Source organism: Streptomyces sp. NBC_00239 (genome assembly GCF_036194065.1).
Classification (GTDB): Bacteria; Actinomycetota; Actinomycetes; order Streptomycetales; family Streptomycetaceae; genus Streptomyces.
In genome coordinates this window covers 54,832-283,270 of the sequence record NZ_CP108095.1, presented here as the reverse complement: position 1 = coordinate 283,270, position 228,439 = coordinate 54,832, and the positions used below count along the sequence as shown (strand labels likewise).

General features: G+C 70.2%; 198 protein-coding genes, 1 tRNA gene and 16 pseudogenes (2 of these 215 running past the window's edge). 102 read left to right on the top strand and 113 right to left on the bottom strand.

Going from position 1 to position 228,439, the window contains the following annotated elements; translation table 11 throughout:
- On the bottom strand, positions 1–1,137 hold the 5' portion of the coding sequence (locus tag OG764_RS01420) for an ABC transporter substrate-binding protein (protein WP_328966505.1). 225 nt of this gene lie to the left of the window's left edge; the window shows 1,137 of its 1,362 coding nt (coding positions 1–1,137); it begins with the start codon at positions 1,135–1,137; the stop codon falls past the left edge of the window.
- Positions 1,138–1,550: 413 nt separating this feature from the next.
- On the opposite strand from OG764_RS01420, the gene OG764_RS01415 reads away from it, so the two are divergent.
- Positions 1,551–2,591, top strand: coding sequence for a LacI family DNA-binding transcriptional regulator (locus tag OG764_RS01415; protein ID WP_328966504.1), 1,041 nt, complete (start codon positions 1,551–1,553; stop codon positions 2,589–2,591).
- A gap of 119 nt (positions 2,592–2,710) precedes the next feature.
- Here the strand turns inward: OG764_RS01415 and OG764_RS01410 are convergent, their stop codons facing one another.
- Positions 2,711–4,447: a glycoside hydrolase family 6 protein gene (locus tag OG764_RS01410; protein ID WP_328966503.1), complete on the bottom strand. Its 1,737-nt coding sequence runs from the start codon at positions 4,445–4,447 to the stop codon at positions 2,711–2,713.
- 570 nt (positions 4,448–5,017) lie between these two features.
- Between OG764_RS01410 and OG764_RS01405 the strand changes: the two genes are divergently transcribed.
- Positions 5,018–7,942, top strand: coding sequence for a glycoside hydrolase family 48 protein (locus OG764_RS01405; protein WP_328966502.1), 2,925 nt, complete (start codon positions 5,018–5,020; stop codon positions 7,940–7,942).
- Between the two features lie 109 nt (positions 7,943–8,051).
- Here OG764_RS01405 and araA read toward each other — a convergent pair whose 3' ends face one another.
- Both araA and araB read right to left on the bottom strand, forming a co-directional pair.
- Entirely contained in the window at positions 8,052–9,563 is a 1,512-nt protein-coding gene (araA, locus tag OG764_RS01400; protein ID WP_328966501.1) for an L-arabinose isomerase, read from the bottom strand.
- A gap of 82 nt (positions 9,564–9,645) precedes the next feature.
- Positions 9,646–11,340 carry a ribulokinase gene (gene araB, locus OG764_RS01395; RefSeq protein WP_328966500.1) on the bottom strand — a complete coding sequence of 565 codons (1,695 nt, stop codon included), beginning with the start codon at positions 11,338–11,340 and terminating at the stop codon, positions 9,646–9,648.
- 368 nt (positions 11,341–11,708) lie between these two features.
- On the opposite strand from araB, the gene OG764_RS01390 reads away from it, so the two are divergent.
- From OG764_RS01390 to OG764_RS01370, 5 genes are all read left to right on the top strand, one after another.
- Positions 11,709–12,707 carry an ABC transporter substrate-binding protein gene (locus OG764_RS01390; protein WP_328966499.1) on the top strand — a complete coding sequence of 333 codons (999 nt, stop codon included), beginning with the start codon at positions 11,709–11,711 and terminating at the stop codon, positions 12,705–12,707.
- A gap of 95 nt (positions 12,708–12,802) precedes the next feature.
- A complete protein-coding gene (locus OG764_RS01385; protein ID WP_328966498.1) occupies positions 12,803–14,362 on the top strand; it encodes a sugar ABC transporter ATP-binding protein in 1,560 nt (519 codons plus the stop codon).
- A complete protein-coding gene (locus tag OG764_RS01380) occupies positions 14,359–15,465 on the top strand; it encodes an ABC transporter permease (RefSeq protein WP_328966497.1) in 1,107 nt (368 codons plus the stop codon). Before OG764_RS01385 ends, OG764_RS01380 begins: the two co-directional genes overlap by 4 nt.
- The gene (gene yjfF / locus OG764_RS01375; RefSeq protein WP_328966496.1) at positions 15,462–16,484 is read left to right on the top strand and encodes a galactofuranose ABC transporter, permease protein YjfF; all 1,023 of its coding nucleotides are present in this window, start codon (positions 15,462–15,464) and stop codon (positions 16,482–16,484) included. The genes OG764_RS01380 and yjfF overlap by 4 nt, the downstream gene beginning before the upstream one ends.
- 191 nt (positions 16,485–16,675) lie before the next feature.
- Positions 16,676–17,716, top strand: a complete 1,041-nt coding sequence (locus OG764_RS01370) for an aldose epimerase family protein (protein WP_328966495.1) — start codon at positions 16,676–16,678, stop codon at positions 17,714–17,716.
- 158 nt (positions 17,717–17,874) lie between these two features.
- Here the strand turns inward: OG764_RS01370 and OG764_RS01365 are convergent, their stop codons facing one another.
- Entirely contained in the window at positions 17,875–18,951 is a 1,077-nt protein-coding gene (locus OG764_RS01365) for a LacI family DNA-binding transcriptional regulator (protein ID WP_443055840.1), read from the bottom strand.
- 385 nt (positions 18,952–19,336) lie between these two features.
- Positions 19,337–19,577: pseudogene (locus OG764_RS41645) on the bottom strand (zinc ribbon domain-containing protein); the annotation flags it as partial.
- Positions 19,578–19,929: 352 nt separating this feature from the next.
- Here OG764_RS41645 and araD point away from each other — a divergent pair.
- Both araD and OG764_RS01350 read left to right on the top strand, forming a co-directional pair.
- On the top strand, positions 19,930–20,667 hold the full coding sequence (gene araD, locus OG764_RS01355; RefSeq protein WP_328966493.1) for an L-ribulose-5-phosphate 4-epimerase AraD: 738 nt from the start codon (positions 19,930–19,932) through the stop codon (positions 20,665–20,667).
- Between the two features lie 382 nt (positions 20,668–21,049).
- Complete coding sequence (locus OG764_RS01350) at positions 21,050–23,521, top strand: glycoside hydrolase family 9 protein (protein WP_328966492.1); 2,472 nt, start codon at positions 21,050–21,052, stop codon at positions 23,519–23,521.
- A 139-nt stretch (positions 23,522–23,660) separates the two neighbouring features.
- Here OG764_RS01350 and OG764_RS01345 read toward each other — a convergent pair whose 3' ends face one another.
- Positions 23,661–24,074, bottom strand: coding sequence for an arsenate reductase ArsC (locus OG764_RS01345; RefSeq protein WP_328966491.1), 414 nt, complete (start codon positions 24,072–24,074; stop codon positions 23,661–23,663).
- 108 nt (positions 24,075–24,182) lie between these two features.
- Between OG764_RS01345 and OG764_RS01340 the strand changes: the two genes are divergently transcribed.
- Genes OG764_RS01340 through OG764_RS01330 form a run of 3 tightly spaced genes read left to right on the top strand, consistent with a single transcriptional unit; the run spans position 24,183 to position 26,394 of the window.
- On the top strand, positions 24,183–24,497 hold the full coding sequence (locus OG764_RS01340) for an ArsR/SmtB family transcription factor (RefSeq protein WP_328966490.1): 315 nt from the start codon (positions 24,183–24,185) through the stop codon (positions 24,495–24,497).
- A 50-nt stretch (positions 24,498–24,547) separates the two neighbouring features.
- Entirely contained in the window at positions 24,548–25,342 is a 795-nt protein-coding gene (locus OG764_RS01335) for an MIP/aquaporin family protein (protein ID WP_328966489.1), read from the top strand.
- Entirely contained in the window at positions 25,339–26,394 is a 1,056-nt protein-coding gene (locus OG764_RS01330) for an ArsO family NAD(P)H-dependent flavin-containing monooxygenase (protein WP_328966488.1), read from the top strand. The genes OG764_RS01335 and OG764_RS01330 overlap by 4 nt, the downstream gene beginning before the upstream one ends.
- 78 nt (positions 26,395–26,472) lie before the next feature.
- On the opposite strand, the gene OG764_RS01325 is transcribed toward OG764_RS01330, so the two are convergent.
- Complete coding sequence (locus tag OG764_RS01325) at positions 26,473–26,967, bottom strand: GNAT family N-acetyltransferase (protein ID WP_328966487.1); 495 nt, start codon at positions 26,965–26,967, stop codon at positions 26,473–26,475.
- On the bottom strand, positions 26,964–27,326 hold the full coding sequence (locus OG764_RS01320) for an ArsR/SmtB family transcription factor (RefSeq protein ID WP_328966486.1): 363 nt from the start codon (positions 27,324–27,326) through the stop codon (positions 26,964–26,966). Before OG764_RS01320 ends, OG764_RS01325 begins: the two co-directional genes overlap by 4 nt.
- 115 nt (positions 27,327–27,441) lie before the next feature.
- Between OG764_RS01320 and OG764_RS01315 the strand changes: the two genes are divergently transcribed.
- The gene (locus OG764_RS01315; protein WP_328966485.1) at positions 27,442–28,800 is read left to right on the top strand and encodes an NAD(P)-binding domain-containing protein; all 1,359 of its coding nucleotides are present in this window, start codon (positions 27,442–27,444) and stop codon (positions 28,798–28,800) included.
- 5 nt (positions 28,801–28,805) lie between these two features.
- Positions 28,806–30,020 carry an MFS transporter gene (locus tag OG764_RS01310; protein WP_328966484.1) on the top strand — a complete coding sequence of 405 codons (1,215 nt, stop codon included), beginning with the start codon at positions 28,806–28,808 and terminating at the stop codon, positions 30,018–30,020.
- A 145-nt stretch (positions 30,021–30,165) separates the two neighbouring features.
- Here OG764_RS01310 and OG764_RS01305 read toward each other — a convergent pair whose 3' ends face one another.
- The 4 genes from OG764_RS01305 to OG764_RS01290 form a co-directional block, all read right to left on the bottom strand.
- The gene (locus tag OG764_RS01305; protein ID WP_328966483.1) at positions 30,166–31,608 is read right to left on the bottom strand and encodes an endo-1,4-beta-xylanase; all 1,443 of its coding nucleotides are present in this window, start codon (positions 31,606–31,608) and stop codon (positions 30,166–30,168) included.
- 375 nt (positions 31,609–31,983) lie between these two features.
- A complete protein-coding gene (locus tag OG764_RS01300; protein WP_328966482.1) occupies positions 31,984–33,447 on the bottom strand; it encodes a glycoside hydrolase family 43 protein in 1,464 nt (487 codons plus the stop codon).
- Positions 33,444–35,663, bottom strand: a complete 2,220-nt coding sequence (locus tag OG764_RS01295; protein WP_328966481.1) for a beta-glucosidase — start codon at positions 35,661–35,663, stop codon at positions 33,444–33,446. The genes OG764_RS01300 and OG764_RS01295 overlap by 4 nt, the downstream gene beginning before the upstream one ends.
- A 9-nt stretch (positions 35,664–35,672) precedes the next feature.
- A complete protein-coding gene (locus OG764_RS01290) occupies positions 35,673–36,686 on the bottom strand; it encodes a LacI family DNA-binding transcriptional regulator (protein WP_328966480.1) in 1,014 nt (337 codons plus the stop codon).
- Between the two features lie 231 nt (positions 36,687–36,917).
- Here OG764_RS01290 and OG764_RS01285 point away from each other — a divergent pair, with 231 nt between their 5' ends.
- The 5 genes from OG764_RS01285 (at position 36,918) to OG764_RS01265 (ending at position 41,929) form a co-directional block, all read left to right on the top strand.
- On the top strand, positions 36,918–38,210 hold the full coding sequence (locus tag OG764_RS01285; protein WP_328966479.1) for an extracellular solute-binding protein: 1,293 nt from the start codon (positions 36,918–36,920) through the stop codon (positions 38,208–38,210).
- Positions 38,203–39,192 (top strand): carbohydrate ABC transporter permease, encoded by a 990-nt coding sequence (locus tag OG764_RS01280; protein ID WP_443055839.1) that lies wholly within the window; start codon positions 38,203–38,205, stop codon positions 39,190–39,192. Before OG764_RS01285 ends, OG764_RS01280 begins: the two co-directional genes overlap by 8 nt.
- Entirely contained in the window at positions 39,189–40,019 is an 831-nt protein-coding gene (locus OG764_RS01275; protein ID WP_328966478.1) for a carbohydrate ABC transporter permease, read from the top strand. The genes OG764_RS01280 and OG764_RS01275 overlap by 4 nt, the downstream gene beginning before the upstream one ends.
- 228 nt (positions 40,020–40,247) lie before the next feature.
- Positions 40,248–40,385 carry a hypothetical protein gene (locus OG764_RS01270; protein WP_328966477.1) on the top strand — a complete coding sequence of 46 codons (138 nt, stop codon included), beginning with the start codon at positions 40,248–40,250 and terminating at the stop codon, positions 40,383–40,385.
- 62 nt (positions 40,386–40,447) lie between these two features.
- Positions 40,448–41,929, top strand: a complete 1,482-nt coding sequence (locus OG764_RS01265) for a non-reducing end alpha-L-arabinofuranosidase family hydrolase (RefSeq protein WP_328966476.1) — start codon at positions 40,448–40,450, stop codon at positions 41,927–41,929.
- 245 nt (positions 41,930–42,174) lie between these two features.
- Here OG764_RS01265 and OG764_RS01260 read toward each other — a convergent pair whose 3' ends face one another.
- On the bottom strand, positions 42,175–43,626 hold the full coding sequence (locus tag OG764_RS01260; protein WP_328966475.1) for a hypothetical protein: 1,452 nt from the start codon (positions 43,624–43,626) through the stop codon (positions 42,175–42,177).
- A gap of 507 nt (positions 43,627–44,133) precedes the next feature.
- On the opposite strand from OG764_RS01260, the gene OG764_RS01255 reads away from it, so the two are divergent.
- Positions 44,134–44,742 (top strand): PAS domain-containing protein, encoded by a 609-nt coding sequence (locus OG764_RS01255; protein ID WP_328966474.1) that lies wholly within the window; start codon positions 44,134–44,136, stop codon positions 44,740–44,742.
- Positions 44,743–44,753: 11 nt separating this feature from the next.
- A complete protein-coding gene (locus tag OG764_RS01250; protein WP_328966473.1) occupies positions 44,754–45,818 on the top strand; it encodes a PP2C family protein-serine/threonine phosphatase in 1,065 nt (354 codons plus the stop codon).
- A gap of 10 nt (positions 45,819–45,828) precedes the next feature.
- On the opposite strand, the gene OG764_RS01245 is transcribed toward OG764_RS01250, so the two are convergent.
- Complete coding sequence (locus tag OG764_RS01245) at positions 45,829–45,993, bottom strand: hypothetical protein (RefSeq protein ID WP_328966472.1); 165 nt, start codon at positions 45,991–45,993, stop codon at positions 45,829–45,831.
- A gap of 154 nt (positions 45,994–46,147) precedes the next feature.
- Here OG764_RS01245 and OG764_RS01240 point away from each other — a divergent pair, with 154 nt between their 5' ends.
- Complete coding sequence (locus OG764_RS01240) at positions 46,148–47,143, top strand: hypothetical protein (protein WP_328966471.1); 996 nt, start codon at positions 46,148–46,150, stop codon at positions 47,141–47,143.
- A gap of 331 nt (positions 47,144–47,474) precedes the next feature.
- The gene (locus tag OG764_RS01235; RefSeq protein ID WP_328966470.1) at positions 47,475–49,850 is read left to right on the top strand and encodes a non-reducing end alpha-L-arabinofuranosidase family hydrolase; all 2,376 of its coding nucleotides are present in this window, start codon (positions 47,475–47,477) and stop codon (positions 49,848–49,850) included.
- Between the two features lie 211 nt (positions 49,851–50,061).
- Here the strand turns inward: OG764_RS01235 and OG764_RS01230 are convergent, their stop codons facing one another.
- Entirely contained in the window at positions 50,062–50,448 is a 387-nt protein-coding gene (locus OG764_RS01230; RefSeq protein ID WP_328966469.1) for a winged helix-turn-helix transcriptional regulator, read from the bottom strand.
- Between the two features lie 112 nt (positions 50,449–50,560).
- Between OG764_RS01230 and OG764_RS01225 the strand changes: the two genes are divergently transcribed.
- Entirely contained in the window at positions 50,561–51,205 is a 645-nt protein-coding gene (locus tag OG764_RS01225; RefSeq protein WP_328966468.1) for an NADPH-dependent F420 reductase, read from the top strand.
- Positions 51,206–51,390: 185 nt separating this feature from the next.
- Here OG764_RS01225 and OG764_RS01220 read toward each other — a convergent pair whose 3' ends face one another.
- On the bottom strand, positions 51,391–51,810 hold the full coding sequence (locus OG764_RS01220; RefSeq protein WP_328966467.1) for a VOC family protein: 420 nt from the start codon (positions 51,808–51,810) through the stop codon (positions 51,391–51,393).
- A 472-nt stretch (positions 51,811–52,282) separates the two neighbouring features.
- On the opposite strand from OG764_RS01220, the gene OG764_RS01215 reads away from it, so the two are divergent.
- The gene (locus OG764_RS01215; RefSeq protein ID WP_328966466.1) at positions 52,283–55,651 is read left to right on the top strand and encodes a S8 family peptidase; all 3,369 of its coding nucleotides are present in this window, start codon (positions 52,283–52,285) and stop codon (positions 55,649–55,651) included.
- A gap of 189 nt (positions 55,652–55,840) precedes the next feature.
- Entirely contained in the window at positions 55,841–56,128 is a 288-nt protein-coding gene (locus OG764_RS01210) for a hypothetical protein (protein WP_328966465.1), read from the top strand.
- 39 nt (positions 56,129–56,167) lie between these two features.
- On the opposite strand, the gene OG764_RS01205 is transcribed toward OG764_RS01210, so the two are convergent.
- A complete protein-coding gene (locus OG764_RS01205) occupies positions 56,168–57,460 on the bottom strand; it encodes a ClC family H(+)/Cl(-) exchange transporter (RefSeq protein ID WP_328966464.1) in 1,293 nt (430 codons plus the stop codon).
- Between the two features lie 267 nt (positions 57,461–57,727).
- On the opposite strand from OG764_RS01205, the gene OG764_RS01200 reads away from it, so the two are divergent.
- Entirely contained in the window at positions 57,728–58,453 is a 726-nt protein-coding gene (locus OG764_RS01200; protein WP_328966463.1) for a peptidylprolyl isomerase, read from the top strand.
- A gap of 349 nt (positions 58,454–58,802) precedes the next feature.
- Here the strand turns inward: OG764_RS01200 and OG764_RS01195 are convergent, their stop codons facing one another.
- Complete coding sequence (locus tag OG764_RS01195) at positions 58,803–60,044, bottom strand: NAD(P)/FAD-dependent oxidoreductase (protein WP_328966462.1); 1,242 nt, start codon at positions 60,042–60,044, stop codon at positions 58,803–58,805.
- A gap of 454 nt (positions 60,045–60,498) precedes the next feature.
- Here OG764_RS01195 and OG764_RS01190 point away from each other — a divergent pair, with 454 nt between their 5' ends.
- A complete protein-coding gene (locus OG764_RS01190; RefSeq protein WP_328966461.1) occupies positions 60,499–61,083 on the top strand; it encodes a hypothetical protein in 585 nt (194 codons plus the stop codon).
- Here the strand turns inward: OG764_RS01190 and OG764_RS01185 are convergent.
- The 20 genes and pseudogenes from OG764_RS01185 to OG764_RS01095 all read right to left on the bottom strand — a co-directional run.
- Complete coding sequence (locus OG764_RS01185; protein ID WP_328966460.1) at positions 61,072–62,820, bottom strand: hypothetical protein; 1,749 nt, start codon at positions 62,818–62,820, stop codon at positions 61,072–61,074. The genes OG764_RS01190 and OG764_RS01185 overlap by 12 nt on opposite strands.
- 163 nt (positions 62,821–62,983) lie before the next feature.
- Positions 62,984–63,112: a hypothetical protein gene (locus tag OG764_RS01180; protein ID WP_328966459.1), complete on the bottom strand. Its 129-nt coding sequence runs from the start codon at positions 63,110–63,112 to the stop codon at positions 62,984–62,986.
- A 193-nt stretch (positions 63,113–63,305) separates the two neighbouring features.
- Positions 63,306–64,295: a hydrogenase expression/formation protein HypE gene (gene hypE / locus OG764_RS01175; protein ID WP_443056174.1), complete on the bottom strand. Its 990-nt coding sequence runs from the start codon at positions 64,293–64,295 to the stop codon at positions 63,306–63,308.
- 67 nt (positions 64,296–64,362) lie between these two features.
- On the bottom strand, positions 64,363–65,505 hold the full coding sequence (gene hypD, locus OG764_RS01170) for a hydrogenase formation protein HypD (RefSeq protein WP_328966457.1): 1,143 nt from the start codon (positions 65,503–65,505) through the stop codon (positions 64,363–64,365).
- A complete protein-coding gene (locus tag OG764_RS01165; protein ID WP_328966456.1) occupies positions 65,502–65,789 on the bottom strand; it encodes a HypC/HybG/HupF family hydrogenase formation chaperone in 288 nt (95 codons plus the stop codon). The genes hypD and OG764_RS01165 overlap by 4 nt, the downstream gene beginning before the upstream one ends.
- Entirely contained in the window at positions 65,758–68,223 is a 2,466-nt protein-coding gene (gene hypF, locus OG764_RS01160) for a carbamoyltransferase HypF (protein WP_328966455.1), read from the bottom strand. The genes OG764_RS01165 and hypF overlap by 32 nt, the downstream gene beginning before the upstream one ends.
- Positions 68,223–69,062: a hydrogenase nickel incorporation protein HypB gene (gene hypB, locus OG764_RS01155; protein WP_328966454.1), complete on the bottom strand. Its 840-nt coding sequence runs from the start codon at positions 69,060–69,062 to the stop codon at positions 68,223–68,225. The genes hypF and hypB overlap by 1 nt, the downstream gene beginning before the upstream one ends.
- A gap of 3 nt (positions 69,063–69,065) precedes the next feature.
- Complete coding sequence (gene hypA, locus OG764_RS01150) at positions 69,066–69,461, bottom strand: hydrogenase maturation nickel metallochaperone HypA (protein ID WP_328966453.1); 396 nt, start codon at positions 69,459–69,461, stop codon at positions 69,066–69,068.
- A 113-nt stretch (positions 69,462–69,574) separates the two neighbouring features.
- Positions 69,575–69,679 carry a DUF6893 family small protein gene (locus OG764_RS41640; RefSeq protein ID WP_443055838.1) on the bottom strand — a complete coding sequence of 35 codons (105 nt, stop codon included), beginning with the start codon at positions 69,677–69,679 and terminating at the stop codon, positions 69,575–69,577.
- Positions 69,680–69,725: 46 nt separating this feature from the next.
- Positions 69,726–70,268 (bottom strand): hydrogenase maturation protease, encoded by a 543-nt coding sequence (locus OG764_RS01145; RefSeq protein ID WP_328966452.1) that lies wholly within the window; start codon positions 70,266–70,268, stop codon positions 69,726–69,728.
- Positions 70,265–71,665 carry a hypothetical protein gene (locus OG764_RS01140; RefSeq protein ID WP_328966451.1) on the bottom strand — a complete coding sequence of 467 codons (1,401 nt, stop codon included), beginning with the start codon at positions 71,663–71,665 and terminating at the stop codon, positions 70,265–70,267. The genes OG764_RS01145 and OG764_RS01140 overlap by 4 nt, the downstream gene beginning before the upstream one ends.
- Positions 71,662–72,354: a DUF6084 family protein gene (locus OG764_RS01135; protein WP_328966450.1), complete on the bottom strand. Its 693-nt coding sequence runs from the start codon at positions 72,352–72,354 to the stop codon at positions 71,662–71,664. Before OG764_RS01135 ends, OG764_RS01140 begins: the two co-directional genes overlap by 4 nt.
- Positions 72,351–73,016 (bottom strand): DUF5947 family protein, encoded by a 666-nt coding sequence (locus tag OG764_RS01130; protein WP_328966449.1) that lies wholly within the window; start codon positions 73,014–73,016, stop codon positions 72,351–72,353. The genes OG764_RS01135 and OG764_RS01130 overlap by 4 nt, the downstream gene beginning before the upstream one ends.
- The gene (locus OG764_RS01125; RefSeq protein ID WP_328966448.1) at positions 73,013–73,558 is read right to left on the bottom strand and encodes a hypothetical protein; all 546 of its coding nucleotides are present in this window, start codon (positions 73,556–73,558) and stop codon (positions 73,013–73,015) included. Before OG764_RS01125 ends, OG764_RS01130 begins: the two co-directional genes overlap by 4 nt.
- Positions 73,555–75,339 (bottom strand): nickel-dependent hydrogenase large subunit, encoded by a 1,785-nt coding sequence (locus tag OG764_RS01120; protein WP_328966447.1) that lies wholly within the window; start codon positions 75,337–75,339, stop codon positions 73,555–73,557. The genes OG764_RS01125 and OG764_RS01120 overlap by 4 nt, the downstream gene beginning before the upstream one ends.
- Positions 75,340–75,434: 95 nt before the next feature.
- A complete protein-coding gene (locus OG764_RS01115; RefSeq protein WP_328966446.1) occupies positions 75,435–76,490 on the bottom strand; it encodes a hydrogenase expression protein HypE in 1,056 nt (351 codons plus the stop codon).
- A gap of 89 nt (positions 76,491–76,579) precedes the next feature.
- Positions 76,580–78,382 (bottom strand): enoyl-CoA hydratase-related protein, encoded by a 1,803-nt coding sequence (locus OG764_RS01110; RefSeq protein WP_328966445.1) that lies wholly within the window; start codon positions 78,380–78,382, stop codon positions 76,580–76,582.
- Positions 78,383–78,825: 443 nt separating this feature from the next.
- Positions 78,826–79,389 (bottom strand): hypothetical protein, encoded by a 564-nt coding sequence (locus tag OG764_RS01105; protein ID WP_328966444.1) that lies wholly within the window; start codon positions 79,387–79,389, stop codon positions 78,826–78,828.
- Positions 79,390–79,697: 308 nt separating this feature from the next.
- Complete coding sequence (locus OG764_RS01100) at positions 79,698–80,087, bottom strand: hypothetical protein (protein ID WP_328966443.1); 390 nt, start codon at positions 80,085–80,087, stop codon at positions 79,698–79,700.
- Between the two features lie 148 nt (positions 80,088–80,235).
- Positions 80,236–80,432, bottom strand: a pseudogene (locus OG764_RS01095) (ribonuclease BN); the annotation flags it as partial.
- A gap of 228 nt (positions 80,433–80,660) precedes the next feature.
- On the opposite strand from OG764_RS01095, the pseudogene OG764_RS01085 reads away from it, so the two are divergent.
- Positions 80,661–80,864, top strand: a pseudogene (locus tag OG764_RS01085) (transposase); the annotation flags it as partial.
- 236 nt (positions 80,865–81,100) lie between these two features.
- Here OG764_RS01085 and OG764_RS01080 read toward each other — a convergent pair.
- Positions 81,101–82,048: a quinone oxidoreductase family protein gene (locus OG764_RS01080; RefSeq protein WP_328966442.1), complete on the bottom strand. Its 948-nt coding sequence runs from the start codon at positions 82,046–82,048 to the stop codon at positions 81,101–81,103.
- Between the two features lie 104 nt (positions 82,049–82,152).
- On the opposite strand from OG764_RS01080, the gene OG764_RS01075 reads away from it, so the two are divergent.
- Complete coding sequence (locus tag OG764_RS01075) at positions 82,153–82,614, top strand: MarR family winged helix-turn-helix transcriptional regulator (RefSeq protein WP_328966441.1); 462 nt, start codon at positions 82,153–82,155, stop codon at positions 82,612–82,614.
- A gap of 236 nt (positions 82,615–82,850) precedes the next feature.
- Here OG764_RS01075 and OG764_RS01070 read toward each other — a convergent pair whose 3' ends face one another.
- Entirely contained in the window at positions 82,851–83,633 is a 783-nt protein-coding gene (locus OG764_RS01070; protein WP_328966440.1) for a sulfite exporter TauE/SafE family protein, read from the bottom strand.
- A gap of 204 nt (positions 83,634–83,837) precedes the next feature.
- Here OG764_RS01070 and OG764_RS01065 point away from each other — a divergent pair, with 204 nt between their 5' ends.
- On the top strand, positions 83,838–84,206 hold the full coding sequence (locus tag OG764_RS01065) for a hypothetical protein (RefSeq protein ID WP_328966439.1): 369 nt from the start codon (positions 83,838–83,840) through the stop codon (positions 84,204–84,206).
- Positions 84,207–84,252: 46 nt separating this feature from the next.
- Here OG764_RS01065 and OG764_RS01060 read toward each other — a convergent pair whose 3' ends face one another.
- The 3 genes from OG764_RS01060 to OG764_RS01050 form a co-directional block, all read right to left on the bottom strand.
- Positions 84,253–84,528, bottom strand: coding sequence for a hypothetical protein (locus OG764_RS01060; RefSeq protein ID WP_328966438.1), 276 nt, complete (start codon positions 84,526–84,528; stop codon positions 84,253–84,255).
- Between the two features lie 1,334 nt (positions 84,529–85,862).
- Positions 85,863–87,224 carry an erythromycin esterase family protein gene (locus tag OG764_RS01055; protein ID WP_328966437.1) on the bottom strand — a complete coding sequence of 454 codons (1,362 nt, stop codon included), beginning with the start codon at positions 87,222–87,224 and terminating at the stop codon, positions 85,863–85,865.
- A gap of 1,156 nt (positions 87,225–88,380) precedes the next feature.
- On the bottom strand, positions 88,381–89,082 hold the full coding sequence (locus OG764_RS01050) for a VOC family protein (protein WP_328966436.1): 702 nt from the start codon (positions 89,080–89,082) through the stop codon (positions 88,381–88,383).
- Between the two features lie 1,109 nt (positions 89,083–90,191).
- Here OG764_RS01050 and OG764_RS01045 point away from each other — a divergent pair.
- On the top strand, positions 90,192–90,761 hold the full coding sequence (locus tag OG764_RS01045) for a DUF6434 domain-containing protein (RefSeq protein ID WP_328966435.1): 570 nt from the start codon (positions 90,192–90,194) through the stop codon (positions 90,759–90,761).
- A gap of 93 nt (positions 90,762–90,854) precedes the next feature.
- Here the strand turns inward: OG764_RS01045 and OG764_RS01040 are convergent, their stop codons facing one another.
- Positions 90,855–91,499 (bottom strand): GAP family protein, encoded by a 645-nt coding sequence (locus tag OG764_RS01040; RefSeq protein WP_328966434.1) that lies wholly within the window; start codon positions 91,497–91,499, stop codon positions 90,855–90,857.
- A gap of 162 nt (positions 91,500–91,661) precedes the next feature.
- Here OG764_RS01040 and OG764_RS01035 point away from each other — a divergent pair.
- Positions 91,662–91,872, top strand: a pseudogene (locus OG764_RS01035) (GMC oxidoreductase); the annotation flags it as partial.
- Between the two features lie 73 nt (positions 91,873–91,945).
- Here OG764_RS01035 and OG764_RS01030 read toward each other — a convergent pair.
- The 3 genes from OG764_RS01030 to OG764_RS01020 form a co-directional block, all read right to left on the bottom strand.
- Positions 91,946–92,986, bottom strand: coding sequence for a cytochrome d ubiquinol oxidase subunit II (locus OG764_RS01030; RefSeq protein ID WP_328966433.1), 1,041 nt, complete (start codon positions 92,984–92,986; stop codon positions 91,946–91,948).
- The gene (locus tag OG764_RS01025) at positions 92,986–94,449 is read right to left on the bottom strand and encodes a cytochrome ubiquinol oxidase subunit I (RefSeq protein ID WP_328966432.1); all 1,464 of its coding nucleotides are present in this window, start codon (positions 94,447–94,449) and stop codon (positions 92,986–92,988) included. Before OG764_RS01025 ends, OG764_RS01030 begins: the two co-directional genes overlap by 1 nt.
- A 108-nt stretch (positions 94,450–94,557) precedes the next feature.
- Complete coding sequence (locus OG764_RS01020) at positions 94,558–95,352, bottom strand: SDR family oxidoreductase (RefSeq protein WP_443056173.1); 795 nt, start codon at positions 95,350–95,352, stop codon at positions 94,558–94,560.
- 220 nt (positions 95,353–95,572) lie between these two features.
- Between OG764_RS01020 and OG764_RS41635 the strand changes: the two are divergent.
- The 3 genes and pseudogenes from OG764_RS41635 to OG764_RS01010 all read left to right on the top strand — a co-directional run.
- Positions 95,573–95,671 (top strand): annotated as a pseudogene (locus tag OG764_RS41635) (IS481 family transposase); the annotation flags it as partial.
- Positions 95,672–95,784: 113 nt separating this feature from the next.
- Positions 95,785–99,522: a S8 family peptidase gene (locus OG764_RS01015; protein WP_328966430.1), complete on the top strand. Its 3,738-nt coding sequence runs from the start codon at positions 95,785–95,787 to the stop codon at positions 99,520–99,522.
- 137 nt (positions 99,523–99,659) lie between these two features.
- Positions 99,660–100,652: a helix-turn-helix domain-containing protein gene (locus OG764_RS01010; RefSeq protein ID WP_328966429.1), complete on the top strand. Its 993-nt coding sequence runs from the start codon at positions 99,660–99,662 to the stop codon at positions 100,650–100,652.
- Between the two features lie 51 nt (positions 100,653–100,703).
- Here OG764_RS01010 and OG764_RS01005 read toward each other — a convergent pair whose 3' ends face one another.
- A complete protein-coding gene (locus OG764_RS01005) occupies positions 100,704–101,348 on the bottom strand; it encodes a hypothetical protein (protein WP_328966428.1) in 645 nt (214 codons plus the stop codon).
- A gap of 411 nt (positions 101,349–101,759) precedes the next feature.
- Here OG764_RS01005 and OG764_RS01000 point away from each other — a divergent pair, with 411 nt between their 5' ends.
- Positions 101,760–102,959 (top strand): S8 family peptidase, encoded by a 1,200-nt coding sequence (locus OG764_RS01000; RefSeq protein ID WP_328966427.1) that lies wholly within the window; start codon positions 101,760–101,762, stop codon positions 102,957–102,959.
- 184 nt (positions 102,960–103,143) lie between these two features.
- Here the strand turns inward: OG764_RS01000 and secD are convergent, their stop codons facing one another.
- The 3 genes from secD to OG764_RS00985 form a co-directional block, all read right to left on the bottom strand.
- Positions 103,144–105,492, bottom strand: coding sequence for a protein translocase subunit SecD (gene secD / locus OG764_RS00995; RefSeq protein ID WP_328966426.1), 2,349 nt, complete (start codon positions 105,490–105,492; stop codon positions 103,144–103,146).
- Positions 105,493–105,591: 99 nt separating this feature from the next.
- Positions 105,592–105,969 (bottom strand): hypothetical protein, encoded by a 378-nt coding sequence (locus OG764_RS00990; protein WP_328966425.1) that lies wholly within the window; start codon positions 105,967–105,969, stop codon positions 105,592–105,594.
- Between the two features lie 321 nt (positions 105,970–106,290).
- A complete protein-coding gene (locus tag OG764_RS00985; protein WP_328966424.1) occupies positions 106,291–107,220 on the bottom strand; it encodes an AraC family transcriptional regulator in 930 nt (309 codons plus the stop codon).
- Positions 107,221–107,330: 110 nt separating this feature from the next.
- Between OG764_RS00985 and OG764_RS00980 the strand changes: the two genes are divergently transcribed.
- Complete coding sequence (locus tag OG764_RS00980; protein WP_328966423.1) at positions 107,331–108,011, top strand: NAD(P)H oxidoreductase; 681 nt, start codon at positions 107,331–107,333, stop codon at positions 108,009–108,011.
- Positions 108,012–108,042: 31 nt separating this feature from the next.
- Here the strand turns inward: OG764_RS00980 and OG764_RS00975 are convergent, their stop codons facing one another.
- The 5 genes from OG764_RS00975 to OG764_RS00955 all read right to left on the bottom strand — a co-directional run bounded on the left by OG764_RS00975 (position 108,043) and on the right by OG764_RS00955 (position 112,455).
- On the bottom strand, positions 108,043–109,266 hold the full coding sequence (locus OG764_RS00975; RefSeq protein WP_328966422.1) for a serpin family protein: 1,224 nt from the start codon (positions 109,264–109,266) through the stop codon (positions 108,043–108,045).
- A gap of 195 nt (positions 109,267–109,461) precedes the next feature.
- A complete protein-coding gene (locus tag OG764_RS00970; protein WP_328966421.1) occupies positions 109,462–109,791 on the bottom strand; it encodes a hypothetical protein in 330 nt (109 codons plus the stop codon).
- 235 nt (positions 109,792–110,026) lie between these two features.
- Positions 110,027–110,100: transfer RNA gene (locus tag OG764_RS00965), tRNA-Met, on the bottom strand.
- Between the two features lie 99 nt (positions 110,101–110,199).
- On the bottom strand, positions 110,200–110,457 hold the full coding sequence (locus OG764_RS00960) for a hypothetical protein (protein ID WP_328966420.1): 258 nt from the start codon (positions 110,455–110,457) through the stop codon (positions 110,200–110,202).
- 1,686 nt (positions 110,458–112,143) lie between these two features.
- Complete coding sequence (locus OG764_RS00955; protein WP_328966419.1) at positions 112,144–112,455, bottom strand: hypothetical protein; 312 nt, start codon at positions 112,453–112,455, stop codon at positions 112,144–112,146.
- Between the two features lie 1,898 nt (positions 112,456–114,353).
- Between OG764_RS00955 and OG764_RS00950 the strand changes: the two genes are divergently transcribed.
- Positions 114,354–115,229, top strand: a complete 876-nt coding sequence (locus tag OG764_RS00950; protein WP_328966418.1) for a YihY/virulence factor BrkB family protein — start codon at positions 114,354–114,356, stop codon at positions 115,227–115,229.
- 30 nt (positions 115,230–115,259) lie between these two features.
- Here the strand turns inward: OG764_RS00950 and OG764_RS00945 are convergent, their stop codons facing one another.
- Both OG764_RS00945 and OG764_RS00940 read right to left on the bottom strand, forming a co-directional pair.
- Positions 115,260–116,477 carry a phospholipase D-like domain-containing protein gene (locus OG764_RS00945; RefSeq protein WP_328966417.1) on the bottom strand — a complete coding sequence of 406 codons (1,218 nt, stop codon included), beginning with the start codon at positions 116,475–116,477 and terminating at the stop codon, positions 115,260–115,262.
- A 31-nt stretch (positions 116,478–116,508) separates the two neighbouring features.
- The gene (locus OG764_RS00940; protein ID WP_328966416.1) at positions 116,509–116,838 is read right to left on the bottom strand and encodes a hypothetical protein; all 330 of its coding nucleotides are present in this window, start codon (positions 116,836–116,838) and stop codon (positions 116,509–116,511) included.
- A 40-nt stretch (positions 116,839–116,878) separates the two neighbouring features.
- On the opposite strand from OG764_RS00940, the gene OG764_RS00935 reads away from it, so the two are divergent.
- Positions 116,879–117,145 (top strand): hypothetical protein, encoded by a 267-nt coding sequence (locus OG764_RS00935; protein WP_328966415.1) that lies wholly within the window; start codon positions 116,879–116,881, stop codon positions 117,143–117,145.
- Between the two features lie 35 nt (positions 117,146–117,180).
- Here OG764_RS00935 and OG764_RS00930 read toward each other — a convergent pair whose 3' ends face one another.
- The 4 genes and pseudogenes from OG764_RS00930 to OG764_RS00915 all read right to left on the bottom strand — a co-directional run.
- Positions 117,181–118,047, bottom strand: a complete 867-nt coding sequence (locus OG764_RS00930) for an NmrA family NAD(P)-binding protein (protein ID WP_328966414.1) — start codon at positions 118,045–118,047, stop codon at positions 117,181–117,183.
- Between the two features lie 8 nt (positions 118,048–118,055).
- A complete protein-coding gene (locus tag OG764_RS00925; protein WP_328966413.1) occupies positions 118,056–118,541 on the bottom strand; it encodes a hypothetical protein in 486 nt (161 codons plus the stop codon).
- A 97-nt stretch (positions 118,542–118,638) separates the two neighbouring features.
- Positions 118,639–119,160, bottom strand: coding sequence for a MarR family winged helix-turn-helix transcriptional regulator (locus OG764_RS00920; RefSeq protein WP_328966412.1), 522 nt, complete (start codon positions 119,158–119,160; stop codon positions 118,639–118,641).
- Between the two features lie 16 nt (positions 119,161–119,176).
- Positions 119,177–119,407, bottom strand: a pseudogene (locus OG764_RS00915) (hypothetical protein); the annotation flags it as partial.
- A 177-nt stretch (positions 119,408–119,584) separates the two neighbouring features.
- On the opposite strand from OG764_RS00915, the gene OG764_RS00910 reads away from it, so the two are divergent.
- Complete coding sequence (locus tag OG764_RS00910) at positions 119,585–120,928, top strand: pectate lyase family protein (RefSeq protein ID WP_328966411.1); 1,344 nt, start codon at positions 119,585–119,587, stop codon at positions 120,926–120,928.
- A 394-nt stretch (positions 120,929–121,322) separates the two neighbouring features.
- Here OG764_RS00910 and OG764_RS00905 read toward each other — a convergent pair whose 3' ends face one another.
- Positions 121,323–121,751 carry a ribosomal protein L7/L12 gene (locus tag OG764_RS00905; RefSeq protein WP_328972846.1) on the bottom strand — a complete coding sequence of 143 codons (429 nt, stop codon included), beginning with the start codon at positions 121,749–121,751 and terminating at the stop codon, positions 121,323–121,325.
- A gap of 57 nt (positions 121,752–121,808) precedes the next feature.
- Positions 121,809–122,015: a hypothetical protein gene (locus OG764_RS00900; protein WP_328966410.1), complete on the bottom strand. Its 207-nt coding sequence runs from the start codon at positions 122,013–122,015 to the stop codon at positions 121,809–121,811.
- Positions 122,016–122,894: 879 nt separating this feature from the next.
- On the opposite strand from OG764_RS00900, the gene OG764_RS00895 reads away from it, so the two are divergent.
- Together OG764_RS00895 and OG764_RS00890 are read left to right on the top strand one after the other, a co-directional pair.
- Positions 122,895–123,416 (top strand): hypothetical protein, encoded by a 522-nt coding sequence (locus tag OG764_RS00895; RefSeq protein ID WP_328966409.1) that lies wholly within the window; start codon positions 122,895–122,897, stop codon positions 123,414–123,416.
- A gap of 77 nt (positions 123,417–123,493) precedes the next feature.
- Entirely contained in the window at positions 123,494–125,941 is a 2,448-nt protein-coding gene (locus OG764_RS00890; protein WP_328966408.1) for a trypsin-like serine protease, read from the top strand.
- Positions 125,942–126,368: 427 nt separating this feature from the next.
- Here OG764_RS00890 and chrA read toward each other — a convergent pair whose 3' ends face one another.
- Entirely contained in the window at positions 126,369–127,874 is a 1,506-nt protein-coding gene (gene chrA / locus OG764_RS00885; RefSeq protein WP_328966407.1) for a chromate efflux transporter, read from the bottom strand.
- Between the two features lie 114 nt (positions 127,875–127,988).
- On the opposite strand from chrA, the gene OG764_RS00880 reads away from it, so the two are divergent.
- The 7 genes and pseudogenes from OG764_RS00880 to OG764_RS00850 all read left to right on the top strand — a co-directional run bounded on the left by OG764_RS00880 (position 127,989) and on the right by OG764_RS00850 (position 133,674).
- Entirely contained in the window at positions 127,989–128,483 is a 495-nt protein-coding gene (locus OG764_RS00880) for a Chromate resistance protein ChrB (protein WP_328966406.1), read from the top strand.
- Complete coding sequence (locus OG764_RS00875; protein ID WP_328966405.1) at positions 128,480–128,914, top strand: chromate resistance protein ChrB domain-containing protein; 435 nt, start codon at positions 128,480–128,482, stop codon at positions 128,912–128,914. Before OG764_RS00880 ends, OG764_RS00875 begins: the two co-directional genes overlap by 4 nt.
- Before the next feature lie 548 nt (positions 128,915–129,462).
- A pseudogene (locus OG764_RS00870) lies at positions 129,463–129,618 on the top strand (RNA-guided endonuclease TnpB family protein); the annotation flags it as partial.
- Between the two features lie 50 nt (positions 129,619–129,668).
- A complete protein-coding gene (locus OG764_RS00865; RefSeq protein ID WP_328966404.1) occupies positions 129,669–130,481 on the top strand; it encodes an SMI1/KNR4 family protein in 813 nt (270 codons plus the stop codon).
- A 560-nt stretch (positions 130,482–131,041) separates the two neighbouring features.
- On the top strand, positions 131,042–131,797 hold the full coding sequence (locus OG764_RS00860; RefSeq protein WP_328966403.1) for a MerR family transcriptional regulator: 756 nt from the start codon (positions 131,042–131,044) through the stop codon (positions 131,795–131,797).
- A 158-nt stretch (positions 131,798–131,955) separates the two neighbouring features.
- On the top strand, positions 131,956–132,510 hold the full coding sequence (locus tag OG764_RS00855; protein WP_328966402.1) for a hypothetical protein: 555 nt from the start codon (positions 131,956–131,958) through the stop codon (positions 132,508–132,510).
- Between the two features lie 483 nt (positions 132,511–132,993).
- Complete coding sequence (locus OG764_RS00850) at positions 132,994–133,674, top strand: hypothetical protein (protein ID WP_328966401.1); 681 nt, start codon at positions 132,994–132,996, stop codon at positions 133,672–133,674.
- Between the two features lie 241 nt (positions 133,675–133,915).
- Here the strand turns inward: OG764_RS00850 and OG764_RS00845 are convergent.
- Positions 133,916–134,569, bottom strand: a pseudogene (locus tag OG764_RS00845) (alpha/beta fold hydrolase); the annotation flags it as partial.
- Between the two features lie 125 nt (positions 134,570–134,694).
- Here OG764_RS00845 and OG764_RS00840 point away from each other — a divergent pair.
- Positions 134,695–135,033, top strand: a complete 339-nt coding sequence (locus OG764_RS00840; protein WP_328966400.1) for a LysR family transcriptional regulator substrate-binding protein — start codon at positions 134,695–134,697, stop codon at positions 135,031–135,033.
- Between the two features lie 190 nt (positions 135,034–135,223).
- Here the strand turns inward: OG764_RS00840 and OG764_RS00835 are convergent, their stop codons facing one another.
- Both OG764_RS00835 and OG764_RS00830 read right to left on the bottom strand, forming a co-directional pair.
- Entirely contained in the window at positions 135,224–135,703 is a 480-nt protein-coding gene (locus OG764_RS00835) for a DM13 domain-containing protein (RefSeq protein WP_328972845.1), read from the bottom strand.
- 255 nt (positions 135,704–135,958) lie between these two features.
- Positions 135,959–136,339, bottom strand: coding sequence for a winged helix-turn-helix transcriptional regulator (locus OG764_RS00830; RefSeq protein WP_328966399.1), 381 nt, complete (start codon positions 136,337–136,339; stop codon positions 135,959–135,961).
- A gap of 108 nt (positions 136,340–136,447) precedes the next feature.
- On the opposite strand from OG764_RS00830, the gene OG764_RS00825 reads away from it, so the two are divergent.
- The gene (locus OG764_RS00825; protein ID WP_328966398.1) at positions 136,448–136,855 is read left to right on the top strand and encodes a RidA family protein; all 408 of its coding nucleotides are present in this window, start codon (positions 136,448–136,450) and stop codon (positions 136,853–136,855) included.
- A gap of 461 nt (positions 136,856–137,316) precedes the next feature.
- Here the strand turns inward: OG764_RS00825 and OG764_RS00820 are convergent, their stop codons facing one another.
- Entirely contained in the window at positions 137,317–138,474 is a 1,158-nt protein-coding gene (locus OG764_RS00820; protein WP_328966397.1) for an MFS transporter, read from the bottom strand.
- 536 nt (positions 138,475–139,010) lie between these two features.
- The gene (locus OG764_RS41630) at positions 139,011–139,316 is read right to left on the bottom strand and encodes a DUF6087 family protein (RefSeq protein WP_443056172.1); all 306 of its coding nucleotides are present in this window, start codon (positions 139,314–139,316) and stop codon (positions 139,011–139,013) included.
- 11 nt (positions 139,317–139,327) lie between these two features.
- Here OG764_RS41630 and OG764_RS00815 point away from each other — a divergent pair.
- Positions 139,328–139,717, top strand: a pseudogene (locus OG764_RS00815) (winged helix-turn-helix domain-containing protein); the annotation flags it as partial.
- A gap of 231 nt (positions 139,718–139,948) precedes the next feature.
- On the opposite strand, the gene OG764_RS00810 reads toward OG764_RS00815, so the two are convergent.
- Both OG764_RS00810 and OG764_RS00805 read right to left on the bottom strand, forming a co-directional pair.
- Entirely contained in the window at positions 139,949–142,069 is a 2,121-nt protein-coding gene (locus OG764_RS00810) for a M12 family metallopeptidase (RefSeq protein ID WP_328966396.1), read from the bottom strand.
- Positions 142,070–142,163: 94 nt separating this feature from the next.
- The gene (locus OG764_RS00805; RefSeq protein ID WP_328966395.1) at positions 142,164–142,634 is read right to left on the bottom strand and encodes a M12 family metallopeptidase; all 471 of its coding nucleotides are present in this window, start codon (positions 142,632–142,634) and stop codon (positions 142,164–142,166) included.
- Between the two features lie 745 nt (positions 142,635–143,379).
- Between OG764_RS00805 and OG764_RS00800 the strand changes: the two genes are divergently transcribed.
- The 3 genes and pseudogenes from OG764_RS00800 to OG764_RS00790 all read left to right on the top strand — a co-directional run bounded on the left by OG764_RS00800 (position 143,380) and on the right by OG764_RS00790 (position 145,517).
- On the top strand, positions 143,380–143,685 hold the full coding sequence (locus tag OG764_RS00800) for a hypothetical protein (protein WP_328966394.1): 306 nt from the start codon (positions 143,380–143,382) through the stop codon (positions 143,683–143,685).
- A 328-nt stretch (positions 143,686–144,013) separates the two neighbouring features.
- Positions 144,014–144,340: pseudogene (locus OG764_RS00795) on the top strand (transposase); the annotation flags it as partial.
- A gap of 205 nt (positions 144,341–144,545) precedes the next feature.
- Complete coding sequence (locus tag OG764_RS00790; RefSeq protein WP_328966393.1) at positions 144,546–145,517, top strand: quinone oxidoreductase family protein; 972 nt, start codon at positions 144,546–144,548, stop codon at positions 145,515–145,517.
- Positions 145,518–146,120: 603 nt separating this feature from the next.
- On the opposite strand, the gene OG764_RS00785 is transcribed toward OG764_RS00790, so the two are convergent.
- Both OG764_RS00785 and OG764_RS00780 read right to left on the bottom strand, forming a co-directional pair.
- A complete protein-coding gene (locus tag OG764_RS00785) occupies positions 146,121–146,510 on the bottom strand; it encodes a hypothetical protein (protein WP_328966392.1) in 390 nt (129 codons plus the stop codon).
- A 409-nt stretch (positions 146,511–146,919) separates the two neighbouring features.
- Entirely contained in the window at positions 146,920–147,162 is a 243-nt protein-coding gene (locus OG764_RS00780; protein WP_328966391.1) for a hypothetical protein, read from the bottom strand.
- Positions 147,163–147,443: 281 nt separating this feature from the next.
- On the opposite strand from OG764_RS00780, the gene OG764_RS00775 reads away from it, so the two are divergent.
- The 6 genes from OG764_RS00775 to OG764_RS00750 all read left to right on the top strand — a co-directional run bounded on the left by OG764_RS00775 (position 147,444) and on the right by OG764_RS00750 (position 152,949).
- Positions 147,444–147,590, top strand: coding sequence for a hypothetical protein (locus tag OG764_RS00775; RefSeq protein ID WP_328966390.1), 147 nt, complete (start codon positions 147,444–147,446; stop codon positions 147,588–147,590).
- A 99-nt stretch (positions 147,591–147,689) separates the two neighbouring features.
- On the top strand, positions 147,690–149,642 hold the full coding sequence (locus OG764_RS00770) for a PatA/PatG family cyanobactin maturation protease (RefSeq protein WP_328966389.1): 1,953 nt from the start codon (positions 147,690–147,692) through the stop codon (positions 149,640–149,642).
- A 321-nt stretch (positions 149,643–149,963) separates the two neighbouring features.
- Positions 149,964–151,136 (top strand): S8 family serine peptidase, encoded by a 1,173-nt coding sequence (locus OG764_RS00765; RefSeq protein WP_328966388.1) that lies wholly within the window; start codon positions 149,964–149,966, stop codon positions 151,134–151,136.
- Complete coding sequence (locus OG764_RS00760) at positions 151,136–152,245, top strand: SagB/ThcOx family dehydrogenase (protein ID WP_328966387.1); 1,110 nt, start codon at positions 151,136–151,138, stop codon at positions 152,243–152,245. Before OG764_RS00765 ends, OG764_RS00760 begins: the two co-directional genes overlap by 1 nt.
- Before the next feature lie 248 nt (positions 152,246–152,493).
- Positions 152,494–152,745, top strand: a complete 252-nt coding sequence (locus tag OG764_RS00755) for an antitoxin MazE7 (RefSeq protein ID WP_328966386.1) — start codon at positions 152,494–152,496, stop codon at positions 152,743–152,745.
- Positions 152,746–152,793: 48 nt separating this feature from the next.
- Positions 152,794–152,949: a hypothetical protein gene (locus tag OG764_RS00750; RefSeq protein WP_328966385.1), complete on the top strand. Its 156-nt coding sequence runs from the start codon at positions 152,794–152,796 to the stop codon at positions 152,947–152,949.
- Between the two features lie 744 nt (positions 152,950–153,693).
- Here the strand turns inward: OG764_RS00750 and OG764_RS00745 are convergent.
- On the bottom strand, positions 153,694–155,424 hold the full coding sequence (locus OG764_RS00745) for an FG-GAP repeat domain-containing protein (RefSeq protein WP_328966384.1): 1,731 nt from the start codon (positions 155,422–155,424) through the stop codon (positions 153,694–153,696).
- A gap of 348 nt (positions 155,425–155,772) precedes the next feature.
- On the opposite strand from OG764_RS00745, the gene OG764_RS00740 reads away from it, so the two are divergent.
- Positions 155,773–157,833 carry a pectinesterase family protein gene (locus tag OG764_RS00740; protein WP_328966383.1) on the top strand — a complete coding sequence of 687 codons (2,061 nt, stop codon included), beginning with the start codon at positions 155,773–155,775 and terminating at the stop codon, positions 157,831–157,833.
- Between the two features lie 222 nt (positions 157,834–158,055).
- Here OG764_RS00740 and OG764_RS00735 read toward each other — a convergent pair whose 3' ends face one another.
- The 3 genes from OG764_RS00735 to OG764_RS00725 all read right to left on the bottom strand — a co-directional run bounded on the left by OG764_RS00735 (position 158,056) and on the right by OG764_RS00725 (position 160,208).
- Positions 158,056–158,709 (bottom strand): hypothetical protein, encoded by a 654-nt coding sequence (locus OG764_RS00735; protein WP_328966382.1) that lies wholly within the window; start codon positions 158,707–158,709, stop codon positions 158,056–158,058.
- A gap of 384 nt (positions 158,710–159,093) precedes the next feature.
- A complete protein-coding gene (locus OG764_RS00730) occupies positions 159,094–159,825 on the bottom strand; it encodes an NIPSNAP family protein (RefSeq protein WP_328966381.1) in 732 nt (243 codons plus the stop codon).
- A complete protein-coding gene (locus OG764_RS00725) occupies positions 159,822–160,208 on the bottom strand; it encodes an orotidine 5'-phosphate decarboxylase / HUMPS family protein (protein ID WP_328972844.1) in 387 nt (128 codons plus the stop codon). The genes OG764_RS00730 and OG764_RS00725 overlap by 4 nt, the downstream gene beginning before the upstream one ends.
- Positions 160,209–160,612: 404 nt before the next feature.
- On the opposite strand from OG764_RS00725, the gene OG764_RS00720 reads away from it, so the two are divergent.
- Both OG764_RS00720 and OG764_RS00715 read left to right on the top strand, forming a co-directional pair.
- Positions 160,613–161,152 (top strand): YbhB/YbcL family Raf kinase inhibitor-like protein, encoded by a 540-nt coding sequence (locus tag OG764_RS00720; protein ID WP_328966380.1) that lies wholly within the window; start codon positions 160,613–160,615, stop codon positions 161,150–161,152.
- Between the two features lie 107 nt (positions 161,153–161,259).
- The gene (locus OG764_RS00715; RefSeq protein ID WP_328966379.1) at positions 161,260–162,156 is read left to right on the top strand and encodes an AraC family transcriptional regulator; all 897 of its coding nucleotides are present in this window, start codon (positions 161,260–161,262) and stop codon (positions 162,154–162,156) included.
- Between the two features lie 257 nt (positions 162,157–162,413).
- Here OG764_RS00715 and OG764_RS00710 read toward each other — a convergent pair whose 3' ends face one another.
- Positions 162,414–163,100 carry an alpha/beta fold hydrolase gene (locus OG764_RS00710; RefSeq protein WP_328972843.1) on the bottom strand — a complete coding sequence of 229 codons (687 nt, stop codon included), beginning with the start codon at positions 163,098–163,100 and terminating at the stop codon, positions 162,414–162,416.
- A 275-nt stretch (positions 163,101–163,375) separates the two neighbouring features.
- On the opposite strand from OG764_RS00710, the gene OG764_RS00705 reads away from it, so the two are divergent.
- Positions 163,376–165,712, top strand: a complete 2,337-nt coding sequence (locus OG764_RS00705) for a helix-turn-helix domain-containing protein (protein WP_328966378.1) — start codon at positions 163,376–163,378, stop codon at positions 165,710–165,712.
- Between the two features lie 662 nt (positions 165,713–166,374).
- Here the strand turns inward: OG764_RS00705 and OG764_RS00695 are convergent.
- The 4 genes from OG764_RS00695 to OG764_RS00680 form a co-directional block, all read right to left on the bottom strand.
- Positions 166,375–166,791 carry a hypothetical protein gene (locus OG764_RS00695; protein ID WP_328966377.1) on the bottom strand — a complete coding sequence of 139 codons (417 nt, stop codon included), beginning with the start codon at positions 166,789–166,791 and terminating at the stop codon, positions 166,375–166,377.
- Positions 166,792–167,176: 385 nt separating this feature from the next.
- Positions 167,177–168,148, bottom strand: coding sequence for a hypothetical protein (locus OG764_RS00690; protein ID WP_328966376.1), 972 nt, complete (start codon positions 168,146–168,148; stop codon positions 167,177–167,179).
- A 14-nt stretch (positions 168,149–168,162) separates the two neighbouring features.
- Positions 168,163–169,011: a papain-like cysteine protease family protein gene (locus tag OG764_RS00685; RefSeq protein ID WP_328966375.1), complete on the bottom strand. Its 849-nt coding sequence runs from the start codon at positions 169,009–169,011 to the stop codon at positions 168,163–168,165.
- 1,049 nt (positions 169,012–170,060) lie between these two features.
- Positions 170,061–170,831, bottom strand: a complete 771-nt coding sequence (locus tag OG764_RS00680) for a hypothetical protein (protein ID WP_328966374.1) — start codon at positions 170,829–170,831, stop codon at positions 170,061–170,063.
- Between the two features lie 259 nt (positions 170,832–171,090).
- Here OG764_RS00680 and OG764_RS00675 point away from each other — a divergent pair, with 259 nt between their 5' ends.
- On the top strand, positions 171,091–171,828 hold the full coding sequence (locus OG764_RS00675; RefSeq protein WP_328966373.1) for a hypothetical protein: 738 nt from the start codon (positions 171,091–171,093) through the stop codon (positions 171,826–171,828).
- Positions 171,829–171,986: 158 nt separating this feature from the next.
- On the opposite strand, the gene OG764_RS00670 is transcribed toward OG764_RS00675, so the two are convergent.
- On the bottom strand, positions 171,987–172,994 hold the full coding sequence (locus OG764_RS00670; protein WP_328966372.1) for a terpene synthase family protein: 1,008 nt from the start codon (positions 172,992–172,994) through the stop codon (positions 171,987–171,989).
- An 831-nt stretch (positions 172,995–173,825) separates the two neighbouring features.
- On the opposite strand from OG764_RS00670, the gene OG764_RS00665 reads away from it, so the two are divergent.
- Entirely contained in the window at positions 173,826–174,860 is a 1,035-nt protein-coding gene (locus OG764_RS00665; RefSeq protein WP_328966371.1) for an SDR family oxidoreductase, read from the top strand.
- Here OG764_RS00665 and OG764_RS00660 read toward each other — a convergent pair.
- Positions 174,806–175,864, bottom strand: a complete 1,059-nt coding sequence (locus OG764_RS00660; RefSeq protein ID WP_328966370.1) for a helix-turn-helix transcriptional regulator — start codon at positions 175,862–175,864, stop codon at positions 174,806–174,808. The two genes, OG764_RS00665 and OG764_RS00660, sit on opposite strands and share 55 nt — an antisense overlap.
- A 556-nt stretch (positions 175,865–176,420) precedes the next feature.
- Entirely contained in the window at positions 176,421–177,173 is a 753-nt protein-coding gene (locus OG764_RS00655) for an ASCH domain-containing protein (RefSeq protein WP_328966369.1), read from the bottom strand.
- A gap of 549 nt (positions 177,174–177,722) precedes the next feature.
- Between OG764_RS00655 and OG764_RS00650 the strand changes: the two genes are divergently transcribed.
- Positions 177,723–178,115, top strand: a complete 393-nt coding sequence (locus OG764_RS00650) for a hypothetical protein (RefSeq protein WP_328966368.1) — start codon at positions 177,723–177,725, stop codon at positions 178,113–178,115.
- Between the two features lie 200 nt (positions 178,116–178,315).
- A pseudogene (locus OG764_RS00645) lies at positions 178,316–178,680 on the top strand (transposase); the annotation flags it as partial.
- Positions 178,681–179,561: 881 nt separating this feature from the next.
- On the opposite strand, the gene OG764_RS00640 reads toward OG764_RS00645, so the two are convergent.
- Positions 179,562–180,440, bottom strand: a complete 879-nt coding sequence (locus OG764_RS00640) for a TauD/TfdA family dioxygenase (RefSeq protein ID WP_328966367.1) — start codon at positions 180,438–180,440, stop codon at positions 179,562–179,564.
- Between the two features lie 143 nt (positions 180,441–180,583).
- On the opposite strand from OG764_RS00640, the gene OG764_RS00635 reads away from it, so the two are divergent.
- The 4 genes from OG764_RS00635 (at position 180,584) to OG764_RS00620 (ending at position 183,255) form a co-directional block, all read left to right on the top strand.
- Positions 180,584–181,558: an aldo/keto reductase gene (locus tag OG764_RS00635; protein ID WP_328966366.1), complete on the top strand. Its 975-nt coding sequence runs from the start codon at positions 180,584–180,586 to the stop codon at positions 181,556–181,558.
- 127 nt (positions 181,559–181,685) lie between these two features.
- Positions 181,686–181,943: a hypothetical protein gene (locus OG764_RS00630; protein ID WP_328966365.1), complete on the top strand. Its 258-nt coding sequence runs from the start codon at positions 181,686–181,688 to the stop codon at positions 181,941–181,943.
- Positions 181,944–182,196: 253 nt separating this feature from the next.
- The gene (locus tag OG764_RS00625) at positions 182,197–182,430 is read left to right on the top strand and encodes a hypothetical protein (RefSeq protein ID WP_328966364.1); all 234 of its coding nucleotides are present in this window, start codon (positions 182,197–182,199) and stop codon (positions 182,428–182,430) included.
- A gap of 336 nt (positions 182,431–182,766) precedes the next feature.
- Entirely contained in the window at positions 182,767–183,255 is a 489-nt protein-coding gene (locus OG764_RS00620; RefSeq protein WP_328966363.1) for a hypothetical protein, read from the top strand.
- Between the two features lie 523 nt (positions 183,256–183,778).
- Here OG764_RS00620 and OG764_RS00615 read toward each other — a convergent pair.
- Positions 183,779–184,333: a uridine kinase family protein gene (locus OG764_RS00615; protein WP_328966362.1), complete on the bottom strand. Its 555-nt coding sequence runs from the start codon at positions 184,331–184,333 to the stop codon at positions 183,779–183,781.
- 369 nt (positions 184,334–184,702) lie between these two features.
- On the opposite strand from OG764_RS00615, the gene OG764_RS00610 reads away from it, so the two are divergent.
- The 3 genes from OG764_RS00610 (at position 184,703) to OG764_RS00600 (ending at position 186,457) form a co-directional block, all read left to right on the top strand.
- A complete protein-coding gene (locus OG764_RS00610) occupies positions 184,703–185,416 on the top strand; it encodes an alpha/beta fold hydrolase (protein WP_328966361.1) in 714 nt (237 codons plus the stop codon).
- Positions 185,417–185,578: 162 nt separating this feature from the next.
- On the top strand, positions 185,579–186,103 hold the full coding sequence (locus tag OG764_RS00605; RefSeq protein WP_328966360.1) for an SMI1/KNR4 family protein: 525 nt from the start codon (positions 185,579–185,581) through the stop codon (positions 186,101–186,103).
- A 102-nt stretch (positions 186,104–186,205) separates the two neighbouring features.
- Entirely contained in the window at positions 186,206–186,457 is a 252-nt protein-coding gene (locus tag OG764_RS00600) for a hypothetical protein (RefSeq protein WP_328966359.1), read from the top strand.
- Here OG764_RS00600 and OG764_RS00595 read toward each other — a convergent pair.
- On the bottom strand, positions 186,432–186,863 hold the full coding sequence (locus OG764_RS00595) for a hypothetical protein (protein WP_328966358.1): 432 nt from the start codon (positions 186,861–186,863) through the stop codon (positions 186,432–186,434). The genes OG764_RS00600 and OG764_RS00595 overlap by 26 nt on opposite strands.
- Positions 186,864–187,151: 288 nt before the next feature.
- Between OG764_RS00595 and OG764_RS00590 the strand changes: the two genes are divergently transcribed.
- The 4 genes from OG764_RS00590 to OG764_RS00570 all read left to right on the top strand — a co-directional run bounded on the left by OG764_RS00590 (position 187,152) and on the right by OG764_RS00570 (position 191,233).
- Complete coding sequence (locus OG764_RS00590; protein WP_328966357.1) at positions 187,152–188,381, top strand: NAD(P)/FAD-dependent oxidoreductase; 1,230 nt, start codon at positions 187,152–187,154, stop codon at positions 188,379–188,381.
- Between the two features lie 18 nt (positions 188,382–188,399).
- Positions 188,400–189,353, top strand: a complete 954-nt coding sequence (locus tag OG764_RS00585) for a sigma-70 family RNA polymerase sigma factor (protein ID WP_328966356.1) — start codon at positions 188,400–188,402, stop codon at positions 189,351–189,353.
- A 731-nt stretch (positions 189,354–190,084) separates the two neighbouring features.
- On the top strand, positions 190,085–190,543 hold the full coding sequence (locus tag OG764_RS00580) for a hypothetical protein (protein WP_328966355.1): 459 nt from the start codon (positions 190,085–190,087) through the stop codon (positions 190,541–190,543).
- Between the two features lie 432 nt (positions 190,544–190,975).
- The gene (locus tag OG764_RS00570; protein ID WP_328966354.1) at positions 190,976–191,233 is read left to right on the top strand and encodes a hypothetical protein; all 258 of its coding nucleotides are present in this window, start codon (positions 190,976–190,978) and stop codon (positions 191,231–191,233) included.
- A 223-nt stretch (positions 191,234–191,456) separates the two neighbouring features.
- Here the strand turns inward: OG764_RS00570 and OG764_RS00565 are convergent, their stop codons facing one another.
- The 3 genes from OG764_RS00565 to OG764_RS00555 all read right to left on the bottom strand — a co-directional run bounded on the left by OG764_RS00565 (position 191,457) and on the right by OG764_RS00555 (position 193,799).
- Positions 191,457–191,651, bottom strand: a complete 195-nt coding sequence (locus tag OG764_RS00565) for a hypothetical protein (protein WP_328966353.1) — start codon at positions 191,649–191,651, stop codon at positions 191,457–191,459.
- Positions 191,652–191,841: 190 nt separating this feature from the next.
- On the bottom strand, positions 191,842–192,183 hold the full coding sequence (locus OG764_RS00560) for a hypothetical protein (protein WP_328966352.1): 342 nt from the start codon (positions 192,181–192,183) through the stop codon (positions 191,842–191,844).
- A 530-nt stretch (positions 192,184–192,713) separates the two neighbouring features.
- Positions 192,714–193,799 carry a carboxylate-amine ligase gene (locus OG764_RS00555; RefSeq protein ID WP_328966351.1) on the bottom strand — a complete coding sequence of 362 codons (1,086 nt, stop codon included), beginning with the start codon at positions 193,797–193,799 and terminating at the stop codon, positions 192,714–192,716.
- Between the two features lie 175 nt (positions 193,800–193,974).
- Between OG764_RS00555 and OG764_RS00550 the strand changes: the two genes are divergently transcribed.
- Positions 193,975–195,375 carry an NAD(P)/FAD-dependent oxidoreductase gene (locus OG764_RS00550; RefSeq protein ID WP_328966350.1) on the top strand — a complete coding sequence of 467 codons (1,401 nt, stop codon included), beginning with the start codon at positions 193,975–193,977 and terminating at the stop codon, positions 195,373–195,375.
- Positions 195,376–195,597: 222 nt separating this feature from the next.
- Here OG764_RS00550 and OG764_RS00545 read toward each other — a convergent pair whose 3' ends face one another.
- Positions 195,598–197,139 (bottom strand): pyridoxal phosphate-dependent decarboxylase family protein, encoded by a 1,542-nt coding sequence (locus tag OG764_RS00545; protein ID WP_328966349.1) that lies wholly within the window; start codon positions 197,137–197,139, stop codon positions 195,598–195,600.
- A gap of 410 nt (positions 197,140–197,549) precedes the next feature.
- Between OG764_RS00545 and OG764_RS00540 the strand changes: the two genes are divergently transcribed.
- The 3 genes from OG764_RS00540 to OG764_RS00530 all read left to right on the top strand — a co-directional run bounded on the left by OG764_RS00540 (position 197,550) and on the right by OG764_RS00530 (position 198,944).
- Complete coding sequence (locus OG764_RS00540; RefSeq protein WP_328966348.1) at positions 197,550–197,738, top strand: hypothetical protein; 189 nt, start codon at positions 197,550–197,552, stop codon at positions 197,736–197,738.
- 9 nt (positions 197,739–197,747) lie between these two features.
- Entirely contained in the window at positions 197,748–198,338 is a 591-nt protein-coding gene (locus OG764_RS00535; protein WP_328966347.1) for a GNAT family N-acetyltransferase, read from the top strand.
- A gap of 312 nt (positions 198,339–198,650) precedes the next feature.
- A complete protein-coding gene (locus tag OG764_RS00530) occupies positions 198,651–198,944 on the top strand; it encodes a hypothetical protein (RefSeq protein WP_328966346.1) in 294 nt (97 codons plus the stop codon).
- A 119-nt stretch (positions 198,945–199,063) separates the two neighbouring features.
- On the opposite strand, the gene OG764_RS00525 is transcribed toward OG764_RS00530, so the two are convergent.
- From OG764_RS00525 to OG764_RS00515, 3 genes are all read right to left on the bottom strand, one after another.
- A complete protein-coding gene (locus tag OG764_RS00525) occupies positions 199,064–199,501 on the bottom strand; it encodes a hypothetical protein (protein ID WP_328966345.1) in 438 nt (145 codons plus the stop codon).
- Positions 199,502–199,568: 67 nt separating this feature from the next.
- Positions 199,569–200,369, bottom strand: a complete 801-nt coding sequence (locus OG764_RS00520) for a DUF4436 family protein (RefSeq protein ID WP_328966344.1) — start codon at positions 200,367–200,369, stop codon at positions 199,569–199,571.
- 110 nt (positions 200,370–200,479) lie between these two features.
- Entirely contained in the window at positions 200,480–201,094 is a 615-nt protein-coding gene (locus OG764_RS00515; protein ID WP_328972842.1) for a serine hydrolase domain-containing protein, read from the bottom strand.
- Between the two features lie 522 nt (positions 201,095–201,616).
- Between OG764_RS00515 and OG764_RS00510 the strand changes: the two genes are divergently transcribed.
- The 3 genes and pseudogenes from OG764_RS00510 to OG764_RS00500 all read left to right on the top strand — a co-directional run.
- Positions 201,617–203,248 (top strand): alpha/beta fold hydrolase, encoded by a 1,632-nt coding sequence (locus OG764_RS00510; RefSeq protein ID WP_328966343.1) that lies wholly within the window; start codon positions 201,617–201,619, stop codon positions 203,246–203,248.
- A gap of 14 nt (positions 203,249–203,262) precedes the next feature.
- The gene (locus tag OG764_RS00505) at positions 203,263–204,903 is read left to right on the top strand and encodes an alpha/beta fold hydrolase (RefSeq protein WP_328966342.1); all 1,641 of its coding nucleotides are present in this window, start codon (positions 203,263–203,265) and stop codon (positions 204,901–204,903) included.
- Between the two features lie 77 nt (positions 204,904–204,980).
- Positions 204,981–205,133 (top strand): annotated as a pseudogene (locus OG764_RS00500) (IS5/IS1182 family transposase); the annotation flags it as partial.
- Positions 205,134–205,395: 262 nt separating this feature from the next.
- Here OG764_RS00500 and OG764_RS00495 read toward each other — a convergent pair.
- A complete protein-coding gene (locus OG764_RS00495; RefSeq protein WP_328966341.1) occupies positions 205,396–205,653 on the bottom strand; it encodes a TetR family transcriptional regulator C-terminal domain-containing protein in 258 nt (85 codons plus the stop codon).
- A gap of 107 nt (positions 205,654–205,760) precedes the next feature.
- Between OG764_RS00495 and OG764_RS00490 the strand changes: the two genes are divergently transcribed.
- Entirely contained in the window at positions 205,761–206,264 is a 504-nt protein-coding gene (locus tag OG764_RS00490) for a serine hydrolase domain-containing protein (protein ID WP_328972841.1), read from the top strand.
- A 407-nt stretch (positions 206,265–206,671) separates the two neighbouring features.
- Here OG764_RS00490 and OG764_RS00485 read toward each other — a convergent pair whose 3' ends face one another.
- From OG764_RS00485 to OG764_RS00475, 3 genes are all read right to left on the bottom strand, one after another.
- Positions 206,672–207,523 (bottom strand): arylamine N-acetyltransferase family protein, encoded by an 852-nt coding sequence (locus OG764_RS00485; protein WP_328966340.1) that lies wholly within the window; start codon positions 207,521–207,523, stop codon positions 206,672–206,674.
- A gap of 36 nt (positions 207,524–207,559) precedes the next feature.
- Complete coding sequence (locus OG764_RS00480; protein ID WP_328966339.1) at positions 207,560–208,114, bottom strand: GNAT family N-acetyltransferase; 555 nt, start codon at positions 208,112–208,114, stop codon at positions 207,560–207,562.
- 239 nt (positions 208,115–208,353) lie between these two features.
- Positions 208,354–209,205: a helix-turn-helix transcriptional regulator gene (locus tag OG764_RS00475; RefSeq protein ID WP_443056170.1), complete on the bottom strand. Its 852-nt coding sequence runs from the start codon at positions 209,203–209,205 to the stop codon at positions 208,354–208,356.
- A gap of 158 nt (positions 209,206–209,363) precedes the next feature.
- Here OG764_RS00475 and OG764_RS00470 point away from each other — a divergent pair, with 158 nt between their 5' ends.
- Positions 209,364–210,191, top strand: coding sequence for an alpha/beta fold hydrolase (locus OG764_RS00470; protein WP_328966338.1), 828 nt, complete (start codon positions 209,364–209,366; stop codon positions 210,189–210,191).
- A 181-nt stretch (positions 210,192–210,372) separates the two neighbouring features.
- Here the strand turns inward: OG764_RS00470 and OG764_RS00465 are convergent, their stop codons facing one another.
- From OG764_RS00465 to OG764_RS00455, 3 genes and pseudogenes are all read right to left on the bottom strand, one after another.
- On the bottom strand, positions 210,373–210,987 hold the full coding sequence (locus OG764_RS00465) for a YdeI/OmpD-associated family protein (protein ID WP_328972839.1): 615 nt from the start codon (positions 210,985–210,987) through the stop codon (positions 210,373–210,375).
- A 287-nt stretch (positions 210,988–211,274) separates the two neighbouring features.
- Positions 211,275–211,617, bottom strand: a pseudogene (locus tag OG764_RS00460) (IS5 family transposase); the annotation flags it as partial.
- A 56-nt stretch (positions 211,618–211,673) separates the two neighbouring features.
- Positions 211,674–212,138, bottom strand: a complete 465-nt coding sequence (locus OG764_RS00455) for a YxiG-like protein (RefSeq protein ID WP_328966337.1) — start codon at positions 212,136–212,138, stop codon at positions 211,674–211,676.
- Between the two features lie 129 nt (positions 212,139–212,267).
- Between OG764_RS00455 and OG764_RS41625 the strand changes: the two are divergent.
- Both OG764_RS41625 and OG764_RS00450 read left to right on the top strand, forming a co-directional pair.
- Positions 212,268–212,405, top strand: a pseudogene (locus OG764_RS41625) (IS630 family transposase); the annotation flags it as partial.
- A 416-nt stretch (positions 212,406–212,821) separates the two neighbouring features.
- Complete coding sequence (locus tag OG764_RS00450; RefSeq protein WP_166663028.1) at positions 212,822–213,331, top strand: RICIN domain-containing protein; 510 nt, start codon at positions 212,822–212,824, stop codon at positions 213,329–213,331.
- 216 nt (positions 213,332–213,547) lie between these two features.
- On the opposite strand, the gene OG764_RS41620 is transcribed toward OG764_RS00450, so the two are convergent.
- The 3 genes from OG764_RS41620 to OG764_RS00430 form a co-directional block, all read right to left on the bottom strand.
- Positions 213,548–214,628 (bottom strand): IS630 family transposase gene (locus tag OG764_RS41620; protein WP_443055837.1). Its coding sequence is split into 2 segments (ribosomal slippage): positions 213,548–214,144 and positions 214,146–214,628, totalling 1,080 coding nucleotides; the frame shifts between segments, so codons are not numbered across the junction.
- A 127-nt stretch (positions 214,629–214,755) separates the two neighbouring features.
- Positions 214,756–215,283: a transposase gene (locus OG764_RS00435; RefSeq protein ID WP_328966336.1), complete on the bottom strand. Its 528-nt coding sequence runs from the start codon at positions 215,281–215,283 to the stop codon at positions 214,756–214,758.
- Positions 215,280–215,837: a helix-turn-helix domain-containing protein gene (locus tag OG764_RS00430; RefSeq protein ID WP_328966335.1), complete on the bottom strand. Its 558-nt coding sequence runs from the start codon at positions 215,835–215,837 to the stop codon at positions 215,280–215,282. Before OG764_RS00430 ends, OG764_RS00435 begins: the two co-directional genes overlap by 4 nt.
- 170 nt (positions 215,838–216,007) lie before the next feature.
- Between OG764_RS00430 and OG764_RS00425 the strand changes: the two genes are divergently transcribed.
- The gene (locus OG764_RS00425; RefSeq protein ID WP_328966334.1) at positions 216,008–217,216 is read left to right on the top strand and encodes an IS701 family transposase; all 1,209 of its coding nucleotides are present in this window, start codon (positions 216,008–216,010) and stop codon (positions 217,214–217,216) included.
- A 195-nt stretch (positions 217,217–217,411) separates the two neighbouring features.
- Positions 217,412–217,633, top strand: a complete 222-nt coding sequence (locus OG764_RS00420) for a hypothetical protein (protein WP_328966333.1) — start codon at positions 217,412–217,414, stop codon at positions 217,631–217,633.
- 706 nt (positions 217,634–218,339) lie between these two features.
- On the opposite strand, the gene OG764_RS00410 is transcribed toward OG764_RS00420, so the two are convergent.
- The gene (locus OG764_RS00410; RefSeq protein ID WP_328966332.1) at positions 218,340–218,738 is read right to left on the bottom strand and encodes a hypothetical protein; all 399 of its coding nucleotides are present in this window, start codon (positions 218,736–218,738) and stop codon (positions 218,340–218,342) included.
- Between the two features lie 195 nt (positions 218,739–218,933).
- Positions 218,934–219,758 carry an IS5 family transposase gene (locus OG764_RS00405; protein WP_328966289.1) on the bottom strand — a complete coding sequence of 275 codons (825 nt, stop codon included), beginning with the start codon at positions 219,756–219,758 and terminating at the stop codon, positions 218,934–218,936.
- Positions 219,759–220,040: 282 nt separating this feature from the next.
- On the opposite strand from OG764_RS00405, the gene OG764_RS00400 reads away from it, so the two are divergent.
- Together OG764_RS00400 and OG764_RS00395 are read left to right on the top strand one after the other, a co-directional pair.
- Entirely contained in the window at positions 220,041–220,478 is a 438-nt protein-coding gene (locus tag OG764_RS00400) for a helix-turn-helix domain-containing protein (RefSeq protein ID WP_328972837.1), read from the top strand.
- A pseudogene (locus tag OG764_RS00395) lies at positions 220,364–220,728 on the top strand (transposase). The gene OG764_RS00400 and the pseudogene OG764_RS00395 overlap by 115 nt, the downstream one beginning before the upstream one ends.
- Before the next feature lie 65 nt (positions 220,729–220,793).
- Here OG764_RS00395 and OG764_RS00390 read toward each other — a convergent pair.
- The 3 genes from OG764_RS00390 to OG764_RS00380 all read right to left on the bottom strand — a co-directional run bounded on the left by OG764_RS00390 (position 220,794) and on the right by OG764_RS00380 (position 222,883).
- Positions 220,794–221,540, bottom strand: coding sequence for a hypothetical protein (locus OG764_RS00390; protein WP_328966331.1), 747 nt, complete (start codon positions 221,538–221,540; stop codon positions 220,794–220,796).
- Positions 221,541–221,783: 243 nt separating this feature from the next.
- Positions 221,784–222,392, bottom strand: a complete 609-nt coding sequence (locus OG764_RS00385) for a hypothetical protein (RefSeq protein ID WP_328966330.1) — start codon at positions 222,390–222,392, stop codon at positions 221,784–221,786.
- 110 nt (positions 222,393–222,502) lie between these two features.
- Positions 222,503–222,883, bottom strand: coding sequence for a hypothetical protein (locus OG764_RS00380; protein WP_328966329.1), 381 nt, complete (start codon positions 222,881–222,883; stop codon positions 222,503–222,505).
- A 69-nt stretch (positions 222,884–222,952) separates the two neighbouring features.
- On the opposite strand from OG764_RS00380, the gene OG764_RS00375 reads away from it, so the two are divergent.
- The 5 genes and pseudogenes from OG764_RS00375 to OG764_RS00355 all read left to right on the top strand — a co-directional run bounded on the left by OG764_RS00375 (position 222,953) and on the right by OG764_RS00355 (position 227,446).
- Complete coding sequence (locus OG764_RS00375; protein WP_328966328.1) at positions 222,953–223,879, top strand: hypothetical protein; 927 nt, start codon at positions 222,953–222,955, stop codon at positions 223,877–223,879.
- Positions 223,858–224,616: pseudogene (locus OG764_RS00370) on the top strand (IS110 family transposase); the annotation flags it as partial. The gene OG764_RS00375 and the pseudogene OG764_RS00370, both read left to right, overlap by 22 nt.
- Positions 224,617–224,792: 176 nt before the next feature.
- Positions 224,793–224,975, top strand: a complete 183-nt coding sequence (locus tag OG764_RS00365; RefSeq protein ID WP_328966327.1) for a hypothetical protein — start codon at positions 224,793–224,795, stop codon at positions 224,973–224,975.
- Positions 224,976–225,243: 268 nt separating this feature from the next.
- The gene (locus tag OG764_RS00360) at positions 225,244–225,894 is read left to right on the top strand and encodes a DUF6308 family protein (RefSeq protein ID WP_328966326.1); all 651 of its coding nucleotides are present in this window, start codon (positions 225,244–225,246) and stop codon (positions 225,892–225,894) included.
- 403 nt (positions 225,895–226,297) lie between these two features.
- Positions 226,298–227,446 (top strand): ISAs1 family transposase, encoded by a 1,149-nt coding sequence (locus OG764_RS00355; protein ID WP_328966325.1) that lies wholly within the window; start codon positions 226,298–226,300, stop codon positions 227,444–227,446.
- Between the two features lie 26 nt (positions 227,447–227,472).
- Here the strand turns inward: OG764_RS00355 and OG764_RS00350 are convergent, their stop codons facing one another.
- Entirely contained in the window at positions 227,473–227,643 is a 171-nt protein-coding gene (locus OG764_RS00350) for a hypothetical protein (protein ID WP_328966324.1), read from the bottom strand.
- A gap of 320 nt (positions 227,644–227,963) precedes the next feature.
- On the opposite strand from OG764_RS00350, the gene OG764_RS00345 reads away from it, so the two are divergent.
- A protein-coding gene (locus tag OG764_RS00345) for a caspase family protein (protein WP_328966323.1) crosses the window boundary here: on the top strand, positions 227,964–228,439 show its 5' portion. The gene runs 379 nt beyond the window's last position; only the first 476 of its 855 coding nucleotides appear in the window; it begins with the start codon at positions 227,964–227,966; its stop codon lies beyond the right edge, outside the window.

Genomic DNA, 228,439 nt, shown 5'->3' with positions numbered 1-228,439 from the left:
CGGCGAGGCGAGGGTGTCCTTGGAGGAGGGGATGTTGCCGTTCACACCGAAGACCTTGGCGTGCTGCGCCGGTGCGGTGAGCCAGGCGGCGAGTTCGGCCGCCTCCTTGGCGTGCTTGCCCGACTTCGGGACGGCGAGGAAGGAGCCGCCCCAGTTGCCGGCCACGGGCGGCGCGGCGATGTCCCACTTGCCCTGGTTCTCCGGGCCCGCCTGGTCCTTGATGATGCCCGTCATCCAGCTGGGGCAGGCGACGGTGGCGAACTTCGAGTTCTTGAAGGCCGCGTTCCAGGTGCCCTTCTCATCGAACTGGCGCAGCTTCGCCGTCAGTTCGCCCTTCGTGGCCGCCACGGCGGTGTCCCACGCCTTCTTCACGCCCGGACTGTTCTGGTAGTCCAGCTCGCCCTTGGCGTTCGCGTACTGCATCGGCTCGCTGGAGATCACGGCGTTGAAGAGACCGCTCGCGGAGTCGTGGAAGGCGGTCCCGGCGGGGGCGTTCTTCTTGTACGTCTCGCCGGTGGCGATGAACTTCGCCCAGTCGCCGGCCCACAGCTTGGCGACCTCGGTGCGATCGGTCGGCAGCTTGGCCGCGGCGAAGAGGTCCTTGTTGTAGCAGATGGCCATCGGGCCGATGTCGGTGCCGAGGCCGATGACCTTGCCGTCGCCCGTGGTGGCCTGCTTGACCTTCCAGTCGAGGAACGCGCCGACGTCCGCGCCGCCCGTCGTGCCGAGGTCGGCCCACTTGCCGGCCATGGCGGGCCCGGTGGCCTCCGCGATGTAGCCCACCTCCAGGGCTTGGATGTCCGAGAGGCCGCTGTTGCGGGAAAGCCGCAGCTTGAGCGTGTCCCAGTACTTCTGCCCGTCCGCGACGTTCGACTCTACGATCTTGATGTTCGGGTGGGTCTTCGTGTATTCGGCGTAGAGCTTGGCCCCGGTCGCGTCGTCGTAGCCGAAGGAACCGAAGGTACCGATCCGCAGCGTGATCTGCCCGCCGGCCGCGTCGTCGCCCTTGCCGTTGTCGTCGCCGCCGCAGCCGGTGAGCAGGGCCGTCCCGGTCGCTATGACGGCGACCGCGGCGACCGCTTTGCTCACGGTGCGGTGCCCGCGTCCGCGCCCCTGTCTGCTGCTGGAAGTACGCATGCCACTCTCCTCGTCCGAGGTGCTGCTCGTTGTGCGCCGTGGGGTCCGGCCGGCTGTTCGCGGCTCGGCCAAAGGGCCGCCCGGACCTGATGTGAAGCCGTTGTCGCACCCATGGGTGGGAGCGCTCCCACTTCGTTGCCGGAAGGTTGCTGCCTGGTGGGTGCGGGTGTCAAGAGATGAACGCAAATCCAGGGCAGGGGAGTTCGGCACGCGCGGCTGCGTTCTCTAGCTCGTTCGTGGTGAATGCGCCCATGGTGCCGGGAGGGGATCGAGAGTAATGTGGGAGCGCTCCCACTTCAGAGGGGCGCGTAGCGTGTTCCCCGGCTCCGGACGGGTGCACCGGCTTGCCTGACCAGCCGACCGGGCCTGCGCCCGGCGCAGAGTGCGTGGGCGCACGAGGGGAGTTCAAGAGCGTGAGCGGACGGCAGAACGGCAGGCCCACCCTGGAAGAGGTCGCGGCCCTGGCCGGCGTCGGCCGGGGTACGGTCTCCAGGGCCATCAACGGCTCGCCGCGGGTGAGCGAGCGGGCCAAGGTCGCCATAGCCCGGGCCGTCGCAGAGCTGGGGTACGTACCCAACCAGGCGGCCAGAGCCCTGGCCGGCAGCCGGACCGACGCGGTGGCCCTGGTCATTCCGGAGACCGAGGCCAGGCTGTTCTCGGAGCCCTACTTCCTCGACCTGATCCGCGGCGTGAGCGCCGAGCTGGCCGAAGCGGACAAGCAGTTGTTGCTCACGCTGGTCCGTACGGAGGCGGAGCGGCAGCGGTTCGAGCACTATCTGGCCGCGCGGCGGGTCGACGGTGTGCTGCTGGCATCGGTGCATGGTGATGACCCACTGCCCGACCGGATCGCGAGGCTGGGGGTGCCGCTCGTCATGAACGGGCGGCGTTCGGAGGCCGAGCCGGTGGCCTATGTGGACTCCGACAACATCGGTGCGGGACGGGCGGCCGTCGCCCACCTGGTGGGGCGGGGCCGGAGCAGGATCGCGACGATCAGTGGGTCGCCGGACATGTACGTGGCCCGGGCGCGTCTGGGCGGCTACCGTGCGGGACTCGCCGAGGCCGGGATCGTGCCCGATGAGTCGCTGGTTGCGGCCGGGGACTTCACCGAGGCGGGCGGCGGGCTGGCGATGCGTGAGCTCCTGGCGCGTGATCCCGGGCTGGATGCCGTCTTCGCCGCGTCGGATGTGATGGCGGCCGGTGCGCGCGGGGTGCTGCGTGAGGCGGGGCGGCGGGTCCCCGAGGACGTGGCGCTGGTCGGCGTGGACGATTCGGCGGTGGCCCGTCTGATGGATCCGCCGTTGACGAGCGTGCGCCAGCCGATCGAGGAGATGGCGCGCACGATGACCCGGCTGTTGCTCCAGAAGATCGGGGAGAGGACCGGGGCCGGTCCCGTGGCGGGGGAGGAGCCACGACGGATCCTTCCGACGGAGCTGATCGTGAGGGATTCCTCCTGAGTCCCGAGTGCTGTTTTTTGGAGTGCTGCTGAAGACTGAGGCACCTGGGTGGGGTACGGCCCGGAGCCGTACGGAACCAGACGGTTCCCTACGGCTCCGGGTCCTTCACCGGCGGTGCGTCACAGTGCCGGGTGGGCGTTCTTGAGGAGCTCCTGGAACTGGGCGGAGAACCACTGTCCGGCGAGCGGCGCGTTCGGGAGGGATCCCGACATGCTGTTCCCGTTGCGTACGTTGCCGGTGTAGGTCGGGTCGCACATCCGGTCGAAGCCCTTGCCCTCGTTGTTCGGGATCTCCTTGCTCGCGCCGTCCGACTCGCCCGGCGGCTTGATCCACACGTACGCGTCGATGCCGGCGGCCGGGGCCGCCTGCGGCCGCTCGCCGAGCCCGGCGCCCGACTGGTTGCACCAGTTGCCGAGGTGGATGCGCCGGTCGTAGCGCCCGCCGTTGACGTAGGTGTCGACGCTCGTCGACGCGCCGGGTCCGGTGGGCCTGGCGGTGCCGCCCCAGCCGTTGCGGGAGGTGTCGATGAGCATGCCGAGGTTGGCGTCGAAGCCCAGGGAGACCAGTTTCGCCCGCATGGCCTGGGCGTACGACAGCTCGTCCGTGTAGCGGTTCCAGTCGACCCACTTCGACTGGCGCACGGAGGTCCCGTTGACCGAGTCGTCGATCTTGAAGTGGTCTTCCTTGAGAGCGCTGTAGTTGGCCGTGTTCACGATGAAGCCGTGCACGTTGGAGAGCGTGGAGCCCTCGGCGGTCGCGGCCTGCTTGAACATCTCGGCGGAGGCGCCGAAGTTGTCGTCCCAGCCGAGCCAGCCGTGGTGGCCGGCGTCCACGTAGTTGTAGACGTTGGCGATCGAGCCCAGCTTGTTCAGCGCGTAGCCGACGCCCTTGATGTAGTTGCCGTTGGCCTTCATCACGTCGCAGTTGGCGGTGGCGGTGGGGCGGCCGGAGACGTTGGTGACGAGGTTGGGCAGGGAGTCGATCTCGACGGTAGTGACGATCCGGAGCGCCGCGTACTTGGGGTCGGCGAGGATGGCGGCGATGGGGTCGATGTACTGCGTCTTGTACCTGTCGATCTCGGTGGGGCCCAGTTCGCCGTTGGAGGCGAGCGCGGAGCAGTCCCGGCCGGGCAGGTTGTAGATCACCAGCTGGACGACGAGTTCGCCGCTGCCCTTCTGTGTCAGGGCCGCGTTGAGGTGGTCGCGCAGACCCATCGTGCCGCTCGTGCCCGTGACGAGGGCGATGCGGTCAAGCCAGACGGCGGTGGGCTGGTTGGACACCCTGGTGCCGCCCGGCTCGGCGGCGGCCCTCGCGGACCACTCGGGGTTCACGTACACCTTGGCGCCGGCGTACGGGTTGTCGACCTTGCCGCCGGAGGGCGGAGGAGTGGTCGGCGGCGTCGTGGGCGGGGTCGTCGGGGGTGTGGTCGGGTCGGTGGCGCCGTTGCAGGTGACGCCGTTCAGCTTGAACGTCGCGGGCACGGTGTTCGTGCCGGTGTGCGAACCGTTGAAGCCGAAGGACGTCGAACCGCCCGTGGCCAGCGACCCGTTGTAGGACATGCTCTGCGCGGTGACCGCGGCCCCGGACTGGGTGATGGTGGCGTTCCAGCCCTGGGTGACCTTCTGGCCGTCCGCGTAGGACCACTCGACGGTCCAGGAGGCCACCGGGTCACCGGTGTTGGTGACGACCACATTGGCGCCGAACCCGTTGTTCCACTGGTTCGAGATCTGGTACTCGACCTTGCAGCCGGCGGCGGTCGCGCCGGACGTGGTGCCGAACGCCGTGGCGGTGGCGCCGGCGGCCGTGACGAGACTGAGGGCCGCCAGTAAGGCGGTGCGGGGGACGGTACGGCTCATTTCGTGGGTGCCTTTCAGTCCAGGCTGCGCAGGGGGTCGCGCAGCCGATGCCGATGCGGGCAGTGCTGCTGTGCGGAGGTGTGCCGTCGTAGGGAGCGGGTGGCCTGTCCGTAGGTGTGTGCTCGCCGATCTCGCCCGCGACCTGGGGACCCGGGGCCGGGACCGAAGGTGAGGTGGGGGTGGGGGAATTCGTGAGCCCCTGGCCCGGGTCGTCGTGGACGATCCCGGGGACCGGCAGGTGCCGCCGTCGCGCTAGGCCAGCCCTGCTCCGCCGAGCAGCGCTGACAGGCGCGGGGTGTCAAGGAGCGAGTCCTTGCAGCAGGGGTGCGCACCCTGACGGTGCGTCGAGCGATGGGAACGCTCCCACTGGTTGGGGCCAGACCGTAGCGGCAACTGATGCCAAGCAAAAGGGGGCTTGAGTAAATTCCTCGCCGAAATGCTTTCGACTCTTCACGTGTCTTGACGCCGCCGGACCCCGTCTGCACAGTGGGAGCGCTCCCACTGGTTCAGAGCTTGTGCACGATCGTTTCGCCCATCCCGTCTCCCCGAGCCGCGAGGAGAACCATCGGCATGTCGGCACATCCCCCACCCAGACTGCACAAACGACGCAGGCTGCTGATCGCGTCGGCCACGGCCTTCTCCCTCTGCCTTCCCCTGGGCCTCACGGTCGTCGGCGCCGGCAGCGCCGCGGCCGCGGCGGTGCAGTGCAGCGTCGACTACAAGGCCAACGACTGGGGCTCGGGCTTCACCGCCGAGCTCACCCTCACCAACCGGTCCGCGGCCGCACTCGAGGGCTGGACCCTCACCTACGACTACTCCGGCAACCAGCAGCTGACCAACGGCTGGAACGGCACCTGGACCCAGTCCGGCAAGAGCGTCCGCGTGACGGCCCCGGACTGGAACAGGACCGTCGCTGCCGGCGCGGCCGTCACAGCCGGCGCCCAGTTCGCCTACAGCGGGACAAACGCTGCACCCACTTCCTTCGCCGTCAACGGCACCCCGTGCACCGGAGCCCACCAGCCCCCGGTCACCGTCCTGACCAGCCCCACCGCGGGCGCCGTCTACACGGCGGGAACTCCCGTCCCGCTCGCCGCCACCGCCGCCGCGGCCGACGGCGCCACCATCGGCAAGGTCGAGTTCTACAGCGACACCACCCTCCTGGGCACGGACACCTCCGCGCCCTTCACGTTCTCGGCCGCCGGCTTGGCCGCCGGCTCCCACTCCCTCTACGCCAAGGCCTACGACAGCCTCGGAGCCTCCGCCGAGTCGGCCCCCGTCGGCATCACCGTCGCCGCCGGGCCCGCGCTCGTCGCCACCCCCGCGCAGTTCTCCGTACGTCGCGGGGAGACGGGCACCTTCGACCTCAAGCTGTCCAAGCAGCCGGCCGCGAACGTCACGGTGGGCATCGCCCGCACCTCGGGCAACACCGACCTCGCCGCGACGCCCGCCGCCCTCACCTTCACCCCGGCGAACTGGAACGCCGCCCAGAAGGTGACGGTCACCGCCGGGACGACCGGCTCCGGCTCCGCCGTCTTCACCGCCACCGCACCCGGCCACGCCAAGGCCGAGGTGACGGTCGCCGAGCTGGCCGCCGACTCCACGTACGACGCACGCTTCCTCGACCTGCACGGGAAGATCACCAACCCGGCCAACGGGTACTTCTCGCCCGAGGGCATCCCCTACCACTCCGTCGAGACCCTGATCGTGGAGGCCCCGGACCACGGGCACGAGACGACCTCGGAGGCGTACAGCTACCTGATCTGGCTGCAGGCGATGTACGGGAAGATCACCGGGGACTGGACGAAGTTCAACGGCGCGTGGGAGACCATGGAGAAGTTCATGATCCCCACGCATGCCGACCAGCCGACGACCGGCTCGTACAACGCCTCCAAGCCCGCCACCTACGCCCCCGAGCACGACCTTCCCTCGCAGTACCCGGCCCGGCTCGACGGGGGAGTGGCCGCCGGTGCGGACCCGATCGCCGGTGAGCTGAAGAGCGCGTACGGCACGGACGACATCTACGGCATGCACTGGCTCCAGGACGTCGACAACGTCTACGGCTACGGCAACGAGCCCGGCAAGTGCTCCGCCGGACCGACCGCGACCGGACCCTCGTACATCAACACCTTCCAGCGCGGACCCCAGGAATCGGTCTGGGAGACCGTGCCGCACCCCACCTGCGACAACTTCACCTTCGGCGGGAAGAACGGCTACCTCGACCTCTTCACCGGCGACTCCTCCTACGCCAGGCAGTGGAAGTTCACCAACGCCCCGGACGCCGACGCGCGCGCCGTGCAGGCCGCCTACTGGGCCGACATCTGGGCCAAGGAACAGGGCAAGGGAACCCAGGTCACCGCGACCGTCGCCAAGGCGGCCAAGATGGGCGACTACCTGCGGTACGCCATGTTCGACAAGTACTTCAAGAAGTCCGGGAACTGCGTCGGACCGACCGCCTGCCCCGCCGGCACCGGCAAGGACAGCGCGCACTACCTGATGTCCTGGTACTACGCCTGGGGCGGCGCCACCGACACCTCGGCCGGCTGGTCCTGGCGGATCGGCTCCAGCCACGCCCACGGCGGATACCAGAACCCGCTCGCCGCCTACGCGCTCAGCGAGTACGCCCCGCTGAAGCCCAAGTCGCCGACCGGCGCGGCGGACTGGGCGACCAGCCTCGACCGGCAGTTGGAGTTCTACCGCTGGCTCCAATCCGACGAGGGCGCCATCGCGGGCGGCGCCACCAACAGCTGGCAGGGGCGGTACGCGCAGCCTCCGGCCGGGACCCCCACCTTCCACGGCCTCTTCTACGACGAGAAGCCGGTCTACCACGACCCCGCGTCCAACCAGTGGTTCGGCTTCCAGGCCTGGTCCATGGAGCGGGTGGCCGAGTACTACCGGCAGACCGGCGACGCAGGCGCCAAGACGGTGCTCGACAAGTGGGTCGGCTGGGCCCTGTCGAAGACCACGATCAACCCCGACGGCACGTACCGGATCCCCTCCACCCTCCAGTGGTCGGGCGCTCCGGACACCTGGAACGCGTCCGCGCCCGGCGCCAACGCGGGCCTGCACGTCACCGTCGCCGACTACACCGACGACGTCGGCGTGGCCGCCGCCTACGCCAAGACCCTGACGTACTACGCCGCGAAGTCCGGCGACGCCGAGGCCAAGAGGGTCGCGAAGGCCCTGCTCGACGGCATGTGGGCCCACCACCAGGACCCGCTGGGGGTCTCGGTACCGGAGACCCGGACCGACTACAGCCGCTTCGGCAACCCGGTATACGTACCCGGCACGTGGACCGGCACGATGCCGAACGGCGACAAGGTGAACTCCTCGTCCACCTTCGCCTCGATCCGCACCTTCTACCGGAACGACCCGGCCTGGCCGAAGATCGAGGCCTACCTCGCCGGCGGCGCCGCACCCGTCTTCACGTACCACCGGTTCTGGGCCCAGGCGGACATCGCCCTGGCCATGGGCTCATACGCGGAGCTGCTCGAATAGCACCCCGCCCCGCCTGGGGACGGCGACGCGTACGAGGAGGCCGGGCAGCCCGTGAGGGCCTGCCCGGCCTCTACGCGCCCATCCGTCACACGCTCTCCCGGAGCAGCAGTCAGAGTCCCTGCGCCAGCCGGTGGTACGCCTGGTTCCAGCGGAGGTCGCGCCGGAACTGCTTCGGAGTGGTGGTCTCCTCGATGAGGGCGAGTTCCAGGCGGAGCATCTCCGCCAGATCGTCGAGGTGGTCGGAGGTGAGGGCGGTACTGAGGACGGTGTGGTGCGGTCCTCCGGCCGTCAGCCAGGATTCGGTGGAGGTCCGCAGGTCGGGGTGGGGCCGCCAGACGGCGCGGGCAACCGGCAGGGCGGGCAGCGGGTGGGGCGGTGCCACCACGTCGATGTCGTTGGCGATCAGACGGAAGCGGTCGCCGAGGTCCGCGATGCCGACGACCACGGCCGCGCCGGGCGCGGCGTCGAAGACCAGGCGGACCGGGTCCTCGCGCCCGCCGATGCCGAGGGGGTGGATCTCGCAGCTGGGCCTGGCGGTCGCGAGGGTGGGACAGACTTCCAGCATGTGCGCGCCGAGGATGAGCTCGTTGCCGGGTGTCATGTCGTAGGTGTAGTCCTCCATGAAGGAGGTGCCGCCCGGGAGACCGGTCGCGGCCACCTTGAGGGCGCGCAACAGCACGGAGGTCTTCCAGTCGCCCTCTCCTCCGAAGCCGTACCCCTGGGCCATGAGCCGCTGGACGGCGAGGCCCGGCAGCTGGCGCAGCCCGCCCAGGTCCTCGAAGTTGGTGGTGAACGCCCCGAAGCCGCCCGTCTCGAGGAAGGTGCGCAGGCCGGCTTCGATGCGGGCCGCGTAGTGCAGCGAGTCGTGGCGTTCGCCTCCCGGTCGCAGTTCCGGCGCCAGGTGGTACAGGTCCGCGTACTCCTCGACGAGGGAAGCCACCTCGCTCTCGTCCGCGCCGTCGACGACCTCCACCAGGTCGTTGACGCCGTAGGTGTTGACGGAGACGCCGAAGCGCAGCTGGGCCTCGACCTTGTCGCCTTCGGTGACGGCCACGTCGCGCATGTTGTCGCCGAAGCGGGCGACCTTGAGGGTGGCCAGTTCGGATCGCGCGGCGGCCGCCCGCGCCCAGATCGCGACGCGTGCGGTCGTGACCGGATCGGTGACGTGGCCGGCCACGGTCTTGCGGGGCACGCCGAGGCGGGCCTGGATGTGCCCGAACTCGCGGTCTCCGTGGGCGGCTTGGTTGAGGTTCATGAAGTCCATGTCGATGGTGTCCCAGGGCAGGGACAGGTTCGACTGGGTGTGGAGATGGAGCAACGGCTTGCGCAGCGCGTCCAGTCCGGCGATCCACATCTTGGCCGGCGAGAAGGTGTGCATCCAGGCGATGAGCCCGATGCACGCGTCGTCGGCGTTGGCATCGAGGCACATCCGGCGGATGGCGTCGGCGTCGGTCAGTACCGGCTTCCACACGACACGTGCGGGGATGCCGGAGACGTCGGCCAGGGCGGTGGCGATCTGCCGCGACTGTTCGGCGACCTGCTTCAGCGTCTCCTCCCCGTACAGCCCTTGGCTGCCCGTGAGGAACCAGATTTCCTGGGCGGGAGATGTTCGGCTGGGCACATGGACTCCTGAAGGTGACGTCCCCGCAAGGGCGTTGGGGGCGGCGGGCGGGTGGGGTAGCTGGATTGGACGGCGGGGCGCGTCAGTCGGCGGTGTGGGTCATGTCGCGGATGCTCCTCAGGCGGTGCAGCAGGCCGTCGGCGGCGAAGTGGTCGTGCAGGAGCCGGTATTCGGCGAAGAGGGCGTCGTAGGCGTCGGCCCGCGAGGCGTCGGGCCGGTAGACGGAGGGCAGTCGGCGGCCCATGGCGGCGGTGGCCGTTCGTACGTCGCGGTGTGCGCCGGCGGCTACGGCGGCGTGGATGGCGGACCCGAGGGCGGGGCCCTGGTCGGACGCGGCGAGGGAGACGGGACGGCGCAGCACGTCGGAGTAGATCTGCATCAGCAGTTCGTTCTTGGCCAGTCCGCCGGCGACGATGAACTCGTGCACCGGTACGCCGCCGGTCTCGAGGGCCTCCACGATGACGCGGGTGCCGAACGCGGTGGCTTCGAGCAGCGCGCGGTAGACGTCCTCGGGGCGGGTCGCGAGGGTCAGACCCACGATGACTCCGGAGAGGTGGTGGTCGACGAGCACCGAACGGTTGCCGTTCAGCCAGTCGAGGGCGACCAGTCCGTGGCCGCCGACCGGCTGCGCGGCGGCTTTCCGGGTCAGCAGCGCGTGCAGGTCCTCGCCGCGCTCGGCGGCCTCGGCGAGGTAGTCCGGCGGGACGCCTTGGTCCAGCACCCAGGCGAAGATGTCGCCGACGGCGCTCTGGCCGGCCTCGTAGCCGTAGGCGCCCTCGACGATCCCGCCGCCGACGACACCGCAGATGCCGGGGACATCGGCGAGGACGGGAGCGTTCACGACGTGGCAGGTGGAGGTGCCCATGATGGCGAGCAGCTGACCGTTTCCGACGGCCCGGGCCGCCGCCGCGGTGACATGGGCGTCGACGTTGCCCGCGGCCACGGCGATGCCGGCGCGCAGCCCTGTCCAAGCCGCTGCCCGGGTACTGAGCGAGCCCACGCGTGAGCCCAGTGCGGAGAGGGGGAATTCGAGGCGGGTGCGTGCGAAGTCGGCGAACCCGGGGTTCAGCGCGGCCAGGTACTCCTCGCTCGGGTACGCGCCGTCCTGGTGGATGCCCTTGTATCCGGCGGTGCAGGCGTTGCGGGACTCGGTTCCGGTGAGCTGCCACACGATCCAGTCGGCTGCCTCGATCCACCGCGCGCAGGTGCGGTAGACGAGCGGATCCTCCTCCAGGACCTGGAGGGCCTTCGCGAACTGCCACTCCGCGGAGATCCGGCCGCCGTAGCGGGCGATCCACTTCTCCCCGCGGGCGTGGGCGAGTTCGTTGATGCGGTCGGCGTGCGACTGGGCCGCGTGGTGCTTCCACAGCTTGGGCCATGCGTGCGGCCGTCCGGCGAGCTCGGTCTCGGCGAGGGGAGTCCCGTCGGCCAGCGTGGGCAGGACGGTGCAGGCGGTGAAGTCGGTGGCGATGCCGATCACCGCGGCGGGATCGATCCCGGCCGCCTCCACGGCCTCCGGGACGGCGTGACGCAGTACGTCCCGCCAGTCCTGGGGGTGTTGCAGGGCCCAGTCAGGAGGCAGTTGCGCACCGCCGTGCGGCAGGTGCCGGTCGATGACGCCGTGACGGTAGGCGTGGACCGCCGCGGCCAGCTCCTGACCGTCGCGGACCCGCACCACCACGGCGCGGCCCGACAGCGTGCCGAAGTCGACGCCGACCGTGTACTGCTCCGATTCCTCGGAGGGCGGGGTGGGCGCGAGGGGGTGGGGTGACGTCAACAGAGTGCCTTTCGAGGGAGCCGTGGGGTCGGGGGCAGGCGGCGCGGCCGGCGGCCGGAGATGCCGTCCCGCGATCCTGGCGGTCGGCCGAGGGCCCGACGCCATGCAGTGTGAGCGCTAACAATGTCGATAGGCAAGAGGTCGGCGTGAATCCCGGCCCTTTCGCCGGCCCGGGCACGGTAACGGAGAGGTAACGCGCGCAAGGGGGTTGAGAACCAAGCTTGTTAGCGCTCACAATGCGACGGCGCCCGCTTCTCGAAGGCATCCCTCTCCAGCCGACCCCGGCCCCGCCCCTGCCCCTGACCCCGGGCACAGCCCTGCCCCGGCCGGGCGGAGCCTCCTCCGTACCCCCTGAAAGGACACCCGTCATGACGCGCAGAGCAGCTCTCGTCCTCACCGTCGCCCTTCTCGCCTCCTCGGCGTTGACCGCCTGCTCGACCGAGGGCCCCGACTCCGGGGTCTCCGCCGGAGCCAAGTCGGGCTCCGGCGGCTCGATCACCATGGGCTTCGCCCAGGTCGGCGCCGAGAGCGGTTGGCGTACCGCCAACACCAAGTCCGTCCAGGAGGCGGCGAAGAAGGCCGGGATCGACCTCAAGTTCTCCGACGCGCAGCAGAAGCAGGAGAACCAGATCAAGGCGATCCGTACCTTCATCCAGCAGAAGGTCGACGTGATCGCCTTCTCGCCGGTCGTGGAGTCCGGCTGGGACACGGTGCTGAAGGAGGCCAAGGACGCGGGCATCCCGGTCATCCTCACCGACCGCGCCGTGGCCACCGAGGACACCTCCCTCTACAAGACCTTCCTGGGCTCGGACTTCGTCAAGGAGGGAAAGTCCGCGGGCGAGTGGCTGACCGGCGCGTACGCGAAGGAGCGGGGCCCGGTCAACATCGTCGAGCTCCAGGGCACCACGGGGTCCGCACCCGCCAACGACCGCAAGGCCGGCTTCGCCGACGTCATCCGCAGCGACGGCAAGTTCAAGATCGTTGCCTCGCAGTCGGGCGACTTCACCCGCGCCAAGGGCAAGGAAGTCATGCAGGCGTTCCTGAAGTCCCAGAAGGACATCGACGTCCTCTACGCCCACAACGACGACATGGCCCTCGGCGCCATCCAGGCCATCGAGGAGTCCGGCAAGAAGCCCGGTACGGACATCAAGGTGATCTCGGTGGACGGAATCAAGGACGCCTTCGTCGCGATGACCGAGGGCAAGATCAACGTCGTGGTGGAGTGCAACCCCATGCTCGGTGACCAGCTGATGGAACTGGCCAAGAAGGTCGTGGCCGGGGAGAGCGTGCCGCCCCGCGTCGAGACCGAGGAGGGTGTCTTCCCACAGGACAAGGCCGCGGCCGCGCTGCCGTCCCGGAACTACTGACGCCGCCAGGTTCCGGTGCCGCAGGAGGCCCGGCTCACGTGCCTCCTCCACCATCCGGAGCCCGCTCCACCACCCCACCCATGAGAGGAGGGCGGATGGCATCACCGTCCACCCCGCCGCCCACGGGCGCCGGCGGCCCGCGGCCGGTCCTGGAAGCCCACGACATCCGCAAGCAGTTCCCGGGCGTGCTCGCCCTCGACGGAGTCGCGCTGCGGCTCTTCCCCGGTGAGGTGCACGCCCTGATGGGCGAGAACGGCGCCGGGAAGTCCACCCTGATCAAAGTGCTCACCGGTGTCCACCCCGCCGACGGCGGCACGATCGTCGTCGACGGTCGGCCGCACGCGTTCACGGATCCCCTCCAGGCACAGCAGGCCGGAATCAGCACCGTCTACCAGGAGGTGAACCTCTGCCCGAACATCTCGGTCGCCGAGAACATCCTCATCGGGCGCGAACCGCGCCGGTTCGGCCTCATCCACTGGTCCGCGATGCGGCAGCGGGCGGCCGAGCTGCTGACGGAACTGGACCTCGACCTGGACGTCACCAGCCTGCTCGACTCGCATTCCCTGGCGGTGCAGCAACTGGTCGCCATCGTCCGGGCGGTGGACGTCTCGGCGAAGGTGCTCGTGCTGGACGAACCGACCTCGAGCCTGGACCGCGAAGAGGTGGCCCAGCTCTTCACGCTGGTGCGGCGCCTACGGGACCGCGGTGCGGCCATCCTGTTCGTCACACACTTCCTCGACCAGGTATTCGATCTCTGCGACCGCGTCACCATCCTGCGCAACGGCCGGCTGGAGGGCGAGTACGCCATCGGCGAGCTCACTGCGGTGACACTGGTACAGCGCATGATCGGCGGAGAACTGGCCACCCTCGACCAGTTGTCGGGCCGTGCCCACGAGCAAGCGGCCGAACGGGTGTCCGGCGAGCCGTTCCTCCGGGCACGACAACTGACCCGCACGGGCTCGATCGAACCGTACGACCTCGACATCCACGCCGGCGAGGTCATCGGACTGGCCGGCCTCCTGGGTTCGGGCCGCACCGAAGTGGCGCGCCTCCTGTTCGGCGCGGACAGCGCGGACTCCGGAGAAGTCCGCATCGAGGGCAAGCAGGCAGTCCTGCGCACCCCCCGCCACGCCATCGCCCGGGGCATCGCCTTCTGCTCCGAGAACCGCAAGTCCGAGGGACTGGTGGGCGAGCTCACGGTCCGCGAGAACATCGTCCTCGCCCTGCAGGCCGCCCGCGGCTGGACCAGGCCGCTGGCCCGCGCGAAACAGGACGAACTGGCGCGGCACTGGATCGAAGCCCTGGACATCCGTCCCGCCGACCCCGAAGCACAGGTACGCCACCTCAGCGGAGGCAACCAGCAGAAGGTCCTTCTCGCGCGTTGGCTGCTGACCGCACCCCGGCTCCTGATCCTCGACGAACCCACCCGGGGCATCGACATCGGGGCCAAGGCGGAGATCCAGAAACTCGTGGCCCGCCTGGCCGGGGAGGGCACCGCCGTGCTGTTCATCTCGGCGGAACTCGAAGAGGTCCTGCGCCTGAGCCACCACATCGCCGTGCTCCGCGACCACCGCATGGTGGCGACCCTCAGGAACGACGACACCGTCACGCCCGAACGCATCCTCACGACCATCGCCACGGGATCGGACTCATGACCCCCCAGCCCGCCCATTCCACGTTCGAGGCGGCCGGCGCCATCGGGAGACGACTGACCGGCCACCGCCTGCTGTGGCCAACGCTCGTCCTGCTCGCCCTGCTCCTCGGCAACCTCGCGTTCCACCACGACTTCTTCGCCGTCCGCGTACGCGACGGCCACCTCTACGGCAGCCTCATCGACATCCTCCAGTTCGGCGCGCCCCTCATCCTGGTGGCGCTCGGCATGACCCTCGTCATCGCCACCCGCGGCATCGACCTCTCGGTGGGTTCCACCGTCGCCATCGCCGGCGCCCTCGCCTGTGGGCACATCTCCACCGCCGCACATCCCGGCAGCGTCGCCACGATGCTCACGGCCGTCGCCCTCGCGCTCGGCGTCGCACTCGTACTGGGCCTGGCCAACGGCTTCCTGGTGTCCGGTCTGGGGGTGCAGCCCATCGTGGCCACCTTGATCCTCATGGTCGCGGGCCGCGGCGTCGCCCAGCTGATCACCGGCGGCCAGATCGTCACGGTGACCAGCGCCCCCTACAAGATGATCGGGGGCGGCTACTGGCTGACCTTCCCGTTCGCCGTCCTCCTGGCAGCCGCCCTCGTCGCGCTCACCGCCTTCGTCACCCGTCGCAGCGCACTCGGGATGCTGATCGAGTCCGTGGGCGGCAACCCCGCCGCCAGCCGCCTGGTCGGCATCCGCGCCGGCGGTCTGCTCGCCCTGGTCTACGTCTTCAGCGCGCTGTGCGCCGCCGTCGCCGGGCTGATGATCAGCTCCAACGTCTCCAGCGCCGACGGCAACAACGCCGGCCTCTGGATCGAACTCGACGCGATCCTCGCGGTCGTCGTCGGCGGCACCGCCCTGACCGGAGGACGCTTCTCCCTCGGCGGCACCGTCCTGGGCGCCCTGATCATCCAGACCCTCTCCACCACCGTCTACACCCTCGGCGTCCCACCCGAGACGACCCTCGTCTTCAAGGCCTTCGTCGTCATCGTCGTCTGCCTCGTGCAGTCCCCGGTCTTCCGGGCCAAGGTCCTGCGCCGCCGCAGGACGATCACTCCCCGATCCCACACCACGGCGGGCGCCGCCCCGCAGCAGCAGGAGGTACGCGCATGAGCACCGGCATCGCGAGCGCCGCCGCGCACCTCACCCGCCCCTTCGCGGCCGTGTCCCCGCGCACCCGCACCCATATCCCGCTGATCGTCACGGCCGTTCTGCTGGCCGTCATGTTCAGCGTCGGATCGGTGCGCTACGAGGGCTTCCTCTCCACGCAGGTCGTACTCAACCTGCTGATCGACAACGGGTTCCTGCTGGTCGTCGCGGTCGGGGCGACCTTCGTCATCCTCACCGGCGGCATCGACCTGTCCGTCGGTTCCATGGTGGCCCTGTCGACCATGCTCACCGCCTGGCTGGTCGAGTCGCACGGCTGGCCCCTGGCCACCGTCATTCCCCTGGTCCTGCTGGTCGGCGCCGCGAGCGGGGCACTCATGGGCTGGATCATCCACACCTTCGAGATCCAGCCGTTCATCGTCACCCTGGCCGGCATGTTCCTCGCCCGCGGGCTCTGCTACACGATCAGCACCGAATCCATCACGATCACCGATCCCGCCACGACGGGAATCGCGCAGACCAGGCTGTACGGGCCGGGGGGACTGTTCGTCTCGATCCCGGTGGTCATCGCCCTGGCCGTGCTGGTGATGGCCTTCGTCGTACTGCACCACACGCGCTTCGGCCGCAACGTCTACGCGCTGGGCGGCAACGAATCCTCCGCACGCCTGATGGGTCTTCCGACGGGCTCCACCAAGATCGCCGTGTACGCCGTCAGCGGCCTGTGCTCCGCCCTCGGCGGCCTGTTGATGACCTTCTACATGCTCTCCGGCTACGCCCTCCACGCCATGGGCATGGAACTCGACGCGATCGCCGCCACCGTGATCGGCGGCACGCTGCTGACAGGAGGCTCCGGCTTCGTCCTGGGCACCGCCCTCGGCGTGCTCGTCCTCGGCATGATCCAGACGGTCGTCAACTTCCAGGGCACGCTCAGCTCCTGGTGGACCCGGATCGTCATCGGCGCCCTGCTGCTCGTGTTCATCGTGCTGCAACGTCTGATGAGCGGCCGCCGCCCCGCCGCCGACTGACACCCGGCCGCCGCGCCCCTCAGCCCCCTGCACAGCGTTCGAGTGCCGCGATTGCACCTTGCTTCCCGGCATGCCCTCCGATGGACCGACTTCCAGGGAACACCACCATGGAACACGTACACGAAAACACCGACCCGGCCACTGATCCCGGGCGGGCTTCCGCCTGTCCGCGGACGGAACGACCCCTGCGCATGCCCGATGAGGGAACGGGGGAGAGGTGGCGGTTCGGCTTCCCCGGCCGGGCCCGCGCGGAGGTCCACACGCTTGGCGCCCGTCTCCGTTCCCTGTTTCTGCCGGACCGCTGGGGCCACACCGCCGACGTGGTGCTCGCGGCCCGCGACCCCGCCGCCTGCGAGGGCTCCGCACGCTACTTCGGCGCGACGGTGGGCCGTTACGCCAACCGCGTCGCGCGCGGCCGGTTCGTCGTCGACGGAGTCACCCACCGGCTCGCCACCCAGGAGAACGGACACACGCTGCACGGCGGTCCCGACGGGTTCGACCAGCGCCTGTGGCGGTGCGAACCGTTCCACTCGGCGCACCGCACCGGTGTCCGGCTGTTCCTGCACAGCCCAGATGGCGATCAAGGATTTCCCGGTGCCCTGAACGTACGCCTCACCTACACGCTGGACCGCGACGACAACCTGACCATGTCGTACGAAGCGGTCACCGACGCGCCGACGATCGTCAACCTCACCAACCACGCCTACTGGAACCTCGAAGGGGAGGGGCGCGGCAACGTCCTGGCCCACCACCTCCAGGTGGCGGCCCCCCTCTACACCCCCGTCGACGCCGAGTTGATCCCCGACGGCCCTCACCGCCCGGTCAGCGGCACCCCGTTCGACCTTCGCCGGCACCGGCGGCTCTCCGACGTCCTGACCCATACGGATGCGCAACTGGCCCTCGCCGGCGGCGGCTTCGACCACAACTGGGTCCTCGACGGCGCCGTGCAGGCCCGACCTCGGAAGGCCGCCGTGTTGTACGCCCCGGCATCCGGCCGCCGCATGGACGTGTTCACCACCGAACCGGGCATCCAGGTCTACACCGCCCAGGGCCTGACCGGTGACATCACGGGCAAGGCAGGCAGGCAGTACCACGCCTACGCGGGGGTCGCGCTGGAGACCCAGCACTTCCCCAACTCCCCGAACCGCCCCGACTGCCCGACGGTCGTCCTGCGCCCGGGCGAGCTGTACCGGTCGACCACGATCCACAGTTTCACCACGGTCACCGCCTGAAAGGGGCGGGTCCGGCCGCATCCGCTGTCCGCCGACCGTATCCGCTGTCCGGTGCCCCTGCGGCACCGGACAGCGGCTTTGGTGCCCGCGCCGTCTCCGCCCGTACGAAGCGCCCTCGGGCCCCGGCTCCCCGTGGGGGGCCACAGGCCGGGCAGGGGTCATTCGGCCGGGGGAGCGATCCTGCGGGCCGTGCTGGCGCGCACGATGAGCTCGGGCGCCACCACCAGGTGTGTCGACTCGTCGGTCCTGCCCTCGATGTGGTCCAGGAGCAGCGCGATGCTGTCGCGGCCGAGCGAGGCGAAGTCCTGGCGGATCGTCGTCAGCGGGGGCGGGAAGAACTCGGCCTCGGGGATGTCGTCGAAGCCTGCGACCGCCACGTCCTCGGGCGTGCGCAGGCCCGCTTCCCGCAAGGCCCGCAGGACACCGAGGGCCATCTGGTCGTTGGCGACGAACACCGCGGTGAGGCCGGCTCCCCGCCCTCGTGACGCCAGGAACCGCCCCGCGAGCTGCTGGCCGGCCCGGTACCCCGACAGCGGACTCCAGTCGCCGCGCAGCAGGGGCGGCACCTCGGCGCCCGCATCGCGCAGTGCGTCCTCCCACCCCTGTGTGCGGGCCTCGCTCTCGAGCCAGTCGGGAGGGCCCGCCACGTGCCACACGGTGGCGTGGCCCGACGCGAGGAGATGCTCCGTGATCATGCGGGCGCCGAGGTTCTGGTCCAGCGACACCCCCGGCAGGTCGAGGGTGTGGCCGCCTTCCACGGTGACCACCGGGCACGGCGCTTCCAGCGCCGCCAGGGCGCGCACCGCTGCGCGTTGCGGAGTGACGGCGACGATCCCCTCCACGCCCCACCCGGCGAGGTGCTGCATGGCTTCGGCGAGGGCTGTCTGCGTGGCGGTCCGAAGCGTGACGGCGGACGTCAGGTAGCCGCGGTCCCGAGCCGCCTCCTGCACCCCCGCCACGGTGCTGGCGGGCCCGTGCAGAGTGGTGTTCACCGCGATGACGCCCAGCGTGTGGGTCCGGCGAGTGGCCAGAGCACGGGCCGCCGAGTTGCGGCGGTACCCCAGCTGCTCGATGACCTGTGTGACGGCGGCCCGGGTCTTGGCGCTGACGTTCGGGTGGTCGCTGAGCACTCGTGAAACGGTCTGATGGGACACGCCGGCGACGCGCGCGACGTCCGTCATCGTGGGCGCTCGCGAGACGTCTGGGAGCTGGGTCAACTCTCTTCCTTTCCTCATCGAGCGGCCTTCCCTCAAGGTACCGAACCAGCCGCGGCCCGCACACGTCTCGGACCGATCGGGAGATTGTCGGCTGGGAATTGATGTTTGCGTTCACATTATGCAGCGTTGGCCGCGTGATGCGGGCAGGAATCTTCTCGTACCTCTTGAGATTATCGCTTGTTAGCGCTCACAATCTGATGGGGGAAGCTGGGGTAGCGCAGCCGCGACGCCTGGCGCGGCCCCCGATCGGTCCAGTCCACTCATGCACGACTGCGGGGCCTGCCGAACGCCGGTTCCAAGGAAACCGCCGCCATGTCGGAGAGACGGTGAGAGCGCATTGACTCCTCCCCCTCCTGAAGGAGGGGGATTCCCAGCTCGCTTCGCCTGACGCCCAGCAGGTGGCAGGTCTTACAAGGTCAGCACCAGCCGGGTACGAGACCAGCCCGGACGAGCATCACGCGGGCGGAGTTCTTGCCCCTGGGGGACACGGTTCCGCAGGCGGTGCACGTATACGTTCTCATCGAAAGAGGTAGGCGGTGCTTGGCTCTCGTACCGCAGTGTGCGCAGTCCATGGCGGTGTGCGCGGGGTTGACCAGATGCACGGTCCGGCCGTGCTTGCGGGCCATGTCGAGCAGCGCCGCCTCGCGGCGGCCGTCTTGCCGTGGCCGGCGTGAGGCAGGTCGTGGGCGTCGGGCGTGGTGGTCGCCGTCCGGGACATCGCCACACACTCGTTCCATACCCAACGACACCGCCCCCACTCCGCTTCCAGAGCAGTGCGGGCGGTGGACGACAGGTGCAGCCGGTAGGTGTACCGAGCATGCCCGGACCCGTCGGCAATCGCTGCCGTCGTCACGATCGAAACCTAACCGTCGCCACTGACAACGAAAGAAAGTCCAGGTCAGAACAGATGCGCAGAGAACTCCGCCGTTACGCGGCTCCGCCCCAAGGACCCGTTCCTCCCCGCCGTAAAGGACGGGGCGTCCTGGGAGAAATCCGGTGAGCGAGACCAACCTCAAGGACCTCCGTCGCGAGGTCCTCGCGGCCAACCTGCGCATCCCGGAGGCCGGTCTGGCCACCCTCACCTGGGGAAACGTCAGCGGAGTAGATCGAGACGCCGGTGTCTTCGTCATCAAGCCGTCCGGGGTCTCCTACGCCGACCTCACCGAGGAGGACCTGGTGGCGGTGGCGCTGGAGGACGGACGGGTCGTCGACGGGCACCTCAGGCCGTCCACCGACACCGAAACCCATCGGTGCCTCTACCGCGCCTTCCCCTCCATCGGGGGCATCACCCACACGCACTCGGCGCACGCCGTCGCCTTCGCCCAGGCGCGCCGCCCGATCCCGGTGCTCGGCACGACACACGCCGACACCTTCAACGGGCCCGTCCCGGTGACCGCGGATCTCACCGCCGAGCAGTGCGCGCAGGACTACGAGTACAACACCGGACAGGTGATCGTCGCCCGGCTCGACGGTGACCCCCGGCGGGCCGACGAGGTCCCCGGAGCACTCGTCTCACGACACGGCCCCTTCACCTGGGGCGCCACCGCGAAGGCCGCACTGGAGAACGCCGTCATCTGCGAGGCCGTGGCGGAGATGGCGCTGCACACGCTGGCGCTGGGGTCCCGCCTCGGAGACACCTCCGAACCGCCGAGGCATCTGCTGGAACGGCACTTCACCCGCAAGCACGGACCGGACGCCTACTACGGCAACACCCCTCACGCTCCGGGCATCTGAGGCCGCGCGCCGCATCGCGGCGCGTGATCCGGCCAGACCGTCGGGCAGTCGCGGCTCGGAAGGCGCCGGGACGTCCCCGTGCATCCGATGGCGCGGTTCAGGTGCCCGGCGGGCCGGCCGGGAGGGAGGCCGCGGGTCGCCGCGGACGGTCGGCGCTGCAACCGGGAGGGAGGCCGCGGGTCGCCGCGGACGGTCGGCGCTGCAACGGCCGTGCGTCCCTCACCGTGAGCGACCGATGCGCGGACGGCACCCCGATCCCGGCCGACGGAGCGCAGGTCAACTACCGCTACGAACAAGAGACTTGACGGGGCCGTTCGGACGCTGGCTTCATTGGGAGCGCTCCCACACGTTGCCTCCCCACCCACCAAGGAAGGCTCCACCCGTGCCTCCTGTCACCTTCGCCCGCGGCGTGCCACGTCGCGCGGCCGCTGTCCTCACCGGCTTCGCCCTGGCTGTCGGCGGCCTGTCCACGACCGCCCTGACCGTTCCGGTCGCGGCTGCCGCCACCGCGGCCGCCGTTGCCGACACGCCCGTCCGGGTCAACCAGCTCGGCTACCTGCCCGACGGCCCCAAGCGGGCCACCGTGGCCGGCTCCGCGACCGCCCCGCTCGCCTGGCAACTGCGCGACGCCGGCGGCGCGGTGGCCGCCTCGGGCACCACCACGGTGCGCGGCGCCGACCAGGCGTCCGGCCAGTCCACGCACCTGGTGGACTTCGGCGCGTACACCGGCACCGGCACCGGCTACACCCTGGTCGTCGGCGGCCAGGCCAGTCACCCCTTCGACATATCCGCCTCGCTGTACGACGGACTGCGCGCCGACAGCATGTCGTTCTTCCATCAGCAGCGCAGCGGTATTGCGATCGACGCAGCCTTGGCGGGCGGCAGTGCCTACGCCCGCCCCGCCGGGCACCTGGGCGTCGCCCCGAACAAGGGCGACACCGGCGTCCCCTGTCAGGCCGGGGTGTGCGACTACCAACTGGACGTGCGCGGCGGCTGGTACGACGCCGGCGACCACGGCAAGTACGTGGTCAACGGCGGGATCTCCGTCTGGGAGATGGTCAACTCCTTCGAACGGGCCCGCAGTTCGGGCGGCGATGCGGCGCTCGGCGACGCCACGCTGCGGGTGCCGGAGCGTGGCAACGGGACGCCGGACGTGCTGGACGAAGCCCGCTGGGAGCTGGAGTTCCTGATGCGGATGCAGGTCCCGGCCGGGAAGCCGATGGCGGGCATGGCCTTCCACAAGATGCACGACGCCAAGTGGACGGCCCTGCCGACCCGTCCCGAACTCGACGCCGAACAGCGTGAGTTGCACAAGCCGTCGACCGCCGCGACGCTGAACCTGGCGGCCTCTGCCGCGCAGTGTGCGCGGGTGTACGCGCCGTACGACGCCGCGTTCGCCGCGCGCTGCATGGACGCGGCCCGCCGCGCCTGGACGGCCGCCAAGGCCAACCCGAACGTGCTTGCCCCGGCGACCGACAACACCGGCGGCGGTGCGTACGAGGACGCCGACGTCTCCGACGAGTTCTACTGGGCGGCGGCGGAGCTCCTGGCCACCACCGGTGAGTCGCAGTACCGGGACGCCGTCACCTCCTCTGCGCACCACACCAAGCCCGTCGACGCGTTCTGGTGGGGTGGCACCGCGACGCTCGGCCGCATCACCCTCGCCACCGTCCAAGGGGTGACCCTGCCTGCCGAGGACATGGCCCGGCTGCGCGGCCTGCTGACCACTGCCGCCGACGGCCACCTGTCCACCATGGCCGGACAGGGCTACGCGGTGCCGCTCCCCGCCACCGGGTACGGGTGGGGCTCCAACAGCTCCGTCGCCAACAACGCGATGGTGATGGCCGTCGCCTACGAGCTCACCGGTCAACAGCGGTACCGGGCAGGGGCGTTGGAGACCCTGGACTACTTGCTCGGTCGCAACGCGCTCGACCTCTCCTACGTCACCGGCTACGGCGACCGCTACTCCCAGAACCAGCACCACCGGTTCTGGGCGCACCAGAACGACGCCTCGCTGCCGCACCCGCCGGCCGGTTCCTTCGCGGGCGGGCCGAACGCGGGCCTGGAAGATCCCGTGGCCAAGGAGAAGCTCACGGGCTGCGCACCGGCGGCATGCTACGTGGACGACATCGGCTCGTACTCCACCAACGAGGTGGCCATCAACTGGAACGCCTCGCTGGCCTGGCTGGCGGCTTTCGCGGCTGAGCGGCGCAGCGCCCCGCCGGTGCCCGTGGTCCGGGTGGCGCCGGCGGCCGTGACCGTCCCCGAGGGCGGTTCGGTGCCGGTGGGCGTGCGGCTCTCCGCCGCGCCCGCGCAGAACGTCACGGTGACGGTGGCCCGGAACTCCGGTGACCAGGACCTGTCGGCGGCCGCGACCCTGGTGTTCACCCCGGCCGACTGGGCCACGGCGCAGCAGGTTCCGGTCTTCGCCGCGCAGGATGCCGACGCATCCCCGGGCAGCGCGACGTTCACGGTCGGTGGTCCTGGCGTGCAGGCGGCGACGTTCACGGCGACGGAGGCGGACGACGACGCGCCGGCGGCCTCGTGCACGGTGGCGTACCGGATCGACAACGCCTGGGGCAACGGCTTCACGGCGACGGTGACCGTGAAGAACACCGGATCCTCGGGGATCTCCGGGTGGACCCTCGGCTGGAGCTTCGCGGGTGATCAGCGGATCGGCAACGCCTGGAACGCCGCGGTGAGCCAGTCGGGCAGTACGGTCACCGCCCGGGACGCCGGGTGGAACGGCACGCTGGCGCCCGGCGGCAGTGCGAGCTTCGGCTTCCAGGCGACGTACTCGGGTACCAATGCCATCCCGGCGCGCTACACGCTCAACGGTGCACTCTGCTCCTGAACGCCCATCACGCCGCGCCCGCCCGCCGACCAGGTTCTCGGTTCGGCGGGCGGAGCGCGTTCGGGACGTGCTGGCGGGGCCGGCCGGGGCCGCCGCCGTCAGACGAGTACCGGCTTGTCGCTCTGGAGGACGTCCAGGTCTACTTCTTGGCGTCGATCTCGGCGATCAGGCCCTCGATGAGGCCCTTGATCTCGTCGCGGATGGGACGGACGGCCTCGACGCCCTGGCCGGCCGGGTCCTCGAGCTGCCAGTCGAGGTAGGTCTTGCCGGGGAAGTACGGGCAGGCGTCGCCGCAGCCCATCGTGATGATGTAGTCGGACGCCTGGGCGGCCTCGGTGGTGAGGACCTTCGGCTTCTGGTCGGAGATGTCGATGCCGAGCTCGGCCATCGCGGCGACGGCGGAGGGGTTGATCTGCTCACCGGGCACGGAGCCGGCGGAGCGGACCTCGACGCGGTCGCCGGCGAGGTGGCGCAGGAACCCGGCCGCCATCTGGGAGCGGCCCGCGTTGTGGACGCAGACGAACAACACGGACGCGAGCGGGGTGGATGACATCGGTTCTTCCTTCATCGGCAGGGTCAACGGGGGCCGTCCATCGCGCTCAGACGGCAATGACTCAGCCCGGACTGGTATCAGCCCTGAGTGATGTGACATTATCAGTCCATGATGACGTCAGTCGACACTGATCTGATCCGGGTACTGGCCGACCCGCTCAGGCTCCAGATCGTGACCCTGCTCGCGCGCGAGACCCTCTGCACCACCCACCTCGTGGAAGAGACGGGCGCCAAGCAGACGAACCTCTCCAACCACCTGAAGGTGCTGCGCGAGGCCGGGGTCGTCGAGACGGAGCCATGCGGGCGGTTCACCTACTACCGCCTGCGCCCGGAAGTCATCGAAGGCCTCGCCGGTCAGTTCGCCGACCTCGCCACGACCGCTCGTGCCACCGCCGACGCGAACCTCAAGCGGTCCTGCCCCTAGCCTTCAGCACCCCCGGGTGCTCTGCCTCACCTGCCCGAGGAGAACCTGCCTTGACCGCCACCGAGCCCGTCGGCACCGCCCCCACCGCGGACACCGTCATAGCCGCCGACAGCCCCCAGCCCGCACCCGGCGCGACCCCGCCCCACACCCCGCTGATCGCCCGCGCCGCCGCCGAGCTGGTCGGCACCGCGGCCCTCGTCGCCATCGTGGTCGGCTCGGGCATCCAGGCCACGAAGCTCACCGACGACGTGGCGCTCCAGCTGCTGGCCAACTCCACCGCCACCGTGTTCGGGCTCGGCGTGCTCATCGCGCTCCTCGGGCCGGTCTCCGGCGCGCACTTCAACCCGGCCGTCACGCTCGCCGAGTGGTGGACCGCCCGCCGCGGCGGAGCCGGCGTCAGTGTCCGCGAGGTGGCCGTGTACGTACCCTCCCAGATCGTCGGCGCCATCGCGGGCGCGATCCTGGCGGACGCGATGTTCGGCGAGCCGCTGGTGAAGTGGTCCACCCACGACCGCTCCGCCGGGAACCTCCTCCTCGGCGAGGTCGTCGCCACCGCAGGGCTGATCCTGCTGATCTTCGGCCTGGCCAGGACGGACCGGCTGCGCTTCGCGCCCGTCGCCGTCGCCTCGTACATCGGCGCCGCCTACTGGTTCACGTCCTCCACCTCCTTCGCCAACCCGGCGGTGACGATCGGCCGTGCCTTCACGGACACGTTCGCGGGCATCGCCCCTGCCTCCGTCGCCGGCTTCATCGGCATGCAGTTGATCGGCGTCGTGGTCGGTCTGGCCTTGGTGGCGGTCGTCTTCATGCCCGGCAAGACGGACACCGAGGCGCCCGCGGCATGACGCGGCGCACGGATGTGGTGGTGATCGGCGGCGGCCAGTCCGGGCTCGCCGCCGGCTACCACCTGCGCCGCCTGGGCATCGAGCACGTCATCCTCGACGCCCAGGCGACGCCGGGCGGGGCCTGGCAGCACACCTGGGATTCCCTGCGACTGTTCTCGCCCGCCGCGTATGCGTCGCTGCCCGGCCGTCTCATGCCCGTTCAAGCGGGCGAGGTCTACCCGGACGCAGCTCATGTCGTCGCCTACCTCGCCGACTACGAGAAGCGGTACGAGCTGCCGATCCAGCACGGGGTGTGGGTCGAGAGCGTGCGGCGCGACGGTCCGTTCCTGCGGGTCGAGACCGACTCGGGCTCCTGGCGGGCCCGAGCGGTCGTCAGCGCGACCGGCACCTGGACCCGCCCGTTCATCCCGGCCGTCGCGGGCCGCCGCGCGTACGAGGGCCGTCAGCTCCACACGGTCCAGTACGGGCGCCCCGAGGAGTTCGCCGGGCGGCAGGTGATCGTCGTGGGCGGCGGGAACTCCGGCGCCCAGATCGCCGCCGACCTCGCCGGCACCGCCGAGCTGACCTGGGTCACCCGGCGCCCGCCCCGCTACCTCGCCGACGACATCGACGGCCGCGCCCTCTTCGACCACGCGACCGCCCGCCGCCGCGCCCTCGACGAAGGCCGCACCGACACCGGCGGAGTCGCCTCCCTCGGCGACATCGTGGCCGTACCGCCGGTCCGTGCCGCCCGCGACGCCGGTCTCCTGCACACGAAACCGATGTTCACCCGCCTCACCCCGACCGGCGTGGAGTGGGCGGACGGCACCCGTGCAGAGGCCGACGCCGTCATCTGGTGCACGGGCTTCCGCCCCGCCCTCGCCCACTTCGCCGCCCTGCGCCTGCGCGGCGCCCGCGGCCACATCGCCACCGAAGGCACCCGCGCCCTCGACGAACCGCGCCTGCACCTGCTCGGATACGGCGACTGGACCGGCCCGGCCTCCGCCACCCTCATCGGCGTCGGCCGGCCCGCCCGCGACTGCGCCCGCGAGATCGCATCTCTGCTGTCCTGACCGCGGTGGGGATTCCGCTGGGCGCGTCAAGGCTCCACGCCGCAACCCAGCCCGCACGCTGACCGGCAGACGGCAGCGTCAGGTGACGGCGGCGCTGCGGCGCTCCAGCAGGACCACGTCGCGCCACATGCCGTGGTGGCGGCCGATGCGCTCGCGGGTCCCGATGATCCGGAAGCCGGCCCGCTGGTGGAGGGCCAGGCTCGCGCGGTTCTCGGGGAAGATGCCGGACTGGATCGTCCAGATCCCAGCCGATTCCGTGGACTCGATCAGGGCCTGGAGCAGGGCCAGGGCGACACCGCGCCCTCGGGCTGCGGGGTGGACGTAGACGGAGTGCTCGACCACGCCTGCGTATGCGCACCGGTCCGAAACGGCGCTCGCCGCGACCCAGCCGAGGACCTTGCCGTCCTCGCCGACGGCGGCGAAGCGGTGCTCCGGCAGCTTGCCCGCTTCGAATGCCTGCCAGGTGGGGGCTGTGGTTTCGAAGGTGGCGTTGCCTTCGTCGATCCCCGCTTGGTAGATCGCCAGGACCTGATCGGCGTGCGCTTCGGCCAGCGGCGCGATGGTGATGCTCATGCGGCAGCCGCGCGGGTCAGCAGCTGTCCCATGGCGGCGAGCACCGAGGGCTCGACCCGGTAGTACACCCAGGTGCCGCGCCGCTCGGAGGACAGCAGCCCGGCCTCCCGCAGCTTCTTCAGGTGATGGGAGACCGTCGGCTGGGAGACGCCCACGTCGGAGATGTCGCACACGCATGCCTCGCCGCCCTCGTGCGAGGCGACCAGCGAGAACAGCCTGAGGCGGACCGGGTCGCCCAGGGCCTTGAACATACCGGCGGTCCGCTCGGCCTCCTCGGCCGTCAGCGGGCGCTCGGACAGGGGCGGGCAGCACGCCGCCGCGTCCTGCGGCGCCAGCAGCGGCAACACCTTCGTAGTCATGTCCCCCATCATCCGACGAGTTTCGACAGATGTCTATGTTGACGAACGTCGATACAGGGTCCACTCTGGAGGCGTCAGGACATCGACAGACGTCGAATCAACTGGGGAGCCCGCCGTGAACGCATCCACCGAAGCCCTGCCCGTCGTCGTGATCGGCGCCGGCCCGATCGGACTCGCCGCGGCTGCCCGCCTCATCGAACGGGACATCGAGCCGCTGGTCCTGGAGGCCGGACCGGCCGCCGCGTCCGCCGTGCGCGACTGGTCGCACGTACGCCTCTTCTCCACCTGGTCCGAGGTCGTCGACCCCGAGGCCGAGAAGCTGCTCGCCCCTACCGGCTGGGTCAAGCCGGACGGTGCCACCTACCCGTCCGGTGGCGACTGGGCCGAGCGCTACCTCCAGCCCCTGGCCGACGTCCTCGGCGACCGAGTCCGCTACAACGCGACCGTCACCGGCGTCTCCCGGGCCGGCCGGGACCGCATCGTCGACGCCGACCGTGAGGCCCAGCCCTTCGTCATCCACCTCACCGGCCCCGGCGGCGAGGAGCGGATCTTCGCCCGCGCCGTGATCGACGCCTCGGGAACCTGGTCCACCCCCAGCCCGGCCGGAGGCAGCGGCCTCGCAGCTCTCGGCGAGAAGGCTGCGTCCGACCGGATCTCCTACCGCGTCCCCGACCTGAAGGACCCGGCCGTCCGCACCCGCTACGCCGGCAAGCGCACCGCCGTCATCGGCTCCGGAGCCTCGGCCTTCACCGCCCTCGCCTACCTCGCCGACCTCGCGAAGGACGAGCAGGGCACCCACGCGCAGTGGATCCTGCGCCGAGGCATCTCAGGCTCCACCTTCGGCGGCGGCAACGCGGACCAGCTCCCCGCCCGCGGCGCCCTCGGCCTCGCAGCCAAGGCCGCCGTCGACGACGGGTACGCGGACGCCGTCACCGGCTTCCGCACCGACGCCATCGAGAAGACCGGGGACGGCCGCCTGATCCTCGTGGGCGAGGACGGCCGCCGCCTGGACCCGGTCGACGAGGTCATCGTCCTCACCGGCCTCCGCCCCGACCTCACCTTCCTCGACGAGCTGCGTCTCGGCCTGGACGAGCGCCTCCAGGCCCCCATTGCCCTGGCCCCGCTGATCGACCCCAACCAGCACTCCTGCGGCACCGTCTACCCCCACGGCGTCAACGAGCTCTCCCACCCGGAGAAGGACGTCTACCTCGTCGGCATGAAGTCCTACGGCCGCGCCCCCACCTTCCTCGCCATGACCGGCTACGAGCAGGTCCGCTCCATCGTCGCCCACCTCGCCGGCGACCAGGAAGCCGCAGAGCGCGTCGAACTCACCCTCCCCGAGACCGGAGTCTGCGGCGGCGCCGGCCTCTTCGACCAGCCCGCCGCAGCCGAGGAAACCGGCGGAGGCTGCTGCGCCGCCCCCGCCACGCTCACCATCGGCGTCGGCGCCCCGGCCCGCACCGGCGGCTGCTGACCGAGGTGACCGACCTCCAAAGCAGCGGGGCCGCGACCGGTACGGGGGACCGGTCGCGGCCCCGCGCCGTGCTCCCCGCCCTCTGCGCCACCCAGATCACCAGCTGGGGCATCGTCTACTACGCCTTCCCCGTCCTGCTCCCACGCCTGACGGCCGACACCGGCTGGTCCGTCAACGCGGCCACCGCCGCCTTCTCCCTCGCCCTCCTCGTCTCGGCGCTCGCCGGCATCCCCATCGGTCGGATCCTCGACCGCCGGGGCCCGCGCGCGGTGATGACCTTCGGGTCCGTGATCGGCGCCCTGGCCCTCCTCCTGATCGCAGCGGCCCCGAACCTGACGGTCTTCACCTGCGGTTGGATCGTCGCGGGTGTCGCCATGGCCGCCACCTTCTACCCGCCGGCCTTCGCCGCCCTCACCCGCTGGTGGGGCCCCGACCGCGTCCGGGCCCTGACGATCGTCACTCTCGCGGGCGGCCTGGCCTCCACCGTCTTCGCACCGCTGACCGCCGCCCTCGCCGAACACCTCACCTGGCGGGCCACCTACGTCGTCCTGGCCGTGACCCTCGCCGCCGTCACCATCCCCGCCCACGCCCTCGCCCTGCGCGCGCCCTGGCCCCCCGCGCCGCCGGCCCTGCGCTCGATCGACCGCACCCCGGTAGCGCGCAGCCGACCCTTCCTCCTCCTGGCCGTCGCCTTCACGCTCTCCGGCTTCGCCATGTACGCCGTCGTGATGGGCATCATCCCGCTCCTCACCGCACGCGGCGCCGGCGCGACAACCGCCGCCTGGGCCCTCGGACTCGGCGGCGCCGGCCAGACCCTGGGCCGCACCCTCTACGCGGCTCTGGCAACCCGTACGTCCGTCACGACCCGCACCGTCACGCTCATCGCCCTCGGCGGCGCGACCACCGCATCCCTGGCCTTCGTCCCGGGCCCGCTGCCCCTGCTGGTCCTCCTCGCGATCCTGGCCGGAGTCGTACGCGGCAACCTGACCCTGCTCCAGGCCACCGCCGTCACCGACCGCTGGGGAACCACCCACTACGGCCGCCTCTCCGGCCTCCTCGGCGCACCCGCCCACATCGCCGCCGCCCTGGCCCCCTGGGCCGGCGCCGCCCTCGCAGGCCCACTCGGCGGCTACCCCCACCTCTTCGCAGCCCTGGCCGCACTCTCCGCCGTAGCCGCCTGCCTCGCCCTGGCGGCCTCCGGGAAAAGCCGCAGCCAGTGAGGCACTTCGCCCGGACCACCATGCGAGGGGCGACCGAACGCCACGACCGCCGGGCATGTCCTTCAACACGGGGCGGTCCAGCCGCCGCTCCACCGCGAAGAACATGCCGGGCCTCATCGGTTCGCCCCTGCGCTGTGGCAGACCGTCAGGTGCGGGTCCAGCGCTGGTTGCTGCCGCCCGAGCAGGAGTAGAGCTGGATCAGGGTGCCGTTGGCGGTGGCGTTGCCGGTGGCGTCGAGGCAGAGGCCGGACTGGACTCCGACGATGGATCCGTCGGAGTTGAGGCGCCATTTCTGGTTGTCGCCGCCCCAGCAGCCGTAGATCTGGACCTTGGTGCCGTTGCCGGTGCCGGCCGCGTCCAGGCACTTGTTGCCGTAGACCCTGAGCTCGCCTCCGGCGGTGTACGACCACTGCTGGTTGGTGCGGTTGTTGCAGTCCCACAGGTTGACCTGGGTGCCGTCGGTGGTGCTGGCACCGGGCACGTCCAGGCAGCGGCCCGACCCGACGCCCTTGATCTGTCCAGAACCGGGCGAAGGGGTCGGAGTGGGGGTGGAGGAACCGGCGTTGAGTGCGTTGAGCACGGAGGTGTAGGCGGGCTTCTTGCTGCCGTTGCCGTCGAACAGCAGCGGCGATTGCTCCGATCGCCAGGAATCGGTGTCGCGCACACCCCAGACGGTGATGCCGAGGCAGCGCGGGACGGCCAGGCAGTCGTTGGCCACGTTGGCGTAGGTCGCGGCCGAGGCGCCCTGGATGTCGAGTTCGGTGACGGCCACATCGACGCCGAGGGCGGCGAAACTCTGCAGGGTGGTGCGGAAGTTGCCGTTGTACGGGCTGTCGTTGTTGAAGTGGGACTGGAACCCGACGCAGTCGATCGGCACGCCGCGCTGCTTGAAGTCCCGGACCATGGCGTACATCGCCTGGGTTTTGGCCCACGTCCAGTTCTCGACGTTGTAGTCGTTGTAGCAGAGCTTGGCGGCCGGGTCGGCGGCGCGCGCGGTGCGGAAGGCGACCTCGATCCAGTCGTTGCCGGTGCGCTGCAGGTTGGAGTTCCGCCGGGCTCCCGAAGTGCCGTCTTCGAAGGCCTCGTTCACGACGTCCCACTGGACGATCTTGCCCTTGTAGTGGGCCATCACGCCGTTGATGTGGTTGGTCATCGCCTGGCGCAGCGCGCTGCCGCTGAGGTTCTGCATCCAGCCGGGCTGCTGGGAATGCCAGGCCAGGGTGTGGCCGCGTACCTGCTTGCCGTTCTGTACCGCCCAGTTGTAGACGCGGTCACCGGCGGCGAAGTTGAACTGGCCCTGCTGGGGTTCGGTGGCGTCGATCTTCATCTCGTTCTCGGGCGTCACCGAGTTGAACTCGCGGCCGGCGATCGTCGTGTACGCCGGGTCGCCCAGCCTGCCCGAGGCGATGGCGGTGCCGAAGTACCGGCCGCTCTGCGCCGCTGCACCACCGAGCGTGCTCTCGGCGGCGTGTGAGGTCAGCGGCGGCACCAGCACGGCGGCCGAACCGAGGATGCCGAGGACCAGGGCCGCACGAAGACCGCCGGTCTTCCGACGGACGGCGGGCGGGGGAATGACGTGTGAGCCCATGAAAGAGCCTCCAGGACAGAAATCACGGAAGGGTTGGAGTGCGGCGGAGTGAGTCCGCGTGAACGACGTCCGCGTCCATTGGCAAAAAGGACGCTCACGACCAGGACGTCACGATCAGAGGCTGGTATCCGGCACCCGGACGCAGGCGGGTGACATCACCTCGGACCTCAGTCTGGAAATACCGCCGAAACATGTCAAGAGTTTCGAAAGGATTTCGAGAATCCGCCCCCGGAACTATCCCAGTAACCGCTTTGAATTGAGCGAGCTTCATCGAAAGTATTTCGATGAAGCTCGCTCAGGCCGGGCTGTCGCTGAAAGGCTCAGGCAATTTCCTTCGGTTCGCATCTCGGGGGCGGCGATACGCGGCTGCCGACGCTAGTGTCCAGGCGGTTCCTGCCGGCTCGGGTACGTGATGTCGAACGACGTGAAGTGGGCTTGGTTCGTGGAGGGGCGGCCGTTTGAGGTGGCGTAGAGGCCGAGCTGGACGCTGGTGAACAGCGGGGTGAGGAAGGTGGCTTCGACGGTGGCCAGGTCCTCCCAGGCGCCGTCCGGAGCCGCGTGGGCGAAGGTGTGGCTGAAGCCGCGGATGCGGACCCCCAGGCGCACGGGGCCCGGGGCGACGGGACTGCGGGCCAGTACCTCGGGCCCGCGCCGGAGGCTGAGTCCTTGAGTGGTGCGAAGGAAGAGGAGATGGGTGTCGTCGTCGAGGACCACGGCGAGGCCCGCCTGTTCGTCCGGTGCGGTGGGGGTGAAGTGCAGTTCGGTGGACACGTCGCAGTCGGACTGTTCCTGGGGGCGGGCCAGGAGGGACGGGACGGTGCGTTCGCCGAGGCGTTCGGGGCGGAGCTGGAGGCGGAGCCCGTCGCCGGTGGTCCAGAACTGCCGCGCGGGTGGGGTGCGCAGGGTGCTCCAGTCGGGGGAGAGGGTGGTGAAGCCGTCGTGGAGGGGGCGGCGAGGGTCGGTGTGGACGACGGGGGAGAAGACCGGCCAGCCGTCGTCCCAGGTGATCCGGCTGAGGAAGGTCGCGCGGCCGAGGGCGGAGCCGGGGCGGACGCCCAGGAGGACGGCCCGCCAGTCACCGTGCGGGGTCTGGACGAGGTCGGCGTGTCCGGTGCAGGTGACCGGGCCCTCGGCGGGTGGGAGCATCGGGTTGCCGGGGGCGCCCTCGTAGGGGCCGGTCACGCGGTCGGCGCGGGCGGCCACCACGCTGTGGTCCACGTCGGTGCCGCCCTCGGCGGTGAGCAGGAGATAGGAGCCGTCGATCTTGTAGAGGTGCGGGGCTTCCGACCACCGGGCGCCCGGACGGCTTCCGGACCACAGGACGTGCTCCGGTCCCGTGAGCCGTCGTTCGCGGGGAAGGTATTCGCGCATCCAGATCTCGGTGCGGCCGGCGGCCTCGTCCAGCACGCGGGCGGCGGTGAACCAGGCCCGGCCGTCGCCGCCGTCCGGCCCGTCGTCGAAGAACAGCGACGGGTCGAAGCCCTCGCCGTCCAGCCAGTGCGGCTGCGACCAGGGCCCCGCCGGGTCGGTCGCCGTGACGACGAAGTGGCCGGGGCCGTCCATCAGCGTGCAGACGAGATGGAAGACCCCGTCATGGTGTCGGATCGTCGGCGCGAACAGGCCCCGTGAGGGCGCGCACCCGTCGAGGTCGAGTTGGGACGCCCGGTCGAGTGCGGAGCCGATGCGCCGCCAGTTCAGGAGATCGCGGCTGTGGAACACGGGGAGGCCCGGGAACCATTCGAAGCTGGACGTCACCAGGTAGTAGTCCGCCCCCACTCGGCAGACCGACGGGTCGGGCCGGAACCCGGGCAGCACGGGATCACCGAAGAACCCGGTCATGGGACCGGGACGATGTCGACCGGCACGGACAGCGCCCGGTCGGCCGCCGGGTGACGTACGGGGCCCTCCAGGGTGAAGGAGCCCTGGAGCGGAAGATCTCCGCTGGACCGTCCGACGGCCACGCCGATCTCCCCGGGCTCCACTCTTCTGCGCAGGTCGATCCCGGTGAAGGAGGTCCGGTCGGCATGGACGGTGAAGGTGACCCGGGCGGCCGCGCCCGGCTGTAGCTCGACCCTGGCGAATCCGGCGAGCCACCGCTGCGGCCTGACGACGGACGCCACGGGGTCGGAGAGGTACAGCTGGACCACCTCGGTTCCGGTCACGTCGCCGACGTTGCGTGCGGTGACCGAAACGGCGACGGCCCCGTCCGTCGCGGCGACGGGATCCACCGAGAGCTCCGAGCAGGTGAAGTCGGTCCAGCTCAGCCCGTGTCCGAAGGGGAACAGCGGGGTCGGGTCCACCGAGCTCCAGTCGGTGTGCCCGCCGAGCCTGCCGTGCAGGTACGTGCCGGGCTGGCCGCCGACCTGGCGGGGGATGGAGACGGGCAGCCGCCCGGAGGGTTCCGCAGCCCCGCTGATGATCCGGGCCAGTGCCGGCCCGCCCTCCTCGCCGGGGAAGAAGGCCTGCACCACGGCCGATGCGCGCTCGGCCAGCGTGCCGAGCGCGTAGGGCCGTCCGGAGACGAGGACCAGGACGGTCGGCACTTCGGAGTCCAGGACGGCGGAGGCGAGTGCGGCCTGGTCGCCGGGCAGGTCGAGGGTCTCGGCGTCGCAACCCTCTCCGGACGTGCCCCGGCCGAACATGCCCGCCCGGTCCCCGAGCAGCAGCACGTTCACGTCCGGATCGTCTTCGGTGATCGTGAACCCGGCAGCGGTGAGTGCTTCGCCGAGCGTCGGAATGGGCAGCCCGAGGTCGCCGGGCAGTGCGACGTGGTTGGGGAAGGAGTAGCAGCCGAGGAAGGACTGGGGGTCGTCGGCGTACGGACCGGTGATCGCGATCCGGCACGGGCGCAGCGGCAGGGTGCCGTCGTTGGCGAGCAGCACGGTGGACCGTTCGGCCAGGAGCCTGGCCAGTGCCCGGTTCTCCGGCGGGTCGAGGTCGACCGGCTCGGGCTTGACGGGTTCCCAGCCGGGGTCGAGCAGGCCGAGCTCGGCCTTCTGCCGCAGGACCCGTTCCGCGGCCCGGTCGACGAGTTCCTCGGGCACGTCTCCCGACCGGACGAGTTCGGTCAGCGGCTCGCCGTAGCAGCGGGCCGTGGGCAGCTCGACGTCGATTCCGGCGGTCAACGCCAGTGCGCCGGCCGCGCCGCGTGATCCTGTGACGCCGTGCCGCGTCTCCAGGAAGGAGACGGCGTAGTAGTCGGCGACGACCACACCGCCGAAACCGAGCTCGTCCCTGAGCAGTTCGGTCAGCAGCCGTTCGTCGGCGGCCACCGGGACGCCGTCCACGTCGGTGTAACTGTTCATCACCGAGCGGGCGCCCCCCTCGCGCAGCGCCCGCACGAAAGGCTCGACCAATACGTCGGCGAACTCGCGCGGACCCGAGGAGACGGGGGCCATGTTCCGGCCGCCGCGCGAGGCCGAGTACCCGGCGAAGTGCTTGAGCGTCGCCACGATCCCGGCGCTTTCCAAGCCCTGCACGTAGGCGGTGCCGATCGCTCCGACGAGGTAGGGATCCTCGCCGATGCATTCCTCGGTCCTGCCCCACCGGTAGTCGCGGACCACGTCGAGCACCGGAGCCAGCCCTTGGTGGACGCCGACCCGCCGCATCCCCGTGCCGATGGCGTTGGCCATCCGGCGCACGAGCCCGGGATCGAAGGATGCGCCCCAGGCCAGTGGTCCGGGGAAGACAGTCGCCCCGAACGTCATGAACCCGGTCAGGCACTCCTCGTGAGCGACCGCCGGGATCCCGAATCGGCCGGATCCGGTCACCTTCCGCTGGAGCGAGGCGAGCCGCTCCATTCCGGCTTCCGCTGTGATCGGCGCGGTGCCGTACACCCGGGTGAGCTGGCCGAGCCCGTGGGTGACGATGTCGTCGAGGCCGGGCGCGGACTCGCCGGAATCGTCCTCCATCGGCGCGACCGGTGCCCCCGGATCCGAGGGCAGTGCCCAGAAGCCGGTGAGCTGACCCGCCTTCTCCTCCAGTGTCATCCGTTTCAGCAGATCGGCGACGCGCACGGAAACGGGCAGGAGAGGGTCACGCCAGGGCTCGGTCAAGGAGTTCTCCTAGAGACGGGGCGGGGCGGTGGAGAGCCGGATCTTGAGCTCGGTCGAGAGCTCCATCCGGGGGCTGACCAGGGGCTGGCCGTCCAGGAGCTGGAAAAGGGTGCGGGCGGCGAGCCGGCCCATCTCCTCCAGCGGCTGGCGCACCGTCGTCAGCGGCGGTGACAGCCATTCGCACATCGGCAGGTCGTCGAAGCCGACCACGCTGAGGTCCTGCGGGATGCTCAGCCCGCCCTGCCGGGCGGCTTCGTACACGCCCATGGCCTGCTGGTCGCTGCCGGCGAAGACGGCGGTCGGGGGATCGGGGAGGGCGAGCAGTTCCCGGGCGCGCCGGAACCCGCCCTCGTGCTGGAAGTCGCCGAACCGGATCAGGTCGCGGTCGACCTCGATCCCGGCCCGCTCCAGGGCGGCGCGGTACCCGTCGATGCGGGCCTGGCTGCAGAGCATCTCCTTGCGCCCGCCGATCGCGGCGATCCGGCGGTGCCCCAGCTCCAGCAGGTGTTCCGTGGCGGCGAGGCCGCCCGCCCAGTTGGTCGCGCCGATGCTCGGCACACCGTTGCCCGGCAGGTCGATCGGGTCGATGACGACCAGCGCCACTCCGGCCTGTTCGACCTGGGCGCGCTGGGCTTGGGTGACCGACGCGGTGACGAGGATGACGCCGTCGCTGTGGTGCAGGACCGGCAGTGCGGCCCAACTGGACGGCGTGGCCTCTCCCGGCGGGACGAGCGACACGACCGTGCCGACGCTCCGCCGGGCGCACTCGGCCTCGACGCCGCGCAGTATCTCCACCGCCCACGCGCTGTCCAGACCGCCGATGATCAAGTCGACCAGGCCCGACCTGCGGGCCCTGCCCTGCCGGCCGGGGTGGAGGTAGTTGTGAGACCGCAGCAGGCTCTCGATCCGTTCGCGTGTCGAAGGTGCGACGTCGGAGCGGCCGTTGATCACCTTGGAGACGGTGGCCTGGGAGACCCCTGCCTCCGCGGCGATGACGGCCAGGGTCGGACGCTGCTCGCTCAACTTCTCTCCTCTGCGGCGTACGCCTGGGCTGGCGACAGGTATCGCAAACTTTCGACGAGTTTCCGGTCGGCGCGACCAGGTTGTCAACCGTCAAGAGGGCTTCTGTTGCCGGAAGTTCGGTGAGAAGGCTTGACCGGGAGGCCCTACGTTCCTAGTTTGTGGCAGCACGAATTCGAGAATGTTACGAAACATTTTCGAGATCGAACCGGTATTCCCCACCCCGGAGGTCACATGGCCAGCACACCCCCGAGCCGACGAAGCTTCCTTGCGCTCTCGGGCCTGACCGCTCTGTCCGTCTCGCTGACCGCGGCTTGCGGCGGCGGGGACTCCGACTCGGAGGCGGCGGCCGACGGCAAAGTGACCTTCGCATGGTGGAACATCGCGACGACGGAACCGGGCAAGTCCCTGTTCCCGCAGATCTCCTCGGCGTTCACGGCCGCTCACCCGAACATCAGGATCAAAACGACCTCGTTGGAGAACGAGGCGTTCAAGTCCAAGCTGACCGCCACCACTTCGTCGGGCCGGCTCCCCGACGTCTTCCAGACCTGGGGCGGCGGCGTTTTGCGGCAGCAGGTCGACGCGGGGCTGGTCGAGGACCTCACCGACGCGTTCGGCTGGGCGTCCGACCTCACCCCGGTCTCGCTGCAGGCCTATCAGTTCGAGGGCCGGACCTACGGGGTGCCCTACGACGTCGGCATGGTGGGCTTCTGGTACAACAAGAAGCTCTTCGCCAAGGCCGGTATCACCGCTCCGCCGGCCACCTGGGCCGAGTTCCTCGAGGACGTCAGGAAGCTCAAGGCGGCGGGCGTCACTCCGATCGCCCTCGCGGGCAAGGAGAAATGGCCGGGCCACTACTACTGGGCCTACCTCGCGATGCGCGTCGCAGGCCTCCCCGCGCTGCAGCAGGCCGCGACCACCAAGGACTTCACCGGCGCCGGCTTCGTCCAGGCGGGTGCCCACCTCAAGGAGCTGGTCGACCTCCGGCCGTTCCAGACGGGCTTCCTCGGCGCCGGCTACGCCACCCCCGGCGGCCAGGCCGCGACCATGGGCAACGGCAAGGCCGCCATGGAGCTGATGGGGCAGTGGGGGCCCTCGGTCCAGCAGGACGCGGGCGCCGACCTCGGAGCGGACCTGGGCTTCTTCCCCTTCCCGACGGTCGACGGTGGCGTCGGTCGGGTCACCGACGTGTTCGGCGGTGGCGGCGGTTTCGCGCTGCGCAAGGGCGCGCCGAAGGAGGCGCTGGACTTCCTGAAGTTCTTCGTCCTGGAGAACCAGTCCAAGCTGCTGGCCTCCAACGGCTACCTGCCGGTGGTCAAGGGCGCGGAGAGCGGGCTTGCCGACGCCAACAGGAAGGTGGTGGCCGACAGCCTGGTCAAGGCGACGGGCTTCCAGCTCTTCCTCGACCAGGCCTACCCGCCGGCGGTCGGCCAGGAAGTCAACGACAGCGTTGCCGACCTCATCGCGGGCAACAAGACGCCCGAGCAGGTCACCAAGTCGATCACCGAGGCTGCGAAGGGTGCCTAGCTCCGTGTCCACCCCGACGAAGGAACGGACGCAGGACGCCGTGCCGTTGCGCCCGCCCGCCCCGGCACGGTCGCTCCTGCGCGCGTGGGGAAGCTGGGCGTCGGTCGCCTGGTTCCTCGTCCCGGCTCTGGTCCTCTTCCTCGTCTTCGTCCTCGCCCCGATCGCGGTCGCCGTCTACACCGGCTTCTTCAAGTGGGGCGGGGTCGGACCCATGGACGACTTCGTCGGCTTCGAGAACTACGCCAGGCTGTTCGACGATCCGGTCTTCCTCGGCGATCTGGAGCGCGGGCTGTACCTGATCGCCCTGTCGATCACGGTGCAGTTGCCGTTCGCGCTGTTCACCGCCGTCCTGCTCAACCAGAGGCTGCGCGGCCGGGCCGTCTACCGGATGCTGTTCTTCGCGCCGTACGTCCTGTCCGAAGTGGTCACGGCGGTCCTCTTCACGATGATCTTCCTTCCCGGTGACGGCATGGCCGACCATCTCGCCGGCGCCCTCGGCCTGGAGGGGCTGCAGGGCAAGTGGCTCGCCGATCCCTCGACGGTCATGCCGACCCTGTTCGTGGTCATGACCTGGAAGTACTTCGGCTTCCACATGATGCTCTTCCTCGCCGGGCTCCAGAGCATCCCGCGCGAGATCCTCGAGGCCGCCTCCATCGACGGCGCCGGCGCCTGGCAGCGCTTGCGGCACGTGACGCTGCCGTTGCTCGGCCCGACGATCCGGATCAGCGTCTTCCTTTCGGTCATCGGCGCCATCCAGCTCTTCGACCTCGTCTGGGTCATGACCGCGGGCGGGCCCAACCACTCCTCCGAGACGATGGCGATCTCGATGTTCCAGTTCGGGTTCAAGCGCTACCAGGTCGGCTACGCCAGTGCGATCAGCGTGGTGTTGTTCATGATCAGTCTGGTCTTCTCCCTCTTCTACCAGCGTTACGTACTGCGCCGCGACCTGAGCGGGGCCGTCACCTCGGGAGGTGCTCGATGAACACCCGCAGAACGGCACGCGGCCTGTCGCTGCACGCCGTGATCTGGCTCATCGGCGCGTTCGTCGTCGTGCCGCTGATCTACGCGGTGATCTCCGGGTTCAAGAGCACCGGCGAGCTGACGACCAACCCGTTCGGGCTGCCGAAGCACTGGAAGACCGGCAATTACACCGGCATTCTCGGCGACGCAATGTTCTGGCGGCAGATCGCCAACAGCGCGGGCATCGCGATCGGCACGGCATGCTGCACGGTGGCGGTCGCGGCGATGGCGGCGTTCGTACTGGCCCGCTACGCCTTCCGCGGCAGGGAGCTGTTCTACACGCTGTTCACGATCGGGCTGATGTTCCCGTTCGCGGTGGCCGTCCTGCCGCTGTTCCTGCTGCTGCGCAACTTCGACCTGCTCGACAACCCGCTCGGAGTGATCCTCCCGCAGGCGGCCTTCGGACTCCCCATGACGATCATCATCCTGCGCGGCTTCTTCCGGACGATCCCGGCAGAGGTCGAGGAGGCGGCCGTCATGGACGGCTGCGGCAAGTTCCGCTTCTTCTGGAAGATCCTGCTGCCGATGGCGCGTCCGGCGCTCGGCACGGTCTCGGTGCTCGCGATCGTCGCGAGCTGGAACAACTTCTTCCTGCCACTGCTGGTGTTCAACGATCCGAAATGGCAGACGATCCCGGTCGGAGTCCAGCAGTTCCAGGGCCAGTACTCGACCGACTACGCGCTCGTCCTCGCCTACATCGTGCTCGCCATGGTCCCCGCCCTCGCCTTCTACGCCGTCGCCGAGCGGCAGCTGATCGGCGGACTCACCGCGGGCGCCACCAAGGGCTGACCCGTCCCGCGCGACCTCCACCCCCGAGGAGATGTGGTGAAACGGAAAACACCTGACCGCACTGCCATGCGCAATTTTGTTAGCGCTCACATCGCACGCCGTGGCCGCCCCGGCGCGAAACGGCACCGACTCCCGCGCACGCTGACCACGATCGTCCTCGGCTGAACAGCCCCGCCACCGAGGAGCAGCCCGCCATGTCCATCACTCGATCAGGAAGGTGCTGGGCGGATGACCAGAACGGCAATCCCGCGGACCACCAACGCTTCGGCATGTGCGGTACGCCGCCGGCGGCAGGTCCAGGTCAGAGAGAAGCCCGTCGGCGTCGACCGCGCCGCCTCCACACCCATCCCGTCCCCGACCCTCTGACACGGCCGCTCGGCGGTTCGCCGCGGTCACCTCACCCCCGCACCCCCAAAGGAGCTCTTCTGATGTGGTTTCGCCATCCGTCTCCGGTCCACCTGAGACGACGCCCGCTCGCCGTCCTCGCGCCCTTGCTGCTCCTGGCCGCCTTCCTCGGTGTGCAGCCCGCCGCCGCGGCGCCGGCCATCGACCCCAACGCTTCGTACGTGCTGGTCAACCGCGGTAGCGGCAAGGCTCTGGACGTCTACAACCTGGCGACCAACGACGGCGCCCGCATCACCCAGTGGACCAGGAACGACCAGAGCCAGCAGCAGTGGCAGTTCGTCGACTCCGGCGGCGGCTACTACCGCATCAAGTCCCGCCACTCCGGCAAGGTGCTGGACGTCCAGAACGGGTCCACCGCGAACGGCGCCTCGATCGTCCAATGGGCCGACGCGAACGGGACCAACCAGCAGTGGCGGCTGGCCGACAGCTCGGACGGCTACGTGAGGTTCATCGCGCGCCACAGCAACAAGGCCCTCGAAGTACAAGGCGGTTCCACCGCCGACAACGCGAACGTCGTCCAGTACGACGACTGGGGCGGCACCAACCAGCAGTGGCAGCTCGTCAAGGTCGGTGCCGGCAACCCCGGCGGGTGCGCTCTTCCGTCGACCTACCGCTGGACCTCGACGGGCGCGCTGGCACAGCCCAAGGCCGGGTGGGCGTCGCTCAAGGACTTCACCGTCGCCCCCTACAACGGCAAGCACCTCGTCTATGCGACGACGCACGGCGCGGGACCGGGAACGGGCTGGGGCTCGATGAACTTCGGCTTGTTCGGCAACTGGTCGGAGATGGCCTCGGCCGGCCAGAACACGATGACGAACTCCGTCGTCGCGCCCACGCTCTTCTACTTCGCGCCGAAGAACATCTGGGTGCTCGCCTACCAGTGGGGTGGTGGAAGCGCCTTCTCCTACCGGACGTCCAGCGACCCCTCCAACCCCAATGGCTGGTCAGCACAGCAGGTGCTCTTCTCCGGAAGCATCGCCGGCTCCGGAACAGGACCCATCGACCAGACGCTCATCGGTGACGGCACGAACATGTACCTGTTCTTCGCCGGTGACAACGGCAAGATCTACCGGGCCAGCATGCCGATCGGGAACTTCCCGAGCAGTTTCGGCACGACCTCGACCGTGGTCATGAGCGACACGACGAACAACCTGTTCGAAGCCCCGCAGGTCTACAAGCTCCAGGGCCAGGACCGCTACCTCATGATCGTCGAGGCGATCGGCTCGCAGGGCCGCTACTTCCGCTCGTTCACGGCCACCAGCCTGAACGGCTCATGGACACCCCAGGCCGCGACCGAAAGCAACCCCTTCGCCGGCAAGGCCAACAGTGGCGCCACCTGGACCAACGACATCAGCCATGGCGAACTGATCCGCACCACCGCCGATCAGACCTTCACCGTCGATCCCTGCAACCTGCAGTTCCTCTACCAGGGACGCGACCCGAACTCCGGCGGCGAGTACGGCCAATGGCCCTACCGGCCGGCTCTGCTGACACTGCAGCGCTGACGGCGTGACACGGGTCCGGCACCGGAGCGGTGCCGGCGTGGCGGGCTCGGCGCAAGACCGAGCCCGCCAGGGCCACGCGAACCGGCCGGCCCGTTGGTCTGCGGACACGGCAGCTGGAAGTACGGTCCCGTCACCGTGCCGGCCCGGGAACAGGCTGGTTCCCGGCGCCTCGTACGCACGGGCGGGCTGCTCCACCAGTTCCATGGCCCTGGTGCGGGGTGGTGTCGGCTGCCGCGTTCGCCCGCCTACGGCCGGGCCTCGGGTTCCGTGGGCACGGCGGCCTCGGAGACAGCACTGGCCCAACCGACCATGGCGCGGTCCTCCAGGCCGTCGCGGTCGGGCTTCAGGGCGTGGGCGCAGTCGTGCCCGGCGTGCTGGATGGACACACCGGTCCACGGAAACGGTGGCCACCACGGCGATTCGTCGCCCAACTCGCCTGACACGGCCCAGAACGTGACGAGCTCCCTGCGGCTCTCGGTCAGCCACTCGAAGGCACCGAGGCGGGCGAGGGGGCGCCGGTCCTCGGCGATCCGCGTACCGGCGCAGGTCTCGAGCGCCCGCCCGCCGCCCGGCTGCCACTCGTCGACCTCGACGCGGTCGGCCCGCGCCACGGCGACGTCCGCCGTGAGACGCAGGAGATCGAACCGGTCCCGGGGCGCCTGGGCGCGAAGTCTCATCCGGAATTCCTCGTCCGGGCCGATCCAGGCGTAGTCCTCGCCGACAGGTCCCACCTGGATCGTCTGCGGGGTGTCGTAGGCGGCGAACGGGTTGAGCCGGGCGGCAGAGCCGTAGTTCCCGCCGAGGATCCTCCCGTAGGGCGGTTCCCCGGACGCGGTGGGCGCATCGCCCACCGTGACACGGGTTCCGCTGACCTCGTACAGCGAGGTCAGCATCCTGACGGGCGTCTTCCCCTTGTTCTCCACCGATACCCACAGGCTGAACTCGATGTGGTCGCCGGTGTCCTCGACGTCCTCCATGCCGGTCTCGACCGCGACCACGGGCGGGGAGTTCGACGGCGCGTAGAGGGACGCGTACCAGAACTGGGGGAGGGCCAGGCTCGCCGCGAGGATCGCGCCGAGTGCGCCCAGCCCGCCCGCGAGCAAGGTCGCCCTGGCGGGCCTCTCCTGCCGTTCTGCCGGGGGTGACGGCGGTTCGGGTCGCGTGAGCCAGTCTCCGCACAGCAGGACTGCGGCGAGCACGCCCGCCGCGAAGACGAGCACGGCGGAGACGACCAGGACCGGCTGGAAGACGAAGTTCGACTGCAGGCGGTAGGCGATCCACAGGGCGACCAGCAAGGCCGCTCCGTCGGCGCACAGGACCGTCCACCGCTGGGACGGCGTGGTGCTCGTACCGAGCCGCAGGGCGAGCGTGCAGCCGACCGAGGTGACGACGGCGGCCAGCAGGAGCAGGACACCGTCCGTCCGTACGTCGAGGTTCCCGCCGCGGTAGATGTCGAACAGGCCGAACAGGCCCAGGACCACCCCGACGTAGCCGATCAGGTAGCCGCGCGCGGGCTTCTGTATGCGGTGGTGAACCCGCAGGGCCCACCCGCGAACGGTACCCGCCCAGCGCCGTACCCGTCCGGTGGACGGCGCCGGAGCCGCGGTCCCGCTGCCACCGCCGGCCGCGGCGCCCCCGTCGCCGGTTCCGTCGGGCCGGGCCCCGCCGCCGTCCACCACTGCACCACCGTCGGTCAAGGCCCCTCCCCGGACGAGTCTCGGGCGAGCGTAAGCCAATCCGCCGCCGGAACGGCCAGGCCCGCGGTCGGGACCCCTGCACCTACGCCGCACCACGCAGCACCGGATACGACGATCACCTCAGTGCTCCCACTCACGGGCAGCTCGGTGCCCCCGCCCGTCCAGTGGAGGGCGGCTGCTGTTGCCGACCCGTGCCGAGCCGAGGAAGCCGGACAGCCCGGCGGCGTTGGTTGCCGAAGGCCCGTGCCCTCATTGGAGCTGGCTGGCAGCTGGACACCTGGTGGCACAGGCGCCTCGGCCGCGGCGTACGCAATTGACCCTGCAACCGACGCGGTAGAGGACCGTCCCAATGGGGATCGGGCCCCGTCCAGGACCGAGAAACCAGTGCGGGGGACGGCTGTTCGACGCCAGCGCCCGGCCTCACCGCGCGAGTCACTTCCTCGGACGGGGTATGCATCGGCTCCGGGGGAAGAAAGCGAGAGGAAACCTGTGAACGGTGAGGGCCCCATGCCGCAGTGGCTCCTTCCGGAGGGTGATGGCCTTCCGGCGCGTCAGCTTGTGGAGGGGACCTTGGCCCCCGTCGTCGTTCTCGACGCGCAGCTGCGCCATCTGTACGTCAACCCGGCATGGGTCCGGGTCAGCGGCGTGCCCGCCACTGCGTTCCTGGGGCGAACGCTCGGGGAAGTGCTGCCCGATCTCCAGAGCCCGGACGACGTCCTGTTCGAGGTACTCGCAGACGGGCAGCCTCGGGAGGCAACCATCGCAGGAACGACCGGGGTCTCCTCACCGCTGGGGCAGAGGCTCTGGCGCGCCGTCTATCACCGGGTGGATCTACCGGGACAGGGCGCGCGTCTGTGCGGGATCGGCGTGGAGATCAGCAATCTGCGCCGCTATCTGGACGACCTGGAGACCGCGCACCAGCGGCTTGCCCTGCTGGATGCCGCGGCCGCGCACGTCGGCACGACACTCGACATCGAAACCACGTGCCAGGAGCTGGTCGACTTCCTGGCCCCCTCGCTCGCCGACGTGGCCGCGGTGGGATCGTCGAAGAGGAGTTCACCGGTGCTCCCCCGCCTCCTCCCGGCTTCCTGCGGCTGCGCAAGACGAGAGGGGTAGCACCTCCTGGGATGGAATGGGTGCTGCACCAGCTGGGCGGACCAGGACCGTACGCCGACGTTCCCCGTGGCGTCGCCACACGGCATTGCCTGGACACCGGGCGGCCATGGCTGGGCAACCTGGCCACGGACGAGCTGTTCCAGAAGGTGACCGTGGAGCCCAAACGGGCCAGGCTCTTCCGAGCGGCCGGCATCCACTCGCTTCTCATCACCCCGCTGATCACGGCAGGGCACCCGGTCGGCGTCGTCCTCCTGGGTCGGGCCGGCGCATCGCAGCCCTTCGACGACAACGACCTCGCGACGCTCCAGGCGCTGGCCGGCCGGGCCGCCGTCTCCATCGACAGCGCGCGCCGCTACAGCTACGAACACACCATGGCGCTGGAACTCCAGCGGGCCCTGCTGTCCGAACCCCGCGCCCCCCACCCCGCTGTGGAAGTGGCCGCCCGCTACCTCCCCTCCGGCCGCAGCGTCCTCGTCGGCGGGGACTGGTACGACTCGATTCCCCTGCCGGACTCCCGCACCCTGCTGGTCATGGGCGATGTGATGGGCCACGGCTTCCGGGCCGCTGTCGCCATGAGCCAGTACCGCTCCCTGCTGCGCACCATCGCCGCTTCCGGCGCGAGCGTCGACAAGATCCTCGGCGAGTTCGACCGCCAGGTCGCGCACCTCGGCCTTGACCGCCTCGCCACCTGTCTGCTCGCGGTCATGGATCTCGGTGCGGGCACCTGTACGACGGCCAGCGCCGGGCACCTGCCGCCCGCTGCCGTACGACCGGACGGCAGCATCGAGGTCTTGTGGCTCCCGGCCGGCCCGCCCATCGGCACCGGACTCGGTGGCTACGAGTCGCTCACCGTACGCATGGACCGCCGCACCACTCTGCTGCTCTACACGGACGGCCTGGTGGAACGACGCGGCACAGACATCGACATCTCGGTGCAGGCACTTGAGACGGTGAGCCTGCCGGCGGACGGCCCTCTCGACGACATGCTCGACACGCTCCTGGCCCGCCTGGCGAACGGTGCGTACGAGGACGACGTCGCGATCCTCGCCGCTCGCCAGCGCAACGGAAACGAATGACCCTCCCCGCTCAACCTTCGATGAGAAACACCCGATCGCCGTCGCTCACCCGGTGCAGGGCCTTGACGGCCACCCGCCGGCCGCCCGCACCGTAGCCCTCGTACACCACGCCCTGGCCGCCTGCGCCGAGGCAGCCGTCGAGGAGGAATCTGTGGATCTTCGCGTGTAGAGGCAACCTTTTCGGCCTTCGGCGACCACTCAGTGGGGTCCGGACAGGTGGTCCGGTCAGATGTAGACGCTGAAGGAGAGCACAGACATGTTCCGTTGCCCACCACCGCCACTGCTGGTTGGCCCCTCCGTGACGGCCCCACTGCACCACGGCCGCACCGTTGTTCGCGGCGAAGGGCGGCGCCAACCAGCAATGGCAACTCGTCCCGGCCGGGAGTGTCGGCAGCGGCGGCGGCAGCTCGGCGACCCGTTTCATGGGTAGTAGCACGGTACTCATCGGCGGCTCGATGTCTGACGCCTCGGCGACCGCCGCTCCGTTCGACGTGCGGTACGCCTATGTGCACAGCCAGCCCGCGCCCTCGTCGGACTACTATTCGGCGTCGAAATGCCAGGATGCGTGGAAGAGCTGGTGGGGCTGCTGGTCCGGCAGCACCACGGCGCCCGGCACTTACGTGACCTGGTGGGACTCCCATGCGGCCCAGGCGACTTACAAGGGCAGCCCGCGCCCGCAGAAGTTCTTCTGGACCTGGTGCTCTGCGCGACCTCGGGGATCTGGCAGGCTCGGGCGACGGTCCGGGGGAGGTCGTGGCCATCATCCGAGGGATTGCGGATCTCAGGAGAACAGCGCCGCCGGACTCTCCCGCTGCCTGATCGCGATGGCGCACAAATATGCGCCGAACACCGCCGTGGGGTTCCACCTTTCCTGCTGGGACTGGCAGAACAACACCCGGGGATGTACCGAGGATTACGCGAACCTCGGGGCCCGAAACGCCGACTTCCCGGTCGCCGACGTGTCGGACCGCGATGCAGGCTGGTACGCACAGCCGGCCCACGGCGGCCACGACAACTTCTGGACCGACCGGAAGGCAGCCGCCTCGCTGGGGTTCTACAAGACGATGGCCGAGTCCGTGGGCAAACCAGTGGTCTTGTGGCAGATCCCCGTAGGCAACATGGCGCAGAACAACACCCTCAACCATTACAAGGACGACAAGGTGGATTGGTTCTTCGCGCACATGGACCAGGTGGCGAACGCGCATGTCGTGGGCCTTCTGTTCGGTGCAGGACAGCAAGAACAGACATCGGTCGAGACCGATGGCGGAAACCTGATCAACAAGACGATCGCCCACCACAACTCGGGTGGTACAGCGCTGAAGTAGGCGGAGGTCCGCAGCCGTCGGACCTCCCTTCGACGGGGGCGGGTTCGCCCCCATCGTCGCGCTCAGGACTCTCGAAGGCCTCCACTTCGTGGGGTGCTCCTCCGCCGCTCACCACGTGGCGCCGGCGTGATAGTTCCCCGACTTCCCCATTGACGTATTCCCTGAAGAAAGCCGCTCCCATGACGCGACACACCCACGACCCCCGGGCGACCGGTACGCAGGAACGGGCCCACGTCCTGCACCGCCCCCGACCCACGACGCATCAGGCCGCACCGGCCGATGCGCGCACGATCACGGCACCCAGGTCGGACCGCGGCCCCCGAGGAGAATCATGAAGGGCCTGCACCGGCTCGGCCGGCGTCGCCGAACAGTGGTGATAGGACTGTCGGCCACGGCGATGGTGGCCGGGGCCGTGACGCTCCTCCCCAGCTCCGCCGGAGCCGCCGCACTGGGCACGCAGGCGGCCCCCTCGGGCAGGTACTTCGGCACCGCCGTGGCCGCCGGCAGGCTCGGTGACCCGACGTACGCCGGGATATCGGACCGGGAGTTCAACATGATCACCCCGGAGAACGAGATGAAGTGGGACGCCATCGAACCGTCCCGCGGCAATTTCAACTTCGGCCCCGCCGACCAGATCGTCAACCACGCCGTGGCACACGGACAGCGCCTGCGCGGCCACACCACGGTCTGGCACTCGCAGCTCCCGTCCTGGGTCAGCTCCATCCGCGACGCGGCCACGCTGCGCAGCGTGATGAACAACCACATCACCGCCGCGATGACCCACTACAAGGGCAAGATCTACGCCTGGGACGTCGTCAACGAGGCCTTCGCCGACGGAGGCAGCGGCCAGCACCGCAGCTCGGTGTTCCAGAACGTGCTGGGCAACGGCTTCATCGAGGGAGCGTTCCGCACCGCCCGCGCCGCCGACCCCGCGGCCAAGCTCTGCTACAACGACTACAACATCGAGAACTGGACCGACGCCAAGACCCAAGGCGTCTACAAAATGGTCAAGGACTTCAAGTCCCGCGGCGTGCCCATCGACTGCGTCGGCTTCCAGAGCCACTTCGGCACCAGCGGCCCGCCGTCCAGCCTCCAGACCACGCTGTCCAACTTCGCGGCCCTGGGCGTGGACGTCCAGATCACCGAGCTGGACATCGCCCAGGCGTCGCCCACCCACTACGCCAACACGGTCAACGCCTGCCTGTCCGTGGCCCGGTGCACCGGCATCACGGTATGGGGCATCCGTGACAGCGACTCCTGGCGCAGCGGCGAAAGCCCCCTGCTGTTCGACAACAACGGCAAGCCCAAGGCCGCCTACACCGCCGTCATGAACGCCCTCAACGCCGCCTCCGGTACCACCCCGGGCAAGCCGGCCGACGGGACCGCTGCCGGGGAGATCAAAGGCCTTCCGTCCGGTCGCTGTATCGACATCGACAACTCCACCTCCGTCAACGGCACTCAGGCACAGCTGTGGGACTGCAACGGCCAGGCCAACCAGCGCTGGACCCACACCGCCGGCAAGCAGCTGACGACCTACGGCAACAAGTGCCTGGACGCGAAGAACAAGGGCACCGCCAACGGCACCGCGGTGGTCATCTGGGACTGTAACGGCGGCGCCAACCAGCAGTGGAACGTCAACAGCAACGGCACGATCACCGGCGTCCAGTCCGGGCTGTGCCTCGACGCCGTCGGCGCGGCCACCGCCAACGGCACCAAGATCCAGCTGTACTCCTGCGCGTCCGTCGGCAACCAGAAGTGGACCGGCCCGTCCGGGACCTCGACCTCTCCGCCGACGGGCGGCAAGTGTGCTCTTCCGTCGACCTACCGGTGGAATTCGACGGGCGCCCTGACGCAGCCGGCGAACGGGTGGGTCTCGCTGAAGGACTTCACCCACGTGGTGCACAACGGCAAGCACCTGGTCTACGCGTCGAACTCGTCGGGATCGTCGTACGGCTCGATGGCGTTCAGCCCGTTCACGAACTGGTCGGACATGGCGTCGGCCGGCCAGAAGGGGATGAGCCAGGCCACGGTGGCGCCTACGCTGTTCCACTTCGCTCCCAAGAACATCTGGGTGCTGGCGTACCAGTGGGGTGCGTGGCCCTTCATCTACCGCACGTCGAGCGACCCCACCAACCCCAACGGCTGGTCTTCGCCGCAGCCACTGTTCACCGGTGGCATCTCCGGCTCCCCCACCGGCCCGATCGACCAGACCCTGATCGCTGACGACCAGAACATGTACCTGTTCTTCGCCGGTGACAACGGCAAGATCTACCGGGCGAGCATGCCGATCGGGAACTTCCCGGGCAGCTTCGGCTCGTCCTACACGACGGTCATGAGCGACACGGAAGCCAACCTGTTCGAGGCGGTGCAGGTCTACAAGGTCCAGGGCCAGAAGCAGTACCTCATGATCGTTGAGGCGAAGGGTGCGCACGGGCGCTACTTCCGCTCGTTCACGTCATCCAGCCTGAGCGGTTCGTGGACCCCGCAGGCCGCCGGCGAAAGCAACCCCTTCGCGGGCAGGACCAACAGCGGTGCCACCTGGACCAATGACATCAGCCACGGTGATCTGGTCCGCAGCAACCCCGACCAGACCATGACCATCGACCCCTGCAACCTGCAATTCCTCTACCAGGGCAAGTCCCCCACCGCGAGCGGCCCTTACGACCAACTGCCGTACCGGCCGGGTATCCTCACGCTGCAGCGCTAACCTGCCCGACCCCCGGTGATGGCCATTCGGGGCGGCCTGCCGGCGGAGAGACGAGCGCTTCACGGCGCGGGCAACTCCACCTGCTGACCGAAACCCACCGCCCACCCATACTCACCGCCTCGAGGAACCCCAGCCGTGCGTCGGCTGGGGTTCCTCTCCTTTGCGGACTCTCACCGCCCCGCCCCCGCGATCCACCCCCCACCGCCCTGCCTCAGCGGGTCTCGTACCGGTCCTGCGCGTCGAGCACGTCGTCCGCGTACCGCGCGGCCCACGCGCCCATCGCCCGCATCGGCGTGAGCAACGCCGTGCCGGCCTCGGTCAGGGCGTAGTCGACGCGCGGCGGGGCCTCGGCGTACGCGCGACGTTCGACGAGGCCGTTGTACTCCAGCCGTCGCAGCGCTTCGTTGAGAACCTTCGGGCTGATCCCGCCTATCCGCGCGACCAGCGCGCGGGGCCGCATCGGGCCGGTCACGCCGAGCGTGAAGACCACGACGCTGTCCCAGCGGTTCGCCAGCACCTCGAAGGCGACGCGCGCCCGACAGTCCGCCGTGTACGCGAGGTCCGGCAAGCCGGCGGCCGGATCGGTCAGCTTCTCCATGCCGCCCATTCTGCCTCCGCCGATGGACACCGAACGGTGCGCGTCGGCGTCCGTAGCGTCACCCCACAGAACGCAACGAGCAGGACCAGACAGGACGAGAGGCAATACGACGATGCGCATAGGCGTACTGGGTACGGGAGACATGGCGGCGGCACTGGGCGGTGCGTGGGCGCGGGCCGGGCACGAGGTGTTCATCGGCGGGCGGGACGCGGCCGCCGCAGAGGCGCTCGCCGGGCGGATCGGGGCTGCCGGACACGGGACGGCCGCGCAGGCGGCGGGGTATGGGGAGGAGGTGGTGCTTCTCGCCGTACCGGCCGCGGCGGCGCCGGCGCTGGCCCGGGAGCACGCCGGGGCACTGGCCGGGCGGACGGTCGTGGACTGCACGAACCCCCTTGCCCCCGGGCCCGGCGGAGTGATGCTGACGACCGGCGCCGGGGAGAGCGTGGCCGGCCTGATCGGGGCGGCGGCACCAGGCGCACACGTGGTGAAGGCCTTCAACCTGCTCCAGGCGAACATGTGGGAGCACCCGGCAGGCGCCTTCGGCGCGACCCCGCCCGCGGTGCCGTTCTGCGCGGACGACCCGGGGGCCGCCGGGCACGTCACGGAGCTCATCACCGCGATGGGGTGGAGCCCGATGCCGGCGGGTGGGCTGGACCGGGCGGCGTACGTGGAGGCCACGGCCGCGTTCGCGATCGGCGTGTGGTGGGCCGGCGGGTCGCCCGCCCTGGCCCTCCCGGAACCCCCGAGGGCCGCCTGAGGCCCGCAGGCTCCGCGAGCCCTGGCCGCGCGGTCTGGCCGCGCGGTCCGGGTTTGCGTCCATCTCACCGCCGACGAGCACGAAAGGCCGTCCAGCACGGCACGGTGCCTTCCTCGGTCAGAGGGCTTCTCCCTGGCCGGCTCCCTGCTTGCGGAGGGCTGGGGCCACCGCTCGGGCTCGTGCGGTCAGAGCACCAGATCGTCGTGCTCGTCGAAGATCCAACCGTCCTCGTAGAGCACCTCGACCAGGTGGCCGTCGGGGTCGGTGAAGTATCCGCTGTGTCCCCAGGCGTTCGGGCCGGCCGGGCGGGTGACGGTGGCGCCCAGTTCGGCGGCCTTGGCCATGACCTGATACACCTCCTCGGCGCTGCGGGCCACGTACGCCAGGGCGAAGCCGGCGAAGCCGCCCGGCTCCCGGTCGGGCAGACCGGCATCGGCCGCGAAGGCTTCGCGGGACTGGAACGCGACCGCGACCCCACCCAGTTCGAACAGCACGAACTCGTCCGAACCCGCCTTGGACCTTCGCCAGCCCAACGCCTCGTAGAACGCGACCGAGGCGGCGACATCGCGCACACCGAGCAGGATCAGATTGAGTCGCTGCCGCATGTCTTCTCCTTCATGGCGACCGGCACCGGCCCGCCATTCTGTCACCCGATGATCGCCCCCCACGGGCGGGGGAGTGCCGTCAGTGGTGCAAAGGAACGGACCGCATCGACGTCGCCGCCGTGACCGGCCTGGGCGGCACCGCCAAGTCGCCGCCTCCTCACCGAGGTTCTGCACCCTCTGACCGCGTGCTCAGGCGATCAGCAGCCGTGGAGCGGGGGCTCCTCGCCGAGTACCCCGGCCATACCGACTACCGGGCCCTCGCCACGGCCGGCTACCCGGTCACCGGCCGCCTCGACCCGCCCCGCCGCCCCCTGTCCCACCGTCCCGCCAACCTGTCACGAAACGGTCATACAAGCCCTCTGGCCTGTTGCGAAACGGTCATTGAGTGTCCGTCAGGCACGGGGTCATACTTCGGATCCCGTGGTGCACATTCTTCCCGCGGGTGATCGCTTGTCTTTCAGGGGGAAACGACGTGCGTACATTTCGTGTTCGAGGGGCGGGGGCCGGTGGCCTTGCGGCCGTCGCCGCCATCGCGCTCGCGGCGGGTCTGACGACACCCGTCGCGGCCGCACCCACGCCCGGCCGCTCCGACACCCGCCAGGGCCACCTGCCCGCCGGTCGGGGAATCACCCAGCTGACCCTGATCACCGGGGACCGCGTCACCGTCGATACCCAGGGCAGCCCCGTCGGCTTCGCCCCGGCCGAGGGCCGCGAGCAGATACCCGTTGCGGTCCGCCGCGACGGAGGCCGCACCCGACTCGTCCCGCTCGACGCCCAGCGCCTGATCGACTCCGGCCGCCTCGACGCCCGGCTCTTCGACCTCACCGAGCTCACCCGCCCCGCGTACCGCAAGGCCCGCGGCGACCGGCTGCAGTTGATCGTCCGCTACGAGGGCGCCGCCCCGGCCGCCAGGTCCGCCCTGCGCTCCGCCGGCGGGCTGCGCGTCGAGCGCACGTACGGGCTGCTCGGCGCGGAGGCCGTCACCGCGACCCCGGCCGGGGCGGCCGGGCTCTGGGAGGCGCTCACCGACCCGCAGACGGGCACCGCGCGCCGGGCCACCACCCCCGGCGTATCCGCCGTCTGGCTCGACGGCATCCGTACCGCGAGCCTGGACAAGAGCACGAAGCAGATCGGCGCCGACAAGGCCTGGGCCGCGGGTTACGACGGCAAGGGCGTGAAGATCGCCGTCCTCGACACCGGCATCGACGCGGGCCACCCCGACCTCGCAGGACAGGTCGTGGCCGCAAAGGACTTCTCCCGTTCCGGCAGCACCACGGACCGCTTCGGACACGGGACCCACGTCGCCTCCATCGCCGCCGGTACGGGCGCCAAGTCGGGCGGGAAGTTCAAGGGCGTCGCTCCGGGCGCCAAGCTCCTCAACGGCAAGGTGCTCGGCGACAGCGGTGGCGGCGACGACTCCGCCATCCTGGCCGGCATCGAATGGGCGGTCGCTCAGGGCGCCCAGGTCGTCAATCTCAGCTTCGGTGCCGAGGACTATCCCGGCATCGACCCGATCGAAGCCGCGATCGACAAGCTGTCCGCCGGCAAGGGCGTGCTCTTCGCCGTCGCCGCCGGCAACAGCGGCCGCGCCGGGGCCGGCACCATCGACTCCCCGGGCAGCGCCGACGCCGCCCTCACCGTGGGAGCCGTCAACGGCGCCGACGTCCTCGCCGACTTCTCCGGCACCGGGCCCCGCACCGGCGACGGCGCCATCAAGCCCGACGTCACCGCCCCCGGCGTGGACATCACCGCGGCCTCGGCCGCCGGCAGCGTCCTGGAGCGGCGCTTCGGCCAGAAGCCGCCCGGCCACCTCACCCTCTCCGGCACGTCCATGGCCGCCCCGCACGCGGCCGGCGCCGCCGCCCTCCTCAAGCAGAAGCACCCGAAGTGGACCGGCGCCCAGCTCAAGGGCGTCCTCGTCGGCTCCGCCAAGCCCGGCCCGTACCACGCCTTCCAGCAGGGCGGCGGCCGGATCGCGGTCGACCGGGCGCTCGGGCAGTCGGTGACCGCCGAACCGCTCTCGCTGGCCTTCGCCGGCGGGCAGTGGCCGCACGGGGACGACGCCCCCGAGACCCGCAAGGTCACCTACCGCAACCTGGGCACCGCCCCGGTCACCCTCAAGCTGTCCGCCGGCGCCACCGGCCCCGACGGCAAGCCCGCGCCGGCCGGCTTCCTCGCCTTCGCCAAGCCCACCCTCACCGTCCCCGCCGGCGGCTCCGCCTCCGTCAACCTCACCCTGAACACCCGGCTCGGCGGCTCCGTCAACGGCCGGTACGCCGGGCAGGCGGTCGCGACCGCGGGTGCCCAGAGCGTCCGCACGGCGGTCATCGCCGAACGCGAGGTCGAGTCGTACACGCTGACGCTCCGCCACACCGGCCGCGACGGCCGGCACCCCACCGCCTACATCAGCACGCTCGTCGGCGTGACCGGCCCGGCCACCGGCAAGGGCTTCGAGAACCACGAGAACTCCGGCTCCGAGACGGTCCGCCTGCCCAAGGGCCGCTACATCCTCGACTCCCGCATCTACGTCGACCCGGCGCAGGCCGGGTCGGGCATCGACTGGATCTCCCGGCCCCGACTCGACATCACCGGCAACACCACGGTCGCCGTCGACGCGCGCACCGCGAAGCCGGTGGACATCACGGTGCCCTCGCGCACCGCCGCCCAGCAATTCGTCACCCCCAACTACGAACTGCGGATCGGCACCACCACCTACGGATTCGGCTGGTGGCTGCCCTCGTACGCCCGGCTGCGGACCAGCGGCCAGGGCCCGGAGCCGGCCGCCGGCAGCACCCTGGTGCAGCGCTGGGACACGCACTGGCTGGACGGCGACGACGAGTACCACGCCGCGCTCGGCGGGCGGGTGCGCAGCCTGGGCACCGGCTACACCCGGCACCTGAAGGCCGCCGACCTGGCCACGGTCCTGGTCGAGCAGGGCACCTCGGCAGGCGGCAAGTACGGCTCCGTGGAGACCGTCGGCCGGATCATGGGCAGCGCCGGAGTGAACCCCGCTCCGCCCTGGCGGAGCGTGCCGACCGCGGTGAAGACGTACCTGTCCGCGGTCGACGGCGCCACGTGGAAGCTGACCACGACCCAGTTCGGCAGCACCGCGGGCGGCGGCTGGCGCGAGGAGAACTCGTACACCGGCGAGCGTGCCTACGCGGGCGGCCGTACGCACACGGAGCGGCTCGGCACGGCCGTCGTCGGCCCGCGGCTGGACACCGCGGCGGGGCTCGGTCTCTACCGCCAGGGCAACCGGATCTGGGGCACGCTGCCGCTGCTCGCCGACGGCGCCGGACACAACGGCACGGACTTCCTCGCCCAGGGCAGGACCGTGCTCCACCGCAACGGGGCCGTCGTCGGCACCCGGGCCGCCGAACTCCGTGACTCCACGCCCTTCACCGTCCCGGCCGGCACGGCCTCGTACAAGCTGGTGGCCTCGTCCATCCAGCCCTCGGCCGTCACCCGCACCTCGTCCAAGGTGACCGCGACCTGGATGTTCCGTTCCGCCACCACCCCGGCCGGCGCCCCGGCGAAACTCCCGGCCTCGATCGTCCGGTTCACCCCGGACATCCGCATGGAGGGCACCACCAACGCGGGCCACCCGCTCCGTATCCCGGTCACCGTCCAGGGTCCCGCGGCCGGCCGCGGGCTGAAGTCCCTGACGGTGTCCTACTCCTACGACGACGGCCGCACCTGGAAGGCCGTGCCGGTCCGGGACGGCTCCGTCACCGTCCAGAACCCGCCGGCGGGCGGCCACGTGTCGCTGCGCGGCACCGCGGTCGACACCGCCGGCAACACGTCCGAGGTGACCGTCCTGCGCGCATACCTCACCGACTGACCGGCCCCCCGCACGACGGCACGACCCCGCCAGGCACCCGCCTGGCGGGGTCGTGACCGTTTCCGGACGGCCCGCCCGGTCGGCCTGCTTCCCACGGGAACGGGGCGGTGACGGCCGGCGGCGGCCCGGGGGCCCCGCGCCTGCCGGCGCAGCCGGTCGCTGTCAGTGGCGGCTCCTAGGGTGCGGGGCATGGGAATGATCACGTTCATCGACGACAGTCCTGCCGGGAGCGGTGCCCACGGCCGGGGCGTGGAGGTCGCCGCGGACCGGCTCTCGGTGCGGGAGCTCATCCGGATGCGGGTCTCGCGGAGCGCCGCCGATCCGAAGGCGTGCACGGCGCTGGCGCTGAGCGCGTTCCGGCGCAGCGGCTTCCTGGTGCTGGTCGGCAACCGCCGGGTGCGCGACCTGGACGAGGAGATCGACCTCAGGTCCGGCACCGAGGTGACGTTCCTGAAACTGGCGCTGGCGGGCGTCTGACGGCAGTGGTACGGGTGCGACAGGTTTCGGGCAACCCCCTCAGGGGCGTTCCAGCATCCGGCGCCGCAGACTGTCGTAGATGGGCGCGCTCTCCAGCCGGTCGGCGGTCAGTGTCGCGGCGAAGCAGGCGATCAGCGCCGGGACGATGAGGGGGGTGGCGCCGGTCAACTCCACGACCAGGACGACGCCGGTGACCGGAGCCCGTACGACCGCGGCGAACAGGGCTGCCGTGCCCGCGACCGCGAACGCGCCGGGGCCGACCGCGTGTGCCGGCAGCAGCGGCGCCGTAGCCGTGTGTACGAGAGCTCCCCACAGCGCTCCCAGCGCCAGGAGCGGGGCGAACAGCCCGCCGGGCGTCCCGGCCGCGTAGCTGAGCGGCCCGGCCACGAACCGTACGACGAGGTAGCCGGCCAGCGCTGCCACTGCGGGGCTGTCGCCCGCCAGCAGTCGTTGGCTCAGCGGGTCGCCACCCCCGGCCAGCAGCGGGTCCGAGGCCATCAGCAGACCGACGACGGAGCCGATGGCGCCGGCCCGGACCACGGCCGGTACCCGGGTGAGCCGGTCGGAAACGGCGAGCATGCCCACGACGAGGCCGCTGTAGGCCGCGCCCAGCATCCCGGCCGCCACGCCGAACAGCAGGAACAGGGGCAGCGTCGACACCGGCGGGAACCGTGCGCCGGGGACCGGGAAGATCGGCGCGTCGCCCACGACGAGGCGGGAGCACGCGACTGCCGCGGCCGTGCCGATGACGGTGAGCAGCACCAGCCGGGGCCGCACCGTGCGGGTCAGTTCCTCGCAGACGAACAGCAGCCCGCCGAGCGGGGCGGAGAACGCCGCGGCCAGGCCGGCGCCGCTCAGCGCGGCGTGCAGCAGTCGGGCGTCGTCGGGGCCCAGCCGGGTGCGGCGTCCCGACTCGACGGCGATCGAAGCCCCCATGTGCACGATGGGGCCCTCCCGCCCGAGGACCAGTCCCGAGCCGATGGCGATGAGGCCGCCGGTGAACTTCGCCGCGAGCAGCCGCAGCGGACGGGACACGGTGTGGGCCTGCTCCTGCCACACCGCCTCCACGTGCTGGATCCCGCTGCCCGCCGCGTACGGAACCTGCCGGGCGATCGCGCACGCCAGCGCCGCGCCGGCGGCCGCGAGCGCGACCGGGACCAGCCACCCGGGGCCGTCGAGTCCGTCGGCGGTCTCCAGCAGGGAGCCGCGCAGCCGGTCCGCGTGTTCCAGGCACCACCGGAACGCCCCGCCGAGCAGCCCCACGAGGCAGCCGGCCGGCACTGCGACGAGGTAGGCGCGGTAATCGTCGCGTCCGGGCCGGGTACCGGGCATGCGCTGCCTCCCACGAAGCCGTTCTGGACGTCGTCCGAGCCTGGACCCGCCGGTCGCCCGCCGTGGCCAAGCTCGCCGAGTCCGTACCGCAAGGCGCCCGACCGGACGAAGGGCGACGCCGGATGCGACGGCGCGGCCACAGAAAGAAGGGCGAGGACCTCCGGGTCGGCCGCGCCGGCCTCCTGCCGTTGACCATTCCCGCGGACCGAACCACGCCCTAGACTGCGACCGCTCCAAGACCTGGAGATCATCGGGAGGGCGTGCAAGATGAAACGAGCACTGATCAGCGCATTCGCGGCCGTGGCGTTAGTCGTGTCCGGGGGGAGCGTCGCCACCGCTTCCGACGGCGCTCCGCCGCGCACCACGCACGGCCCTTGCCAGTACACCCAGACCCCGGACGAGCCGCCGGCGCGCCGTGTTCCGCTGCCGCCCGACCCGCGGCGCACCCCCAGCCGTGGAACGGTCGACATGGCCGTTCCGACCAGCCAGGGTCCGCTCCCGCTGCACTTGGACCGGGCCAAGGCGCCGTGCACGGTCCAGAGTTTCCTGCACCTGGCCCGGCACGGGTTCTACGACCGTACGGTGTGCCACCGTCTGACGGCGTATCCGACGCTGAAGGTCCTGCAGTGCGGCGACCCGACCGGTACCGGTGAGGGCGGCCCCGGGTACAAGTACAAGGACGAGCTGCCGGTGGACCTGCCGCCGGCACCGACCGACCCGACCGGCGCGCGCCGCCTCTATGGGCGCGGCCTGCTGGCGATGGCCAACGCCGGTCCGCACACGAACGGTTCACAGTTCTTCGTCGTATACGGCGACTCTGCGCTGCGACCGAACTACACGGTGTTCGGCACGGTCGGCGCCGACGGCCTGAAGACACTCGACAAGGTCGCCGCCGGGGGAGTCGAGCCGACCGCGGAGAACCCCGCACCGGTCGATGGCACACCCGTGCTCCGGACGGAGCTGCTCCGCGTCCGGCCGTCCTGCAGGCATTGACGCACCGCGACGTGGCCACGTCCTCGATGGGCGTGCCGGGCGCCTGCGGCCGCCCCGGGCGGACCACGCCGGCCGGGTGAAGCGCCTGGGTGCGGAAGCGGAGGGCCCCGGACCTTGTGCCCGGACCACGCGAAGCGCCCAGGACCCGACCACTGGACTCCGTACGGTGCTGCCCATGGACATCGCCCCCATCGTCCGGTCCCGGCTCCATGCCGGGGCCGCTCCGGGGGACGGCCTGCGGGTGGTGGGTGCGACGCGTGAAGAGGGGGCCGGCACGACGCGGAGGTCGGCGGATGAGCCCCGTGTGGGGCGGGGCGGTCAGCTTCGGTTCGATCACTTCTCTGAACTGTCAGGCGGCGTTGGGCGTCTGATGTTCCATGCGTTCCTGCATGCGCGCGAAGAACTCCTCAGGGCGTGTCACACCGGCCGTCACCCGGGCGAACTCGTCCTGTGCCGAGCGGCTGCGGGAAACGGCGAGGAGGAGTTCCTGCATCTCGGGGGGCGGCGGTTCCAGCGCGGCGAAGTCGGCCGTGAACTCGTACATGCTCATGACCTCGGAGTCTCTAGTCTCCTGGCACGCCCGCATGGCTTCGTCGAAGGGCCGGCGGCCGACGAGTACGTCGTCGAGTGCCCGGGTGCACCGTTCTGCGTCGCGGAAGGCGTCCTGGATGCCCTGCGCGGTGATGGGGTCTTTGAGGTATCCGGCGTCTCCGACGAGGATCCAGCCGGGACCGTAGGGCTTGCGGAAGTAGTTGGGGATGGCCATGCCGACGAACCGCTCGGTCCGAGTGGCTTTCGAGACCCGTTCGGCGAAGGCCGGCGCGCGGGCCAGGGCGGCGTGGTAGTTGCCTTCGACATCGTCGCGGTTGGCCTCGAAGTCGCGCATGGGCCAGGCGCAGATGACCAGCGTCTGGTCGTCATTGGTTGGCCATGCGGCGAAGGCGCGGCCCTCGCGGTCGTACGCCTCGAACGTCCCGTCCATCGGCAGACCGGCCCAGTAGGCGTAGTAGTAGGCGTTGATCTTGGGTTTCTCCGCGTAGCCCGTGGCGTCCGTCGCCCGGGCGACGGAGGAGTGGACTCCGTCCGCTCCGACGACGATCCGGGCGTGCTCCGTGGCCGTCCTGCCGTCCTTGCCGTGGCCCTTGATGCCGGTGACCGTCCCGCCGTCGAACAGGATCTCCTCGACGGTGAATCCCTCGCGGACCTCGGCGCCCGATTCCGCGGCGGCGTCGACCAGGATCTTGTCCAGGACCGTGCGGCGCGGGGCGTAGGAGACGTCGAATCCCTCACCGGCAGGAGAGCCGACGATGAGGAAGGGGTCGAGATCGAACGCGTAGGTATGGATGGCGGGGCAGCCCGTTTCGACTACGCGGTCCAGCAGTCCCCAGCGTTCGAGCGCAGCCAGGCCCGGCGGATGGATCAGGTGGGTGGAGATCGTGTCGCTCGGAAAGGTAGCCCGGTCGACGAGGAGGACCCGGTGACCGAGGCGGGACAGGAGCATGGCGGTCGGGGCTCCTGCGCACCGTGCTCCGACGACGATCACGTCGTGGCGGTGGCTTTCGGCACCGGACGCGCTGGCTGTGCTGGTCACGGACCTCACCTGCCCATCGAGCACACCGCCTGGCGGATTCGTCTGCGGGCGGACGCGGCGGTGCGCCTCTCTTCACGTTAGCCCAGGTCCGCCCCCCTTTCTCACCGAGCCGTGAGCGACTGCCCCGGCCGGTTGCACGGCCGAGTTGATCACGCTCGGACCATTGGAATCGGTGGTCGGTGATCCAGTGGGCGGCGAGGAGTCCGGAAGCGGCGGTGAGGGCGGGGTGGAGCATTACGTGCCCAGACCGAGGGGGGACCGCTGACAGGATCCCGGCGAGCAGGGCCGTTCCGGCAGGGCGAGGGGGAGGGCGAGGTCGAGGACGTAGCGTGCGGCCTGGACGAACATGGCCGCATGAGTGATCGGGGCTCACCCGTGATCGCCATGCGCATGAAAACATTGCCGGCGTCGCACGAGGGCGTGCGCCGTACGAAGACCATTGCCGGAGGTACTCATGGGGCCCAACATCGATGAACGCGGCCGACCGTGGACGGCTTCGGGCGGCGGACCGGTCGTCGTGGTCCCGGCAGAGGCGGCTGAGCACTGGCGGGGAACGCTGCCTCCCGTGGGCGTTGCGGTTCCTGAGGGCTGGACCTGGGGTGATCCGGACGGCCCGGAGTGCGACTACGACCGGGCGTGTAATCCGCCGGTTTCCGAGGGGACGCCGTACGGGGGCTTCGGGTGGGTCGACGTGCAGGGGCGGCCCGTCCTGATCCTTGACGGCGAGACCCTCACGTGGTTCGCAGCGGACCAGAAGGGCGGGGTCCTCGTCCGCTGTCCGATCGACGAAGCCGATGACGATCCCGAGAAGGTCCCCGCAAGTGCCTGGCACTCCGTCGGAGCGGGCGTCATCCGGCTGACCGATGGTCGCCTCTACATGTTCGATTCGGCCTACGGCGGTGCCGCCGACCCGGGAGGGATCCGAGCACATGGCGGGGTAGGCGTCATCGAACTCGGCCCCGGGTGCTGGCGGGTCGATTTCGCCACCAACGCCGGCGAAGTCGATTTCGTGCGCTTCCGCCCTGCCTCAAGCGAGTAGCCGCAGCGGTTGCACAGCGTCTCGCAAGCCGATGCCGTGCTGAGCTCCAGAACGGCGGACTGAGACAGATCCGGCGGTCAGGTGATCGGTTTCGGGCTTCTGCGTCCAGCCATCGGTCCAGGAGCCGTCGCGGGGCCGGCCCGGCGTAGGCCATGCCGGGTCCGGCATCGACCGGCAGGGCGTGGAGGGCCTGCTCGGCGTTCCGGAACGCCGGCGTCCCGGCCCGCCGGGCGGCGCCGGCAACGTCGCGGGAGCCAGGTGGGCGCGGTAGGCGGGGTGGCCCGGTACCTCAGGCAGCAGATGGGGGTGCCAGTCGTGAGCCCAGCGCGGAGCCGGGGAGCTTCCTGACACCAGCACTGCCGTCGGCCGGGTACGCGCGAGGGAGGCCAGGTCACCGGCGGTGATGCTGCCGTCGTGGCCCCCGTACACCTGGCGGGCGGCGCATCCGGTGGCGAATGCGGCGCGGACCGCCTCGGTGCCGCTGAGGACGCATGGTGGGCGCACACCCAGACGGTGCAGCTCGGCGGCGACCGCGGTGAACGCCGCCCGGTCCGCGCGGCTGCGGGCTGCCGCGGCACCGGCGACCGCGAACTGCAGCGCCAGATGAGCCGCGAGGGCGGCACACAGCGCGGTCAGGGCGAGCGGGCGGGTGCGGGAGGCGGCGAACAGGCGGTCCAAACAAAGTGCGACCGGGATCGCGAGCAGTGCGTATGCGGGCAGCAGGAAGCGCGGAGCCGCGTAGCCGATCATCAGGAGGTAGGGCGCGGCGAGGAACAGCGCGACCGCGGTGGGCACGGCGACGAGCCTGCCGCGGCCGGTGCGGTACGCGGCGAAGAGCCCGCCCGCGGCGAGCGGGGGCAGCGCGAACCACCACAGGCCCGTGACGGGTCGGGACCACGGCACATCGCACGGCCGGCACAACGTCCGCCCGTCGAGGGAGCGCAGCTGATCGATGAAGGCCGGGTTCCAGCCCAGACCGCCTTGGATCTCGCTCGCCCTCCGGAGCCTGGGCAGCAGGCCGCCGTAGCGGAGGTGGGCCTCGACGGCCCATTCGGCGCCGCCCACGACGAGCCCCACGGCCAGAGCCGCTGGGAGGACGGCCCGCCGCCACGGGGGGACGGCCACCGCGGCGCAGAGCAGGGGCAGGACCAGCCACACGGCGTCACCGGGCCGCATGAGTGCGGCGAACGCCACTCCCGCGGCGACGCCGACCGGTGCGAGGCGGTCCTCGGGATTGCGCGCGGCCCTCAGGAAACATCCGACGGTGAAGAGGGCCGCGAAAGCCACCCAGAGGTTGGGCATGGCCTGCGGGCCGTAGAACACGGTGATCCACAGCCCCGCGAACAGGCCTCCCGTCAGAGCGAGCACGCGGGTGGGCAGCAGCCCCCGCCACACCCACAGCGAGAGCAGCAGTCCCGCCGCTGCCAGCACGGCCAGATAGACCCGCAGCGCCGCCACGGAGGAGGTGATCGCGACGACCGGGGCCACCAGGTAGGTGATGCCACGGGCCCGCGGTGCGCTGAAGTACGCGGCCGGAGCGTCCGGGGACACCTGGCTGACGTACACCGTCTCATCCCACCCCATCCCGGTACCCGGTACGACGAGGAGAAGCTGGACGAGGCCGTACGCGGCGGCAACGGACCCCAGCCGCGCCAGGTCGCCCGAACGTCTGCGGGCCGTGGCGGAGCCGGCCGGGGCGGTGGGCGGGTCTGTGACCGTGGTGGCCTTCTCGGGCATCGACGTCGGACCTCCGATGCGAAGGGGGTGGGTGCACCACCCTGCGCGGCCCGGGAGGGGCGTGCACTCCGGGCGCCAGTCGGCGGAACCGCGCTCGACGCTCGTGCTCGGCGCTCGTGCTCGGCCGGGGCTCGGCCCGCGATCGGCCAGGCGCGGCTCGCGGTCAGCTTTCGCAGTGCTCGCCCGGTTCCTGCCGGGCGGGCGCAACGCCGACGTCCTCGCCGTCCACTCTCTCGTACTCGGCCGGTCGCAGCCCGTCGATGTCGCGGAACCACAGGTCGACTCGGGTCACCGCGTCCAGGGAACGGTTCGCGACGATCACCGTCTCGCTCGACCCGCTGGCTTCCTGCGACGGAGGGGTCCGGCGCCTGCCCGGCGCACCGGGGCCGTCGTGGTCTCACGGGATACCCGCCCCAGAGCCGCTTGACCCACGGCGGGGACCTCGCGGCCCCCGCCGGACCGGGCGCGCGGGACGGCGTGCGTCCTCAGCAGATCCGCGGGAGTTGCTCCCCCAGCGGCAGGTCGACCACGCGGGTGCCACCCAGCCGGGTGCGCGCCACCACCATGCCCGGGTGGGCCTCGACGGTCTCGCCGATCACGGTCGCGCCGCGGCCCAGGGGGTGCGCCCGCATCGCGTCGAGTACGGCGTCGGCGTGCTCGCGAGGTACGAAGGCGACGAGCTTGCCCTCGTTGGCCACGTACAGCGGGTCCAGACCGAGGATCGAACAGGCATTTGCAACCGCCGGGGGTACGGGGATCCGGGCCTCGTGGATCACGACGCCGGTGCCGGAGCCCGCCGCGATCTCGTTGAGGGAGGCGGCCAGACCCCCGCGGGTGGGGTCGCGCAGGACGTGCAGGTCCGGGGTGACCGCGAGCATGCTCTGCACGAGGCCGCCCAGCGGCGCGCAGTCGCTCTCGACGTCCACCCCGAACTCCAGGCCCTCCCGCACGCTCATGATCGCCACGCCGTGCAGCCCGATGTCACCGCTGACGATCACCACGTCGCCGGGCACGACCCGCTGCGGGCGCAGGTCCACCCCGTCGGGGATGAGGCCGATGCCCGCGGTGTTGACGTAGATCCCGTCCCCGTGGCCGCTCTCGACGACCTTGGTGTCCCCGGTGGCCACCTCCACGCCGGCGGCCCGGGCGGCCTCGCCCATCGCCCGGGCCACCCGCGACACGACGGACAGCTCGACGCCCTCCTCCAGGATGAACCCGCAGGAGAGGTAGGCCGGCCGGGCCCCGCTCATCGCCAGGTCGTTGACCGTGCCGTTGACCGCGAGGTCGCCGATGCAGCCGCCCGGGAAGAACAACGGGCGCACCACGTACGAGTCCGTGGAGAACGCCAGCCGGACGCCGCCCAGCGAGAGCGCGGCGGCGTCCCCGAGCTGGGCCAGCGCGGGGCCGCCGAAGGCGGGCATGAAGAGGTGCTCGACGAGTTCGGCGGACAGGGCGCCACCCCCGCCGTGCCCCATGACCACCCGGGGGTGGTCGCGCAGCGGGGCCGGACAGGTCCAGGAGCCGACGTCCAGCGGTGCGGTCTCAGCCAACGGGGCTCGCCTCCAGCGGCGTCGTGGGAGCGGCGGGCGCGGCCTGGAGGTCGAGCCGGCGGTAGAGGTAGTACGCGGCGCAGGCCCCCTCGCTGGAGACCATCGTGGCGCCGAGCGGCGTGCGCGGGGTGCAGACGGTGCCGAAGGCCGCGCACTCGTTCGGCTTGAGGAGCCCCTGGAGCACTTCGCCGCTGCGGCACTCGGCGGGCTCCTGCGTGGTGATCCCGGTGACCTGGAAGCGGTGCTCGGCATCGAACTCGCGGTAGCGGTCCGCCAGTCGCCAGCCGCTGCCGGGGATCACCCCGATGCCGCGCCAGGCCCGGTCGGTGACCTCGAAGACGTCCGCCAGCATGGCGAGCGCGGCCGGGTTGCCCTCCGGGCGGACGGCCCGCGCGTACGCGTTCTCCACGGTGTGCTCGCCGCGCTCGAGCTGGCGCACGGTCCGCCGGACCCCTTCGAGGATGTCCAGCGGCTCGAATCCCGTGACGACGATCGGCACCCGGTGGCGCGCCGCGAGCTCCGGGTACTCCGCCACGCCCATGACGCTGCACACGTGCCCGGCGGCGAGGAAGCCCTGCACCCGGCAGCTCGGCGACAGCATGATGGCCTCGATCGCCGGGGGAACCCGTACGTGCGACACCAGCAGGCTGAAGTTGCGGATGCCCAGCTTCTTGGCCTGATGGACCGTCATGGCGTTCGGCGGGGCGGTGGTTTCGAAGCCGATGCCGAAGAAGACGACTTCCCGGTCCGGGTTCTGCCGGGCGATCGTCAGCGCGTCGAGCGGCGAGTAGACCACCCGGACGTCACCGCCCTCGCTGCGCACCCGGAACAGGTCGCGGCCGGTCCCCGGGACCCGGAGCATGTCCCCGAAGGAGCAGAAGATGACGCCCGGCCGGGAGGCGATCTCCAGCGCCTTGTCGATGACCTCCAGCGGGGTGACGCACACCGGGCAGCCCGGCCCGTGGATCAACTCCACCTGATCGGGCAGGAGTTGGTCGATGCCGTGCCGGATGATGGTGTGGGTCTGGCCGCCGCACACCTCCATCAGCGCCCACGGGCGGGTCACCGTGGCGTGGATCTCGTCCAGGAGCCGGCGGGCGAGCGCCGGGTCCTGGAATTCGTCGATGTACTTCATTCCCCTGCTCCTTCGTCGGGCCCCGCGGCCAGTTCCCACGGGTCGCCGAACTCCTCTTGCAGCATCCCGAGTTCCGCGAACAGCTCCAGGGTCTGCTTGGCGGACTCCTCGTCCAGCCGCTGCAGGGCGAACCCCACGTGGACGATGGCGTACTCGCCGACCCGTAGGTCCGGCAGGTACTCCAGGCACACCTCCTTCTGCACGCCGCCGAAGTCCACGGTCGCCATCCGGGTGCCGTCCCGCTCCGCGATGTCAAGCACTCTGCCGGGTACCGCCAGGCACATGGGCCTCTCCTCGCTGTGGTGGGTCGGTGACCTCGCGAGCGGCGGCCACCACGAGCTGGCCGAGTGCCAGCCCGCCGTCGTTCGGCGGCACCCTGCGGTGCCGCAGTACCGTGAACCCGAGCTCGCGCAGGGTGCGGGCGCAGGCCGAGGACAGCAGCGTGTTGGCGAAGACCCCGCCGGTCAGGACCACCGTGTCGAGCCCGTGCCGGTCGCGCGCCAGCGCGCACAGCCGGCCGACGAGCGCGGTGGTGCCGGCGTGGAAGCGGGCCGCGATCACCGACGGGTCCACGCCCGCCCGCAGGTCGGCCACCGCCGCCGCCAGCAGCGGCGCCGGGTCCGCGGTGACCGGGCCGGACGAGCCGGGGCCCGGGGAGTACAGGCGGAAGGCGTAGCCGACGGGGTCGTCGCGTACGGCGGCCCCCAGTGCTGCGTTCTCCAGCTCCATCGCCGCCTGGGCCTCGTAGCCGGAACGGTGGCAGATGCCCGCCAGCGAGGAGACCGCGTCGAAGAGCCTGCCCATGCTGGACGTCGGCACGCAGTTCAGCCCGCGATCCAACTGGCGCGCCAGTACGCGTAGTTCGTCATCCGGGCAGTCGGCGGTGCACGGCAGGTCCGGATCCCACGGGAGGCCCGCCGCCCGCAGGTGCGACAGGGCCATGCGGTACGGCCGCCGCACGGCGGCGTCGCCACCCGGCAGCGGGACGTACGCGAGATGGGCGAAGCGGGTGAACCCGGCGTAGTCGGCGAGGAGCACTTCACCGCCCCACACCGCGCCGTCGTCGCCGTAGCCGGTGCCGTCGAAGGCGACTCCGATGACCCGCCGGCCCGCGTCCAGACCGTGCTCGGCCATCGCCGCCGCGATGTGCGCGTGGTGGTGCTGCACGCGCACCAGCGGACGGCCACCGGCGTTGCGGGCCGCCCACCGGCCCGACCGGTAGCCGGGATGCCGGTCGGAGGCCAGGTGCTCGGGCCGGACGCCGGTGATGGACTCCAGCTGCCGGCCGGCCCGCTCGAAGGCGTCCTGGGTGGCGAGATCGTCCATGTCGCCGATGTGCGCCGACAGCCAGGCCTGCCGGCCCTCGCCGAGGCACAGCGCGTTCTTGAGGTCGCCCCCGGTGGCCAGCGTGGGCGGAACCGGCAGCGGCAGGGCGACCGGCAGCGGGGCATAGCCGCGCGAGCGCCGGACCGGCAGGGTCTCGCCGTCGCACACCCGCACCACCGAGTCGTCGCACGGCACGTGGATGGGGCGGTCGTGCGTGAGCCAGCCGTCGGCGATCCCGGCGAGTCGCTCCAGGGCTTCGGCCTCGTCGGTCACGATGGGCTCGCCCGCGAGATTCCCGCTGGTCATGACGAGCAGCCGGGGCCCGGGCGGATCGCCGGGCAGCCCGAACAGCAGGTGGTGCACCGGCGTGTACGGGAGCATGACGCCGAGGTCGGGGCTGCGCGGGGCGACCTCCTCGGCCGGCGCTCCCGGGCCCCGGGCGTCGCCGCGCCGCCGGAGCAGCACGATGGGCCGGACGCTGCCGGTGAGCAAGGCGCGCTCCTCCGGACCGAGGTGCGCCAGGCGCTCCGCCTCCGCGAGGTCGCGGACCATCACGGCGAAGGGCTTGTCGCCGCGGGACTTGCGGCGGCGCAGTTCCGCCACGGCCGCCGGCCGGGCGGCGTCGCACGCCAGGTGGTAACCGCCGAGCCCCTTGACCGCCAGGATCGCGCCCCCGGCCAGCATCCGGCGCGCCGCCGCCACCGGGTCCGCGCCGCCGACCTCGTACGGCGGCCCGTCCGGCGGTCCGTACGGGATCGTGTACGGGGTCGCGGGCGTGCCGCCGTACGGCGTGCCGGGCGCGGTGCGCACCGCGGCGAGCAGCCGCAGCCGGGGGCCGCAGGCGGGGCAGGCCACCGGCTGGGCATGGAAGCGGCGGTCGGCGGGATCGGCGTACTCGCGGGCGCAGTCGGGGCACATCGGGAAGCCGGCCATGGTGGTGTGGGCGCGGTCGTAGGGCAGCCCGGTGACGATCGTGAAGCGGGGCCCGCAGTGCGTGCACGTGATGAAGGGGTGCCGGTGGCGCCGGTCGGCGGGATCCGCCAGTTCGGCCAGGCAGGCGGCGCAGGTGGCGGTGTCCGGGGAGACCAGGGTCCGGGCGGGTCCGCCGCCGCGCGAGGGGATGATCGAGAATCCGCCGCCGCCGACCACCGGGACCGCGCAGTGGTCCACCGCGTCGACGACGGCCAGCGGGGGCGCGTCGGCCGCGAGCCGCTCGCAGAACGCCGACACTGCGGCGGGCGCGCCCTCGACCTCGGTCACCACGCCTTCCGGAGTGTTGGTGACGTGCCCGGCCAGCCCCAGTCCGGTGGCGCGGGCGTAGACGTACGGCCGGAAGCCGACGCCTTGCACGACGCCGTGGACGGTGACCCGGCGGCGCTCCACGGACTCCATCAGCGGGTCTGCGCCACGGTGGGGCCGGGCTGCCCGTGGTGGTGCACGTGCCCCTCGTCGTGCGTGTGTCCCGGACCGTGGTCGTGGTCGTGGTCGTGGTCGTGCACGTGGGGGTGCGCGTGCCCGGGGCCGGGTCCGCGGGTGTCGTCCTGCGGCCGGGCCATCACCGGGACGTGTGCCGCCGCGCCGTTCCCGATCGCCCGCGCCCGGTCCAGCAGGAGCCCCACGCCGTCACCGCTGCGGGCCGAGGTGAGCACCACCTCCACGCCCGGATTGACCCGCTGGACGTTGGCGCGGAAGGCCGCCTCGTCGAAGTCGACGGCCCGCGCGATGTCGGTCTTGGTGACCACCACCAGGTGGGCCGGCCCGAAGGCGGTCGGATACTTCAGCGGCTTGTCCTCGCCCTCGGTCACCGAAGCGAGGACCACGCGCAGCGACTCCCCGAGGTCGTAGGACGCGGGGCAGACCAGATTGCCCACGTTCTCCACGAACAGCAGCCGCGTCTCCTCGGGAAGCCAGCCGTCCAGGTGGCGGGCCAGCATCGAGGCCTCCAGGTGGCAGAGGCCGTCGGTGAGGACCTGCTTGACCAGGGCCCCCGAACGGGCCAGCCGCACGGCGTCGTTCTCGGTGGCCAGGTCCGCGGTGAGGGCGGCCACGGCCACCCCCTGCTCGCGGGCGAGCAGCAGTTCCCGTTCCAGCAGGGCGGTCTTGCCGCTGCCCGGGCTGGACAGCAGGTTGACGACCGTCGTGCCGCGGGCGGTGAGTTCGGTGCGCAGGGCCCGCGCGGCCCCGTCGTTCTTGGCGAGTACCGCCTGTTGCAGGTCGACCACTCGGCACATGGTTCAGGCCTCCTCGGAGATCGGTGCCCGGCAGGGGGCCGCTTCCGGAGCGTCCTCCCAGGTCACGGTGAGAATGCGTAGCTCGCGTCCCGACCGCAGCGCGACCTCCGTGGCCTTCCCGCAGGCCGGGCAGCACAGGTCGGGGGGCATGCCCGGGGCCCATTCACCCGAGCAGGCGCCGCAGTGTGCCCGGGCCGGCACGGGCGCGATGACGAGTTCCGCACCCTCCAGTACCGTTCCGGCGCAGGCGAGTTCGAAACAGAAGGCGAGGGAGTCCGGGACCACTCCCGCCAACTCGCCTACCTGGAGCTCCACTCGGCGGACGATCCCCGCCGCGCCGTCCGGCGCCGCCTCTTCCACCTGGCCCACGACGGCCATGGCGATCGACATCTCGTGCATCGGTCTCCGTCCTGCCGGGGCTCATTACACCGGCCGGAGGGGGGCCCGGAGGTCGGGCACGCCGACGTGCCGTGCGCCCCGTACGCCATTCGGGCGGCGGGGCGCTGCGGGAGTCACATCCTGCGGATGCGCAGGTAGCGCTGGATGTCGGGGAGCACCTGCCGGAGCACGGCGGCCATGGCCACGGCCGCGGCTGCGCAGATGACGGCCTTCTTCATGTCGTTCTCCTCGGGGGATTGCTCGGGGGTTTGCGCACGGCGTTCGTCAAGGGGTTCTCCTCAGTTCACGGCGGGCCGGTTCGTGCACGCCGGGCCCCGGCGGCTCCTCGTCCGCGAGCAGCTCCAGGAGGGCCCGTACGGCTTCCGGGACCGCGGCGGCCACCGGCGGGCTCAGCCCGATGCCCTCCTCGACGCAGTCGGGTTCGCAGCCGAGGACCAGGACGCGCCCGGGGGGCGCGGTGCCGGTCCCGGCGCACAGGGTGTCCAGCAGGGCGAGCACGGTGGCGGGCGACATGTCGTGGCCGTCGAGGGTGCCGCCGCCCGGCGCGCTCCCCGTGTCGCCCGCGCCGACCTCGATCAGGTACAGGGTGCCGGGGGCCCCGCCGCGCGCGGTGGCGTCGACGAGGACGACGGTGTCGTACCCGTCGAGCAGCTGGTAGGCGAGGTGGACCCCGCGCACCCCGAAGTCCACCGCCTGTACGCCCTGCGGCAGCGGGTGCGCGGACAGGGCCCGCAGCGTCTCCACGCCGAAGCCGTCGTCGCCGAGGAAGACGTTGCCGATGCCGGCGATCAGGGTCCGGCCGTTCATGCCTGCTCCGCGGGGGTGACCTCGTCCGGCTGGAAGTAGAGGAACCTGCCCTGCTCGCGGCGGATGTCCGCGCCCGGGTCGCCGTCCACGGTCACCGCGAGGTGCACGCCCCCGTCGACGTCGTGCAGGACGGCCTCCACCTGGGCGGACCGGCCTTGGAGGAAGAGGTCCTGGGCGTCGGTGCGCCGCAGTCCGGGGCGCAGGACCACGCGGCTGCCGGCGCCCACCCGGACGCCGCCGACCAGGACGTGGTCCGGGGCCGGGTCCTGGGGGTCGGCGCCCGCCGGGTCCCACCAGGGGGTCTCGGGCCGGAACAGCGCCCCCGCGTCCGGGTCGGCCTCGCCGGTGATCTCGCGCAGGCCGCGGACGGCGCCGTGCAGGCGCTCCAGCACCTCGGGCGGCATGGTGTCGGCCAGGTCGATCACGGCGGCCGCGCGCGGATCCGTCCCGCGGGCCTCCCGTTTCTCCTCCTCGGTGAGGGCGGCGGTGCGCAGGGCGAGGATCTCGTCGATCTCCGTGGCGTCGTACATGGCGCCGGCGCTCTCGGGTGCGATGGCCGGGTGGTCCTCCAGGATGATGGGGGAGGACAGCACCACGTCCGCGCGGCCGGGCTCGCCCGCAAGCACGGGCCAGGTGTGCCGGTTCTCGCACGTCCCGACCGCGCCCCGGGCCCACTCGGGCGGGTCGGTCATCGACAGGAACGACCCGGCGCTCAGCCCCAGGAGGAGGTGCGCGGCGACCAGCGAGCGGGGCAGTGCCTCCTCGCGCGTCGCGAGGTCCCCGTCCGGGTCCCACGGACCGGTGTTCTCGACGACCGCGGTGAGCTTCACCACCCGGTAGGGGCCGTCGAGTTCGGCGGCCGAGAGCCGCAGCACCCCGCAGACCTCCTCGGTACGCCGCACCAGGCGGCCCACCGTCCGGCCGCCTTCCCCGAGGACCGGCTCGGCCTCCTCGCGGGCGGCACGGGTGAAGGGGAACGAGGCGCCGGCCGCGGCCAGTTCGGCCACGTCGACGGACACCTCGATCCGCTCCTCGACGCCCTCGTCCCAGGGTACGAGCACCCGGTCGGGCAGGTGCAGTTCGGCGACGTCCTCGAACGTGCCGTCGGGGTGGGCCTGTTGGACCGTGCGCCGCTGGGCGTGCAGGAAGCGCAGCTCCAGGGTCAGCGTCGCCGCGCCCCGGGGCTCCATCAGGATCTCGGTGCGCTGGAAGGAGTGCTCCCCGTGCGCGGGCGCCCAGGCGGGCGGTGTGAGCACGCCGAACTGCCAGCGCATCCGGTTCTTCACCGCGGACGCCCGGTACGGGTAGAGGACGTACCCCTCGAAGAGGACGGCGTCGGCCACCTGCCGGGCCGTGGCGAAACGGGCGTCCCCCGCGGTGGTGGTGGTCGCGGTCACGGGGCCGTCCTCTCGGTGACGCGCGCCGCCGCCCCCAGCCGTACCGCGGGCGACGGCGGCTGCGGCGCGGCCGCGTCCAGGAGGGCCCGGACGGTCGCCTCCCAGGAGGCGAGGGCGTGCCGGGAGCGGAAGGCGAGCAGGTCGGCCATCGTGTCGGAGGGCAGCCGCAGCCAGCCGCAGCCGGGGAAGTGCTGCTCGACCATCTCCCGCCACACCGCCACCGGCATCCGGTACGCGGCCTCGCGGTCCCAGGGCACGGGTTCGACGACGAAGCCGCCCGCGCCCGTGAACGCGGTCCCCGAGAAGAGCATCAGCAGCGGCACCTCACCGTCTTGGAGCGCGGCGAAGTACCGGGTGGCGGCGATGTCCATGTCGTAGCTGCACGGCACCACCAGGTCGGTCTCGGTCTCGCCGGTGAAGCTCCCGACCATCACCGCGACCTGCGCGAACTGCACCGGCTGGAGCGTGGAACCCCAGCGGGAGCGGGCGCCGAACAGGTCGGTCAGGCCGTCCGCTTCGGCCGGCCCGTACCGCCGCCGGGCGGGTTCGACACGGATCTGGCAGCGCAGCGCGAGGGCGTGCACCCGGATCCCGGGGGAGGCGGTCACGCGCAGCCGGAAGACGAGGGTCGGCCCGGCCGCGTACGGGTCGGCGCGGACCCCGGTGCAGGTGAAGGCGAACTCCGTCACGGCCGGCCCGCTTCCACCGGGTCCGGGCCGGGGGCCGGGGCGAGCGCCCGGGACCGCCGCTCGACCCGTTCGAAGAAGACGCGCAGTGCGTCCCGGGCCTCCGCGCCGCCATCGAAGCCCTGCCACAACAGCCGCATCCGTCCCACCAGTTCGTAGCAGATGTCGATGGGCACCAGATGGCAGGTGGTGCGGCCGTGCGCGCGGTGCAGCAGCAGTGCCTCCACGTCCGGCTCCAGCAGGGCGGCGAGCCGTCCCGCGCCCAGCACGTCGTGCCAGGTCGCCGGATCGAGCTCGCTCTCGGTGGCGCCGGCGGGGCTGGGGTAGAGAGCGACCAGTCGCTCCAGTGCGGCGTTGCGGAAGAGGAACGCCACGCCGACGGGGATCTGGAGGGTCTCCCAGGCGCCGTCGTCGAGCGGCCGCTGCGGATCGGACAGGTACCGGTCCGGCACGGCCCGGTACCGGCCGGTGGCCGTACCGGGCCGGTCGAAGAGCAGCGCGCAGGCGGTGCAGGCGCAGACCAGCGCCCGCCGTTCGGTCTCCACCAGGTGGCGGTGGCCGTCCTCGGCGACCGCCACCCCGCACAGTTCGCACGTCTCCGGGCGGGGCGGGCGCGGGGCGGCGAACCGCCGCAGGCCGCGCGCGGCCGGGGCCGGGGCGCTCACCGGACCCGTGCCGGGGCGTGCGGCCGGGTGCCGATCTGGAGCAGGGCCGGGGCCGGGGCCGCCGTCTCCACCTCCACGGAGGTGACCTCGGGCGCGAAGGCGGCCAGCGCGTCCGCCACGCTCTGCGGCACCCCGGGCAGGGGGGACGCGCCGGAACTGCCGCAACCGCAACCGGTGTCGGCCTGGGACCGCAGCCGCAGTACGCCCGACTCCGCGTCGAAGCCGAGCAGTTCCACCGGATCCGGCGCGCAGTCCAGGGCCCGCCCGATCCGGACCCGTACGTCCTCGGGATGCAGGTCGTGCAGGGCCAGCAGGCTCGCCACGAGATCGTCGTCGAGGAGCGGGCGGAGCCCGTCCGCGCCGAGCCGGTCCGTGATCCGCGCGAGGCCGGCCCCGTAGAACTCCATGAGGACCCGCACCAGTTCCTCGGCGGCCGCGCAGGCCGCCCGGTCGCCCGTGGCGGCGATCCGGTCGAGGACCTCCTCCACCCGGTGTCCGGCCTGCCGCGCGTCCACCGCGGCGCCCGCGTGCGCGGCGCTCATCCGGCCAGCCCGCTCAGGCCGGTGGGGACGTGCATGGACTTGACCGTCTTGCCGCCGCCGACGTACATGTGGACGCCGCACGGCAGGCACGGGTCGAAGCTGCGCACCGCCCGCATGATGTCGATGCCCTTGAAGTTCTCCGGGGGGTTCTCCTCGAAGATCGGGGTGTTCTGCACCGCGTCCTCGTACGGCCCCGGGGTGCCGAAGGTGTCGCGGGTGCTGGCGTTCCACGGAGTCGGCGGATACGGGTGGTAGTTGGCGATCTTCCCGTCGCGGATCACCATGTGGTGCGACAGGACGCCCCGTACGGCCTCGGTGAAGCCGACGCCGATCGCCTCGTCGGGGACCTCGAACTTCTCCCAGGTCTGGGTGCGTCCGGCGCGGACCTCCGCCAGCCCCTTCTCGGCGCAGTGCAGCGCGATCCCCGCCGCGTAGGCCTGGAAGTAGGTACGGGCCCGGTTGCGCTCCAGCGCGTTGCTCCACTTCGGGATGGTCCACTCGAAGCGCTTCTCGGGCTTGGTCATGGTCTTCGGCAGGTTGATGACGACGCTGTGCCCGGTGGCCTTGACGTAGCCGACGTCCACCAGCCCGGACAGCGCGGTCGACCACAGCCGGGCGATCGGGCCGCCGCCGGTGTCGAGGGCGAGGTGGTCCTTGCCGTCGAACCAGCGCGGGGACATCACCCAGCTGTACTTGTCGTCGAAGTTCCGCTTCTGCGGGGCCGGGATGGTGTGCTGGTTCCAGGGGTGGCGGGCGTCGACCGGGTTGCCGAGCGGGTCGTGCGTGACGAACTTCTCCTGGCCCTGCCAGTCGTCGTAGTACGAACTGCCCAGCAGGATGCGGATGCCGAGGTTGATCTCGGTGAGGTCGTTGGTGACCAGCTTGCCGTCCACGATCACGCCCGGGGTGACGAACATCTTCCGTCCCCAGTCGGTCATGTTGGCGTAGGTGAAGTCGCAGTGCTCGGGGTCGTTGAGCGCGCCCCAGCAGCCCAGCAGCACGCGCCGGCGGCCGACTTCCTCGTAGCCGGGCAGGGCCTCGTAGAAGAAGTCGAACAGGTCGTCGTGCAGCGGCACCACCTTCTTCATGAACTCCACGTACCGCATCAGGCGGCTCATGTAGTCGGTGAAGAGCTGGACCGAGGCGATGGTGCCGACGCCGCCCGGGTAGAGCGTGGAGGGGTGCACGTGGCGGCCCTCCATCAGGCAGAACATCTCCCGCGTGTAGCGGCTCACTTGGAGCGCCTCGCGGTAGAACTCGCCCTCGATGGGGTTGAGGGAGCGCATGATGTCGGCGATGGTGCGGTAGCCGTGGTCGCCGGCGTGCGGGGCCTCGGTCCGCTCGGCGAGCTCCAGGACCCCGGGGTTGGTCTCGCGGACCATCTTCTCGCAGTAGTCGACCCCGACCAGGTTCTCCTGGAAGATGTTGTGGTCGAACATGTACTCCGCGGACTCGCCGAGGTTGATGATCCATTCGGCGAGGTGGGGCGGCTTCACCCCGTAGGCCATGTTCTGTGCGTACACCGAGCACGTGGAGTGGTTGTCGCCGCAGATCCCGCAGATGCGGCTGGTGATGAAGTGCGCGTCGCGCGGGTCCTTGCCGCGCATGAAGACGCTGTAGCCACGGAAGACCGACGAGGTGCTGTAGCACTCGGCGACCCGCTTCTGCTTGAAGTCGATCTTCGTGTGGATGCCGAGACTGCCCACGATCCGGGTGATCGGATCCCAGGCCATCTCGACCAGGCCGCTGCCGTCGCCGGCCGCCTTCGTCTTCGGTTCCATCGTGTGTGCCGTGACCCTTCTTCAGCTCTTCGGCTCTTCAGCGCGGTGGGGGGAGGAGGTGTGTGCCGGGCGGCCGGGGCGGTGCCCGGGCCGCGTCACCAGGGCGGGCGGTAGCCGGTGGTGATCTTGTCGCCGCGGTGGCGCCACTTGGGCTCCTGGTCCACGGTGTGCAGCGTGATCGCCCGGAGCTTGCGGACCACCGCGCCGTACGCCCCGATGGCCTTGGTGGAGACCCTCGCGCCCGGCGGCTCGTCCATGAACGGCATGAACTTGTCGGGGAAGCCGGGCATCGTGCACGCGATGCAGATGCCGCCCACGTTCGGGCAGCCGCCGATGCCGTTCATCCAGCCGCGCTTGGGCACGTTGCACTTGACCACCGGACCCCAGCAGCCCATCTTCACCAGGCACTTGGGGGAGTCGTACGTCTCGGCGAACTGGCCCTGCTCGTAATAGCCGGCGCGGTCGCAGCCCTCGTGGACGGTCGCGCCGAACAGCCAGGTCGGCCGCAGCTTGTCGTCCAGCGGGATCATCGGCGCCGAGCCGGCCGCCTGGTACAGCAGGTACGTCAGGGTCTCCGAGAAGTTGTCCGGCTGGATCGGACAGCCCGGTACGCACACGATCGGGATCCCGGCACGGGACTTCCAGTCCCAGCCCAGGTAGTCCGGCACGCCCATCGCGCCCGTCGGATTGCCCTCCATCGCGTGGATGCCGCCGTACGTGGCACAGGTGCCGATCGCGACCACGGCGAGGGCCTTGGGCGCCAGCCGGTCGATCCACTCGCTGGTGGTGATGGGCTGGCCCGTCGCCGGATCGTCACCGAAGCCGCACCAGTACCCCTCGGCCTTGATCTTCTCGTTGGGGACGGAACCCTCGACGACCAGCACGAACGGATCGATCTCGCCCCGCTCGCCCTTGAAGAACCACTCGATGAACGTGTCCGCGCCGCCGACCGGACCGCACTCGAAGTCGATGAGCGGCCAGTGCACGGCGATCCTGGGCAGGCCGGGCAGCGTGCCCGTCACGATCTCCTCGATGCTCGGCTGCATCGCGGCCGTCAGGGACACGGAGTCCCCGTCGCAGCTCAGGCCCGCGTTGATCCAGAGAATGTGGATCAGGGGGTCCTCTACCGGGTCCGGCGTTGCTGCATCCATGCGGATGCCTCCTTGGAACGGGGGAGCGGGAAGCGGGGCCGCTGCGGCGGCCGGGCACCGCCTGGGACGCGTCGGCCCCACCCTTCTTGCTAACAGGCGCCGGGGCCCGGCGCCGCGTCTTGTACGCCCGGTCCAGTGACGGGCCGCCCCCGCGCGGACGGCCGCGCCCCGAGCCGGCCGCCCGGTACCGCCCGCGTCAGGTGCTCCGGGGTCGCCCCGGGCCGCTCCTTGCGTACGAAGGCCCGGCGCAGCGCGTGGTAGGGGGCCTGCGGGTCGAAGAAGGTCAGCCGCATCCGGTCCAGCTCGGCCGCCCGGTACGCGGCCAGCGGGCGCTGTGCCTCGTCGAGCTCCCGGCGGGCCTTCTTCACGGCGATCCGGGAGGCGGTGGCCGGGTGCCGGGCGATCTGCGCGGCGAGCGCCGCGGCCCGCCCGGCGAACTCGGCGGGCGGGCAGTCGAGCGTACGGTCGGCCAGGCCGAGCCGCCGGGCCGCCGCGGCGCTCAGCGGCAGCGCCTCGGCGGTGAGGCGCTCCGCGCGGGCGGCGCCGACCCGGCGCGGGAGGGTGTACGTCCAGAACTCCGAGCCGTACAGGCCCATCAGCCGGTAGTGCGGATTGAGGACGACGCCCGAGCGGCACCACACCTCGTCGGCGGCGAGTGCCAGCACGGCCCCGCCGGCGGCCGCGTTGCCGCCGAGCGCGGCGACGACGAGCCGGTCGGTCGTGGTGAGGACGGCTTCGACCAGGTCGTCCATGGCGTTGATGTTGGCCCAGGACTCCTCGGCGGGGTCGGCCGCGGCCTCGATGACGCCGAGGTGGATGCCGTTGGAGAAGAAGTCCCGGCCGCCCCCGAGCACGAGCACCGAGGTGGGGCGGGCGCAAGCCGCGCGGTAGGCGCCCAGCAGGCGCCGGCAGTGGTCCGTGCCCATCGCGCCGCCGGGGAACGAGAACGACAGGAATCCGGCGCCGCCCTCCTCGCGGTAGCCGATGTCGGACCAGGTACGGGGGCCCGGTCCGGCATCCGCCGGGGACGGGAGGCCGGCGTCCGCCGGGGCGGGGAGCTCGGGCAGCGAGGGAAGCCGGTCGCCGAGGGCGAGCGCGGCGGGGAGCTTGGGGGCGGCCGGCTCCCCGGGCGCCCGGTGCGCCCGCAGTTCGGGGATCCACACGGCCCCGTCGGCGGTGGCCCGGCAGACCGCGCCCGCCCGGGTGGCGAGGAGTGCGCCCGGCGCGCCGCGCAGCAGGTCCTCGGGGTGGCCGCCGTGCAGGTACCAGGTGCCGCCGAGCAGTTCGTCGCGCACGCCCGGCCGGGAGTCGGCGGCGCGCAGCACGCGCAGCACCCGCTCGGTGCCGTCCGTCCGCCAGTCGATCCGGCGGTCCTCCTGCCGCAGCACGGGCCGGGCCCGGCCCACGGTCTGCGGCCTGGGCAGGTAGGTGCCGGAGGCGAAGCGGTCCACGGCGAGCAGGACGGCCTCCAGGGCCGCGTCGGCGACCTCCCCGCGGTACCAGGCGCTCTTGGACTGCGGGGGTACCGGCACCGGGCAGGCGACCGTGGCCCACACGTCACCGGCGTCCATCTCCGCGTTGGCCTGGAGCACGGTGACGCCCCACCGGGCGGCGCCCTCCTGGACGGCCCGGTCGAGGGAGGACGGGCCGCGGTCGCCGACCGGGCCGGGGTGGACGATGAGGCAGGTGTGGGCGGACCACACCTCCTCGGGCAGGGCGGACGTCAGCATCGGCGCGACCAGCAGGTCCGGCCGGTGACGGCGGACCGCGGCGGCGAGGTCGGTCCGCGGCAGCGCCAGTTCCACCGCGACGCTGTGGCCGCGGTCGCGCAGCTCGGCGTGGACCCGCTGGGTGAGGCTGTTGAACGCGCTCGCGACGAGCAGGACGTGCACGTGGTCTCCCTGCGACGGACCGGAGCCGTGGGGCGCGCCCCGCCCGGCCGGATCGGCGGTGCGTGGCCGGCGCGTGACCGGCCGCCTGAGATCCTCCGGTGCGCCGGCGGTGGGCGCGCGCGGACCCGGCGGCAGTGTCACTCGAACGCGCACCCGCGGGGGGCCGCTCGGCGGCAGCCGGGGACTACGGGAACGGCCGCCGAGGGGCGGGCTCGCGCTCCCCGCGTACGTGCCGGCCTACCGCACGCGATTCACTCGTGGCACCGGCCGCGCACTCACCCTGACGTCCGGTGGACTCGGTGGACCCGGAGGACGTGCCGGCGGGCATCGCCGAGGTCCGCTTCGAGACCAGAGGCTTCACCCCAGGGTCTGTGTGACGGTGCGCAGCGCGGGTCAGGGCGTGCGTGTGCACGGGGAAACAGCGCCCCACCGGGGTTTGGTACTCACTTCCACGTGTAGGGAAGCGAATCCCAGTAGCTGAGGGGCTCGGTCCTCTTCGACGAACTGACGTACATCTGTGAGCCCTTGATGGCTACCCAGCTATTGTCGCCTCTTGGCCATGTGTAGATGGCGTCGACATCATCCCATCCCTCAGGAAGTCCGACGAAGCATTCTCTGATCGACCTGGTAACACCGTGGCCCCAGTCGGTGGTGTGAACCTGGTTGCCCCTCTTGAATCCCACAGCGCCACTCGCCCACGTCCAAGCGCCGTTGATCCCCCCGTTGTTCTGCCACTCCTCCGGGAGCGAATCCCAGAAGCTGAGGGGTTCGTCCTTGTCAGACGAACCGATGTGCATCTGGGTGCCTTTGATCGCTACCCAGCGGTTCAGGATGTCCGGCCATGTGTAGATGGCGTCGACATCATCCCAACCTTGGGGTAGGCCCTCAAAGGTGTCTCGGATGTAGGCCATACGCCCACGGCCCCAGTCGGTGGTGTGAACCTGGTTGCCCCTCTTGAATCCGACAGCGCCACTCGCCCACGTCCAAGCGCCACTGATTCCGGGCATGGCTTTGTCTCCCTCATCCGGTCACATGGAACACCGCAACGAAATTGCGACTCCCGCCCGCCGCGGCACCGGACTGGGCACCTGCCGTCGGGGCGTGGGTCTGCTCCATCGAGCCGCAAAATTCAGTCTGCTCTCCGGCCGGCGCTCTGTCCTCCTGACCAGGCACCACCTCGAAGATCATTTCGTTGGGACGTGCCGCCGGCATCGCCAGCCTCCCCGCCGCAGCCGTCTGCGCGTGCCGGGCGGGGGTATGGATCACCACACGCGGCGGACGCTCGTGGCGCCATCGAGGAGACGCGTGTTGGGTGCTATCCGGCGCTGCGGATGCCGGGCGGGTCCTGGGGGTCCACACCGGTGGTGGCGGAGGCGTCCTTGGTTCCGCTGGGGCGCTGTGAGCGGCCTCGCCGGCCAAGATCGTGCATGCCCTTGTCGCCGGAGCCCTTGCTCTGCTCCTCCCCGCGGGTGCCCGTGCTCTTGGAGGGGTTGCCGTGGGGATTTCCCGCTTCTTCCTTGGAGACCGTCCTGCCGGGGCCCTTGGCCGGGGCGTACTTCTCCGGATGGAAGGAGCGGTGGGCGCTCGGATTCTCCTGCTGAGTGGTCTCGTCCACATCCGGAGACCAACCGTGTTGCTTGGCTTCCTTGTGCCGGCTGATGCCCTCGCCATCGCGGGGCTGGGACCGCTTCGGTTGCTTGGTCATGGCCTGACCTGCTGTCCTGTATCGGGATGGGCGCACACATACGCGCGCTCTACCCGTGGTACTGAAATTCTCCCACCCGCCCACCAGGCGGTCATATCCGCAGCGGCCCGCGCTGCCTGAGCGGGGCAGAGTGCGGTACGCCCGAGCCTCACCCTCGGCGTTTCAGCGCCCGAGCCAGGCGGGGGAGCCCGATGTGGAGCAGTCGGCCGGCCAGCGCCCCGCCGAATACGACGACGCCCACGCCGACCAACCAGGACTGGATGACCAGGACGGTTCCGAAACGGCCGTAGGAGCGGCGCTGGATGCGATCAGCGGTGAGAACACGAGCCGGGAGAAGAGCCTTACAACCCCTAACGAAATGATCTTTGGGCTGGCTGGATGGCTCTGGAAACCTTGATCTGGGGGTGTGGGGTGGCTCGGCGGAAGCCGTGGGAAGCGGACGATGAGTTCTGGGCGGTGATCGAGCCGCTCCTGTCGAAGGTCGAGCGGCGGGTTCGTCATCCGGGGCGGAAGCGGCATTCGGACCGGCTGGTGTTCCAGGGCATCCTGTTCGGCCGGCGCCCTGGACTTCTCGCCGTCCGACAGGACGACCTTCCCAGCCTCCGTACCCTTGCCGCAGGACTGGAACGCGATCGTGAGGCCGTCATCGCCGGCCTGACCCTGCCCTGGAGCTCGGGCGTCGTCGAAGGACATGGCAACAGGATCAAGATGCTCAAGCGCCAGATGTTCGGCCGCGCAGGCTTCAACCTCCTGCGGAGACGGGTTCTCATCTCCTGATCACCGAACATGAGGCAGCGAAGCAGTTCCTTCGTGGTCAGCTCAGGAAGTCCTTCGGGGCTTGACGCGATCGGTGTGGCTGTGTGGGGCACGGCAGGCTGGGCAGCGGCCATGGCCGCTGCCCAGCACTGATGAGGGGTCATATGGGGTCGCTCCCGCGTCCGAGGTGATCCCTTCCCGTCCTGGCGGGGGTTCATCGCGGGAGCCGCCTCGAGGCCGGCGCTTTCTGCGTGTTGTCAGGCGACGCGGAGGATGCTCTTGCCATGGGTAGTGCCCTCGGCGAGGCGCTGCACGGCCATGGCCAGGTCCCCGAGGGCGTACTCGCTGGTGATGTCCATGCGGACCTTGCCGTCGGCGACGAGGCCGAGTGCGCGGCGGGCACTGTCGGCGAGCCGCTCGGGGTGGGTCTGGCTGAGCAGGTTGCTGTTGTAGGTCAGGAGTGACTTGCCGTGCATGAGGAGGTCGTTGGCGTTGGCGAGTACGGGTTCGTACGTGGCGAGGTTGCCGTATGCCACCAGTCGGCCGTGTACGGCGAGCTGCTCGAGGCCAGCGGTGCGGGTCGAGCCGCCGACCGGGTCGAGGATGACGTCGGGCTTCTCGTCACCGAGCTTGGCCGGGAACTCCTCGCGGAGCAGGAGCTGGTCGTACCCGAACTGTGCGGCGTAGTCGGCCCTGTCGGCAGTGCTGACGACACCGACGATCCGGCCTGCTCCGGCGAGTCGGGCGAACTGGGCGGCGAGCGTGCCGACTGAGCCGGCGGCAGCGTGGATCAGCACGCTTTCGCCGGGCCGCACATGCGCGGCGGTGTTGATCAGGTCGAAGGCGGTCGGTGCGCCCCACCCGAGACCTGCGGCTGTCCTCAGCGGCATGCTGCCGATGCCGAACGTGAGCGTGGCGGGTGCCAGGACCACCTCGGCGTAGGCGCCTGAGGTGGTCAGTGCGGTGACGGCCTCACCGACACGGCGTGCGTCGATACCCGAGCCGACCGCGACGATGTGCCCGGATGCCTCGAATCCCGGGACGAAGGGGCGAGGTACGGCGAAGTGGCCGTCCCTGACCATGGTGTCGCCCCACTGGATCCCGGCGTAGGCCACACGGATCGCCACCTGGCCGGGGCCGGGGGTGGGCTCATCGAGTTCGGCGACCCGGTAGTGGTCATCGGTGTCGAGAATGACAGCCTTCATGGTTACAGCCCCCTGCGTTGACTCAGTATCCTTATAGTCGAGAAGGTAGGCATGTAAGGTTCCTGAGTCAACCCATGAACCTGTCAACGGAGTGGGAGTGTGCGATGGCAGCCCCGATCGAGAACGACCTCTGCACCCGGATCAGGCGGTCGGAGCAGGCGTTGATGGCGCACCACGAGGCAGTACTGCGTGCCTACGGGCTGACCATGACGCAGTACACCGTGCTGTTGATCCTCTCGCGCGAAGGCGGCATGTCCGGCGCCCAACTGGCCCGCTCCTGCGGGGTGACGCAGCAGAGCATGAGCAGCGTGCTGACCAACATGGAGACCAAGGAACTCATCCGCCGCGAGACGTCCCCTGTGCACGCCAAGGTGCAGATCGCCACCCTCACCGACGAGGGCCGGGCGCTACACGACCGCGCCTACCAAGAGGTGATCATCCTTGAGCGCGCGCTCACCGACGCGTTCACGCCTTCCGAACACGCCACACTCTGCGGGCTTCTGGAACGCGCCACCACCGTCCTGGTCCAGCAGACGCGCCGCGCGACAGCCCCGCCCGCCAGCTGAGCCCGCGGCCGCCACACCCGCGGGAGCCCCATCACTGCGTTCTCGCCACCGGGATTGGTCAGCCGCGAGCTGACCCGGTCACTCAGCGGGGCTGCACCACAGAAGCTGAGCCAGAACCTGAGAACGGGCAGCACTTCGACATCAGTTTGGGAGGCGTTCGGGGGCGAGCGTCGGGCCGGATTGTCCACGCGTTTCGACAACACTCGAGTGCCGTGGGACGACTGGACGCTGCACGGTCAGCGAAGGATTTGAACTGCGTAGAGCGCGCCAACACTGGTGGCGAGGGTGCCGAGCAGGAGCCGGAGCACGGTTTCGGGCAGGTGCGGCTGGAGGCGCGCGCCGAGGTATCCGCCGACCAGGCCGCCGGCTCCGCAGGACAGGCCCAGCAGCCAGTCGGGGGCGACGTCACCGGTGGCGGCCAGGGAGAGCAGCGCGTAGGTGGCCGCGCCGACGATGGAGGTCACGAAGGTGGAGGCCAGGGCGGCGGGTGCGACGGTGGCAACGGGGGTGCCGCGGCCGACGAGGATCGGGCCGAGCAGGGAGCCGCCCCCGATTCCGTAGATGCCGCCGGCGACACCGACGGCCAGGGCCAGCGACGTCGTCGTGTGGGGTGAAGGCTGGTTGCGGGTGCTCGGTGCTGCCGGGCGCACCGTCCTTAGCCACAGCCACAGTCCGAGCGGTAGCAGCAGCGCGGCGACGAGGAGACGGAAGACGCGCGGGCCGGGAACGGCGAAGACGCGGATCACGGCGCCGATGACGACGCCGGGAACGGTGCCCGCGATGAGCAGGCGGGTCAGCGGCCCGCCCAGTCGCCCGGCCCGCCAGTAGCGCAAGAGGGCACCGGGGCCGGCCACAACGTTGTAGAGCAGGTTCGTGGGTGTCACGGCCGGGCTCGGTACGCCCAGCACGCTGACTTGAACGGGCAGCAGGAAGACCGCTCCGGAGACGCCCACGGGCGCGGTGGTGACCGATATCAGGAGCCCGGCGGCGAATCCGAGCAATCCCGTCGACCACTCCACGACAGCCTCCCAGCACTCACCGACCGGCCCCCGGAACAGGCTCCGGATCAGGTGCCTCCCGTTCTCGTGAACATCGACCCCGCCCCGATCCAACCGCTTCCGGGGACGGTGAACAACTCCTGTCCAAACTCGTGAACGAAGCCAACGGAGAGAACAGCCGATTGCTCAGTCCCCGGGTGACGGGCGCCTACTGTCTGGCGGCCCATGAGCATCCTGAGGAAGATCAAGCGTGAACTCCCGCAGGACCGACAGATGATGGACGCCGGCTTGGCCGTGGCCGCGGAGATGATCACCGACAACGCGTCCTCCGGCCTGCGTGACGGCAGGCGGGCCCACTCCGTGGCAGACCTTGTGGAGGCCAGCCGCCGCGTTCAGATTTCCCTGCATGAAGCAGTCGAGCGCGCCCTCGCGCAGGGCACGATGTTCGAGGAGCTGGCCGGCGAGTCGCACCTGTCGCCCGAGTACCTGCGCACCGGCGGCGTCTCACGCGGCTCACCGGCCACGTGGCAGGGTGCGCTGTACCGCGGCCGGGTCGATGCCGAACGTCCGTGTCCCGTGTCATCGAAGGGCTGAGCGGCGTGCCACCGAACCCCGAGCGTAGGCGCCTTTTGGCGCCGCGCTACACGTGCCGGACAACCTGATAGATCGTTTGGGAAACGGGTGCCGGGTGCGGGGCCTTGTTCCAGCCGATCTCCTCGGCGCGCTTCTCGATTGCGTTGTGTGCGGCGCGAGCTGCGGCTTCGTCCTCGAAGAAGGCGACGGACAGTCCGTTGCCAGTGGCAGGATCGACGAGGTGATACGCGCCATGGACGCCGGGCACGGCGGCGGCAGCATCCAGCACCCAGTCCCGGTCGTCAGCCGGCATCGGTTCCCACACGGCCACCCTCGCGATCACCGCTGCCTCCGTCTCGTTGGTGTAAGCCGCCAGGATGCAGCAGCTTCGGGGACAACGCTCAATCGCTGTCACCGGACACGCCGCACGTCATCACCGTAAGCCCACATTGCTCCGGGTGCTCTTGCTTCGCACCGACACTCATGCGCTCTTTGGGTGATGGGTGCTGCCGGAACCCACCGACAAGTGCTCTTGCTTGTGAGGTTCTGGTCCACTTCCCGTGGGAACGAGCGCACGTGCGCGGCCAGGGCATGGAGTTCGGGGCACGCGGCCAGGACAGTCTTGAGGTGGATTCGATCTGGTTCCTGCAGAGCTTCGGGTGGGTGAGGATCCATCGGGTGACGGTGCGGGCCGCCGGCGGCCGCGGACCGATGGGCTGCGGCCTGCCCCCGCAGCACGGAGCGGATGCAGTCGCGGACGCTGGCGCAACCATGCGAGTAGCTCTGCTCCTTGAGCTCCTCTCATAGCTGCCAGGCGTTGGTGCAGCCGTCCTGCCGACACTGATGGAGGTAGGGCTTGCAGGGGCCCAGCGCGGTGCGGCGGTTTTGCCTCTGTCCGGTGAACAGGGCCTCAGGCGTGGCCGCGCGGGCGAAACGCAGGACGGTGTTGTGGCCCATGCCGGATTGCCGGGCGACGGACCGCTATCTCGATGCCGTACGCGGCGTACTGCCAGGCGCAGCGTCCACCCCCGGCGGACGGACACACGACAGCGCTTCGAGTCAAGCAATCGGGTGCTGCTGGTACTCGGTTCTGGCACAGATCTTGCGGAACCGTCGCGGAGCGGTCATCCCCGCGTTCGATTGCGAGGGGGTCGAAGTCTGCCTTTACGCAGCGGCGTTGGGCCCGTCACGTCGGGCGACCAGGCCGGCAACCATGCGGAGCCGTTCTCGCCCGCCTCTGGCATCGAGCTCTTCGAAGCAGCCCACCGGCACCTGGACACCCTTGGGATCCGTACCCCCCGGATCCTTCTGGCCGACCGGAGCAGGAGCCACTACCCGGCAGACGCGGCGGTCATGACCTCCTTCAGGCCGGCCCGGTCTTCCTGGTTCAGCGTCGTGGGGTGCGGGGTGATCCAGCCAGTCACCTGTCGCACCGTCACCTGCCGCACTGTCGGCGGCCGCACCGGCGCGCCGACCGGTGCTGTCGTGTGTCTCAGTGCTTGGCTCGGCGCTGGGCAACCCCGGCTTGCCAGCGCTGCCCCGGACCGGAATGCGGACGCAAGGTCTGCCCCGGCGGCCCGGACGACGAATGGGACACAGGGGCTGCGCCTGGCGGCTACTCAGAGAGTTCCGCAGGTCCGGGGTGGGCTGGGGCGTGTCAGCGATCGCTGACACGCCTCACGGCTTCAGCTTGTCGGCCTCCCGGACTTCGTGCAGGTGGATGAGAACGTCGAAGGACTTGGCGATCGCGATGTCGCGCGGTTCTGCGGGAAACTGGGTGCCGACGTTGAGTGTGGGCCGGGCGGTGTTGAGCCAGGCGCGTGCGGGCGCCGGGGCGTGGCGGACATCGAGGTAGAAGTTCCGGTGTCGGACCTGGTCGAGGGTGCGCTCGTTCCTGCCGGGGCCGGCGGCGCCGACGGTGAACTTCTTCCATTCGCCGCCGAGGGCGGCATCCTTGGACAGGAAGGAGCCCTGGTTGAAGGTGAAGCCGATGGGGAGGTAGTTCTTGCCCAAGGCGTCACGCAGGAATGAGCCCTGCGTCTTGGGATACATTTCGGGGTCACCGGCCTTGTAGCCGACATGGTCGTTGTGCGCCGACAGCAGCACCTTGTCGCCGGTCTCCCGCTGCCACCAGGTGACGTTCTGGGCCATCACCTCATCGCGGAAGCGCTGCGAGGCAGCCACCGATTCGGGATCGGTGACGTCAATCGTGAGAAATTTGGTGGTCTGGGCGATCGACCGGGCGTTCTGCTCAGCCCACACGAAAGCCTTGTCGTCGGAGCCCCCTAGCGTGCTGACCAGTTCCAGGGCCTGCTGTGCCTTGGTGGCGAGCTGCTGTCGTTCGGCGAGGGACCTGCCCAGGTAGGCGAAGACATCGTCGATCGGGCGCAGGCCGGTGTAGAGCTCGTCGAGCTGTGGCAGCGCCGCCGGGTGGCTGCGCTGCACGTAGCCGGTCACCCGGCCGAAGAACTCATCGCTCAGTGTGGGAGCACCGACATCGTTGCCCATGAAGTGGACGGTGCGGCTGGGATGGCTGCGGTTGTAATTCCGCATCCACCCGAGAAGGCTGACGAACTCCTCTCGTTCCCAGGGCGAGTTTCCAAGTGCCTCCTTGGCGATCTCCCGGACGTCTCCCTTGCCGGTCTGCAGGTATTCGTCGATCTGGAGCCCTGAGGACCAGCTCATTTCCAGAGAGAAAGTGGTGAAGCCCTTCTTCTCCACGAGGTGACGGAAAATCCGCTCCTTCATGGTGAAGAACTCGTGGGAGCCGTGAGTGGCCTCGCCGAGGCCCACCACCTTGGCGTTGCCGATCATGGACGTCAGCGCTCGCAGGTCCGCTGTGCTTCCCCCGGGCTCTGTCGAGCGCAACGGATGGGCCGCCCGCTCCAGTGCGCGGGCCACGTTCTGCTTTCCCCCGGCCGCGGGGACCTTGTCGACGGTAGCCGCATTGACCGCCACGGGAGTAAAGACCGCCCCTGCCGCGATCGCCACCGTCGCGAGGAGTTTTCGGCGGTTGATCCGCTTCTTGTGCGCAGCCATCTTGTTTGATCCTTAATCAACTTACGTGTGGTCCAGAAGACGATGACCCGCGATAAGCGCCGAATCCACGCCCCCGCACAATCTCGGACAGTGCCCCCTCAGCACATCACCGGAATGCGCGGAGATCGTACGAGCGTGGGATGAGAAGTTGTACGGGACCCTGGGGGCCCGCCGTCCCCGGGAATGGGACCCTGGCCCTGGTCCGGTTCGCCCCAGCTCGCGCCAGACCGGCGGTGCCAGCAGCCCGCCGATGCGCTGCCCGACCTGGTCGAGGGCTACTCCGGCGCGCCGGGCGAACAAGGAGTCGTCTGCCAGGTGCTCGCGCAGCGACGGCCCGACCGCGCGGGCATCACCCAGCCCCGCCAGTGTGTTCACCGCTTCGGCCGATCGAGCTCTGAGCCGTGGGCAAGGCCAGCCGGCATTGGCCTGGTGCTCTGTGCGGGCTCGGGTGGTGGTGAGGTGGTAGACACTTCACGGCGGAGAGCGCGGGACGCACTGTTTGAGCTGTCAACAACACGCTCGGCTGCGGCGTTTAAGTCACCGGTTAAGCCTGTTGCGGGTCGGCGACGGGCGGTGTTGGCTCTTGGATCGTGGCTGGCGACACTGCTGGGCATATTGACCGGGGGGACCCACATGCGTACACACCGAGTTCGTGGACTCGCGGCGGCTGCCGTTGCCGTTTCGGGTGTAGTTACTGGCCTTGCTCTCGCGACCGGCATGGCCCAGGCGTACTCGACGTCGGCGGCTCCGATTCCGTCGTACTCGACGTCGGCGGCTCCGATTCCGTCGTACTCGACGTCGGCGGCTCCGATTCCGTCGTACTCGACGTCGGCGGCTCCGACTCCGCGGTACTCGACGTCAGCGGCTCCGACTCCGCCGGCGACTTCGGCCAGTCTGGATGACGACTGGGCGATGCCCTCGAGTCTGGATGACGACTGGGCGATGCCGGCCGGTCTGGACGACGACTGGGTATCGCCGGTGAGGTGGGGCTGAGTCACAGCGCAGATCTGATCTCCCGTCAGCCCGGCTGCGGCTGTTCCCAGCCGTAGGGCGGTGGTGCATTGATGGGCGGCTGCCGGGCGCGACCGGTCCGGCGGCCGCTCGCCACCCCTGCCCTTCGATGCTGCGGCTTCTCCAGGGCCTCTGCCGAGCCACTTCAGCCGTCCCGGCCCTGCCAGGTGGTCACACAGGCCTCGTTGCCCTCGCGGTCGGCGAGTACCCAGAAGGCCGGAGCGCGGGCGGCTGAGACGAGTCGACCACCAGCTGCCAGTGTGGCCTCGATCCGTCTGAGCGCCTCGTCGTGCGGAACGCAGACGTCGAAGTGGATGCGATTGCGCTGCGGGCGCGCACGCTCCATCTGCTGGAACCAGATCGCCGGCCCTTGCCCGATGGGGTCGACGAGTGGATCCTCGGGGCCGTCGGCCCCCGCCTCATCGGCATAGCCCAGCACCGCCCTCCAGAACGGCCGGACCGCGGCGATGTCGAGTGCGTCGATCGCGATCTCCAGGAGCTGGACGGACCGCGGTGCCCCCGTGTCGATCTCGGGTTCTGTCCTCAGCCCGATCTCATGGACAGCGGCGGAGATCCGATGCGCGAGATTGACGTCATCCGTGGTCACCGCCCCTCGGTCCAACGATTGCAGGGTGAGGACGACCCGCCGGGGCCGGACGTCGATGAGAAGGTGCTGGTCGGCAGCGTCACCGCATGCCGCGACCGCAGTTGTCGCCACCTCGGTTGCCGAAGCCAGTGACCCGACCGGAACCGACGCTCTTAACGTGCCCAGCAGAAAGCGCCATCCCAGATCGCGGACCGCGTCCGAGGCTTCCTGGCTGCTCAGTGTTGCTTCCATGTCGGGCATCCTCGCAGCGTCTACTGCCTGTTTCATGCTTGATCAGGGATCTGAAACCCGCCTGAGATCGCGTGGCATGGGCCGGTCACATGATCGACCCGACGGGTCCTAGCGGTTACGACAACCGGGGCTTCGGTCTGGCGCGAGCGAAGGCCTCGGCATCAAGTCCTGGACAACCTCGACGACCACCGTGCCTACAGCGTTCGCGAGGAACGGTGCCGTACGGCGGCGAAAGCCGCACGCGTACGCGAGGACCGGGAGCGGGAGGACAAGCGCCGGCGCCAGGGTGCCACGGCGTGGCCCTGCCCCGGCCCGGAGCGCGGCCGCAAGGTCCACCCCGCCGGCCCGGACGACGAATGGGGCACCGGCGCAGCGCCCGGCGGGCTGTGCAGCGTGTATGAGCCCTTCGTCACTCCTTCCCGCGTCCGGTAGAGGCACTGAGGAGGTGGCGGATGATGGCCGCGGCTTCGTTCGGGTGGTGGCCGGCCAGTCGGCGAGGTGTTCGCGGACGACTCCTTGGACGTACGCGTCCGCTTCGCGATTGCTGGGTCTGGTTCTGGTGGAGCCGTCGAAGATGTCATGGGTGAGTTTGACGGAGACGACCGCGGTCAGGCGGCACTCTGGCCCGGCCGCAGCTTCTCGTCCTGGGCCGGCCCGCCGACACCGGCCGCCTACGGGCGGTAGGCCGCACCGCCGCGCTGCGCCCGGAGCAGGGCCCGCCTGGTCGCCGAGCAGCTGACTGCCGCCGCATCCCGGCAGCCGTGGACCGGGGGCGGTTCGCCGCCGGCTGGGGGTCCCGCGACGTCCTGGACGCCGGTCTGGTCCGCCCGGAGGCGGTGGCGTAGGTCAGCGCCGACCGGTCAGTGGACCGGGGCGGCGTGTTCCGGCACCCGCTCCGGGTCAAGCGGCTGCGCCTGGACGCCACGGCCGAGGAGGTACCCCGGTTCGGGCAGGGTCCGGCTGAGGCGGCCGGCTGACCGGCGCATCCTGCTGCTTGTCTCCTCGTTGGCCGGGCATGAAGATCTTCGCGTCCTCCCCGCTCGCTGTCGCGGCCCTGCTCCTGGCCGCCGGCTCGTCTCGACGCACGCCGGGCGTGCCACCTCTCCTACCATAGGGACATGTGTTCGAATTTCTGCGATGAGACGCGGCCGGAGCTGAGTGCGGCCTTGAGCGGGGACGAGTTGGCCCGCTGGTACTGGACGCTGGCCGAGCTGACCGGACTCGCCCGGGAGCTCGGGGTGCCGCGGGGCGGTGGGAAGGCGGCGCTGACGGAGCGACTGCGGGCCGCATTGGACGGCGCCGTCCCGCCGGCCGTGCCGCCTCGGACGCGCAGCGCCGGCCGCCAGCTCGCCGCGCCGGTGAACGGCTCCACCGTGATTCCCGAGGGCCAGCGGTGCAGTCAGACGCTGCGCGAGTACTTCTGCCGTGAGATCGGCCCGAACTTTCATTTCGACTCCTACATGAGAACGTTCGTTGCCGATGGTGCAGGGCGCACCCTGGCCGACGCCGTCGCCCACTGGCACGCCACGCGCCAGGCCGCTGCCCAACTTCAAGAGATCGGCTCGCAGTTCGAGCTCAACCGCTTCCTGCGTGACTGGCATGCCGAGCATCCGGCTGGCAGCCGCACCGAAGCCTTCGCCGCCTGGCGCGCTCACCGCGACCGACCTCGTAGCCGGGCCGCGGGATGACCGAACCGCGGCGATGCGTCACTGTCGAGTGCCCGGGAACCGGCCCGGATCCTCCAGGGCTCGAAGCATCCACCCGCCCCCGGGGCATCCGGGTCAGGCGACCAGCTGGTAGATGCTTCGAGCGGTCAGCCACAGGCCGGCGAGCAGGGAGAGCGTGATGATCAGCTGCTCCTGGTGCCGCTCCAGCCAGCTCCGCAGGGCTTCCAACCGGGCGTTCGCGCGCGCGGGCGCCCAGACCGTGTACATCTCCATGGCGATGAGGCTGAGTGTGGCCAGCAGGCAGTAGCCGGTCAGCACGAGCCAGGCGGTGAGGGTGGAGAGGTCCGCGTCGAGGGCGGTCGCGGCACCGGCACCGACCAGCCCCCAGGGCTGCAAGAGCCATGCCAGGCCGGCTGCCGTGGCCAGGGTGGCGTTGTCGATCCGGGCGGCCCAGCGGGGCGGGCCGTGCGGGCGGGGCGGTCGGCGGCGCCTGTGCGCTCCGTACAACACCAGTGCCAAGCCGACGGCGAGTTTCGCGGCGATCGCGGCGGTCGAGGACGTGCTGTGACGGGCCGGGGGCTGCCCACCGGTCAGCAACATCACACAGGCGATCACCGCGATCAGGTTGGCCAGCCACGACAACAGGAACGCCAGGCCCTGGCGAACGCCGCGCCGCGAGGAGAGCAGCAGGATGAAGGCGCTGTTGTGCAAAGGCCCCAGAGTGATGGCCGTACCGATCACCACCAGGTCGAGGACCATCGGTTCAGTCGCTCCTGGGGGTCGGGCCGGTGGGCCGCCTGCGGACGGTCGGACCGGCCGGCAGAGTCGGGCGGCGCTCATGTGGTGCCACATCCCGACTCTGGAGGCGGCTGCCCGGCCGGTCAAGCAGGCCACGCCCGCATCCCTCGCACGCGTGAACGCGTCGGAGCCACCGCGCACCAGGCCGGCACAGTCCGCTTCGGCGCGGACCCCCGCAGCTCGGCCCGGGACGTCGACTGCAAGGCCCACGGCCTCCAGCCTCTACGTCGTTGACACGAGCTCCTTCCCGAGCATCGGCGCCGTGAACCTGTCGCTCACCGCGATCGCCAGCGCCCTGCGGGTCGGCGACCGCATCATCGAGCGGATTCAATGACGGGCGCAGACGTGCCCGGACACGACGTACGCTTCGTCCCCTGACACGACCGGTGCAGCGCTACCCGGGCGCCCTAGGCGTCGTCCCCGGGCGCTCCAGCCGCTTGGGTGTCGGCGTCGGTGAGTGGCTCCAGCTCACCCAGGGTGTCGAGTCGGTAGAGCAGCACCAGCAACGGGCCGACCAGCACGATCGCGATGGCCGTCACGATCACCAACCACTGCAGGGTGGCTGGGGCGCCCGCCGCGTCGGTCACGGTCAACGAGGTGGGCAGCAGGTAGGGCCGCTGGGCGAAGCCCCAGGCGAGGACGGTGAGGGCCACGCTCGCCGCCGAGGTGTATCGGGTCCAGCGGTAGGAGCGGCGAAGCAGGAAGAACGCCGTGGCCAGGCCGCAGGCCCCGGCCAGGACGACCAGCAGCAGTCCCGGGCCGCCGGTCAGGCCGTCCCATACGTGCCGGGCGTCGTCGTGGGTGACGGGCAGGGCGACGAGTGCGAGGAGGAGGACCGCGCCCAAGGCGACGAGTGCGCGCAGGCGAAAGTAGTCGACGAGGTCGTCCGCGTCGAACCGGCGGGCGTCGGAGCAGAGGTACACCGCCCCGAGGAACGCGGTGGCGGCGACGGCCAGCAGACCCGTGAGGGCCGAGGTCGGGTTGGCCCAGGCGTCTGTGGAGGCGGTCGCCCCGACCGTGACACGGCCGGCGGCGATGCCACCGAGCACCGCCCCGAGGAAGAAGGGGGTGACGAGCGACGAGACGGCGAAGGCTGCTCCGTAGATTCGTCGTCGCGCGAGTCGGCGGGTGGGCTTGCGCAGGGCGAATCCGGCACCCCGGAGCACCAGGCCGACGGCCGAGAGGGCGAGCGGCAGCCACATGGCCTCGAAGACGGCCTGGAACATGGTCGGGAAGCCGGTCCACATGATGACGAGGACGAAGATCAGCCAGACGTTGTTGACCTCCCAGACCGGCGCCATCGCGTGGTCGATGAGCCACCGGGGCCGTTTGCCGCGCTCCGCGCCGCCGGCCAGGAGGTCCCAGAATCCCGCGCCGTAGTCCGTACCCCCACCGCAGGCGTACGCGGCGATGACGACCACCAGCACCCAGGCGATGAAGTCGGCCATCAGGACGCACCACCCGAGGTTCGGTCGGAGCCCGCGACGGTCCCGCGGTCGGTTCTGGGGCCGTACGGTGTGTCAGCCTCCGGGGCCGGTGGGCCGTCCACGGCGGTCGCAGCCTCGTCTGCGATGCGCCAGCGGGTGCGCATTTTCAGGACGACCGTGATGAACGCGCCGAACACCAGCGCGTACACGACGATGACGAGGCCGAGCATCGCCCACAGCGCTCCTGCACCGGTGTCGGTCACCGCCGCCGAGACCCTCATCTGCTTGTACACGATCCAGGGCTGACGTCCGACCTCCGTGGTGATCCAGCCGCACTCCACGGTGAGAAGGCACGCGGCTCCGGCGACGGCCGCGCAGCGGAAGAACCATCGGCTGTGCGGAAGGTCCCGGTGGCGCAGCCAGCTCCAGGCGTACCAGAGCGCCAGTAGGATCAGCAGGCTGCCGATGGTGACCATGATGTCGAAGGCCCAGTGGGCGATGGTGGCCTGGATGGCGGTGGGCCGGTCGGACGCCGGCACCGACGTCAGCCCGGTCACCTGCGTACTCGGTGTGAAGCCGGCGAGGATCGAGTCCAACTGAGGAATCTTGATTCCGCCGGATACCGTCCCGTCCTCGTTCAATCGTCCGAACAGGTACTCGGGGACGTGGGTGTCGGTCTCCCAGACGAGTTCCGTGGCGGCGAACTTGATCGGTTGCTTGTGGAAGACCGCGCGGGCGGTGGCGTCGCCGACCATGAACTGGACCGGGGTGAGGGTGGCGGCCACCGTGAACGGCAGCGTGAAGCCGAGGCGGTGGTACCGGTCGCGCCGCCCGCGCAGCCAGCCCACGGCGTACACACCGGAGACCACGTATCCGGCGGTCATGAACATCGCCACTACGAAGTGCCAGTACTCCGGGCCGAACATGGGGGTGAAGATCGCCTGCCGAACCTGGATGTCGACGGGGTTGCCCTGGCCGTCGAGTTTGAATCCCTGAGGAGTGTTCATCCAGGAGTTGGCCGCGATGATGCCGAAGGCTCCCATCAGGGCCGCGAGCGGCAGTGGTGCCCCGAGCCAGAAGTGGGTCCACGGCTTGAGACGGCGCCATCCGTAGAGGTAGACGGCGATGAGAACGGCTTCGAGGAAGAACGCCCACGCCTCGACCCCGAACCCGAGGCCGAAGACGTCACCCCATCGACCCATCATGCCGGGCCACAGGAGACCGAGCTCGAAGGAGAGGACCGTGCCGGTGACGACTCCGATGGCGAACTGGACGGCCATCACGGCGGACCAGCGCCGGGCCAGTTTGAGCGCGATGGGGTCGTTGCGGCGCAGCCCGCGGTGATGCATCAACAGCGTGATGAAAGGCAGTGCCACTCCGAAGGGGACCAGCAGGATGTGCGAACCGAGGGTGAAGGCCATCAACTCTCGGGCGGGCAACAGCTGGGACGGCACATCCGCCGCGTGGATCACGGTGCTGAGCATGGGTACCTCGAAGGTCGGCCCCGCACGCGGCGGGGGCTGAGCGGAGACCGTCCGACGCCGGCGACGGCCGACCGCGTCGCCATGGGTGGCACCGCGGGGTACGGGCGATCAGCCCCCTGTGGCGAAGCCGGGGAAGAGCGTCATTCCACCGTCGACGTAGAGCGTGGCGCCCACGACGTAGTCGAAAAGGTCGGAGGCCACGGCGACCACGGCGTTGGCGATGTCGTCGGGATCGCCCACCCGGCGGTACGGGATGAGCCGCAGGAGGTCGGCCTCGGCCTCCGGGGTCGACCAGGCGTCGCGGTTGATCGGTGTGCGGATCGCGCCCGGCGCGATCGCGTTCACCCGGATCCGGTGGGGGGCCAGTTCCTGGGCGAGCGTCTGCATCAGCATGCCCACACCGCCCTTGGCGGAGGCGTAGTTCACATGTCCCGCCCACGGGATGATCTGGTGGACCGAGCTCATGCAGACGATCTTCCCGGCGGAACGGGACACCTCTTCCACCACACCGCGTCGCATGAACTCCTTGGTGGCCTCCCGCGCACAGAGGAACTGGCCGGTCAGATTGACGTCGATGACCTTCTGCCACTGGGCGAGCGACATCTCCGTCACGTTCGCGTCCCGCTGGAGGCCCGCGTTGGCCACCATGATGTCGATGGTGCCGAACTCCTCGACCATCCGGTCCAGCATGGCGACCACTTGGCCCTCGTCGGACACGTCGGCCTCGTGGGCGTAGGCGCGCACCCCGAAAGCCTTGATTTTCGCCACGACCTTCTCCGCCTCGTCCGCGCCGACGACGTAGTTCACAACGACGTCCGCTCCGGCCCGGCCCAGAGCGACGGCGGTCGCCAGCCCGATGCCCGAGTTGGCGCCGGTCACCAGCGCCTTCTGGCCCGCCAGCAGTTGCACGGTCCCACGGTTGTCGGCACCAGTTGCCACGATCTCTCCTTCGGAGGCTCCATGATCGGGCCAACCAGGGGAGCCCGCCCCCGGCCCGAAGCACGATGGCCCGGTCGGCACGGCAACCGCCCTCGCCCGCCCACGACGCGACGAAAGCACCCTCACCTCGGCCACGCCCCACGGCACGCGAGCGGCCCCGCCATTTGGCCGGTCATGTCGCTCCGGCGGCCTAGTCGTGTCCCTCGGCCGGGCCGAAGGCCGCCGCAACATGACCGGTGCCGGCTGGGCCTACCACCACACCGCCCTCGGTGGCGGGGGGCGAAAGTGAGACTTGTCCAGGATTCGGGAGTCGTGCGGATGGCAAGTCCTCGCCATGGCAAGGACTTGCCTCCAGCGGGCATTCACCTGGGCGCCACCGGCCGATAGACCCATGGCATGTCCTTCCTCTCATTCTCATCCGCCTTGCGCCGCAGGCGCTGGCAGTTGGTCTCGGCCGCTACCGCGGTGCCCCTGCTGGCGTCGGGACTCGCGGTTCTGCAAGCGCCCGCACAAGCCGCTCCGAGCAAGCCCGCCGTCCCCGCCAAGCCCTCGGCCACCCACAAGGTCACCCTGGTCACCGGCGACGTGGTCACGGTCAGCACGATGGCCGATGGCAAGCAGACCGCCGATATCGACCGGCCGGACAACGCCGTCGGCGGCGTAAAGATCCAGGAAGTCGACGGCGACCTGTTCGTCATCCCGGACGAGGCGGCGCCGCTGCTGGGCAAGGACAGACTGGACCGGCGGCTGTTCAACGTCAGTGACCTGATCGAGATGGGCTACGACGACGCGAAGTCGGCCGCGGTGCCGCTGATCGCGACGTACGCCGCCCAGGCCGGAACCCGCTCGGCGACCCCGCCGGCGGCCCCCCGGGGCAGCAGGGTCACCCGCAAGCTCAACAGCATCCGCGGCGCCGCGCTCAGCACCGACAAGCGGCAGGCCCGCGCCTTCTGGACCGGCGTCGCCCCGCACGGCAGCGCGACGCTGGGCGGGGGCGTTGCGAAGCTGTGGCTCGACGGTCGGGTCAAGGCCGCGCTGAAGGAGAGCGTGCCGCTGATCGGCGCCCCCGAGGCCTGGGCCGCCGGATACACCGGCAAGGGCGTCAAGGTCGCGGTGCTCGACACCGGCATCGACGTCAACCATCCCGATTTCGCCGGCCTGATCGACGGCACGGTCAGCTTCGTGCCCGATGAGGGCGTCACCGACGTCAACGGGCACGGGACGCACGTGGCGGGCACGATCGTCGGCTCGGGCACCGCCTCCGGGGGCGACAACCAGGGTGTCGCCCCGGGCGCCGACCTGTATGTCGGCAAGGTACTCGGCGGTGCCGAAGGTTCGGGCCAGGACTCCTGGGTCATGGCCGGCATGCAGTGGGCGGCCGAGTCCGGGGCGGACGTCGTCAACATGAGCCTCGGCAACTCCTACCCGACGGACGGCAGCGACCCGATGTCGCAGGCGGTCGACGCGCTGTCCGCGCAGTACGGCACGCTGTTCGTCATAGCCGCCGGCAACGCGGGGCCGGAGTCCATCTCCGCCCCGGGCGCGGCCGCGTCGGCGCTGACCGTGGCCGCCACGGACAAGCAGGACCGCCTCGCGTCCTTCTCCAGCACCGGCCCGCTGGCGTACTCGGGCGGCATGAAGCCGGACATCGCAGCGCCGGGCGTGAACATCACGGCCGCCCGCTCGCAGCAGATGACGGACGGCGCAGAGGGTCTCTACCGCACCCTCAGCGGCACCTCGATGGCCACACCGCACGTCGTCGGAGCGGCGGCGATGCTGGCCCAGCAGCACCCGGACTGGACCGGCAAGCAGCTCAAGGAACACCTGATGAGCACCGCGAAGGGTCTCGACGGCGGGTACTCGCCGTACGAGGTCGGCGCCGGCCGGCTCGACGTCGCCGCAGCGGTGGGCACCACCGTCCACAGCGCCGGCTCGCTCTTCTTCGGTGACTACAGGTGGCCGCACGAGCCGAGCGACGTCGCCGTCACCAAGGACCTGACCTTCACGAACTCCGGTACCGCCGACGTCAGGCTGCGACTGGCCCTGACCGACGCCGGCGAGCCGTTCACGCTGGGAGCCACCACGGTGACCGTCCCGGCGGGCGGCACCGCGACCGTCCCCGTGACCGGTGACCCGCGCAACGCCCCGCCAGGACGGCACGTCGGCTACGTGACCGCCACCGACGCGGCCACCGGCGAGCCGGTGACCCGTACCGCCGTGGCGTTCGTCAAGGAGGCCGAGCGCTACGACCTGAACATCAAGCTGGTCGGCCGGGACGGCAAGCCCGCCGCCGGAATGGTCGGGATCAACCTGGCGGGCGACAGCTGGCCGTGGAACGTCTACGTCGACGGATCGACCACCATGCGCATGGCACCCGGCACGTACACCGTCGCCGCGTACCTCGACGTGGCCGGAGAGAAGGCCGACCGCTCGGGCCTGGCCGTGCTGGTAGACCCGGAAACCGTGCTGGCGGACGGCCCCGCGGACGTGGTGCTCGATGCGAGCAAGGCACGCCTGCTGCAGACCGAGGCGCCGCAGCGCACTGAAGACCGCCAGCGCAAGGTCGACTTCAACGTCCACTACAAGGGCTTCGACCCGTACATGGACTACCGCAGCGCGTACGTGGTTCCGCCGTCGTACGACGACGTGTACCTCTCCCCGACGCAGGCGATGGAGCAGGGCGACTTCATGCTGGTCACCCGCTGGCGCAAGGGCGAGCCGCTGCTCGGCCTGAGCACGCCCGGCGACCGGCTGCGCTTCGAGACGCTGGTGCAGGCGGGCAGCGCCCTGGGCACCGCCACGGACCGGCTGCAGACCGTCTACGCGGGCAACGGCGCGGCAGCCGCCTACGGGAAGGTCAAGGCAAAGGGCAGGATCGTCGTCGTCGAGCGCAGTGACGAGGTCTCCCCGCAGGAGCGCTCCGACGTCGCGGCCGCGGCCGGTGCGAAGGCGCTGATCGTCGTCAACGACGGGGCGGGCGCCCTCATGGAGTACGTCGGCCCGGCGGCCATACCGGTCGCCTCCGTGCACCGGGACGCGGGCCGGGCCCTCGTCGCGTTGGCCAAGGCCGGAACCTCGAAGCTGACCCTCACACAGACCGAGCACACCCCGTTCGTCTACGACCTGACGCGTGACTACCCCGGCCGGGTGCCGGACCGGCCGCTGGTCTACAAGCCCGCCAAGGACGCGCTCGCCCGTATCGACGCCCGCTACTACTCGGCCACCGAAGGCAAGGCGGCCGAAGGCTACCGGTCGGACTTCACCCTCAGCCCGTCGTTCAACTTCCCGGACGTGGAGCGGCACCCGGGCACCCGCACGGAATGGGTGACCCCGGGTCAGGTCTGGCGGGAGTTCCACACCCAGGGCGTCGACGGAAGCCTGCCGTGGACGATGGTGTCCGGCGACAACACGTACGCGAAGGGCAGCGCCACCCGCCTGGACTGGTTCGCTCCGGCGACCCGGCCCGGCCAGAGCGAGTCCTTCGGCGTGTACAACTCGCGGTGGGGCAACTTCATGACGTGGAACGTGCAGGCGTGGGCCTCGGCCAGCGACACCATGCGCCTGGGCGGCTACCTGCCCTGGGGCGAGACGCCGTCCCACCTCCAGGTCTTCCAGGGCGGCACGCTGATCCACGACAACCCGCAGAGCGGGGACATGCAGTGGGTGGAGGTACCGGCCGGCAACCTGCCCTACCGCACCGTCCTCGACGTGGAGCGCCCCGGCGACGTCTTCCGGCTGTCGACGCGCACCCACACCGAGTGGACGTTCATGTCCGACACCGTCGACTCGGACCGCTTCGAGCCGTTCTCGGTGCTGAACCTCGACTACAAACTGGACTCGGACCTGCACGGTGACATCAAGGCCAACGCGACCCGGCAGATCGCGCTCAAGCCCGTCTCGCTGAACCTCGGCCCCGTGCCGGGCACCGTGAAGACCGTAAAGCTGGACGTCTCGTACGACGACGGCGCAGGCTGGCAGAAGGTGACCCTGACCAAGGGCGCCGACGGCTACTGGAAGGGGTCGTTCAGGACGGCCAGGAAGCCCGGCGGCTTCCTCTCGCTCCGCGCGAGCGCCGAGACCGGCAACGGCTTCAGCGTCAAGAACGAAATCATCCGGGCATACGGCCTGCGATGAACCACCTTGGCGGGCCCCGGGGAGGCGACTGCCCGGGGCCCATCCCCCCATACCTGCTCCCACCAGGGACTATTCAGGGTCTGCCGCCATGGCGCATACTCTCTCCGCTGCGACAAGCGAAAGAGAGTCGGTCGCCGATGCTGGATGTCCTGGGCCTGGAACCCGATGACGAGTGCGTCTACCGGGCGCTGCTCGGACTGCCGAACTCCACCGCGCTGCCGCTGTCGGATCTGCTCGGTCTCCCGCACGCCCATGTCGACAAGGCGCTGTCCCGCCTGCTCGGGTGGGGACTGGTGACCAGGTCGGCGGATGATCAGTTCACCGCGGCGCCGCCGGCCATGGCGCTGGGCGCGCTCATCAGCCAGCGCCGGGACGGGCTGCGCATGGCCGAGCAGGCACTGGTGACCTTCGCGGAGGAACACCGGGCGGCGACGGCCGCGAGCAGCATCAGCGATCTGATCGAGGTCGTCACGGGTGTCGACGCCATCCGCCACCGCTTCCTGCAGGTGCAGCAGGCGGCCCGTACCCAGGTCCGCAGCTTCATCACCGCGCCCTTCGTCGCGTTGCCGCCCGAGGAGAACACGGCCGAACCCGTGGCCATCGGCCGGGGTGTGCAGTTCCGGGCGGTCCTGGACCGGGACGTCCTGGCGGAGCCGGGCATCATCGACGATGCGATTCGGTCCTTGCGCAACGGGGTGGAACTGCGGGTGGCCGACCCGCTGCCGATGAAACTCGTGCTGGCCGACGCCGACCTCGGCCTCGTCCCGCTCGCGGTCACACCGTCCGGCGAGCCCGGCGCCGTGCTGCTGCACCGCAGCGGCCTGTTGAGTGCGCTGGACGCGTTGTTCGAGACGGTGTGGCACTCCGCCCACCCCCTCGAACTGTCGGGAGCGGGCGAAGAGTCCGAAGCCGCCGTCGAGCTCGGGGCGGACGGCCCGACCGCCCTCGACCGGAAGATCCTCGCGCTCCTGTTGGCCGGCCTGACCGATTCGACGGCCGCGGCACAGCTCGGCCTCTCACCACGCACGCTCCACCGACGCCTGCGCCACCTCATGGACCTGGCCGGAGTCCGCACCCGGATGCAGCTCGGCGGCCACGCAGTCCGACACGGCTGGGCCCAACCCCACTGACCACCTCCCGGCATCCCGCGGGTGCTTGCGGGCCCGCAGGTGTGCGGAGAGCTAGGGGCAGGCCTCATCGGTCTTGACCACGGTGAAGGTCAACGGCTGTCCTTTGAGAGCCCCGCCGCTCTCAGGGTCCTGGGTGCACACCTTCCAGTTCGACTCCTGAAAGACCATGCGACTGCCCAGCGCGTCCTTTACGGTGATGCTCGCGTTGGAGGGCAGGGCGCTTCGGACGGCCTTCATGCCCCGGCCCACGAAGTTCGGCATGGTGTTCCCCGCGGGTTTCGGGGGCCGCACCTCAGCCGTAGGGCACGTCTCTTCGAGCTTGACCGTGCCGAAGTCGACGGCCGTGTCGGTGTCCATGCTCCTGCCGCCGACAGGCGTCTGCGAGCACACCTTCCAGTTCCGGTCAAAGGCCTGGACTCGATCGCGTCCGAGCGCGTCGTGCGATTTCAGCCGGTAGAACCCGGCAGCCTGCGCCGCGTCTTGCGCCGCCTGGAGGCCCATGCCGACGAAGTCGGGGAGCGTTGCAGCCTTGGCGTCAGCCCCGCTGCGCGCGGGCGCGGGCGCCGACGGAGCGGACGGCGCAGGGCTCTTGCCGCCCCCGGGCTTGTCCGAGGCGGGGGAGCCCTGCGGGTCGCAGGCGGTGACGGCGAGGGCGGCAACTACCGCGAGCAGGGCTGCGGTGTGGTGTGTGCGCATCGCGCCATATTCGCCGGAATGCAGCAGCTGTGTGGGCGTTGTGACCGGTCTGTGATCCGCGAAGGCCCGCGTGGACGACCCGCGAAGGCACGCGTGGACGAAGGACGGGGGCCGGGGCGCTCACGATCCTCGTCGTCGGGGAGGCCGTCGACGGCATCGAAGCGGTGGAGCGAGCACGGCAGTTGCGGCCGGACGTCAGACGCCGAGCCGCAAGCACGCGAATGGGGCCGTTGTGTGGGGGAGTTGATGCGATCGCGTGTGCGAAGTGGTGAGGGCGTGGAGGGCCTTTTAAGAAACCTTGTTGAATAAGTCGCCGGCCCCGGTTCGCTCTTGATTTGCTCCTGTCAATCGGAACAGGGTTCATCAGAACGCTTTGACGCCCCACACGTCACACCGAGGAGCCACCTCTCCATGACAACTCACAAGCGATCCAACGGCCTTCGCAACGCGGCCATAGGCGCCGGCGCTGCAACGGCAATCGCAGCGGCCTTCTTCGCGAGCCCCTTTGCGGGGGCGGCCACACCGGCCGAAGGGACCGTGCACGGACTCGGCGCCCCGGGCGCCGTGGACGGCAGTTTCGTCGTCATCCTCGACGCATCCGCGAACAAGGAGGACCTGGCAAAGAAGTACGGAGGCACACTGCAGCGCTCCTACAGGTCCGCAGTCAACGGGTTCTCCGCCTCCGGTCTGACGGTGACGGAGGCCAAGCGGCTCGCAGCAGACCCCGCCGTCGGCGAGGTCGTGCAGAACAAGCGCTTCAGCATCAACGAGACGCAGGAGAAGCCTCCGTCCTGGGGCCTGGACCGGATCGATCAGGCAGACACGGTCGGCGACGAGAAGTACACCTACCCCGACAGCGGCGGCGAGGGGGTGACCGCGTACGTCATCGACACCGGAGTCAGGGTCTCGCACCAGGACTTCGCAGGACGCGCCGAGCACGGCTTCGACGCGATCGACAACGACGACACCGCCGACGACGGCAACGGCCACGGCACGCATGTGGCGGGCACCATCGCAGGCACCACCCACGGCGTGGCCAAGAAGGCCAAGATCGTTGCGGTGCGGGTCCTGGACGACAACGGCTCCGGCACCACGGAGCAGGTCGTGGCGGGCATCGACTGGGTGACGCAGAACCACTCCGGCCCGTCGGTCGCCAACATGAGCCTGGGCGGCGGCGTGGACGAGGCGCTCGACGCGGCCGTCCAGCGCGCCATCGCCTCCGGCGTGTCCTTCGCCGTGGCCGCCGGCAACGACTCCGCCGATGCCGGGCAGGGCTCGCCCTCCCGGGTGTCGGAAGCCCTCACCGTCGCCTCCAGCACCAGGGACGACCAACAGTCGCACTTCTCGAACTTCGGCTCGGTGGTGGACCTCTACGCTCCCGGCTCGGACATCACCTCGGCGTGGAACGACAGCGACACCGGCACCAAGACGATCTCCGGCACGTCGATGGCCGCCCCGCACGTCGCGGGCGCCGCAGCCCTCTACCTGGCGGGCCACCCGTCGGCGACACCCGCCGACACGGCCGCCGCGCTGACCGGGGCAGCGACAGCGGACGCCATCAAGAACCCGTCTTCCGGCACCGCGAACAAGCTGCTGAACGTGAAGCCGTAAAGACCGCGGAGTAGAGGAAGCGGCACTGCTCGCCTGAAGCGGCCCCCACCCGGTGGGGGCCGCTTCAGGCGTGCGGTCCGCGGCATGCCCGGCCTCGCGGACGACTGCGTGACGGCGGTCGTCCCACGGCGACCGCTGGCGCCCTCTGGAGGCCGCCCTCGGCCTCAGGACCGTCCTCGCCGGCTCAGACGACCGCCCCCGTCCTCCTCTCCTTCGTCCTCCGTGCCTCCAACGGGCCGTACCCGTCAGGGACTTCCTTCGTGGCGAGGCGGTCCCGTGCCGGTGGTGGTGTCGGGTTGCGGTGTTCCAGGGCGATCGCGATCGGGACCGCGGTGAAGATGGTCGAGGCGATGCCGACCAGGACGCCCGCGATCAGCGCCACGGAGAAGTCCGCCAGCGAGTCGCCGCCCAGTACCGCCAGTGCGGTCAGGATGAACAGGGCTCCCATGCCCGTGTTCACCGTGCGCGGGAGTGTCTGGACCACCGCGTGGTTGGCCGTCTTCTCCAGGTTGCCCAGTGGGTCTCGGCGGCGCGCTTCGCGGACGCGGTCGAAGACGACCACCGTGTCGTTCACGGAGTAGCCGATCACCGTGAGCAGCGCCGCCAGGAAGACGCTGTCCACCGGCCTGCCCAGCCAGGCGAACAGGCCCACCACGAGCAGGACGTCGTGGACCATCGCGGAGACCGCCGCTGCCGCCAGGGTCCAGCGGAACCGCACGCTGAGGTAGATCAGCTGGGCGGCCACCGCGATGCCCAGGGCCAGGAGCGCCTTCTGGCGCAGTTCGCTGCCGAGGCTCGGGCCGATCTGTTCGTCACGCTCCACCGTGACGGTTCCGCCGGGCTTCTCCAAGGCCGCCTTGACGCGCTGCTGTTCGTCGTCGGTGAGCTTCTCCGTGCGTACGGTGATGTCGCCGTCGCCGGACTCCTGCACCACCGCGCGCGGGAACCCCGCCTCGGACACGGCGTTCCGGGCCGTGTCCGCGTCGACGGACCTGCTGGTGCTGTACTCGACGAGGCGGCCGCCGGTGAACTCCACGCCGAAGTCCAGGCCGCGGATGAAGATTCCTGCGACGGCCACCGCCACCAGGAGCGCGCTCGCGCCGAGCCGGCGGCGACGGTGGCGGACCAGGTTCGGGTTGCGGCGGGACAGCCATGTGCGGACCCTGCCCGTCGAGGCGATGCCCGTCAGACCGGGGCGCTTGCGTACGAAGCTGCGGGCGACGGCGAAGTCCGCGAGCGCGCGGGTGATCACGAGCGCCGTGAGCATCGACGCCAGGACGCCGATGCACAGGGTGACCCCGAAGCCCTTGACCGGGCCCGTGGCGAAGAAGAACAGCAGTCCCGCGGCGAGCAGCGTCGTCACGTTCGAGTCGATCACCGCGCTCCACGCCTTGGCGAAGCCGCTCTTCACCGGCTTCGCCAAGTCCTTGGAACGGACGCCCAGGTACTCCTCCCTGGCCCGTTCGAAGACCAGGACGTTCGCGTCCATCGCCATGCCGATCGCCAGGACGAACCCGGCGAGCCCCGGCAGCGTGAGCGTCGCGCCGAGCGCCACCAGTGCGGCGTACGAGATGAGGCCGTACAGGGCGAGGGCCAAGGCGGCGAGCGCGCCGAGGAGCCGGTAGACGACGGTGATGAACAGTGCGGTCAGGGCGATGCCGATGAGCGCGGCCTTGGTGCTCGCCTCGATTGCGTCGGCGCCGAGCGTCGGGCCGACCGTGCGCTGCTCCAGGACGTCGAGGGGCACCGGCAGCGCGCCGCCCTTCACGAGCGCCGCCAGCTCGCGCGCCTCGGCCCGGCCGAAGCCGCCGCTGATCTGCGTGGAGCCGCCGGTGATACCGGTCCCGCACACCACGTTCGCGTTGACGCCGGGCGCCGAGATGATCTGGTTGTCGAGGGCGATGACGACGCGGCGTTCCGGAGCGCCCTGAGGTGCGCAGGCCGCGTCCGAGGTGATCTTCGCCCAGGTGTCGCCCGCGCTCTTGCGGAAGTCGAGGGAGACCATCCAGCCGCCCGGCGACTGCTGGTCCAGGACCGCCTCGGCGTCCTCGACGCCCTCGCCGGTGAGGGCGGTGGGGCCCAGCTTCAGGTGGTTGCCCGGCTGGTCCGGGTCGGGCAGGGTGCGCGATCCGTCGGCCTCGGGCTTCGCGGAGCCCTTGTCGGCCGTCGCCCCCGTCACCGGGTGGACCGTGAGCTGTGCGGTGCGGCCGATGACCTCGGCGGCCTTGCGGGGGTCCTGCACTCCGGGCAGTTCGACGATGATCCGTTTCTCGCCGGAGCGGGCGATGCCGGGTTCGGAGACGCCGAGGGCGTCCACGCGCTGCCTGAGGACCTCCAGAGCGCGGTCGGTGGATGCGGCGTCGGCCTTGACGGTGGGTGAGTCCCGGGTCTCCAGGACGATCTGGGTGCCGCCGCGCAGATCGAGGCCGAGGCGGGCGGATTGGGTGAGGGCGATGTAGAGGGACAGCGCGACGGCCGCCAGTGCGACGATCGCCCTCCACAAGGGTGGGCGGGACAAGGGTGCGCGAGACATGCGTACTCCACGATGAGGGCAGGACGGAGGGACGCGTGACCGGCCCCGCGCGGTGTGTGCCGGGTCGCAAGGGTCAGGCGTCGATGACGGTCTGCGTGCTCATCGGTGGGGCGGGCCGCGCGGGGCGGCGGACTCGGCCGGCCCGCGCGGCGGCGCGAGTGCGGTGGCGGGGCCCGTGCCGGGCCCGCCCAGGGCGCGGCTCGGGGCCGCGTCGACGGCCGTACGCGCGGGGCCCGCAGGCTGCGGGCCGGGGATGTGGGCGTCAGGTCGGTTCGTGACCGCGACATGCAGCGCCGGGACGTCGTCCGGTCCGGCCCCTTGTCCGGCGTGCCCCGCCACCGTGTGGTGGGCGAGCGGCCTGCCGGCGGGCATGAGCATGCCCTGCGCCCCGGCCACCGGGACGAACAGCGTGAGGACGGTGACGACGAGGGTCAGCGCGGACGCGGCCAGGCGCGCGGAGCGGCTCCGTTGCAGCACGCGTCCCCCCGTCGCCTCGGTGCTCGTCGGGTGCGCACGGTGTGGCCCCGCCCTGGTCAACGTACGGGGCGCCCCGGTCCGTTCCGTATTCCTCGGCGGTTCTTCGGAAGCCGAAGAACTTCGGCAACAGCGCGAATCCCAGCCGGTTCGCCGCCCCCGACTTGCTCCGAAGTTCGTCGCGTCGACAGCCGTCTCACCCAATTCGACCGCCGGCCGCCCTGCTGCATCGGCTCGTCGACGCCCGAACTCCGGCACGACGTCTCGGTGTCGTGCCGCGGTCCGGAGCGTGCGGCCCGTGTCCTTGCGGCCGCGTGCCGTGACTCACGCCGCCGTGGTGCGGAACGTGCTGGGGCTGAGGCCCTTGTGGCGTTTGAAGGCGGTGCTGAAGCCGAAGGCGTCGGCGTAGCCGACGGTCTTGGCGATCTGGGCGATGCTGAGGTCGGTGTCGGCCAGGAGAGCCTCGGCGTCGTCCATGCGGCACTCGGTGAGGTAGGTGAGGGGTGGACGGCCCATCAGCTCGGTGAAGCGCCGGGCGAACAGTGCCCGGGAGACGCCGGCTTGAGCGGCCAGCGACGCGACCGTCCAGCTCTCGGCGGGCCGTCCGTGGAAGGCGTGCAGGGCGGGGGAGAGGACCGGGTCGGCGAGGCCGCGGTACCAGCCGGGGGCGTCGGCGCCCGCCCGGTCGAACCAGGTGCGCAGCGTGCAGACCAGAGCCCAGTCGAGGAGCCGGTCCATCAGCGCCTGCGAACCGGCGGAGAGCCGGGCGGCGTCGGCGGCGGAGTTCTCCAGCCAGGCGCAGACCTCGGCGTCCTCGGCGATGACCAGGACGGGCGGCAGGGCGCGCAGGAGCCGTTCGTGGCGGTGCCCCGAGGCGCGGTAGGCGCCCACGATCAGCGCGGTCGCTCCCTCCGGGCCGGTGCCCCAGTGGATGCCGTCGAGTTCCTGGCCGGTGCACGCGGCGTCCGCGGTGAAGCAGTTGATCTCGTACGCGGTGTGGGGGCGGTGGACAGTGGCAGGCTCGTCCGCGAGACGGAACCGTGCGGGGCCCCGGACGATGGCCGTGTCGCCCGCGCCGATCGCCCGCTCGGTGCCGTCGGACAGCAGCAGCGTGCCGCCACCGCGCAGCACGCTGACCATGGTGAGCGGAGCGGCGTCGGCGAAGGTGATGCTCCAGGGCGCCGTCAGGACGGCATGGCTGACGACCGAGCCCTCGGCCCGGATGCCGCTCAGCAGTGAACTCAGAGGATCCACAGCGCAATCGTAGACGATCTCCTATGTCCTGGAGAGTTTCTCCCATGGATCATCTACGGTGCCGCGGTTGTACTGGACTCACTGCACAGATCGAGCCCTCGGGAGACACCGTGCCGCAGCACAGCAGTGACACCAGGACAGCCCTCGTGGTCGTCGCGCACCACCGCAGCGATTCCCTCACCGCCCACACCGCCCGCCGCACGGCCGCCCGGCTCGAGGCCGCCGGATACCGCATCGACCTGCTCGACCTGCACGCCGAGGGGTTCGACCCGCGGATGAACGTGGAGGACCAGCCGGACTGGGGCAACCGGGAGAAGCCGTACTCGGACGAGACGCACGCCCACATGCGGCGGATCCTCGACGCCGATGTCGTCGTCGCCGTCTTCCCGGTGTACTGGCAGAGCGTGCCCGCCGTCCTCAAGGGATGGATCGACCGCGTATGGAACTACGGCTTCGCCTACGGCCGCAGCAAGCCCCGCCTGGCGGGCAAGCGCATGCTGTGGCTGGCCCTGGCCGGCGCCACCGCCGACGACCCCATCGCGGAGTCGATGCAGTCCGTCCTCGAATCCAACCTGAGCGACGGCATCGCCTACTACTGCGGCTTCTCCCGCTCCACCGTAGGCCTGCTCCTGGACGCGGAGGAGCGACCGCAGCGCGTCGACGCCGAGGGCAATCTGCTGGTCGGCGAAGCGGTCGCCGGCGCCGAGCGGGAGGCGCAGTACACCGATTTCGACCGTCGGGCACGGAAGTTCGTGGACGAGTTCCTCGCGGACGAACTCGTCGCTGCCTGACGGCCTCCGGATCGGTGCGTTGATCGACCGGTCAGAAGTCGTCCTCGTCGTCCGGGTCGAAGCCCCAGGCGTCGCTCGGACACGGCAGCGGTTCGTCGGCCCAGCCGGCTGCCAGGACGAGGCGGGAGGTGCGGTGGACGGCGAGGAAGCCGAAGGGGCGCTGGAACGAGGCGTGGATGCGGCGGGTCCGGTACCGGATGCGGGCGGTGCCGCAGCCCACGGCCATCCCCAGCGCGGTGACGGCCGACGCCTCGAATCCTTCGGCGTCGAACCGGGCGACGGCGGCCTGGTGGGCCGAGCCGACCGCCAAGGGGACGCTGCCGATTCCGGGGAAGTGGCCGGAGCGGACGTCCGCGGCCGTCTCCAGGCCGAACAGCCGGGCCTGCTCCAGCAGGTCGTGGGTGCCGGTGACGGAGAAGGCGACCGTCTCGACGTCCAGGCGGGGTTCGCGGTCGAGCGACAGTTGCGTGCCGATCGTCAGCCCCGGGCCGGGTGAACCGTCGGGCAGGGCGTAACCGTCGACCGTGGGGACGACGCGTGTCACGGCGTCGATGCCGCCGCTCACCACGTCACCGGGCCGGGCGCCGGGTTCGCCCAGGACGAGGTGGACGTCGACTCCGGTGGTGCCGACGACTTCCAGCAGGGTGAGCGGGCCGCAGGCCGCCTCGGCCACCCGGACCCGGTCGAGGAGGGAGCTGCCGCGGTAGAGCCCGAAGGCATCGCGTCCGGCCCACGGCCCCTCGGTGAGGTCGGCCGGTACCGCCCTGAACGGCCTGATCCACTTCGTCCGCAGGCCGAAGGCCGAGGCCAGGACCATGGGCGGGTCCGCGTCGAGGGGCACCGGCATGTGGTCGACCCGGCCGTCTGTCTGCCGCTCGGCCCAGCCGTCGAGCGCCTTGCGGTCGGCGTCGGCGTCACCGGTGAGCACCCCGTGCGTCCCGTGGGGCAGTCGGTCGGCCCACGCCTCCTCCAGTGGCAGTTCCCGGCTCGTCCACAGCCCGGTCGCCGCGGCGAGACCGCGGACCGTGTTCAGGCCGGCGAGGAGTTCCCGGGCCGCATCGGCCGCGTCTGCCGCCGGGAGGCCCACGGCTTCGGCGAGTTCACCGCGGGCCGGGCCGCCCGCGCCATCCGCGAGGAACGCGAGCAGCGGCCACACTCCGGCGGCCGTCAGCACAGTGCCCTGCGCTCCGGTCACCACGGCCCCGGCCCAGTGCTTCGTCAGCCGGTTGACCGCGCGTACCGTTACGTCTCTCATTCCGGGGAGGGTACGCAACGACGGACGAACAAGCATCCGGATTGGTCGCGGGCACGGCGCTCGCCCTACGCCGGGAGGGCACGGAGGCAACTCCCGGCGTCGCGCCGTCAGTCCAGACCACTCAGCGTAGCCGGCCGCGCAGGGTAACGGGTTCGGCGCGGGGGCGGCCGAGGGCGGTGCGGTTGGGTGTGCGGGTCACGGGCGGCCGCCCTTGAGCGCGTTGAGGGCGGCGAGCAGGCGCCCGGCGTGGCCGGGCGGGATCAGGAGGGCGGTGGCGGCGGCGAGGGTGGTCAGGAGCGCGTGGACGGGGTGCTCCAGGACGGCGAGGACGGCCACCGCGGTGATGACGATGGCGGCCTCGGCCGCGCCGAGGAGCCGGTACGGCAGCGGGGCGCCGGCGGGAGCGGGCGGGTCGGTCGCCTCCGGGGCTGACGCGGGGACGGGCGGGGGAGTGGACATGGTGGCGCCTCGCCTCCGTACGGAGACGATCACCGGATCGGCCTTCTTCTCGACCGGCTCAAGCACGTGGCGGATCCTCCCGACCTGATACGCCTTCGCCTCCGGCTGTACGGCGCGGTCTGACAGCACGGTCGGTGGGCGCCCGACGCCGTCGGCGGCCGCACCTGAGCTGCCGACGGCCGGCTAAGGCGGCGAAGGCGCGGGGCCCGGTCGAAGCCGCTGACCGCGCCGCCCCACCTGAGATGCTCGAGGGAACGACGGAAGGGCCCGGATCCTTGAGGATCCGGGCCCTTCCGGGCAGTAGCGGGGACAGGATTTGAACCTGCGAACTCTGGGTTATGAGCCCAGCGAGCTACCGAGCTGCTCCACCCCGCGTCGGTGAACCCCACCCTACGGCACCGCGGGGCCGGTCCGTGACCAGCCGCGGACGCGGGCGGCGCTCCCCGGCGGCCAGGGCGCGCACGGGAGCTTCTTTCACCGTCGGCGCCTCAGAGCCTCGGCACCTGCCGCGACTACTTCGGCGAGCCGGTTGGCGAAATCCGCGTTGCACCCCCCGAGGTGGACGAAGCCGTGGCCGGCTACCGGCCCGTCATTACCCAGGGAGGGAAGGGTCAGGTCTGCGAGCGCGAGCGCCGCTTTGAGGTTGGTGACAGCGTCTTCACCAGCCTGGTAGGCGGCGTCCTGGAGCCGCTTGTACTGGATTCGCTCGGCGAAGGTCAATTCGTACGGCATGGTGCCGACCTCTCGTGATGGACGTGGATTTGAGGCGCCGGAGCGCGTGGTGCAGGGGGCCGCAGCGGGGTGGGTGGGCCTTTCGGCCGGGGTGCGGTCCTTTCCGCGCGATGCCCGTGGCTGCCGCGGCGCTGGTCACCTGGGCGGCACGTACACCGGGGTGCCGCCGGCGCAGGTCTCACTGCCGGGGGCGAGGCATGACCATCCCTTCGGCACGTCGCTTGGGTGTGCAGCAGCGACCGGACGCCCGGGGGGCGCGGGGATGGGTAGCCCCGTCGGGCCGAGTCTGCGAACGGCCCGTGACTATCGCTTTCGATCTTCGTTTCAAAGGTGCAGGACGAGCGCCCCTTTGACGTGTGGGAAGGATCGGGTTGGCCAGGGAGTTAGCGGCTGCTATCGCCTTCGCCCCGGGCCGTCGTCGCCCATGGGATGCCCCGGGCTCCCGCGTCGTGGTCCGACAGTGCCGCTTGCACTGGGACGCCCGCACAGGATCCTTGCTCCCCGGCTTGGACGGCGGACCGATCCCTCCGAGGCCAAGAATGTCGGCAAGCCGACCCACCCGGCCCGTGCGGAGTTGCGCCCGCTGGAGCTCCCTGACCGGTGCCGGGCAGACGATCGAGGAATCGAGAGGCGGCCCACGCCTCCCCCGTGCCACATCGATCACCACTCGGGTGCCACGGCGCTCCGCCACCTGGTACGGCAACAGTGAACGCGACCGTTCGTCCGCGCCGAGAGCCGTTGAGCCGGCCTGGGCACGTGGCGCCGTCGCTCCCGTAGAACCGTCATCTGCCGTACCCGAATCTGTGACGGGGGGACGGAGAGCGGACGGGCCCGTTGTCTGCCGTCGGGTAGTCGGGACTGACACGGCCCGGGCGCTGTCCGACCGTGGCCCTCGTCCTGAGCGGCGCGGGCGCGGGGGGCATGGGGTTGCGGTGTCGCGGCGCCACTTGGCGAGGCGGTCGGGTAAGCGTGATCTGGCGGACCAGCTGTTGGAAGCAGGCCAACGCCGCGACGGCAGGAAGGGCGGAGGCCGCTCCGGCGACGATCGTTCTGGGTGCCTGGGCCACGCACAGAAGTGTGGCCAGAGTGGAGAACAGCAGAACGATGGACCAGGAATGGAGCGCCCGGCGCTGGTGCAGGGCCGATCTGAGGATCGACAGAGAGGCCACCATCCAGGGGCCATAGATCAGCAGGGGCCACCACCTGACCACTGCGCGGGCCGTGTGGGGCCCAGCACTGTGGCGCAGAGCATCGCAGATGGCCAGACCACTGAGGATGCTGACCACAGCGGCGATGGCGGCGACCAGCGTGGCCGTGAACAAACTGCCGGTTTCGAGCAGGGTCACCACCGGCGTTTTCGACGGGCTTCGGCGGTGTCCACCGGAGGCCTCTGCCAGCGCACGCCCGGTGGGGCTGTGCATCAGCCCGGTGACGAGGCCGAGGGCGCTCGCCGTGTCACCGGTGCCGCCCACGGCCTCTCGGGAGAAGGGCTCCGGTTGCGCGGGCGCAGCGCTCTCTTGGAGAAAGCTGGAGAACTCCTCGGCCGGGTATCGCGGGGGAGGCACCTCGCCGGACCCGCCGAGCGGTTGTCCGGCGGAGAGGTGCTGTCCCGGCTCCGGCTGGCCCCAGAACGCGGAGGTCGCCGGCTGGGGGTGGGCATCCGGGATGTCCGAGTACCCGTACGGCTCATACACGGGAGCTACCACCCGGGCACTCGCCGGCAGCCGTGGCGGGCGCAGTGCTCCCCGACCGCCTGCCGAACTCGACCTGGATCACGCTCATCCTATGGAGGAACTCCTCAAAGACCGAGGACGAGTAGCTCAGATCGATTTCCATACTCTCGTGTTCAAGCCTTGCGTGGCGGTTCTCGCCCGAGTCGGCTGAGCCGGGAGTGAAAATCCACTTCCCGATCCGGATGGCCCCGGAGTGATAGAGGCCTCCCTCTCCGACTTTCTCTGCGGTCCTGCCGAAGAAGACGGGGAACTTTGCTGTTGTCATATTCCATAAACGCAGTCGATGTTGGTCCGGGTATGCGCCATCCGGGTGATGGTGGTCGACGACTGCGTGTTGACCCAGTCTTATCGGTTCTACAAGCGGACCGGTAAGTCCGGCGCGGCAACTCCTTTCGCTCCCCGCGTTCCGCGGGTCCAGAGGGCGATGAGCTGCGACCGATGCGACCCCCAGCCCAACCGGCACCCTGCACCCCGCCCGTCCATCGGTTCGACTGGCGGCATTTTACGCGCGATTCGACGCGGATGCCCCGCCGTGTGTCATGCGAGCCGGCCGGTGAAGGAGCTCAAGCGGGCGCGGTGTGTGCGCCGCCGCTGCTGCCGGTTCTTGCCGTGACCCGCCATGCGTGTCTTCCCCTGGTCGGGTGAGCCCCGTCGCCGGCTCCGTCCACAGTTCCCCAGCCCGGGCAGCCGCGTAGCCACTCCACCGCGCGGATCGTCGCAGGTCGAGGCTGCGCCCTGCCTGACTCCTGCCCAGTCGCCGACGGCAGCTGGCTGATCGTCGGTAGAAGGACCGCGTCCCAGGCTGGCGACGTGCTTCACATGACTGCAATCGGAGGACAGGGCGCAACTCTGCATATGCCAATGCGTTATGCCGGTGGTCGACGAAGCTCCGGTCCTGTGGACCCCTTGGAGCTACAGCCTTCGAAAGGACCAGTTGTGGTAGGCATCCTCCTGTGGATCGTGCTCGTCTCGGCGGTCTTGGCGACCGCTCTCGCCGCGCTGAGGTCGTCGGGGACAGGCTGCCTGTGGCGCGTTGACACCCTGGAGCTGAGACGGCAGCAACGCTTCGAGCGTGTGCTGTCCCTCCACGTGGACGCCGCCGGGATGCCCCTTCGGGAAGGCGCTTCGTTGATGCGGCCGGCGGGCACGTCTGTCGGCGTCGCCCTGGGGCCGGTTGAGCTGCCCCGGGGCCCTGTCGGACCGTGCCGCATCCCGTCATCCTCCGCGCGCGGGGCAGCTCCTTGCTTGCGGTTGACGTCACTCGCTGACGACCGACTGCAGCTCTGACGACGTGCCCGGCCTCAGTGGTGCCTGCTCGCCCAATGGGAAGGACGGCTGTCGCTGAAAAACCCCGGCAATCCACACATTGCCGGGAACGCGGAAAAGCCTGGCAGCCCTCGCATTCCAAGCGCGGCGGGCAAACCCCGGCAATCGACACATTGGGGAGGGCGCAAAAACCCCGGCAAACTGCACATTGTTGATTTGTGGCGCCGAAGATCGGGTCGCACAAAGTCGCATAAAGCGGTGGCGGAGTGTCTAATTCCTGGTTGATGCACTTCCGTATCGGGCGAGGGAAATGGCTAGGAATGCCTAAAGCGAAAGACGTATCATCGGACTATTGGAGTGATGGCCCCTCTCGAAAAGCCACTTCCAACGGAGAGGCCTGTTCCTTCCGGATCATCCCGGTGTCCGCGGCGAGAGGAGGTCCGGCATGACCTCCCGCGGGTACTCGGCCCTGCGCGGCCGATGGCCGGCGGCAACGCGAGCGGTGTGCACGGTGCGTGCGGCACTCATGCAGCTGACACGTCGCCTGGCTGAAGCAGGCGCGGCCGACGAAAGTGCCCCGCCTCCCACGAACACCATGCCGACAGCGGGGTTCCGGGACGAATACAGGGTGGGCTTCTCGCTGTCCCGGCCCCCTCCAGCGAACGACTTCAGAGAGTGTCCATGGTGTCGATCCCTTGCGAACCCGGAGGCTCCCGACGGGGCCGAGCTCACCGGGGACCGTTGACCATGGCGGGGGCGGGCGAAGGCCACGGCCCGCCCCGGCTCCGGCCCCCCGGGCCCGGGCCGCAGGGGTGGAGCGAGGTGCGACGAGGCGACCGCACCGCGAGCGGGGTCCGGACGGAGGATGAGAGCGGTGACGCCGGGCAAGAGCGCACTGTGGAATCGAACACTCTCCGCACGCACCGGAGCACCCCGGGACACCGCGCCGCCGAGCTGCCGAGGCGAGCGCGCTCCGCCCTGCGCGGCACGGCCGTACGCCTCTGGCACGACAACATCGCCGACTACGCGGCAGCCCTCACCTACTACGCGGTGCTCGCGCTGGTGCCCGCCCTGCTCGTATCGGTCTCCCTGGTGGGACTGGCCGGCGCGGGCACCCGCGAGCGCCTGATCCGCGACCTCACCTCCTACGCGCCTCCCCAGTCGGCCCAGGTGCTCCGCGAGGCCCTGAACGGCCTCACCTCGGAGCCGTCCTCCCTGTGGCTACTGCTCGTCAGCGGCGTCCTGAGCGCACTGTGGTCCGCCTCCAGCTACCTGGCGGTCTTCCGACGCGCCCTGCACACGATGCACCGGCTGCCCGACACGCGGCCGCCCCTGCGCGCGGCGCACGTCCTCGTCCTCACCGCCGCCGTGCTGCTGGCCCTGCTCGTCGCGGGCGCCGCGAGCCTCGTCGCGACCGGCCCCGTGGCCCGCCGACTCGCGGCGGCCGCCGGCTACTCGGGCACGGAGGCCATGGCCGTCCTGAGGTGGCCGGTGCTCCTGGTGATCGTCACGGCCCTGATCCTCATCCTGTACCGGTCCGGGCCCGCTCAAGCCCGCGGAACGCGCCGCGGGTTTCCGGGCGGCGCCCTGGCGGCGTTCCTGTGGCTCGGTGCCTCGGCGCTCTTCACCCTCTACACGCAGTTCGGCACCTACAGCCGCCTCTACGGATCGCTGGCGGGCGTCATCGTTTTCCTGGTGTGGCTGTGGTTCACCAACCTGGCGCTGCTCGCCGGCGCGCAGTTCAACGCCGTGCTCGCGCGGGCCGGGAAGTGATCCGGCGCAGCCCCGCCCCGCCTCCTGCCGTTACAAGTAGCGGCGGACGGGCAGTACGGCGGTCTCCCGGGCGCGCTGCAGCAGCGAGCGGCGCCTCCAGCGGTCCGGGCGGATCGGCTCGCTGGCCTTGAGGTCCTCGTCGTAGTGCGCGTCAAGGGTGGTGGTGAACTCGGCGTCCATGACGGCGAGCATCACCTCCTCGTCGTGGTCGAGGGAGCGGCGGTTGAAGTTCGTGGAGCCGATCAGCGAGACGACGCCGTCCATGGTCATGATCTTCGCGTGCATCATGGTCGGCTGGTAGTGGTGGATCCGTACGCCGCAGTCGGTCAGCGCCTCGTAGTGGTGTTGTCCCGCAAGCTGACACACCCGCTTGTCCGTGTGAGGACCGGGCAGCAGGATCTCGACCTCCACGCCCCGGCGGGCCGTGGCACAGAGCAGGTCGATGAAGTACGTGTCGGGAGCGAAGTAGGCGGTCGCCAGACGGACCCGCTCCTCGGCCGATTCGAGGATCACGCGCATCAGGGTCTGCATGTCCTGCCAGCCGAAGCTCGCCGATCCGCGGACGACCTGCACGATGGCGCTCCCGCTGGGCTCGTGGCTGACGAACCGGTCGCGCTCATCGAAGAGCTCCGTGTGGCACTCGGCCCAGTTCTGGGCGAACGCGGCGGCGATGCCGTCTACGGCGGGCCCCCGGACCTCGACGTGCGTGTCGCGCCACTCTCCGGGGTTGCGGGCGTCACCGCACCATTCCTCGGCGATGCCGACGCCGCCGGTGAAGGCCGTCTGCTCGTCGACCACGAGGACCTTGCGGTGGCAGCGGTGGTTCTGCTTGAGCGGGGAGAGGTAGAGCGGCTTGCGGAACCAGGCGACCTCGACTCCGGCCTCGCTCATCCGGTCCAGCAGCTCCCGCTCTATGAGACGGCTGCCGAAACCGTCCAGCAGCAGCCTCACCCGCACCCCCGCACGCGCCCGGTCGGCGAGCGCCTCGGCGAAACGCCGGGCGATGTCACCCCGCCAGTACACGAACGTCATCATGTCGACGGTATGGCGGGCCCCGCCGATCGCATCGAGCATCGCGGCGAAGATCTCGTCCCCGTTGCGCAGGGGCCGCAGGGCGTTGCCCTCGGTCGCCGCGATGCCGATGAGCCGCTCCAGGCGCCGGCGTATGCGACGTATGCGCTCGTCCCTCTGCCCGCTGCCGGCGGTCACAGCCGTTCCACCGCCGAGAGGCTGCTCTCCGTCGGTCATACCGGCCCTCCTCGGTCGGGTCCATTGGCGCTCAGGACCCTATCCGACGGCGCGGGGCAGCCGCGCGCCCCGCGCAGGGATCGGCGAGCGCGGCAGGAATACCGCGCGTGGCGCGGCGGAATGCCGCAGGGGCCGTCCGCGCCCGGCGACAGTGGCAGAGGCTCACGACCGGGCATGTCGGATGGACGGAGTGCGCCTCGTCCGCGCGTACGAACTCACCATCGGGTCGGTTCGCCGCGATATGCCCCAGGGTGGAAAGCAGGTCCTCGTCGGCGAAGCGCCCGGCGGTCGCGGCCAGCCCGAGGGCCTGATCGACGCTGCCGGAGCCCATGACGGTGGCGAGCTCGACGACGCGGGCCATCTTGGCGCGGATACGGACGACGCCGGCGGGTCCGGCCTCCTTGAGCCCGCGGCCGACACGGCACGTACGGCTCGCGGTCGCGGGGCCGACGCTGTACCTGCTGTTCCCCGACTCCGAGGGCGTACTGCACCTGCGTTCCTCGGACGGAGCGACCTGGTCGGCAGCGGCCCCGGTGGAGGAGTACCGCACCCTGGAGACCGCCGCCCTGGCCTGGTACGGCAACAATCTGACCGCCATCGCCATCGCCATCGCCATCGCCATCGCCATCGCCATCGCCATCGGCCGCGGCGGCGCCTGCCCGCCGTGACCCTGCCGCCGCTGATGCCGCAGACCTCGCCTCTCTCAGCGGAACACGTCGATGTGTTCCGTCAGGAAGGACTCCAGCCCGCGCGGGGCGCGTCCCAGCAGCCGGGCGACGGTGTCGGTCGGCGCCTCCGGTCGGGCGACCGCGAGCTGCTGGATCTCCACCACGTGGTCCGCCAGCCAGCCCGGCAGCCCGCGCTCGGCGCTGAGCTGGGCGCGGAGCTGCTCCGGCGGCAGGTCCAGGTAGCGGACGGGACGCCCTCGCAGTCGGCTCAGCAGCTCGGCGAGCCGGCCGAAGGAGCAGGTCTCGGCTCCGGTCAGGCTGTACGTGCCGCCGGCCAGTTCGGGCCGGGTGAGGACGGCGGCCGCCACCTCGCCGATGTCCCGGCAGTCGACGTAGTTGCACGGCGCCTCGCCCATCGCCCCCACCACCAGGCCGCCGTGGGCCACGCCCGGCCCGAGCAGCAGGAGGTTCTGCATGAACGCGTAGGGACGCAGGACCGTGGCGGTGACACCGGCCGTACGCAGCCGGGTCTCGACGGTGTGGTGGCCGCGGGCTATCACGACCGGGGAGTCCGGCTCGGCGGCCGGAGAGGAGATCTTGACGATGTGTTCGATGCCGCTGTCCAAGGCGGCTTCGATGGCGCGCAGCTCGAATTCGATCTGCCGTGGGCCGTTCTCCATGGTGAGGAAGAGCTGCCGGCCGCCGCTGAACGCGGCGCGCAGGGAAGCGGGGTCGGCCGCGTCGGCGTAATGGGCCTCGACCAGTGGGCCGGCCGCCGCGCCGAGGCGGGCGCGCAGTCGCTGCGGCTCGCGACTGAGGGCTCGACAGGGCACCGGCATCGGCATCGCCCTGTCGGCCAGGCTGCGTATCAGTGCGCCGCCGGTCGCTCCGGTGGCTCCCATGACGATGATCATAGGTTTCCCTTCAGGGGTCGAGTGGTGGACCGGCCGCGCCAGCGCCAGCCGACGATCGTGGCGGCGAGCGCCGCGGAGAGCGGCAGGTCGAAGGAGAGGCGGTCGAGCGCCGGTCCGTGGGACGACCCGGTCCAGCCAGGCCGCCAGTACTGGGCCGCGCAGGCGCAGGCGAGGGCGAGAACGGCCGCGAGGGCGGCCCCGGCCAGTGACAGCGCGGCGCGATGCGCCGGCCCGGTTGTGCGGCGGCGACCGAAGAGCTGCAGCCAGCCGCCGACCAGGAAGGCGACCACGGCCGACGTACCGGCTATCGAGGTCCCGGCGGCCCAGAGCAACTGGGTGTTCCCGCCGATGAGCGCCCCCGCACCGGCCGTCACCGCAGGCGCGACGTAGCCCATCGCGACCTCGCGCCAGAGCACGAACGGCGGCGGCCCGCCGGTCCGTTGGCCCGCCTGTTGGCTCACGTGTTGGTTCGTGTTGGTCATGCGATCCTCTCGAAAACAGGTGATTAGCCAGCTAACTATCTGGGTGGAAAAAAGGCCGCGCTGGGCGGCGAGCGCGGCTGCGTTGCTCCCTTGTGGCTTACTCCTCCACCAGTGCGCCGATGCCCTGCGCGATCCGCTCCAGCAGCTCCAGGAACGTTCCGCGCTCAGCCTCGGTGAGCCCGCCGACCATCGCTTCCAGCCGCCGGAAGTGCTCGGGCGCCATCTCCTGCAGCCGCTGCGCACCGCGCGCCGTCAGCACGACGACGGTTCCCCGACCGTCCTCCCGGGAGGAGCGGCGGGCCACCAAGCCCTCCCGCTCCAGTCCGTCCACCAGCCCGGTAACCGTGGCCCGCGATACGCCCAGCCCGGCCGCCAGGTGCGAGGGCGACTTCTCGCCCCCGCAGTCCTCAAGGTCGGCCAGCAGCCGGTAGCGGCCCGTGGAGAGGCCGAACCTGCCGAAGTGCACCTCGGCCGCCTGCCCGAGCCGAGCGCCGGTGGCCATCAGCCGGACCGCGACCAGAACGGCTTGCGGATCGGCGGTCAGCCCGTAGCTCCGGATCTGACGTGTGGCCTGATCCAGCGTCGGCTGGGCGTAGTAGCGATCGGCATCCTGAGGCATGCAAGTAATATGGCAGCTAACCACTGACTTGGTCAACGGCTCGGCCAACGGGATCCACCACAGGGTAGGCCGACAGCCGATCGTGCCGGTCGTAGAGTGCGGCCTCCAGCGGCTCCAGGCCGCCGGCCGCCCGCATCTGGACGATCAGCGGGGCGACGTGCTCCAGCCGGTTGCCGCCTCGCCTGAGCTGGTGGGCCAGCCGTGCGTCCGGTACGTCGGCCTCGTCGTAGACGCGGTGCCCCGTCCGCCACCTGCTTCATTGGCTCTCGGGGTGGCGGGATGTGTACCCACGACCTCTTCGTCCCGAATGAGGTTCGGCTGCTGACCCGGCCTGCAAAAAACATCCCCGCACGCGGCAACCTTGCACGGGTCGGCGGCTACTGACAGGGCGTAACCCTGTTCCTCCCCCCCGTAAGGAAGCCTCGTGGCTGCTCGCTCCCATCGCAGGTCCCTCCGCTCCCGTCGTGCCGCCGTCCTCTGCGCGGCCGTCGTGGCTGCATGCGTCGGCTCTGGTGTCGTCGTGATGAACGCGAACGCCGGGACCGTCGACCTGTACCACCAGACGCTCACCGCGAAGGACGGCTGGGCGTCCTCCGGCACGGGGACCACCGGTGGCACGAAGGCCGACGCCGCCCGCACCTTCACGGTCTCCACCCGTGCGCAGCTCGTGAAGGCGCTGGGATCGGTCTCCGACACCACGCCCCGCATCATCAAGATCAACGGCCTGATCGACGCCAACACCGATGACAGAGGAAAGAAGCTGACCTGCGCCGACTACGCCCTCGGTACCGGCTACTCGCTGTCTGCCTACCTCAAGGCATACGACCCGGCCACCTACGGCCGCTCCAAGCTGCCCTCCGGCACCCAGGAGAAGGCACGGGCCGCCGCCCAGGCCAAGCAGGGCCAGAACATCGTCTTCAAGGTCCCCGCCAACACGACGATCGTGGGCGTCCCCGGCACGAACGCGGGCCTCACCGGGGCCATGCTCCAGATACAGAACGTGGACAACGTCATCGTCCGCAACCTGACCTTCGCCGCCACTGAGGACTGCTTCCCGCAGTGGGACCCGACCGACGGCGACGACGGCAACTGGAACTCCAACTACGACTCGGTGTCCCTGCGCGGCGCGACCCACGTGTGGTCGGACCACAACACGTTCACCGACGCGCCGCACTTCGACAGCGCCAACCCGAAGTACTTCGGCCGCGAGTACCAGATCCACGACGGCGCCCTCGACATCACCAAGGGATCCGACCTGGTGACCGTCTCGCGCAACCAGTTCACCAACCACGACAAGACGATGCTGATCGGCAGCAGCGACACCGACAGCGTCGGCAAGCTGCGCGTCTCCATCCACCACAACGTGTGGAAGGGCATCATGCAGCGCGCCCCGCTGGCCCGCATTGGCCAGATCCACATCTACAACAACTACTACGACGTCACACTCCTTAACGGGTACACGCCGCAGTACAGCATCAACTCCCGCGCAAAGGCTCAGATCGTCGCGGAGAACAACTACTGGAAGCTGCCGTCCGGCGCGAAGGCCGCCAAGCTCCTCAGCGGTGACGGCACCGGCTCGGTCAAGGGCTCCGGCAACCTCGTCAACGGCACGGTGACCGACCTCGTCGCCGCCTACAACGCCGCCTCGTCCAAGGACCTGAAGACCACGGTCAACTGGACCCCGACCCTCACGACGGGCCTGGAAGCCTCGGCGAGCAACCTGCCCACGTCGCTGGCGACGACGACTGGGGCTGGCGTGCTCAAGTAGCACCCGAGACACGCGAGGGCCGGGAGACCACGAGACCCCGGCCCTCGCGTACCGCGCCGCGCGGTCCGCCGCGTCACGGACTGTGCGGGGGCCCCGGGATGCTGCCCGAAGCTGCGTGTCGACTCACGCAGAACAAGAGCCCGACAGCCCCCTCCGTACCCGCCCGGCCACGCGTTCCCCTCGATCTGTTCCCCCCGTCAGCGCCGTTGGACGGCCAGGACGCCGGCTTGGCGGGCGCTCGCGTTCCGCCGGCCCAGATAGGCGCGCAGGGCCGGGCGGGCGGCGTGGTGGAGAACGGCTCACGGCGCAGGAATCGACGCAGGCCGCCGAGTCCGGGACGCTAGAGGTCGCGGGATGACCTGCTGGTGGATACACAGGAGCGGGTGGTGTCCGGTCAGGGGGTGTCTGTCGGCTCTGGCGGCGAGTTCGTCATCTGTCGCCGTGCCCAGTCCGTGTCTGGTGGGTGGCTGGCGCGGCAGGTCTGGGAAGGCCATGGGCCTTTGCACGGGGCCGGGTCGAGTGGCCCGGCCTGTGGTGTGACGGTGCGGTCGCACCAGTCGCAGACGACCGTCGCCCGTACACCCGCGACCGAGAGTATCTCGGCCGCGTCTTGGGCTGCTTCGAGCCAGTTGGGTTCCGTGACCGCTACCGGTGCACGGTCCAGCATCAGCTTGCTGTTCCAGAGGCTGAGGCCGGTGACCGTCCGGAGCGCACGGACCGCGGCCGTCTTCCGGTCGCCTGCCTCGGTCAGCCGGACACAGAATCCTGGCTCTTCCACGCACCCTCCCCGGCGGGCCCAAGCTGTCCGGCAAGTGTGAACCATCCTCACGACTGCTGAACACCATGGCATGGGCGGGCCGGGCGTGGGGCGTTCGTCCGTTCATGTGGGCGTGCAGTGGTGGCAGGCAGTGGTGTGGGTCGCGTGGCGGTAGCGGATCAGGGCGAGGTCGGTGTTGACCGTGCGCGTGGAGTAGGAGGCGAGGGCGCCGAGCCCGAGCCTGTCGCCGTTCTTGAGGGCCGGCCCGGAGGCCTGGGCGGGGCCGGTCCGGTTCCGCCACTGGTGTTGACCGTGTCGATGGCGCACCATGGCACGGTTTTCGAGCGTCCCAGCCCGTGCTCGGTGACACCTTCGGAGTCGACCCGCACGCCCATCACGCAGCTCCGGAACATGATCCAGGCGCCCGTCGTGCCGGTCACGCCGCCACATGCGGGGGGATCCTACGTAGGCGGTGCCGCGAGCGACCGCCCCCCCCGGGCTGGATCGGGCCGGGCCGTACGGGAGCGGACAGGGCCGAAGGGTGGCGCCCTGCGTCGGTGGTATTTCCCCGAAAATACGCGGCCCTCGTCCACGGGCAAGCCAAAAGCAGCTTTCACCATCGATGCATGGCGCGCCGAAAAAGAGATGCGGCGGGGCGCAGCGCAGGAAGTGGCGAGTCGCGCTTAAAACCACTGGCCATGAAACAGAAGACCCAGCTAGGGGAGCGTGCGGCATGACCCTACGCGATACACGGCACTTTGGCTAGACGGTAGATGATGAGGAATCAACGTTCGTTTATCCACGCGGGCTGGTGGCGCTTCGCGGGGCTGATGTCGGGCCGCTTGAATCAGACATAACATCCCTGACTGCCGCGTAATCCCTGGCCGGCGCGCCCGGCTTTCACGTGAGCCACCTCACTCATCCCCACGGCCCCCGAGCCTCCGGTTGCGCATGCCCCGCCTGCGGGACGTCGATGAAACGCGCCCTCCTGTACATCCATTGATGCCTGGCAATTGCCCGACCAGCCGCCGTCTTTGCTTTTACGGACTTGATTTGCGTGCCGGGTGTGCGGTTAAGATCCGGTCGGAAGTTGGGGGCTTCCAGGGAGAGATCGCCTTCTTTGACGCGTCTCTGTCTTGGTCGGACATGAGCCTTCGCATCCGTATGACACTTCCGGTCAGTGAACCGGAACTGAAGACTGGGGTAGGGATGAAGGCACGGAAGAATGTCGTCCGTACGGTGGGCGCGGCCACGGCCGCCGGCGCGCTGGCGTGGCTGGCGATCGCCGGGGCGGGTGGCGCCACCGAGGGCGGCGCTGCGGACGTCACCGCGATGAAGGGCATCGCCGAGGAGGGTCCCGGGTACGCGATCGAGGACTTCGGCTACCCGAACGCGGACAAGATCCTCGCCGAGCAGAACATCACCCTCAAGCGCGGTGACGGCCACATCCTCCTCGCCGACTGCGCGAGCGCGACGAACCTCCTGGAGGTCTGGTCCCGCGCCAAGGAGAAGATCTGCTTCAAGGTCACCGGCACCACCGGCTACCTGACCCTGGAGATCCCCTCGGTCTTCGCCGTCAAGGGCAACGACTACGCCGCCCAGGTCGACATGAAGGTCGGCGCGGAAGAGAAGACGTGGGACGTCAACAAGAACTCCTGGACCGCGGTCGGCGAGAGCGCCGACGAGCAGGGCCGCGAGTTCATGCTCATGGAGATCCGCACCTCCAAGTAGCACCCGCACGGCGCCCAAGCGGCCGCCGTACGGCACCCGTTCACTTCCCCGCGCACCCGTTCACCGAAGGAAGAACCATGCTCGCACCCCGTCTGCGCCCGGCGCGGATGACCGTCCTGCTCTCCGCCACCGCGGTCGCCGCCGGCCTGATCTCCGCCGCCCCCGCCCTCGCCCTCACCGGCCCCGAAGCCCCGACCGACGCGTACAAGTCGGTGGTCAAGCTCAACATCGGCGACGAGGAAACTTCCCGCGCCTGCACCGCGACCCTCGTCGACGCCCGATGGATCCTAACGGCCGCCAGCTGCTTCGCCGCCACCCCGGGCACCTCGGTCCCCGCCGGCAAGCCGGCCCTGAAGACCGTCGCCACCCTCTCCGACGGCAAGGCCGTCGACGTCGTCGAACTCGTCCCGCGCAGCGACCGCGACCTCGTCATGGCGCGCCTCGCCACCGCGACGACCGGCATCGCCGGCATCAAGCGGGCGAGCGCAGCGCCCGCAGCCGGGGCCGACCTGACGGCGGTCGGATTCGGGCGCACGAAGACCGAGTGGGTCCCCGGCAAGCTCCACGTCGGCTCCTTCAGCGTCGGCGCCTCCGACGCCACCGCACTCACCATCACCGGCAAGGGCACCGACGCCATCTGCAAGGGCGACACGGGCGGCCCGCTGCTCAACGCGGCCGGTGAACTGGTGGGCGTCAACAGCCGTTCCTGGCAGGGTGGTTGCCTCGGCACCGCAACCACCGAGACCCGCACCGGCGCCCTCTCCGTCCGCACCGACGACCTCGGCGCCTGGGTGGGAGAGGTCACCGCGCCCCGCAACGGTGCGCAGGTGTCCCTCCTCGCAGGCGGCGGCGGGACGATGTGGTCGCAGTTCGGAAACCTCGGGTACAGGGAGTACGGACAGGCCTGGGCCAAGGTGGACGGGAAGGACGTCTCCCGGGTGAGCACGGTCCGTCACGGCGAGATCGTCCGCGCCTACGCGATCGCGGGCGGCCGGGTGTTCGGCCAGGACCTGGACCGCGCGACCGGTAAGTGGTCGGGCTGGGGCGAGGTTCCCGGAGGGGCGGCCGGTGCCAAGGACATCACCGCCTCGCTGGTCGGCGACACCGTCCACGTACTGATCGTCGGATCCGAAGGCAACCTCTACTCCCAGGCGGCCGACTACAAGGCGGGCCGCTGGAACACCAACTGGACTGCGGTCGGCGCGACCGGGCTCTCCCACATCACCAGCACGGCATCGGGCACCACCGTGCGCGTCCACGGCATCGGCGGCGGCGAGGTCTACGGCCGTGACCTGGACACCCGTAACGGCAGCTGGACCGCGTGGGGTGCGATCCCGGGCGGCGCCGGCGGCGCCGTGGACATCGCCTCCAGCACCGTCGGGAACAACGTCCACGTGCAGATCATCGGCTCCGACGGTGCGATCTGGACCCAGTTCGGCAACTACGACGCAGGCCGCTGGAACGACTCGTGGGCCAAGGCCGGCGGCACGGGCCTGACCCGCATCACCAGCGTTTCCACCCCCACCGGCATCGAGCTCTACGCTCTCGGTGCGGGCGGCAAGGCCAGCAACGCCACCATGGACCCCGCCACCGGTTCCTGGACCGCCTTCAAGGAGGTTACGGGCGGTCTCGCCGGCGCCGCCGACGTGGCCGTGGCCGTATCCGTTCCCCCGTCGAAGGTGACGCTCGCCGCGGGCGCCGGCGGCTCCCTGTTCACCCAGAACGGTGCGGTCGCCACCGGCGTGTTCAACGCCCAGTGGGCCGGCATCGGAGGCGCCGCGATCACCCACCTCACCAGCGTGGACACCGGCAGCACCATCCGGTACGTCGGCGTCGCCGGCGGGAAGGTCTACGACCGCGAGTACGACGTACGCAACAACACCTGGGGCAACTGGACCGAGATCCCCGGTGGCGCCGGCGGCGTCAAGGACGTCTCCGCCGCAATGATCAACAACGTCCTCTACGTCCAGGTCATCGGCTCGAGCGGTGACCTCTACACCCAGACGGGCGACTACAACGCCGGCCGCTGGAACAGCGGCTGGACCCCCGTCGCCGGAGGGACCGGCCTGACCGGCATCTCCAGCGTCAAGGCCGGCCCCTTCGTCCGCCTGGTCGGCATCAACGCCGGCAAGGCCTACGGCCGCGACTTCGACACCCGCAACAACACCTGGACCGTCTGGGGCGAGATCCCCGGTGGCATCACCGGCGCCAAGGACATCACGACGGCCCGCGTCGGCCACACCGTCCAGGTCCAGGTCATCGGCTCCGACGGCGCCCTCTACAACCAGAGTGCCGACTACCTCGCCGGGATGTGGAACCCCACCTGGAACAAGATCGGCGGCACCGGCCTGACGCGCATCGCCAGCGCTTCCGCAGCCGACAACATCCACGTCTACGCCACCGGCACCAATGGGCAGGTCCAGAACATCGCCCTCGACACCACGACGGGTTCCTGGACGGCCTGGAACAAGATCCCCGGCACCCTCACCAACCCCGCCGACATCACCGCCACCACCACCAAGTAGGACCGGGCTCGACAGGCCCCGCCCGCACCAGGCGACCCCCGGTGCGGGCGGGGCCTCCGCGCTGTCAACACCGTCGCATCGGGGCCCTGGCGACCCGCGGAGGACCGCCCGACGAGCCCGCTCACCCCTGGGTGAGCTCGGCGATGAGCACCCAATCACGGTCGACGCTTGTGAACGCGCGGGTGCCAACTCGGTTTGACCCGTGGTTGTAGCGAAGGATCTGTGCCGGCGTCGCCCGCAAGCAAGCCGGTCGCCCCGCGCTGCGCTGATCTCGGTGCCCCCGGACGCTCACCTCCCCGGCCCAGTCGACGCCGGGTTCGGTGGTGCGGCGCGCTGCGTCTGCCAGAGCCGGTCGCGGCGCTGCTTCTGATTGGCCCCCCGCACCCCCGGCGCGGCGAATGTTCCCATTGGGCATCTCCTCGGCGGTTCAGATGCCGGGGAGTCCGGTGAGGGCTGCGCCCAGTCCCAGGACGGCGCAGATGCCGAGGGTGCGCAGGACGCTCCACCGGACTTTGAAGATCAGCAGCGCCGCGATCGCCGTGATCACGAGGGCCGCTGGACGCAGCGTGCCCAGGTCGGGCAGGGCGAGCGTGACCGGGCCGAAGGTCTTCTCGTCCACGTCTGTGAAGAGGGCGTGTTCGGCGAAGTAGAGGGCGAGGTTGGCGATGACGCCGACGACGGCGGCGGTGATGCCGGTCAGGGCGGCGGAGATGCGGCGGTTGCCGCGCAGGCGCTCGATGTAGGGGGCGCCGAGGAAGATGAACAGGAAGCAGGGCACGAAGGTGACCCAGGTGGTGAGCAGGGCGCCGAGGAGGGCCGCGGCCCAGGGGGCGAGGGTGCCCGGGTCGCGGTAGGCGCCGAGGAACGCGACGAACTGCACCACCATGATCAGCGGGCCTGGGGTGGTCTCGGCCAGGGCCAGGCCGCTGACCATCTCCTTCGGCGTGAGCCAGCCGTAGGTCTGCACGGCCTGCTGGGCGACGTAGGCCAGGACGGCGTAGGCGCCGCCGAAGGTGACCAGCGCGGTGCCGGAGAAGAAAACGCTCTGGGTGGTGAACACGCTCCCGGTACCGGTCAGGAGGGCGACCGCGGCCACGGGGACGGCCCACAGCAGCAGCCCGGAGGCGAGGATGCGCCAGGTGCGGCGGCGGCTGGGCTGCTCGTGGTGCAGCGCGTCGTCGGGAATCAGTGGCGCGGGCCCGTCGTCGGCGCCGTGCCCGCCCGAAGGCTTGAGCGCGTCGGGCCTGTAGCGGCCGATGAGCCAGCCGGCGAGGGCGGCTGCGGCGATGACCACGGGGAAGGGCACCGCGAACAGCGCCAGCGCCGCGAACGAGGCCACCGCCAGGGCGATCAGCAGCGGGTGGTTCAGGGAGCGCTGGGCGACCCGGGAGACGGCCTGGGCGACGATGGCGACCACCGCGGGGGCCAGGCCGGCGAAGACGCCGGTGACGGCTGCGGTCGAGCCGAAGGCGACGTAGAGGGCGGACAAGGCGAGCAGGGCGAGGACGCCGGGGAGGACGAAGAGGGTGCCGGCGATCAGTCCGCCGCGGGTGCCATTGAGGAGCCAGCCGGTGTAGATCGCGAGCTGCTGGGCTTCCGGGCCGGGAAGGAGCATGCAGTAGGACAGGGCGTGGTTGAACCGCTGCTGGCCGATCCAGCGTTTGTCCTCGACCAGGGCCCGCTGCATCACTGCTATCTGCCCGGCCGGGCCGCCGAAGGTCTGCCAGGAGATCGCGAACCAGGCGCGGGTCGCCTGCGGCAGCGGAATCACGTCCCCGCCGCCGGTGACGGCGCGGTCGGCTCGAGCCCGGGGGCTGGGCGGCTGGTCGGTGGCGGACACCGGCACTCCCTCTTTCGTCCTGATCAGGCCGTACGAGGCGGCCGGGGTCCGGACGGCCTGGGTGTACGCGACCGCGCCACCCACCCCGCCCACTGCTGTGTAACCATGGTTACATCACAGCTTGGCCGGAGGAAGGCGGATCTCGGGGGATGGACGTGAACAGCTCATTGCAGCCACCGGGCGCGACCGGGCCTCGGGGCGCCTGACATGGGCGGCCCGGACCCCGAGCAGCGCCAGTGGGTGCTGATGTCCTACCGACTGCCCCGGGAGCCCTCCACCCCGCGGATCACCGTGTGGCGCAAGCTCAAGCGCCTGGGCGTCGCGCAGATCAGCGACGGCCTCGTCGCGCTGCCCGACGACGCCCGCACCCGCGAACAGCTGGAATGGATCGCCGAAGAGGTCACCGATTCCGCCGGCGCCGCCACCGTGTGGATCGCTCACCCGGTCGCCGCCGGCGACGAGCACCAGCTCATCGACACGATGACGCAGGCCCGCGCCGCCGAGTACGAGCAAGTGCGCACCGAGGCCGAAGCCGCCCGCGCCGGGGACGACGCCGAACGGCGGCGCGCGCTGACCCGGCTGCGCGCCGAACTGCGGCGCATCCAGCGCCGCGACTACTTCCCCTCACCCGACCGGGACACAGCCGAGCAGGCCGTCAACGCCCTGCACCCCGCCAACACCACGGAAGAGAGCACGTCATGAAGTGGGCCACCCGCGCCGGCATCCACATCGACCGCGCCGCCTGCGCCTGGCTGATCCGCCGCTTCATCGACCCCGACGCCGAGTTCGTGTTCGTCACCGACCCCTCCCACGTCCCCGCCGACGCCACCCCTTTCGACATGCGCGGCGCCGAACTCGGTCACCACCACGGCGACTGCAGCTTCGAGACCATCCTGGGCGTCCACCACCTCACCGACGACCCAGCCCTGCGACGGATCGCGGACATCGTCCACGAAGCCGACATTGACGACGAACGCTTCCACGCCCCCGAAGCCCCCGGCCTCGACGTCGTCCTGCGCGGCCTGTCCATGATCGGCGACGACACCCACACCATGAGCATCGCCAACCCCGTCTTCGACGGCCTCTACGAGTACTACCGGCGCGCCACCTCCTTGGGCCGCGAACCCGCCTGAGACCCAGGCACCCGGCTGGAGCTCCGACGTCCTTCCCTGGGGGTGAGACATGCCGGGCACGGCGAATTCTTCCAGGAAGTACGAGGCCACTGGCCGGGGGCGAGGGCGGCTGTCCTCGTCCTGCTCGCCGCGATCGCAACTCATGTCGCCGGCCTCGACAAAACGAGGCTGAGCCAGTCGCCGCCACGGCCCACTGCCCGCCGGCGGCAGCTTCGGCCGGGCCCTCGGCCTGGCGCCGCCTCCGGCCAGTCCGTGGAGATCGGTTTCGGCGGCACAGCACTGGTCACCAGGCCGGGTTCAGCGATGCGCTGCTCGTATCGGCTTCATGAACCCTGCGACGGCCGGTCGGAGCCGGGCAGTTCGCCGCGGGTGCCGCGGCCACCCCTACGAGGGAGCCGGCCACCTTGCAGAACGACCGCGTCGTTGCCGAACTCCTTCTGCTCCGTACGCCCGTCGACTGTCGCCGCATGTCCTGCTCCACGGTGCCGGCGAGGCAGCCTTGGACGGGCGGGTGGGCGGTGCGTGGTGGTCAGCCGTGGTGTTCTTCCGCGAGCGTGCGGGTCAATCAGGACGGTCTCGGGCACTGGTACTGCTCGTTCGTTGTACCGGCCGAGGTGCAGCCGCTGCCGGAGACCGGTCGTGTGATCGGCATCGGCTGGGGTGTGCGCGAGACCGCGACCACCACGTCCGACGACCACGACCTTTGAAGGCTTGAAGGGCCGCATTGTCAGTGCGGTGCGCTTCACTGTCCGCCATGAAGCTCACGCAAGCGGACGTCAACGATCTGCTGGCCCGACTCGGCCCCGGGAACAGCTACATGTACCTGCCCGGCGATCTGGACCTGCAGCACCTGACCGACCTGCTCGAAGGCAGGTATGGCGCCCCGCGCACCCTCATCCTCGATGGCTTCACCGATCCGACGGTTGACGATTCCAGGGGGGCGGCCCTCATCATCCCCTTCGAGGACCGAGCCGTGATGCTACGGGCGTGGGCGTACGGGGATCAGTGGATTGGCACGGGGACCGCGCGGGACGCCGAGGGGACCGCGCGGTCGGTGCTGGTAATCGCTCCCAGAGAGGTGCCCCCACCCTTGGGGGTCGCTCCGGACGAGGACGTGGACGTGGACGTGGACGTGGACGTCGACTGGATGGAGCGGCTCAGACTGATCACCGGCTGGACACAATCCGACCAGCGGCCGGACATGGACTGGGCGGAGATGGAGTCCCGCCTGGGCATCGCGCTGCCGAGCGACTACAAGCGCATGGTCCAGACGTTCGGCAAGGGCGCCTTCGACGGATTCCTGGACCTGAACCAGGAGCCGTGGACGGATCTCAGGGAGGAGGGCCTGCTCATCTGGGCAGGCACGGAGCACGAGAACCTGTATTGCTGGAGGGCCGACGGCGGCGACCCCGACCGTTGGCCTGTCGTGGTCCGGTCCTTCGACGGTGAGGACGTCGCCTTCGATTGCCAAGCCGCTGAGTTCGTCTGCCGCATCCTCATCGATCCGCATCACCCGTTCACGATGGCCCGCTTTTTTGATACTCACTGGTTCATGAACTACGGGTGAAGCGACTGACCGAGCCCTGCTGTCAACGGCATCCACAGCGCGGTTGGCGGTGCCTTCGGGGAACAGGGCAGAAGCACTCACCTGTCACGGCGGACTCGCCAAATCATGATCTTGCTGGTGGGGCCGCTGCCGGAACCTGTACGGCTACCGTTGATCATCGTTGCGTGGTGGTGCCGCTTCCACGGCGGCGACCGGGCGCCCGCACTGTCTTGGCCACCTCGCCGCCATCTTCATCGGGTCAGCGAGATGATCCGAGGGAAACGGCCTTGCCAGGACGCCGCTGGGCCGCGTTTCCGGTCGCGGAGCTGCCGCTCCGCCCGGGCGGAGCGCCGCCGCGCGCGCAACTCCTGGACCTGTGCGGTGGCGATGGCCAGCCAATTCCGGAGGTGGCGGCCCGGGGTGCGGTGGTCGCCTGGGGTCGATGTCCTCCAGTGAAGGCTGTGACGTCGCGGCAAGGTCAAGTGGACGACTCGAGGCCTTCCGTGGCGTCCGGGGGTGCCGGCCGCCACGGGGACTTCCGTGCTTGACCTTGTCGCGGCGTCATGGTTTTCACTGCGCTCATGAGAATCGGCGAAGTCGCGGCACTGGTCGGGGTCACCCCGCGGGCTGTGCGGCACTACCACCACCTGGGGCTGTTGCCCGAGCCCCTGCGGCGCAGCAACGGGTACCGCGACTACGGCCTCAGGGACGCTGTCCTGCTCGCCCGGATCCGCCGGCTGACCGAGCTCGGTGTCGGGCTCGACGAGGTACGGGATGTCCTCGCGGACACGGAAGGGCATGACCTGAGGGAGGTCCTGGAGGAGCTGGACGCCGACCTGGAACGGCAGGAGGCCGTCATCCGGCAGCGGCGGACGCGGCTGGCCGTGCTGCTGGCCCAAGCGCAGGAAGGATCCCTGCTCCCAGAGGGGCCGGTGTCACCCGAGCTCACCGGTCTGCTGGCCGCGCTCGGCGACGCCGATTTCGACGTCTCGCCCATGGCCGTCAAGGACCGCGAGCACCTGGCGTTCCTCGACGCCGCAACCCCCGAGGAGGGGCGGGTTCCGCTGATGGAGGCGCTGCAGGAGATGCGGGAGCAGGCCGGGCAGGTCTACGGCCTGCTGGACGGCCTCGCCGGCCAGGATCCGGACGGCCCGCACGTGACCCGGGCCGCTGCGGCGCTGGCGGTCCTTCTCCCCGATGCTCTGGCGGCACACCTTCCCGGCGCAGACGACCGCGGCCTGGCCGAGACCCTCTACGAGGACCTGGCCCCGGCCCAGGCCGCGGCCGTCCGCCGCGCGCTCGAACTGCTCAAGCAACGACAGGAAGGACGGGCATGATCCCCAGGCCCCCGACCACCCGGCCGCAACCTGCCGCCCCCGTACCGCCGCAACCTGCCGCCCCCGTACCGCCGCAACCTGCCGCCCCCGTACCACAGAGGCGTGCAGGACTCCTGCCCTCACCCGCGATGCGGTTCTTCGCACACGAGGGCCGAATCATGGAGAGCCTGATCCGGTGGGTCACCCGCCGGCCGCACGGCGTCGACGGAGCCGACGCGGTCTTCACCCACGGCCGGGACCAGGCCGCCATGATGTACGGCCTCGCGTTCGCCTGTGTGGTGGAGACCGTCGCCCTGACCTACCTCCTCGCCGACTGGCCCGTCATCCACACCATCCTGCTGGTCGTGGACGTCTACACCGTCCTGTTCGTCCTCGGTCTGCACGCCGCCTCCCGCACCCGGCCACACACCCTCGGCGGCCGCACCCTGCGCATCCGGCAGGCCGCCAACGTCGACATCCGCCTCCCTCTCGACCAGATCGCCTCCGTCCGCCGAGAGACACGCTTCACCCACGAGAAGAAGGACGGCGAAATGAACCTCCCCGTCGGCTCACAGACCTCCATCACCCTCCAGCTCACCGAACCGGTCAACGCACCGACCTTCTTCGGCGCAGCCCGCCTCGTCACCGTGATCAGGCTGCACGCGGACGACCCGAAGGCCCTCCACGAGGCCGTCACACGGGCCCGGACCACATCCGGGCCCACCCCGGAATGAGTTTGCCGGTCTTCTCGTCCTTCGCCTTGAGGACGACCTGGGCGGGCTTGAACGGGGCGACAATCGTCAGGCGGGCGGTGGCGCCGGGGGTGACGATCACTGGTGGGCGGCCACGCCGAGCGCACCTTCGAACTGCCGGACTACGACGGTGAGTTGCAGTAGCTCCCACCGCACTCCCGCCGTGCGCCATCGCGCGGCCGACACCCTCTCAAGGCGCACGCTTGGTAATGGTTCATGCGTGCGAACACTGTCAAGAAGTGGCCTTGAGCCGTTATTCCTGGCAAATCAGCCGCTGCCGGTCAGGCGTGGAATTCCGTTGCTACGTTCTGCCCCTCGCGACAGCGGCATGAGCCGCCGTCCTTGCAGGGGAGGGTATGCATGAGCATCGCACAACGGCAGTCGAGCCGGCATGGTGCGCCGGGGCGGGAACAGAGCTGTGAATCGGCCGGCGTCTTCCGCGGGGTGGGGAGAAGGCGTACGGGGGTGGCGGTCGCCAGAGGCAGCAGGATCGCGGCGGTGATCGGAGCGATCGCGCTGATCGCCACCGCGATGCTCGCCGGTACGGCGGGCACGGCCGCCGCTGCGGAACGGGGGGCGCAGGCCGCGACAGCCGGGTGGGCCTGCTCCGGGTCGCCCATCCCGGCCGGATACATCATCACCGACTACAACCGCAATCTCTGCAACGGCCAGGGCGCGTGGTACCAACAGCCCGCCTATGACGGCGCATGGGCTTGTTCGGGGTCGCCCATCGCGCCCGGGTACGTCATCACCGACCACAACCGCAACCTCTGCAACGGCCAGGGTGCCTGGTACCACCAGCTGGAACGTGACGGCATATGGGCTTGTTCGGGGTCGCCCATCGCGCCCGGGTACGTCATCACCGACCACAACCGCAACCTCTGCAACGGCCAGGGTGCCTGGTACCACCAGCTGGAACGTGACGGCATATGGGCTTGTTCGGGGTCGCCCATCGCGCCCGGGTACGTCATCACCGACCACAACCGCAACCTCTGCAACAGCCAGGGCGCTTGGTACCACCAACTGGCCCGTGACGGCATGTGGGTCTGCTCAGGCTCACCCGTCCCGGCCGGCTACCGCATGAGCAACAACAACAACCGTAACGGCTGTAACGGCCAGGGTGCGTGGCTCCTCGTGCGCGTCTGACCGACCCCGATCGCGTAGACCGGAGGCACCGCGCACCCCGCGGCGCCTCCGGTGCGTGAACCGGGAAGCCATCAGGCAGTTTCGTTCGGCTCCTCGGGCGGACCAGAGGATGCCTGCGAGGTGGAGTCCGGTCCGGGAGCAACGGCTCGATCCGCGCCCACTGCGCGTCAGCCAACGGCACACCAGGACCAACGGCCGGCTGATCCAGACGAAACTGCCTAGGGTGCGTGCTGTGGCCTTGTGCGGCCTGGGTGATGACGGCGGCCACCAGGGCCGGGCGGGACACGTAGACGGCGTGACTGCCGGGGGTCTCGGTGACGGTCGCGCCGGCGCGACCGGGCATGGCGCGCTGAGCGGCCGGCGGGATCATGCGGTCGTCGGTGGCGACCGGGTACCACGACGGCTTGGCCTGCCAGGCCGGTGCGGAGACCGCCCCTTCGAGGGCGTCGACACCCCACGGGACCTGGGAGTCGGCCATGAACGCGGCACTCGATCCGGGGACGTCGGCGGCGAAGGAAGCCGCGAACCTGTCCCGGTCCAGGAACAGGTAGCCGTCCGCGGGCGGCAGGATCGGAGGTACCGGGGCGCCGGGCGCCGGGTCGGCGGTCAGCGAACCGACCGACTCGCCCTTGTCGGGGACGAATGCGGCGATGTACGCGAGCGCGGCGACGTGCGGGTGGTTGCCGGCCTGGGTGATGACGACTCCGCCGTAGGAGTGGCCGACCAGCACGGCCGGGCCGTCGAGGCCGTCGAGGATCCGGTGGACGACGGCGACGTCACCGGCCAGCGACAGGGTCGGGTTCTGGGCGACGGACACCCGGTAGCCGTCTGCGGTCAGGTGGTCGTAGACCCCCTGCCAGCCCGATCCGTCCACGAAGCCGCCGTGCACGAGCACGATGTTCCTGATGGTCGGTAGCTCAACAGACGCGGGGGCAGCGCGACGGAGGCCGGCTCGCCGTCCAGGCCGAGTTCGCAGAGCTCCCGGACGGCGTGCGGCAGCAGCGGCCCGGGAACCGCCCGATGACCCTCGACGAGGCGGTCCGGAGCCCGCTCATCAGCTACGGTCCCGACAGTGGCGTGCACGCGTACATCCGTGAGGCATTCGCCGCGAGGAAGCTGCGACTGGACATCGCCTACGCGACGAACGACGTCGCCCTCCAGATCGCGCTGGTCGCGGAACGGATCGGTATCGCCCTGACCTCCGAGGCAAGTCCGGTTCTCGCCGCCGACCCGCGGTCCGTCGTCGCGCCGCTCGAGCCCGCCATCCGGTTGAGGAAGGTGTTCGTCTGGCGAGCGGGCACCCGGCCGAGCGCACCGCTGCGGGCCTTCCTCGACCTCTGGACCGAGCTGTCCGACTGACGCCGGCCGTCCGAACAGCCGCCCCGCGAGCGAGGCGTATCGAAGCTGTGCGGATCTGTGAAGGGCCGGCCCGGGTCGACCGACGCAGGGCCGGGCCCGTGCCGGCTGGAAGCACGTGTGAGGCGGTCCGTGTCCCTGGCCGGCCGAAGGGCTCACTCTGGTGCCGCTTCGCCGTGTCGAACGGGAGTGCCTAGGTCAGAGCCGCCGCACCGAAGGAGACGTCGAAGCGGTCGCACCAGATGGTGACGCTGGTGTAGTCGGCGAGTTTCACGTCGGCCGGGATCGCGTAGTTCTGGTCACCCTTGTTGCCCTTGAGCTTGCCCAGGCTGACGTGCTTGCCGTCGTCGAAGACGCGCCAGCCGGCGGTACCCTCCTTCACCGGGGCATCGGTGAGCCATACCCGCAGGTCGGGCCCATTGCTCGTATCGAGATTCTCCAAGCGGAGAATGCGGGATCCGTCGGGGAGCCGGATCAGTCTCACCGTGCCGGTGGTGGCGTGCTCGTGGCTGATGAGGGCGCCCTGAGCGATGTCCTGCGGGCCTGCGGCAGCGCCGGCAGGCGGCGCAGTCGCCGTTGCGGTCGGCAAAGCCTCGTTGACCGTCTCGTCCTGCCACAGCCTCCACGGCTGGAACCAGTACAGCCCAGCGCTCAACACCGCTGCCGCCGCCATCAGTGCCCCGCCCCATACCCACCTGCGCCGCTTCGTCTGTGCCACTGCCGTTGCCTCTTCCTCGCTACCGAGTCCGTGTCACTCGCATTCAATGCGGCATGGGATCACCGCGCCAGCTCTGCCCTTGTGACGAAGTCCCTGCGCCTCTGGGCGGGACCGCGATCCGGCCCAGGCATCCGCGCAGATCACCTGGCCGCCCGAGGGGAGGCGTCGGCATTGCCCGGTCGGTGGTTTCGCGTACGTGTGTCTCGACCGTCAGGCGTCGAAGCGGTGGCGGGATGCCTCGATGTGACCGAGGAACCGGTGGGTCCAGTCGCACAGCCCGTCGATCGTCACCCGCAGGGCGTGGCCCGACTCCGTGAGGGTGTAGTCGACCCGCGGTGGCACGACCGGGTGCACCGTCCGCTCGACCAGGCCGTTGCGCTCCAGCATGCGCAGGTTCTGGGTGAGCATCTTGTGGCTGATGCCCTCGATCGCGTTGCGGAGCTCGCCGAAGCGCAGGGTGTGTTCCCCGAGGGCCTCGATGATCAAGAGCGCCCACTTGTTGGCGATGTCCGAGAAGATCTCCCGCGCCAGCGAGTCCGCGCGCCTCAGGTCTGCTTCGTCGGGCGAGCCCGTGAACTGCTTGGTCACCATCAGGTTCCCCAGTCACTGAAAAGTGCGTTCTTCCACGTCAGCGATCACTCTCCTACGGTTCCTGAGTAACCACAAGAGAGCAATCTCGCAGTAATGGAGGCAGGCAGCATGGCCATCACCCTGGTGAACCCCAACGGATTGCCGCACATCGACGCTTATCGGCACGTGTCGATCGCGACCGGGTCGAAGCTGGTCTTCATCGCCGGACAGGTTGCCTGGGATGTCGACGGTGTCACGGTCGGCGAGGGCGACCTCGCCGCCCAGGTCGAGCAGTGCTACGTCAACATCGGCACTGCCTTGTCCGAGGTCGGTGCATCTTTCGACGACGTGGCGAAACTGACCGTTTACGTCGTCGACTGGACCCCCGAGAAGATGCCGCTGCTCATGGAAGGCCTCGGCCGGGCGGCCGCGAAGCTGGGGGTCACTGCGACACCCCCTGCCAGCCTGCTGGGCGTCGCGGCGCTGGACGTACCCGAGCACCTCGTCGAGGTCGAAGCCACCGCCGTCATCGACTGAACAGGCGGGCTGAGCCCCGGGGCTGCCAGAGCGTGCCGTGCCGCCCCGGCGCGAAGAGTCGGCTCGGTATCCATGGGTGTGCACGGCGGAGTCGTCGGCTCGTGCGTCGCCACCACGACACCCAGCCATCGGCCGACGTAGCTGGGGTCAGTGCCACATCGGTGGAACCGGCGCCCGCGACAACGACGAGCAGGTCCTCAGACCTGCGGGCCACGGTCAGTTCGCATGGGCCCCCATCACTTCTGGAAGTTCATCCCGTTGCAGTCGAACGCCCGCAGCCCGTACGCGAGGCTGTCGTCGACACACCGGCCGGTCGGGCCCCGGCGGCGCGCCCGCCAGGGCCCCACACATGTCAAGCCGGTCCTCACCGTGGTTGGGGCCGCCGGTCCGTCAGCCCCGTGGCCGACCACCGTGGCCGGGCTCTACGGGGCACCGCGCGCCAGGACCAACGCCCTGACCGCTCAGGAGGCCGGTGGCTGCTGGTCAACTTTGCTTGCAGCACCGGGAGTTTGGTCCGCGTGCAGCTCGATCCTGCCCAGTCGTGTGAATGGCACAGCTGAGGCGAGCGCGAGAGCGATCGCGCCCATGAGCAGGAGGGCGAGCCAGGCGCCGCTCCTGTCGATGACGAGTCCTGCCGCGGCGGATGCCAGCGATGCGCCGAGGTTTACGGACGTGTTGATCCATGTCGACGCCTCCGTCCGGCTGGTGTCCGGAACGATGGTGTCGGCAATGAGGTATCCGGTGATCAGGGACGGGGCGAGGAAGAGGCCGATGAGGGCGAGGCCCGCGGCGAAGAGACCGAGTGTGTCCAGCTGGGACACGAACACCGCGGCAAGCCCCATGCCGACGCACAGGACGAACAGCCTCTTGCCGGTTGCCGACTTGAGGGTCAGTTGCCCATAGAGAAAACCTCCGACAGCGCTCCCGCCGGCAAAAGCCGCCAGGAGCCAGCCCGAAGCTGCGACGGCATCATGCTCCGCAGCGACAGCCGGCGCTGCGATCTCCGCGACGCCCAACACTCCACCGACGCCGAGCAGAACGATCAGTACCCTTGCGAAACCCGGCTGTCGGAGCGGGCGATCACCTTGCTCGCCGCTCGCTCCTGTTCCGCGCAGCGCCCCCGATGACGCGCTGGACGTCATCGCTGCAGTGCCGAGGGAAACCGCTGCCGCGGTCACCCAGAGCCCGATGCCGGGAGAACTGGCCACGATGACCGCGGTGATGATGACGGGACCACCGACGAAGATGAGTTCTTCACAGACCGCGTCGATGCTGAATGCCTTTGTCCGCTGGTCACCGGCCGTCGTGAGCGATGCCCAGATCATTCGCATCGCCGCCCCCAGCGGTGGTGCTGTCAGGCCGACCACCGCGCTGAGAACGTGGAACCAGATATCCGCGGCTCCTTCGGCTTCCGTGAGGAGCGCGAGAGCGACGAACCCTGCGGCCTGACCCGAGGCCATCGTGGTGAGCGCGATCCGTTGACCGAATCGATCGACGGCTCGGGCACGCCAGGGGGCGGCGATGACGTTGGCGATGCCGAACGTCGCTGTTGCGAAACCGGCCTGCGTGTACGAACCCGTACTGCTCTGGACGGCGAGGAGGAGAGCAAGTCCGCCCATCGCGAGAGCGGACCGTCCGATCAGGGCGGGGAGGAAGGCGCGAAGAGCGCCAGGAAGGAGAAGTACTGCGAGCACGAAGAAGCTCCGATGATGTGCGACCGACGCCACATGCGCGGCCGCCGAGAATCTGACGGCTATCGAGGTCCGGAGGGCACGACAGACCGCACCCTCAACGGATCAGAACCTGGACGGGAGAAACCCAGGACCGTCAGATGAACATCACGATGAACATCCGAAAAGGCTAGCAGGCCCGGCCCCTCCGCCGGCCCCGCAGGATCTGCCGATCTGGATGCCCGCCGAGTCCGCGATGGCGTACGCGATTCAGGTCGTTCCGATCGGCCCTGGACGGCAAGGAGAGCCCCGAGTCGGTAGTCCTAGAGCTCCAGAACCCGGGCACGCTCCGGCTGCCGAAGCAGCAGATCGGGGCGTTGTCGACGCCGAGCGGCCTCGGCTTCCAGCCGGGCAGGCGGGTGCCGAGTCCGGCGGGCGGACTCCCGGAGTGTTCCTCCTCTAGTGGAGCGCGGTGCGGGATGAGGTCAGGCTCGGGGCTTTCGATGGCGGCCGGTACCCGGGGCCAGGGGATTACGCCCGGTAATGGGACCGGTCGTCTCGGGCTGCTTGGCGGGCGCGGCTTCGGGTGTGGGGCTGAGGGCGCGGCAGGCCGCCGCGTAGTCCTCCACCGTCGTCAACGCCTGCCAGGCGAACCCGTCCCATTCCGGGATCAGACGCGGGGCTTCGGGTTCGAGGTGGGCGGCGCGCTGCGGGCCGGTGCCGAGGGTGATGGCCTTCTTCTCGCCGGGCTTGCGCAGGCGGCCTTGGCGGCGCGCGGGCCACTGGTCCAGGGGTTCCTCGTATGACGAAACCGTTCAGCATGGATGAGCTGCTCGCCCGGATCCGCGCTGCCACACGCAGGGAGGCGATGTCCGGCGCCTCGGACCGGCCAGCGCTGGTCGTCACCGAAGACTTCACCGTCGACCTTGCCGTGAAGGAGGTCCGGCGCGAGAAGCACAGTGTCCGGTTGACCCCGACCGAGTGGCACCTGCTGGAGATCCTCGTCAGCCACCCCGGCCACCTGGGCGGCCAGCGCAAGCTGCTGCTGGAGGTCTGGGGACCGACATACGCCGACAACACCACCTACCTGCGGGTCTACATGGCAAAGCTCCGGCGCAAACTGGAGGCCGACCCTTCCCATCCGCGCTACCTGATCACCGAGCCGGGCCTGGGATACCGCTTCGAACCCTGACCGTTCGCTCCGGCCCCGTACACCAGCGCCACCGTGGCCGGGGATTTCAAGCTTCTGCCGCTTGTGGCTTCCATCGATTGGCCGCCCGACGCCCCACGATGTGCGACATCCCGCTCAGCACCGCTAGGGCCTCGCCCGTTGCCACGGATGCTGGCCGACGGTACAGGCAAGATGGCGAACCGGTGCGCCTCAGCAGGACTGCGGGGCGGCTTGCCGGGTGCGGGTTTGACCTCAGAGACCCACGGGGGCGTTCCATTTGCCGGTGCCGACGACCCACATGACGTGAATGGCACCGTGTTCGTCGGCGAAGAAGAGGTCGATCTGATCGTCCGTCTGCCAGGTCGCGGTCAGTGTCGCATTTGCCGGGGCCGTGCCGGTGGGTGTGAGGGCGATGGGTGGTTCCCATGTGCCGGTGCCGACGACCCAGGTGACGTGAATGGCGCCGTGTGTGTCAATGAAGAAGAGGTTGAGCTGGTCGCTGGTCTGGCGGACGGTGGCGAGCCTGGCGCCCGGTTCGACGGTGCCGGGGGGTGTGAGGGCGACGGGCGGCTGCCATGTGCCGGTGCCGACGACCCACATGACGTGAATGGCACCGCCCGTGTCGACGTAGAAGAGGTTGAGCTGGTCGCTGGTCTGGTTGGCGGTGGCGAGCGAGGCGCCCGGTTCGGCGGTTCCGGAGGGTCTGAGGGCGACGGGCGGCTGCCAGACGCCGGTGCCGACGACCCACATGACGTGAATGGCACCGCCCGTGTCGACGTAGAAGAGGTTGAGCTGGTCGCTGGTCTGGTTGGCGGTGGCGAGCGAGGCGCGCGGCTCGACGGTGCCGGAGGGTCTGAGGGCGATGGACGGTTGCCAGGTGCCGGTGCCGACGACCCACATGACGTGAATGGCACCGTGTCTGTCAATGAAGAAGAGGTCGAGCTGATCGTCGGGCTGCCGGGCCGTAACCAGTGCCGTGTCGCCTCCCCGAATGGTGTCGGGGGGTGTGAGGGCGACGGGCGGCTGCCAGGCGCCGGTGCCGATGACCCACGTCACGCTGACGGCGCCATCGTCGTCGACGAAGAAGAGGTCGACCTGTTCCCTTGTCTGCCCTGCGGCGGCGACCCGTGTGCCCGGCGTGGCGATGCCGGCGGGAGTCACCTCGAAGGGTCCCTCCCATGCCCCGACGCCCTCGACGGACAGCACGGCGATCGCTCCGAAGCTGTCGGCGAAGGCCAAGTCGAGCTGGTCTTTCGTACGGTGCTGGGAGGCCAGGGCGGCCCCGGCGGTCGTCACGCGGCCGTAGGCGTAGTCGGCAGTCGCGATGTCCCCGGCGCTCAGACCGTTGCGTTGCCCGACTCTTACGCAGGTCCGTGGGTCACGGACCCTCAAGGTCGGAGGGGTAGTACTCGGCGGGTAGTGCATGATCGATTCGCAGTCGTACGGGCCGACGGGTGCGCAGTTGGCTGCCGGGCCGTAGTTCGGTGGCGTGCCTCCGACGATTTCCACGAAGTCGGCAGAGTCAGGCCGCTGGTGCTCGTGTTTCAGGCCGATCGCATGGCCCAGTTCGTGCATGACTTCGCCGACCGCCACTGCCTCGGGTTCGAAAACGATCGGCTTGCCCCATTTGCCGCTGCCGGCCGCCCACATTACGGCGAGGCGATTGTTCGTGCCGATGTAGAACAGGCCGAGTTGGAACTCCGTCGGCCGGGCGGTGGCGAGCGCACCGCGGTTGGGGGCGGTTCCGCCGGGTGTCAGGCCCACGGGTCCGTTCCAGGTGCCTTTGCCGACGGCCCACATCACGTTCACGATATCGCCTGGTCCGACGAAGAACAGGTCGATCTGGTCGTCCGTCTGCCGCGCGGTGGCAAGCGCGGCCCCCGACGTCGCAATGCCCGCCCTGGTGATGCTCTGCGGTGCGTGCCACTCGCCGTTGCCCACAACCCACATGACATTGACCGCGCCGTCATGACCGACGTAGAAGAGGTTGATCTGATCGTCCGTCTGCCGGGCCGTCGCGAGCGGGGCGACGATGGACACGCTGCCGCGACCGGTGAGGGCGACGGGCTTTCCCCACGTGCCACCCACGACCGACACGACGGTGATCGCACCCCCCAACTCGGAGGTGTTGTCGACGTAGAACAGGTTGAGCTGCCCGTCTGTCTGGGGAGCGGTGGCCAGCGACCCACCTGACCACGCAGAACCGGCGGGCGCCAGCTCGAGGGGGCCGCTCCAGGTGCCGGTACCGACGGCCCACATGACGTTCACAGCGCCGTCCGCGTCGATGAAGAACAGGTCGAGCTGCTCGTTGGTCTGCCGGGCCGTGACCAGGACCGCGTCCCGAGAGACCCTCTTCTTTTCAGGGTCTGTCAACCTGAGGGGTCCGTTCCAGGTGCCATTCCGACGACCCACATGACGTTGACGGCGCCGTCCCTGTCGACGAAGAACAGGTCAATCTGATCAGCCGTCAGCCGTCAGCCGTCAGCCGGCCCGTGGCCAGCGTCGCGCGGAGCTGCACCGTGTTGGGCGGAGTGAGGGCGACCGGACCGTCCCACTCTCCTGCCCCGTCGACCCAGATGACCCGGATGGCCCCGCTGTCGTCGACGTAGAAGCAGTCGACCTGGTCGCTGCGCTGGTGGATCGCCGAGATCGGCGCACCGTCCGGGATACCCGGGTAGGCGGCCAGCACCACCTTCTGGCCACCCCCGCTCCGGCCCACGGCCGACCGAGTGTTCGCCTCGTCCGGCACGATGCGGATGAAGTCCCCCTCGCCATTGCGGGGCACGAAGTCGAGGATCGTGTCGTTGTTCCAGTTGGTGAGCGCGGTGTCGATGTCGGTCCGCAGCGTCGTGCCGGCTGGAAACGACTGCCCGTCGATCTCGTACGGGACTCGGCCCCCCGGCCAACGCTTGGCCTTCTTGAACAGCACGTATCCCATCAGTCGTACCTCCGCATTCTGGAAGCAGGAACCAGCACGTACCGCTCGATCAGTACTACCTGTGCTGCTTCCGCCAAGGCGACGACACGTATTCGCTCCTCACATGCCGGAGTGAAGGAGCGCGCAGGCCTATGGTGGTGCGCCCCCTACGGACTGCGGCCTAAGGGAGCCACCCGAGGACGAGCGGGTGGCGGGAGGTCGGCCGGCACGCGATGCGGGCGGGTCTGGCGGTCGTGGCGGTAGGTGACCAGTCAGGGGACCGAGGCCGTCGACTTGTGCGACATCAGTACGCCGTCGCCGGCCCGACCCTGGAGGTCCTGTTCCACCGGCGGGGCGAGCGAGACGAGGGGCCCTACGCCCGGGAGGTGACCCGAGATGTGCCGGTCTGGCCGGTGCCCGAAGGTTCACCAGTCTTGGTTGGGGGTGAGCCGGTGATCGAGGTCGGAGGCCCATTGCTGGGCCCAGGCGCGGATCTCCGCGATGCTGTCATGGTCCGAGTCCGTAGGCTTCGTGCTCCTCGTCGTCGTACCAGTCGGCGCCTGCACGGCGGTCGCGGAGGTCGTCGAGGCGAAAGTCGTCCCCGCCCGGGGTCCGTGGCGCGGCAATGAGGCCGAGCATTCGGCACCGATGCTGTGCACCCGGCCTGCCGCCGCGCCGTGTTCTGGCCGGCCGCGACACCAGTGGTCCGTGGGCGTTTTGGTGTGGCGTGCCAGGCCGTGTCAGAGGCGGCTTCTAGGATCCGACGGTGGCTGATACCGAACTGACTGCCGATCTGATTGACCTGCAAAAACGATCTGACACCGCTTGGGCCCGGTTCCTTGCCGTGGCAGATGAGGCCGGCCCGCGGAACGTTGACTCGGCGTGGCCGGACGCGGTTCGCGAGGAGGCGGAGCGGTGGTGGGACGAGTGGGGCCGGCGCGCCGACCGCGTACGCGAGGCGATCGACGCCTGGGCCGAGGAGAGCGGCCAGCGTCGTCTCGACATCGAGACGGAACTCAAGAAGCAGATCCGGGGCGGGAAAGGCCCGCAACTCTGGCCCGTCGACGAGTGAGAGCGGCCCGTACCGTCTGGCGGCTGCCGGCTTCTTGTACAAAGAAGCAAACCGCCTCACGGTTCCTCCTGGCTCGGGCTGGCCGCCGAGTCTCCCAACAACAGCGCTAGCTTCTGCCCAGTGGATGGCTGACTTTGCCTCGGGATGGCCCCGGAACGTTGGTGCCGCCTGTCGCCGGGACCACCCGGTGCCCCAGTGCCACGGCGCGGCTGAGGCAACCGGTCCTGGCCGCGGTCGGGGGGAGTGCCGCGGCCAGAACCTGAGTTGATAGTGCTCTTCCGGCGAGCCGCGTGCACAGGGATGACTCGGCCAAGCGGCGCAACCCTGCCACAACAGACTGAGAGCGAAGCATGTTGAAGTACCGGACAACTTGAACGTCCACAAAGACCGCCGCATGCGGGCCTTCGTCGACGCACAGGACTGGATCACCGCCTACCACCTGCCGCCCTACGCACCCGACCTCAACCCCGTCGACGGCATCTGGTCGGTTCTCCGCCGGACCAGTCAGGCCAACACCGACTTCACCGACCCCGACCACCTCATCTGCCGACTCCGGCACGGCATCCGCCAGATCCAGTACCGCAGCGACCTCATCGACGGGTGTCTCACCGCGACGGGCCTCACACCGACGACACCACGCCTACAGCCTCAGTAACGGGAGCCAGCTGCGGTGCGAGCGCAGGCAGAGCCGTGATGCCCGGCCGACCGTCGACCGCGTTTCGTCACCTGGGCAGGCCCATTCCGTCGGTGGCACCCTTCTCCCACGTGGGCACGTGACGGCTACGACACCTCACCGCGAGCGGGAATGGGATCGCCACGAGTGGAGTTGGTGAGGGAAGTTAGCCGTTTCAGGAGGGGTCATGCGAGCGATTCAGGTTTCCGAAGTGGGCGGTCCCGAGGTGCTGCGACTGGTCGACATAGATCAACCGGTGCCGGGCCCGGGCCAGGCGGTCGTGGAGGTCGCCGCGTCCGGCGTCAACTTCCTCGACGTATACCACCGCCAGGGCCGGTACACCCTCCCGCTGCCCTTCACCCCGGGCACTGAGGGGGCGGGCACGGTCCTCGAGGTTGGACCCGGCGTCACCCACGTCGCTGTGGGAGACCGGGTCGGCTGGGTGGAGATTCCCGGCACCTATGCCGAGCAGGCCGTCGTGGACTCCTCCCGGCTCGTGCCCCTGCCCGACGGCGTCGACTTCGAGGCCGCCGCCGCCGTGCTGCTGCAGGGCATGACGGCGCACTACCTCGTCAAGGACGCCTACCCGGTCCAGCCGGGCGACACGGTGCTCGTGCACGCTGCTGCCGGCGGCATGGGGCTTGTGCTGACCCAGCTCATCACCCATCTCGGCGGCAGAGTGATCGGCACGACCTCGACACCGGAGAAGGCCCAGCTGGCGCGGCGCGCCGGGGCCGCCGAGGTGATCCTCTACTCTGCAGTGGACGATCTTGCGGCCGAGGTGAAGCGGCTCCATGGCGGCCAGGGCCTGCCTGTCGTCTTCGACGGCGTCGGCAGGGACACTTTCGATGCGAGCCTCGCCAGCCTGCGAACCCGCGGCCACCTGGTGCTCTTCGGCGCCGCGAGTGGTGCAGTGCCGCCCTTCGACCCCATCCGGCTCGCCCAGGGCGGTTCGCTGACCCTGATCCGGCCAAGCCTCGGGGACTTCATCGCCGATCGGTCCGAGCTGCTCCGGCGCGCCGCCGACGTGCTTGAATTGGTGCGCACCAAGGCGCTTGAGACCACCGTGACGGCCCGCTACCCGCTCGCCGAGGTCGCCCAAGCTCACCGCGATCTGGAGGCTCGGCGTACCACCGGCAAGCTACTCGTCATCCCCTAGGGCAACCGACGGAATTGACTGACCTGCAGGAACGTGGCTTCCGCCAGGCGTCGATCCCGCGCAGCTGTGTCCGCGATCCCGGGTGATGACCGCTAACGGGAGCCAGCTGCGGTGCGAGCGCAGGCAGAGCCGTGATGCCCGGCCGACCGTCGACCGCGTTTCGTCACCTGGGCAAGCCCATTCCGTCGGTGGCACAACAAGGCCCGCACAGCGAACGAGGGCGTGCCCGCACTCCAGATCGCTTCCCTCATCGGCTGGTTCGGTGAGCTTGTCCGAGATCAACCCGGACACGACCCGCAGCCTCCCACCGCCCGACCCGCCCGGACAGTCCGCTGTCAAGCACAGTGGACCCGGGCGGTCGGATCAAGCCGGTCCGGCCTGTCGTCAAGCGATGGCGGGCTCAACCCGCCGAGAGGCTCGAAGGCGGCGACACCGGCGTTTTCCCGACATGCGCAAACAGCCCGCCTTGCTCGCCGAACAGTGACCCGGGCTGCCCCTCGTACTGCTCCAACCGGCCCGGCGCACGCATGGCGCAGCGCACCCTCGGTCGTCGTCCGAATGTGTCGAAGACGCTCGGCGCGCGTAGGTGCTGTTTACCGACGCTCAGGCGGCGTGCCGCTGCTCGTGGCGTTCCTGGATTCGTGCGAGGACACGTTCTCGACCCATCCGCTTGGCCTGGCGGAGCTTGGCCTCCGCGGTGAGCACCGGGATCCACAGGAGCCAGCCCCACAGGCTGAAGTCCAGCGCGCCGCTCCACACCAGCGCGGTGTTCAGGCCGAAGGACAGGACGAACGTCACAAGGTACGCGGCGACGCGGTGGGCGAGGAGCAGGTGCAGTAGCGCGTTGCGGCGGCCCTGGAGGAGCTCGACCGCCGCGGCCGGTTCGGCCGCCTGGAGGTCCTCACCGGCATCAACACCGGCTTCGCCACTGGCGGCTCGCTTCAACGCATCCGTGACCAGCACGCTCTGCTCCGCGGCACCGGCCTCCTGCATCCGCCCGAGGGCAGCGCCGACCACCAGGTTGTCGCAGTAGCTACGGCCGGCCCAGCCCCTCACGGCATCGACGGGTGCGCGCTCGGGCGACCCGGGCGGCGCCAGCTCCTAGATCCTCGCCCCCAGGCCTTCCATGCGATTCGAGCGTCCGGGGTAGGTGAAGGAGTCGGCTAGAACGCACACCTCCAGGTACGGCACCAGGAGCCCGAGGTCGTCCGGTTCGAGCGCGAGGCACCTGATGTCGGAGCGGCCGATCGACGGTCTGGAATCCGCCTGGACCCGGGGGCGCCCCGGCGGGCAGAAGCCCAAGCTCGGCCCCCCAGGCGAAGCCCTACTCCGTTGGATTTCGGCAGGTGCTGATGAGACCCCTGGTCGTGTGGGGTATGGGGGACGCTCCTGACAACGCGTGCTACAGGGCCGCCAGCATGGCTTGTTCGCGGGTGGGCAGCTGGTAGGCCGCCGGGTCGTTGACGTTGGCGCTGTACCGCAGCCAGAGCCGGGCCCGTTCCTGCTGGCGCCTGGTGGACGATCCGTCGTCTGCCCCAGCGGACGGTTCGGCGGCCGTGGTGGGCGAGCCCAAGTCGACCGTGGCGTAGGGATTGGTGAGCCTCTCGCGGCGCACCGGCTCCACCTGCGGCGGGAACGACGACATGACCGGCTCCTTCCTGTACGGGTAGCAGCTGGCGGGTCAGGCTTCGGGCCGGCCCGGAACGCATCGGTTCGCAAAGGCCGGTCGTGTGCTCGGCCCGCTCGGCCTGCGGCGGGGTGACGTTGTTCCGCACGACTGGCCCCGGTGAAGTGGTGGCCCAGGGTGCTCAGAGGAGTACCTACACCCAGAAGCCGCATGGTGACAGACTGTTACCGTTTTGCTACTCTTAGTATACGCGATGTGGGTCTGGTCAATGATCCACCAGCATGAAAGGAGCCATCATCATGTCGCAGGACCTCATGCCGTGCTTGGCCACTCCGGTCGAGCGGACCGTCACCGGCGCTGCCGTGCCCGAAGCCGAGGGGGCCACGCAGTCCGGCGACGGAAAGTGGTACTCGTACCAAGGGTTCGCCGGTGAGGACGACGAGTAGCCGATAGCCCCAGGCCAGGGGCGGGTGCCGGCACGGAGTCGGTGCCCGCCCCACTTCTGGCCCGAAGGCAGTCAGGTTTTCCGTCCCGGAGGGAGTGCGGTGGGCGAGGTTTCCGCGATCGCGGGCGTTCCCGGGTTGTGGCAGCTGACCCGTGGGGAGAGCTGCATCACGGTGGCCATGGTGGATGGCCTGGTCGACCAGACCCATCCGGCCCTGGTGGATACGGCGCTGACGCAACTGACCGAGGTGTTCCCGGGAGGTGACCCCGCAGGGCCGGCGGCGGCGCACGGCACGGCGGTGGCCGGCGTGCTGTTCGGGCGGCACGACGGCCCGGTGGCGGGCGTGGCGCCCGGCTGCAGGGCCATCAGCGTGCCGGTGTTCACCGACGACCGGCGCACCTCCCAGCTGCAGTTGGCCCGGGCGATCGAACTGGCCGCTGACGCCGGCGCGCACATCATCAACGTCAGCGGGGGGCAATTGGCTCAAGCGGCAGAAGCAGAGGATGCGCTGACGCGGGTGGTGGACCGCTGCCACGAGGACGGAGTGCTGGTGGTCGCGGCCGCCGGCAACGACGGCTGCCTGTGCGATCACGTGCCCGCCGCACTGCCCGGAGTGCTCGCGGTCGGTGCCTGCGATCACCAGGGAAAGCCGCTGGAACAAAGCAACTTCGGGCACGGCCTCCGCCGCCAAGGCCTGCTCGCGCCCGGCCACGAGATCAGGGTCGCCGTTCCCGGCGGCGGGACGGCCGCAATGAGCGGCACCAGCTTCGCGGCGCCCGTCGTGTCCGGTGTTGCGGCCCTGCTGGCGAGTCTGCAACTGCGGGCGAGCGGCAGGTTCGACCTGCTCGGCCTCGGCGAGCTGTTGCTGGCCAACGCCGACCCGTGCCCCCTGCCGGACGGCCGGGACGAAATGTGCGCCCGCTATCTGACCGGAACCCTCAACATCACGAGAACGGTGAATGCTGTGACCACGTCCACCTACCCGGCCGCGATTCCGTCCCCTGCCGTCCCGCCATCGGCTGCGACACCCTTCCCGAGCCCGGCCGCCGCGCCGGCCGACGATCCGGGCCGGGTGCTGCCGTCGTGTGGTGAGCCGGGCCCGGGCGGTGCCGGTGCAGCCTGCGGCTGCGCCGCCGACGTGTCCGCCCCGGCCGCAGCCGGCGTGCGCGCCTCGGCCCAGCAGGCCCGGCCGGCCGGTCGGCGGCTGGCGTACGCGCTGGGGACCCTGGGCTACGACTTCGGCAGCGAGGCCCGCCGTGACACCTTCAAGCAGCTCATGCCGCCGGTGGAAGTGGAAAGCGGGGTGAGCGTACCGGCCAACCCCTACGATCCTCGGCAGATGGTGGACTATCTGCAGGCCAACCCGTCAGAGGCCACTCCGCTGATCTGGACGCTGAACCTGGACCTGACCCCGGTCTATGCGATCGAGCCGGTCGGAGGCTACGGGCCAGGCGTGTACGAGCGGCTCGTGCAGTTCCTGGACCTGCAGCAGAGGGCCGAAGACGACACCGAGTTCGTCGACCGCGTCTCCGTACCCGGGACCCTGCCGGGGCGCACCGTCCGGTTGTTCAACGGCCAGCACATCCCGGTCGTCGAGATCAACCTGACCCGCGGCCTGTACGGCTGGTCGGTCGCCAGCCTGGCCCACGCGGTCACTTCCGGATGGGACGTGCCCCAGCAGAACCAGGCCGGGACCGCCCCCGACCGGGACCGGCTGGCGGCCGCCGTCTCCGATTTCCTCCAGCGCATCTACTACGACCTGCGCAACTTCGGTGCCACCAGCCGCGACCGCGCGCTGAACTTCGCCGCCACCAACGCCGTCCAGGCCCGCCAGACCCTCGCCGAAGCGCTCGGTCGAGGGATGGCCCTGCAGAACATCGACGTGGAGAAAAGCCCCTACGGGCGGCCCGACAGCGACTGCTGGGACGTCAAACTGCGCTTTTTCGACCCCGACAACAGCCGCCGCGCCAAGCGCGTCTACCGCTTCACCATCGACGTCAAGGATGTCCTGCCGGTCACCCTCGGCCCGGTCCGGACCTGGCCCGAAGCCTGAAGCACCACCGCGATCGCAGGCACGCCCGCAGCGGGCAGACCAACTGCCCGCACTGCCGCAGGCCTGCGACCGCCCCGGCCCCACCGGCTGCCCGCCGCACGGACGGGCAGCCTCTACTTGATCGGTGAACGTTCCACCATGCCCCGCCACGCCCCAGCGCCTCACCCCCCGGCCGGATCCGACGCCTGGCCCCCGCCCGTCCACGAGGCCGCGGGCTTGCCCGACGCCGCCGTGAGCGTGCCCGGCCCGCCCGACCCGGCCCGCCGGCCGCCGGGGGCAGCGCCGCGCCTGCCGCACCAGGCCGTCCCGGGAATCACGGAGTTGTGGCGACACACCCTGGGCGATCCCTCGGTCATCGTCGGCATCTATGAGAGCCCGCCCGATCTGTCCCACCCCTGTCTGGCCGACGCCGACCTGGAAGCGCGTACGCCGTGGTGGAGCCCGGCCGGGCCGGTGGACGACAGGCTTCGCGAGCACGGCACGTTCACCGCCAGCGTGGTGTTCGGCCGGCCCGGCACCGTCCTGCCCGGCCTGGCCCCCCACTGCCGCGGCGTCATCATCGGAGACACCCGGCCGGAGCATCCGGACCTGCCGCCCGACCCGTGGCACACCGCCCGCGCCGTCGAGGAACTCCTGGACGCCGGCGCGCACATCATCCAGTTCAACATCTCCCACCACACCGCCTCGGCGGACACCGACGAGATGCTCAAACGCGCCATCGCCCGCGCCGTCGACGCCGGTGTGCTGGTCACCGCGGCCGCCGGCAACGACTACGGCGCCTGTGTCGTCGCCCCGGCCCTGCTGCCCGGTGTGCTCGTGGTCGGGGCGCACCGCGCCGACGGCGCCATCTCCTCCTACAGCAACTACGGCCCCGCCTATGCCGGGCACGGCATCACCGCCCTCGGCGAAGCCGTGCTGGGCGCGACCCCCGGTGACGGCGGTGTCAAGGCCCGCAAGGGCACCTGCACGGCGGTCGCGCTGGTCACCGGTGCTGCCGCCCTGCTGGTCAGCATGCAGCGCCACCTCGGTCGGCGGGCCGACCCGCTCGCGGTCCGCGACGCGCTGCTGGCCACCGCCCGCCCCTGTACCGCAGAACAAGCCCACGGCAACCCGGCGCGCTGCCTCAACGGCTACCTCGATCTGCCCGCCGCCACCGCCCACCTGTTCCCCGACCTGACCACACCCCCGCCGCCCGAGGCGGTCCTGCCCACACCCGCCGCGGCATTCCCCTCTCCGCCCCGGCCGGGCACGAGCGAGCACGGCCGGCACCCCGCCACCCCGGCGACCGCCTTCGTCGTCCGGCCCCTGCGGCGCCCGGAGCGAAGCCCGGACCAAATCGAAGCCACAGAGAAGGCTGACGGGCCGTACCAAGGGCCGCAGGAGGCGAGCCGGGCGGCCGACCTCCGGGCCCGGACCTTCGTGACCCGTCCACACCGACCTCTCGCCGCCCCGGCCGGCAGCCTGGCGGCCGACCCGTTTGCGGGAGGCTCCTGATGCGTCTTCGCCGCCGCCGCTGTTTGGTCTGCTACTGGCACGAAGGCACGTTCGTCGCCCACCCCTACCCCGGCGCCCTCGCCGTCACGCTGCCCACGGTCGGCGCCGAAATCCTGTCCGCCTTCGACGAATGGACCAGCCCCGAACGGGCCGGCGCCTCCTTGAAGCATCTGGACGGCACGACCGTAGTGCAGGCCGTCACCGCCCTGCGCGAGCACGGGCTCCTGCTGGAGGAGAACAGCGCCGAGGCCGACCGTGACGCCCGTATCGCCCACCAGTGGCGATCTTGGGAACCCGAGGCGAGCTTCTTCCACTACGCCACTCAGGACACCCACACCGCCGAGAGCCTGGCCTCCCTGGACCCGCTGGAGGTCGGGAAGCTCCCGGCCCTGTTCACCACCCACCCCGATGCCGACCGCATCCTGCTGCCCCGCTACCCCGCGGACTTGACCGCCCCACTCGGCGAAACCCTTTACAGCCGCCGCACCCACCGCGACTTCAACGACGCCCCCGTCGCCCTGCCCACCCTGGCCGCCCTGCTCCAGGTCTGCTTCGCTCCGGTCGACTACCTCGACGCGGGCGAGCTCGGCGCGGTGATCCGCCGCACCAGCCCGGCCGGCGGCGCCCGCCAGGAACTCGACCCCTACCTGGCCATCACCAACGTCACCGGCGTCCCCGCCGGGATGTACCACTACAACAGCCTCGAACACAGCCTGGAACTGCTCAGCGAGGGCTTCACCCACCAGGACGCCGCCGACCTGTGCGCCGGCCAGGACCACTTTGGCGGCGCAGCGTTCCTGGTCATCCTGGTCGCCGTGATCGAGCGCATGCGCGTCAAGTACCGATCCCCGCGCTGCTACCGCGTCAGTCTCCTGGGCGCCGGACACCTGGGGCAGACCTTCGCCCTGACCGCCACCGCCCTCGGCCTGGGCCCGTTCCAGACCGGCGCCTTCCACGACGCCGCAGTCGTCGAACGACTCAGCCTGGACAACACCTCCCGCACACCCGTGTACGTACTGGGCGCCGGACACCCCAACCCCGAACCCGACCCGGAACGCAGCCCCGCCTCCGCCGGCTTCGACGCCTTCCACCGCACGCCGCTGACGTGACACTCCCTGGTCCGCCTGCCCGCGGCGGACCACCGACCGGCGCGCTGAGCCGCATCTCCCCACTTGGCTCGACTCCCCGGACCGCCCCGTCGTCCCGATCGTCGGCTGAACACTCTCCGGGCGGGCGGACGCTTCGCGGAACCCGCACGTGTTGGGACCCGGGTCCCGGGAGCCATGATAATTGCAGGTCAGAGCGTTTTTGGTGAAGAGGTGGCGGCGCCGGTATACCGCGCGGCATACTCGAAGGCATGGCAGATACCAGCGTCAAGATCGACGACGTGACCAGGGACAAGCTGAAGGCCCTGGCCGACGGGGCGGGCATGTCCATGAAGGACTACCTCGCCCGGGTGGCCTCGGAGAAGGAGCACGAGCAGGCGCTCGACACCGCCACCGCGGCCTTCCGTCGCGTCCTCGGTGCACCCGGGATCCTGGACCGCTTCGACGCCGACTTCGGGGGCCTCCCCCATGCCGCCGGCCGCCAGACCCCCCGGGCAGCCTGAACCTGTGGAACCCGCCGCACGGCCAAGAGGGCCTACTACGTCCTCCGCATGCGCGACGACGAACCGGTCATCGGGTTCGTGGACCGCACCGCGCTGGACGCAGCGGGGGAGGTGGTGCGGGCCGGCGGCTGGTGGGAGACCGACAAGCACCTGTACATCGCCCCGCCAGAGCTTCCGCAGGACCGGACTGCCCCGCCGCTTTGACCTGTGTGGGGCCGAAGGGGCCGGTGGCCTCGGCCGCCTTCGCGTCGGCCGCGGCCTTCGCGTCGGTGTCGTCCCCGTCGCCCCCGCACCCGGTCGCGCCCAGCGTCAGGGCGAGCAGCAGTGCCGCCCCCGTGCCGTGCTCCCCACCCTCATGCCGGGCCTCGTCGGCCCGGCGGTCCGCAGAGTGTCACACACGGTCCGCACAGCATTGCGAGGCGGGGATGCGCTCCGGCGGCCGCAGCACTAAACGAGCACCGGGGCCTGTGACGCCCAACGCCGGGCGCGCCGCGATCGGGGTCCACCGGGAGGTCTGCCCGGCCGCTGCTGCTCTGAGGGCCACCGTTGGCGTTCGGTGGCCCCTGAGCAGGGTCAGAAGGTGCCGTTGAGCCATCCCCAGGTGGTGTTGTTCCACTCGCCCGGCCGCAGGCAGCCGTTGCCCATGCCCTGGTAGTCGATCAGCCAGTTGCCCCTGACCGCGAGGAGGTCGGCGCGGCCGTCGGCCGACCAGTCGCCGATGGCGACGAGGGATGGAAAGGGTTTTCAGGGGCCGGTCGCGGATCGTCCACCAGATCGGCGGGTGCGCGGCGAGCGCTGTGGCGTCGGCGTCGGTCTCCACCGTCCACCACAGGCTTTCCAGGTCGGCCGGGCTACAGGCGCCGACACGCAGCAACGCGGCCGCGTCGGCCGCGTGACGACACGGTCCGCCGGACCCTCACCGGACCCGGCGGACTTCCGGTGAACCCCCTACAGCAGCGCGTCGTACCCCTTCACCTCACCGCCGTTGTCGGAGCCGAGCAGCGCCTTCACCGGCGGGGCGAACGGCGCGGAGGCCTTGCCCGTGCCCCGGTACAGCCACACGTCACCGGCGGCGTCCTGCGCCACCAGGTCCGCCCGCCCGTCGTCCGTCAGGTCACCCGGGCCCGACAGCGAGCGGTAGACGCCCCAGCCCGCACCGACCCGGGTACGGGCACGGAACGGGTCGGTGAGGTCGCCGGTGCCCGCGCGCAGCCACAGCACGCCGGCCCGGTCCCGGGCGACCAGGTCCGGGTTCCCGTCACCCGTCACGTCGGACGCCCCGACGATCCGGTCGTACCGCTCCCAGCCGCCGTCGAGGGTGGTCCGGTTGCCGATCCGCCACGTCGGCCCGGGTCGCCCCGCGTACACGTACAGGTTCCCCTCCGGGTCGCGGGCCAGCAGGTCCGGCGTCCGGTCGCCCGTCACGTCGGACGCGCCGATCAGCTCGTCGTACTCGTTCCAGCCCGCCGAGACCCGGGTTCGCGGGGCCAGGCCCTCGTAGCGGCCCATCGGGTGGAACCAGAGCACGCCCGACCGGTCCCGGCCGAGGACCCCGGCGCCCGCGTTCTGTCCTGTGATCGGGGACAGCTTCAGCAGCCGGTCGTACTGCCCGAATCCCTTGCCGACCGGGTCCATGACCTGCGGGTCGAGTGCCAGAGCCGCATCGCCCGTCCCGCTGTGCGACCACAGCCGGCCGTCCTTGCCGCGCGCCATCAGGTCGTGCCGGTCACGCACCGGGCGGGGGCTGTCCACCGCGAACCGCGCCACGGACTGCGGGTTGCGGGGGTCCTCGTTCCACACCCGCAGGACGGCGGCCGACCGGATCTTCCAGGCCTCCGTGTCCGCCCGCGCCTTCAGCCGGTACGACACGGTCACCTTGTCCGGCCGCCGCACGTCGCAGACGATGCTCGGGGCGAAGGACGTCACCATCGGGTTCGGGAAGCACTTGGCCGGACCTGTCACCGACAGCGAACCGATCTCGACGCCGGGCTCGATCCCGTCCCAGGGCCGCTGCCCCTTGGCCGGCGCGAACGAGATCTCCAGCTTCGTCGCGTCCACCACGTTCATCTTCACGGACTGCCGGACCCAGCCGCCGCCCGCCTTCAGTCCGGGCGCGTGCAGGTCCACGATGTTCCGCGCCGCGTGCTCCGCCGTCTTCACCGTCACGGTCCGGGCCGCGTGCCGGCGGTCCTCGGGCCGGGCCGCCGCCGTCTGCGCCTGCCGGACGCCCCGGTCCACGCTGGCGCCCTTCGGCACCAGCACCACACCGAAGTGCACCGTCGCCCCGTCCGCGGCCCCCACCGCCGTACGGACCCGCGGGGCCCGCGCGTTCCAGTCGCGGTAGTCGCACAGGAAGACCCCGGGCACCCCCGCCTTCGGGGTGCAGCCGCGGCCCGGCTCGGCCGTCATCCCGGCCGGCAGCTTCCCCGACCAGGCCCCGCCCGTCAAAGGCTTCGCACTCAGGGCGTAGACGAACGTGCCCTCCGGGTCGTTCGGGCCGCTGCTGGTGAGGATCCGCGGCACCAGGTTCGCCGGGCTGCCGCCCGGCCGGACCGTCCAGTTCTGCACGTCCCGGAACCCGATCCCCGCGTCGGCCTTCGCGGCGGCGACCGCCTGCCCGGACAGCACGCCGGCGGCGAGCAGCGCCACCGACCCCCCGAAAGCCATCGTCTTGCGCATGCGCATGCTTCTTTCCCCCTGGAAGAAACGGTGCGGCACGATGCTGCCGCAACAGCGCCGCCGGTCTCGCAACGACGCCCGCGGACGGTACCAAGACGGGCCCGCCGGAGATCGACGGATCCCGCATCTGCCTCATCTGCCCCAGAGGAACGGCCGATTCTGTGTACTTGGTGAGGTCCACCTCGCGCGGAGGCAGCGCGTCGCCACTGGCTTCGGGTGCCGTCTCGGCTGGTGTGGAGGCGGGCGGGCGGAACGGGCGTCGTGCCCCGGACACGCGGCAACCTTTCCGCCCGCGGTGGCAACTGGCAGGTGTACGCCCCACAACCATCCTCCCAAGGACAGTGAACGATGGAAACCACGCAGCCCAAAGCACGGCACCGCAGGCGCAGTCTCGGCCTGACTGTCGGCATCCCGTTGGCCACGGCCACCGCAGTGGGCGTGTCGTACGGCGGAGCCTTCGGAGTGTTCGGCGAGGACGCCCGGCCGAAGGCCGCGGCCGCGACAACGGGGCCGGCCTGGGCCCGTGAGGTCGCGGATGGCTTCGCCTCGGTCAACGCGCTGGGACAGAAGGGCACCTACGGCGGCCGGGACGGCGCGATCGTCACCGTGAAGACCCTGGCCGACCTGGAGAAGTACGCGACCGCCCCGAAGCCGTACGTCATCGTCGTGGCGGGCACGATCACCATGAACCCCAAGGGCAAGGAGATCAAGGTCGCCTCGGACAAGACCATCGTCGGCGCAGGCACCTCGGGACACATCGTCGGCGGAGGGTTCTTCCTGGGTCAGGGTGTCCACAATGTGATCATCAGGAACCTGACGATCCGTGATTCCTACGCCGGCACGTGGAACGACAAGGACCATGACTGGGACGCCATCCAGATGGACGGCGCCCACCACGTGTGGATCGACCACAACAACCTGCGGAACATGGCCGACGGACTGATCGACAGCCGCAAGGACACCACATACGTGACGGTGTCCTGGAACCAGCTGAAGAACGAGAACAAGGCCTTCGGCATCGGCTGGACCGACCACGTCACCGCCGACATCACGATCCACCACAACTGGTTCCACGAGACCGAGCAGCGCAACCCGTCGACAGACAACGTGGCACACGCCCACCTCTACAACAACTTCCTGCAGGACGACCCGGACTCGTCCATCACCTCCTCCTACGGCAACTACGCGCGCGGCGGGACGAAGATGGTGCTGGAGAACAGCTACTTCGAGGGGATGAACAACCCGGTCATCAAGGACGGCACGGCCGCTCTCGTGCAGCGCGGCAATGTCTTCGTGAACATCACCGGCCGCAACGAGAGCGGTGGCACGGCCTTCGACCCCACGACCTACTACCGCTACACCCTCGACGCGGCCGCCGACGTCCCCTCGAAGGTGAAGTCCGGCGCCGGCCCCCGCCCTGCCATCGGCAGGGCGGCGACGACCCCCTCCGCTACGGCCGCGACAACCCTGACCGTGGCCAAGGACGGATCCGGCACGTACAAGACGGTCCAGGCCGCGGTGGACGCCGTACCCGTCGGCAATCCCTCCCGCGTGGTCATCTCGGTCAAGCCGGGCACGTACCGCGAACTGGTGAGCGTTCCGGCGAACAAGCCGCACGTCACCATCCAGGGCTCGGGCGCGAGCCGCAAGGACACGGTGATCGTGTACGGCAACGCGGCCGGCACGCGGAAGCCGGGCGGTTCGGGCACGTACGGCACACCGGGCAGCGCCACGGTCGCCGTTCGGTCGGACGACTCCCAGCTCCGCAACCTCAGCGTCTCCAATGACTTCGACGAGGCCGCGAACCAGTCCCTGGAGGGTCACCAGGCGGTCGCCCTGCTCACGGCTGCGGACAAGATCGTGCTGGCCGGTGTCATCGTCACCGGCGACCAGGACACCCTGGAGATGGAAACCGCGGCACCGGACAAGCCCGGCCGCGTCTACGTCACCAACTCCTACGTCGTCGGCAACGTCGACTTCATCTTCGGCCGTGCCACCGCGGTGATCGACCAGTCGGTCATCACCCTCAAGAAGCGCTGGAACGGTACCTCGGCCGGCTACATCACCGCCCCGAGCACCCCGGCGGGCCGCAACGGCATCCTCATCAACCGCTCCACGGTCAACGGCGATGTGGCCGCGTCCTCCTTCCACCTCGGTCGGAATTGGCATCCCGGTGGCGACAAGACGGTCGACCCCCAGGCCACCGTCCGCAACTCGCACCTCAGCGCCGCGATCAAGCGCACGCCCTGGACCGACATGGGCGGCTTCGCCTGGAAGGACGACCGCTTTGCCGAGTACATGAACACCGGCCCGGGCGCCGGGCCGAAAAGCATCGAGCGGCCCCACCTGACCGACGCCAAGGCCGCGTCCCAGGAGGTCTCGGACTGGCTGGGCGGCTGGACCCCGTAGATCGCCGGGAGAAGGGGGCCGGGTGTCGCGCAGCCCCCGGGCCCCGGATCCGGGGGCAGGCCCGAGGCGGCTGCATCCGCCGTCACTGCGGGAGTTTCAGGACGCGGGCCGGCGCCCAGGGCGCAGTCGGCGTGGGGGGCGGGGCGCAGCATGCCTCTGGCGTGCCCGTCAAGCCCGGCGGCTCAACACGCCCAACCGGGGAGCGCCACGGGCAGCCCGGGGTCAGCCGCCACCCGAGTTGGCCGAGGCCGAACCGCCGGAGGTCCAGCCGGAGTTGGGCTGCGGCCGATCGCGCGTGCTGCGCTCGGTGCGGAGCACCACCACGACCCCAGCCGGGCCGAGCAGGGCCTTCAGCGAGTCGGCGAGCCGCTGCGGGTCGCCGCCGAACGGGAGCGGGTCGAGCCGCTCCGGGACGCCCCGCAGGACGAGTTCCAGCGTGAGCGTGGCGACGGCCGGCTTGTGGTCCCCCTGGTACGGCTCCACCACCTTGTGCGTCAGGCGCACCTCGCGCAGGGTCTTGACGGGCAGCCAGTCGTCCGGCCCGGCGGCCCGGACCAACCGCAGAGACGCGGGCACCCCGGCCGGCGTGAACTCCACCCGCAGGATGTCCCGGGCCCGGGAAAGGGCCAGCGCCAGCCAGCCGATCAGGTACTCCAGCCCGGCGATCACCCCCACCACCACGAAGACGGTCGATGCCCGCGCCCCGGCCAGCGCCATCCAGAAGGCGACGAGCAGGGTCGGCACGCCCAGAGCTAGCGGAGCGAACAGCGCCGGCCCCGCCGAGGTCAGCACGTTCCACGTCGGCCCGGCCGGGCCGACGCGCAGGACCAGATCCGTCGAGTCGGGGCCTTGTCTCAGCAAGGGATCGGTGGCCATGCCTCCAGCGTAGGACCGGTCCGCAAGAGCGCCTCGACCATATCCGGCCGATGGGGCACGACTTCTGACGGCCGTAGCCCACAGCCGACGGGCGCGGCGGGCGCCCAGGGCTCGAACCACGGGTCGGGCCACTGCTCGACGTCGGCGGGGAACCACGGCACACCCCGGGGGACGGGAACGCCCTGGCCAAGATCGGCGACCGGCTCGTCGCCGTCACCGCCCACGACTGGACCACCGGCCGCGTCGTCCACCACCGGTGGGCCGAAGATCGCGCGGCCTGCCGTGGGCATGAAGGCAGGGCCTCTTGGTAGCTCGGGGTTGCCAAGCCAACCGAGATCCAGGAGACCCTGCTGCCACAGCTCTACGAGCTCGCGCCGGTGGAGTTCAACTCGGCTGCTCTGTCGTGCGATTGCGTCGCTCACCGGTTCGGGAACGCGGCCGATCATACGGAACGGGTTCGGCAGCATCCCTTGGACGTGACGGACTCGGAGTTGGCGTCGAGCTCCACTTCAACGAGCCATTCCGGGTCGATGAAGCGTGAGACCTCCACGAAGGTGCAGGGACCGTCTGGGCAATCACGGGCTCCAGCCGCAGCCGCTGGGTCGGCCAGGGTGCCGGTTCGGCCGGGCCGAACCAGATCCGGACATCCCTCCCGGTGCGAACGGGCAGGCGGGGAAAATCGTTCTCGGCGTGCTCGGTGCGGTGCAGTGCATGCTCCGGGCCCAGGTGTCGGGCTGCGTACGCGTCGAAGTCGGCCGCATCGGTGGGATGGCACACGGTCGCGAGCACCTCGCTCGTCCCCGGCTCCGGCGTAAAGCCCGGGCCGCGCAGCAGCAGGACGTCGTCGCTGTCGATCATGGTGGCGTTCGCGGTGTCGCGGTGCTCCCGCCAGACGGGGCCGGTGTAGAACGCCTCCAGCGCGCGCCGGCGGTGCGCCATGTCGGGGAACGTGCGCAGCCAGACGAAGCGGTCCGGGTCGTCCAGATCGCGGAACCGGCCGCCGAGGGTGATACCGACCGCCTGTTGACCGGTCACGAACTCGCGCTCGAACAGCTCGATCAGCGTCTCTCTGGTGCCGGGATGCAGGGTGTACTGCCGGAGTTCGACGATGCTCATGTGGTGACCTGCCCGGTGGGCGTGGGGTCCATGGTCCAGTTGCCGTCCATGCGCAGCAGGTTAGGGCCGGTCTGCTGACATCTACTGTCAGTGGATACTGGGCGGCATACGTGCGAGCCGGCCGACCCGCCCACTGCACCCCTGTCTCCGCTGGCGCGACGCGAAGCTCGCCACCTCGACGTAAAGAGCTTCAGGTCCAGGAAGACTTCCTTGCCCTTGGCTGCGAGGTGCTCGATCAGGTCCGGTCCGGCCGCCGTGAGCAGCTCCGTCCCGACCTTGTAGAAACGACACTCCTCACCAAGCCGGTCGACGACTTCGACAGCCTCTCGGCAGTCGTCAGAATCCAAAGCAACGATGATCCGACTGGTTGGCCACGGCCTCATTGTCACCCACGTGCCGTTGGCGGCGTCGGCGGCCTGTGCGACGGCCGACCGCCCCACCAGCAACCCGCGCCGTCCGACCCGGTGAACCTATGCGGTCGCAGCACTGGCCGATCCCACTGCTCGCGGGGGCCGTTGAGCGGGCCGGAGGAGTCCCGGCCCGGACGATGGGGACCTCGCGGGCGGGCTCGGCGTTCAGCCGTTGAGCGGGAGGTCATAGCGGATCCACGCAGACCAGTTGCCGTCGTGGTCGTGGTCGTGGTCGCGGCACCGGCGCCTTGTGCCGGGCAAAGATCGCAACCTCTTGCACGATCCTGCCGGGCGTAGGTCGTTCCCGCCGGGTTCGTGTTCCGATGGGGACACGCCCGGGGCAGCAGCCCTCGTAGACACGATGAAGGATCAAGAAGTTGAGTGATCAGGTGCAACTGCCGCCTCTGCCGCACGCCTTCCACCCGCCGGTGCCCGAGTTGTCGGTGAGCAGCACGGACGTGACCGACGGCGGGACCCTGCCGGACGCACACGTGTACGCGAAGGGGAATTCCTCGCCGCAGATCGGCTGGTCGGCCGGGCCCGAGGGCACCGGCAGCTACGCGGTCACGTGCTACGACCCGGATGCGCCGACCGGCAGCGGGTTCTGGCACTGGACGGTCTTCGACATCCCGGCGGACGTGACCGAGCTGCCGGCGGGGGCCGGAACCGGGGACTTCACCGGGCTGCCCGCCGGTGCCGTGCAGGTGCGGAACGACTACGGCAGCAGGGACTTCGGGGGAGCCGCGCCGCCGGAAGGGGACGGCCCGCACCGGTACGTGTTCACGGTGTATGCCGTCGACCGGGAGAAACTGGGTCCGGATGCGGACGCGTCGCCGGCCCTGGTCGGCTTCCACCTGCGCTTTCATGCCAGCGCCCGTGGCCGGATCATTGCGCACTACGCGTACGCCGGGGAGTAGGCGTCCCGGCCGACCCGGCACGCAGGGGCCCGTCCGATTCTCGCGCGTTCTTGCACGATCCTCCTCCTGGCAGGGGGATCCTGCGGGACTCGTGATTGGATGAGGGCATGCTTCTCGACGAGCTCCGCGACCTGCTGGGCCGCCATGCGCGGCCCGATCTGAGCACGGCCATCGACGGCGTCCGGATCTGCCGGGCCGAGCCGGGCGCCGAGCCGGAGTACACGATGTCCGGCGTGGTGCTGGCGGTCATCGCCCAGGGAGCCAAGCGGCTCGCGCTGGGAGACCGGGTGTACGAGTACGGCGTAGGCCAGTACCTGGTCGCCTCGGCTGACCTGCCGGTGGTGGGCCGCATCGCACAGGGGCCCGAACTCGGATTCGGCATGACGCTGGATCCCGCCGTCATTGCGGAGCTGATGCTTCAGGCGGGGCCCGGCGACCTGCCGCCGTCGTCCCGGTCGACCCGGCCCGGGATCACGGTCAGCGACGCACCGGCCGAGCTGATCGACGCCGTCGTACGGCTGCTGCGCCTGCTGGACCGGCCGCGCGACCGCCGGGTGATGGTCCCTCTGATCAAGCGCGAGATCTTGTGGTTGCTGATGACGGGGGAGCAGGGAGAAACGGTGCGGCAGTTGGGCCTGGCGGACAGCGGTCTGACCCACGTCACCCGGGCGGTGGGCTGGATCCGCGAGCACTACGCCGAGGCCTTCCGGGTCGAGGACCTGGCCCGGTCCTCCGGGATGAGCGTCTCCGCGTTCCACCGGAACTTCCAGTCGGTCACCGCGATGAGCCCGATCCAGTTCCAGAAGCAGATCCGGCTGCAGGCGGCCCGGCTGCTGCTGACCCGCCGCCCGCACGACGTGACCGCAGTCGCCTCCAGCGTGGGATACGACAGCCCCTCGCAGTTCAGCCGCGAGTACAAGCGCCAGTTCGGCGCGCCGCCGCGCGAAGACGCGACACGTATGCGAGCCCGCACCGATCCGGTGGCGGCCGCAGCGGGCGGGTAGCACAGAGCGTGCCGTCCTGCTCGACGCCGACGGGCAGGGCGGGGCCGGCCTCATCGAGCGCCGTCTCCCGGATTCGACGGCCTCGCCGGGAGCGCCACGGACCGCTGGTCCGCCGTACCAGGTACGACCGGGTCGATGCGGGTCGGGGTCCAGGTGGGCGTGCACCGCTTCCTCGTGGGCGTCAGCAAGATCGATCGGGGCATGGCCCGGACCCAGGGCACCCCAAAGGGCAGCGCGGGGAAGGCAGCGGAAGCGGGTCAGCCCGGGCTGCGCATCCCGGCGCCGGTCAGGGCATCGGCCAGTTCTACGGGGTGGCCCAGTGCGACGCAGTGGCCCGCGGCGATCTCGTCGGGGACCACCCTGAGACGCTCCCGCACGAGGCGGCGCAGGAAGCCGGGAGGGAGGAAGCGGTCCTCGGTGCACAACACGAACCGGGTCGGCACGGACGGCCAGGCGTCGAGCGGCCAGGGCTGGGCCGACGCGGCCGGCGAAGGGTGGGCCCGTTCCCGGCCGATCGCCTCCGCGGCCAGTTCGCGGGGCACATCGTGGTAGAAGGCGACGTAGGGGTCGGTGCTTCCGGTACGGCCGCCGTCCCGGAGCGCCTGGCGCCGCACGGCCCCGGCGTAGCCCGTCGCGTCCCACCACTGGTCGGGTGACTCGCCGGGCGCAGGGACCATCCCGGCCACGAGGACCAGCGCTTCGACCGGACGGCGGGCCGCGACCAGCGGGGCGGTGAACGCGCCGAAGGACTGCCCCACGACCACCAGGTCGCGCCGGTCGCCGACCGTCTCCAGCACGGCGTCGGCGTAGTCGTCCAACGTCAGCGAGTCGTCCTCACCCGGAAGATCGGGAGCCACCGTGTCGTGCCCGCGCGCCCGCAGCTCCGCTTCGACCGCGTGCCAGTACCAGCCGACGTCGCCGGCCCCGTGGATCAGGGCGAACATGCTCACCGGGTCGCTCCCAGAGCGGCAGGGAGATCTTCCCTCGCCTCCCTCAACTCCTAGCGCACCGGGAGGCTTGCCGCAAAACCCGGGTCCCGCCGAGGAATCGGCGGGCCCCCTGCCGTCCGGTACGTCCGCCCAGGTACTGCGGTGGCCTGTACGGGCGGACAAGATCATGTGCCGGTCGGCGGGAGCCGCCCGCAAAAGTAGGTAGTGCATACTTTTGCGGGCGGAGTACGGCGTTCCGGCTGGTCCGCACTGACCAGGAGACATCCAGCATGGACACCGGTACGCCGGCCACCGGCGGCTTCGGCGCGCTCCTGCACGGCCTGCGCACGGCAGCCGGGCTCAGTCAGGAGCAGCTGGCGCACGCCGCGGGCGTGAGCGTGCGGGCTCTGTCGTACATGGAGCGCGGCCGCTCCCGGGGGCCGCAGCGCCGCACCGTACAGGCGCTGGCCACAGCCCTGGCCCTGGACGGGGACGCCGCCCGGCGGCTGGAGCACGCCGCGAGCCTGGGCCGCCCCCGCCGGGCCGCCAAGGCGGAGGCCTCGCCCCCGCCGCCCGCCGCCGTACCGGACGCCCCGGCGCCGCCCGCCGCTGTACCGGATGCCCCGGCGCCGGCCGCCGCGCCCGACCTGCTGCCGCGCGCACCGCGCGGATTCCACGGACGGGCGGCGGAACTGGACGCCCTGTCCCGGGCCGCGGCGGGCGAGGCGCCGGTCTGCCTGGTCGTCGGGCCCGCCGGGGTCGGCAAGACGGCCCTCGTACTGCACTGGGCCCACCGCGGCCGCGCCGGATTCCCCGACGGGCTGCTCCACGCCGACCTGCGCGGTTTCGGCGGGACGGGCGAGCCCGCCCTCATCGAAGTGCTGCGCGATTTCCTGGTGGCGCTCGGCGTGCCGCCGGGCGGGATACCGGAGTCGGCGAACGCCGCCGCCGCGCTGTTCCGGTCGCTCGCCGCCGACCGCCGCGTCCTCGTCGTACTCGACAACGCGCGGGATTCCGAGCAGGTCAGGCCGCTGCTCCCCGGCGGCCGCCACTGCGTCACCGTCGTCACCAGCAGGCACCGCCTGCCCGGCCTGATCGTCACCGACACCGCCCGCCCCGTCGCCGTCGACGTACTCGCCCCGGAGGACGGCACGACGCTCCTCGCCGGGGTGCTCGGCACCGAACGCGTCCGCGCCGAGCCGGCGGCCGCACGGCGGCTCGCCGAACTCTGCGGCGGGCTGCCCCTCGCCCTGCGCGTGGCGGCTGCCCGACTGGTGCAGCGCCCCGGCTGGTCGCTGGACGCCATGGCCGCCGAGATGTCCGACGAGACGCGCCGGCTGGGCCTGCTCGACGTGGAGGACACCAGTGTCCGGGCGGCGCTGCGCGTGACGCTCCAGCAGCTTCCGCAGGACGTCTGCCGGCTGTTCGCCCATCTCGGCCGCCACCCCGGCACGCACGTCGACCGCTACGCGGCCGCGGCCCTGGCGGGCACCGGCCCGGCAGCCGCCGAGGCTGCCCTGGAGCGGCTGGCCGCCGCGCACCTCGTCACGGAGGCGGCGCCCGGCCGGTGGACCCTGCACGACCTCGTACGGCTCTACGCACGGAGCCTGGACGCCGGCCCCCAGGCCCTCACGCGAGTCCTCGACCACTACGTGGCCACGGGCGTCGCCGCCGTGGCGGCGGCCGAGCCGGGCAACGAGGAGTGCTTCCCGCTGCCCGCGGACCACCTGGCCCCGGCCGCCGTACGGGAGTTCGCCGACCGGTCCGACGCCGTGGCCTGGTACGCGGCCGAGCGGGACGACCTCGCGCTGGCCGCTACCGCGGCGCACGAGGCCGCACTGCACGGCAGGGCCTGGCGGATCGTCCTGACGCTGTGGCCGCTGATCGTGTGGCGCGTGCGGGACGGCTGGGTCCCGCTCCTGGAGACCGCACTCGCGTCGGCGCGCGCCGACGGTGCGACGGGCGACGGGTACGGCGAGTCGCGGGTGCTGAACGTCCTCGGCTGGGTGCTGATCGAAGAGGGCCGCACCGAGGAGGCGCTGTCCCGGCTGGGGGCCGCTTCCGCGCTCGCGTCCCGGGCGGGGGACGCGGTGGCCGAGGCGAACGCCCTGATCGTCCTCGCCATGGCGCAGGCGGCGCGCGGCGGCCCGGACGAGGCCGCGCAGGGGTGCGAGCGGGCGGTGGAGCTGGCCCGCGGCGCCGGCGACCGCACCATCGAGAGGCTGGCCCTCCAGCACCTCGCCCGCCACCGGGCCGACGCCGGGCAGTGGCGCCGGGCCCTCGACATAGCGGACGAAGCCCTGGCCTTCGACTCCGACGCAACCGACTCCGCCGCAGCCGACTCCGCCGCAGCCGACTCCGCCGCAGGCAACGCCGCCGACGGGCGGCCCGGCACGGTCGACATCCCCCGCATCCTGCTCCTCATGGTGCGGGGGGAGGCCCTGCTGGGCCTCGGCGACGAAGCCGGGGGCATACGGCAGCTCGACCTGGCGGCCCGGGAGGCAGAGTCCTCCGGCTACGAGGACGGCGCGGTACGGGCCCTCGGCGCCCTGCTGAAGGCATCGGCGGACCCGGAGCACCGGACCCGCTACGACGCGGCCGTCGCTCGCCTCACTACGCGGCCGTGAACACGCGGGCCTGACACCGCGCCCGCACCCCCGCGGGCATTGCACCCGCAGAAGTGCGCCGCACCGCCCTGCTCTTCGGCCGCGCCGAGCTCCACCAGGTCCAGCCCGCGTAGGCCGTTCCTTTGGACCATCTCGCGGACCGGATGAAGATGGCGGCGTGGTGGAGTCCGGCGAGGTGGATGGTGACGGTCTTGCCGTAGCCAGTGGCCAGGCCGCGCGACTGCTCGACCTTGGTGATGCACCGCTTGACGGAGTTGCGCTGCTCGTGGGTCTCTCGGTCGAAGGCCGGCGGCCGTCCGCCGCGGCTTCCGAGCCGTTCGCGCCTCGCGGCCCGGTCGGCGGGTTGCGGGAGAACCGCCCGGATTCCGCGCCGTCGCCGATGCCGGCTACTCCGGGTGCGCCGGCCCCCGGGCCCGTGTCCCCCGTCGCGGTGCAGGTCAGTCCGAGCACCTGCTGTGTGGTGAGAGCAGCGGTGAGCCGGCCGAGGGTGCCGTGGCCGGGCCGGGCCGGGCCGGAGGTACGGAGAGTGGCGGGGAACGCCGTCGGCGACGGCCGCTGGGGAACGCGGCGACGGGCCCCGCGAACGCTTCCGTTCGCGGGGCCCGTCGTAGGGGCTGGGGGAGCCCCGGCCGGGCCGCTGGGGTCATGCGGCCGGCACGTGGTCAGCCGTTGAGCGGGGTGTCGTAGTGGATCCATCCGGACCAGTTGCCGTTGTGGTCGCGGTTGCGGCCCCAGTACTCGGCCTGCTGGTCGTAGTAGAACATCCGGAAGGACCAGGGGTCGCTGGTGTCGTAGTCGTAGGTGTAGACCTGGCTGTACGCCTTGCCGCCCATGGACATCCACCGCGACCAGTCCCCGTCGGAGTCCGTCCAGCGGGTCCACACCGCGCGGTCGCTGCCGACGACGAAGTCCTGCTTCGTGCCGTCGGGCAGTATGCGGGTGGTCGGCTTGTACTCGCAGAGGTAGACGCCGCCTCCGTACGAGCAGTAGGCCCCCGCCTGGGCCGGCGTGGCCATCACCGCGACGCTCGCGACTGCGGTGGCCGCGATCGCGGCCGCCTTCAACTTGCGGACCAGCATGTCTCTCCTTCGTGCGTGCGACCGACCCGTTCGGGCACGGATGCGCTTCCCTCCGGCCGCCGACGCGGTAGGGCGCCCCTGCGGCAGCCACAGTCGATCACGGTGGCGGGGCGCGGTCCCAGGCAATTCCACCCGCAAAACTGGGGTCGGGCGTACTTTTGCGGGGCCCGGATGCCGCTGCGTAGGGCATGACCGGGCGTCGATCGCGGCGCGTACCTCGCAGGTATCCATGACTTCGTGCCACCACCGGGACCTCTCCGATGGGCGCCGCGTAGGGGGAGGCGGAGGGCTCGTGAAGGGCGGCCGGCGGACCGGGGGCACCCCATCCGGACAGGGGTGCCTCTGCCGGCCCGGGCTTCACCCCCTATGCACCAGGGGCGCGTCGTCAGCGGGAGCCGGTAGTCCTGCGGCGGCGTACGTAGACTGCCGCGCCGCCGAGGGCGCCGGCGGCAGCCAGAGCCGCGGCCCCGGCGACGGCCAGCGGCTTCCGGGACGGCTCCACCGCCGGAATCCCGGACGCGGCCGCGACCTGATCCGACTGGTCCGGCTGCTGCGACTCCTTCGATTCCGCTTCCATGAGGCCGCCGTACCCGCCGGCCATCCCCTTGCGGTCGTATGCCGAGCCGGGCAACTTGTCGCCGTAGCGGGCGTTGACCAGCCTCTGGTAGGCGGCGAGGGTGATGGCGCGCTTTCCGCCGAGACCGGCGGTCGCCTCCCTGTTGAGCGGCTCGACCGTGCCCTCGGCGGTGAGCCGGTACCAGGCGTGGATCTGCGGCTCGGTGAAGACGCGGCTCTGCGGGGTGCCGCGTTCGGCGAGGCGGACATCGTTCTCGCCGTCCCGGATGGCGGCCAGTTCCCACCCTGCGGCGCCGACCTGCTGCGGGCCGCTTCCCATCGCGGCGGCGTTGCGCTTGGGTGCGAGCAGTACGGCGGCGCTGGTGCCGTCGGCGGCGGTCACCCGGGAAGCCAGGTACGAGAGCCGGAGCGCGGTCCGCGGGGTGGCCCGGCTCCCGCCGGCCACGAACTCGGGGCTGATCTCGTACATCGGCACCGGGTCCTTCAGAACGAACCCGGGCGCGGCGGGGCCCTTGGCGGGTGCGTTCACGGGCGCGCCGACGGGACCGCCGTCCGCGGCGGCCGCGGCACTGCCGTGCTGCCGGGCCGAGACGAGGAAGCGGGAGACGGTGTCACGGAGCTGTTCGCTGCGGACGGTCTGCCGGGCGGACGGGTAGCCTGCGATGCCGTCGCCCGGCGCGGCCTGTGCCGGAACGATTCCGCACAGGGCGGAGGCGAGTGCGGCAGTGGCGAGCACGGCGGCCCGGATGGCCGCGCGCCTGGTGCGTCGTATGGTCTGCATGGTCGGTCTGCTCCTCAGTCCTGGATGCCGACGCGGGAGTGCGTCCACTGGAACTGGTTGTTGTTCACGTACGTGGAGTAGTTCCACCAGGTGTAGGTCTGGGTGGTCTGCCACGGGTCACCGACCGCGATCATGTTGCTGGTGCGGTCGTAGCCGTAGATGACGTTCATGTGGCCGCCTCCGCTGTGCCATCCGAACCGGACGGCGAACGGCCGGCCCGCGGCGACCTCCGCGGCGGACTCGCTGAACGAGGCGTTGCGGTAGAGGCTGCGGCCGCTGTTGCGCAGGCCCAGCCTGGCCAGCCCGTTGGCCATGTCCTCCAGCGTCGCGGGCTGGTTGTTGCAGTCCACCCAGGTGCCCTGGGCGGCGAGCCGGCAGAACTGCTCCTGAGTGACGGAGTGGCCCCAGTATTTGGCGATGGTCACGCCGGAGGCGTCCCAGCACCACTGGGTCCTGACCTGCTTCTGCATGGTGATCCTGACCGTCTTCGCGGTCGCGGGGCCCGTGGGGGTGGGCTTCGGGTCCGGGGTCGAGCCGCAGACCGGCAGGGGCGTGGTGTTCTCGTGGATGAAGGCGTCGGCGATGTAGTACGAGCCGGTGTAGATCCACCGCGGGTTGCTCTCCACGGTGTCGCCGGTGGTCCGGCAGGACATCCGGATGCTGTCGCCGACCTTCGAGGAGCCGTTGATCCGGGCCGAGAGGGACGGCGCGGTCCGGTGGTTGACGGTCCGGTAGCCGCCCTGCCCGCCGGTGACCGTGCCGGTGACCGGATCGGCCTGGGCGAGGGCGCCGAAGCCGAACAGCAGACCGCCGGAGAGTGCGGCTGTGACCGTGGCTGTCAGTGCTTTCTTGCGATGGGACATGCGACGTCTGTGCACCATGCTCCTTGAATCCGGGAAACGGGGAACTGCATGCACGACACCCCGGTCGTCGGGGCTGCTGTGCAGTTGCAGGAAGGGGGCCTGCGCCCCGGGCCGGTGGTACCGGCAGCCGTGGACGGCCCTTCGGGAAGTGACGGGCGGTCAGCGGGCGCGGCGCGACACGGCGGACCGGACCGGCGGGACACCGGCGCCGGTGCCGCGACCGGCGGGCCTGCGCCGATGCCCACGCCCCCATCGACAATTACTAGTCATGCACACCTCAAACCTTTGGCCGGAGAAGTGGGTGAGCGGAAGCCTGCCAGACGGGCGCGGCGGAGATTTCGGACAAACGGGAATCGGGCTCAAGATATCCGACCGTTACCTGACCTATTCATTTGATGACAAGTCAGTTCCCTTTAAAAGCAATGGGGTTGCCTGTCCTGGTCGCGGATGGTCCAGGCCAATATGGTGATCTCGTTATCGAATCGAGATAATCCGCGAATCCTTGTTGACGTGAATTCAGTCGAGGATTCATCCAATAACTACGAGCCGAATTAACCCTGTTACGGCCCGTGAGAGACCGTGCGCTCCGAGATGTCGCCGCGAACCAGCGAGTGCCGGTGGGGGTTGCCGGTGTGGTGATGGCGGGACCAGTGGGCGGCCAGGCTCGACTTCCCGATTCCGCCCAGGCCGTGAACGGCCTGCACGACGACCTCGCCGGGCGTCGCGAAAGCGGCGCCCAGCAGGCTGAGGCCTCACCTCGGTCGACGAACAGTTCTGTGGCGGGGCGCGTTGCACAGCCCGGCGGGTGCCAGGACGTCAGCGATCGGCCCGTACGCCCCCTGCGGCTGGACCGTGCCGTTCTCGACGTAGAGGGTCACCGAGTTGATGATGTCCCCGCCCGCCGCGAGCAACCCGCGGTCGGCATGCACCGACGGTTCGCCGGTCGTCGGCGGGCTCCCCTTGCCGGAGGGCTGCCCCGGGTGCGGGCCGGGGCCGGCCAGTCGTGCGGGTGGCCGCGGCGGTCGCGGCGGCGGGAGGGGCTCCCGGTGTCAGTCGGAGGTGTTCGACGGGGCCGGAGTGGCGGAGACGGGGGCCGTCAGGGTCGCGAGATCCAGGGACCGCAGCATCGCCTCCCGGTCAGCGGGCACGTACTCGTGCGCGACAGAGGCCGCGTCCAGCACCTCCCGGATCTCGACCGCCGTGAGGCCGCGCGCCTCGGCGGCGGCCAGCAGGCCGTCCGCCCGCCCGCGCGGCAGGCCGCGTTCCGCGGCGATCAGGTCGCGGAGCGCTTCCTCGCGCACCGCGAAACGGCTCATTCCGCAGTCGAGGCCGTCGTCGTCGAGGTCGTCCGGGTAGGGGGCGCGGGCCCAGGCACCGTTCTCGTACCAGTACACGCAGCCCAGCTCCGAGCCCTCCAGCAGCTCCCGCAGGCGCTCGTACGGCAGCCAGTCCGGCGCCTGCGCCAGCATGTCGATCGCGGGTTCGTGCCATTTCACGGCACTGGACTCGTCCTCGCCGTACAGCACGTAGCGGCCCTCGCCCACCTGCTCGAACGTCCACCAGGTGCAGCCGCGGTCGTCGAGGTGCAGGCCCAGGCCGTCGATCCAGGCGCCGCCGCGGTGGACGCCCCGGGTCTCCGCCTCCGCCGTGGCCTCCAGTACGGCGACCAGGGCCCAGCGCGCCCACAGCACCTCGGCCGCCGGCAGGTCCTCCGGCCGGCCAGGCCTCTCGATCGCCATTCCGTCCCCCATTCCGTCCAGTCCGTCCAGCCCTCGTACGGCGCCGCGCACGCTCGCCGAGCCGCGATCGTAGAACAGCACCCGGACGGAACCGTAACGGCGGTGGGCTGTGGCCGTCCGTGCCCACGGGAGGGGGGTTCCGCCGGTGGCGGATCAGTACGGGCCGTCCTTCCGCTCGTGCCTCGCGCACGAGTGCGGAGGTACCGGTTCCCGTCGGTGGAAACCGCTCGGTGTTGCACGTATCCGGGCCTGAACGGACCAGCGGTCGGGCAGGTTTGCGATTTTCCTGGGAGCCCGGATTTACTGCCCCGACTGATCAACTCTGAGGGAGCTCAACGCGGTGCGCATCACCCGTCCACTCGTCATATCCATGGCGATCACCATGACCGTGCTCGCGGGCACGGAACAGGCAGCACAGGCCGCCGGCCTGTGGTCCGCCTCCAGATCCGGCCCCGGAGCCGGCGAACTACCGGAACAGGGCTGGGGGTCGGCCCGCGGGCGCGGCCACTCCGCCCCCGGCGACGCCACCGACGCGGCCGCGTCCGGCGGCCGCGCGGATGCCCTGAAGGGACGCGGCGAACTCGCCCCGGACTCCGGCACCACCCGCATCAAGCCGGGCAAGGCCCCCAAGGTGCCGCTGCCCCCCTACGTGAAGGTCCCGTCCCCGCGCCGGGCCGCACCCAAGGGCTTCGACCCGAAGGCCAGCAAGGAAGTGCCCGCGAAACGGGCCGCCGAGGCGCGGACCTTCACCAACCCGGACGGCACCTTCACGACGCGCTACTACAACGAGCGGGTCAACTTCCTCGGCGACGACGGCACGTGGAAGGAGGTCGACACCCGCCATGTGGGTGCCGCATCAAGGTCAGCACCGTCTGCCCCTACCGGGCATCCACCGCGGCAAGCACCGGACTGGGCGCGCAGCGCGGGTTCCGGCCCGTCCGTCCCGACCAGGTCGGCGCCGCGGTCACCGCACCGCGCCGCCGCCCCCGACCGGTCGTCCACCTGCCCCGCTACCTCGCCGTCCTGCCCTTCCTCGCACTGCTGCCCGTCCCCTTGCGCACCCTGCTCAACACGGTGAGCGGGACCGACGGCATCGCCTTGCGGCCCGACCCGGCCGCACGCGTCGCATATCTGCGGGAAATCCTGCGGCACACCCCAGACCCGTCCGACCCGGGGGAAAGCCGGGGCGACACCACAATGCCGCCCCGGCACGAGTGAATCGCGTCTGATACGGATCTACGCTCCCAGGACCTCGTCGAAGTAGCCGGGCCCGGTGTGAGGGACGATCTGGAGCGCGCTGGTATAGCGGCGGGTCTGGGTCTGCCAGGCGTGGTAGCCGGTCATCCAGAACCCCATGACCTCGGCATACGTGGCCACCGCGGTTCGCTGGGGACCGGTGAGGCCGAGGTGCAGGCACATGGCCGGGATCTGGCGGGTCTGCTCCCGGAACCGCTCGACACGAGCGTCGACTTCCCGGACCGCAGCCGCGATCGCTTCCTCGCGGGTGCACGCCTGGGTATGTTCGAGGACGAGGACGAGGTTGTCCATGTCGCCACGGGCTTCCTCCTTCTCCAGGGAGTAGACGTCGTTGCACATGAAGGTGACGTCGATGGCGGCCTGGCGCATGATCCGCAGGTGCGGGCTGTGGAAGGCACCGGCCGGGATGGTGATGCCAGCGGCCCGCTCGCCCAGGGACAGCGGCAGGTCGGTGCCGGCGATACCCCGTCGGACCTGCAGATAGGTTTCCATGTCGGCAGGGGTCCCGCGGAGCCTGCCGATCGCCTCATGGGCCTGCGTGGCGAAGTAGTACTCCCACTCGCACGCGGTACGCGCCACCCACCCCGGGTGCGCGCCGTCTATGCAGCGCGCCCACAGTTCCGCGAACGCCACCGAGCACGCATCCGCTGCCGGCCCGGGGGTAGAGCCGTGCAGGATGTCGATCAGCTGCTGGCTCACGGCTGCGGCGCGGGCCGGGTCCTGGCCAAGAGGGCCGTCGAACTGGTCGTCGAACACGAAGAAGAACGCCATTGCGTCCGCGCACAAGTCCAGGGCCGGCCCGGTCGCGTAGGGGAAACCGCGGGCGGCAAGGAGCGGCATGTCCCACGACGCGAACCACTCCAGCGACCGGCCCTCCCCGACCAGACCCATACGCCGCACCCACCCCAGATTGCGCTGCCGCGCACCCTCCAGGTCCGGGCTGACCGAGAGTGGGAAAGGCAGGCGGAACTCGATGTCCTGCGGCACTTGTCCTCCGTGAAACGAGCTGGTCGCAGCCGGGTTCGGCCGTGACCTTCTTCTGATACCGAGCTCACGGTCTCCCGGTTCCGCGGCGCGACGAAGCTGCCCACCGGCCAGATAGTGGCCGGATCCCGCTGGCAATGACCGCACCCTGCGCAGGCCGGTGCCCAGGTCGTCTCGGCCAGCACGACCTGAAAGAGAGCGGACCGCTTGAGCGTTTCTCGGCCACTGCCGGATTCCGCTCTATCGCTCTCAGTGGGCGATCTGCTCGCTTGCCACTCGATGCCCGGCGCAGTTGCCGCAGCGTATACAGCCACTTCAAAGGGGGTGATTGTGACCAGCGGCGGAGAAGAAGCCACCGCGGCGACGTCGGTGGAAGGGATTCGGCAGATCTCTGCGGTGATTCAGGTGGTGCAGCCGCCCGCCGTCGCCGACGCCCGCGACGCACTGCTGGCGGCCATCGGCAAGGAAGCTCAGCTGGCCCGCGGACCAGTCCGCAGGCCAGGCGTCCGGTGCGCTGGTGGAGCTCGCGCGCGCCTACGCCTTGGTGGCTCTTGGCGCCTCAGCGGTCGCCGGCATCACACCGGTAGCTAGGGCGATTGCAGGGGACGCCTACTTGGCCGGACGGGCCAAGTAAGACGCTCAGTCACAGCTATTGAGACTGAGCGCCGCGGTCGGCCCTTGAGCGCGATGGTCGGTCTGCTGAGCGTGCTAGCCGGCCCGCAGGTTGGCGATGCCTGCATCCACCTGTGGTGTTTGCGTTGTGGTCGGGGCGAGCGCGGGACCTCCGGTAAAGGGTGACGTGTTCTGTCAGTTTTGGCATGAACGATGGATGCCATGGCGAACCAGAACAGCACGATCCAGAACACTCAGAACACTCAGAACACCGTGCAGGCCGGCCCAGCGGGGCCGCTCACGGGGCGGGTCGCGCTCGTGGCGGGTGCTACCCGCGGGGCGGGACGGGCCCAGGCTGTGGAGCTGGGCCGCGCCGGTGCGACCGTGTACGTCACCGGCCGTACCACCCGGGACCGGGCCAGCGAGGTCGGCCGGACCACCGAGACCATCGAGGAGACCGCCGAACTCGTCACCGCAGCGGGCGGCACCGGAATCGCGGTTCCCACCGACCATCTCGACGAAGCCCAGGTACGCGCCCTCGTCGAGCGGATCGACCGGGAGTACGGGCGGCTCGACATCCTCGTCAACGACCTGTGGGGCGGCGAGCACCTTCTGGTCACCTCGGTGTTCGGGAAGAAGAGCTGGGAGACACCGCTTGCTGACGGCCTGCGGATTCTGGAGCTCGGCGTGCGCTCGCATGTGATCACTGCGGCGCTGCTGCTTCCGCTGCTGATCCGCTCCGACGCGCCGCTGCACGTGGAAGTCACCGACGGCACCGCGCACTTCAACCGCCGCTACCGGGAGAACATCTACTACGACCTGGCGAAGAACGCCCCGATCCGCCTCGCGTTCGGGCTGGGGCAGGAGCTCGCCCCGTACGGGGGCGCGGCGGTCGCGGTCTCGCCGGGCTTCCTGCGCTCGGAGCAGATGCTCTCCCACTTCGGTGTGAGTGAGGAGAACTGGCGCGACGCGGTCGCGCAGGAGCCGGCGTTCGCGATCGCGGAGTCCCCGCGCTACCTGGCCCGTGCGGTCGCGGCACTGGCCGCCGACCAGGACCGCGCGCAGCGGTGGAACGGCAAGTCCACCTCCAGCGGGGAACTCGCCAGGGCGTACGGGGTGACGGACGTGGACGGCAGCCGCCCGGACGCCTGGGCGTACTTCGAGGACGTGACCTACGGCGGCAAGGAAGCCTCCGCCGAGGACTACCGCTGGTCCTCGCCTTCCTCGGGCGACGCTGTCCCGGGGGCGGCCTGGTAGAGCGCGGTCAGCGCCGCCGCGCGCTCGCGGAAGCGGGCGCGCAGCCGGGCCGGGGCCAGCACTTCGGCGTCCGCGCCGAGCCGGGCCAACTGGTCGAAGGCGACGTCCTCGGACTCCGTCGGCAGGTCGACGGTGACCAGGCCGGCGGGGTCCGGGGCGCTCGCCGAGGCGAGAGCGTCCACGACGGCAGCCCCGTCCACGACTGCCGGCAGCCGGTCCAGCCCCGGGCTGGTCAGCCGGACTGTGACGGTGGTGCGCAGCAGGGTGCGGGCGAAGGCGGCCGAGCGGGCGTCCCAGTGCGCGGCCAGGTCGAACGACGAGTCGCGCACGAACGGCTCCTCCGCTCCGTGAACGGGGCCGAGGGCAGTGATCCGGTCGACCCGGTAGGTACGCCAGCCGCCGTCATGATCCTCCCGCTCACCGGGGATGCGGGCCACGGCGTACCAAGTACCGGCCTTCAGCACGAGCCCGTACGGCTCCACCACCCGCGCCACGGCAGAGGACGGTGCGCCGTCCCGGCCCGGCCGCGCGTACGACAGCTCGACGGCCCGGTCCGCCCACACCGCGCGGGCCAGTTCCGGCAGCAGTTCCGGGGTGGCGGGTTCGCGGAACCAGGCGGGAGCGTCGAGGTGGAAGCGGCGCACCGAGGACTCAGCGGCCTGGCGTACCGACGGGAGCAGGGTCGCGGTCAGCTTCAGCCGGGCAGTTTCCGCCGCGTCCGACAGCCCCAGGTCCCGCAACGCCGAGGGCAGACCGAACAGGAAGAGCGTCTCCGCCTCGCTCGGATGGAGCGTGGTGAGCCGGGTCCGGTATCCGGCGGCAAGGAAGTACCCGCCCACCCGGCCCCGCTCCGACCGGACGGGGACGCCGGCCTCCTGCAACGCCTGGACGTCGCGGATCACGGTCCGCTCGGAGATCTCCAGCTCACGAGCGAGGGCAGCCGCAGTCAGGCCGGGGTTCGACTGGATCAGGAGAGCCATACGGATCAGGCGGGCGGCACGCATCCTCCGAGGATCACCGACCCGACGAGCGAACGGGATCTCCTGCCGCCGACTGGTCCACCCAGGACAGCCCGAGAACTGAGCGTGGTACTTGGCCGTACGGGCCGACTACGACACTCCTTACCTTGTTGGCGGGTTGATTCCGGTCCTTCGTACGATCGGGAGACCCAGGGGCCTGGGTGTGGCTGGATGGCGCTCCTGCCGAGTCCGCACGAGCTACATCTGGATCCGCTTCGGACGTACGCCTTCACGCCCGACACATCCCTGTGATCATGACTTACTTGACGCCTTCAGACCGGTGTCCCTGCCGGACACCTTGACTCCTTAGCTGCATGAGGTGTCCTACCTGCGATATAGCCAGGGGAAGAGGTCCTACGCCGGTGATGGTGATGAAAATCTGTGAAATCGGCTGGGGCGGATATCTGTGACGGTCATGGCGGCTGGGCAAGGACGAGGGGCCGCAGAGAGCGAGGAAGCTCGGCCGTAAGGTGCGGGCGTCAGAGGAGATCTGCTCGTCGTCACCTTGAGCCCAGTCCTCGCTGGTGCCCGCCTCCGCGGTTTAAGCAGCGCCTGTCTTGTCGTTGATCTGGAAGGTGATCACGTCGACTTCGTCGGTTCCCGCCAGATCTGGGTAGTGGCCCTTGAGGCCTTCCCGGAGTTCGGTTGCGGTCGTCAGCCCCTCGGCTTGGGCGTCCTGGTTGGTCAGGTCGCTGACCAGGCAGTGCCTGATACCGGTCACCTCTGCCAGCAGGACGACTTCGGGGTCGCTTTCAAACACCAGCCGTGCTGGCCCGAGCTGGGCCGGGTCCCGGAAGCGGGTGGTCTTGGTCTTCGCGCCAGAGCGGACGTCTTCAAGGTAGCGGGGGTTGAACCGGATGATCGGGGGACCGGCCGTCTCGGGGTCTTGGTAGAGCGATGGGTCGAGACTGGCCATGCCTTCCGGGGTCCATCGCTGGGTAAGCGGCATCAGGTCGGCGGCGAGAACGGACCTGGGCCCCGCAGGCGTAGGCACGATGACGCGCATGGTGGGGTAGTAGTCCACGAAGACCTGCCGATCACGCCCGCACGGGCCGATGACCCCCCGCCCGTGGTTTCCCACGGCAACGATGCAGCGCATCTGGCGGGCGCCCTGGGCTCGTGCGGCTCCCAGAGCCACGAGTTCGGCGCAGGGTCCGCCGGTGAAGTGGTAGAGGTTCACGCCAGCGAACATCCGGTAGTCGGCGGCCATGACCGCAGCCCCCATCGTGTGGATCCCGTCTTCGTCGGGCCCGGCGTCCGTATGGGCGTCTATTGTGCGGCGTGCCAGCTCCACGAGCTCACGCTCGTCATCATCGAGAGCTCGTGCAGATGACGGTACGTACACGTTTTCAGCCTTCCCTTTCGTCAGCAGTCGCCAAGATCATTCCATGCCATGCAGGTGGGCTCCATGGGATTTCGGCTTGCCTTGACTGGGGCCCCTACGGTGGTCCCGACGTAGCGGGGCAGGGTGGGGATCACCCGCCACCGTCCGGCTGGGCGGGCACCCGGACATCGGCCTCAGCCGCAGCGGACGGGCGGGGCGGCCCGCACCGCCCTCCGTGAACTCCGCCACGCTCGTGGGTAACCCGGACGGCCCGGGCGCCGTTGAACCGGGCGGGACCACGACGATGCGGCTCACGCCCGTCATCGGCGTGCAGCGAAGTAGCGGTGAAACGGTTCCTCGACCCGACCTGGAGCCGATCTTCGCCGAGCTCGCCGCCCGGTGTGCCAGCGCCTCCACCTGGACAGTGGTCGTAGCCGGCCCGGCTCCCGCCTCGGATACCGTGTTCCTCTACGGGGTGCCATAACGGATGTGACGCCCCCCACCGGAGGTAGTCAGCGTATGAGTTCAAAGCGCAGCAAGAATCCAGCCCTGCCCGTACTTGACGACGCATTCCGACTCACGTCGGTCAAGGACGCCGAAGAGTCCACCCGTGACTTGGCCGCGCGGCTGGCCACCACCGAGCTGCGCCGCGTTTCCCACCCGGGCCGGGTCACCTGGGAGCCCACCGATCAGGCCGAGCCCGTACCGGTCCCGCCGACTGTGGTCGACGGTGACGGGGACCTGTGGCTGCGGGACCGGGGCACTGGCACCTGGACCATGCCCGAGTTCAACCCGAAGGAGTTCCCGGCCCGCTGTGGCGAGGTTCTGACGTGGAACCAGCTTGCCAGCGAGTTCGGCCCGCTTACCGCACTGGCCGACGACCGCCGCATCGGCGGCGGCCGGCGTCGCTGACCGAGCAGCCTTCTGGGATGACCGCGCCCCTGAAGCGCCCGTCAGGGTAGTTGGGAGCTCCAGCTCACCGCCGAGCTCGACGATGGCGGCAAGCAGGTGAGCAGGTGAGCGTGGTGGCGGCGTGCGACGGAGCCCCCGCCACTGCTGGAGGACAAGGTGGCGGGCCCCCGCCGGATGACCGCCGGGGGCACGCCACCATTCGTCGCAGTTTGGGCGAGCGGGACTTCATCGCGCTGAGCGACGGCGTCCATCACCTGGTCAGAGCGCCGATCGTGCTGGTCTGGGACCGCCTGAACACCCACGTCTCCCGTCGGATGCGGGACCTCGTCGCCGAACGCGAGTGGCTGACGGTGTTCCTGCTGCCCGCCTACTCGCCCGACCTGAACCCCGTCGAAGGCGTGTGGGCGCACGTCAAACGCTGCCTGGCCAACCTCGCCGTCATGGCCCTCGACCGACTCGAAATCCTCGTCCGCAACCGCCACAAACGCCTTCAATACCGGCCCGACACCCTCGACGGCTTCATCACCGGCACCGGCCTCACCCTCGACACCCAACGTCACCTTGAAAAGCCGAAGTCAGTACTGCACGGGCTGTGGCATGCCGCGCCCGGGCCGGCCGGGCATCTGAGCTCGGGGCGTTGCACTCCGGGATCAAGCACGGTCGGCAAGCACGGTCGGCAAGCACGGAACCAAGCCCCGGCACACGGGCAAGACCACCGGCCGACGGCTGATCCGGGGCGCGATGCCGTCCCCGGATATGGCATCGTGGCCCCGTGAACAACAAGATCAGAAAGGACGATGCCGCGTAATCGGCCGTCCCGAGTCCGCGCCTCCGGACGTCACCCGAGGCGGCAGACGCATGGAACACCAACGCCCGGGTTGCCGCGTGGCTCCGGCAAGCTCGCCGGAGCGGTTTCCCGCCTCGAACACGACCGGCTCTGGCCTGGGGCGATAGCACAGGCCTTGCAGCAGTGGTCACGAACAGCCCACCGCCCCAGCCGTAGCCTCTCCGGCGGTTGCGGTTGCCCTTTGTGCAACCCCTTCTACACCACCGACGAGCGGCAAGTTCTGGAAACGGCCATGCACGCTCTTCCACCACGGGCAGCGCGTGAGCTGCGGCACCTGGTGAAACCACTCGACGACCTCTACATCGCCAAGACCTGGCCCGACCCCTTCGCCTCGCCCTACGGCGGATGGTGGGTAAGACGCTGTTGGGGATAGACCTACGCCGATCGTTGCCCAGCACCGTATCCAGCCCAGCGGAGTCGGCAAACGCCGCGGCCCTTGCGTGGGGTGAAGGCGCGCGCCGGCAGCACCGGTGGGGCGCAGAGGGCACGTCGGGTGTGCGCACCGGCTCCGTCGCCCGGCGTCGGCGCTGCCGCAGCCGCCACGGGCCGCAAACCCGTACGGCAACCGTCGTGCGTTCCGGTCAGGCCGCACGGTCCGGTCAGTCGGGGTGCCGGCGGAGCATCAGGCGGATCAGACAACGTCGGCGCTCGGGGTCGGAGTGGTCCTCGTAGGCGGTGCGGCCGTGGAGGACGCGGCGGTCGTCGGTGAGCAGGCAGTCCCCTTCGTCCAGCAGGACGCGGATCCTCAGGGACGGCCCGGCCAGGAGGTTCTTCAGGACATCGAGGGCGGCCCGCTGGCCGGCCGGCAAGCGGTCTCCGGTGAGTTCGGCGGCCGTTTCGATGCGCTTGGCGTTGCACCGTACGACCAGGCGCCCGCCGCCCGTGTCGAACACCGGGACGCGTATCACTTCGGGTCCGCCCGCGGGCGTGACGTGGCGTCGGTCGACCGGGTACGGCCTACCTAGCTCGGCCAGTGCCCGCGGGTGCTCTGCGGCCAGGATCCGGTACAGGGCGCGGCCGTCGAGGAGGAGGGAGGCCCCGCCCCGGCGGGCGCGGCGGTGGGCGAACAGCGCCAGCAGGTCTGGATCCTGTCCGAAGGGCCGTACGGCCTGGTCGTTGTGGAGATGGAGGTACCCGCGCGACTTCGAGGTGTACGCGTTCTCGTGGAAGCGGCCCTCTCCGGTGTGGGCGCTCACGCCCTCGTCGCGGACGAGCCACGCCCTCTCGCCCTCACCGCCGCGGCCCTGCAGGAGGGCGGTGCCGAGCGGGTCGAGCATCTCCACGGCGAAGGACTGCGCGTCCCGGACGGCCAGGTCGGCGACGGGCGTCCCCGTCACCACCGCGAAGCCGGGGCCGTGCTCGACCGCGCGGCGCAGCCGTCCGGCAAGCGCGGCGTGGTCGTGCGTATACGGGATCCGGAACGCTGCGGGGGCGGGCGGGGTCGACCGGGTCCAGCCCGCGGTGCCAGCGCCGTCCATCGGCCGCATCAGAGCCCCTTCACGCCGAAAGCCGCCTCGACTCACCCGCGCAGCATAGGAGTCGGCCACCATGGGCGTAAGGACGCAGGGGCCCGGGCACATGGGGGAGCACCACTTCAGGACAGCGGAGGGGAGCCGGACCTGTGGAGCACAGGAGACTGGGAGCACGAGGCCCGCTCGTGCCGGCCATGGGCCTGGGCTGCATGGGCATGTCCGACTTCTACGGGCCCGCCGACCAGCGCGAGGCGCTCGCAACCATCCGCCACGCCCTCGACCGCGGTCTGACCCACCTCGACACGGCCGACATGTACGGTCCGTTCACCAACGAGGAACTCGTCGGCCGCGCCATCAAGAGGCGCCGCCACGAGGTGTTCCTCGCCACCAAGTTCGGCGTCGTCCGCGGCCCGGACCCCACCGCCCGGCGCATCGACTCCACCCCGGCCCACGCCCGAGCCGCCTGCGAAGCCTCCCTGCGCCGCCTGGGCGTCGACCACATCGACCTCTACTACCTCCACCGCCGCGACCCCGCCGTGCCCGTCGAGGACACCGTCGGCGCGATGCAGGACCTCGTCACCGCCGGAAAGATCCGCCACATCGGCCTCTCCGAGGTCAACTCCGACACCCTGCGCCGCGCCTGCACCACCGCACCCGTCGCCGCCCTCCAGAGCGAGTACTCCCTGTTCACCCGCGCCCTCGAACGGGAGATCCTGCCCACCGCCCACCAACTCGGCGTCACCCTCGTCGCCTACTCACCCCTCGGACGCGGCCTGCTCACCGGTACCCTCACCTCGACCGGCGGCCTCCACCAGGACGACGTCCGCCACACCCAGCCCCGCTTCCAGGGCGCCCACCTCGCCGCCAACCTCACCCTGGTCCAACGCCTGCGCGATCTCGCCGCCGAGGCCGGCTGCACGCCCGCGCAGCTGGCCCTGGCCTGGCTCCTGGCCCGCCCCGAGCGGATCGTCCCGCTCCCGGGGACCCGCCGCCGCACCCACCTCGACGACAATCTCGCCGCCCTGTCCGTACGCCTGACCCCGGAGCAGTCCGAGTCCGTCGGTGAAACCATTCCCGAAGCATCCGGCGCCCGGAGCCCGGACCTGTCCCGCCTGGAGCAGTAGCTCCCCCCCCGCCGAGCCCGTGCACCGGCGGCCGGGGTGCACGGTCGGCCCGAGGAAGCACCGGGCATCTCCCCGTGCGCCGACTGCGGGCGGACCGTGATATCCGGGCGACCGTGCCAGCACCGAGATGCCCGGGCGACTGTGCCGGCAGGGAACTTCCCGGCAGGTCGACCCGCACGACCTGAAGTTCGCCCCCATCTGGCGCGCCGCTCCCAAGGTCGTGTTCTCCCGCGCCCTGACCGAACCCGGCCATGGCGCACGGGTCAGCAACTGCGCGAACCTGGCCGAGGAGGTCACCGCGCTCTGCGCCGTCGGTCGCGTGAGCCTTGTTCCGGGTGCGGGGAACTGCCGGCCTGCGGTGCGCGTCTCGTGGGACTGTGACTGAATTCGATCCCCGTCCTTCCCCGGAGCACGGCGCGCGATCTTCGGCGTCGCCGGATGACGCGCCCTCGTCGGCGACGGCGCTCGCCCCGCCGTCGTCGTTGTTGGGCTCTCTGCGACCGGTGGGCAGGGCTGACCGGGTGCTGGGGACGGTCTCGGTGCTGTGTGGTGCTGTGGCTGGCTGGGCCGCGGTCGTTCTCGCTTCGAACGCCCGCATCCACTGCGCTGCGGGCTGGGATGCCGGGGGCAGGTTCGAAATGAACTTCCTCTTCCTGGTCCTGGTGCCGGCCTGCATGGCTCTGGCGGCGGTGACGTGCGTGCTGGCCCGGAGGCTGCCGCTGTGGCTGCGGGCGATCGCGGTGCTGGCCGTCCTCGCGGCGGTGGTGGTCTGGTTCTTCGCTTCGCGGGGCACCCTCGACGGCTACCCGAGCCCGGGGATCTGCGGGCCGGACAATGTGCCGCCGTGGTGGCCCGACTGGCTGCCCGCCTGAGGCAGACGTACCGGGCAGGGGCTGTTCGCCTGGCTTGTACCGCTGGTGCCGGTGGTCCCGCAATCAGGCGTCACGGAAGGACAACGGGGAAGGTCCGGTACCTCACCGCTGAGGTACCGACAGTGCCGCGGAACCTCCCCAATGCAGGTCACAGCCCTGCACGGCCCGAACCTCACTGGTGCACCGGTGACTTTCCTCGGACCTCACCGGCGGATCCGTGAGTCACCGGTGACCTCTCCTGGCCCTCACTGGCGGTCTGCCGCTTTGCTCGGTGAGGTCGGTCTGACGACGCGGTGTGCGATTGGGGCTGTTGCTGCGTGGCGGAGGATGGTGCCCATGCGCGCTCTTTTCGACCGCCCCGAGCCCCGTCGAGTCTCGCCAGGCGAGTACCCCCTGTGGGACCGGGCTCTCGCCCTCCTCAACCGGGACTTGGCGGTGACCCTTCCCGAGCAGGAACCCCTGCAACTGCTGGCCCTTCCGCCCTACGATGCGGACGAGCCGGAGAACGTCTACGTCGCTCTGGCCAACGGCGAGTGGCACGGCAACTACCTGTACCCGGACTCGGCGGACGACCCTGCCGCTGCGCTGGCGATCGTCGCCGATGCCGCGCAGGAGACCGTCACCGAGTGTCTGTGGCAGGCGTGGCCTCTGTGCGCCGAGCATGGCCTGGGCATGCATCCGCGGGAGGCGGACGGGCAGCTGTCCTGGTGGTGTGCGGGAGAGCGGTTGCGTCACGGCCCGGCCCATATCCGTGCGGCCGTGGGCGCGCTCGACACCTTCGTCCGCCCACGTCGCCCCAATCGCAAGAGTCGGCGGGCGAGTTGATGTCCCACTGCGCCACGGTCGTTGAACGCGACGTGACGTGAAGACGGCCGGGTAGGCGCCTCTCCTGTCGCCTGAGCTTGAGGCGGCGCGAGAGCGGGTGGGGAATCGGGCGGTGCTGTTGGATCCGGCCTTGTTCCACGGGCCGGTGGTGGCGTGCGCGGGACTCCGACGGGAGGATCCGGACACGCTGTTTCTGCGCTGGGTGCCGGCGACGTACCGCCACTGTGTCCTATCCGTGCCGGGTGTGGTTGCGGAACCTATGATGCGGTCGTGTTCCGCAGGGACCCCGCTTCGACAGCACAGATCGGAATCGGCAGCGGGCATCTGACCTTCAGGAGGCTGTCGGCAAGGGGCTCTTCCATGCCTGAGCGGACGGTGACGTGCCCGCCCTGGAGCCGCCTGCTGTGCTGGCGGCAGCGGAGCGCATCCGGCGGACCGAGGACGAGGTATCCGGGTGGGGATCTCGTGTGACCGTCGCCCTGCGCGGCCGGTCGATGGAAGGAAGCCAGCCCCGCCCCCCTTCCTACGGCTTCAGGCGTTTCAGCACCTGTGCGGCGAGGTCGGCGATGGGCTGTGTGCCGTCGAGGACGATGTCGGCCTGGGCACGAGTGGGTTCGATGTGGGTGTCGAAGGCGCGCACGGTGTTGGCGTATCCGAGGAGTCCGGGCAGGGGGTCTTTGCCTTCGCTGATCTTGCGGATCGTCTTGCGGACGACACGGAGGTCCGCCGGCGTATCGACGAAGAAGGACCAGCTCGCCTGTTCTCTGAGCTCGGGGAGCGCGAGGGCGAAGATCCCCTCCACGACGACCAGCGGCGCCCCGGCGTGCATGTCGAGGGCGGCTTTGACCCGGGCGGGGCCGAGTGCCTGCGGATCACTGAAGTCGATGGCGTGGCCGGGCTGTCCGTCGAGGCGGGGGGTGCTCGGGGCGAGGTCGACGTCCTGGTGGTAGCAGAGGTCGAGATGCACCAGGCCCGCGCCGGGGATGTTGTCCGCCAGGGCGCGGGCGAGCGAGGTCTTGCCGGATCCGGCACCGCCGCCGATCAGGAGGAGAGGGCGCGATGCCGGGTTCTGGATCACGTGCGGGTGCCTCAATCCGATGTCGGGTCGAGGCGTTGAGTCTAGTGATGCGGCCGACCCTGAAGGGGCCGGTTTGCATGAATTGCGGTGGCGTCTGCGATCACCGGCCGGGGATCAAACCTTCTGCGGCTGGTTCGCCGCAGGCCAGGGACGCCACGCTGTTGAGAAGCGTGGCGGGCAGCGGATCGCACTGCGCGGTGCGGGCTCTGCCGGTGGTGCTTGTCGGCGCGGGGGCCTGGCCGCTCGTTCATGGGACTACCGGTTGGGGTGTTTCGCCGGTGTGTTGCAGGAATTGCCGGGCGCCGCGCAGGGGCATGTATCGAAAGTATTTTCTAGGAGATCGTCAGGCTGCCCGGCTACGGTGCGGGCATGGTGAATTTCGTGCTGGTTGCAGGTGCACGGCTCGGGGCGTGGGCGTGGGGCGAGGTGGTGCCGTATCTGCGTGCGGCTGGTCACGGCGTCCATCCGTTGACGCTGTCCGGTCTTGCTGACAAGCGGGGTGTACCGGCGGGGCAAGCGACTCACGTCCAGGACATCGTTGCCGAGGTGGAACGCCAGGGTCTGCGTGACGTAGTCCTGGTGGGTCACAGCTATTCGGGCATCCCGGTCGGTCAGGCCGCGGAGCGGATCGGTGACCGACTGTCCCGCGTGGTGTTCGTCGACTCAAGTGTTCCAACTGACGGCGAGTCGTTTGCTTCCGCCTGGCCGGACGGCGGGGCTGCAGTGGAGGCATCGATCGCCGAGAACGGAGGGTTTTGGCCGCTCGCGCCAGCTGCTCATTACGATGGCGAAGGTCTCACCGATGAGCAGATCGCACGCCTCGTGCGTGGCTCGACGCCTCACCCAGGTGCCTCGCTGACCGAGCCCGCTGTGCTGGCGGGGCCGCTCGGTGAACTTCCGGCGACATACATCCTGTGCGTGATGCCGGGGGCCGAGCCAGACGACGCCGAGCCCGACGAAGATGTGGCCGAGCTGCTGAACAGCAAGCGCTGGCGGCTGGTCAAGATGGACACCGGCCATTGGCCGATGTTCTCCCAGCCGCGCGAGCTGGCGCAGATTCTCCTCGATGCTGCCGTGGAGTGAGAGCACCTCCACGCCTGCGGGCTTGTTTCCGACGCGCTTGATGTGTGCTGGTCACAGCCATTCGCCGATGGCCGCTATGAGGACGGTCGCCTCGTAGCGGACCGCTAGCTTGAAGCTCCTATAGATCGTCAAGCCCGGCTGTGAGGTCCTTAGGATGCGTTTGTGGTTCGGTTTGATGAGGTTAAGGCGACGTTCTGGGGCGAGGGCCTGTATGGGGTTCAGCCACCGCTGAGCGACGCGGTCGTTCAGGATGCCGAGCGCCGGCTCGGTGTGCGTCTGCCGGCCTCGTTGCTGGAGATCCTGCGGGTCCAGAACGGCGGCCTGGTGGCGGAGGCGTGGAACGCGTTCCCGACCGATGTGCCGACGTCGTGGAGCGAGGACCACGTTCCGCTCGACGACATGATGGGCATCGGCCGTCACGACGGCCAGCCGTCGTTGCTGGACTCGGGTTACCTGGTTGAGGAGTGGGGTCTTCCGTCTCCTCTGGTTCTGCTCTCCGGTGATGGTCACTGCTGGATCGCCCTCGACTACCGGACATGCGGAGAGCGCGGGGAGCCGTCCGTGACGTGGTTCGACGTGGACGGCAACACGGAGCTCCCGCTGGCCGCGGACTTCCAGACGTTCGTCGAGCGGCTGATTGCGGCCGCGTCGCTCGATGATGCGGTCGGCAGCCGATCAGTGTCATGATCTGGCTCCGCCCGAGCCCGCCGTGTTCGGGATGCTCGTGCTCCTGAGGTGCCTGTTGTCGGCGTACTCGTCTTCACGTGTACGCCGACAGAAGGTCGGGCGGTGTCGGACTTCATGAACCCGGACCGGATAGCCATCGGCTCCGACAACCCGCAGGCTGCTGCGCTGGTGTCGGATCTGCATGCCGGGATCGACGCACCGGTCGTGGTGATGGACGTGCGGTCCGAGGAGATGGTGAAGCTCGCTTCCAATGCGCTGCTCGCCACGACGCTCGACAACGAGCGGCCGCGGGCCGAACTGGCCCGACAGGGCACCGGCACCAGCGTCCTCAGCCGCGCGGGAAGAGATAGGTGACGATCCCAACGATCGTGCCGATCACTCCGGCGACCGCGCCCAAGACGCTCATGACGAAGAGGAGGACTTCTCGCTGACTGCCGCCCGTCACACGATGGTTTGCACTCCTTCGGGCAACGAAGCCCTGCATGCCTTTCGGCTCATTCAGCAAGATCGTTCGGGTCAGGTATTTGTCGATTTGGTATGCAGCAACCAGCATCAGGAAGCCCGCAGAGCCGACTTGCCCACCGACCCCGGAGGGCTCGTAGATCAAGCTCCACGAACCAACGGCGAGGCACAGGAACTGAAAACGGTCGAGCCACTTCGTCAGGCGGCGCCCGAGGAATCGAGCGCGAGCGAACGTGTCGGCGATCCGGGTGGCAGCCCCTAGCTGCCAGGACTCGTTGCCGCCGCTGAGCCGGCTCACCGCGAAGGCTCGCCTGCCGAACGGACGCCAAGCGCGGGTGCGCCTACCGATCTCGAGGGTGATGCTGGGAGCTCCGGCGGCCGTGGATCGGCTCTGACCGTCGGCTCCCACGTAAGGCCGGGCCAGGCGCACGCCGTCACGGTGGCGGCCGTGGTGGCGTTTTGCGAGGCGACACCGATACCTTTACCGACCTGTGACTCACGTCACATTTGGTTCCTGTCAGGAATCGAGTCGCTGTCCCGCTCAAGTCATCGAGAGCCCAGCGGATCGAACCGACAGGAGCATCACATGAAGCACCGCATCGTTGTCCTCGGTGCCGGCTATGCCGGAACCTACGTGGCGGGGAACTTGGCCCGCCGGCTGTCCCCGGCCGACGCCGAGATCACCGTGGTGAACGCCGTGCCCTACTTCGTCGAGCGGCTGCGGCTCCACCAGGTCGCGGCCGGCCAGGAGATCGAAACCCAGAAGCTCGCCGACATCTTCGCGGGCACGGGGATCCAACTGTGCCTGGCTCGTGTCACCGCTGTCGACCCCGAGCGCCAGGTCGTCGCGGTGGCCGGCGCCGACGGCGGCGCCGAGGAGCTCGGCTACGACACGCTTCTCTACGCGCTCGGCAGCCACGGTGACGACCGGAGTATTCCCGGTGTGGCCGAGCACGCCTTCGATGTCGCCGCCCGGCCCTCGGCGCTGCGCCTGCGCGAGCGTCTGGACGGACTTCGGGAAGACGGGAGCGTGCTGGTCGTCGGTGACGGGTTGACCGGCATCGAGACCGCAACCGAGATCGCCGAATCCCGTCCCGGCCTGTCGGTGACGCTGGTCGCCCGCGGAGAGTTGGGCGCCCAGCTCTCCACCGGAGCCCGCGACCACCTGCGTCTGGCCTGCGACCGGCTGGGCATTACCGTCCTGGAGCACACCAGCGTCGAATCCGTCGAAGCGACACGGGTCCTGTGCGCCGACGGCACCGCCCTGGCGTCCGACGCCACGGTGTGGACGGCAGGGTTCGCGGTCAACCCGATCGCCGCCGCCGCGGGGTTGGAGGTCACCGACAACGGCCGGATCGTCGTCGACCGCACCATGCGCTCGCTCTCGCACCCGAACATCTACGCCGCCGGCGACAGCGTCTACGCCATCGGCGACAACGGCCGGCCGTTGCCGATGTCCTGCGCCACGGCCGGCTACACCGGCATGCAGGCCATGAAGGCCATCGTGGGACGCCTGACCGGCAGCAAGATCGGACACGTCAAGCTGGACTACCCGGGCAACCACATCAGCCTCGGTCGCCAGGACGGGATCCTGCAGATGGTCGACCACGAAGGGCAGCCAAAGCCGAAGCACATGGGCGGCCGGAATGCCGCACGGATCAAGGCGGGCATCCTCAAGATGTCGCTGTGGACCAACTCGCACCCCACCTTCTGCATGCCCAAGCGCAAGCGTCACCTGGCCACCACGCAGGCTGCGTCCGCCACGAACGCGGCCCCGTACGCGCAGGATGCCCCCGTCAACAAGGCGGTCGCGTAGCCGCCTAGGGTGATCCACATGGAAACCGTCAGTGATCGCTTCGACACCAGTCGGTTCGTGGCCAGTCGGAACCGGCTGGCCTCGCTGGCATACCGTCTGCTGGGTTCCGCCGCCGATGCCCAAGACGCCGTGCAGGACGCGTTCTTGCACTGGCAGGCCGCCGACCGGCAGCAGATCAAGGTCCCGGAAGCATGGCTGACCAAGGTCGTCACCAACCTGTGCCTCGACCGACTCCGCTCGGCACAGGCCCGCCGCGAACGCACCGCCGGTGCATGGTTCCCCGAACTGCTCCTCGACGGCGACCCGATGCTCGGCCCGGCCGACACCTTCGAACAGCGCGAATCGGTCTCCTTGGCCATGCTGACCGTCCTGGAGCGCCTGTCACCCGTAGAGCGGGCCGTCTACATTCTGCGCGAAGCGTTTTCCTACGGCCACGCAGAGATCGCCGAGATCCTCGACATCACCGAGTCCGCAAGCCAGCAGCACCTCCACCGCGCCCGGACCCGCATCACCGCCACGCGCCGCCGCGGCGGCAGCGAAGTCGACCCGGCATCCGCCCGCAGGATCATCGAGGAATTCCTGACCGCTGCCACCTCGGGCCGCACCGACCGCCTGGTGGCGCTGCTCACCGACGACGTGATCGCGATCTCCGACGGCGCCGGCCTGGCCGAGAAGCTCCTGCGGTACGACACTCCGCAGCGCGTAGCCGCCGTCATGCGGGGCGGCTTCAAGCCCACGCCCGCGAAGCGGCGCCTTGCCGGCGGCGCGCCCGCCATCCACTATGCGGTCGTCAACGGCGCCCCCGCCGTCCTCTTCGTCCTCGGCGACCAGGTCCTGGGCGCCGTGACGTTCGATGTCACCGAAGACAAGATCGCAGCCGTGCGCGGTATCGCCGCTGCGGGTCGACTTGCGCGCCTCAATGAGGCTTGGCGTCAGCACGAACCCGACGCCCCGGTCATCGCCGCATGGTGACCGCATACCAGTGACGGTTGCGTCAGAATCAGCCCACCCTCACACGGTCTTCTGGCTACCTAGGCTGGTTCAGGGCCCGGGTCAGGTCACGGTTCGCGGACCGGGCGGCGTCGAGCTCGGCCTGCCGTTCCTCCAATGCCTGGGTCAGTTCGACGTTTCGTTGTTCGAGGCGGGTGATGCTCTTGGCGAGTTCGGCGACATCGGTGGGTGGCCCCAGGCCGGAGGTGCTCCAGATTTCCTCGCCAAGCGCTTTCGACAGGCGTTCTTCGAGCTGCCGGACGCGGGCGGCCAGACGGGCGCTGCGTGCGCTCGCGTTGGCGAGGTCGGCTTGCAGCGAGGCCCGGGTGACGGTCGACGCGCTCCCGGCTGCGGTAGCGGGTTCGTATGCGGCGGTGTGGAGGGCATCGAGGAGATCGCGGTGGCGGTAGAGGAAGGTCCGGTCGACACTGGCTGCCCGGGCGACTGCTGCGGTGGTCAGCGGTGTCCCGTCGCGCTGGGCCGTCCTGATGGCGGCCTTTACGCGGGTACGAGCTCGTCACCGATGGGTGGCAGCCCCCGCTTCGTGTCCCCCGCAGGAGTGGACTCTGCCCTCGCGTACGCGTAGGCGGCTTGCATGGGGTGCCCCGAACTCGCCCTGAAACCATGGCTATTGAAAACAAACGGAACATTTCGTCATCTTTCCAGCACCGGCCCGACCGACGGGCCGCCGATGTGTGATCGGAGTGCGATTCATGGCGCGTTCGGTGCGGGAGCAATACGACGAGAACCAGGCTGCGGGCCGGCTGCGGGTGCCCCTGGCGGCCTGGCGGTGGGCCGCCGGCTCGGGCCTGGTCCCGGCCGCTGACGCCGGTCCGGGGCTGTGGTCACGGGCGGTGGTGGAGGCTGCCGACCCGGAGGCGGTCCGGGCTGCGCTGCGGGGCCCGATCGGGGCCGGGGTGGCGGCGGACCGGCTGACGGAGGCTCTGGGGGCGCCGTTGCGGTGCCGGCCGAGGGTGACCGCTGCGGCGGTCGGCCACCTCGCTGGAGCCGGCCCGCTGGTCCGCCTCGGCGGGGACGTCGAGTTCTCCGACGTCCACCCGGACCAGGTGGCCGCCCTCGCGCGCCGCCGGGACCTGCCCGCCCTGCTCGACCGGCACGTGCCCCTGGGCCCGGACCAGAGCGCGGTGCGCTTGGGCGTCCGCCGAGTCTGAGGCGGCTTTTCAACGACCCTGAGGGCGGTTGGTTCCGGCCTCCGCCTGCTCCGTATCCGATGGGAACGGCGCGACGACGTCAACGAAGCCTTCCGCAGCCTCGCCACGTGCCTCACCACCGACCGACAACAGTGTCAAAGGGGTCGAGGTCCGCCGTCTCATCTGCTGCTGCGGCTGCCCTGCGCGAACAGACTGTGCCCGGCTCATGCGGTGCGCACGCGGGGCTCACCCGGACGCGCGGGCCCACGGTGCCGCTGATTTCGGCGGCTGGTAGCGCTGCATGCAGCGGCTGGGGCGGAGTCCTCCGGCACCCGCTCGACTCAAGCGGCTGCGCCTGGACGTCAGGGCCGAGGACGTACCCCGGTTCGGGCAGGGCTCGGTTGCGGCCGGCTGACCGGCGCATCCTGCTGCGGGTTTCCTCGTTGGCCGGGCATGAAGATCCTGGCTTCCTCCACACTCGCTGTCGCGGCTCTGCTCCTGGCCGCGGTTCCCGCCTCAGCCGACGACACCCCCGGCGCCGCCAAGGGCGCCATCGGGCAAGGCAGCTCATCGCTCGGCTTCGGCGCCGACGGTACGGACGGGGACAGCGGTGGCGGTCACGAGTCCTCGAACCGCCACCTCGTGAAGACGGGTGACCCGGGGGCCCTGGCCGACCTGGTCAACAACCTGTCGAACCCGCAGCCTGAGTGAACACGCTTTGAGCCGGCCGACGGCCTCGACCGTCGTCCGGCGGCCCGCCTGGGCGGGCGCCTCCGGCGACCCCAGCACGGGGCGCCACCACCTGGTGGCGGCCTGCACTGTCACCACGATGTGCGCAGTGAGGGCGCGTGCCTGAGCGGACACTGTGGCGGTGGCCGTCAGTGGCAGGCCGACCCAGGTCCTACACGAACGAGCCCCTCGTACAGTCCTCCGCTCACAGGCCTGCCAGGTGGTCGAGGTAGTCCTGCTCGCTTCCCATGCCGTCTCCCTCGCTGTGATAGCCGTCATGCAACGGGTGGAGGAAGCTGGAGTTTTCGTTACGGGGCTCGGCGGCCTGGGCCGTGCCGGTCATGGACAGGGCGGCCCCGGCAAGGGCCGCCGCTGCAAGGACACGCTTCATGTGGTTCATGCCCCGCCAACGATCAAGGCCGAACGTGGTTACGAAATGACGCTGGGCTTGCCGTTCGCGGAGGTGGATCCCTTCGAAGGTGAGTGCTTGGGCTGCGTTCGTGACGCTCCCCGCATGGGCGATCACCCCCGCGTCGGCCGCGCGAGCAGGCTCCGCCGACGGAGCCTGCTCGCGCGGCCGGACCAGTGCGTCAGGCCTCGTCGTGGAAGTGCACGGACCGGAGCTTGAGGTCGGCTGTGGCCTTCTCGCCTTTGGGTACCTGGGTGCGCTCGCCCTGGCAGCCGGCCTCGGGGAAGAGGCAGGCTTCCGCGAAGGTGTTGTTCTCGAACTCCCAGGCGTCCGTGCTCTGGCCGGGGCCGACTTCGGGCACCTCGATGCACTCACGCGAATCCGGGGCGTCGAGCTGCCCCTTCTGGGCGGGGTCGCCGTACTGGCAGGTGGCGTAGCCGAGGGTTGCGTCGGCTGTGGCGGGCAGGGCCACGCCCAGGGCCAGAGCGCCGAGGGTGGCCCCGAGGCTGCGGCGAAGACGCATGCGGGGTTCCCTTCACTGGGTCACCGATGGTCAGCTCAACCAGCTGCAGAAGCCGATCGACCTTCGTTAGACACGGGGGTGCACGCCCTGGGGATGTGCTCCGGCACGCCTCGAGAGGGGCCGCACGGTGGGCGTTTGGGGGTGCGCCCCGGCTGGCATGCGCCGGGAGGTCTACGACCAGGACCGTTGTACGCGAGGGGGCGCCGGCTCGCCGGTGTCGTAGCACGCCGTGATGATCTCGTCCAAGTTGGCGTCGGCCGGTTCCCAGGCGCTTTCAGACATGGCTGTGCCCCTCCCTGGGCCGACTCTCTGCCGACTCGTAGTGATCTTGGCGTGACGGTGCGTCAACGCTCCAGCCTTCTTGATGGATTGTCCGGTGATCTCCGACGGCCGCGTGAGCCTCGCCCCTCGCTTGGTGACCGGGCGTGCTGAGCTGGTGGAGCCGGGGGACGCCGCGGAGGGGCTGTGTGGCGACATTCCGTGCGACTGTGCCTGTCGGGCCGGGCGGTCTGCGGAGTGGTCGGGAGTTCTCAGTCCGATGCGTCGGTCGTGGAGATGAGATGGTCGACGACGTCGGTGAGGCGGAATCGGCGTCGGTAGGCGGCGCGTTGCCGTTCGGCGCCGTTGCCGGCCAAGCGCAGCCGTGCCCAGAGCGTGTTCACCACTTCGGTGTCGCCGTGGCCGTGGAGGGCGGGCTGCACCCACGAGAGGAGTCGGTCGACCTGGTCGACGGCGGGGGAGAGCAGGCCGGTGGCCAGGTCGATGCTTTGCCCGGCGAGGCCGTCGCGGGCTGCCCGCCAGCAGGCGGCGCGCAGTACTTCGGGGCCGGGCCGCAGTACCGGGTCGCCGGCGGTGGTGGCTTGCAGGGCGGAGGCGGCCATCGCCCTGATGAGGCCGGCGAGGAGCACGGTCTCACCCGGGGTGGCCATCGCGTCGGCGACGCGGAATTCGAGTGTGGGTACGTGGTGGGAGGGCCGGATGTCCCAGTACAGGCCGCCGCGGTCCATGACGCTGCCGGTGGCGATGAAGCCGGCGACGAGGTCTTCGAAATGGGAAGGGGACTCGAAGAAGGGGGGAGGTCCGGCGACGGGCCACCGTCCCCAGGTCGTCGTGCGCCAGCTGGCGTATCCGGTGTCCCGCCCCGCCCAGAACGGTGAGTTGCCGGTGAGCGCGATCAGCGCCGGGAGCCAGGGCCGAAGCCGGTTGCTGATCTGCAGTGCCGTCGCGAGGTCGGGCACGCCCACGTGGATGTGGCAGGCGCAGGCGCACTGCTCGTCGTCCAGGGCCCCGAACGTTTCGGCGCTCAACGTGTAGCGGGGGCCGGCGGTCAGCGGCGGCGGGAAGACCTGGCCGAGGATGGGGCTGCCGCTGGAGATGACGCGCAGACCATGGCGGGCGGCGGCACGTACGACCGCCTGGCGCGTGGAACGGACCTGCTCGGCAAACTCCGCAAGGCTGGTATGTGGTTCGGTCCGCACCTCGACCTGGTAGCGCGTCAGCTCCGGCCCCACACGAGCGCCGAGCTCACCGGCGGCCTCGGCCACCACCGCGTCCGCCTGCGCGCTCACCGCCCGCGACACAGGGTCGACCAGGAGAAGTTCCTCCTCCGCTCCCACCGTCAACAAGGGTTGCGCGCCCGCGACCGTCCGTTTCCGGCCGTGGCCGGGGAGCAGTGCTTGCCCACCGGAAGACGTACGCCCTGTACTCGTCATGGTCATCATGCTGTCACGGCAGGTAAGACCGAGGCAGAGCGCAAAGCCGACATCTCTCACACTAAAAGGGGAGTGGGACGTGCGGGAACAGACGCAGGTACTGATCGCCGGGGGCGGCCCCGCCGGCTCGACGGCGGCCACCGTGCTGGCACAGCAGGGCTTCGACGTCGTCCTGCTCGAGCGGGAGCGTTTCCCCCGCTACCACATCGGGGAGTCCCTGCTCCCGTCGCTCCTGCCCGTCCTGGACATCCTGGGCGCTCGCGAGGCCGTCGAACGGTACGGATTCGTCCGTAAAAGCGGTGCCTTCTACGGCTGGGGAGGCCAGGAGTGGGCCTTGCGCTTCGACGACCCCGGCCGACCGGCGACCCACAGCTTCCAGGTCGTCCGCTCCGAATTCGACGACCTCCTCCTGCAGCACGCCCGCCGCCAGGGAGCAGACGTGCGCCAGGAGACCCGGGTCCGGCACATCGCCATGCCGGCAGGCCACGCCACCAGCGCGTCCTGGTCCGCCAACGACGGCCGGAACGGCGAAATCGACTTCACCCACCTCATCGACGCCACAGGCCGGGCAGGAATACTGGGCGCCCGGCAACTGGGCACGCGACGCGTGCACGACGTCTTCCGCAACGTCGCCGCCTGGGGGTACTGGCAAAGCAGCACACCCCTGCCCGGACCTGAGGGAGCGATCGGGGTCTTCTCTCTGCCGGACGCCGGCTGGCTGTGGGCCATACCCCTCCATGACGGCACGCTCAGCGTCGGCCTGGTCACCGACAAACGCTCCTTCAACCAGGCCAAGGGCCACTTGGGATCCGTCGACGCCGTCTACCACGATGCGCTCGCCCGAAGCCCGCTCCTCGCCCGCATACTGCACAGCGCCCAGCAGGTGTCCGTCGTCAAGGTCGAGAGCGACTACTCCTACACCAGCGACGCGTTCTGCGGCCCCGGCTACTACCTCGCCGGCGACGCGGCCTGCTTCCTTGACCCGCTGCTGTCCACCGGCGTGCACCTGGCGATGTACAGCGGTCTCCTCAGCGCCGCAGCCATCGCCACCGTCCTACGCGGCGAAACCGACGAGACCACCGCACGCCGCTTCTACCAGACCACCTACCAACGCGCCTACGAACGCCTCCTCATCCTCGTCGGCGCCTTCTACCGCATCCACGACGGCCGCGACACCTACTTCCGCCGAGCCCAACAGCTCACCCACCGCGACCAGCAAGGACTACGCCTCCACGAGTCATTCCTCAACATCATCACCGGCACCGAAGACCTCCACGACGCCCAGGAACACTCCCTCGACCTCCTCTACGAAAAACTCCAAAGCCCCCTCAACGGCCACCACCCCAACGGCCTCGGCGGACACGGAACCAGCCACATGCTCCCCCTGCCCACCACCCCCGACCACGCAGCCGCAGGCCTCTACCTCACCCTCACCCCCCACCCCACCCTGCGCCCGGTCCCCAGCCACCCGAATCCCTGACCATGCGGCGGACCGGGTGGGATTCGCCGATCTACGACGCGGTGGAACGGAATGGTTCCGAGAGGGCCGGGAAGTTCCGCTGCGGGAGGATCCGCAGTAGCAGCTGCCGCCTTGGTTCGGCAGTGGGTGGCAGTGGTGCTGCCGGTCACCGCTTTGGGAGATCCCGGCGAGGTTTGGGGGATCGGGTCGATGCTGATCGGTGCTTCGAGCTCCGGCGGGCGCTCACCGATGCGTCGGCCGGTGACTGGCGGTGGGATGGCCGCCGTCGGTGTCCGTGCCGGTCCGGGTGGCGTGGAGGATTTCGCGGATCAGGAGGTCGAGGTCGTTGCTGGTGGTGCGGTAGTTGCATAGGCAGGCGCGCAGGACGGTGTGGCCGCCCGTGGTGACGGTGGCGAGGTAGGCGCGCCCGCCGGCTTGTACGCGGCGGGCGACGCGGGTGTGGAGGGCATCGGGGTCGCCGCTGCCTGGGTCGGTGATGCGGAAGCAGGCGACGGGCCAGGGGCCGCCCGCGAGGAGTTCGAGCCGGGGTTCGGCTGTGATGCGTTCTCGGAGCTGGTCGGCGAGGGTCAGATAGTGGGTGATCAGGCTGGTGACGCCGTCGCGGCCGAGGTGGTTGAGGGTGGCCCACAGGGACAGGGCGCGGGTGCCGGGGCGGGTCAGCTCGATCGTGGCGTGGGACAGCCACGGCAGCGCGCCGGGTTCGTCTGCGGTGAGGTAGGAGGCCTGGTGGGCGAAGGCGGTGTGCAGGTTCCCGGGATCCGGGACGAGGAGGGCCCCGCAGCCGACCGGGACGCTGAGGGTCTTGTGCGGGTCCACGGTCAGTGAATCGATTCCGCCGATGCCCTGATAGAGGGGTGCCAGGGCGGGGACGGCGGCGCCGAGTCCGCCCCAGGCGCCATCCGCGTGGTGCCACATGCCCGTCTCCCGGCACAGGGCGGTAACCGGTTCGATCGGGTCGACGGCGCCCGTCGCGGTAGTGCCCAGCGTGGTGACGGTGCAGAAGGGCAGCAGGCCCGTGTCGAGATCGGCGGCGACCGCGGTGCGCAGCGCGGCGGGGTCGAGGCGGTCGTGGTGGTCGGTGGGTACGGGGCGCAGCCGGTGGGCGGGCAGGCCGATGCAGGCGGCGGCCTTGGCGACGGACATGTGGGCCTGGGCGCTGTAGTAGAGGGTGAGGCGGGCGTGGTCACGGTCGTAGGCGGGGCCGTCGCCGGCGCCGTGCTGGGTGAGGAACCAGGTGCGGGCGGTGGCCAGGGCGAGCAGGTTGGCCATGGAACCGCCGCTGGTCAGCACCCCGCCCGTCGTGTCGGGCAGTCCTGCGAGGTCGGCGAGCATGCGTACGGTGCCGCGTTCCAGGTCCATGAGGGCGTTCTCGCCCATGCCGCAGGTCGCGTTGACGGCGCAGGCCAGTAGTTCGGCGATGAGGCCGGCGGGTGCGGGCGGGGAGTTGACCCAGGCGAAGAACGCGGGGTGCCCGTTCCCGGTCGGATACGGGGCGATCTCCTCGCGTACGAAGTCCAGCACCTGGCCCAGTTCCTGCCCCTGCGGGGCGAGGGAAGGCTCGCGCAGCCGCGCCCGGTGAACGGGTGTCATCGGGCGGTGTACCGCGCCCGCCGGAACCTCGGCCAGGTAGTGCGACACCCACTCGGCGGCGGCGACGAGCTCGTCCCGCAGCACCTTGGGGTGGACGCCGGGCGGTACTTGACACAGGGGCGGCGCGGTTGCGCTGCCGGGGCCGGATTCCGGGGCGGGTGAACTGTGGTGCATGGTGGCGGAGAAGACCTTTCGCTGTCACAAGGCCCCAGGTCACTGCGATGAGGGCCGTGATCGTAACGAGCAGCCCCGCTGGTCGACACGCAGCTCCGCAAAGAATTCGAACAGAGTGGACGGCCTCGTGCGCCCAGGGCATCGCGCTGCTCGCGGCGTGCCTTCTGCCCCGGTACATGCGCCGACACTGGGCTGGTGTCGTTCCTAGGGACGGTGCCCCGGCGTCCCGTCCGGGGTTCAGCGCGAGGTCGGCTTCATGCGTTCCCTTTGCACCTCGGCCCCTGTCACCGTTCCGATGTGGACCACGGCCCGATTGCCCCGCACCGACACCATCAGGCAGGTTCTCCGCGAACTGCAACACCGACACCATCGCGAGGCGGGCGGGGCACCGACCGGCCGGCTGGATACGCGTGCAGGGCAGCAAGAACATCGCCCTCCACCTCTACGCCGCCGCCCTCCTCGCCGACACCGAACCCGTCCTGCACCAGGCACCCGCGATCCTCGACACCGGCGTCTGCGCGCAGATCCTCACCCGCACCACTCTCCACCTCGCGCCACCCGCACGAAAGGCCGGTGTGCTCTGCCGGGAACGCCCGTAACGTCGGCGCATGACCTCCATCGTCGCTCGCGAACCGGCGTGTACCGTCCGTCCTGCCCGTCCTGAGGACACCGCAAAGATCGACGCCCTCGACACATCGTTCACCACCAGCACTGTTTTCGAAGTCACAGCCTCCGTCACCGGGTTCTCGCTTCGAGAAGTCCCGGTCGACCCACCACTGACCAAGGTGTTCCCCGACGACGGCCACGACGTGGACGGCGGCACGCAAGACGGTTCCGGTCCAGCGGGGGAGGAGCCCCACAACCAGACCTTTGCTGCCGTTGCTGCCGACGGCGGGCTGGCCGGCTTCGCCGCCGTCTCCTACTCCCCGTGGAACCGCCGACTCACCGTCGAGGACATCGGCATCGCCCCCGCACACCGACGCCAAGGCATCGGCCGACTGCTCGTCGCACACGCGATGGACTTCGCCCGCACGCAAGAAGCCGCACACCTCTGGCTAGAGGTCACCAACGTCAACGCCCCCGCGATCCACGCCTACCTGCGCATGGGGTTCACCTTCTGCGGCCTGGACACGACCCTGTACGACGGCACGGCCTCTGCAGGCGAGCAGGCCCTGTACATGAGCATGCCCTGCTCCTGAACTGCGCTCGCTATGAGCGGGGACGCCCGGAGTCGGCCGCGTCCATGGACCACCTGCACAGGGCCGCCGACGCCTATAGCCGGCCCGGCCTTCCCTGCGCCATGCCGATCCGACCGCCAGCGGCAGATGCGCACGCTCGGCGACGGTCAGGGCCGATGGAAGCCCGCCGCCCTTTTGCAGGTTCTTCTCGTGACACGGCCCTGAAAACGGTGGCTGGCCTCTGCCCGAATAGCCGGTCTTGCGCAGTGAACCGTTCCGACTTTCCTGCCGGTGGTTCGTCGGCCGGGTCTCAGCCAGCTGTGGGTATTGCGCATGGACCACGACACCGACACCGACCTGCGCCGCACCGAACTCGTCCAGGCACTCACCGACCCCGACCACGGCATGCCCCCGGAACTGAGCGAACACCGCGACCCGACCGACGCCCGCCTCGGCCTGGTGCGACTGAAGGCCTCCGACGGCACCACCGAACTCCAACTCCGCCACGACTACTTCGACCACTCGGCCAGGGAAGGCCAGGCCGAGCTCTTCGCAGCGGTCCGCCGGCGCATCGACATCCTGAAGGACGAAGCGCCGTTCCCTCCCGGCCTTCCGGCCGACGCCTGACCCGCACCGGGGCCGCGCCGAAGCCGCGCACCGCAACGCAGCACGACGACCGCAGCGGTGCGCAGCTGCCCCCACCCTCAGCCGGTTTCTGACGACCCCGCCCGCCGAAGGCATGCGGATCAAGACCGGATCTGCTCAAGCCCATCGCGCGCTGTCGGCGAGGCGCCGTAGAGACCGGTGTCATGGAGTCCACCGTCAGGGATGACCTTGTTGCGCAGGGTCATGGCATTGCCCGATCCACGGTTCAGTACTCCGCGTGCGCGGGCGGAGTTCGCGTAGCGGATCGCGGTCTTCTCGTCCAAGCCGAAGACCTCGGCGAGGTGAAGCGGGTCGGGCCCGTGGGCAAGGGCCTCTTCGAGCTGGCGGTCGACGCGGAGCTGTTCCAGGGTAACGGCCTGGCCGCGAAAGGGCTCAGAGAGAGTGACCCCGCTGACCGGGCCGGTGCCCAGAGCAGTGATCTTGTTGATCAGCAGGATTGGTGGTGTCGGGCCTGCGGCGGCGCCGGAACTCCAGCCACTCCAAGGCGACGTGCAGCGTGAGGGAACCGTGTTCACCACGTCGGCGAAGAGCGCTCCTTGGCGGTCAGCCGCCGCGGGATCATCCGACGGCGCGCAGGCGGAGCCGCTAGGGGGGCGGCGCGTCCCGTTGGCGGGACTTCAGGGATTTGTCGACGCCCGTGACGACCACGGCGATCAGGCAGAGGGCGATGAAGATCTCGGCCCACAGGAAGGCGAACCAGTCCAGCACGCAGCCGATCGGGGGCGTGCCGGGGGCGATGTTGCGGAACGAGGCGAGCGCGAACAGGGTGGCGGCCATCCAGCCCAGCCCGGGCCAGACCAGGCCTTCGCCGCGGGTCGTCAGGTACCAGGCCCCGATGAGCACGGACGCCGCCAGCGCCCACATCACCGCCATCATGAAGACCGCGAACACGAGCAGGCTGCCCGAACGCTTCAACCCCACCGCCATCACAGCCTCCTGCCGGGAGGGCGCGGGTACCGTCGAGACCGAGAAGAGGGTGTCGTGGTTGGAGAACAGCATGCGTACCGGCACCTGCTTGCCGCCCAGTTCGGCCCGGAACGCGATGTCGGTCCCGTAGGTGTCGAACGGGTAGTCGCTGATCGATCCGCCGGAGAGCGCCACTTGTACGTCTCTCGTCGCGAGCCGTTCGTGGGCGGCGAACTCAAGGTCGCTCAGGGTCGCTCCGGAGGTCTGGATGCTGAGATCGGCCACCGGGGCCGCCCCGCCCGCCTCGCCGAGGCTCCCTCGCGGCGTCACCCAGACCCGTAGGACCAGTTCTCTGCCCGAGGCATCGACACGTTGGACGGCGGCCTCCACGTCCACGCGGTCGGCGGCCGAGGACCCTGCGGGGTGCACGGTGTCGACCGCCTGCCGCTCGGTGAACTGCAGCCACGAGCCGACGGCCACCGCCACCACGATCAGTAGCGCGATGGGAACAAGGACGGGTAGGACGGACCTGGGCCCCGCGGAGCCCCGTGGCGGAGACGAGTCGGCGGGCGCCGGACGGTCCTGGCCCATCACTTGGTCCACATGTCCAGCAACCGGCCGGCCGCAGGGAAGCTGTCGGGTGGTTCGGTGTTGCACACGACGGTGACGGCCGTGTTGCGGTCCGGACTCACCTTGAACGGGCCGGCCGGATCCGTCAGCGCGATGCCCTTGGCCTCCAGCAGGTCCTGGTAGTCGGTGATGCCGCTCGTGTGGTGCATCAGCTCGCCCAGGGTGACGTTCCGGGCCCAGGCCGGAGGGTCGTCGAGGTAGCGGGACAGCGGGTCGTCCAAAGCGAGTCGGCCCCGTCCCGCCAGCAACAGCACGGCGTCTGCGGTGAATTGCTTGGAGTCGTAGGCCATGTCGAAGACCGTCTTCGGGGAGATGGTGCGCCCTGTGGCCAGATCGGCCTTCCCTCTGCCAGCCTCCCAGACCACGTTTCCCCGTACGCCGACGGCTGCCGCGCAGCCCGGGGTGTCGGGCGAGGGCACCAGCTCCCGGAGCACCTGCGCGCTGCGGGATTCCCGGTCGTCGGCGCTCGCGTGGGCCGGAGAGTTCGCGGCACCGGCCAGGGCACACGCGGCCAGGGCACACGCGGCCAGGGCACACGGGGCCAGGACGCTCGCGGCAGTACGCAACGGCACCATCCGGTTCACGGGCACCACCTGTTTTCACCACCCGGAACGGGACCGGCTCGGCGCGGTCCCGGACTTCGGAAGGGCGCGGCCACCATCGGGTGCGCCGATATTGGGTGCCGTGATCGGTGCGGTGAAACACCGGGCGGCCGGCACCCGGCCGCGTTGCCGGATACGGCGGAGACCGGGGGCCCGCGGCGGGTGGAACACCGCCGAACGCACGTCGTCCACGCCACCGGGTGACCCGAACACGTGCATGCGGACGACATGGCGGCAACACGGCGCACCCCGCCCGCCCCCGGCGTACGGCGGATTTCCTTCCCCCGAGCGGGTCCGGTACCGCCTGCTCCAACCGGGTGGGCGGGTCGGCACGCAGGCCCCGGGGCGGGGTGCGCCAAGTGGCGGCGACGAGTGGTGGCGGCCCGCGGCCGAACGCAGGCTGGCGTACGCACCCGGCCCGACCATGCGGCTGGGCGCAGTCATGCCAACCGGCCCCCGGCCGGAGCGGCCTGGACGTCAGAGAGACGAGATCACATGGCGGAACACGACACCGGTTCCGGGCCCCTGCCCCCGTGTCCCGGGACCGGTACGCCCGTAGGCGGCCCGGCCCGGCGCGGCGGTCCGCGCATCGGCCGCAGGGCGCGTACGCAGGCGGCGCTGCTCGCCGTAGGCCTGGCTGTCCTCGGGGCGGTCGGGACCGCGTCGAGCAGCGCCCAGTCACCGACGGCCGGCGGGCCGCCCTCCGGGCCTCCGGCGCGGTTCGTGCCGGGACCCTGCCCGCAGACGCCCGAGCCGGTACCCGGGCGGTGCGGCTTCCTGGAGGTTCCCGAGAACCGCGAGCACCCCACGGGACGGACCATCCGGCTGGCCGTCGCCATCATCCCGGCGACGTCGAAGACGCCTGTCACGGACCCCGTGGTGTTCATGGAAGGAGGTCCCGGCGGAGACGCGTTCGGAGCCATCCCCTTCCTGATCGACTCCGAGGTGAACCGCGACCGCGACCTGATCGTCATGGCCCAGCGCGGCGCCCTCCACTCGCAGCCGAACCTCGCCTGCCCGGAGATGGACCGGTTCAACGCGGCCGCGGTGGGCCTACCCTACGACGCGCCGTCCACCGGACGGGGGCTGGTCCGCGCGGCGAAGCAGTGCCGGGACCGCCTGACAGCCGAGGGGAACGACCTCACGGCCTACAACACCACCGAGAACGCCGCGGACTTCGCCTCCCTCCGCAAGGCCCTGAACATCAGGAAATGGAACGTCTACGGCTACTCCTACGGCACCGACCTGGGCCTCACCTATCTGCGCAGGCACCCCCAGGGCGTCCGCTCGCTGGCGATCGACTCGGTCGTGCCGCCGCAGACCGTGAGCCTGCCGTGGGCCTGGGACAGCGCACAGGAAGGCATCAACTCGATCTTCGCGGCGTGCGAGGACCAGCCCGCCTGCAAGTCCCGCTACCCGGACCTCTCCCGCACGCTCACCGAGCAGGTCCGGCGGCTGGAGGCGAACCCCCTGACGCTGACCGTGCCGCCACCCGGTGGCGGAACCCCGGTCAAGGTCGTCCTCGACGGGGGCACGCTGGTGAACCTGCTGGTGGCCAACGGCCAGCTCGTGCCGTCGGCCGACGTCCCCGCGGCGCTCTACGAACTCGCCGCCGGCAACCCCGAGCGCCTCGCCCGGGCGCAGGCCGCCGGCGCGACGCCCGCCATCGGCGAGTTCGCCCACGGACTGACGCACTCGGTGGCCTGCGCCGAGTGGGCCCCCGGCTACTCGAAGCGCGATGTGCTGAACGCCGGCCGCCGGGCCTTCCCCGGATGGCCGGACTCGGTGTTGGCCCACGCCCCGCAACTGCCCTTCGAGCACGACCTGTGCCGCGTATGGAACGTCCCGGACCGCACCGCGGTCCAACGGGTGGCCACCCGCAGCAAGGTGCCCGTGCTCATCATCACCGGAACCTTCGACGCGAAGACCGGCGCGAGCTGGGGTCCGTTCGCCGGCCGTACGCTGCCCCGCTCGACCGCAGTGGTGATCCCCGGCGTCACCCACTGGGTGGTGCCGCAGAACCCCTGCGCCGCGTCGGTACTGCTGTCCTTCCTCGCGCGGCCGACCGCGCCCGACACCGGCTGCGTGCCGGGAGTCGAACCCAAGCCGTTCACCATCATCCCCTGAGCGGAGTGCGCACCATGTCCCCTGGCACGACCCCCCGCTGGCGCCCCGCGCGACGACTCCCGGCAACGTTGGCCGGAGCCACGGCCGGCGCCCTCGTCGTCGGCCTCGCCGCCCTGCCCGCCCGCGCCGAGTCCGGTGCCGACGGCCCGATCGGTACCGTCGCCCGCACGGTGGGCGACGCCCACTTCGAACCGGGCCCCTGCCCCAGGACGGCAGACCCGATCCCCGACCTCGCGCGCGCCCGCTGCGGCACCCTCACGGTGCCCGAGAAGCGCTCCAAGGCCAAGGGCCCCAAGGAGTCCCACGAGGACGAGGACACCGGAGAGCTCAGGAACCGGGGCGGACGCAAGATCACCCTCGCTGTCGCGATCATGCCCGCGGAGCGCAGCCGCCCCGCGCCCGACCCGATCGTGTGGCTCGCCGGCGGCCCCGGCGACGACGCGGTCTCCGAGATCCCGATGGCGCTCGCCGGCGACCTGAACCGCGACCGCGACGTGATCTTCATGTCCCAGCGCGGCACCTACTCGGCCTCCCCGGAGCTCACCTGCCCGAACATCGACCAGTTCAACGCCCGCGCCCTCGGCCTCGTCCAGAACGCACCGTCCACCAAACGCCTGCACGTCGAAGCCACCCGGGACTGCCGCCACCGCGTGGACAACCGCGCCGATCGGAGCACCTACAACGACATCGAGAGCTCGGCCGACTACGACGACCTGCGCAAAACACTGGACGTCAGGAAGTGGAACGTCTTCGGGATCTCGTACGGCACCCACCTGGCGCTCAACTACATGCGCCTGCACCCGAAGGGCATCCGCTCGGTGGGCATCGACGGCATCCTGCCGCCGTCCACCGCCGGCGGGGCCGTGACCTGGAAGGCCGCACGCGAGGGCTTCGACGGCCTGTTCAAGGCCTGCGAGCAACAGCCCGCCTGCAACACCCGCTACCCGAACCTGAAGGCCACCTTCCTGCGCCTCGTCAGCGAGCTGGAGACCAACCCGATCACCACCATGGTCACGGTCCCGGGCCAATCCGAGCCGGTGAAGGTCGTACTGGACGGGAGCAACCTGGTCACCTGGCTCACCTCGGCCACCCACGTGGCGGAGGGAGTACCACGCTCCATCCACGAACTCGCCCACGGCAACCCGCATCGGATCGCCGAGCAGCTCGCGGGCGGCAAGTACAGCCCGCAGGCCATCGGAAGGGTCTCCCACGGTCTGGTCTACGGCGTCTTCTGCAGCCAGTGGACCCCGTACGAGAGCCGGGCCGACATCGTCCGGGGCGGACGCCGAGCGTTCCCGTCCTTCCCCGAATCGATGCTGGTCAACGCCCCGCAGCTCGCCTGGCTCCACGACGACTGCCGTGCCTGGGACGTCCCCCCGGCACCCGGGTCCGTCCGGGACGTGACCCGCAGTGACATCCCGACCCTCGCCCTGTCGGGCGGGTTCGACGCCCAGACGGCGCCGAGCAACGGGGCGTACGTCGCCCGGACGCTGCCCCGCTCCACCGTCGTCACGGTCCCCTACGTCGCCCACGTGGTGTTCGCCGACTCGCAGTGCGCCCAGACGATCACCACGTCGTTCTTCGCGCGCCCGACCGCCCCGGACACCGGCTGCCTCGCCGGCCTCCAGCCGCCGACCTTCGAAATCGCCCCGTAGGGCACCCCGCCGACGCCCGCCGCCCCTCGCGGCACCGCAACCCCGGGGCCCGTGTCCACCATGGTGGACACGGGCCCAGCGCTGTCGTCGAGCATGGCGCCCAGCTCGGAATCGACGTCGAAGCAGTCAACAGGAACCCCGGAGTCCGCGGACTTCACGTCGTAAAACGGCGCTGGGTCGTGGAGCGGAGTATCGGCTGGATCATGATGCACCGGCGTCGCGCCCGCGACTGAGTAGCGCTGGGTCTGATGCTTGTGGGCCTGGGTGCCGCCGTGCGGATCTCTAGCCGAGCTGGGCGCGCCGGCAGGTTCCGGTGAACACGCGGCGGAGTTGGTTGTCCAGCGCGGCGAGGACCGCCGGTTTCAGTGTGCCGTCGGGGCCGATGTGAGTGTGCAGGGCGAGTCCTTCGGCGAACGCGACGATGCGCAGGGCTTCGCCAGCCGGGTCGATCCCCTGGGCGACCTCGCCGCATACCGTGCCGTTTGTGATGGCCTAGGCGACACGTGTGCGGATGCCCTCGAGGGTCTGTCTCTGGACGGCGGCCAGGCGGGTGTTGTGCGCGGCCTGGTCTGCGAAGGCGAGGCGGACCAGGAACTCGGTGCGGCGGGCGTCGTCGAGGGGTATGAGCTCGGCCAGCGCCTGACGCAGCATCTCGGCGATGGTGCGGCCCTCGGCCTCGCCTCGGTTCACCAGCTCGTCCACGCGTGCGGTGAAACGCCCGTTGACGCGGGTGAACGTGGCCAGCAGCATCTCGTCCTTCGCCGTGAACTACCTGCTGCTCGACCTGATCGTCGAACGGACCACCGACCGAGACCTGCGCACCAACCTCGAACGCCGCGTCTTCGCCCCCCCTCGGGCTGCGCGACACCTCGTACCCTCTGGCACAGACCGCCATCGACGGCGCCCATGTACACGGCTACGCGGACGTCTCGCTCCTGCTTCCGAACGCGCCGGATCCGACCCGGTTCGACGTCACCGCGTTCAGCCCCTCCGAGGCCGGTGCATCGGGCGCCCTCGTCACCACCGCGGCCGACATCGCACGCTTCTACCGGGCCCTGCTGCAAGGGCGTCTCCTGCCCCCGGACCTGCTGCGCCGGATGCTCACCGACACGGTCCCCACACACGGCATCGCCCCACCCGCTGTCGCCTACGGCCTGGGTGTCTACGTCTACGCCACCGGCTGCGGCCGTGCGTACGGCCACGGCGGCAGCGCACTCGGGTACCTGACCTTCGCCCTCAACAGCCGGGACGGACGCAACCAACTCGTCGCCCACACCAACTGGAACTCGTTCGCCGACACCGGGATCGACCAGGACTTCTGGACTGCCTTCCAGCGGGGCTACTGCGGAAAGCCCGGGTAGATCAGGCAGCCTTGCCGTCGGCCCGCTGCTCGTGGCGGGAGTGGTCACGGCGCAGCATAAGCGCCCCCGGCCTTGGCACGCCCCGACTCGCCCCGCACCAGCAAGACCAGGAGGGCTTGGAGCTGCCCCCCATGGCGTGGCCGCCGTCATATTCAGGTGGTGTTGCGTCCAATGCCGCTGCCCTGTCCTGCTTACGGGAGCCGAGAGAAGGGATCGTGAGGATGAAGGTCGTCATCGTGTGCGCCTCCGTGTCGCACGGCAATACCCGCACGCGCCGGACTCTCCGCCGAAGTCCAGCACCTCACCGGTGACTTCACCGGCAGCGCCGGGATTCAGCACGCACCGGATCGTAGAAGACCACCCGGCCAGAGCCGGCGGGAACAGGAACCGGCGAGCCGACCGTCCCGTCAGCGCGTTGTCGCGCGCTGCCCGGCGGCCTCCCACTCCTGGTGCGCGATGTGGACGCGGTGCCACAGCGCCGCCCGCGCGGGGGTGGCGACGTCGGTCAGGTTCAGGTGGAACACGTCGGCCAGTACGTCGTACCAGTCGTCGGCCGAATCGATGGTCCGCTCGTACGTGCCTGCGGCGTCGATCCGGCGCAGCACACAGCCGCGCAGCATGTCCACGCCCTTGGCGTCGCGGAGCTGGGCTTGGAGGACCCGGACGAATCCGGACTCGGGGGAAGTGGACAGCCGCTCGTGCTCCGCGGCGAAGGAGGACAGTTCCACGGGCTCCGGCGCGAAGACCATCGCCGTGAACGCGCCGCGGGGGTCATGGGCGAAGCGCCAGCCACCGGGCACCACCGCCGACGGCGCCATCGCGTAGGTGAACGGACCCTGGGTGTAGCTGCCTTCGCGCAGCGGCAGCGGCTCGTACATTCCGCCGGCGAGTCCGGTGTCGACCAGCCACCGCTCGCCGTCGAGCCCCACGGTGAGCGCGAGATGGTCGCCGCCCGGGCCCTCGGGGTCCTCGACCTCGTCCTGCACCCCCGCCCGGTGCAGGGTCACGTCGTAGCCGAGGGCCGTCAGCAGCGCGGCGAAGGCCCCGTTGAGGTGGAAGCAGTAGCCGCCGCGCCCGCGCAGGATCCGGGCCACGGATTCGGCGGCGCCGATGCCCGACGGCCGTCCCAGCTGGTTGTCGAGGGTCTCGTAGGCGACCCGCTCCACCTGCGCCCGGTGCAGTGCCCACAGCGCCTCGGCGGTCGGGGCCGCCGGCCGGGCCACCCCCAGCACGGCCAGATACCCGTCGACGTCGATCATGCTTCCCCTCACCGTTCGAACGGACGATCAGCCTGGCTAGCCCTTCGAGTCCGGCTTCCAGTCCGGCTTCCAGTCCTGGACGAGGAGACCGAGCAGCACCTCGTCGAGGAACTCGCCCATCACCCAGGCCGAGGAGCGCATTACGCCCTCGCGGACGAAGCCGTTGCGCTCGGCGGAGCGCAGCATCCCGACGTTGTCCGACAGCGTCTCGATCTGCAGCCGCTGCAGGCCGCGCACGATGAAACCGTAGTGGCACAGCGTCGCGACCACGTCGGTGCCGTAGCCCTTGCCGCGGCAGGACGGCAGCAGTCCGAGGCCGATGTGCGCGGACCGGTTGTGGTTGTCGATGCCCCACAGCGTCGCGGTGCCGACCAGCGTGCCGCCTTCCAACTCCACCACGGAGAACGGGACGTGTCCTTGCTCCTTGTCGTCCACCACGAGCCGCGGGTCCTTCGAGCCGGGCGTGATCGGCCGCCACGGCCCGCCTTCGGCGCGCGAGGAGTTGACCACGTCGTCGTAGAGCTCGGCCCGCAGGATCGGGATGTCGTCCTCGTGCCGGGCCCTGAGCCCGACCTTGCTACCTCTAAGCATGAAAGCTTCCTATCCGACTGGGCTCGCCGACGGCAAACCAATTAGGCAACTGCATCAGCACCTCCCAGACCCCCGGCCCCCCCAGACCCCTGTGTGGGGCCGGGACCTCGATCCGGCAGGTCCTGCTCGGTGTTCTGGGGCCTGAGAGCGAGGAGACCGGGTGTCCCAGGTCGAGCGGGACGTGCAGCAGGTCAAGGGTGGTGCTGGTGGCGCACTGACGCGAAAGCGAGTGGTCGCACTCAGGAGCCGGTGGCGGAGAACCGCTCCGTACCGATGACTTGGAGCAGTGCGAGATGCCCGGTCGCCTCGCCGCCGGGCGGCGGGGTGTAGAGGACGAGGCGATGGTCGCCCTCGGGGGCGAGCAGCACCTGGCAGTCCAGGTCGACCGGGCCGACGGCTTCGTGCAGGACCCGCATCCGGGTGTGCCGGCGTACGGCGACCTCGTGGAGCTCCCACAGCTCGCGGAACTCCTCGCTCGCTTCGCTCAGCCGATGAAGGAGCCGATCGGAGGCCGCGTCCTTGCCGCGTCGGGCCACGGCGGCCCGCAGGTCGGCGACGTGCAGCCGACTGTAGTAGTCGTGCTCCTCGGGCGGGAAGGCAGCCCGGACCGAGGGCTGGGTGAACCAGCGCCAGGCGACGTTGCGGCCGTGCTCGGAGACCGAGCACACCCCGCTGAACAGGGCCTCGGCGAGCGCGTTCTGGGCGAGGACGTCACCGAGGTCGTTGAGCACCTGCACCGGGGTGCCGGTCAGCTGGTCGAGCAGGTGGAGCAGGGAGGGGCCGACGTGGCCCGGGCCGGTCTGCACCGTCGGCGGCGGATGCCCGGCCAGTACGTAGAGGTGGTCGCGTTCGTCCGTGGTCAGCCGCAGGGAGCGGGCGAGCGAGGCCAGCATCTGTGCGGAGGGCTGCGGGCCGCGCGCCTGCTCCAGACGTATGTAGTAGTCGGCCGACATCCCGGCCAGCTGGGCCACTTCCTCGCGCCGCAGCCCCGGGGTGCGGCGGCGCGGGCCGGCGGTCAGCCCCACGTCCTCGGGGCGGACCTGGTCTCTGCGGCGCCGCAGGAAGTCGGCGAGCTCACGACGGTTGATCATCACGGTGCCCATCCTGCCGCAGGGGCCCTGCCCGAACCAGGGACTGCCGATCCCAGGGTCAGGAGGTCTCTCCCGCACCCGGACGGGCGGCGGCAAGGTGGTGGACATCGCAAGGAGCGGAGCCAACCGGTTCCGCCCGGTCCCACCGAGGAGATCCCATGACCATCACCAGCCACACCCTGACCACCACCAGCCACACCGTCACCGTCGCCGACGCCCGAGTCCACTACGAGCGCACCGGCACCGGCAGCGGCCCCGCCCTCGTCCTGGTCCACGGCACCGGTTCCTCTGGCGCAGGACTGACCTGGGGCCAGATCGCCCCGAGGTTCGCCGACACCCGCACCGTCATCACCCCGGACCTGTCCGGTACCGACCGCACCACGGACGCAGGCGAGCCGCTGACCGTGGAGGGCCTGGCCGCCCAGGTGATCGCCGTCGTCGAAGACGCCGGTACGGGCCCGGTGGACCTGGTCGGCTTCTCCATGGGTGCCCCGGTGACCGCGGCCGTCGCCGCACTGCGCCCCGATCTCGTACGCCGCCTCGTTCTGGTCGCGGGCTGGGCGCACACCGACGGCGACGAGTACCTGCGCAACCTGTTCACGCTGTGGCAGCAACTCGGTGACAGCGACCCCGCCGCCTTCGGACGCAGCGTCACCATGACCGGTTTCAGCCGCGGCTTCCTCAACGCCATCGGTCGCGACCAGGTGGAGCAGCTCATCCCCAACATGCCGCCGACCCCAGGGACCCTGCGCCACGTGGCCCTGGACACCCGGATCGACATCCGTGATCTGCTGCCGCGGATCCAGGCCCGCACGCTGGTGCTCGGCGGTGCGCAGGATGCCACGGTCCCCGTGGAGCACAGCCGCGCCCTGCACGCCGCGATCGCGGACAGCACGTACGCCGAACTCGACGCCGGCCACGTGATGTTCTTCGAGAAGGCCGACGAATTCATCAAGGTGGTGGCTGATTTCATCGAGGCGCCGTGATGCTTCTGTGCCGCTTCGTCTACTACAGGCCCAACCCCAACCCGAGCCCCAACCCAAGCCCCAACCCAAGCCCCAACCCGAGCCCGAGCCCGAGGTTCCGAATGCGCCGGCTGACCATGTCGGGCACGCGTCCGCGGTTCCGGCGAATGGCACCGGTTTACCCGCTCCGGCAGGCGTCCGGTCACGGCGTCGGCGGGTTCTCCGGCTTGGCTCGCTGCGGGTGGAGCGTCTCGTGCCGGGCCAGCATAGCCACGCACTCGGCGATCTTCCGGCTGCGTGTCTCTGCCCGTTGGGCGGCGTTGACCCGGTAGATGAGGGCGAAGCGGTTGGTCTTGGTGAGCACATCGAACATCGCCTGCGCCGCTGGATCGGCGGCGATCGCGGCTCGCAGGTCGGCCGGCACCTCCGCTTCCGATGAAGGCGCGTAGGCGGCCGTCCACCGCCCATCGGCCTTCGCGGCGTCCACGGCGGCGCGGCCGGCGGGCAGCATCAGGCCGGCAGCCTCCAGTCGGGCCACGTTCGCGACGTTGCGCTGGGACCAGACGCTGCGAGGCCGACGCGGGGTGAACCGCCTCCAGGAACTGCCCTCGTCGCGCTTGCGGGCCTGCCCGTCGATCCAGCCGAAGCACAGTGCCTCGTCGACCGCCTGCTGCCAGGTCAGCGTGGTGACGGAGCCGCCCTTCCTGGTCAGGGCGAGCCACACGCCAGGAGACGTGGTGTGGTTCTCCAGCAGCCACGCACGCAGCGCCGCGCCGTCAGCAACGATCAACTCATCCAGCTCGGTTCCGGTCACCACCGCAGGGTAGTGCCCGGTAGTCGACGGGGTACGGGTCTCGGGCGAGGATGACGAGCGCCTTGGTGAAGGGCTCGCGCGTCGAGAGGAGCGGCTCGCCCCGGCCGGCAGGTCCCGTCGAGGTGGCAGTGCCGTAGCCGGGTGCTGGCGTCCGTCCTGATGCCGCTGTTGCTGCGCCGGGGGAGCCCGGCGGCTGCCGCGCACCGCCAGGCGGGCGTGCAGGCTCTGCCCCGCTGTTTCGCCCTGGTGTTCTGGAACTTCGCCCCCCCCTGAGGCGGGTGCTGGCGGCGGGTCGGTGCGGGCGCCGGCCGCATGCTGATGAGCCCGCGCGATGGTGGAGTCGACCGAGATGTCCCAGTCGATCTCACCCGCCGTATCCGCGGCGGCCTGAACCTGTTGGAGCATTCGCTCCCATGTCCCGTCGCCCGACCACAGGCGGTGCCGTTCGTAGACGGTCTTCCACGGACCGAACCGTTCGGGCAGGTCACGCCACTGAACGCCGGTCCGCACCCGGTGCAAAATCCCGTCGATTACCTGCCGGTGGTCCCGCCACCTGCCACAACGCCTGTTGCTGACCGGCAGGAACGGCCGTAGCCGTTCCCACTCCGCATCGCTCAGATCACCCCGCCCCATGTCCACATCAACGCCCCGGACCCACGCCCGTCACAAGATCACACGAATCCTGGCTCTCAGTCCGCGACGAAGGGTGCGTATCCGACCGGCACCTCGCTCACCTCAAGGTCTGAGAAGAGCAAGGTCAGATCGTGAGCGTTGGTCTCAATGTGAACCTCATGGAAGTCGATCCCGACAGCCTTCGACCAGCGGAGGGCAGCCTCCGACTTGAGACGAAGCTCGGCTCCGTACAGCTCGTGATGGTTCGCGCCCCAGACGTAACCGTCGAGGTCGATGGCGGTTTCGCTGTCGAGGAGCCGGGCGTCCAAGGAATCCCGCCAGGTCTCCGTGGACAGGAACGTCTCACATCGGGCCTCGACGCAGTACCGGAAGAGATACCGCAGGTAGGTCGATGGGCTCTGGGGGCCCTCCCAGACGTTGATGATGACCTCGTAGTCCCGCATGTAGGTGGTGTATCCGTGGTGCACGACAAGGGCTTCGATGGGCTCGTTCAGCGTCCGCTGAAGTTCTGCGGTGTCCATGGCGCCCTTCTACCTCACTTGGCAAGCCCTTCGACAGCGAGATTCACAGCGTTACTGACTTCGGCTCGTCAGGGTGAATCTTCGCGAAGTCCCTGAAGGGCCTGGAGCGGTGGCTGTATCCCGTGCTGTGTGAGGTATGCGGATGGGGGCGGGCTGACCGATGAGGGGCGGCAGCGTCGGGAAGCGGTACGGATGCAGGCAGCCGAGCTCTTCGAGCAGAAGGTCAAGCCGCCGGAGGTGGCAAGGCGCCTGCGGGTGAGCCTGAAACCTACGACCTGCGCCTGGCAGGCGAATGGGTGAATACAGCCCAGGGAAGGACGCCTGTGGCCGCCGTCGGTGATGTTGGCACGACGGCGGAGGATCAGTACGCAGTGGTTCTCGATGACCCTGCGGCAGCCGCGATCCAGACCACCGCAGACGAAGTGCATCGACTGGTCGACACCGACCAGTCGTACCTATCGCACGTACCACGCGTATGCGAGAGGTGCGCCTTGAACTCGTTGCCAATCCTTGAAGTTGCACGCGGATGGACGCTAGGGGAAGGTTGGGAGGTCGGCGTCATGCCAGGGAAACGCAAGGCGTGCTTGGGCTGCCGGCTGGACCAGTGCAGCTCGTTCATGAGGCGTCACGCCGCTAGTTCTACAGTCAAGAACTCCAACCCTGAAGAGACGTGGCGAATTACGGTGAGTGCCCTCAAGCGTCACGGCGCTGTGGCCATCATGGCGGCCTCGCTGGCGGTGAGCGGAATTACCGTTCCGTCTGCCGCGGCGGACGGAGGAGTATTAGTCCGCAACCAGCGCAGCCTCAAGTGCCTCGAGATCAGCACTGGCTCGCTTGCCAAGGGGACTAAGGCCGTGCAGTGGACTTGCACGGGCAACCAGCACCAACTGTGGCGAGTAAACGACCTGAACAACGGCTACGTCCAACTCCAGGTAGAACACAGTGGGCAGTGCCTGGAAGTCGACAATGCCAGCCTCGCGCCCGGTGCCGGGGTTCTGCAGTGGCCCTGCCACGGCGGCGTCCACCAACAATGGAAGAAGATCGCCGTGGGCGACCGCTTCCAGTTCAAGGCCAGGCACAGCAGCCAGTGTCTCGAGGTCGACCAGGCTGCCGACGACGGCTTCGGGAACGGTGACAGGGTCCTACAGTGGCCCTGCCACGGTGACTACCAGCAGCAGTGGCGTCTGGGTTGAGTGTGGTACAGGGAGGCTGTCCCGACCAGGGATCGTTCAAGAATCTGAACGGCGAGGACCCCGGCAGATGTCGCCGGGGTCCTCGCGTCGGTGCGGTCAGATGTCGATGTCGACGGTCTGGTAATTCCCCAGCGCCACCCGTCAGCGGCAGTGTCACACCGTGCTGACAGCATGCTGCCATGACAACCACATCGCCCGATTGCTGACTTCGGCTCGTCAGAGTGACACTGGGTTGTCGAGGGCCAGGCCGGTTCCGGTGATGAAGCCGTCGAGGGTGTCTGGCCGATACTGAAGTCGCTTGAGCCGGTTGCGTACGAGGACCTCAAGCCGGTCCAGGGCGACTACGGCGAGGTTGGCCAGGCTGCGCTTGACGTGCGCCCATACCCCCTCGACCGGGTTGAGGTCGGGCGAGTACGCAGGCAGCAGGAACACCGTCAGCCATTCGCGCTCGGCGATCAGCTCACGCATGACGTGAGAGACGTGGGTGTTCAGACGGTCCCACACCAGCACAATCGGCGCTTTGACGAGGTGGTGGACGCCGTCCATCAGCGCGATGAAGTCACGCTCGCCCATGCTGCGGCGCTTGCCCTTGCCCGCGGGGTGGGTGCGCAGACGGTGACACAGCCGGGTGCGGGAGCTGGGCCGTATCGCGATCAGCCCGGCGACCGACAGGCGCCCCGAGCGGCGTCCACTCACGGTCACGACCGGGGTGTGGCCGCGCCGGCCCCAGGTGCGTCCTTTGGGCGGTCTCCGGGTGAACCCGGCTTCGTCCTCGAAGCAGATGTAGCCTCCGCAGGCCGCCCGGGCCCTTTTTTGCCTCCGCCCAGGTCGCCTCCTTCCACGCGGTCACGGCCTGCTCGTCGCGTTCGGCGACCCGCCGGGCGGGGACCTGCGGGCTGAAGCCGAGCCGGCGCATCAGTCTCGTGGCCCCAGAGACGCTGTAGGAGACGTGGAACTTCCTGCCGATCAGCGTGGCCACCCGAGCGGCGGTCCACACCTGGTCCTCCACCCATCCATGCGCAGCCGGCCCCTGCTCGAGATACCCGGAGAGCTTCTCCAGACAGCGCGGTGACAGACGGCATCGCGACCCGCTCGGGCCACGCGAGGCCAGAGCCTCACGACCGCCGTCTCGCCACAACTGGTGCCACTGGTAGACCGATTTCAGGCTCACCCGCAGGCGCCTTGCCACCTCCGGCGGCTTGACCTTCTGCTCGAAGAGCTCGGCTGCCTGCATCCGTACCGCTTCCCGACGCTGCCGCCCCTCATCGGTCAGCCCGCCCCCATCCGCATACCTCACACAGCACGGGATACAGCCACCGCTCCAGGCCCTTCAGGGACTTCGCGAAGATTCACCCTGACGAGCCGAAGTCAGTAGACACACGTCGGCTCAGAGATCGCCCGGACAAGTCCTAATGCTGTGTTCCTTAAAGGCAGTAGATGTAGCGGCGGCGTAGGTGTCGCGTGGGTGGTGCGGGTCTGCCCCAGATCCATGGCCGTGCTCGTCGGTTGAGCTGGGCGGTGGCGAGTTCGGTGGCCTGGGTGATCTCATCGGGTCTGGCGAAGGACTGTCCGGCGAGGGCTGCTTTGCGGAAGATGCGCCACCAGGCTTCCTGGAGGTTGAGCCAGCACGCGCCGACCGGGATGAAGACGTGCTTGATCCGGGGATGCTCCTCGAGCCAGGTCCGGGTGGAGAGGCTGTTGTGCGAGGACAGGTTGTCGGTGATCACGTAGATGTCCCCGGCCGGGTTGGCGGCCTCGAGTTTCTGTAGAAACTGCTGGTAGAAGACGCTGTTGCGGGACGGGGCGGTCATCGTGACCTGCTGTCCGTCTCTGACGCGGAGGCCATCGTAGACCCAGGTCTTCTCCGGCCCGCGGCCGTAGTCGAGCTCGGCTTTGATACGACGGCCATCAGGTGACCAGCCCGGCGCCGGCGGGAAAGTACGCGGGCTCACCGGCCCGAGCTCGTCGGTACAGACGACCGTCGCGCCGATGGGCGGGTGGGTGTAGAGGCCGATGATCCGTGTCCTTTTCCCTCGAAATCACGGTCCTTCGACCTCACCCAGGAACGGGTACGGCGCCAGCGGACGCCCTCGGCCAGCAGAATCCGGCGGACCTGGGACCTTCCCACCTCGATCCCGTGACGGCGAGCAGCCTCCGCAAGGGCGTCGAGTGTCCACTCCGGCGGCCCCGCCTCGTCGTCCACCGCCAGTTCACCGTCCTCACCCCTGGTCAGACGGCCCACAGGCGCCTGTCTGACCAGCGCGACGATCCTCGACCGTTCCACCTCGGTGATCCGCCGGGGACGGCCGCTGACCGGCCGGTCCTCCAGCCCCTCGAGCCCGAGCGTGTTGAAGCGATGGAGCCACCACCGCACCGTCTTCGCGTGACAGCCGAGCTCCGCCGCGATTGCTGCCACCCGCAGGCCGTCCCAGCTCAGAGCGATGATCCGCGCTCTCATCACCAGATCGGCCGGCGCCTTCCGGGCACCCGCCAGCCTGGCGATCACCCTTTCCTCACCCTGCCCCGAAGCAGCCCGGGCACGCAGCAATGTCGGCACAACCCACCCCCTGCCACCACCCAACAAGCCCTATATACCCGCAACTTGAGGAAGCAAGCACTAGTAGTGCTTTGTTAGCTGGTCTTGTCACGTCGGGTGTCTGGTAGTTCGCTGGTTGTATGAGGGCTGGGGAGCTTGCTGCGGTTCGGGTCCGGTTGGAGGAGTTCGCTTCCGAGGTGTTCGCGCCGCTGGTGCGGCGGGACCAGCGTGAGAAGGGCTTGCTCTACGTGCGGGGGCTGTTGCTGGATGGCCGGCGGAAGTCGATGCAGCCGATGGCCGAACGGCTCGGTGTCGATCACCAGCAGTTGCAGCAGTTCATGACGTCCTCGACCTGGCCGGTCCAGGACGTCCGGGCTCGGCTCGCTTGGCGGGCGGTGGCAGCGGTGCGGCCCGAGGTCTGGGTCGTGGACGACACCGGCTTTCCCAAGGACGGCACCGCCTCGCCGGGGGTGGCCCGCCAGTACGCGGGCACGCTGGGCAAGGTCGGCAATTGCCAGATCGGTGTCAGCGTCCACGCCGCTTCCGACACGGCCTCCTGCCCGCTGTCGTGGCGGCTGTTCCTGCCCGTCTCATGGGACGGGCCCGAGGCGGCCGCACGTCGCGAGGCCTGCCGGATCCCCGACCTCGAGCACCACCGCCCCAAGTGGCAGCTCGCGCTGGACATGCTCGACGAACTCGACGGCATCGGCCTGCGGCCCGCCGCGCTGGTAGCGGACACCGGCTACGGCGCGAACGCAGACTTCCGCCACGGCCTGGAAGAACGCCGCCTGGCCTACGTCCTGCAGGCGAAAGCCGAGATGACCGCCCACGGCGAGGAGGCCCAACCACACCAGCCCGCATACAGCGGGCTGGGGCCCCGGCCGCTACCCCGTTACCGCACTCGGCCCGTCTCCTTACGCGACCACATGCTGACCGCCGGCCGACGGGCGGGACGCACGCTGACCTGGCGCAAGGGCTCCAAGGCGGCGATGAGCTCGCACTTCGTGCTCCTGCGGGTCCGCCTCGCGGGCCGTCGGCCCAAGCCCGCCGCTGACGGCACGATTCCCCTCGTCTGGTTGATCGCCCAGTGGCCCGAAGGCGAGGCGGAGCCGGTGAAGTACTGGATCTCGAACCTGCCCGCCGACCTACCGCCGAAGGACCTGGTCCGTCTCGCGAAGACCCGCTGGCGGATCGAGCACGACTACCGCGAGCTGAAAACAGTCCTGGGCCTCGACCACTTCGAGGGCCGCTCCTTCACCGGCTGGCACCGGCACGTCACCCTCGTCACCGCCGCCCACCTGTTCCTGACCGAACAACGGAGGGCCCCAAAAGCCCCTGCCAGGGCCTGACCCTCTACCAGGCCCTGGACCTCCTCCAACACCTCATCGCCACCTGGACCGGCACCTGCCCAACCTGCCGACAACCCACCAGACAGCCCTTCGACAGCAGCTAACAAAGCACTACTAGGACCTGTCCTGGCGATCATCCGGTAAGGCGCCTCGGTGACATTTTGACCGGAATCGTGGGAAGGGGCGGGCGAATCCGTGGACAGTGACCTGCGGCGTGCGGTGGTCGTGACGCTTGGCGAACTCGGGCGAAGCGATGACTGGCGTGACCGGGCGGATGCCGGTCACAGCCTGGCAGGGTTCGCCGAGACGCCGGAGGCCGTAGAGCTACTGCTGGGCCTTGTGCTCGACCGTGGTGACACCTTCGTCACCCGGCGGACCGCGGAGGGCTTGCTTCGGCGAAAGGACAGGTTCGACTGACGATAGTCGCGTCCGCACTGGCAGTCGCCAACGACAACCACGCCGATTACATCCACACCGCGATCGTCGATGTCTTCAGCATCTTCTCGGACGATCTGGACGAGGCGCTACGGATCCGCGACGAGATGTCGGGCTACACCGACGATCATGTTGCCCAGGGCGCCCGTCGGCTGCACGAGAGCCTGGCAGAGATCAATCCCGTTCTCCGCCCCGCACAGCGGCGGTTCGATCGCTGTTGTGAGGTGCAGAACCTCGACTACGGCAGCGCGGAACGCTACCAGATCAGTGAAACGGAGCATTCCCGTCGATCATGTGCGGAGCCAGATCGTGAGAGCTGCCGCAGTGGCGGTGCCGAGGTCGACGTAATGGCGCTTGTCGTAGCGGGTGGCTACCGCCCGGTGCTGCTTCAACAGGTTGAGAGCCCGTTCGACGGCGTTTCGTTTCTTGTACCGCTCCTCATTCATCGAAGGCCAGCAGTGTCTGCCGGAGTGGCGCGTATGCGCAGTCGAACATGCGGAGCACCGTGACGGTCATAGCTGTGTCGTCGGCGTCGACGAGGTTGCTGTCGGCCATGGCCGCCAAGCCGTGGGGGCGTGAGCGGCGCTGCTGTGCCCGGCAGCCACGACGGACGGCCCCGGGCGGAACGCATCCCGCCCGGGGCCATTCGCAATGTCGAACGCAGTTGAGATCCGCGACGGGGAAGGACTCAGCCGCAGCTGAGGCAGTCCCATGCACTCCAGTCTGCGCCGGGAGCGGTGCGGAGCAGACCCCAGGTCTGGGTGTTGGAGCCCTTGGCGTAGATCAAGATGGCGTGGGGGGCGATGTCGGTCCGCTCCCTGATACTGATCTTGCTCCAGACGGTTCCCCCGAGGGAGTACCAGCCGGACCATTGCCCATTGGTGGTCCAGCGGGTCCACACTGCGTAATCGGTGCCGACCAGGAACTGTTCCCGCTGGTCCCCCGGAAGCGTGTGGTTGGTGACCCCGTACTCGCAGATGTACTGGGCGCCCCCGGTACTGCACGGGGCGGCCTGGGCCGGCGCGGCGGCGACGGCGAGTCCGGCCATGGCGGCGAACGCGAGGATGGCGGCCTTGATCTTCTTCACAGCTGGTGACGCTCCTTCGATGACATGCCGGGAAGTTGTCGGTCAGTCAACTCCCGTACGCGTGTTCACCCTAGTCAAGCGCCCCACCCCCTCCGGCACCGGGCCTCTCTGGCGCTTCGAATCACGGATGGCCCTGCGCGGCCCCGAGAGGCCGTAAGTGAGCGTTTGATTCTCGGTTGTCTGTTTTATTTGGGGTCAGGTGTCGCGCCAGTTGGGGGTGTTTTGGTGGGTGAGGCGTCGGGTCATGAGGTTGATGGCGGCGATTTGGATCATGGCTGCTGATCGGTGTGGGTGGGTTTCGTAGTCGCGGGCCAGGCGGCGGTGGTGCATGAGCCAGCCGAGGGTTCTTTCGACGACCCAGCGGCGGGGTTGGACTGTGAAGCCGTGGGCGTGGGGGTCGCGTTGGACGATCTCGAGGTCGATGCCGCGGGTGGCGGCGTGTTCGATGGCTTTGTTCTTGTAGCCGTTGTCGGCCCAGGCTTTGGTGATGGTGGGGTGGCGGGCTGCGAGATGGTCGATGAGGTGGGTGCAGGCGGCGGAGTCGTGGACGCTGGCGGCGGTGACGAGGACGGCCAGGAGGAGGCCGAGGGTGTCGGTGGCGATGTGCCGTTTGCGGCCGATGATCTTTTTCGCGGGGTCGATGCCCTGGTCGGCGAGGTGGACGTTGGCTGAGGTCTTGATGCTTTGGGAGTCGAGCAGGCAGGCGGTGGGCTCTGGTTCGCGGCCTTCGGCCTGGCGGGGCAGGGTGCGCAGGAGGCCGTTGAGGTGGTCGAAGATGCCGTCGTTTTGCCAGTGGGCGAAGTAGCCGTAGACGCTTTGCCAGGGTGGGAAGTCGTGCGGTAGGTAGCGCCAGGGGATGCCGGTGCGGTCGACGTAGAGGATGGCGTTCATGAGTGCCCGCAGGTCGTGGTGGGGCCGGCGGATTCCGGCGCGGGCCTGGCGCCAGGTTTCGAGGGTGGGGCGGATCAGTTCCCACCGCGCGTCGGACAGGTCGCTGGGGTAGGGCCGGGGTGGTCGCATGATGTGGGGATACCGGCGCTTGCAGCTGTCGGGGAGGGCGTGTGCGGTGGCATCGGGAGCGTTGGCAGGCGTCCTGGATACGTCGTGAAGTAGGTCATGTGCAATTGAGACGGGATGTTCCGGTGACAACCGGATCACTTCGCCTGCCGACCGCTCTTCAGGAAAGCCATATTCCAGTACAGACGGCACGGCAATTCTGCGGCACCGGCAGTTCAAAACTGCGTCAGACCAGTGCGAACATAACCAAAACGCTCACTAAGCCCTCGCGCATTCGGGAAGCTGGTGACGGTTCTGCGGCGCCAGGGTGCGGACGCGGTCCGCAGGGGCCGACCGTGGAGTCTTCCGCTGGAGGACCGGGCACTGCTGGTCGCGGCGTACTGGCGGACGAATCTCACGATGAGCCAGCTCGCCCCGCTGTTCGGGGTGTCCAAGTCGGCGGCGGACCGGATCATCGACCACCTCGGGCCGATGCTCGCGCTCCAGCCCCGCAAGCGGTTCGCCAAGGACACCGTGCTCATCGTCGACGGCACCCTGGTCCCACCCGCGACCACACCATCGCCGAGCGGTCGAAGAACTACCGCTACTCCACCAACCACCAGGTCGTCATCGACGCCGACACCCGCCTGGTCGTCGTGGTCGGCCGGCCACTTGCCGGAAACCGCAACGACTGCAGGGCGTGGGAGGAGTCCGGCGCCAAGGCGGCTGTCGGCAACACACTAACGATCGCCGACGGTGGCTACCCTGGCACCGGACTCGTCATCCCCCACCGCCGCGAGCGCGGGCGGAGCGAACTCCCGGACTGGAAGAGGAGCACAACAAGTCGCACAAGCAGGTCCGGGCCCGGGTCGAGCACGTCTTTGCCCGCATGAAGACCTGGAAGATCCTCCGCGACTGCCGCCTCAAGGGCGACGGCGTTCACCACGCCATGCTCGGCATCGCCCGGATTCACAACCTCGCCCTCGCCGGATAGACCTCCCAGCGGTACAGCAGCTCACCATGCCCCAGGCCACTCAGAGATCATTTACGGGACAGCCCTTAGCCGGGGGGCTTCAGGCAGAAGCGGGCGTAGTAGTAATAGGCCCGGGTGTCCTCCGACGTGAAATGGCCGCCCTTCAGATAGCCTTCGATCTCCGAGGCCTTCTCCTGGATGCCCACAGCGTAATTGGCCCAATTTATGGCTGTGTTCAAGGAATTGACGATCCAGCGCTCGGCGAGGATCGACTGGGCCTTCCCCTCGATCGCCTCCAGTGCGCCGTCCACATGGTCGTGGCTCTCGGTGGGTACGCCGATTCTTTGCTTCTGACTGTTCGACAGCATGCTCCACGCTTCGCCACACGCCACGTCCTCGATGACCTCAGCCGCGGCCTTCTTCATGTCGGTCAGCAACTGCGACCACGTGGTGGCATCGGTGCTCCCCTGAGAGATGACGGCGGCGTTCGTCACCGCGGCGGCGTCGGCCTCCAGGGTCGAACCCCTGCGGAGCACGTCCATTTGGTTCGCCAGCGCCTCCCCTCGGACGACAGCGGCCACGACCTCCTCCGGCCGGTTCTTGGGGGCTGCCGACAGGAGTTCGTCCAGTGTCGTCTTCTGCACGCCCAGCTCGGTCAGTTCGCCGGGGCGGAACGTGTCCGCGAGGGTTTTACCCCGTGTGAAGACGTCATCGAAACTGGTCAGCCATTTAGCGGTTTCGGTGCCCGACCCGTGTTTGCAGCCCGTGCTCAGAGCACCCACACAGACGAGGGACGTGACGAGGAGAATCAGGAGACGAGGTAAGCGGAACATGAGGTCTCCCTCTGGGAGCCACCACGTGTTACTTCCGGTTCTCATCGTACGCTCGCGGCCGTCGCCAGGCCTGATCAGGCGGCGGCCACTGGTTCACAGCCACTGGTGGATCGCGCCGATGTGGATGGTGGCCTCGTTCTGAGGGCGCAAGCCGAGCCTTTGAGTATGCCCGGGCCTGAGAGCCCTGTTGGCATTGAAGCGGTCCTGTTGCTGCGGGACCAAGGCACGCGTCCCGCCACGGGTTCAGCGCCCAGGTGTCAGACCACCGAGCTGGACGTAGGTGCCGTTGGAGGTGCAAGTTCTGAGTGGGGTGACACAGACGTGGTCAGCGGTCCAGTCGCTGGTGCCGAGAGGGGCCATGGTCGGGGGGATGTACCAGCCGAACGAGAACACGAACCTGTATGCGCCGGCTGTGCTGACGGTCGGCTGAATGTAGACGGCGGGGAAGGAGACCGCGGGCTGCTGCGCGGTGATGGTGCTACTGAGGTCCTTCTTCGAGACGACCACCCAGTTCTGCTGGTCGTCGAGCCGTTGAATGATGAAGAGCAGAATGATGGTCTGGGCACCCGCGTGAGCCGGGCTGCGGTTAGCGGTCGGACCGACGTCGCTGAGGAATGTGAGCGTGGTGGGCTGCCAGCTGTACTTGAGATCGGTCACGCTCACCTTTGGTAGCTCCACCTTCCCCGGCTGGCCCGTTTCTGCGGGGGCCCAGGCACCGGCCGGTGTCACCGGGCCGAACAGGGTGACTAGCAGGATCACCACCAGGCTGAGCAGGCCGACAGACGTGGATCCCTGGCGAGACGGGCGGACAACGCCAGGTTGGTCGTGAAATCTTCGCATGCGAAGCATCATGGGCTGTCTCCCCACCAACGGGTTCCCCGGGAAAAGCGTGCCCTAGCGACGGTCCCAAGGCTCCGTGCGCGGATCACCGGGGCTTTTCGACCAGCTTAAGACTGCAGCCTTCATCGCGCAGGAACCGCGGTTCCGGTGGCCACGCACCGGCTCCAACACGGTCGCCATTGGTTGATCAGGTTCTGCTGGGCGAACAGGGCGATCAGACCGCCGGCGAGGGCTGCGACGTCGGCGCCGGTGTGCCCGAAGGCGAGGAACCGCGGGGAGGCCTCGTTGTTGCACAGCGGCAGGACCTCCCGCACGAGGTCGCGCACCACGCTCTCGGTCTCGCGTCCTTCCTTGGGCAGGTCGGTGACCAGCAGGTCGCGCAGCTCGTTGGGGGCGAGCCGGCGCTGGGCGACGCCGTCTGCAAGCTTGAAGTCGCAGCCGACCGTGACCAGTTTCTCCAGCAGCCGTACGGTGTCGTCTCGGTTCTCCGGGGTGATCAGCATGTGCCGCTCCCAGGGTTACGGCCCTGTACGGGGCCAGTCGGCATCACCCAGGGACGCCTGTACGACTACATGAAGGGCAAGAGCCGGGTGGAAAGGCTCGCCGTCTTCGAGCAGATCTCGGACGCCCTGCACCTGCCCGGCCGCCTTCTCGGTCTCGCTCGCCGCTCGCGGGAACCGGAGCTGTCCCCTGTCGCACCGCTGCCGATGGGTCTGGCTGCGGACTCCGATCTGATGGCGCTCGACACGTTCCGCGGTGCGGACCGGCAAACCGGCGGCGGTCGGCTCTATGCGGCCGTCGTCCAGCACCTGGTGACGAACATCGGCCCCCGGTTGGTAGCGGGCGACGGCGGACCGAAGGTGTTCGCCGCCGCGGCCGCTCTGACCGAGATGGCCGGTTGGATGGCCCACGACTCCGCACGCGACGACGTAGCCCTTCGGTGTTTCACCCGCGCGCTCCCGCTGGCCCGGGTCTGCGGCGACCTGTCTCTGGCTGCCAGCATCGCCGCATCCAGCAGTCACCTCACCCTCCACAGCGGGGACCCGGCCGCCGCGGCCCGGTGGGCTCAGACCGGTCTCGAGATCGCCGCCCAAGGCCCGCGCCTTGCCGCGCTCACCGCCCGGTTGCACACCATGAAAGCCCGGGCCACGGCAGCGTGCGGGCACAGAGCCACGGCCGAGCAGAGCCTCGCCGCCGCCCGAGAGCACCTCGCCCCGTTATGTTTTTCGCGGTCCTGCAATGGGGCCACTGGCCTCCGGGCCCGGTATGACTGTGTCCCCTCTGTCGAACGGATGACCTGGGGGGTGGTGTCGCCGGGCCCGGCAGGTGCCGTCGGAGACGCTGATGAGAGACCCGGCCACCGCCCGGTCCGGCGCAATGCCGGACAAAGACGCGGGCGGCAGGTCTGCATAACGTGGATGCGCGAGCACGGTGCCACCACCGAGGCCGGCACGGTCAACACCTGCGGAAGGGTGAGATGTTCGACATCGAAGGCATAGGCGTCTTCCTCGGGATGGACGTCGGCAAGACCGCCCACCACGGTCACGGGCTCACACCGGCCGGGAAGAAGGTCTTCGACAAGCCGATGCCCAACAGCGAACCCAAGCTGCGGGCTGTCTTCGACAAGCTCAAGACCAAGTTCGGCACCGTTCTGGTGATCGTGGACCAGCCCGCGTCCATCGGCGCTCTGCCGTTGACCGTCGCCCGCGACGCGGGCTGCGAGGTCGCCTACCTGCCCGGCCTCGCGATGCGACGGATCGCCGACCTCTACCCGGGAGAGGCGAAAACCGACGCGAAGGACGCGGCGGTGATCGCGGACGCGGCCCGGACGCTGCCTCACACGCTGCGGTCGCTGGAGCTGACCGACGAGATCACCGCCGAGCTCACGGTGCTGACCGGCTTCGACTAGGACCTCGCGGCCGAAGCGACCCGCACCAGCAACCGGATACGCGGCCTGCTCACCCAGTTCCACCCGTCGCTGGAGCGCGTGCTCGGGCCCCGTCTGGATCACCCGGCCGTCACCTGGCTCCTCGAGCGCTACGGATCCCCGGCCGCACTGCGGAAAGCCGGCCGCCGCAGACTCGTCGAACTCATCCGCCCCAAAGCCCCACGGATGGCCGGGCGGCTGGTCGACGACATCTTCGACGCCCTCGATGAACAGACCGTCGTGGTCCCGGGAACCGGCACCCTCGACATCGTGATCCCGTCCCTCGCCGCCTCCCTCGCCGCGGTCCATGACCCCTCAACCGTGCGAACCGCGACTGGCTCACACCCGGCGCCCTCGGCGACGCGATCGAGCGATGGCTCGACCAGGCCCGAGGCGAGGCCAAGGCCGCCGACGCGTTGGCACGCTTTGCTCGCACCGCCCCCTCCACCTGGCAGCATGCGACAGGCCTGTCATGGCTGGAACACGTGATCGACGGCCGCTATGACGCCTTCGCCAACCACTGCTGGAACGTATCCCGCTGGCTCACCGAACTCCGTGAAACCGGGCTACCTGGCGCCGCTGCGCTGAGTCGATGGCGCCGCGTTGTCGACGGCCTCGCCGCCGCTGGCGACCGAGAAGCTGTCGAGCTTCAACGCATCGACGAGTAATGCCGACCCAGCCGCCAGCGGCACTCTCAAGCCGTTGGACAACCCCCTCAAGCCCTCGTCAACGCTCTGCCACAGCCACACCGAAGTTCCTTCCACCAGCTGATGGCGGCCGGTGCCCCTACGTGCCCCACCGACCGGCTCGCCACATGCTTCTCGGGCAGGGCCTTCTGGCGCCGCTCACCCGCTCACGATCTCGACGAAGGACGGAGTTCTCATGGCCTCTCCTACCGCTGCGCCCGGTGTATCTGGTGGTGGCGGGGCGTTGCCGTTGAGGCAGCGGCTGCACGGACTGCTGAGTTCCGAGCGCGTTGTCGTTGACCTGCGGCATTACTTCGGCATCGGTCTGCCGTCCGGCATGGCTGCGTTCACCGGCAGCCGGTTCGAGCATCTGGCTGGCGGGGGAGACCGGCCGGAGGTCGCCGACCGGTTCACGGCGGAGGACCTGGCCGCGGTGCAGACCTTGTCGGTGACCGTTCCGGCTTCTGTCGGGCTGGACCTTTTGGAGGGCCGCCTCGGCGCGCAGTTGTCCGGTCTGCTGCAGGCCATTCCCTGGGACATCGACATGGTCGACGCCGAAGCGGACGTCTTGGCCGAGGGCTCGCCGGCGGACCAGGCCTGGCACCTCCTCTGCGCCCAGTACGGAGTTGACTGGGTGATCGCTGGGAAGCTGTTGGGCCGTAAGCGTCCGCGGCTGTTGCCGGTCTACGACCGTGTGGTGCGCTGCGCTCTGAGCCGGCCGCGCCCGTCGTTCTGGCTTGCGCTGCATGCCGCGCTGCGCGCGGATGACCTTGCCTTGCACCGCCATTTGCTCGCGCTGCGCCAGGTCGCTGGGGTGCCGGAGACGGTGGGTGCGTTGCGGGTATGCGACGTCGCGGTGTGGATGCGGCACCGGGCGGAGCGGCACGCCTGCCCTCGCTGACTTCGGCAGTGAAATTGCTCCTGCGGCGTACTGGCGTGTGAGGGTGACGGACTTTACCAACTGTCACCTGGGTGTGTGGGACGTTCCCCTCCGGGAGGGCGGTTCGCCGCCGATCGACGACCCGGAACTGAACTACGCGTACAACGGCAAGCGCGAAGGGTGGGCGAGGGCTGTACTCAACGCCGGTACCGTCTCCGGGGAGAGGGCACTTGGCAGGGGGCGGGATGAGTCAGCTTGAGTTCAGCTGGGAACTCAGTGGTAATGGCAGGGCGGATTCATAGTCCTGGCTCCAAGAGCCAGCAGGTCACAGGGATGTGACGAACCTTCACCAAGGTTGCCCCGCACGCAACGAAGCTCCGATGATCAAGGGGACCTACCAAGTCGCCCGACCACCGGAGCTCCGATGTGGCGCCAGTCTGCCACCGTCTGCCTGATCAAGCCGTCCTCGCGTCAGCAGCGTGAGCTGCCGGACAGGGCTGCCCGGTTGAGTGCTCTGCCCGATCCGCGTCACCGGCGCGGACGGCGGCACACCCTGGCCTCGGTTCTGCTGACCGCCGCCTGCGCGGTCCTGGCCGGCGCCCGCTCCTATCTGGCCATCGGGCAGTGGGCCCGACACGCAGCCCAAGACACCCTCGCCCGCCTGGGGGTTCTTGCGCGCGAGCCGCTCGACGTGCGCCGGCCGGCCTCGCCTTCCACTCTGCGCCGGGTGCTGATCCTGGTGTGTCCCGGAGGGGTCGCCGACCTGCTCGGCCACGATCCGGCCGGCACGCAGACGGTTGCTGTGGACGGCAAGAGCGCCCGCGGCTCGCGCACCGATACCGCGCCCGCCGCCCCCCTGCTGTCCGCCGTCACAGCCGCCGGTCGTGTCGTCAGCCAGCTGCGGGTACCGGACAAAACCAACGAGATCTCCACGTTCACCGCCCTGCTGGCCCCGTTCGACCTGGCCGGCACCGTGGTGACAGCCGACGCCCTGCACATCCAGCGCGAGCACGCGAAGTGGCTGGTGGGAGTGAAGAAGGCGCACTACCTGATGGTCGTCGAGGGCAACCAGCCGAAACTACACACGGCGGTCAAGGCCCTGCCGTGGAAGGAAGTGACCGCCCGCCGCTACGACCGCGAGCGCGGGCACGGGCGGCGCGAGACCCGCTCGGTGCGCACGCTCACCGTCACCGGCCTCGGCCTGGACTTCCCGCACGTCGTCCAGGCGGTGAAGATCCTTCGGCATCGCACCGAGATAAGGACCGGCCGCGTCACCCGGCAGACCGTCTACGCGATCACAGATATGCCGGCACGTGAGGCATCGCCGCAGCGGATCGGCCGTCTCGCCAGGTCTCAGTGGGGCATCGAGGCGGTGCACCACGTGAGGGACACGACGTTCACCGAGGACGCCTCCAAGATCCGCACCGGGCACGGGCCGGAGAACATGGCCACACTGCGGAACCTCGCGATCAACACCCTCCGGGACGCCGGCCACCACAGCATCGTCGCAGGACTGCGGGAGGTCTCCTACACACCGTTCACCCGCCCGCTCGACCTGCTGGGGCTGTACTGACCTGCAACGCGACATGACCAATCAGACTATGAATCAGCCCTGAGGGCCAGCCGCGGGTTCGGAACGGGGAACAACACGAACTCCCGCACCCATGCGGCGACCAGATCCCATTCCCGCTCTTCGAGCGCCATACCCCACCTGCCTACGCCGTCGAGCGCGAGCGATACGTCGCGGGGGGAGTGACTGATGTCTGTCATGGATTCACCCGGTCGGACATGGTGCAAGAGGGTCGAAAACTGGATGAATTGGCGCTCGGGTGGGGGTGGCGGGGCCGGTGTCCGGCACGCCATCCGCGAGGCGGGGCGGGCAACCTCTGAAATCCTCATAGGAATGCAGTACCGCGTATCTCTGATCACTTACTGCGCGGGACCACAAGCCACCCGAACAGCCGCCGTGCACGTGCGCGGTGCCGTGGAACCCGATCGGGCGGCCCCTCCCCGGGTGCGGTTCAGGGGCGGCCGGGCATGGGATCCATCCTCTGCCCAACTGACACTTCCATCGCATCAGGAGTCACACAGTGCCTACTGGTCTCTCCCTCCACATCGGTCTCAACAGCGTCGACCCGAGCAAGTACGGCGGCTGGGCCGGCCGCCTCCGCGCCTGCGAGAACGACGCCCGCGACATGGCCGACCTCGCCCGCGGCGTCGGCTTCGGCGACACCACGCTCATGACGTCCGAAGGCACCGTGAAGAACGTCACCGCGGAGCTGCGCAAGGCCGCCACCCGGCTCAAGAAGGGCGACATCTTCCTGTTCACCTACTCGGGCCACGGCGGCCAGGTCCCCGACGCTCCCGGACCCGACGTCGAGGAGGACGACTTCGACGAAACCCTCGTCCTCTTCGACCGGCAGATGCTCGACGACGAGCTGTACGCCGAGTTCCAGCGCTTCGAGGAAGGCGTGCGCATCGTCTCCCTGCTCGACTCCTGCCACAGCGGCTCGGGCATCGAGTCCGTGAGCGAGATCCTGAACCCCGCGGCCATGGAGGCCCAGTT

What these genes read in the sequence shown, in the direction of transcription:
- OG764_RS01410 (WP_328966503.1), bottom strand. Translation starts at nt 4,447, where the DNA reads ATGAGCCGTACCGTCCCCCGCACCGCCTTACTGGCGGCCCTCAGTCTC.
- OG764_RS01405 (WP_328966502.1), top strand. Translation starts at nt 5,018, where the DNA reads ATGTCGGCACATCCCCCACCCAGACTGCACAAACGACGCAGGCTGCTG.
- OG764_RS01390 (WP_328966499.1), top strand. Translation starts at nt 11,709, where the DNA reads ATGACGCGCAGAGCAGCTCTCGTCCTCACCGTCGCCCTTCTCGCCTCC.
- OG764_RS01385 (WP_328966498.1), top strand. Translation starts at nt 12,803, where the DNA reads ATGGCATCACCGTCCACCCCGCCGCCCACGGGCGCCGGCGGCCCGCGG.
- OG764_RS01380 (WP_328966497.1), top strand. Translation starts at nt 14,359, where the DNA reads ATGACCCCCCAGCCCGCCCATTCCACGTTCGAGGCGGCCGGCGCCATC.
- yjfF (WP_328966496.1), top strand. Translation starts at nt 15,462, where the DNA reads ATGAGCACCGGCATCGCGAGCGCCGCCGCGCACCTCACCCGCCCCTTC.
- OG764_RS01370 (WP_328966495.1), top strand. Translation starts at nt 16,676, where the DNA reads ATGCCCGATGAGGGAACGGGGGAGAGGTGGCGGTTCGGCTTCCCCGGC.
- OG764_RS01365 (WP_443055840.1), bottom strand. Translation starts at nt 18,951, where the DNA reads ATGAGGAAAGGAAGAGAGTTGACCCAGCTCCCAGACGTCTCGCGAGCG.
- OG764_RS01345 (WP_328966491.1), bottom strand. Translation starts at nt 24,074, where the DNA reads ATGTCATCCACCCCGCTCGCGTCCGTGTTGTTCGTCTGCGTCCACAAC.
- OG764_RS01340 (WP_328966490.1), top strand. Translation starts at nt 24,183, where the DNA reads ATGATGACGTCAGTCGACACTGATCTGATCCGGGTACTGGCCGACCCG.
- OG764_RS01330 (WP_328966488.1), top strand. Translation starts at nt 25,339, where the DNA reads ATGACGCGGCGCACGGATGTGGTGGTGATCGGCGGCGGCCAGTCCGGG.
- OG764_RS01325 (WP_328966487.1), bottom strand. Translation starts at nt 26,967, where the DNA reads ATGAGCATCACCATCGCGCCGCTGGCCGAAGCGCACGCCGATCAGGTC.
- OG764_RS01320 (WP_328966486.1), bottom strand. Translation starts at nt 27,326, where the DNA reads ATGACTACGAAGGTGTTGCCGCTGCTGGCGCCGCAGGACGCGGCGGCG.
- OG764_RS01305 (WP_328966483.1), bottom strand. Translation starts at nt 31,608, where the DNA reads ATGGGCTCACACGTCATTCCCCCGCCCGCCGTCCGTCGGAAGACCGGC.
- OG764_RS01300 (WP_328966482.1), bottom strand. Translation starts at nt 33,447, where the DNA reads ATGACCGGGTTCTTCGGTGATCCCGTGCTGCCCGGGTTCCGGCCCGAC.
- OG764_RS01285 (WP_328966479.1), top strand. Translation starts at nt 36,918, where the DNA reads ATGGCCAGCACACCCCCGAGCCGACGAAGCTTCCTTGCGCTCTCGGGC.
- OG764_RS01275 (WP_328966478.1), top strand. Translation starts at nt 39,189, where the DNA reads ATGAACACCCGCAGAACGGCACGCGGCCTGTCGCTGCACGCCGTGATC.
- OG764_RS01270 (WP_328966477.1), top strand. Translation starts at nt 40,248, where the DNA reads ATGACCAGAACGGCAATCCCGCGGACCACCAACGCTTCGGCATGTGCG.
- OG764_RS01265 (WP_328966476.1), top strand. Translation starts at nt 40,448, where the DNA reads ATGTGGTTTCGCCATCCGTCTCCGGTCCACCTGAGACGACGCCCGCTC.
- OG764_RS01255 (WP_328966474.1), top strand. Translation starts at nt 44,134, where the DNA reads ATGCCGCAGTGGCTCCTTCCGGAGGGTGATGGCCTTCCGGCGCGTCAG.
- OG764_RS01250 (WP_328966473.1), top strand. Translation starts at nt 44,754, where the DNA reads ATGGAATGGGTGCTGCACCAGCTGGGCGGACCAGGACCGTACGCCGAC.
- OG764_RS01235 (WP_328966470.1), top strand. Translation starts at nt 47,475, where the DNA reads ATGAAGGGCCTGCACCGGCTCGGCCGGCGTCGCCGAACAGTGGTGATA.
- OG764_RS01230 (WP_328966469.1), bottom strand. Translation starts at nt 50,448, where the DNA reads ATGGAGAAGCTGACCGATCCGGCCGCCGGCTTGCCGGACCTCGCGTAC.
- OG764_RS01225 (WP_328966468.1), top strand. Translation starts at nt 50,561, where the DNA reads ATGCGCATAGGCGTACTGGGTACGGGAGACATGGCGGCGGCACTGGGC.
- OG764_RS01220 (WP_328966467.1), bottom strand. Translation starts at nt 51,810, where the DNA reads ATGCGGCAGCGACTCAATCTGATCCTGCTCGGTGTGCGCGATGTCGCC.
- OG764_RS01210 (WP_328966465.1), top strand. Translation starts at nt 55,841, where the DNA reads ATGGGAATGATCACGTTCATCGACGACAGTCCTGCCGGGAGCGGTGCC.
- OG764_RS01205 (WP_328966464.1), bottom strand. Translation starts at nt 57,460, where the DNA reads ATGCCCGGTACCCGGCCCGGACGCGACGATTACCGCGCCTACCTCGTC.
- OG764_RS01200 (WP_328966463.1), top strand. Translation starts at nt 57,728, where the DNA reads ATGAAACGAGCACTGATCAGCGCATTCGCGGCCGTGGCGTTAGTCGTG.
- OG764_RS01190 (WP_328966461.1), top strand. Translation starts at nt 60,499, where the DNA reads ATGGGGCCCAACATCGATGAACGCGGCCGACCGTGGACGGCTTCGGGC.
- OG764_RS01185 (WP_328966460.1), bottom strand. Translation starts at nt 62,820, where the DNA reads ATGCCCGAGAAGGCCACCACGGTCACAGACCCGCCCACCGCCCCGGCC.
- hypE (WP_443056174.1), bottom strand. Translation starts at nt 64,295, where the DNA reads ATGGGGCACGGCGGGGGTGGCGCCCTGTCCGCCGAACTCGTCGAGCAC.
- hypD (WP_328966457.1), bottom strand. Translation starts at nt 65,505, where the DNA reads ATGAAGTACATCGACGAATTCCAGGACCCGGCGCTCGCCCGCCGGCTC.
- OG764_RS01165 (WP_328966456.1), bottom strand. Translation starts at nt 65,789, where the DNA reads ATGTGCCTGGCGGTACCCGGCAGAGTGCTTGACATCGCGGAGCGGGAC.
- hypF (WP_328966455.1), bottom strand. Translation starts at nt 68,223, where the DNA reads ATGGAGTCCGTGGAGCGCCGCCGGGTCACCGTCCACGGCGTCGTGCAA.
- hypB (WP_328966454.1), bottom strand. Translation starts at nt 69,062, where the DNA reads ATGTGCCGAGTGGTCGACCTGCAACAGGCGGTACTCGCCAAGAACGAC.
- hypA (WP_328966453.1), bottom strand. Translation starts at nt 69,461, where the DNA reads ATGCACGAGATGTCGATCGCCATGGCCGTCGTGGGCCAGGTGGAAGAG.
- OG764_RS41640 (WP_443055838.1), bottom strand. Translation starts at nt 69,679, where the DNA reads ATGAAGAAGGCCGTCATCTGCGCAGCCGCGGCCGTGGCCATGGCCGCC.
- OG764_RS01145 (WP_328966452.1), bottom strand. Translation starts at nt 70,268, where the DNA reads ATGAACGGCCGGACCCTGATCGCCGGCATCGGCAACGTCTTCCTCGGC.
- OG764_RS01125 (WP_328966448.1), bottom strand. Translation starts at nt 73,558, where the DNA reads ATGAGCGCCGCGCACGCGGGCGCCGCGGTGGACGCGCGGCAGGCCGGA.
- OG764_RS01120 (WP_328966447.1), bottom strand. Translation starts at nt 75,339, where the DNA reads ATGGAACCGAAGACGAAGGCGGCCGGCGACGGCAGCGGCCTGGTCGAG.
- OG764_RS01115 (WP_328966446.1), bottom strand. Translation starts at nt 76,490, where the DNA reads ATGGATGCAGCAACGCCGGACCCGGTAGAGGACCCCCTGATCCACATT.
- OG764_RS01105 (WP_328966444.1), bottom strand. Translation starts at nt 79,389, where the DNA reads ATGCCCGGAATCAGTGGCGCTTGGACGTGGGCGAGTGGCGCTGTCGGA.
- OG764_RS01100 (WP_328966443.1), bottom strand. Translation starts at nt 80,087, where the DNA reads ATGACCAAGCAACCGAAGCGGTCCCAGCCCCGCGATGGCGAGGGCATC.
- OG764_RS01080 (WP_328966442.1), bottom strand. Translation starts at nt 82,048, where the DNA reads ATGAAGGCTGTCATTCTCGACACCGATGACCACTACCGGGTCGCCGAA.
- OG764_RS01075 (WP_328966441.1), top strand. Translation starts at nt 82,153, where the DNA reads ATGGCAGCCCCGATCGAGAACGACCTCTGCACCCGGATCAGGCGGTCG.
- OG764_RS01065 (WP_328966439.1), top strand. Translation starts at nt 83,838, where the DNA reads ATGAGCATCCTGAGGAAGATCAAGCGTGAACTCCCGCAGGACCGACAG.
- OG764_RS01055 (WP_328966437.1), bottom strand. Translation starts at nt 87,224, where the DNA reads ATGGCTGCGCACAAGAAGCGGATCAACCGCCGAAAACTCCTCGCGACG.
- OG764_RS01050 (WP_328966436.1), bottom strand. Translation starts at nt 89,082, where the DNA reads ATGCCCGACATGGAAGCAACACTGAGCAGCCAGGAAGCCTCGGACGCG.
- OG764_RS01045 (WP_328966435.1), top strand. Translation starts at nt 90,192, where the DNA reads ATGTGTTCGAATTTCTGCGATGAGACGCGGCCGGAGCTGAGTGCGGCC.
- OG764_RS01040 (WP_328966434.1), bottom strand. Translation starts at nt 91,499, where the DNA reads ATGGTCCTCGACCTGGTGGTGATCGGTACGGCCATCACTCTGGGGCCT.
- OG764_RS01030 (WP_328966433.1), bottom strand. Translation starts at nt 92,986, where the DNA reads ATGGCCGACTTCATCGCCTGGGTGCTGGTGGTCGTCATCGCCGCGTAC.
- OG764_RS01025 (WP_328966432.1), bottom strand. Translation starts at nt 94,449, where the DNA reads ATGCTCAGCACCGTGATCCACGCGGCGGATGTGCCGTCCCAGCTGTTG.
- OG764_RS01015 (WP_328966430.1), top strand. Translation starts at nt 95,785, where the DNA reads ATGTCCTTCCTCTCATTCTCATCCGCCTTGCGCCGCAGGCGCTGGCAG.
- OG764_RS01010 (WP_328966429.1), top strand. Translation starts at nt 99,660, where the DNA reads ATGCTGGATGTCCTGGGCCTGGAACCCGATGACGAGTGCGTCTACCGG.
- OG764_RS01005 (WP_328966428.1), bottom strand. Translation starts at nt 101,348, where the DNA reads ATGCGCACACACCACACCGCAGCCCTGCTCGCGGTAGTTGCCGCCCTC.
- OG764_RS01000 (WP_328966427.1), top strand. Translation starts at nt 101,760, where the DNA reads ATGACAACTCACAAGCGATCCAACGGCCTTCGCAACGCGGCCATAGGC.
- secD (WP_328966426.1), bottom strand. Translation starts at nt 105,492, where the DNA reads ATGTCTCGCGCACCCTTGTCCCGCCCACCCTTGTGGAGGGCGATCGTC.
- OG764_RS00975 (WP_328966422.1), bottom strand. Translation starts at nt 109,266, where the DNA reads ATGAGAGACGTAACGGTACGCGCGGTCAACCGGCTGACGAAGCACTGG.
- OG764_RS00960 (WP_328966420.1), bottom strand. Translation starts at nt 110,457, where the DNA reads ATGCCGTACGAATTGACCTTCGCCGAGCGAATCCAGTACAAGCGGCTC.
- OG764_RS00955 (WP_328966419.1), bottom strand. Translation starts at nt 112,455, where the DNA reads ATGACAACAGCAAAGTTCCCCGTCTTCTTCGGCAGGACCGCAGAGAAA.
- OG764_RS00945 (WP_328966417.1), bottom strand. Translation starts at nt 116,477, where the DNA reads ATGACCGACGGAGAGCAGCCTCTCGGCGGTGGAACGGCTGTGACCGCC.
- OG764_RS00940 (WP_328966416.1), bottom strand. Translation starts at nt 116,838, where the DNA reads ATGGCCCGCGTCGTCGAGCTCGCCACCGTCATGGGCTCCGGCAGCGTC.
- OG764_RS00930 (WP_328966414.1), bottom strand. Translation starts at nt 118,047, where the DNA reads ATGGGAGCCACCGGAGCGACCGGCGGCGCACTGATACGCAGCCTGGCC.
- OG764_RS00925 (WP_328966413.1), bottom strand. Translation starts at nt 118,541, where the DNA reads ATGACCAACACGAACCAACACGTGAGCCAACAGGCGGGCCAACGGACC.
- OG764_RS00920 (WP_328966412.1), bottom strand. Translation starts at nt 119,160, where the DNA reads ATGCCTCAGGATGCCGATCGCTACTACGCCCAGCCGACGCTGGATCAG.
- OG764_RS00905 (WP_328972846.1), bottom strand. Translation starts at nt 121,751, where the DNA reads ATGGTTCACACTTGCCGGACAGCTTGGGCCCGCCGGGGAGGGTGCGTG.
- OG764_RS00900 (WP_328966410.1), bottom strand. Translation starts at nt 122,015, where the DNA reads ATGGTGCGCCATCGACACGGTCAACACCAGTGGCGGAACCGGACCGGC.
- OG764_RS00895 (WP_328966409.1), top strand. Translation starts at nt 122,895, where the DNA reads ATGAAGGCACGGAAGAATGTCGTCCGTACGGTGGGCGCGGCCACGGCC.
- OG764_RS00890 (WP_328966408.1), top strand. Translation starts at nt 123,494, where the DNA reads ATGCTCGCACCCCGTCTGCGCCCGGCGCGGATGACCGTCCTGCTCTCC.
- OG764_RS00880 (WP_328966406.1), top strand. Translation starts at nt 127,989, where the DNA reads ATGGGCGGCCCGGACCCCGAGCAGCGCCAGTGGGTGCTGATGTCCTAC.
- OG764_RS00875 (WP_328966405.1), top strand. Translation starts at nt 128,480, where the DNA reads ATGAAGTGGGCCACCCGCGCCGGCATCCACATCGACCGCGCCGCCTGC.
- OG764_RS00865 (WP_328966404.1), top strand. Translation starts at nt 129,669, where the DNA reads ATGAAGCTCACGCAAGCGGACGTCAACGATCTGCTGGCCCGACTCGGC.
- OG764_RS00860 (WP_328966403.1), top strand. Translation starts at nt 131,042, where the DNA reads ATGAGAATCGGCGAAGTCGCGGCACTGGTCGGGGTCACCCCGCGGGCT.
- OG764_RS00855 (WP_328966402.1), top strand. Translation starts at nt 131,956, where the DNA reads ATGGAGAGCCTGATCCGGTGGGTCACCCGCCGGCCGCACGGCGTCGAC.
- OG764_RS00840 (WP_328966400.1), top strand. Translation starts at nt 134,695, where the DNA reads ATGACCCTCGACGAGGCGGTCCGGAGCCCGCTCATCAGCTACGGTCCC.
- OG764_RS00835 (WP_328972845.1), bottom strand. Translation starts at nt 135,703, where the DNA reads ATGGCGGCGGCAGCGGTGTTGAGCGCTGGGCTGTACTGGTTCCAGCCG.
- OG764_RS00830 (WP_328966399.1), bottom strand. Translation starts at nt 136,339, where the DNA reads ATGGTGACCAAGCAGTTCACGGGCTCGCCCGACGAAGCAGACCTGAGG.
- OG764_RS00825 (WP_328966398.1), top strand. Translation starts at nt 136,448, where the DNA reads ATGGCCATCACCCTGGTGAACCCCAACGGATTGCCGCACATCGACGCT.
- OG764_RS00820 (WP_328966397.1), bottom strand. Translation starts at nt 138,474, where the DNA reads ATGGGCGGACTTGCTCTCCTCCTCGCCGTCCAGAGCAGTACGGGTTCG.
- OG764_RS00805 (WP_328966395.1), bottom strand. Translation starts at nt 142,634, where the DNA reads ATGGGATACGTGCTGTTCAAGAAGGCCAAGCGTTGGCCGGGGGGCCGA.
- OG764_RS00790 (WP_328966393.1), top strand. Translation starts at nt 144,546, where the DNA reads ATGCGAGCGATTCAGGTTTCCGAAGTGGGCGGTCCCGAGGTGCTGCGA.
- OG764_RS00785 (WP_328966392.1), bottom strand. Translation starts at nt 146,510, where the DNA reads ATGCAGGAGGCCGGTGCCGCGGAGCAGAGCGTGCTGGTCACGGATGCG.
- OG764_RS00780 (WP_328966391.1), bottom strand. Translation starts at nt 147,162, where the DNA reads ATGTCGTCGTTCCCGCCGCAGGTGGAGCCGGTGCGCCGCGAGAGGCTC.
- OG764_RS00775 (WP_328966390.1), top strand. Translation starts at nt 147,444, where the DNA reads ATGTCGCAGGACCTCATGCCGTGCTTGGCCACTCCGGTCGAGCGGACC.
- OG764_RS00760 (WP_328966387.1), top strand. Translation starts at nt 151,136, where the DNA reads ATGCGTCTTCGCCGCCGCCGCTGTTTGGTCTGCTACTGGCACGAAGGC.
- OG764_RS00755 (WP_328966386.1), top strand. Translation starts at nt 152,494, where the DNA reads ATGGCAGATACCAGCGTCAAGATCGACGACGTGACCAGGGACAAGCTG.
- OG764_RS00750 (WP_328966385.1), top strand. Translation starts at nt 152,794, where the DNA reads ATGCGCGACGACGAACCGGTCATCGGGTTCGTGGACCGCACCGCGCTG.
- OG764_RS00745 (WP_328966384.1), bottom strand. Translation starts at nt 155,424, where the DNA reads ATGCGCAAGACGATGGCTTTCGGGGGGTCGGTGGCGCTGCTCGCCGCC.
- OG764_RS00740 (WP_328966383.1), top strand. Translation starts at nt 155,773, where the DNA reads ATGGAAACCACGCAGCCCAAAGCACGGCACCGCAGGCGCAGTCTCGGC.
- OG764_RS00735 (WP_328966382.1), bottom strand. Translation starts at nt 158,709, where the DNA reads ATGGCCACCGATCCCTTGCTGAGACAAGGCCCCGACTCGACGGATCTG.
- OG764_RS00730 (WP_328966381.1), bottom strand. Translation starts at nt 159,825, where the DNA reads ATGAGCATCGTCGAACTCCGGCAGTACACCCTGCATCCCGGCACCAGA.
- OG764_RS00725 (WP_328972844.1), bottom strand. Translation starts at nt 160,208, where the DNA reads ATGAGGCCGTGGCCAACCAGTCGGATCATCGTTGCTTTGGATTCTGAC.
- OG764_RS00715 (WP_328966379.1), top strand. Translation starts at nt 161,260, where the DNA reads ATGCTTCTCGACGAGCTCCGCGACCTGCTGGGCCGCCATGCGCGGCCC.
- OG764_RS00710 (WP_328972843.1), bottom strand. Translation starts at nt 163,100, where the DNA reads ATGTTCGCCCTGATCCACGGGGCCGGCGACGTCGGCTGGTACTGGCAC.
- OG764_RS00705 (WP_328966378.1), top strand. Translation starts at nt 163,376, where the DNA reads ATGGACACCGGTACGCCGGCCACCGGCGGCTTCGGCGCGCTCCTGCAC.
- OG764_RS00695 (WP_328966377.1), bottom strand. Translation starts at nt 166,791, where the DNA reads ATGCTGGTCCGCAAGTTGAAGGCGGCCGCGATCGCGGCCACCGCAGTC.
- OG764_RS00690 (WP_328966376.1), bottom strand. Translation starts at nt 168,148, where the DNA reads ATGCAGACCATACGACGCACCAGGCGCGCGGCCATCCGGGCCGCCGTG.
- OG764_RS00685 (WP_328966375.1), bottom strand. Translation starts at nt 169,011, where the DNA reads ATGTCCCATCGCAAGAAAGCACTGACAGCCACGGTCACAGCCGCACTC.
- OG764_RS00665 (WP_328966371.1), top strand. Translation starts at nt 173,826, where the DNA reads ATGGCGAACCAGAACAGCACGATCCAGAACACTCAGAACACTCAGAAC.
- OG764_RS00660 (WP_328966370.1), bottom strand. Translation starts at nt 175,864, where the DNA reads ATGCGTGCCGCCCGCCTGATCCGTATGGCTCTCCTGATCCAGTCGAAC.
- OG764_RS00650 (WP_328966368.1), top strand. Translation starts at nt 177,723, where the DNA reads ATGAGTTCAAAGCGCAGCAAGAATCCAGCCCTGCCCGTACTTGACGAC.
- OG764_RS00640 (WP_328966367.1), bottom strand. Translation starts at nt 180,440, where the DNA reads ATGGACGGCGCTGGCACCGCGGGCTGGACCCGGTCGACCCCGCCCGCC.
- OG764_RS00630 (WP_328966365.1), top strand. Translation starts at nt 181,686, where the DNA reads ATGCCCGGGCGACTGTGCCGGCAGGGAACTTCCCGGCAGGTCGACCCG.
- OG764_RS00625 (WP_328966364.1), top strand. Translation starts at nt 182,197, where the DNA reads ATGAACTTCCTCTTCCTGGTCCTGGTGCCGGCCTGCATGGCTCTGGCG.
- OG764_RS00620 (WP_328966363.1), top strand. Translation starts at nt 182,767, where the DNA reads ATGCGCGCTCTTTTCGACCGCCCCGAGCCCCGTCGAGTCTCGCCAGGC.
- OG764_RS00610 (WP_328966361.1), top strand. Translation starts at nt 184,703, where the DNA reads ATGGTGAATTTCGTGCTGGTTGCAGGTGCACGGCTCGGGGCGTGGGCG.
- OG764_RS00590 (WP_328966357.1), top strand. Translation starts at nt 187,152, where the DNA reads ATGAAGCACCGCATCGTTGTCCTCGGTGCCGGCTATGCCGGAACCTAC.
- OG764_RS00585 (WP_328966356.1), top strand. Translation starts at nt 188,400, where the DNA reads ATGGAAACCGTCAGTGATCGCTTCGACACCAGTCGGTTCGTGGCCAGT.
- OG764_RS00580 (WP_328966355.1), top strand. Translation starts at nt 190,085, where the DNA reads ATGGCGCGTTCGGTGCGGGAGCAATACGACGAGAACCAGGCTGCGGGC.
- OG764_RS00570 (WP_328966354.1), top strand. Translation starts at nt 190,976, where the DNA reads ATGAAGATCCTGGCTTCCTCCACACTCGCTGTCGCGGCTCTGCTCCTG.
- OG764_RS00565 (WP_328966353.1), bottom strand. Translation starts at nt 191,651, where the DNA reads ATGAACCACATGAAGCGTGTCCTTGCAGCGGCGGCCCTTGCCGGGGCC.
- OG764_RS00560 (WP_328966352.1), bottom strand. Translation starts at nt 192,183, where the DNA reads ATGCGTCTTCGCCGCAGCCTCGGGGCCACCCTCGGCGCTCTGGCCCTG.
- OG764_RS00545 (WP_328966349.1), bottom strand. Translation starts at nt 197,139, where the DNA reads ATGCACCACAGTTCACCCGCCCCGGAATCCGGCCCCGGCAGCGCAACC.
- OG764_RS00535 (WP_328966347.1), top strand. Translation starts at nt 197,748, where the DNA reads ATGACCTCCATCGTCGCTCGCGAACCGGCGTGTACCGTCCGTCCTGCC.
- OG764_RS00530 (WP_328966346.1), top strand. Translation starts at nt 198,651, where the DNA reads ATGGACCACGACACCGACACCGACCTGCGCCGCACCGAACTCGTCCAG.
- OG764_RS00515 (WP_328972842.1), bottom strand. Translation starts at nt 201,094, where the DNA reads ATGGTGCCGTTGCGTACTGCCGCGAGCGTCCTGGCCCCGTGTGCCCTG.
- OG764_RS00510 (WP_328966343.1), top strand. Translation starts at nt 201,617, where the DNA reads ATGGCGGAACACGACACCGGTTCCGGGCCCCTGCCCCCGTGTCCCGGG.
- OG764_RS00505 (WP_328966342.1), top strand. Translation starts at nt 203,263, where the DNA reads ATGTCCCCTGGCACGACCCCCCGCTGGCGCCCCGCGCGACGACTCCCG.
- OG764_RS00495 (WP_328966341.1), bottom strand. Translation starts at nt 205,653, where the DNA reads ATGCTGCTGGCCACGTTCACCCGCGTCAACGGGCGTTTCACCGCACGC.
- OG764_RS00485 (WP_328966340.1), bottom strand. Translation starts at nt 207,523, where the DNA reads ATGATCGACGTCGACGGGTATCTGGCCGTGCTGGGGGTGGCCCGGCCG.
- OG764_RS00480 (WP_328966339.1), bottom strand. Translation starts at nt 208,114, where the DNA reads ATGCTTAGAGGTAGCAAGGTCGGGCTCAGGGCCCGGCACGAGGACGAC.
- OG764_RS00475 (WP_443056170.1), bottom strand. Translation starts at nt 209,205, where the DNA reads ATGATCAACCGTCGTGAGCTCGCCGACTTCCTGCGGCGCCGCAGAGAC.
- OG764_RS00470 (WP_328966338.1), top strand. Translation starts at nt 209,364, where the DNA reads ATGACCATCACCAGCCACACCCTGACCACCACCAGCCACACCGTCACC.
- OG764_RS00455 (WP_328966337.1), bottom strand. Translation starts at nt 212,138, where the DNA reads ATGGACACCGCAGAACTTCAGCGGACGCTGAACGAGCCCATCGAAGCC.
- OG764_RS00425 (WP_328966334.1), top strand. Translation starts at nt 216,008, where the DNA reads ATGAGGGCTGGGGAGCTTGCTGCGGTTCGGGTCCGGTTGGAGGAGTTC.
- OG764_RS00405 (WP_328966289.1), bottom strand. Translation starts at nt 219,758, where the DNA reads ATGCGACCACCCCGGCCCTACCCCAGCGACCTGTCCGACGCGCGGTGG.
- OG764_RS00390 (WP_328966331.1), bottom strand. Translation starts at nt 221,540, where the DNA reads ATGTTCCGCTTACCTCGTCTCCTGATTCTCCTCGTCACGTCCCTCGTC.
- OG764_RS00385 (WP_328966330.1), bottom strand. Translation starts at nt 222,392, where the DNA reads ATGATGCTTCGCATGCGAAGATTTCACGACCAACCTGGCGTTGTCCGC.
- OG764_RS00380 (WP_328966329.1), bottom strand. Translation starts at nt 222,883, where the DNA reads ATGCTGATCACCCCGGAGAACCGAGACGACACCGTACGGCTGCTGGAG.
- OG764_RS00375 (WP_328966328.1), top strand. Translation starts at nt 222,953, where the DNA reads ATGAAGGGCAAGAGCCGGGTGGAAAGGCTCGCCGTCTTCGAGCAGATC.
- OG764_RS00355 (WP_328966325.1), top strand. Translation starts at nt 226,298, where the DNA reads ATGTGGCGCCAGTCTGCCACCGTCTGCCTGATCAAGCCGTCCTCGCGT.
- OG764_RS00350 (WP_328966324.1), bottom strand. Translation starts at nt 227,643, where the DNA reads ATGACAGACATCAGTCACTCCCCCCGCGACGTATCGCTCGCGCTCGAC.